This is a genomic window from Bradyrhizobium sp. CCBAU 53340, from assembly GCF_015291645.1.
In the GTDB taxonomy this organism is placed as follows: Bacteria; Pseudomonadota; Alphaproteobacteria; order Rhizobiales; family Xanthobacteraceae; genus Bradyrhizobium.
In genome coordinates, this window is the sequence record NZ_CP030055.1 from 342,032 (window position 1) to 567,258 (window position 225,227).

A 225,227-nucleotide genomic window follows, 5' to 3' on the forward strand; every position below is an offset into this window, starting at 1 on the left:
CGCTCATATAATGCTGGTACCGCCGCGCTCCTTGCGGCGTCATCGATTTCGGTAGGACCTTATGCTCGACGGCCTGCGCCAATTCATCGCCGACATTGTTGCTCCCCAAGCCCAGGACCGCACCTTCGGCGACAGCGATTACCGGCTGGCGGCGACCGCGCTGCTGATCCACGTGGTCTCGCTGGACGGTCAGCCGACGCAGGCCGAGCAACGCAAGCTGCACAGCCTGATCGAAAGCCATTTCAAGCTCGATCGGGGCACGGCCGACCGGCTGATCGCGGATGCAACGCAGGTCGAGGGCGAGGCGGTCGACCTCTATCACTTCACCAGCGTCATCATGCGCTCGCTCGATGAAGAGGGCCGCAAGCGCATCGTCCAGATGATGTGGGAGCTGGTCTATGCCGATGGCCAGGTCACCGAGTTCGAGGACAATGTCGTCTGGCGTGCCTCCGATCTCCTCGGGATTTCCCAACGCGACCGCATCGATCTCAAACACGCTGTGGCGGACCGCGCCGGGGCAGAAGTCAGGGACAGCGCTGTCGGCGGCTGAACCATCGTCACGGCGGTATGATCGCCGGTTGTACCAACCACATGACGAAACTTTAATGTAGCGCTCACACGCGTCGGTTCCGGATTCCCCTGAGATTCCGCGGTTTTTTCCGCTTTCCTGCTGCCCGCTCAGGCCCCCATGCCGCCGGTGCCGCTTGCTTGTCGCGCGCGGCCTATGCTCAGTTCCGCTAATTACGGGGCCAAAAAACTTCGATTCAAGAGACTGCAATTGTGACTGAGCGGGTAACGTTGATCACCGGAGCCTCGGCGGGCATTGGCGCGGAGCTGGCGCGTGTGTTTGCCGCAAATGGACACCGTTTGGCGTTGACCGCGCGGCGTGCCGACCGGCTCAAGGCGCTCGCGAATGAGCTCGCCACGACATGCGGTAAGAAGCCGATCGTGATCGCCTGCGATCTTCAGCAGGCCGATGCCGGCGAACGGATCGCCGCCGCGCTCGCCGCCGAAGAGGTCGAGCTCGACAATCTCGTCAACAATGCCGGCTTCGGGGTGTTTGGCGACGCCATCGAGCGCGACCGCGACGAGCAGGTCGGCATCGTCGACGTCAACGTCCGGGCGCTGACCGATCTGTCGCTGCGCTTTGCCGATCAACTCATCAGGAACAAGGGCGGCCTTCTCAATGTCGGCTCAGTCGCGGGCTTCCTGCCGGGTCCCGGCATGGCGGTCTATTACGCGTCCAAGGCCTATGTGATTTCGTTCACGGAGGCGTTGCGCGCGGAGCTCGCGCCACGTGGTGTTCGCGTCACCGTGCTGTGTCCGGGGCCGGTGCCGACCGAATTCCAGGGACGGGCTGGTGTTGGCTCCGGGCATGATACGGCCATGCTCAACGTCTCGGCCGCCGACGTTGCACGGCAGGCCTATCGTGGCCTGATGGCGAACAAACGGGCAGTGCTGCCGGGATTCGGCATCAAGATTGTGCCGTTCGCGCTGCGCTTCTTCCCGCGCGGTTTCATCCTGTCCGCCACCAGCCGGTTCCAGCGGCAGCGGCACTGAAGAAAATCTGCAGCACCCGTAGTGGCCCGGAGCTTGCTTCAGTATCGGGGCTTGTGTGCGCAAACTCACACGATGTTAACCATCGCTTAGCTATGCTGGCGGCTTGAACCGATAGCACTCGCAAAAGGCCATGTCGTTTCGGACGAACAGGTTTGGTGGCGCAGAATTGGTGCCCTTCCCCAGAAGGACGCCGAGCGCGCCCGCCTCCGAATCCCTTCTGCCGGTTCTGATCATCCTGCACCAGGAATCCTCCACGCCCGGCCGTGTTGGCAATGCGCTGCGCGCGCTTGGCCATCGTCTCGACATCCGCAGGCCGCGCTTCGGCGATCTCCTGCCCGATACGCTCGACCGGCATGCCGGCGCCGTGATCTTCGGCGGTCCGATGAGCGCCAATGATCCGGACGATTACATCCGCCGCGAGATCGACTGGATCGAGATTCCGCTTCGCGAGCAGCGGCCGTTCCTCGGCATTTGCCTCGGGGCGCAGATGCTGGCGATGCAGCTCGGCGCGCGTGTCGCGCCGCATCGGGAGGCGCTGACCCAGATCGGCTATTATCCGATTCGCCCGACTGCGGCGGGCCACGCGCTCTGTCCGGACTGGCCGGCGCGGGTCTATCACTGGCATCGCGAAGGGTTTGAGTTGCCGCGAGGTGCCGAACTGCTGGCGGAAGGCGATGATTTTCCGAACCAGGCGTTTCGGACAGGCAATGCCTTCGGCGTGCAGTTTCATCCTGACGTGACTTACGCGATGATGCATTGCTGGACCACGCGCGGCTATGACGGGCTGAGCGCGCCCGGTGCGCGGCAGCGGCATCATCATTTCGCGGACCGCGCCGTCTACGACGCTGCGGAACGCGCCTGGCTCGATCACTTCATCGACGGCTGGCTGGCGCGCCGGCCGGTGCTGGCGCAAGCCGCCGAATAATCGCGTCTCCACGCAAGCCCTCATCCCTGACTATGCTAGGCTCACTGCCAACGAGCGCGCACGAACGCGTGCCGGCCGACAAAGGGAGAGCGCGATGGCCTATGAACACATCCTCTATGAGGTGAGCGACAAGATCGCGACCATCACGCTTAACCGCCCCGACCGCATGAATGCGTGGACGCCGACCATGGAGCGCGACGTGCGCCACGCGATGGAAACCTCAAACGCTGACGACAATGTTCGCGTCATCGTGCTGACCGGCGCGGGCCGGGCGTTCTGTGCCGGCGCCGACATGGACGCGCTGAAGGGGCTCGATCCCGACGACGTCAGGCGCGCCTCGAACCTGCCGCCTTTCGACATGAACCGCCGGCCGGACTGGCAGACGCGCTACGGCTTCTATCCATCGATCGGAAAGCCGGTCATCGCCATGCTCAACGGCGCAACCGCCGGTATCGGCCTCGTCCATGCGCTTTATTGCGATCTGCGCTTTGCCGCCGACAACACCGTGTTCACGACGGCCTTCGCGCGGCGCGGCCTGATTGCCGAGCACGGCATCAGCTGGATGCTGCCGCGCATCGTCGGCCACGCCAACGCGATGGATCTGTTGCTGTCGGCGCGGCGCGTGGGAAGCGAGGAGGCGCTGCGAATCGGGCTGGTGAACCGGCTGTGTCCGCCCGAGAGGCTGCGCGAGGAAACCTACGCCTATGCGCGCGACCTTGCAGATTTCGTCTCGCCGAGCGCGATGGCCGTGATCAAGCGGCAACTCTACGAGGTGCCGTTCCAGACCCTGGCCGAGGCGACCATCGAGGCGAACAGGGAGATGATGGTGGCGCTGAACGGCAGCGATTTCCGCGAGGGGGTTGCGAGCTTCATGGAGAAGCGGGCGCCACGGTTTACGGGAAAGTAGGGGGAATTCGTGGGACGATAAGTCCGTCTTCGCCCTGCGGGCTTCGCCGGACACCACGCTTCGCCCTTCGGGCTCCGTCGTGGCTGCGCCACGCGTAGCCCGGAGGGCGAAGCGTGGTGGAGCCAGGCGGGATCGAACCGCCGACCTCGTCATTGCGAACGACGCGCTCTCCCAGCTGAGCTATGGCCCCTTTGCTGGCCGCTCTGGTAAACGCGGCCGACAACCGGGCGCCATTTAAGTCCCCGCCAAGGTCAAGTCAAGGACGGGTGTAAGGGGGTTTTAGCCGTCCCCGGTACCGACTTCCCTTGTTTGGGCCGGGGGGAACCGATATCTAGCGAAGCCTGTACGCAGGTCCACGGGAGACGAGCCGAATCCATGAAGCCTATCGTCTTTGTGCTGATTCAAATTATCAGCCTTTACAGATATATACTGATCGTTGCGGCGATCTTCTCGTGGTTGATTGCGTTCAACGTCGTCAATACGCGCAACCAATTTGTCGCGGCGGTAGCTGAATTTCTGTATCGCATAACCGAGCCGGTCCTGGCTCCGATCCGGCGACGCCTGCCCTCTTTTGGTGGTTTGGACATCTCGCCGATCATCGTCTTCTTCCTGCTGCTGCTGATCGAATTGTACCTGGAAGGATACGTCCTACCCTACGTTCCATAGGGGCATATGGAACCTTTGCTGGAACCTTGGCGCACCTCCACCACGGGCATCAGCATCGCGTTGCGGGTGACGCCGCGTGGCGGCCGTGACGGTGTCGACGGGATCGAGCAACTCTCCGACGGCCGCAGCGTGCTCAAGGTGCGCGTGCGGGCCGTCGCTGATGGCGGCGAAGCCAATCGTGCGGTGCTGGCGCTGCTGGCGAAATCGCTCCGCGTACCCAAGGCCAGCGTCAGCCTGCTGTCGGGGACGACGTCGCGGCTGAAGCAGGTTGCGATCGAGGGCGATCCGGCACGGCTTATTGAGGCGTTGCGCGAGCTCGCATCAGGCAAATCGAAGGACTAGGGAACTGACATGACGGCCAAGATCATCGACGGAAAAGTCATCGCCGCGGACCTGCGCGCCCGCGTTGCCGAGGAGGTCACCCGCGTCAAGCGCGACCACAATCTGGTGCCTGGCCTTGCCGTGGTTCTGGTCGGTCATGATCCCGCCAGCGAGGTCTATGTCCGCTCGAAGCATAAGCAGACCCAGGCCGCCGGCATGGCGTCGTTCGAGCACAAGCTGCCCGCGGACGTCTCGCAAGCGGATCTGCTGGCACTCGTTGCAAAGCTCAACCGCGATCCCGCGGTGCACGGCATCCTCGTGCAACTGCCGCTACCCAAGGGCCTGGACACCGAAGCCGTGATCAATGCCATCGATCCCGCCAAGGATGTCGACGGCCTGCATCCGAACAATGCCGGGCGGCTTGCCGGCGGCTTCCAGGCGCTGTCGCCCTGCACGCCGCTCGGCTGCATCATTCTGACCAAGAGCGTGCATGCTTCGCTCGAAGGCATGAATGCCATCGTGATCGGCCGCTCCAATCTGGTCGGCCGTCCCTTGGTGCAATTGCTGTTGAACGAGAACGCCACGGTGACGATCGCGCATTCGCGCTCGCGCGACCTGCCCGCGCTCGTGAAGCAGGCCGACCTCGTCTATGCCGCGGTCGGCCGGCCCGAGATGGTGCGTGGCGACTGGCTGAAGCCGGGTGCGACCGTGATTGACGTCGGCATCAACCGCATTCCGCAGGACGACGGCAAGACCCGCCTCGTCGGCGATGTCGCCTATCAGGAAGCGCTTGGCGTTGCCGGTGCGGTGACGCCGGTGCCTGGTGGCGTCGGCCAGATGACCGTCGCCTGCCTGCTGGTGAACACGCTGCGTGCGGCTTGCGCGATCGCAGGCCTGCCGAAGCCGGCGGTGTAGTCAAACCCTCGTGCCCCGGACGCAGCGCAGCGCTTTAGCGGTGCGCAGCTGAGCCGGGGCCCAGTGGTGGCATGGGTCCCAGCTCTGCGTCGCGTCCGGGACACCGATAACTCAGCCCTTCTTTTTCTTCTCGCGCTCGATGCCCTCGAGGATCAGCTTCTGCGCTTCCTCGGGGCCGCCCCAGCGCGTGATCTTCACCCACTTGCCCTTCTCGAGATCCTTGTAGTGCTCGAAGAAGTGCTGGATCTGCTGCAGCGTGATCTCAGGCAGGTCGGAATACGACTTCACCTTGTCGTAGCGCTGCGTCAGTTTCGACGACGGCACCGCCAGAATCTTCTCGTCGCCGCCGGCCTCGTCTTCCATGAACAGTACGCCGACCGGGCGCACGCTCATGACGGCGCCGGGAATGATGGCGCGGGTGTTGACGATCAGCACGTCGCAGGGATCGCCGTCATCGGACAGCGTGTGCGGGATGAAGCCGTAGTTACCGGGGTAACGCATCGGCGTGTAGAGGAAGCGGTCGACCACCAGCGTGCCGGCTTCCTTGTCCATCTCGTATTTGATCGGCTCGCCGCCCACGGGGACTTCGATGATGACGTTGACGTCGTGGGGTACGTTTTTTCCGATCGAGACCGCATCGATACGCATTCAGAAGGCTCCGTTGTTGCCGAGGTTAAATCGCGCCCGGCAGCGATTTTGGCGCTGTCATACGCGGGCTTGGCCCGCCGATCCATGGTGTTTTTGTGAAAAAATGAATCCAACGATCACCGGCCCAAAATGCGGGCGGTATCGACGGATGGGATTTGCTGCCGACTAAAGTTTCAGCAGCTGAATAGATCCGAACCCTAGTTGGTCCAGGCGAAGGCAACCTTGTCGAGCGATTTCGGTCCGAACCGCTCCGAGGAGCGCGCCACCATGCGGCCGCCGAGGGCGCGGTAGAACTCGGTCGCCGGATCGTTGTCCGAAAGCGCCCACACCACCATGCTCTTGAGATTGCTCTGCATGAGATCACGGCGGGCCGCGGCGAACAGGCGCCGGCCGAAGCCGAGGCCCTGAAATTCAGGGCGCAGATACAGCTCGTAGATCTCGCCGTCGAAGTGCAGGCTGCGGGCGCGGTTGCGGCCGTAATTGGCGTAGCCCGCGATCTTGTCGCCGAACACGAGCACACTGACGCGGCTGCCCTTGCGGATCGCGCTGTCCCACCATTGCGGACCGCGGCGGTTGATCAGCTTCTCCAGCTCGGCGCCGGGAATGATGCCCTGATAGGCCGAGCGCCAGGCTTCGTCATGGGTGGACGCCACCGCAGTTGCATCTGCAGCTTTGGCCGGCCGGACCTCGATCAGGGTTGTGCTCATGGACGCGATCAAACCAAGTCGCCGCCCTGGCGGCAAGACCTATCGTTAATTATCGGTTAACCTGTGGACTTTCTGCATCAGTATTTTGACCATGTTGTACCGAAAGAAGACAAGTGGCCAGTTCGAACGGCACCGGCGTGCCGTACATCAGTGCAAAACTGCTTTGCGACAACCAATGAACCGCAATGGCAGCGCAGAAAGTCCGCCCCAAATGATTCGTTCCTACTAATGTGGACATCGCTGTCCGTGCACGCCTTCGGCAATTCATGCGGCTCTTCAACACAGTTGCGCTCCTGCCTTTGCTGACCCTGCTAACCGCGCCGCCTCTGTGCGCACAGGTCACGTTCGGGCCATCGGGCCCGGAAGGAGAGCCGCTTCGCCGCCAGGACTGGCGCGTGCCGTCGCCGGATACCGACATTGCCGCACGCGCGCTGTTGTTTCGCCCCGCAGGCACTGGTCCCTTCCGGCTCGCCGTGATCGCACATGCGTCGACGCAGAACGTGCTCCGTCGCGCGCAAATGCCGCAGCCCGACTATCGCGCGCTGTCCGCGTTTCTGGTCGCGCGCGGTTTTGCCGTGCTGGTGCCGGAGCGGCTCGGCCATGGCGCGACCGGCGGCCGCTATATCGAGGACCAGGGCGGCTGCGACGAAGCGGACTATGTCCGCGCGGGCCGAGCCACCGCCCAAGAGATATTGTTCGCATCAAAATATCTGCAGAAGCAGGATTTTATTCGCAAGGATGCCGCGGTCGTGATCGGCCATTCGGCCGGCGGTTGGGGCGCGCTCGCGCTCGCAAATGGTGATCCGAAAGAAATATCCGCGATCATTGCCTTTGCACCCGGGCGCGGCGGTCACGCCAATGATGAACCGAACAAGATCTGCGCGCCGCATACGCTCCTCGCCGCCGCGGCCGAATTCGGCAAGGCGGCGCGCATTCCCGTCACGTCGCTGGTCGCAGCCAATGACAGCTATTTCTCGCCGGCATTCTCGAAAACTCTGGCGGATGCGTTTCGCAGCGACGGCGGCAAGGACGATCTCCGCACGCTGCCCGCCGTGGGGACCGAGGGCCACTGGATGATCGAGACCGAGGCAGGCGTTCAGGCCGCAACCAGCGAGCTCGCGCGGGCGCTGAACCTGCCCAAGCCCGCAGCGACCAAGAAGCCATGACGCTGTATTTCCTGGTCAAATATCTGCACGTGCTCGGCGCCATCGTCATCCTCGGCACCGGAACCGGCATCGCCTTTTTCATGCTGATGGCGCATCGCACTGACAGCGCCGATTTCATCGCGCGCACGGCGTCGGTGGTGGTGATTGCGGATACGATCTTCACGCTGTCGGCCGTGATCCTGCAACCGGTCACCGGCGGCTTGCTGATGATGCTCTCTGCCACATCGATCACTGAGCGCTGGATTCTGGCCTCGCTCGCGCTCTATGCCGTTGCGGGCATGTTCTGGATTCCCGTCGTCTTCATGCAGATCGAGATGCGCGATCTCGCGCGCAAGGCCGCCGAGCAAGGTGTCGCGCTGCCGGAGCGCTACTTCGTCCTGTTTCGCCGCTGGTTCGCGTTCGGCTTCCCCGGCTTCGGCGCCACGATGCTGATCCTGTGGTTGATGATCGCAAAGCCGTTCTGAGGGAAGTGATGAGCCAGCGAACCATTTTGGTGCTCGGAGCCTCCGGCCTGATCGGCCGCTTCGTCACCGACGATCTGCGCACGCGTGGTTTTCGCGTGGTCGGTCTCGCGCGCAGCCTGCTGCCGGCGCAGAAGACGAGCGCGCTCGATCTTGAGCGACCGATCCTGTCACTCGATGCCGCCGCGCTGGCGCGCCTGCTCAGCGAGCACGCCGTGGATGTCGTCGTGAATTGCCTCGGCGTGCTGCAGGACGGCCCCGGCAGCGACACCAATGCCGTGCATCGCGATTTCGTCGCGCGCCTGCTTCAAGCCATTGCCGGCAGCGGTCGTGCGATCCGGCTGGTGCACATCTCAATTCCCGGCAACGCTGATGCCGATCGTACCGCCTTCGCTACCACCAAGCGCGAGGCGGAGCGGCTGATCGCGGCCTCCGGCATCCCCCACGCCATCCTGCGGCCCGGCTTCGTGGTCGCGCCGTCAGCCTATGGCGGCAGCGCCATGCTGCGCGCGCTCGCCGCCTTCCCATTGGATCTGCCGGCGAAGGAAATGGCGACGCCTTTTCAGCCTGTCGCGGTCGATGATATCTCCGCGACCATCGCCTGGCTTGCCGCGCGCGACGTCGATGATGCCTCCGTCCGGGCCGTGAGCTGGGACCTCATGCAATCCGAACCGATCACGATGGCTGGCGTCATCAAGCAGTTTCGCCTTGCGTTCGGCACGGCCGGATGGCCGCACATCGCAATGCCTGACTTCATGCTCGATCTGGGCGCCAAGATCGGCGATCTCGCCAACAGGCTCGGCTGGATGCCGCCGATGCGCTCCACCGCCATCGCCGAGCTCCGCCGCGGCGTGCGAGGCGATCCCTCGGCGTGGATCGCCGCCACGGGCATCGTGCCCAGGACGCTGATGGAAGCGATCGGGCGCCATCCCGCCACCATCCAGGACGTCTGGTTCGCGCGGCTGTTCCTGATCAAGGCGCTGATCATTGCGAGCCTGGTCGCGTTCTGGCTCGTCTCCGGCTTCATCGCGCTGTTCGTGTCCTACCGCGCTGCCGCTGGTATTTTGACTGCGCACCATTTTCCGCCTTCGCTGGTCGATCCCATCACGACAGGCACCAGCCTGATGGACATGAGCATCGGCGTGCTGATTGCCTTCCGCCGCACCGCCGCGATCGGGCTCGTTGCCGGCATCGTCGCCTCGCTCGGCTACATGTTCGGCGCGGCGATCCTGACGCCAGATCTCTGGATCGAGCCGCTCGGCGCGCTCGTGAAGACAGGTCCGGCAATCGTGCTGATGCTCGTTGCGCTTCTGATGCTGGACAATCGCTGATGGCAAGATGGTCCGACGATGACGTGATCCTGTTCGACGGCGTCTGCATCTTCTGCTCGCGCTGGGTGCGGTTCGTCGCAAAGCGCGATACAGCGAAGCGATTCCGCTTCACGCCGATCCAGTCGGATTATGGTGCGACGCTCGCACGCACCTTCGGCATCGACCCCGATGATCCCGACACCAACGCCGTCGTCCATGGCGGCGAGGCGTTCCTGAAATCAGACGCTGCGCTGACAGTGCTGTCGCATCTCCCCGGCTGGGGCTGGGTGCGTGCGCTGTTCGCGGTGCCGAAGCCGCTGCGAGATTTCGTCTACAGCCTCATCGCCCACAACCGCTACCGCATCTTCGGCAAGTACGATGTGTGCTTCGTGCCGGATGCGGATTTGCGGGCGCGAGTGATTGAGTAGTGCCGCCTCGTCATTGCGAGGGCGAAGCGACGAAGCTATCCAGACTACCGCCGCGGACAGGTTCTGGATCGCTTCGCTGCGCTCGCAATGACGGAGTGTATGGCTACGGCTCGCCTAGAGCCGCCAGCACTTCTCTTGCCGCTCGTTCGCCCGTGTCCCTTGCGCCATGCGCCGTCGTGAAGAAATTCGGCGAGGTCGCTTCGCCCGCGAAGAACAGCCGCCCGTCCACCGGCGCGGCCAGCACGGCGCGGTCGCCGGCACGCCCCGGAAGCGCGTGCGAATAGGAGCCTCGCGCGAACGGATCGCGCCCCCAGCGCGACTCGTAGAGCGGCTTCAGCTTGCGGCGGATGTCATTGCCGAGAAAGCCCGCGATCTCGTCGATGCTGTGCGCGGCGATGGCGCCCTCGCCGGCATCTTCCAGCGCGCGGGCGAAGCTGCCGCCGAAAAAACCTTCGATGCAGGGCTGGCCGAACGGGCGGATGTGATAGGTGCCCATCTCGGTGCGCATCGTGGCGCCGCGCAGGTTTGCTTCCTTGGGAAAGGCTTCGGCGCCGTCGAGTGCCAGCGTCACCTTGTCGTCGATACCGAGCGGCAGGCCGGCGCAGGCATCGACCTTGGCCGGCAGTGGCGGCGAGAAGCGGATCGTCTCATCAGCGATCAGATTGGTCGGCACGGTGACGATCACCTTGTCCGCGGTCAGCGCGCCCAGCGACGTCTCGATGCGGACACGTCTGTCGGAATGGTCGATCAGCGTGACGTTGCAGTTCAGCGCCACCGGGCAGGGCGCACCATAGGCAGCGACCAGCGCGCCATAGCCGCGGCGGACGCGCCAGTTGAGCTCGCTGTCCTCATAGGCGTCCCAGTCGAGCGTCGACATGTTCTTCAGTTCGCAGCCGTTGATATAGGTCGAGATCGCGTCGATCATGGGATTCCAGCGATTGCCTGGCTCCAGGCTTCGGCTCGCAGGCTCGTCCTTGCCCTTCTGCGCGGCCTGCCAGAGCCGCTCGTAGAAGGCGTCCATCGCGCGCATGAAATCGTCGCGCTCGCCTTGCGGAAACGCATTGCCATAGGCGCGCTCACGCCAGGGCGGCAGGTCCTTGTTGAGCTCGAAATCGAGTTTTCGCGCGATCGGAACGAAGGAATTCTTGTCGGCGGAGTGCAGCCAGCCGCAGCCGACATCGAAGATCACCGCAGGTGAGGCCTGCACGGTCCAGGCGCGGCCGCCGAGCCGGCTACGCGCCTCCAGCACGATCATGGAGAGGCTCGAGGCCGCCAGCCCATGCGCCGCGCCGAGGCCGGCGGCACCGGCCCCGATGATGGCGACGTCGACGGAGGAGGGGAAGGACATGGATGGGCTCTAGCACGTCCGCTGGGTGTGCTGAAGCCGGGCAGTTATGCCGTTCTCGTGTCCCGGACGCGGTGCGGCGTGCAACGCCGCTCCGCAGAGCCCGGACCCAAGGTGATGTGCAGGAGGTGAGAACGTCTGGGCCCCGGCTCAGCAGCGCATCACTATCTGCTGCGCTGCGTCCGGGGCACGAGAGAACGGCGGCCTTAAGCCACCGCCTCCTTGGCCTTTTCGGCGCGCTTGCGTTCGTTCGGGTCGAGGTGCTTCTTGCGCAGGCGGATCGACTTCGGCGTGACCTCGACGAGCTCGTCGTCCTCGATATAGGCGAGCGCCTTTTCCAGCGTCATGCGGATCGGCGGGGTCAGGCGCACCGCTTCGTCCTTCGAGGTGGTGCGGATGTTGGTGAGCTGCTTGCCCTTGAGCACGTTGATCTCGAGATCGTTGTCGCGGGTGTGCTCGCCGACGATCATGCCCTTGTAGACCTTCCAGCCCGGCTCGATCATCATCGGGCCGCGGTCTTCCAGCTTGAACATGGCGTAGGCGACCGCTTCGCCCTGGTCGTTGGAGATCAGCACGCCGTTGCGGCGGCCCTGGATCTCACCCTTGTACGGCGCATAGCCGTGGAACAGGCGGTTCATGATCGCGGTGCCGCGGGTGTCGGTGAGCAGCTCGCCCTGATAGCCGATCAGGCCGCGGGTCGGGGCGTAGAACACCAGGCGCTGACGGTTGCCGCCCGAGGGCTTCATCTCGATCAGCTCGGACTTGCGCTCGCTCATCTTCTGCACGACGACGCCGGAATGTTCCTCGTCGACGTCGATGACGACTTCCTCGATCGGCTCCATGGTGGCGCCGGTGGCTTCGTCCTTCTGGAACACGACGCGCGGACGCGACACCGAGAGCTCGAAGCCCTCGCGGCGCATGGTCTCGATCAGGATCGCGAGCTGCAATTCGCCGCGGCCGGAGACTTCCATCGCATCCTTGTCGGCGGATTCGACGACGCGCAGCGCAACGTTACCCTCGGCTTCGCGCAAGAGACGGTCGCGGATCATGCGGCTCGTCACCTTGTCGCCCTCGGTGCCTGCGAGCGGGGAGTTGTTGACGATGAACGACATCGACACGGTCGGCGGATCGATCGGCTGGGCCGGCAGCGGCACCTCGACGGTCGGATCGCAGAAGGTGTCGGCGACGGTGCCCTTGGTGAGGCCCGCAATCGCGACGATGTCGCCGGCTTCGGCTTCATCGAGCGGCGTACGCTCGAGACCGCGGAACGCCAGGATCTTGGTGATGCGCCCGGTCTCGACCAGCTTGCCGTCGGCATGCAGCACCTTGACCTGCTGGTTCGGCTTGAGCACGCCGGACGAGATGCGGCCGGTGATGATGCGGCCGAGATAGGGGTTGGCTTCGAGGATGGTGCCGATCATGCGGAACGGACCTTCCTCGACCTTCGGCGGCGCGACGTGGCGCAGCACCAGATCGAACAACGGCTTCATGCCCTTGTCCTGCGGACCCTCGGGGCTCTCGGCCATCCAGCCCTGCTTGGCTGATCCATAAAGAATCGGGAAGTCGAGCTGCTCCTCGCTGGCGTCGAGCGCCGCGAACAGGTCGAACACCTCGTTTATGACTTCGGTCGGGCGCGCGTCGGGGCGGTCGACCTTGTTGATGACGACGATCGGCTTGAGGCCGACCTTGAGCGCCTTGGAGACCACGAACTTGGTCTGCGGCAGCGGGCCTTCGGCGGCGTCGACCAGCACCAGGGCGCCGTCCACCATGTTCAGGATGCGCTCGACCTCACCGCCGAAATCGGCGTGGCCGGGCGTGTCGACGATGTTGATGCGGGTGTCCTTCCACTGCACCGAGGCCGCCTTGGCCAGAATGGTGATGCCGCGCTCGCGCTCCAGATCGTTGGAGTCCATGGCGCGATCAGTCACCTTCTGGTTCTCGCGGAACGTGCCGGACTGCTGGAGGAGCTTGTCGACGAGGGTCGTCTTGCCGTGGTCGACGTGGGCGATGATGGCGACGTTGCGGAGATTCATGAGTGAGCTTCTTTGCGGTCGGACAATGGGTTAAGCGCGATCTCGCCGGTCAAGCCGGGACCTCTTCGCAGGAACAACGCTGGAAACGTGGAAAACGGGGCCTGCTACGCCCAAAAAGGAAACCCGGCCATATCGACCGGGTAGCCTATGCGTTTGCGCCGCAATATAGGCAAAAAACGCCAAAAAACAATGCGTTCTTTCAGGGTTGGTTGATTGAATTTTGCCCGGGAATCCCCGGGGCTTAGGGGTGGTCCGGGCCAAACCGGCCCTGTCTCGCGAGCCGGCCGTCCCGATCAGCTTGCGTGGCTCTCCGGCTCCTCGGTCGGATAGACCCCGCGCAGCACCTCCTCGAAATGCAGCTTCACGGCGTCGTTGCAGAGACAGGCGCGCAGGCGCAGGCCGTCATGATTGCGGACCAGGATCGAGCCGCGCCGCGTGTCGAGCACGCCTTCGGCCTTGAACGACTGCAGCACGCGGCTGGCATAGCTGCGCCCCACGCCGAGCAAGGTGGCGAGCTGCTCATGCGTCAGCGGCACGCTGCGCTCGTCGCCGGTTCGCTCCATCGCGGCGATGATCCATTTGGCCGTGCGCTGCTCGATCGAATGAATCGCGTTGCAGGCGGTCGACTGGAAGATCTGCGCCAGCATGCAATCGGCGTAGCGCGCGAAGATGTTGCGCAGCGACGGCGAGCGCGCCTTGGCCGCTTCAAGCCTGCCGACGTGAATGCGTGCGAATGGTCCGCCGAACTTCACGCAGATGCGCGTGTAGGCCGGCAGAAATCCTTCGCTAACGATGCCGCCGACGGCGCCTTCGCGGCCGACCAAAATGGTCTCGACGTCGCGGCCGTCCTCATTAGGAACGAGGAACGTCGCGAGCGACGGCCCGCACGGAAAGTGCACGACCTGGACGTCGTCTCCGGGATTGTAGAGCAGATGGCTCGCACCGACGTCGTCAACGGCGACATGGGGTGCGAGCAGCGCATAATCCGCGGCGTTCAAGCGCCGAAGCAGATTGTTGGCCGGGCGGCTCTCGATCTCGCTCGTCTTGCTGATCCGTGCATCCATCGTGAACTCCCCTGTCCTCCCTTCCACACTAGCGAGTTCCGTCCACGGCCTATGTGCACATGTGGACAGACGTCAAAACTGTTCTGTGGTGAGTTTCGTTCCGGGAACCCTCCGATGCGCTGGGCGCAGGCGTCGGCACGAGGCTGTCCTGATCGGTGAAACATGCAGCCCTCGATAGCCAGGATCATGATACCTGCCTCCCCGGACAACTCGGCCGACATCCCTGCCGATGTTCTGATCGTCGAGGACGATCCGATTATCGCGATCGATTTCGAGGATCGGTTGCTCGGATTCGGCGTGAAGAGCGTGCGCACGGTGGGATCAGTCGCGCAGGCGCTGAGCGCGATTGCCTCGCGCGTGCCAGACTTCGCGCTGCTCGACGTCGAGCTCATCCGCGAGAAGAGCTTTGCGATCGCCGAGCGGCTGGCGGCGCTCGACATTCCCTTTGTTTTCGTCACCGGCTATGGCGCGGAGACCGGCATTCCGCCAGAGTTTGGCACACGGCCGCGGCTGCAAAAGCCGTGCAGCAGCGATGCGCTGGAGGCGGCGTTGCAGGCGCGCTGCAGCTAGATCAGCCTCAGGCGAGCTTCGGATCGAGCGTTGTCGACCACAACGCGACGTCGGCACGGTCGCGCAGCGTCACCGTCATCTGGCCGGAGGCGCCGTCGATCTTGACGTGACCGAAGAACTGCATGCCGGCGGACGGCGGAAGGTTCTGCTTGTCGGGGCCGGGCGCCTTGACGAAACGCACCTCGGGTCCAAACGTGTTGTCCATCTCGCCAGGCCCGAACGTTCCCGCATGCAGCGGACCCGACACGAATTCCCAGAACGGCTCGAACTCCTGGAATTGCGCCTTGTCCGGATTGTAATAGTGCGCGGCGGCGTAATGCACGTCGGCGGTCAGCCACACCGTGTTCTTGATCGGCGCCATCTTGATGAAGCGCAGAAGGTCGGCGATCTCGAACTCTCTGCCGCGCACCGGGCCGTCGCCCTGCGCGAAGGCTTCCGACCCCTTCTTGTTCGCGGCATCGTCGTAGACGAGGATGCTGAGCGGCATGTCGGAGGCGATCACCTTCCAGGTCGCGCGCGAATTGAGCAGTTCACGCTTCAGCCAGGCCATCTGCTCCGGCCCGAGGAAGTAACTGGCCGGGCCGTACTCCGTTTCGAGGTTGGCGCCGTTCGGGCCGCGATAGCTGCGCTCGTCGAGCACGAACACGTCGAGATGCGGGCCGTAAGCGATCTTGCGGTAGACCCGGCCCGGCTCAACGATGCTCTCGCGCATCGGATACATCTCGTGGAAGGCGCGGCCCGCTCGTGCGGCGAGCAGCGAGATGTCACGCACTTTGTAGGCAGCAGGCAGATCTTTCGACAGCGACCAGTTGTTGGTCACCTCGTGGTCGTCCCACTGCACGAAAATCGGCACCTCGGCATTGAAGGCGCGGACATTGTCGTCGGTAAAATTGTATTTGTGCGCGGCGCGAAACTCGTCCAGCGTCTCGGCGACCTTGGCCTTCTCGGGGATGGTGACGTTCTTCCAGATCTTGCCGTCGGCAAGCTTGACCTCGGACGGGATCACGCCGTCGGCGTAGATGGTGTCGCCGGAATGCAGGAAGAAGTCCGGGCGGTGCTTGTGCATCGCCGAGAAGGTGAACATGCCGCCGTCATCGGGATTGATACCCCAGCCCTGGCCGGCGACGTCGCCGCCCCAGACGAAGCTGACGTCGCGGCGATCGGCCGGCGCGGTGCGGAAGCGGCCGACCACCGGCTCGCCTTCGATCGCGGTGTGGGAAAGGTCGCGGAAGCGGACGCGATAGAAGATGTCCTGTCCGCCGGGAAGATTCTCCACCAGCATCTTCGCGGTGAAGTCGCTCTCCGGCAGCGCCGCGATCGGCGGCAGCGCGCGGGCGTCCTTGAAGGTATCAGTCGTCGCCACCTCGACCAGCATCTGCGCGGGCCGGTCGGTGCGCGCCCAGACCACGCCGCCGTCGACCGTGACGTCGCCGGACTGCACGCCGTGAGTGACCACAGGCCGGTCGGCCGCGCGCGACAGATGCGGCATCGCGATCGCGCCGAGTGCGCCGGCGCTGGTGGTGAGGAATTTGCGGCGGGAGAATTTGATCTTCATGGCGATGCTCTCGATATCGCGCGGCGCCCGCCAAGGTGGCGGTCGTCAGGATGATGTCCGACGCTATATTGAGACAATGTGACGCGGAAATTACGCGCGGCCGCCTATGCGTTGCCGGCGGCCCGGAATTGCACGCCGGCGCGCTGCAGGTTCTGTGGCAGGCTGGACAGCACCACCTTGCGGTCGGCGACCGCGGCGTGGAACTGGTCGAGCGCGATGTTGAACGCGGTCAGTGCGCCTTCCTCGATGGCGCCGTGATCGTAGCAGCGCAGGGTGTCGCGCAGGATCTCGTCGGCTTCGGTCTGCATCTGATCGAGCTCGTCGGTGGTCTCGCTCTTGCGGGCTGCGACCAGCATGTCGAGCAGCCGTTCCCGCTGATGATTGTTGCTGTTGCGCTCGTCCTTCTTTAGATAGCCCGCGAACCAGGCGCCGAGCGAGCCCATGGCCGAAAGCGCCATCAGGCTCCACCAGATGTAGTCGCTGTACTTGTCGAGGAAGGTCTTTTCCTCGCCGTCGACGAAGGCGGCAGCACCGGGATGCACGGGGATCACGGCATCCTTGTCGGTATCGGGCGTTTCGATCTTCGCGGCCTGCGGAAAGTCGGTCAGCAATTGCTGGCGCACGGCGAAAAGCTGCCGGGTGAAGGCCGCAACCGTGGTCTCGGACAGGCCTTTGCGCGCCACGATGTGATGCGAGAAGCTGATGGTCTTGACCTCGTCCTCGGGTCGATCGGGCGAGCCGCCGTAAGTGCCGGCGGGAATCTCGGAGGATTCATAGACCGGATGGCTCTGCGCGATCGCGTCGGCCCAATCGATCGCGAGGAAGGTCGGCGTGCCGCCATCCTTCGCGGAAGCTGCGATCGCGTCCGCCGTGATCTTGCTGTTGACCGGGCCTGCCGCGAGATAGACGTCGGCCTTCTGCGACTTGATTGCTTCGGTGGCTTCGCTCGCCGGGAATTGCACGATCTCGACCTTGGCGGGATCGACGCCGTATTGCTGGAGGATCACCTTGAGCAGATTGACGTTGGCCTGCGTCTTGCCGACCACGCCGACGCGATGGCCGGCGAGCTGCGCGATCTTGGTGATCTTCGCGCTCTTCTTCTTGCCCTTGCCGGGCGCCGACCACAGCACCACGACGTTCTTGCGCAGCGTCGCGACGGCTTGTGCGTTCTTGGGCACGTCGAGATCGCCGCGGATAATGGCGAGATCGGCCTTGCCCTCGGCGAGCTCATTGGCGCTGGCGATGGCGCCGTCGGTCTGGATCGGGCGCAGCCGCACGGAGCCTTTGCTCTGCGCAAAGGCCTGCGTCAGCGTCTGCACCACCTTGACGTCGTCGCTGTTGGCGGGACCGACCGCGATCTTCAGCACCACCGGCCGCATCGCGAAATAATAGCCGCCCGCCAGCGCGCCGATGATGGCGAGCACCAGCGCCAGAGACACGAGTGCCGTCTTCCGCGCCGCAGATCGCGGCGAAGGCGGAGAGGGCGCTTCGGCCAGGTCGGATGCCCCGGTCATCGATCTCCCAAACAGGCGCTTCAGGCTCAGTTTCATCTTGGCCGGCGATTTACGCCCACAATTGTAGCAAATTTCCTGCCCGACGGGGTTACATCTCCGTCATGGTTAGCGGATCGGCCCAATCCCGCATGAACCGAGGCGTAAGCACGGTGTTAGGGTAAAGTTCCCCTGAACGGAGGTCCATCATGGCAGAACGGCTGACGGCCGAGGCACGCAGGCAGGCGCTGGGCGGTATCCCGGGCTGGACCGAGATCCAGGGGCGCGATGCCATCGGGAAGACCTTTGTCTTCAAGGATTTCAACGAGGCCTTCGGCTTCATGACCCGCGCGGCGCTGGTCGCCGAGAAGATGGATCACCACCCCGAATGGCGCAACGTCTACAAGACGGTGGAAGTGGTGCTGTCGACCCATGATGCCGGCGGCATCACCCGGCTCGACATCGAGCTCGCCACGGCGATGAACGCCATCGCGAAGCTGACGCCCGGCTGACATCTTGCAGGCAGGATGCGCATCCCCATGTTGTGATCAGCACGGGATGCGGCCATCCGCCACGTCCGGCGGGACGGGGAGATTGTCGAACATGGCTGCCGAACACAGCGTTGGCTTCGAGCCAGCCGATCGGCTCGCGGAAGATCGCGAAAGCTTGCGCCGCCGCTTCTGGCGCAAGCTCAAGCGCGTCGCTGCGCATCTGCCATTCACTGAGGATTTGCTCGCTGCCTATTACTGCGCGTTCGACCGGCAGACGCCGCGCCATGTCCAGGCGTCGCTATTGGGCGCGATCGCCTATTTCATCCTGCCGTTCGATTTCATTCCGGACGTGATGCCGGTGCTCGGCTTCACCGATGACGCCGCCATTCTCGCCACCGCCATCCGCATGGTCGCCAGCCACATCACGACGGAGCATCGCGAAGCGGCGCGTGCCGCGCTGAAGCGCGGGGTGGGCGAGGCGGAGGAGAAAGCGGAAGCGGCGTAGCGGGTATCGCCAAACATTCCGCTGTCATCCCCCGCGAAGGCGGGGAATCCAGTACGCCGCAGCTTGTCGATTGAATCACGACCGTCTCGGAGTACTGGATCGCCCGGTCGAGCCGGGCGATGACAATTGAGTATGTGGCGACAGCACTACATCCTCACGGATGCAGGATCACCTTGCCCATGGCCTGGCGTCCCGCCAGCACCTTCAGCGCATCCGCGGTCTGTGCGAGCGGGAAGGTGCGGTCGACATGCGATGAGATCTTGCCTTCCGCAGTCCACTTCACGAGCTTCTCGAGATTGGCGCGGTTCTTGGCGGGGTTGAGCCGGGTCCAGGCACCCCAGAACACGCCGCGGATATCGCAGCCCTTCAACAGTGCAAGGTTCAGCGGCATCTTCGGAATGTCGCCGGCGGCAAAGCCGATCACGAGGAAGCGGCCTTCCCAGGCGATCGAGCGCAGCGCCTGTTCGGCATACGCACCGCCCACTGGATCGAAGATGATGTCGACGCCCTTGCCGTCGGTGAGCTTGCGCAGGCCTTCCTTCAGATCTTCCTTGGCGTAGTTCAGCGTCAGCTCGGCGCCATGCGCCTTGGCAAAGGCGAGCTTCTCGTCCGACGAGGCGCAGGCGATCACCTTCAGGCCCATCAGCTTGCCGAGCTCGCAGGCTGCGAGACCCGTGCCGCCGGCAGCGCCGAGCACAGCGAGCGTCTCACCCGGCTTCGGGCTGGCGCGATCCTCCAGCGCATGCAGCGCCGTGCCGTAGATGATGATGATGCCGGCCGCGCGATCGTAGTCGAGATTGTCGGGGATCTTCACGATTCCTGCCGCCGGCAGCGCGATCTTCTCGCGCGCACCATTGTGGCCGCAGGAGGCGACGACGCGATCGCCGATCTTCAGATCGGTCACGCCGGGACCGATACTCTCGATCACGCCGGCAACTTCCGCGGCCGGCGAGAACGGGAACGGCGGCTTGATCTGGTACTTGCCCTGAATCATCAGGATGTCGAAAAAATTCAGCGCCGCCGCCTTGATCGCGATCACCGCTTCGCCGGGACCAGCGACCGGATCCGGCACATCGGCGAGCACGAGATCGTCGGGCTGGCAATATTGCGAACAGAGAATGGCTTTCATGGCGGCACCTGGACGTTCGGGGTGGAATGAATGTTTGGCCGTTTCTGCCGGATTTAATGCGACCGGACAATCCAGATTCTTTGTCTGAGGAGCGCGCTGGCCTATCCTCGTCATTGCGAGCGCAGCGAAGCAATCCAGAGTCCGTCCCGCGGAAATAGTCTGGATTGCTTCGTCGCTTTGCTCCTCGCAATGACGAAACCCGCGGAGAAAGGGATTCAAACGATGTTTGAAACAGGTCTGCTCAAGGGAAAGCGCATCCTCGTCACCGGCGGCGGCTCCGGGCTTGGCGCTGCGATGGGACGCCGCTTCCTCGCGCTCGGCGCCGAGCTCGTGATCTGCGGGCGCAAGCTCGACCGTCTCGAAGCAACCGCGAGCGAGATGCGCGCTGCGACCAGCGGCAAGGTCACGACCGTGACGTGCGATGTTCGCGATGGTGCCGCGGTCGATGCGATGATGGACACGATCTGGCGCGAGGCGCCGCTCGACATTCTCGTCAACAACGCTGCCGCGACCTTCATCGCGCAAAGTGAGCATCTGTCGTTCCGCGCGGCCGATGCGATTCTGGCGCCGACACTGCATGGCGCGATGTACTGCACGCTCGCCGCCGGCAAGCGCTGGATCGAAGGTGCGCACAATGGCGTCGTGCTCTCGATCCTCTCGACCTCGACCATTACCGGGCGCGCCTTCACCGTCCCTTCCGCGATGGCCAAATCGGCGGTGCTGGCGATGACCAAGAGCCTCGCGGTGGAATGGGGCCCGAAGGGCATCCGCACGGTCGCGATCGCACCGGGACCGTTCCCCACCGCCGGTGCGTCGGGGCAGCTCCGCCCCGAGGGCCGCGACGAAGGTTGGACCACCCACAACCCGCTCGGACGCGTCGGCCAGCATAGCGAGCTGGCCGACCTCGCCAGCTTCCTGGTCTCGGACCGCGCCGGATACATCAACGGTGAGATGGTGGTGATCGACGGCGGCGCCCATTTGCGCAGTTCCGGCGCCGAGGACCTGTTGCAATGGACTGATGCGCAGTGGGCGGAACAGCGCGCCGCGCGGTCCAAAAGCTGACCGTGGCGTCCCGCTAACTACCTTCCCAAACTGGACTTTCCCGGTTATCCCTGCCCGGGGACAAATCGCCGCCGGGCCATCTTCCAGTCACAATATTGAGGGAACCACTCCAGCATGTGGCGGGCGCTCTTTTTGGCTTTGATGACTGGCGTGGCGGCGTGGGGATTGGGTGATTCCGCACGCGCCCAGACGGCGCAACCGGCGTCGAAGGCGGCGGCCAAGCCAGCGGCCAAGACGGCAGCCAAGCCCGAGAGCAAGCAGGCCGCTCCCGCTGCGGCGGTTGCGGGTGGCGCCGAGCCGACGCTGATCGGCCAGTTCGGCACCTGGGGTGCCTATGCGGCGACACCCAACGGCAAGAAGGTCTGCTTTGCGCTGGCGAAGCCCTCGTCGTCGAAGACCAATCCGCCGAACCGGCCGCGCGATCCGGCCTATGCCTTCGTCTCGACCCGGCCGGCCGAGAAGGTGAACAACGAAGTCTCCGTCATGATCGGCTACGCGCTGAAGCCGGGCTCGGAATCGACCGTCGAGGTCGGCGGCGCCTCCTTTGCGATGTATACGCAGGGTGACGGCCTCTGGATCAAGAATGCGGCCGAGGAGGAGCGGATGGTGGAAGCCATGCGCAAATCCGCAGATCTCGTGGTCAAGGGCACCTCGGCCAAGGGCACGGAAACCACCGACACGTTTTCGCTGAAGGGCCTCGCCCAGGCGCTCGACAAGATCGCTCAGGATTGCCGGCATTAAGGCTGCGGGCGAGAAGGTCGCAATCGGCGGTCCCGGTTGCTATATAGAGCCGGTTCCAGATTTTCTTCCGTCATTCCGGGGCGCGCAAAGCGCGAACCCGGAATCTCGAGGTTCCGGGTTCAGCTCTTTGAGCTGCCCCGGAACGACCACAGCAATTAGGCCCATAGATGCAACCGACGATCGAGCCGCGCGACGCAATCCTGGTGGAGAAGACTCCGCTCGAAACCTACGTGCCGCCGGCAAAGCCGTCGCTGATCGGTCTGTCGCGCACCGAGCTCGCCGATCGGCTCGGTGAGATCGGCGTTGCGCCGGCACAGCGCAAGATGCGCGTGCAGCAGCTCTGGCACTGGCTCTATTTCCGCGGCGCCCAGAGTTTTGACGACATGACCTCGATCTCGAAGGGCATTCGCGCCGATCTCGCGCAGCACTTCACGGTGGATCGTCCCGAAGTCGTGGCCGAGCAGATCTCCAATGACGGCACCCGCAAATGGCTGCTGCGGCTGCCGAGCGGCGACAATGTTCAGAAGGCGCATGAAGTCGAGTGCGTCTACATCCCCGAGACCGATCGCGGCACGCTCTGCGTCTCCTCGCAGGTCGGCTGCACGCTGAACTGCTCGTTCTGTCATACCGGCACGCAACGTCTGGTGCGCAACCTTACCGCCGGCGAGATCGTCGGTCAGATCATGGTCGCGCGCGATCGCCTGAACGATTGGGCCGATCGCGAGGACGGCACGCGCCGCGTCACCAACATCGTGATGATGGGCATGGGCGAGCCGCTCTACAATTTCGACGCGGTCCGCGATGCGCTCTTGATCGTCGGCGACAACGAGGGTATCGGCATCTCCCGCCGCCGCATCACGCTGTCGACCTCGGGCGTGGTGCCGAACATCGTGCGCGCCGGCGAGGAGATCGGCGTCATGCTCGCGATCTCGCTGCATGCGGTGCGCGACGAGCTGCGCAACGAGCTGGTGCCGCTCAACCGCAAATATCCGATCAAGGAATTGCTTCAGGCCTGCCGCGACTATCCCGGTGCTTCGAATGCCCGCCGCATCACCTTCGAATATGTGATGCTTAAGGGCGTCAACGATTCGCTCGACGATGCGAAACTGCTGGTGAAGCTGCTCAAGGGCATTCACGCCAAGATCAATCTGATCCCGTTCAATCCCTGGCCCGGCACGGCCTATGAATGCTCGGACTGGGACCAGATCGAAAAGTTCTCCGAATACATTTTCAACGCCGGCTATTCCTCGCCGGTGCGCACCCCGCGCGGCCGCGACATCCTCGCTGCCTGCGGCCAGCTCAAGTCGGAGACGGAGAAGCTGAGCGCGCGCGAACGCCAGGCGCTGCGCGCCATGGCGATGACGGATTGAGTTGATGGGTGCCCGCGCTCTCGCATCCTCGTCATTGCGAGCGCAGCGAAGCAATCCAGAATCTTTCCGCAGCGGCAGTCTGGATTGCTTCGCTGCGCTCGCAATGATGACTACGGTGGCTTTCCCCGCATGTCCCTGATCGGCCGCCTCATCGTCATCTTCATCGGCTTTCTCGCCGCCTGCTTCGTCGGCGGCATGATCGTCGTCGGTGCGCTGCTGTTTCCCGAATTTTCCGATCTTGGCGCCGGTCCGGTCGATCAGGGCACGATCGACATCCTGCTCGGCTTCGGTTTCATCTTCGTCTCGGGATTTGCGCTGGTGCCGGCGGCGGTGATCGTCGCGATCACCGAAGCGCTCTACATCCGCAGTGCGCTCGCCTATGCCGTCGGCGGCGGCCTCGGCGGGCTCGCCTGCTATCTCGGCCTCGTCCCGTTCCACCCTGACACGTTTCAGTTCGAGGGCATCGTGCGTCGGCATCTGGAGATCATGACCGGTGCGGGCATTGTCGCGGGCGTCGTTTATTGGCTGATCGCCGGCCGCAATGCCGGCGCCTGGCGCATCCCGTCGCCCCCGCGCGAACCGCCCCCGCCACTGCCGTCGAATTCGAGGCCGGATGCAAGGTGACTTTCTTACCCTCCCCTGGAGGGGGAGGATGGGTACCTTCCTTGGGGTTTTCATCCCCGTCCCACTCCGCTAAACCGCGCGCCATGAACCGGACTGGACTCTTCATCGCCCTGGCGCTGTGGCTCGTGATCGGCGTCGTTTTCGGCCTCTATCCCGAGCTCGATCTCAAGATCGCCGCGCTGTTCTTCGATCCTGATACCAGGACGTTTCCGCTCAAGCTGAACGGCTGGGCCGGGATCGCGCGTGATGCTGCGATGTGGGTGTCCTGGGCGTTCGTGCTGCCGTCGCTGGTTGCGCTCGTTGTCAAGATGATCAGGCCCGACCGTCCCTTGATGGTGTCGGGCCGCGCGATCGTGTTCCTGCTGGTGACGATCATTCTGTCGGCCGGCATTCTCACCAATCTCACCTTCAAGACCTATTGGGGCCGGCCGCGGCCGGTGGTGGTGACGCAGTTTGCCGGCGATCAGCAGTTCGTGGCGTGGTGGGATCCGCGCGGCGATTGTGCGCGCAATTGCTCGTTCTTCTCGGGCGAAGGCGCGACCGCGTTCTGGACGCTGGCGCCGGCCGCGCTGGCGCCCCCGGCGTGGCGGCCGCTCGCCTATGCCGGCGCGGTGGTGTTCGGGGCCGTGACCAGCGGGCTCCGCATGGCCTTCGGCGGCCATTTCTTCACCGATGTTGCGACCGCCGGCCTCGTCACCTTCCTCGTGATCTGGCTTGCTTATGCGATGATCTACCGCTGGTCGCGGACCCGGTTCTCGGACGGGGCGGTCGATGCCGCCCTGACCCGGCTGAACATGCCTGCCTACCGGCTCCGCAAGCGCCTGTTCGGCCGCAAGACCGGTCCCGCACCCTCGATTTGAGCCATTAAATGGGTGCCGATCCCTGCGAAATTTGATATTCGCGCGGTCAAGTTCGCACCGAAATCAGCCCCTTCAGACCCGATTGGAAGCCCCATGACCACGATCCTGAAAAGCCTGCCCAAGGGTGAGAAAGTCGGCATCGCTTTTTCGGGCGGCCTCGACACCTCAGCGGCGCTGCTCTGGATGAAGCAGAAGGGCGCGCGCTGCTACGCCTATACCGCCAATCTCGGCCAGCCCGATGAGGCCGACTACAACGAGATCCCGCGCAAGGCGGAAGTCTTCGGCGCCGAGAAGGCCGTGCTGGTCGATTGCCGCACGCAGCTGGTTCACGAAGGCATCGCCGCGATCCAGTCCGGCGCCTTCCACATCTCGACCGGCGGCATCACCTATTTCAACACCACCCCGCTGGGACGCGCGGTGACCGGCACGATGCTGGTCGCGGCGATGAAGGAAGACGGCGTCAACATCTGGGGCGACGGTTCGACCTTCAAGGGCAACGACATCGAGCGGTTCTATCGCTACGGCCTTTTGACCAACCCGAGCTTGCGCATCTACAAGCCCTGGCTCGACCAGCAATTCATCGACGAGCTCGGCGGCCGAGCCGAGATGTCGGCGTTCATGACGGCGCAGGGCTTTGCCTACAAGATGAGCGCCGAGAAGGCGTATTCGACCGACAGCAATCTGCTCGGCGCCACGCACGAAGCAAAAGATCTTGAAAGCCTCGACAGCGGCATCAAGATCGTCAACCCGATCATGGGCGTGCCGTTCTGGCGCGACGATTGCGCCGTGAAGGCCGAGAAGGTCGTGGTGCGTTTCGAGGAAGGCCAGCCGGTCGCGCTGAACGGCAAGACCTTCGCCGATCCGGTCGCGCTGTTCCTCGAAGCCAATGCCATCGGCGGCCGTCACGGCCTCGGCATGAGCGACCAGATCGAGAACCGCATCATCGAGGCCAAGAGCCGCGGCATTTACGAGGCGCCGGGCATGGCGCTCCTGCACATCGCCTATGAACGTCTCGTCACCGGCATTCACAACGAGGACACCATCGAGCAGTACCGCATCAGCGGCATGCGGCTCGGACGCCTGCTCTATCAGGGCCGCTGGTTCGACTCGCAGGCCCTGATGCTGCGCGAGACCGCGCAGCGCTGGGTCGCGCGCGCCGTCACCGGCGAGGTCACGCTGGAGCTGCGCCGCGGCAACGACTATTCGATCCTCAACACCGAAAGCCCGAACCTCACCTATGCGCCTGAAAGGCTCAGCATGGAGAAGGTCGAGGACGCCGCCTTTACGCCGGCCGACCGCATCGGCCAGCTCACCATGCGCAACCTCGATATCGCGGATACGCGCACCAAGCTCGGTCTCTATTCGAAGACCGGCCTGCTCTCGGGCAGCGAGGGCTCGCAGATCTTCAAGCTCGAAAGCGACAAGGGCTGATACCTCCGCTCTCGTAGGGTGGGCAAAGGCGCGTTCTTCGCGCGCCGTGCCCACGCTGTGCTTCGGGGAGAGGTGGTGGGCACGGCGCTTGCGCGCCTTTGCCCACCACCCTACGAATGCTGAGGCTCCCGTGTCCCGGACGCGATGCAGCGCGCAGCGGTGCATCGCAGAGCCGGGACCCAGACTCTCTCGACGGTTTCGCTTTTGGCTTCTGGGCCCCGGCTCTGCGGCGCTCCGCGCCGCGTCCGGGGCACGAGAAAAACAAAAATGGCCGGGATTGCTCCCGGCCATTTTCTTTTTGCAGCAGTCTTACTGGCGCTGCGGCGGAGGCGGTGCCGCGTCGGCCTGGCCGCCGTTGAGCAGCGGCGTGATGCGGCGGACGGTGACGCGCCGGTTGATCCGGCTCGGACCGTCGGTCTGCTCCTTCAGGTACTGCTTGCCGTAGCCCTGCGAGGTCAGGTTCTCGGCGGGCACACCGAACTGCTGGGTCAGCAGTTCGGCCGCGGCCTGCGCCCGGCGATCCGACAGCGACAGATTGTCGACGTCGTTGCCGACCGCATCGGTGTGGCCCTCGATCAGGAACACTTCCTGCGGATTGGCCCGGATCGCCTGGTTGATGCCGTCGGCGATCACCTGGAGCCGCGCCGCCTGGTCCGGTGGAATGGTCCAGGATCCCGTCTCGAAGTTGATCGTGTTGACGTCAACGCTCGGCATCGCCATGCGGACGTTCGGCGAGTAGCGGATCTCGTCGAGCGAGTAGCGCCGCTCGATCCGCTGCACCGGCGGAGCCCGCATCGTCTCGTAGATCACATCGGGCGAGGCTTCCTGGGCATCGACGATGTAGCGATCATACGGGATGCTCACGACCGGCGGCGGCACGTCGACGTAGAAGCCGCCGACCGCGCGCGGATCGCGGTAGGTGTTGTCGATGATGATGATCTCGCGCCCGCCGGGGTCCCTGCGGATACGGCGCAGCAGCGACCCATCAGGACCGACCACGGTGATCACCTCGCTGCCGTCAGGACGGATCACGACGGTGCGGGTTTCGCCGCCGACGGTCTCGGTGCGGATGTCGCGGGCGCCGTAGCGGAAGCGATAGAGATCGTTGCCGCGAACATATTCCTGACCACTGGGGTCGCGGATGATGATGCGGTCCGGCTCGGTGTAGATGGTGCGGCCGCCTTCGACGACCTCCTGCCGCTGGTTGCGGTAGTCGGCGATGGTGGCGCCGATCACAGCACCGGCCACGATGCCCGCGCCGAACGCCAGCGGCGTCAGGTCACGCTGCGGCGGACGCGGCGGCGGCGGCAGCGGTGCTGCGACCGTCGGCGCGGCGCGGAAGGCCGGCGCAACCGTCGGCGGCGCGTACTGCGCCTTGTTCGGCGGCGGTGCGGCGGCTGGCGTGGCAGGAACGACCGTCGGTGCCGCAGCGCCGGGCGGCGGTGCCGGAGGACGCGGTGCGGCGCCGGCCTGCGGCGCCGCAGGCGGCGTTCCGCCCTGGCGTGCGGGAGGCGTCGTCACCGTGCCACCGGGCACGGGTGTTGCCCCTGGAGCCGGTGCTCCTGCGGCCGGCGGAGCGCCGGGCCGAGCGGGCGACGTGGTGCCGGGCGCGGGCGTTGCCGTCGGAGCGGGGGTTGTGCCGGGAGCTGTTGTTCCTGGGGCCGGCGGCGTGGCGGGACGACCGGGCGACGTGGTGCTCGGCGTCGGCGTTGTGAACGGCGTGGGTGTGGCTGTCGGCGCCGGACGAACGGCGGGCGCCGGCGATGCCGTCGGGGCCGGTGTTGCCGTCGGCGCTGGCCGTGCACCCGGGGCCGCTGAAGGCGGCGTGATTGCAGGAGGCGGAGGCGTCGGCGTTGCCGTCGGACGCGCCGGTGCCGTCGCGGGCGGCGTCGGCAGCGGGGTTGGTGTGCGCTGCTGCGGAGCCGGCGGTGGTGGTGGCGGAGGCGGCGTTGGTGCGTGCTGCTGCGTCGCCGCTGGCGGAGGCGGCGGGGGCGTTGGCGCATGTTGCTGCGGAGCCGCGGCCGGAGGCGGCGTCGGAGCCTTGGGCGCGGCAGGCGGCGGCGGGGGCGGCGGAGGTGCCTGACGAGTCGCGGGCGGCGGGGGCGGCGGCGTCGGTCGTGACGGCGCGGCAGCCGGCGGAGGTGCGGCGGGCGGATGCGGCGGTGCGGCTGCGGGCGGCGGGGCGGTCGGAGCCTTGGGTGCAGCAGGCGGCGGCGGAGGCGGCGTCGTCGGGCGCGCAGCGGGCGGCGGTCCCTTCGGTTGCTCCTTCGGAGGCTGCTTCGGTTTTCCGTCGTTCTCTGGTGGCTGAGCCTGGGCGACGACGAGTGATGGCGCGCTTTGCGCATGCGATGCGGAGCTTGCGAATTGCATCGCGGTCAGAGCCGTCGTGGCAAGCAGCACGAAACGAAGGTTGGTCATGTGGTTCAACTTCCCCGGAAGGTTCTTTGGACGAAGGCTTGGGTTTATCGACGTATTGGAATGAACGGCCACGCGTTAGGCCGCATTGTGGCGGGCGAAGAGGTCGCGGCCCGATTTATTTCTGCACGCAAATCACGTCACTATGGCGACGTTCATTGCGCATTCAGACGCTTGTTGCAATCGCCTCACATGTGATCACTCGCCTCACATGTGATGCTGCGACGAATTGGCATCCGTCGCAGGATTGGGTGTGGTTGGTCCATCAGGTCCGCGCGATGGAATCTCTTCTGGCATGTGGCCCGGCAATTCGTCGGGCCGTGGTGATTCGCCGGGCTCGCGCACCGGCGGCGTGATCTCGGGTTGCGGATTGCCGGGCGGGATTCCCGGCGGCGGCTCGGTGGGTGTGCCGGGCGTCGATGGTGGAATCTCGGGCGGTTCGATCGGCATCGGCCTCACGGAGATCAGTTGTCCGAAGAACGACAACGATCATGTCGCGCCAATGTTCCCCCTCCCGCCATTCTATTCCGGCGCGTGGCAGACCGCCTCGATGTTGTGGCCATCAGGGTCGAGCACGAAGGCGCCGTAATAGTTCGCGTGATAATGCGGACGAAGGCCGGGCGGCCCGTTGTCGCGGCCGCCCGCCGCGATTGCGGCCTTGTAGAACGCATCGACGGTGGCGCGGTTCTTGGCCGTGATCGCAACATGCACCGGCTTGTTCATCGCGCCTTCGCCGCCGATCCAGAAGTCCGGCTTGCCGTCGGCGCCGAAGCCGGCTGCTGCGGCGTGGCCGGTCTGCTCCGCTGTCACTTCCATGATCAGGCTGTAATCGAGCGGCACCAGGGCCTTGGTGTAGAACGCCTTCGCGGCCTCATAATCGGAGACGGAGAAGCCCAAATGATCGATCATCGCAAACCTCCGTTGGTCGTCTTTGTCAGCGTGACAGGAACGTGTTGCTCCGCGTCTTGCGCGCGATCGCAAAGCCGCGCGCAACCATGTCAGCGATACAATCTTCGCGCCATTCGTTTTGTGACAGATGCTCGATCACGACCGCGCGCGGCCACAGCGACGGTGGCGCGTCGCGGAAGAAGCCGCTCAGCACGCGGTCCTCAAAGCCTTCGACGTCGATCTTGAGCGAATCGACCTGGCGGACGCAGGCCTCGTCGAGGATGCGCGTCAGCCGTAGCGACGGCACCTTGATGGCTTCTGCGCTGGCCGTGCCGGTGACGACGTGGGTGGCGCCGAGATTGCCGCCGCCGCTCTCGATCATCAGCTCGCCGTCGGCATCGCCCGCGGCAGCCTGCACCAGGCGCACCTGCGTCGCCTTCGATGCGGCATGATTGAACGACAGCCGGGCAAAGGTGAGGGGGTGCGGCTCGATCGCGACCACCTTGCCCGACGTTCCGACCTGCCGCGCCATCACCAGCGCGAAGGTGCCGACATTGGCGCCGACGTCGACGAAGGTGCCGCCGTCAGGTGTGTGCTGGCGCAGGAAGTCGAGCTCGTCGATGTTGTAGTCCGGGTTGAACAGCGCGCCGCGCTCGGTCGCGCTGCCCTGGTGATAGAGACGAAACGAGGCGCCCTGATATTGCACGTCGACCGGGCCGCCGCGCAGCAGATTGACCAGCCGCGACATCCAGGGCCGGAACGCGCCGCGCTTCAGCCCCGATCCTTGCGTGAGGCTGATAATCGCGGCCTGCGCTGCGTTCGGCGCAAACGCGCCGAACGGCGCGGACGAAAAGGCATTGTCGGGCGTCAAGCAGGCGGTCCTCGTTGCAGGCGGCGCATGCATAGCCGGTTTTGGTGAGGGCGCCAACGCTCGATCGTCCCGGGCTCACTTCGCGCCCCGGGACGACGGAGAGAATCCTACGCCGCGTTCTTCGCGGCCCGCTTGCGCTGGCGCAGGAAGCGGCCGAGCAGCCTGCGCCGGCCCTTGCGCGGGATCAGGTCGATGTCGCTGACGAGCCTGGCGCCGCCCTTGCGGCGCTCCAGCACGATCTTGCGGCTGTGGAAGGCCTCGAGCTCGACCCGATGCGCGACGCTGACGATGGTGGCCTCTCGCAGCTCGTCGGTGACCATCTTCATCATCTTGTCCTGGCTCTTCTCGTCGAGTGCCGAGGTCGCCTCATCCAGCACCACGATATCAGGGCTGTGCAGCAGCAGCCGCGCGAAGGCGAGGCGCTGCTTCTCGCCGCCCGACAGCGTCTGGTCCCACGGGCCTTCTTCCTCGATCTTCCCCTTGAGATGATCGAGGCCGACCTTCTGCAGGGCCTCGCCGATCTCTTCGACCGTCCAGTCGTCCTCGGCGCCGGGATAGGCGACCGCGCGGCGCAACGATCCTGACGGCACGTAAGGCCGCTGCGGCAGCATGAACAGCCGCCTGTCAGGATGGAAATTGACGCTGCCGCCGCCCCATGGCCAGAGGCCGGCGATGGCGCGCACCAGCGTGCTCTTGCCGGTGCCGGATTCGCCGGCGACCAAGAGCCGCTCGCCCGGCTCGATCACCACCTCGGTCTCGCCGACCACGGCGGTGCCGTCATCGAGCGTGACGGAGAGATCGTGCAGCTCCAGCATCGCTTCGTTGCCGGTCTCGCCGCGCTTGATGCGGCCGAGGCCATCGCCCTGCTCGGCGCGCTCCAGGCCATCGAGCGACATCATCAGCGAAGCGATGCGGTGGGCGCAGGCATTCCAGTCGGCGAGCCTGGGATAATTGTCGACCAGCCAGCCAAATGCGCTCTGCACGATGGTGAAGGCGGAGGCCGCCTGCATCACCTGTCCGAGGCTCATGCTGCCGTCGAGGAATTTTGGCGCGCAGAGCAGCAGCGGCACGACAGGCGCAACGAGGCTCGATCCCTGCGACACCAGCGTTGTGCGCATGTGCTGGCCGGCCAGCCTGGCCCATTGCCGCAGCACGCTGGTGAAATTGCGGTCGATGCCGTCGCGCTCTTCCTGCTCGCCGCCGAGCAGCGCGATGCTCTCGCCGTTCTCGCGCACCCGCGTCAGGGTGTAGCGGAAGTCGGCCTCGGCCTGGTTCTTGTCCTCGGAGACCTGCACGAAGCGTCGGCCGATCATTACGATCGAGCCCGAGGCGATGGCCGCATAAAGCATCGCGGCGACCACGAGGAAGCCGGGAATGCTGATGATCGACCCGCCGAGCTTGATGGTGAGTGCGCCGCCGATGGTCCAGAGCACGACGATGAAGGTCGCGGCCGACAGCAGCGCCGAGGTCACGCCGGCGAGAAAGTCGACCGGCGAGTCCGTGGCGACGCGCAAATCCTCGGCGATCCGGTATTCGGGATTCTGGTGATCGCCGCCGACGAGGTTGAGCTGATAGTAGCGTCCGTTGGCGAGCCAGCGTGTCAGCACGCTGCTCGTGAGCCAGGCCCGCCAGCGCCGCTGGATGCTCATGCGCGCAAACACCTGCGCCACGCCGAGCACGAGGCTGCCGATCGCGAGCGGGAAGAACATGGCCGTGAGATGGAAGACGGTGGTGGCATCGCGCTTCTCGATGGCGTCGAAGATGGCTCTGTTCCAGACATTGATGCCGTATTGGAAGCCGACGGTCAGCACGATCAGCACGACGAGTCCGATCGAGAACGGCCAGGCGAGGCGGTCGCCCTGGCGGCTCCAGAAGCCGCGCGCGCTGATCCAGAAGCGCGTGAGCAGATAATCCTTGCGCGCCTGCTCGGCCTCTTCCGGTGTCAGCTCGGGATCGGGCTCCAGCACTTCCGGGGGCGGCGGGACGACCTCGTCGCCATTCTCGCCGGTGATCTTCACGATGGGCAGCGTCTTGCCCTGCTCACTTGTCCGGACCGGCTTCTGCATGGGGAAGCAACGCAAACCGGTTCCCCCGGGTTCCCAATCCTCACTCGGCGGCGCCGTCGCGGACCCGTTTCACCCGTGCGGCATGATGCAGCACACGCGACAGCTGCTCGATCGAGTAGGGCTTTTGCACCAGCTCGAAACCGGAGACGCCGTTCTGGGACAAAGCGTGGCTATAGCCCGTGGTCAGCACGACAGGGACGCTGATGCAGCGCTCGTGGATCGCCTGCGCCAGATCGAGTCCAGTCATGCCAGGCATGACGACGTCGGAGAACACGACGTCGAAGCGATCGGGATTGGCAACCAGCTCGGCAAGCGCGTCGGTGGCGTTGTCGACCAGCGTGATGCTGTAGCCGAGCTCGGTCAGGCCGTCGGCGGCGAAATTGCCGAGCTCGATATTGTCCTCGACGACCAGCACCGACATGCCGCTGCCGGCGACGGCAGGCGCCGTGGTCGGCGCCTGGCTCCGGGGCAACAGATCAGCCGACACACGCGGCAGATAGAGCGAGAAGGTGCTGCCCTGGCCGACCTCGCTCATCACGGTCACCTCGCCGCCGGATTGCCGGGCGAAGCCGAACACCTGCGACAGGCCAAGGCCGGTGCCCTGGCCGAGCTGCTTGGTGGTGAAGAACGGCTCGAAGATCCGCCCCAATTGCGCAGCGGGAATGCCGATGCCGCTATCGCTGACGGTGATGCAGATGAAACCAGGATCCTTCATGGTCTGGCTGCCCGACCGATGCGCCAGCGTGTCGGGAACGGATGTCGCCGCATGTACCGTGAAGACGATCCGGCCCTTGCCCTGCATGGCGTCGCGCGCGTTGGTCGCCATGTTGATCAGGGCTGTCTCGAACTGGCCGGCGTCGGCGTTGACGAGGCAGGGCTCCGCCGGCAATTGCATGACGATCTCGATCGCAGGCCCGAGCAGCGTGACGAGCATGTCGCGCAGCGATTGCATGCGGTCGCCGACATCGAACACTTCGGGCTTCAGGGTCTGGCGTCGCGCAAAGGCCAGCAGCTGCGAGGTCAGCTTGGCTGCGCGCGCGACCGCTTCGGCGATCGCCGTGATGTAGCGCTGCCGCCGCTCCTCGCTGATTTGCGGCCGATTCAGGAGGTCGACCGAGGCGCGGATCACGGTCAGGAGGTTGTTGAAATCATGCGCGACGCCGCCGGTGAGCTGACCCAGCGCCTCCAGCCGCTGGCTGTGCTTGAGCGCCTCCTCGGCCTCGCGCCGCTTGGCGGCCTCCAGCTGGAGATGCTGGGTGCGCCGGAAGGCGAAGGCGAGCAGGACGAACAGCAGCGCGGTCGCGGGCGCGCCGAACACCAGGTGCTGGCTGATCGTGCCAAGCCAGCGCGAGCGGATCGCCGATGTCTCGAGGCCGGCGCTGACATAGATCGGATATTCGGCGACGCGCCGGTAGCCGATGCGCCGCTCGATTCCGTCCGATGGCCAGGCGATGGTCATCAGCCCATGATCGGGATGCGCGGCAATGGCCCGGCCGACCGCGCTGTTCGGATCCAGCCGGAAGTCGCGATCGAGCCGCGGGAAATGCGCCAGCAGCACCCCGTCGGTGCGGCCCATCGCAAAAAAGCTGCCGGGATCCGTGCCGATCCTGGCATAGAAACTCTCGAAATATTCCGGCAGGACGGACGCCTGGATCACGCCGGTGAAGCTGCCGTCCTCGGACTCGCGGCGGCGGCTGACGCCGAAGAAGCGCGCGCCCTGATACGGCAGGCGCGGCGTCAGCGTGGCGCCGATGAAAGTGCCGATGTTCTGGTCGACATGGGCATAGAAATAGTCGCGGTCGGCAAAGCTCTGATCCGGCGGTGGCGAGACCAGGCTGTTGACCAGCGCCTTTCCGTCCGCATCGAAGATCCAGGCCGATTTGAGCTGCGGCAGCGCGTCGGTGAGCTGCTTCAGGCGGCGGTGCAGCGCAGGTTCCCGTGATCGGATGACGTCGTCGGGAAGGTCGCGCACGACCTCGCTGAGCTCGGCCAGGCTCCGGTCGATGGTCTCGAACACCTTGAGCGCGTGCTCATGCGCGACATCGAGCGTGCGCTCGATCTCCCGGTCGGCGATATCGCGCGTTGAATTGTAGGAAATCGTGGAGGCAATGGCGAACAGCGCAATCGGCAGCGCCAGGGATGCAGCCATCATCCACCGCAGCAGTTTCAGCGAATTGCGTTGCACGCCCTGCACGGTCGCTCCGGTCCCCCGACCGCAGAGCTTACTTGAATCTCACGGGCGGAAGGAAGCGGCTTGTGGCAGGAACCGGAGGTTGTGACCGGTTGATTCGCGCGTGACGCGGGATCGGGCAGGCTCGGCCCGAATGCGCCCGCTGCCAGCACGTCCCGGGCATCCCGGCCCGGGACCGCAGCATGGATGCGGCTAGACCTGGCGCTCCACCATCTTGAGCTTCAGCTCGGCGATGGCTTCGGCCGGATTGAGACCCTTCGGGCAGGCCTTGGCGCAGTTCATGATGGTATGGCAGCGATACAGCCTGAACGGGTCCTCGAGATTGTCGAGCCGCTCGCCGGTGGCCTCGTCGCGCGAATCAGAGACCCAGCGGTTGGCCTGGAGCAGGGCGGCGGGGCCGAGATAGCGGTCGCTGTTCCACCAATAGCTCGGGCACGAGGTCGAGCAGCAGGCGCACAGGATGCACTCGTAGAGGCCGTCGAGCTTCTCGCGGTCCTCGTGGCTCTGGCGCCATTCCTTCTGCGGTGTCGGCGAGGTCGTCTTCAGCCACGGCTCGACGGAAGCGTATTGTGCGTAGAAATTGGTGAGGTCGGGGACGAGGTCCTTCACCACCGGCTGGTGCGGCAGCGGGTTGATCTTCACCGCGCCGTCCTTGACGTCGTGCATCGAGCGGGTGCAGGCCAACGTGTTCTGGCCGTCGATGTTCATGGCGCAGGAGCCGCAGACGCCTTCGCGGCAGGAGCGGCGGAAGGTGAGCGACGGGTCGATGTGGTTCTTGATCCAGATCAGGCCGTCCAGCACCATCGGACCGCAATCGTTGACGTCGACGTAATAGGTGTCGACGCTCGGATTCTTGCCGTCGTCGGGATTCCAGCGGTAGACGCGAAACTCGCGCGTCTCGGTGGCGCCCGCGGGCTTCGGCCAGGTCTTGCCGCCAGTGATCTTCGAGTTCTTCGGAAGTGCGAATTCAACCATTTCGATAAAGCTTTCGCTGTTCGCTCAGTACACGCGCGCTTTCGGCGGGATGTACTGCACGTCGTTGGTCATGGTGTAGTCGTGAACCGGGCGGTACTCGATCTTGACCTTGCCGGTATCGTCCAGCCAGGCCAGCGTGTGCTTCATCCAGTTCTTGTCGTCGCGCTCGGAGTAATCCTCGCGCGCATGGGCGCCGCGGCTCTCGGTGCGATTGGCGGCCGAGTTCATCGTCACCACCGCCTGCGAGATCAGATTGTCGAATTCGAGCGTCTCCACCAGGTCCGAATTCCACACCAGCGAGCGATCGGACACGGCGATGTCGGTGATGCCGCTGTGGACCTTCGCGATCAGGTTCTGACCCTCGCTCAGCACCTCGCCGGTGCGGAACACGGCGCAATTGTTCTGCATCACGTGCTGCATGCCCTCGCGCAGCTTCGCGGTCGGCGTGCCGCCTGAGGCGTAGCGATAATGGTCGAGGCGGCCGAGCGCGAGGTCGGACGAGTTCGCCGGCAGCTCGGGCTGCTTGGCGTTCGGCGTCAGCTTCTCGGCGAGACGGAGCGCGGCGGCGCGGCCGAACACGACGAGGTCGATCAGCGAGTTCGAACCGAGGCGGTTGGCGCCGTGCACCGAGACGCAGGCGGCTTCGCCGATCGCCATCAGGCCCGGGATGACGGCGTTGTCGTCGCCGTCCTTCTTGGTCAGGACTTCACCGTGATAATTCGTCGGGATGCCGCCCATGTTGTAGTGCACGGTCGGCACGATCGGGATCGGCTCGCGCGTCACGTCGACATTGGCGAAGATCTTCGCGGATTCGGAGATGCCCGGCAGGCGCTCGGCGAGCACGGCGGGATCGAGATGGTCGAGATGAAGGAAGATGTGGTCCTTCTTCTTGCCGACGCCGCGGCCTTCGCGGATCTCGATGGTCATCGCGCGCGAGACGACGTCGCGCGAGGCGAGGTCCTTCGCCGACGGCGCATAGCGCTCCATGAAGCGCTCGCCTTCGGAGTTGACGAGATAGCCGCCTTCGCCGCGCGCACCTTCGGTGACGAGACAGCCCGAGCCGTAGATGCCGGTCGGATGGAACTGGACGAACTCCATGTCCTGCAGCGGCAGGCCGGCGCGCAGCACCATGCCGCCGCCGTCGCCGGTGCAGGTATGGGCCGAGGTGCAGGAGGCGTAGGCGCGGCCGTAGCCGCCGGTGGCGAGAATCACGGTCTGGGCGCGGAAGCGGTGCAGCGTGCCGTCGTCGAGCTTGAGCGCGATGACGCCGCGGCAGGTGCCCTGGTCGTCCATGATCAGGTCGATGGCGAAGAATTCGATGAAGAACTCGGCCGCATGGCGCAGCGACTGGCCGTACATCGTGTGCAGCATGGCGTGGCCGGTACGGTCGGCGGCGGCGCAGGTGCGCTGCGCCTGGCCCTTGCCGAAGTCCATGGTCATGCCGCCGAACGGACGCTGATAGATCTTGCCGTCTTCGGTGCGCGAGAACGGCACGCCCCAATGCTCGAGCTCGTAGACCGCGTCGGGCGCATTGCGCACCATGTATTCGATCGCGTCCTGGTCGCCCAGCCAGTCCGACCCCTTCACGGTGTCGTACATGTGCCAGCGCCAGTCGTCCTTGTGCATGTTGCCGAGCGAAGCGGAGATGCCGCCCTGCGCCGCGACCGTGTGCGAGCGGGTCGGAAACACCTTGGTGATGCAGGCGGTGCGTAGGCCGGCCTCGCTGCAACCGACCACGGCGCGCAGGCCCGCGCCGCCGGCGCCGACCACGACGACGTCATAGGTGTGGTCTTCGATCGGATAGGCTTTGCCGTTGGTGGCGGGAGCGCCGTTGCCCGTGCCATTCGTTGTGGTGGCCATGGGTTACACTCCGGATGCGAGCTTCAGGATCGCGTAGGTCGAGGCGAGCGCCACGGCGATCGAGAAGAAGTTGTTGAGCATGATCGAGACGAGCTTCAGCTTCTCGTTGTGGACGTAGTCCTCGATCACGACCTGCATGCCGATCTTCATGTGCCAGGTGCTGGCGACGATGAAGAGCAGCATGATCACCGCGATCGGCAGCGAGCCGAGGATCACCTTGGCGCCGGCCTGGTTGCTGCCGAGCAGCATCATGACGATGACGATCACCGGGATCATCAGCAGCGTCATGGCGACGCCGGTGATGCGCTGCCGCCAGAAATCAGAGGTGCCGGAATGCGCGGCGCCGAGATTGCGGACGCGGCCGAGCGGGGTGCGCATGCTGCGCTTCGGCGTATCTGACGCGCTCATCGTACACCTCCGATCGCGTAGGCGATGATCCAGATCAGGATCGTGAGCACGATGCCGCCGATCAAGGCGGCCCAGGTCAGCGCCTCGCGCTCATTGGCCTTGAAGCCGAAGCCGAGGTCCCACACGAAATGGCGGATACCGCTCAGCATGTGGTGCATCAGCGCCCAGGTGTAGCCGAACACGATGAGCCGGCCGATGATGCTGCCGGTGAAGGCCTGCACATTGGCATAGGCCCCGGCGGAGTTTGACGCCGCTGCGATCAGCCACCAGGCCAGCAGCAGGGTCCCGACGTAAAGCGCGATACCGGTGGCGCGATGGACGATGGACAGCGCCATCGTCAACGTCCAGCGGTAGACTTGCATGTGTGGTGAAAGCGGTCGTTCGATCCGTGCGGTCATGGGGCTTTTGATGTCTGTTGCGGCCCAGCATGGGGCGCGCGGGGATCGCGAAAGGTCGGCTCTATTTACGGAGTCGATTCGGCCTGCGCAATCACCAAATCGCCATGAATCGAACTCGTATTCAGCTCTAGAACGTTGATGAACCAAGCCCAATCAGGGGCTTGGTATACCACAACGATGGCGTGCCGAGAAAAGATCGAACATTAATTCATTTCTTGTGACGCAGTCCGGGCGCATTGAAATTACTATTGGAACGGCTCTAGGCCATCAGCAAGCGGCCTGAGTTCGAACCAGTCAGTTCATGACGCCTGAGCCGGCCCAGTGCGCACACGCGCCGCCTCCTCATTCCGCTCTGCGAACTGATTTTCCGTGTCACGGCGGATATGCGCGACCTGCATTCCACCTCAGACCGCCGCCGCGATGTGTCGACCCTGCCAGTCAGATCGCCTAGAGCTTGCCGCGCAGCCGAATCCGGGCGGACGTCCCGGAGACGCTGCGGCCAATCGCCGGGGCGGATCAGGGGTGATCGCAGGTCTTGATATCAAGGAAATCGTCGAGCTCGCGCTGTTGCTGATCGCAACCGGTGCGCTCTCGGGATTCCTGGCCGGCGTATTCGGCATCGGCGGCGGCGCCATACTCGTGCCGGTGTTCTACGAATGCTTTCGTCTCGCCGGTGTGCCGCTGGAGGTGCGGATGCCGCTCTGCATCGGCACGTCGCTCGCGGTGATCATCCCGACGTCGATCCGATCGTTCCAGGCGCATTACAAACGCGGCGCGGTCGATATGACCATCCTGCGTACATGGTGGCTGCCAATCGTCATCGGCGTCGTCGCCGGCAGCGTGGTCGCGCGCTACGCGCCGGAAAAGCTATTCAAGATCGTGTTCGTCTGTGTCGCCTACTCTGCCGCTGCCCGCCTCATCTTCGCGCGCGAGACCTGGAAGTTCGGAGACGAACTGCCCGCTGGCCCGTTGATGCGAATCTACGGCTTCTGCGTCGGCATCCTCTCGACGCTGATGGGCATCGGCGGCGGCCTGTTCTCTAATCTGTTGATGACGTTCTACGGCCGCCCGATCCATCAGGCGGTGGCGACGTCGTCGGCGCTCGCCGTGCTGATCTCGATCCCCGGCGCGCTCGGCTACATCTATGCGGGCTGGCCCGCGGCGGCGAACTATCCGAGCGTCTCGGCTCTGCAAATCCCGTTCGCACTCGGTTACGTCTCGCTGATCGGTGCCGTGCTGGTGATGCCGATGAGCCTCCTCATCGCGCCGCTCGGCGTCAGAGCCGCGCATGCGATGTCGAAGCGCACGCTGGAAGCGGCGTTCGGGTGCTATTTGTTCATCGTCGGCAGCCGGTTTGTGATGAGCCTGGTGGGCGGGCAGTGACGATCTGAGACCGCGCCACGTACTCCGCCGTCATCGCCCGGCTTGACCGGGCGATCCAGTACTCCGAGACGGTAGTGATAGAATCGAGACGCCGCGGCGTACTGGATGCCCCGGTCAAGCCGGGGCATGACAGCGCGTTGTGTGGATGCTTGTCGTCACAACAACTCGCGACGAGACAACCTACTTCTTCGCGTAAATGTCCTTGTACGTATCGCGCAAAATATTCTTCTGCACCTTGCCCATCGTGTTGCGCGGCAGTTCGTCGACCACGAACACGCGCTTGGGCATCTTGAATTTGGCGAGGCGGCCGTCGAGTGCCTTCAGCACCGAGGCTTCGTTGACATCGGCGCCCTTGTTGCAGACGAGCACTGCAGTGACGCCTTCGCCGAAATCGGCATGGGGTACGCCGATCACGGCGGATTCGACCACGCCCGGCATGGCGTCGATCTCGCTCTCGATTTCCTTGGGGTAGACGTTGAAGCCGCCGGAGATGACGAGATCCTTGCCGCGGCCGAGAATGTGCACGTAGCCCTTGTCGTCGATCTTGCCGAGATCGCCGGTGATGAAGAAGCCGTCGGGCCGGAATTCCGACTTGGTCTTCTCCGGCATGCGCCAATAGCCCTTGAACACGTTCGGGCCCTTGACCTCGATCATGCCGATTTCTTCGCGCGGGAGCTCCTTGCCGGTCTCGGGCTCTGTCACGCGCACGGACACGCCGGGGAGCGGGAAGCCGACCGCGCCGGGCACGCGCTCGCCGTCATAGGGGTTCGACGTGTTCATGTTGGTCTCGGTCATGCCGTAGCGCTCGAGCACGGCATGGCCCGTGCGCGCCGACCATTCGCGATGAGTCTCGGCCAGCAGCGGAGCCGAACCGGAGATGAACAGCCGCATATGCTTGGTGGTCTCGCGCGACAGCGCAGGGTTCTGGAGCAAGCGCGTATAGAACGTCGGCACGCCCATCAGCACGGTAGCGCGCGCCATCAGCTTGATGATGAGATCGGGGTCGAGCTTCGGCAGGAAGATCATCGACGCGCGCGAGAACAGCGTGACGTTGGTCGCCACGAACAGGCCATGGGTATGGTAGATCGGCAGGGCGTGGATCAGCACGTCCTTGTCAGTGAAGCGCCAGTAGCCGACCAGCGAGAGCGAGTTAGACGCGAGATTGTCGTGGGTCAGCATCGCGCCCTTGGAGCGGCCGGTGGTGCCCGAGGTGTAGAGGATGGCGGCGAGATCATCGCTCGCGCGCGGGACCGTCGTGAACTCGGTGCTGGCCTTGCCGGCGGCCTCGGTCAGCGATCCCTTGCCGTCCGCTCCGAGCGTCTCGACCTTGGCCTTCACCTTGGCGGCGATCGGGGTGAGGCCTTCGGCCTTGGAGGGATCGCAGACCACCAGCGACGGCTCGGCATCGCCGATGAAGTAGTCGAGCTCGTTCAGCGTATAGGCGGTGTTGAGCGGCAGATAGACCGCACCGGCCCTGACAGTGCCGAGATACAGCACGATGTTGGCGACGGATTTCTCCACCTGCACCGCGACGCGATCGCCGGGCTTCACGCCGCGCGCGACCAGCACATTCGCCATCTGGCCGGCCCGCGCAATCAGATCGCCATAGCTGATCCGGGCGCCGTCCTGCGTCTCGATTGCAAGCCGCTTGGGATCGTCGAGGCCGTCGAACAGGCGGGAAAACAGGTTGGCGTTGGCTGCGTGGTTCATGCAAGATTTCCTCGACCGCAAGACTGACAAGGCCGGTCAAAACCGAGGGCTGGATTAGCAAAAACCGCCCCGAAGAAGCAACGGAGACAGTTGGCATGGCAAAAAACGGGAAACGCGTGGCGTGGGTCACGGGCGGCGGCAGCGGGATCGGGGAGGCCGGCGCGGAGGCGTTAGCTGCCGACGGCTGGACGGTGGTGGTCTCCGGGCGGCGCAGGGACGCCCTGGATACCGCGGTTGTGAAGATCACCAGGGCGGGCGGATCGGCTGAAGCCATTGCGCTGGACGTGTCGGATGCGGCCGAGGCCCAGAAGGCGGCCGATCAGATCGTCGCGAGGCACGGCCGCATCGACCTGCTCGTGAACAATGCCGGCATCAATGTCCCGAAGCGCAGCTGGAACGACATGGAACTGGACGGCTGGGACAAGCTGGTCCAGGTCAACCTCAACGGCGTGCTCTATTGCATGCGCGCGGTGCTGCCGACGATGCGCAAGCAGCAGGACGGCTCGATCATCAACGTCTCGTCCTGGGCCGGCCGCCACGTCTCGAAGATGCCGGGCCCGGCCTACACCACCACCAAGCATGCGGTGCTGGCGCTGACCCATTCCTTCAACATGGACGAATGCGTCAACGGCTTGCGCGCCTGCTGCCTGATGCCGGGCGAAGTGGCGACACCGATCCTGAAGCTGCGCCCCGTGGTGCCGAGCGAAGAAGAGCAGGCCAAGATGCTGCAGCCCGAAGATCTGGGGCGCACCATCGCGTTCATCGCGAGCATGCCGGCGCGGGTCTGCATCAACGAGCTCCTGATCAGCCCGACGCATAACCGCGGCTTCATCCAGACGCCGAACAACAGGGATTGAGGCGGGCACACTGCCGCAACGGGCACACCGCCGTAGGGTGGGCAAAGGCGCGAAGCGCCGTGCCCACCATCTCTCTCCGCATTTGCGTTTGGTGGGCACGCTGCGCTTTGCCCACCCTACGGCGCCATTTGCTTGGCACGCGGTCGCCACACGGATGCGCCGCCCCATAGTTTCACGCATCACAAAGAATTTTTGTTCGAAACCGCCCCGCAAACCCTCCCGTAGTTCGGTCCAACGACGGCGCTGCTGCTTCACGCCAAGAGGTCGCAAGCACCGTTGTTGCCCCAACGCAAACGCCGGCGAATTGCCGGTCACCATTCAATCGGGAGTTTCTCCATGTCGAAACGCATTGCCTATCTCACTGCTGCTGCCTTCAGCGCGCTGGCCATCACCGCGACCGTCATCGCGCCCGCGCGCGCCGAGGAAAAGACCGTCATGGTCGGCGGCGCCGCGATGTTCCCCTCGAAGAACATCGTCCAGAACGCCGTCAATTCGAAGGATCACACCACGCTGGTTGCGGCGGTGAAGGCGGCCGGCCTGGTGCCGACGCTGGAAGGCAAGGGTCCGTTCACGGTGTTCGCGCCGACCAACGCCGCCTTCGGCAAGCTGCCGGCCGGCACCGTCGACACCCTGGTCAAGCCGGAGAACAAGGCGACCCTGACCAAGATCCTCACCTACCATGTCGTCGCCGGCAAGCTCGAGGCCTCCGACCTCACCGACGGCAAGAAGCTCAAGACTGTCGAGGGTGAGGAACTGACCGTGAAGAAGCAGGACGGCAAGGTCTGGATCGTCGACGCCAAGGGCGGCACCTCGATGGTGACGATCTCTAACGTCAACCAGTCCAACGGCGTGATCCATGTGGTCGACACCGTGCTGATGCCGGCGACGTAACACCACGCATCCCCGTTTCATCCCCCCGGAGGATGCGGCGAAAACGGCGAGCCGGGGTCACCCGGCTCGCTTTTTTGTGACCGCCATAGCCCAAAGGCATCGATTCGATGACCGGCGGGGCGTAACGAAAGCGGAAGCAACGGCGTATAATTATCGACACACGACGTTCAGGACGGAACCATCATGTCGAGCCTCACAGTCTCGGGCGAGCAGGTCAGCGCCATCAAAGCCAAGGTGATTCAGCCGGTCTGGGTCCGCGTCATGCACTGGACCAACGCCGTGGCCATGATCCTGATGATCTTGTCGGGCTGGCAGATCTACAACGCCTCGCCCCTGTTCGGTTTCAGCTTCCCGCGCGAATACACGCTTGGCGGCTGGCTCGGCGGCGGCCTGCTCTGGCATTTTGCGGCGATGTGGCTGTTGATGATCAACGGCCTCGCCTATCTCGTCACGGGTTTTGCGTCCGGCCGCTTCCGGAAAAAGCTGCTGCCGATCACGCCTTCAGGCGTGCTCCGCGACGTCAGGGCGGCGCTGACCTTCAAGCTCGGCCATGACGATCTCACCGTCTACAATTACGTCCAGCGCCTGCTCTATGCCGGCATCATCGTGGTCGGCGTGCTGATCGTGCTGTCGGGCCTCTCGATGTGGAAGCCGGTGCAGCTGCACTGGCTGGTGACACTGTTCGGCGACTATCCGACCGCCCGCTACGTCCACTTCTTCTGCATGGCCGCGATCTGCGCCTTCCTCGTCATTCACGTTCTGCTTGCGCTGCTTGTGCCGAAGAGCCTGCGCGCCATGATCATCGGCCGTTGAGGGAGAACAGATATGGCAAAGCGTTCATTCCTGATCCCCGGCGTCGACAAGCGGCTGCTGATCAAGGACTCCCTCAAGACGATGCCTGATCTAACCCGCCGCCGCTTCATTGCGGGCGGCGCGAGTCTCGGCGCGCTGACGCTGCTCACCGGCTGCGACGTGGTCGATTCGTCCTCGGCCGAGGAAATGCTGAAAAGCGTGTCGAAATTCAACGACGCCGTGCAGGCCTTCATCTTCAACCCCGACGCGCTCGCGCCGACTTTCCCCGAGAGCGCGATTACAAAACCGTTCCCGTTCAACGCCTATTACGATCTCGACGACGCACCCGATGTCGATGGCAGAGATTGGAAGCTCGAGGTGCGCGGCCTGGTCGACAACAAAAAATCGTGGACGTTGGACGAGCTCTACAAGCTGCCGCAGGTCACGCAAATCACCCGCCACATCTGCGTCGAAGGCTGGAGCGCGATCGGCAGCTGGACTGGCACGCCCTTGCGCGATTTCCTGAAACTTATTGGCGCCGACATGCGCGCCAAATACGTCTGGTTCCAGTGCGCCGACAAGGACGGCTACAATTCACCGCTCGACATGCGCACCGCGCTGCATCCGCAGACGCAGATGACGTTCAAATACGCCAACGAGATCCTGCCGCGCGCCTACGGCTTCCCGATGAAGATCCGCGTGCCGACGAAGCTCGGCTTCAAGAACCCGAAATACGTGGTCTCAATGGAAGTCACCAACGACTACAAGGGCGGTTATTGGGAAGACCAGGGGTATAATTCGTTTAGTGGGAGCTGAACTCTCTGTCGTCCCGGCGAAGGCCGGGACCCATAACCACAGGGTCGAGTTTGGCGAAGACTTGCAGTTCGGTACGCCCACCTTTCGCATCGATAGATCACGCGGTATGGGGTCCCGGCCTTCGCCGGGACAACACCGTCTATGCCGAACCTTTCGGCCCCACCTTCCGCTGGCACAGCGCCAGCACCGCACCCAGCGCCAGCAGCGCCGCCGACACATTCAGTGCGTAGCTCAGGCTTCCCAGCGCATCGGTGATCGCGCCGACCACGATCGGGCCCAGCGTCTGGCCGACGCCGAACGAGATCGTCATCGCCGCGATCGCGGTCGGCCACATCTGCGGCGGATAGTTGAAGCGCACGAAGGCGGTGGTCGAGCCGACGACGGCAAAGAAGGCGACGCCGAACACCACGGCCGAGATTCCGAGCCAGGCAGGCGAATGCCCGAGGATCGGCAAGGCCGCGCCGAACGCGTTGGTGCCGAGGATGATCGCGGTGGCAAGCCCGCCGCGGTCGAGCGCGAGCACGCCGCGCCAGGCCCAGGGCGTCACGAACGCGGACAGGCCGATCAGGCCCCAGAACACGGCTTGCGCTGCAGCCCCGCCGCCGCCATCGCGGACATAGGCGATCATGAAGGTCATGTAGGCGATGTAGCCGGCGCCGAACAGGAAGTAGGCGGCGAGATAGATCAGCACGGGAAGCACAGCGAAGCTGGCGTGGCTGCCTTCGGAAAAGCGCGCTGTGCTCTCGATCCGCACCGTAAACAGCGGCACGGTCATTGCGACCGACAGCAGCGTCATCGCCCACCATACGATCCACCACGAGCCCGGGCCGAAATGCTGCAACGTGAACGGGGCGATCAGGCCTGAGGCGAGAATGCCGATGCCGGGCCCGGCATAGAACAGGCTGAGCAGGAAATTGGCCCGCAAGGGCTGCGACTGCGCGATGGTCGCGGCCAGCGCGCCGCCGGCGACGAAGCCGGCGGCGGCCCCGAGGCCGAGCACGAGCCGGGCGAGGCTCAGCGCGATGAAATTCCCTGTCAGCGCGCAGGTGGCGAGCGCGGCGACGCAGGCCACGGTTCCGCCGCGGATCGCCGCCGACCAGCCGACGCGCTGGATCAGCCGGGACGCCGCAAGCGCGCCGACGAGGTAGCCGACGGCGTTGATGGTGTTCATGAAACCGGCCGCCGAGTAGGACCAGCCGAGGTCCTCCCGCATGTCGGGCAGCACCAGCGCATAGGCAAAACGGCCGATGCCGAGCCCGACGGTTGCGGCCAGCGACAGGGTCAGAATCAGCCGCGCGGGATGCGCGACTTGTGGGCGGTCAGGTGCGAGCAAGGGGTACTCCGGCCCCTGTAGTGTGGCAGGCCCCGCTCCCCTTGCACACCCGCGGCGCGGCAATGGTGTCTTGCCAAGCGCGCAACGCCGCTCTAGCACTCCGGCCGAACTGTCATTCCGGGGCGCGCCGCTTGGCGCGAGCCCGGAATCCATACTCCCGATGGTGGTTATGGATTCCGGGCTCGCTCGCTTTGCTCGCGCCCCGGAATGACGAGGATAGGCAAGAAGGAAACTGATATGGCGACCCACAAATTGCTGCTGCTCCCCGGCGACGGTATCGGCCCCGAGGTGATGGGCGAGGTGAAGCGGCTGATCGATTGGCTCAATTCGGCCGGGATCGCCAAATTCGAGACCGATACGGGCCTGGTCGGCGGCTCCGCCTATGACGCCCACAAGGTGTCGATCTCCGAGGGCGACATGGCCAAGGCGCTGGCCGCCGACGCCATCATCTTTGGCGCGGTCGGCGGCCCGAAGTGGGATGCCGTTCCTTACGAAGTGCGCCCCGAAGCCGGCCTGCTGCGCCTGCGCAAGGATCTCGCTTTGTTCGCCAACCTTCGTCCGGCCGTGTGCTATCCGGCGCTGGCGGACGCTTCGAGCCTGAAGCGCGAGGCGGTCGAGGGCCTCGACATCGTCATCGTGCGCGAGCTCACCGGCGGCGTCTATTTCGGCGAGCCCAAGACCATCACCGATCTCGGCAACGGCCAGAAGCGCGCCATCGATACCCAGGTCTACGACACCTATGAGATCGAGCGCATCGGCCGCGTCGCCTTCGAGCTTGCCCGGAAGCGCAAGAACAAGGTGACGTCGATGGAGAAGCGCAACGTCATGAAGTCGGGCGTGCTCTGGAACGAGGTCATGACGGCCGTCCACAAGCGCGAATATCCTGACGTCACGCTCGAGCACCAGCTCGCTGATTCCGGCGGCATGATGCTGGTGAAGTGGCCGAAGCAGTTCGACGTCATCGTCACCGACAATCTGTTCGGCGACATGCTGTCCGACATCGCGGCGATGCTGACCGGCTCGCTCGGCATGCTGCCCTCGGCTTCGCTCGGCGAGGTCGACGTCAAGACCAAGAAGCGCAGGGCGCTGTACGAGCCGGTGCACGGCTCGGCGCCCGACATCGCCGGCAAGGGTCTCGCCAATCCCATCGCGATGATCTCGTCCTTCGGCATGGCGCTGCGCTACTCCTTCGACATGGGCGCGCTCGCCGACAAGGTCGACCAGGCAATCGCCGCCGTGCTGGCCAGCGGTCTTCGCACCGCCGACATCAAGTCGGAAGGCACCACCGCCGCCTCGACCACGCAGATGGGCGAAGCGATCCTGAAGGAATTGCAGAAGCTGCACGCGTAAGCGGGCACAGCTCTTGTAGGGTGGGCAAAGCGCAAGCGTGCCCACGACTTCGTTGCGATTAGAGAGATGGTGGGCACGGCGCGCCGCGCCTTTGCCCACCCTACGGCACCTGTTCTTGGAGCCCGCTTCATGGATACACCCCGCCCCAAGATCGCGGAAACCTTCATCCATGAGACGGTGCGCCAGCGCGAGGCGCAAATCGGGCGTCGCTGCGAGATTCTCGCCCACACACGCATCGAATATGCCTCGCTCGGCGATTACTCCTATCTCGGCGAGCATTGCGACGTCGCCGATGCCGTCATCGGCAAGTTCACCGCCATCGCCAACTCGGTGCGGATCGGCGCGCCCAATCATCCGATGGGCCGGCCATCGCAGCATCGCTTCACCTATGTCCCCGAATATTACGAGGCGAGCGCGAGCCGCGACCGCGACTTCTTCGCGGATCGCCGCGGCGATCGGGTCATCGTCGGCAATGATGTCTGGATCGGTCACGCCGCGATCCTGCTGCCGGGTGTCACCGTCGGCGATGGTGCGGTGATCGGTGCGGGCGCGGTCGTCAGCCGCGATGTCGCGCCTTATACTGTCGTCGTCGGCGTGCCCGCGCGTGCCATCCGCAAGCGCTTCGATGACGCCGTCGCGGCAAGCCTGCAGCGGATTGCCTGGTGGGATTGGCCTGATGAGCTCATCTTCGAGCGCCTCGCCGATTTCCGCTCCGAGGCGATCGAGGAGTTTTGCCGGCGTTATGATCCAGCCGCGAACGCGTAAACAAAAAGGCCGGGCGTGAGCCCGGCCTTTTGATTCGGTCGCATCCGCTCAGTACAGCGGGAAATTCTGCGGATAGCCGCCGACATCGGCCGGGGTCGCCAGCGGCTGACGGTCGATCGGGCGGTTGAGGTTTTCGCGGGCGAAGGACGGATAGCCCACGGCCGGCGGGAAGGCGTAGTCGGTGAACTTGCGGTCGCCCGGATTGACCTCGGTGCCGCCGTCGAGCCAGGAGCGCTTGCTCACGTAGATGCGGGTGCGGCCCTGCTGGTAGACGGCATTGGGGCCGCTCGGACCGTAGACAGGCCGGCCGCGATCGTCATAGCGCTTGGTCCTGGTGTCGGCCGAAGCCGGCGCAGCGAAGGCCACAGCGACAACAGCGCCAGCCGCAAGCCAGGCCGCCAGTTTGGCAGAGAAATTCGAGCTCATCACGTCCCCTTCAGGCGGCAAGCCGCCAGTCGATTTCACCCCATACTAGCCCGTCCGGGGTAGCCGCAACTAGGTCTATTGGGTCACACCAAGGCGGATAATCATGCCCGCCGGCAAAAGTTGCATGCAAACCAGCCACTTGGGCTTGATGCGCCTCAAAGCGTCCCGCGCAATTGCGCGTTCGCGGCGCCCAGCAGCCAATCCGGCGAGCCCTGGGGGTCGCAGGAGCGGCGCTTCAGCTCGGCATGGGCGAACAATTCGGCCAGCTTCGGCTCATTGCCTGAGGTCAGCAGCGTCAGCCGGTTCAACGTGCAGGCAATCGCCGCGCGCCGGGCCGGCATGTTGTCGCCCTGGCAGGAGAAGCCGGAGATCTGCAAGGCGGGCTCCTCGTTGCGCTTGAGGTAAGCCAGGCAGGCCGGCGAGCCCACCGTGGTGTTGACCGGCCGGAATAGGGCGACGGGGCCGAATTTGGTGTCGATCAGGCCGGCCTGCTCCAGCGCAGTTGCCCCGTCCAGACCCATCTGGACGGCAAGGCCCGATGCCGCCGGGCGCGTGACGTCGAATTCATTGCCTTCCCGGTAGATCTCGAGCTCGGCCACGGGCTTGTCGGCGTCGCCGGCCCAGCGCATGACGTCGCGCCGGCCACCCTCGGGGTGCCGGAAGATCGTGTAAGACGCTGTTTTTTCTGATGAATCAAGTCGGCTAAGGGCGAAGGCCGGATGCGAGCGGGAGGCCTCGGCCCAGCCCGGCTTTGCGGCGGGCTCATCATCACGCAGATCCGACAATTGGCCGAGCCCGGCCAGCGCAAGGATGGCAAACAGCGCCAGCACACCCACATAGGCGAACAGGTGCGCCAGGGTGCCGACCACCTCGTCGGCGAAGTTGGCGACCGCCAGATGGATCTGGGTGGGCGATGTGGCCGGGCCGGCCTCAGGCGACTGCATCCACGTCCCTAAGGCATGGTCCAACGTTGTCTTGAGGCCGGTTCTCGCATAGAAGCGCTGCTCTTCCTGTTTAAGCGTCAGCTTCAGGAACGGGCTTTTTCATCGGAGAGTGAACGATGGGTTACAAAGTCGCAGTCGTCGGCGCGACCGGCAATGTCGGACGGGAAATGCTCAACATCCTGGATGAGCGCAAATTTCCCGCGGACGAGGTCGTGGCTTTGGCGTCGCGCCGCAGCGTCGGCGTCGAGGTCTCCTATGGCGACCGCACCCTGAAGGTCAAAGCGCTCGAGCATTACGACTTCTCCGACGTCGACATCTGCCTGATGTCGGCGGGCGGCTCGGTGTCGAAGGAATGGTCGCCGAAGATCGGCGCCGCCGGCGCTGTCGTGATCGACAATTCCTCGGCCTGGCGCATGGACCCTGACGTGCCGCTGATCGTGCCCGAGGTGAATGCGGCCGCGACCGAAGGCTTCAAGAAGAAGAACATCATCGCCAACCCGAACTGCTCGACCGCGCAGCTCGTGGTCGCGCTCAAGCCGCTGCACGACAAGGCAACCATCAAGCGCGTCGTGGTCTCGACCTATCAATCGGTGTCGGGCGCCGGCAAGGACGCGATGGACGAGTTGTTCTCGCAGACCAAGGCCGTCTACACCAATGACGAGCTGGTCGCGAAGAAGTTTCCGAAGCGCATCGCCTTCAACGTCATCCCCCACATCGACGTCTTCATGGAGGACGGCTTCACCAAGGAAGAGTGGAAGATGATGGCGGAGACCAAGAAGATCCTTGATCCCAAGATCAAGCTCACCGCCACCTGCGTGCGCGTGCCCGTGTTCGTCGGCCACTCCGAGGCCGTCAACATCGAGTTCGAGAATCCGATCAGTGCCGATGAAGCGCGCAACATCCTGCGCGTGGCGCCGGGCTGCCTCGTCATCGACAAGCAGGAGCCCGGCGGCTACGCCACGCCTTACGAAGCCGCCGGCGAGGACGCGACCTATATCAGCCGCATCCGCGAGGACGCGACGGTGGAGAACGGTCTTGCGCTGTGGTGCGTGTCCGACAATCTTCGCAAGGGCGCCGCGCTCAACGCGATCCAGATCGCGGAAGTGCTGATCAACCGCAAGCTGATCACCGCGAAGAAGCAGGCGGCGTAACTCCGCTCCGTAGGGTGGGCAAAGGTGCAAAGCGCCGTGCCCACCATCTCTCTCGATCACGAAAAATGCTTGGCACGCTTCCATCTTCGCTCTTCGAGCTACTGCGGACAAGTCGCTTTGCCCACCCTACGGCAGCTGCTTGGTAAGCCGTCGCGTCAAATGAGGTCGTCGTCCCGGACAATCGCGCCCTAAGCGCGCGCAGATCCGGGACCCATACGCCGCAGCAATCGTTTTGCGAAGACTCGGAGTTACCAGCTTCGCACCAAACCACGTCCTGTGGTTATGGATCCCGGATCTGCGCGCGCCTGTAGCGCGCTTGTCCGGGATGACGAGAGAGAAATCGTAAGGTTGGGCAAAGGCGCAGCGCGCCGTGCCCACCATCTCTCCCGATCGCGAAACATGCATGGGCACGCTTCCGCCTTCGCTCTTCGAGCTACGGCGGACAAGTCGCTTTGCCCACCCTATGAGTTCAAGCCAAGCCGCGAGCGCCCTACACCACGCTGCGCGCGCTCCTGAATTCCTTGCTCGCCTTGTCCAGCACGAACAGCGTTCCCTCCGCGACGCCGAAATAGGCGCCGTGCAGCTGCATCTGGCCGCCTTCGACCGCCTTGCGCACGAACGGAAACGTCATCAGGTTTTCGAGGCTGCGGAACACCGCGGCCTTCTCGATCCGCTCGACGAATTGCGCCATGGTCTCGTGGTTGCGCTGTTCGACCACTTCGCCCGGCTTGATGAACATCTGCATCCATTTGCCGATGAAATCGCCCGGCGTCAGCGGCTCGATCTTGTCGACGAAGGCGCGGATGCCGCCGCATTGCGCGTGTCCGAGCACGACGATGTGCTTCACCTTCAGCACCGTCACCGCATATTCCAGCGCCGCCGAGACGCCGTGCGCGTTCTCGTCGGGCTGATAGGTCGGCACCAGATTGGCGATGTTGCGGACGACGAAGAGCTCGCCCGGGCCGACGTCGAAGATCACCTCGGGCGAGACGCGGGAATCGCAGCAGCCGATCACCATCACTTCCGGTGACTGCCCTCTCACCGAGAGTTCGCGGTAGCGGTTCTGCTCGGCCGGCAGCCGCTGGGTGGCGAAGGCCTGGTAGCCTTCCAGCAAATGCTTCGGGAATGTGATCATGGCCTATGCCTAACCATAGAGCGGGGGGCCGAACAAGCCTTTCGAATAGGCAGGCCAAATGCTATCGGCTTCGGCCAGAAGAGCTACGAGGAAACCGGAAGGAACGCTTGCATGACCCGCCCGCGCCGCAGCCATCTGTTCATGCCCGGCTCCAACCCCCGTGCGCTGGAAAAGGCCCGGAACCTGCCGGCCGATGGCCTGATCCTGGACCTCGAGGATTCCGTCGCCCCCGACGCCAAGGCGGCGGCGCGTGACGGCATCGCCGCCGCGATCGCCGCAAAAGGATTCGGCAAGCGCGAGATCCTGATCCGGACCAACGGTCTCGATACCCAATGGTGGGCCGAGGACGTTGCGATGGCCGCCAAGGCCTCGCCGGACGGCATCCTGGTTCCAAAAGTTTCGAGCATCGAGGACCTCCGGACCATCGGCCGCGATCTCGCCGGGCTCGGCGCGGCGCCATCAGTGAAGGTCTGGGCGATGATCGAGACCGCGCGCTCCGTGCTGCATGCCGAGGAGCTGGCCGAGGCCGGTCGCGATCCGAGCACGCGCCTGTCCGGCTTCGTGTTCGGCCCGAACGACATCTCGCGCGAGACGCGGATCAAGATGCTGCCCGGCCGCGCCGCGATGATCCCGATGGTCACCCATTGCATCCTGGCGACGCGCGCCGCCGGTCTCGAGATCCTCGATGGTCCCTACAGCGACATCGCCAACCCCGATGGCTTCGCCACCGAATGCGCGCAAGGCCGCGACCTCGGCTTCGACGGCAAGACGCTGATCCATCCCTCGCAGATCGAAGCCTGCAACGCCATCTTCACCCCACCCGAGGAGGAAGTTGCGCGCGCCCGAAAGATCATCGCGGCGTTCGAGCTGCCGGAAAACGTCTCCCGCGGCGCGATCCGGCTCGATGGGGCGATGGTGGAGCGGCTTCACGCCGACATGGCGCGGCGGACGATCGCAATCGCGGACGCAATCGCGGCGATGGCGAAGGGCTAGCGCGCGTGCGCCGACATGGCGCGGCGCACGATCGCGATCGCGGCGATGGGAAGGGCTGAGGCGTCAACTCGAGAGAGCGAGATCAGCTTTTCGCGCCAGAATTCCAGGCCTTGCTCGCTATGTTCCCGCTCGCGAGACGGCTTTGAGTGCACCGCCCGCTCCGTCGGAGGGGGCGATGGTGCTTTCCCGGAACAGCGTATCGGCAGGCTGCGGCGCCGCCAGTTCCTGGCAATACATCCGATCAATCTTGCGCTGCATGAGCTTGTAGCAGTCGCATGCGATCCTCTCGAGCCGCGCCCGATTGATCTCGACAAACCCGCGCCGCTCGCTCGGGATGGCGCCGGCCTCGCGCAACTTGCTCATCGTCAGTGTCACTGTCGTCCGCCGCACCCCAACCAGTTGCGCCAGCGCCTCTTGCGTCACCGGAAGCAGATCGTCGGGAACGCGGTCGTGAAGCTGCAGGAGCCACCGCGCCATGCGGCCGTCCACCCGGTGCAGCGCATTGCAAGCGGCGACGTGCTGGAGCTGCAAGAGCACGGCGCGGGCGTGGACCTGCACGACATTCCTGATGGCTGCACTTTGCGCATAGGCAGCTCGAAATCTGGCGGCAGAAATCAGCGATGCGGTGCCGGCTATGCGCGCAACCGCGGTCACGGAAGAAAGCGTCGGGCCGAGCACGGAGAACGAGGCCAAGGCACCTTCCCGTCCCATCACGGTGGTCGCGGCCGTTTGCCCGTCCGGCATATCGAGCATGAAGGCGATCGCGCCGCTATGGGGAAAATAAACCGGGTCGAGCTCATCGCCCGATCGCACCAGGATGGCATCGGGTTCGAACGAGACCTTCTGGAAGTGGGGCGTGAGCAAGGCGAGATCCGCGGGCGGCAACGCCGCCAATAGCCGATTTCCGATGGCCGTGCGGGGAACGGTCACGAGGTCCTCGTGCGGACGGGCACCCAATGCACGGCGGCCTCCGTCTTCATTTGCCATTTATCCGAACTCGCCATTGCCCAACGGCAATGATCCAAACAGAGCCAATAGTTCAGATCAAGCACGGACTATTGCGGAGACCTCCAGCGTTCTCGCCGCGCAAACAGTCATACTTATTGAGGCCGTTGTCACCCCGCGAGCTATCTTCAAGGGAGCTCTGCTTCCGCAGCCATCAGCGTGCCGGCAGATGATCGAGGCTTTTCTTGGTGACGGTAACCCTGGCGAGATCGCTGCCGCACGGCCCTACCTGACGTAGAGCGTCCGGAAAATGAAATTTTCGATCAGCGCGGCGCGACGTCCGCGCGTTCGAGCGACTCCAGCGTCGAGGCATTGCCGCAATAGCCGTGATAGTTTTCCGCGGCGGTGCCGTCGGCGAGATCGCGGTCGCACTGTCCCTTGTGATCGCAGAGCGAGCAGACCCGCTCCATGTCGCGGAGCAGCAGCGGCTGCGCGCGGCCCAGGCTTTCCGCGCTGATGCCGAGCTGTTCGAGCATCTTCGGCAGCTCGTCGGCGGAATGCTTGCCGTGGCGGACCAGCTCCTCGAGATCGTCGGGCGCAATCCTGAGATCGCTCGCGATCCGGTCGAAATCGGCGCGATCGAGCTGCCGCATCTCGTTCATCTCGCGGCGATGCTTCACCCAGTTCGCAAAGGACTCGATGAGATCCTGGACGATGGGATAAGGTCTGCTTGCGGTGCTCATGGCGAAGCTCCATTCGGATCGTGCGATAGCAGCAAGACTAGGCAAAATGGTGCAGGGCCGCGTTGCGCTGGATCAAATAGGGAATGGGTTGAAGAGACCGCTCTCGTGTCCCGGACGCGCTGCAGCGTGAAACGCTGCGGTGCAGAGCCGGGACCCATCTCGCCACATGCTGGGCCCCGGCTCAGCAGCGCATCACTACGCGCTGCGCTGCGTCCGGGGCACGAGAGCGTCACGCCGTGGGGAATTATCGAAACCGCTCCGCCGCCCAGGCATAAAGGCTCCCCGGAATCGGCTTCTCGCCACCACGCCCCTTCGGCGAGATGTGCAGGCCGATGATCTCGGGGTTGGTAACGAGGCCGAGATAGCTGGAGGGATCGAAGAACAGCTTTGGCTCGGCATGCACGGCGTAGAACGACTGCTTCGGCAGCGCATTGTGCAATTCGCCGGTGCGACGGGCGAGCGCGGTGAGCGCGGCCGGCCCGTAGATCGCGACACGAATATCGGAGAGACGGTTCGAGCCGCCGCGCAGGCGCCGCATCGCGAAAGTGACGCGGTGGCGCAGTGACAGCCAGTCCGGCGTCAGCTCCTCCTGCTCCATCAGCTCTTCGAAGGCGGTGACGATGCCGTGCCGCGGCGGCAGATAGATCACGGAATTGCCGAGCTGGCGCGGGCGCTCCCAAGCGAAGTAAGGTTTTGCCGGATCGATCTCGACGGGTCTCAGCAGCAGCACGTCGGCATCGAGCCAGAGGCCGAGGCCCTTCGCCATCAGCTTCATGCGGAAGAAATCGCTGAACTGCAGCGTGGTCCAGTCGCGCCAGCTGCCGTCCGGCTGCGGCGGCCGCAGCCGCTCGGAGAAGGCATGCGGCAGGATGGCTTCGGCATCCGCGTTGGCGACACCCGCCGGAAGTCCAGGAATGGTGTCGAAGCTGTAGACCGTGACCTTATGGCCGGCCGCCAATTGCGAGCGCAGACAGGTCTGGCGCAGCGCATCCATCGGGCCATGCCAGAAGGTGACGATCTCGGGAAGCATGGGTGCAGCTATACGGGATGTCGGAGGCAAAGAAAAAGCCCCGGCGCAGATAGCACCGGGGCTTCGAACCTGAATGTCAATCTCAGGCCCAGGCGCGTTCGCGCTTGAGCTTCTCTTCATAGGTGTCGATCGAAGACTTCTTCTCCATCGTGAGACCGATGTCGTCGAGGCCGTTGATCAGGCAATGCTTGCGGAACGGGTCGATCTCGAACTTCACCTTGCCGCCGTCGGGGCCGCGGATCTCCTGGTTGGGCAGGTCGATCGTCAGCGTCGCATTGGCGCCGCGCTCGGCGTCGTCGAACAGCTTGTCGAGGTCTTCTTGGCTGACGCGGATCGGCAGAATGCCGTTCTTGAAGCAGTTGTTGTAGAAAATGTCGCCAAACGAGGTCGAGATCACGCAGCGGATGCCGAAGTCGAGCAGCGCCCAGGGCGCGTGCTCGCGACTCGAGCCGCAGCCGAAATTGTCGCCGGCCACCAGCACCTTCGCGTTGCGATAGGCGGACTGGTTGAGGACGAAATCCGGGTTCTCGCTACCGTCATCCTTGTAGCGCTGCTCGGAGAAGAGCCCCTTGCCAAGGCCGGTGCGCTTGATGGTCTTGAGGTACTGCTTCGGAATGATCATGTCGGTGTCGACATTGATGATCTTCAGCGGCGCTGCGACGCCTTCCAGCTTAGTGAACTTGTCCATCTCTAGGCTTCCCGGTTTGTAGTCAGGGGAGGGCTGTTTAGCCCGGTTGGCACGTAAATCCTAGGCCGGATTCGGCAATCTTGGTCTGTCAGATCTGATCTGTCAGCCATGATCCGTCAGCTTTGCGGAGCCATGCTGTCAGGCACAAAGCCGGTCGGCAGGCCGTCGATGCTCTTCATGTTCTTCAGGCCCCAGTATTTTCGCAAATTATCGACGCCCTGCGCCGTCCAGTAGCGGAGGAGGCTGCCGCGCTCCTGCTTGTAGTCGAACAGGGGCACGCCCATACCGCACGAGGTCTGCACGAGGTCGACCGAGAGGCGGACGATCTGGCGCGCTCCGGTCATGTCCTCGAATCGAGGGGCGAGTTCGGCATATTCGGGCGAACCGCGCATCAGCGATCGCCCCTAGCCGTACAGCCGCAGGATCATCGGTGGCCCGTCGAAAGCGCAGAACATGATGGTCAGGCGCTTGTCATCCGAGGCGCTCAGGTGGGCGCGAGTCTCGCTGCCGCTACCGGTGCAGTCGAGATAGGCGACCTCGTTCTCTCCGAGCACAAGGAACGACGACAGGCCCTTGGGGGAGACGTTGATGCGTCCCTTCGGCGGGGCGCTGGCGACGAAGAAGATCTTCTGCCGCTCGATGAAAGCCCTGTGCTCGGGTTCGATCCCAGCGAATTGCTTGCCCATGTCCGTGCGGTCCTCTCCTCGGCAGGGGAGCCGAGGCAAAAAGGCTAGCACATCTGAGGTACCGGTTTAAGAATACAAGATATGCTGGTATAAAAACCACCATGAAACGACCTGATCTGATCGCCCCGGCTCTCTCGCTCAGCGCGTTCATGCGGGCGCTCCGGGAGCGTCAGTCTCCGGCGGAATTCGGCCTCGCCACGGGACCACGACGACGCACGCCCGGCCTCCGGCGCGAGGAGGTCGCCCAGCTCTGCGGATTGAGCGTCACCTGGTACACCTGGATCGAGCAGGGGCGCGATGTGTCCGTCTCCGCGTCGGCCCTTGCGCGCCTCGCCCGCGGATTGCGCCTGTCACCTGCCGAGCGCGGTTATCTGTTCGAAGTCGCGGGTAAGCGCGATCCCGAGCGGCCGGGCCACAGGGATGATCCGCCCGAGGAGATGCTGGCCTGCGTCGATGCGATCGATGGGCCCGCCTATATCCTCGATCGCACATGGAGTGCGCGCCGCTGGAATGCGAAAGCGTCGCAGTTGTTTGCAGGGTGGCTTGATGATGACGGCGAGAAAAACCTGCTGCGCTACATCTTCGTCAGGCCCGAGGCGCGAAGCCTGATCCTCGACTGGAGTTCTCGCGCGCAGCGCGTCGTCGCCGAGTTCCGTGCCGCGGTGACGGCCTACTCCGACGATCCGGATATTCGCCGGCTCGTGGAGGAACTGAGACTTGGAAGCCCCGACTTTGCACGCTGCTGGGAGACGCAGGGGGTTTTGGCACGCGAGGGCGGCGAACGCGCGTTCAAGCATCCGAGCATGGGACTGCTGCACTATCAGCAGGTGTCGCTGTCGCTCGCGGGCTGGCCCGACTATCGGCTGACGATGCTGCTGCCCGCATCATCGGTGCGCGATTGATGACGTGTTACTCGGCCTGAGCCTCGATCGCTTCCATGTCGTCGTCCGAGAGGCCGAAATGATGGCCGATCTCGTGAATCAGGACATGGCGGACGATATGGCCGAGGCTTTCGTCATGCTCGGCCCAGTAATCCAGGATCGGGCGGCGGTAGAGCCAGACCATGTTGGGCAGCCGCGCCACGTCGCCAAGGCTCTGCTGGGGCAGGCCGACGCCCTGGAACAGGCCGAGCAGGTCGAACTCGCTCTCGCATTCCATCTCGTCGAGCACGTCTTCGGTCGGGAAGTCGTCGACACGGATGATCAGGCCCTCGCACAGTCCGCGAAATTCCGCCGGCAGGCGCTCGAAAATGTCGTGCGCCGTCACTTCCATCTCGGCAAGCGAGGGCGCTTTCAGGTCCGTCCACATGGAGACCTCTTACCGCGGGTTTCGCAGCGATGCATCCGGCTTTATAGGATCGCGCGGAGAGTTGACGTCGCGCGCGAAAACGAGGAGCGTACGGCGCTTCAAGGGGTTGACCGAGCCGGGTGGTGTGAAATGCGGGCAGGAACGGCGGGATTGGTTCTACTGTGCATGGGGTTGTTTTCGCTGGTCGGCGTGAGTGCCCAGGCGGAGACTTCTGGCACTGTCGTCCGTATGGCCCAGGCGGTGTCGCCTGACGACGTCGCGCCGCCGCGGAGGCGGCCCCAGACCCGCCTGCGCGTCACGCCCTATTACAGTCCTGACGGCGTCTATCCGCGCTACAATCCGGGCCCCGATGCGGTGCGCGAGTGCAATGTCGCCTATGTGCAGGAACACAGGCCGAGCGGCACCGTGATCACACCGCATATGAGCTGCTACTGGCGTCGCGGCTGAGCTGAACGTCGAGGTCCACACTCGTCATGGCGAAATGTATTGCTCTTGCTGTTGTTGTCGCGCTCGCAAGCCTGTCTCACGCGTCGGCCGCGCAGAGAGTGACGAAGCTGCCGGATGCCTCCGCGGGGCGCGCAATATTCGATGGGCGGCGGCACGCGCGCTACGATGTTGCGCGATACATTCCGCGGCCTGATCCGCATTATTATGCGCGGCCTGTCTATTATCGTCCCTATCCTTACGGCGTGCCCGCACCGTTCGTGGTCGGCTACGGGCCGTTCTGGTGACGCGGCTTAAGCCACCGGCGCAAATCCCCTCACCAGCAGCACGGTCGCTTGCGCGCCCGCTTTCCGATCGCGCGAGATGTCCAGGTATTCGGGTGAGCTCGAGAAGGCGAGAAATGCGGCCTCGTCGGGAAACGACATCATGACAAGCTTGTCATGCGGCCACGCACCTTCGAGCACGCGGGGATGTTCGTCAGCCGCAAGCAGCTTTCCATTGAATCTCCTGAACACGTCGAAGAACCGCGCCTGATAGCGGTCGTAGGCCGCGCGGTCCGTCATCTTCAACTGCGCAATCGCGTAGACTGTCATCTCCCAAAACTCCCGAAGTCGCGGAACGTCGTTCATTCATGGCGCGTTCACGTCGCTGTCCCTAGTTTAAGCTCGGAGCGACTGCAATGAACAGCGCTGGCGGGATGGCCACGTCGCAATGACGCTGTCCAGATTCAGGGAGACATTCCATGCTGAGGATATCGCGTCCCCGGATAGGCTCGCTGCGCCTGCTCGGGCTTGCCGCTGTTGCTGTTCTGATGGTGTCATCAGGGACCGTGCGCCGCGCTGAAGCGATGACGCCGATCAATCCGACCGCGTTGCCAGCAGCGAAGGCTGCGACCGACGACATGATGATCCAGGTCCGCCATGGTGGCGGCGGTGGTCATGGCGGTGGCGGACATTTCGGCGGCTTCCACGGCGGTGGAGGTCACTTCGGTGGCTTCCACGCCGCGCCGGCGTTCCACGGTGGCGGCATGCGCTACGGCGGCATCCATTATGGCGGCTATCATCGTCACTGGGGTGGCGGCTACTATCGGCCGTATTACGGCTATCGCCACTTCCACCGGCGCTATTATTACGGTGGCTATTATCCCTACTACTCCTACTACCACTATCCGCGCCGCTGCCGGATCATCTGGACCTATTACGGCCCGCGCCGCATCTGCCGCTGGCATTATTGGCATCGCTGGCACTATCCGTACCGCTATTGGTAAGTGCGGTCGAAATGAAAAGGGCGCCCCAACGGCGCCCTTTGTTCATTGTCTGGCTCAGAGCCAGCCCTTCACATTCCACGACGACGGCTTCCACCGCATCAGCGTCTCGATCTTCCACTTCTTGAACATCGCCGGCGGCCAGCGGCTGAGCTTCGAGATCTCCTCGACCTCGGGCTTGGCGACGATGCGCAGCGGCGGTGCGCGCCGCCGGTGCTGGCGGGTCGCATCGCTGATCAGGTCGACATATTCAGGCTTGTTGGCCATGAGGCGTATCCTCGCGAAACCGTCGCGAGGATACAGTGTGATCTAAGCGTTTAACGGCGGTTTGCCGCGTTCGCTCAAATTGCAGAGAGCTCAGCGCCAGTCGCGGACGTCGACGAAGTGACCCGCGATCGCGGCCGCAGCCGCCATCGCCGGAGAGACGAGGTGCGTGCGGCCCTTGAAGCCCTGGCGGCCCTCGAAATTGCGGTTCGAGGTCGAGGCGCAACGCTCTTCCGGCTTCAGCTTGTCCGGGTTCATGGCGAGGCACATCGAGCAACCGGGCTCGCGCCATTCGAAACCGGCCTTGACGAAGATCTTGTCCAGACCCTCAGCCTCCGCCTGCTCCTTCACGATGCCGGAGCCCGGCACGACCATGGCATTGACGCTGGCCGACACCTGCTTGCCTTCCGCGATCTTGGCGGCGGCGCGCAGGTCCTCGATGCGGCCGTTGGTGCAGGAGCCGATGAAGACGCGGTCGAGCTTGATGTCGGTGATCTTCGTTCCCGCCGTCAGGCCCATGTATTTCAGTGCGCGATGCTTGGAGAGGCGCTTGGCCTCGTCAGCGATCTTGTCGGGGTCGGGCACGATGCCGGTCACCGAGATGACGTCCTCAGGGCTGGTGCCCCAGGTCACGATCGGCGGCAGCTTTGCCGCATCGAGGCGCAGCTCGTGGTCGAAATGCGCGCCTTCGTCGGAGCGCAGCTTCTCCCAATAGCGCATCGCCGCATCCCAGGCCGCGCCCTTCGGCGACTTCGGACGATCGCGCAGGAAGTCGTAGGCCTTCTGGTCGGGCGCAACGAGGCCGGCGCGTGCGCCACCTTCGATCGACATGTTGCAGACCGTCATACGGCCTTCCATCGAGAGTGCGCGGATCGCATCGCCGGCATATTCCAGCACGTAGCCGGTGCCGCCGGCGGTGCCGATCTCGCCGATGATGGCGAGGATGATATCCTTGCCGGTCACGCCGTCAGGCAATTTGCCGTCGACGGTGACGCGCATGTTCTTCGCCTTCTTCTGGATCAGCGTCTGCGTCGCCAGCACGTGCTCGACCTCGGAGGTGCCGATGCCGTGCGCGAGCGCGCCGAACGCGCCATGCGTCGAGGTGTGGCTGTCACCGCAGACGATGGTGGTGCCGGGCAGCGTAAAGCCCTGCTCGGGGCCGATGACGTGGACGATGCCTTGGCGCTTGTCGAACTCGTTGTAATATTCGATGCCGAATTCCTTGGCGTTCTCGGCGAGCGCCTTGATCTGCTCGATGCTTTCAGGATCGGGATTCGGCTTGGTGCGGTCGGTGGTCGGCACGTTGTGGTCGACGACGGCGAGCGTTTTCTCGGGCGCGTGAACCTTGCGGCCGGTGGCGCGCAGGCCTTCGAACGCCTGCGGCGAGGTCACTTCGTGCACCAGATGGCGGTCGATATAGAGCAGGCAGGTGCCGTCCTCGGCTTCGTGCACCAGATGGTCGTTCCAGATCTTGTCGTACAGGGTGGTCGGCTTGGACATGAGCGTCAGCTCCGAATGAATGTGTGAAGCGGGTGCGCGGCTTCCGCGCGGGGCAACAAAATCGTCAGCGCAGCTTTTAGGCTGCGCGCGTAAGCTCTGACGTTGCCGAGGTCGCGAAGCGTCCGAAGAACCGGCCAGGCAGCCGCGAGCGATCGTCGATGACGATGCGCTGGGGGCCCACGAAGCTGGTCAGATCTGGAAACATTCTAGAGGCTATATAGCACGCAGCGGTAAAAGCGCGAGAGCTTAGCGGCAGCGTCATTGCGAGGAGCCCTTGCGACGAAGCAATCCAGGACTGTCTCTGCGGAAGACTCTGGATTGCTTCGCGGAGCCCGTCATCGGGCCGCGCTTTGCGCGGACCCGGTGGCTCGCAATGCCGAGGTCGGGGAGGGCTACGGCCAAACAAAAAAGCGCGGAGCCGAGCCCCGCGCTTTCGAAACTTGCCTGGTAGCGGAGCTTACTCGCCGACGGCGGCCTGGCGGTCCTGCTTCTCGACGATGCGGGCCGACTTGCCGCGCAGATTGCGAAGGTAATAGAGCTTGGCGCGACGCACCTTGCCGCGACGCACCACCTTGATCGAGTCGATCATCGGCGACATCACCGGGAACACGCGCTCGACGCCTTCGCCGTAGGAGATCTTGCGAACGGTGAAGCTCTCGTTGAGGCCACCGCCGGAACGGCCGATGCAGACGCCTTCATAGGCCTGCACGCGGGTGCGGTCGCCTTCGACGACCTTCACGTTGACGATCACGGTGTCGCCGGGACCGAATTCCGGAATGTCCTTGCCGGCGGACAGCTTGTCGAATTGCTCTTGCTCGAGCTGCTTGATCAGGTTCATGGGTAAATCTCCATCGGCGCGCCCAGCCTTTAAAACGGGGGCTGCGCGAAATTCGTCTATCCAGCCATTGCGGATGTGGGCGCTCCTATAAGGCAAGCCGGAGCGTTTGTCACCCGTCTGTCTTGTTTTTTGGCGTTTTTTGGCGGCCGGGCCGATTCGGGGCTTTGGGTGGGATTTGGGCCCATAAATCAGGCCGCCGGACCTGCGTCAGGGCCTCGGATTGCGCCCGCCGCCAGGCCGCGACCTTGGCATGATCGCCGGAGGTCAGGATCTCCGGGATCGGAACCCCCTCGAACAGCTGCGGCCGGGTGTATTGGGGGTATTCGAGCAGGCCGTCCGAAAAGCTCTCCTCGGTTCCCGAGGCTTCCTTGCCCATCACACCCGGTAGCAGCCGGACACAGGCGTCAATCAGCGCCATCGCGGCAATCTCGCCCCCTGAGAGCACGTAATCGCCGATCGAGACCTCCTCCAGGTCCCGGGCATCGATCACCCGCTGGTCGATCCCCTCGAACCGCCCGCAGACGATCAGGGGTCCGGGGCCCCGCGCCAACTGTTTCACGCGCGCCTGGGTCAATGGCCGACCCCTGGGGCTCATCAGCAGTTTGGGCCGGTCCGGGTTGATCTCCGCGGCGTCGATCGCGGCGGCCAGAACGTCGGCCCGCAGCACCATGCCCGGTCCGCCGCCGGCCGGGGTGTCGTCGACGCTGCGATGGCGGTCGGTGGCGGAGGCCCTGATATCCCGGGCCTCGATCTGCCAGAGGCCGGAGGCCAGCGCCCGGCCGGCGAGGCTCACGCCAAGCGGTCCCGGAAACATCTCCGGAAACAGCGTCAGCACCGTCGCGCACCAGGGTGAGGGGTTGGTCATTCGATCTCAGTTATCCGTCGTCCCGGACAAGCGCGCCTCAAGCGCGCGCAGATCCGGGACCCATAGCCACCGCAACCAGTTTTGCGATGGCTGGAGCGACCAGCTTAGCCAAAAACCACGCTCTGTGGTTATGGGTCCCCGCCTTCGCGGGGACGACCCGTGGATAGGGCGTCGTCTTTCGCCTCGCCCTCGATCTCCTGCGGCAGCGCGATCACGACGCGGCCGCCTTTGAGATCGACCTCCGGCACCACCGCGTTGGAGAACGGCAGCAGCATCGTCGGGCCCTTGAGGGGCGCGATCTCGATGATGTCGCCGGCGCCGAAATTATGGATCGCAAGCACGCGGCCGAGCGCGTCGCCGTCAGTGGTGACGGCGTCGAGCCCGATCAAATCGGCGTGGTAATATTCGTCCTCGTCGGTCGCGGGCAGTTTGTCGCGTCCGACGTAGAGTTCGATGCCGTTGAGGCGCTCGGCCTCATCGCGGGTCACGACGCCTTTGAACGTTGCGACCAGATGGTCCTTGGCTTCGCGGACCTGCGACAGTTCGAACTGGCGCTTGCCGTCCTTGGAGAGAAGCGGACCGTAGCGCTTCACGGCAAAGGGATCTTCAGTGAAGGTCCACAGTTTGACCGCGCCACGCACACCATGCGCGGCGCCGATCCGCGCGACGCAGATCAGCGCCGACATGGCCTAGCCCTTAAGCCTTCGCGGCGGCTTCGGCCTGCGCCTTGCGCTCCTTGCGCGGCACGGCCTTCTCGGGGTTGTTGCGTGCTTCGCGCTTCTTGACGCCGGCGGCGTCGAGGAAACGCATCACGCGGTCGGACGGCTGCGCGCCCTTGGCGAGCCAGGCCTTGACCTTGTCCATGTCGAGCTTCAGGCGGGTCTCGTTGTCCTTCGGCAGCAGCGGGTTGAAGTAGCCGAGGCGCTCGATGAAACGGCCATCACGCGGAAAGCGCGAATCGGCGACGACGACGTGATAGACGGGACGCTTCTTGGTGCCTGCGCGGGCGAGGCGGATAACGACGGACATTTAGTTCTCCTTCAAAGTACGTTTTGTTCGGTTGATTGGCATTTTCGCGCCGCGCGAGACACTTGCGCCCCTCGCGACGAATTCCTCATTTCTTCTTGCCGGGGAAACCGCCGAGACCCGGCAGCGTCGGCTTGCCGCTCAGCCCGGTCAGTCCAGGCAAATTCGGCAGACCGGTGCGAAGACCGGGCGGCAGATCCTTCGGCAGGCTGGGCAGACCCTGTCCGCCGCCGCTCTGCATCTTCTCCTGCATCGCCTTCATCTCTTCGGGCGAGGGCATCTTCATGCCGCCACCAAAGCCCATCGCCTGCGCGATGCCGGCCAGCGGGCCGCGCTTGCCCGAGCCCATGGCCTTCATCACGTCGGCCATGTTCCGGTGCATCTTCAGCAGCTTGTTGACGTGCTCGACGCTCTGGCCGCTTCCTGCGGCGATACGCTTCTTGCGGCTCGCTTTCAGTAGATCAGGATGGCGGCGCTCGTCGCGCGTCATGGAATCGATGATCGCGACCTGGCGCTTCAAAATCTTGTCGTCGATGCCGGCGGCCGCGATCTGGTTCTTCATCTTGGAGATGCCGGGCATCATGCCCATCAGGCCGCTGATGCCGCCCATATTGGACATCTGCAGCAGCTGCTCGCGCATGTCGTTGAGGTCGAACTGACCTTTGCGCATGCGCTCGGCGGTGCGCGCGGCCTTCTCGGCGTCGATATTGGCGGCGGCGCGCTCGACCAGCGACACCACGTCGCCCATGCCGAGGATGCGGCCGGCGATACGGTCAGGATGGAAGTCTTCCAGCGCGTCGGTCTTTTCGCCGGTGCCGATCAGCTTGATCGGCTTGCCGGTGACGGCGCGCATCGACAGCGCAGCACCGCCGCGGCCATCGCCGTCAACGCGGGTCAGCACGATGCCGGTGAGGCCGACGCGCTGATCGAACGAGCGCGCGAGATTGACGGCGTCCTGGCCGGTGAGTGAGTCCGCAACCAGCAGCACTTCATGCGGGTTGGCGGCCGCTTTGATTGCCGCCGCTTCGGCCATCATCTCTTCGTCGAGCGTGGTGCGGCCGGCGGTGTCGAGCAGCACGATGTCGTAGCCGCCGAGCTTGCCGGCTTCGAGCGCGCGCTTCGCAATCTGCGGCGGCTGCTGGCCCGCCACGATCGGCAGCGTCGGGATGTCGAGGTCGCGGCCGAGCACCGCGAGCTGCTCCATCGCCGCCGGGCGATAGACGTCGAGCGAGGCCATCAGCACCTTGCGCTTGTCGCGCTGGACCAGGCGGCGGGCGAGCTTTGCGGTGGTAGTGGTCTTACCCGAGCCCTGCAGGCCTACCATCATGATCGGCACCGGCGGCACGGAGTTGACGTCGATGGTCTGGCCTTCGGCACCGAGCGTGTTGATCAGCTCGTCATGGACGATCTTGACCACCATCTGGCCTGGCGTGACCGACTTGACGACGGTGGCGCCGATCGCCTGCTCGCGCACGCGCTCGGTGAAGCTGCGCACGACCTCGAGCGCGACGTCGGCCTCCAGCAGCGCGCGGCGCACTTCGCGCATCGCGGCGTCGACGTCCTTTTCGGTCAGCGCACCGCGCCCCGTCAGACGATCGAGAATGCCACCAAGCCGTTCCGACAGATTGTCGAACAATGCCGTTGTCCTGTTGCTGTCCCCGGTGAGGGGCGCGCCGTTACTCTCCGCTGTCATGCCCCGGCTTGACCGGGGCATCCAGTACGCCGCGGCGCCTCGGTTCCAGCCGAGCTGCCTCTGGGATACTGGATCCCCCGCTTTCGCGGGGGATGACTACTTACCTGGGCAAGCGATCTTCCAAACACCTTTGCGCCCGAGGGCGCATCGCGCTGTCGGGCGTTGACCTCCGGCCTCTGGGGCCGGTCGGCGGGTCGAAAAGAAAGCCTTTCCGAGAAAGTGGCGGGGTTAAACGCCGCTGACGGCCAAAAGTCAAGGAAAGTTAGGGCGCTGGGACGCCGTTTCCAGGGTAAGGCCTTGAAATCTGGCGCGTTCCGCCGACGGGTTCCTTTTTCGGCGGGGCCGCCCATATAGCCGGTGATGTCTTACCGCCGCGACCAGCCCTGAGTCCCCGCCGTGCCGATCAACCGCCGCCGCCTGAAAACCTACGACGGACCCGCCTCCGACCATTTCAACGGTCTGCATTTCTTCGATCCGGACGGCGCGCCGCCGAAATCTCTGCGCGAGGTGCTCCGTTGGCAGTTCAGCGGCGGGCGGGAGCGGGCCAAATGGCCGGTGTGGGCCCCGAGCCCTCACGCCGACATCCCGCCGGAGCGTGTCGACGGCGGCAAGGTGCGGCTTTCCTTCGTCGGTCACGCCAGCTGGCTGATCCAAACCGGTGGTCTCAACGTCCTGGTCGATCCGGTCTGGTCCTCGCGGGTCTCGCCGGTCCGCTTTGCCGGGCCGAAGCGGCACAACGATCCCGGCATCGCCTTCGAGAAGCTGCCGAAGGTCGACGTCGTGTTGGTCTCGCACGGGCACTACGATCATCTGGACATCGCAACGCTGTCGCGTCTTGCCAAGAACTTTGCTCCGCGCGTGGTGACGCCGCTCGGCAATGACGTGACGATGCGCCGCGCCGATTCCACCATCAAGGTGGAGGCCTTCGACTGGCACGATCGCGTCGAACTCGGCGGCGGCATCGCCGTGCATCTGGTGCCGACCCGGCACTGGACTGCGCGCGGCATGTTCGACCGCAACAAGGCGCTGTGGGCTAGCTTCGTGCTGGAGACGCCGGCCGGAAAAATCTACGTGGTCTGCGATTCTGGCTATGGCGATGGCCGCCATTTTCGTCGCGTTGCCGAGAAGCATGGGAAGCTGCGCTTGGCGATCCTTCCCATCGGCGCCTACGAGCCGCGCTGGTTCATGCGCGACCAGCACATGAACCCGGAAGATGCGGTGAAGGCGCTGGCTGATTGCGGCGCAGAGCAGGCGCTCGGACATCATCACGGCACGTTCCAGCTGACGGACGAAGCGATTGACGCGCCGGCCAAGGCGCTGGTCGAGGCGCTCGATGCGGCCAAAATACCCCAGGAGCGGTTCATCGCGATGAAGCCCGGGCAGGTGGTGGAGATTTAGCCCAGAGCTGGCGTCATTCTCCGCAGTCGTCCCGGACAAGCGAAGCGCAGCCCACAGGGAGATGTTTGGCGAAGACTCGGAGTGGGAGCATTGCCCCTCACTCCTCCCCGTGGTTATGGATCCCCGCGTTCGCGGGGATGACACCGGTGTTGTGGTGAACGCCGCGCCTCTTAAGGCCTATTGCTCTTTCGCCTTGATCGCCCAGCTTACATTCACCGTCACCGACAGCGTTTCCTCGCCGGGTGCAACGGCCGCGGGCGCGGCCATCGGTGCCGCCGCCATGCGGCCCTTGAACAGCGGCATCGGAGCGCCGCCTTCGGAGACGCTGAGCGGCGCGCCGAGCGTGACGCCGGTGGCCTTGGCGTAGATCTCGGCCTTGCGGCGGGCATCGGCGACCGCCCGCTCACGCGCGTCGTCGAGCAGTTTTGACGCCTGCGTCACCTCGAAGGAGATGTTGCCGATGTCGTTCGCCCCGGCGCCGACCAGCGCGTCGATGATGCCGGCGACCTTGGTCACGTCGTGAATCTTTACGGTGACGCGGTTCGAGGCGCGGAAGCCGACCACGGGCGAGGCGCCGCTCGATCGGTTCGGCGCATATTGCGGCTGAAGCGACAGCCGGGACGTCTGATAATCCTTCTCGGCGATGCCGGCCGCCTTCAGCGCCAGCAGCACCTTGCCCATCGCGGCGTTGTTGGCGTCGGAGGCTTCCTTCGCCGATTTGGCGTCGCTGGCGACGCCAGCATCGATCTGCGCGAGATCGGGCGCGGCCGACATCGTGGCTTCGCCGCTCACCGAGATGGCGGATGGAAATTCATCGGCGAGCGCAGGCGTTGTCAGCAGGAGGACGAAGGCGGCAGTGAGGACGGCGGGCTTGTTCATCTTGCTCACTTCAGCGGTACGAACACATTGATCACGAGCTTGTCCTCGGCCGTCTTGAGCGGATCGGTGAGGTACTCCTCGATGAAGGTGTCCTTGGCTTCCAGCTTCTTGTCGTCGAGGTGATTGGTGATCGCCTCATAAGTGTTGTCCATGTTGTCGTAGGAGCCGCGATGGACGAATTTCAGCGCCTTGCCTTCAGGCGATTTGCCGATGCTCATGTCCTTGGTCAGGTTCTTCGGATCCTGATCGACCGGGATTTCGGCAAGGAACGTGAAGCCGGTATCGTCAGTCGAGGTGTAGACGATCATCGCATTGCCGGCGTGCTTGATGCCCTGCTTGTCCAGCAGTGCGTTCAGCGCCTTGAAGGCGTCGATCAGCGTGTCGAACGCAGAATCCCAATTGGCGGTGCCCTTGACCATCACGACCTTCTTGGCCTCGAGCGTGGTCTCCAGCCCGAAGGGATCGGCGGTCTGCACCGGGGCGGGCGTGGCGGCCGCAGCGGGCGGCGGTGCCGCTGGACTTGGCGAGGCGCTGGCCGCAGGTGAGGGCGATGCCGCCGGCGCGGGCGAAGCGCTCGCGGCCGGGGAGGGCGAGGCCGATGGGGCCGGCGAGGGGCTGGCTGAGGCGGCGGGCGCCGGGCTCGGGGTCTGCGCGAGGGCGCCCGACAGGCCAAGCGACAAGGCCGCGGCCGGGATCAGCGCGACCAGAGCAAGACGACGAAACCCGATCATTCTATTCTCCCCAAGACCTTCAGTATCAAGACCTTCGGTATCAAGGCCTTACGCGCCAAGGCGCAAATCCGGTCGCGCATCCCCGATCGCGCGAACTACGTCGTTCTAACACGCGAGCGCCAAATTCGTCCCATGACAGATGCGTCATGGCAGACGCCCCGGCCCGCGGAGCCAAATCACTGGCCAAGCCGCCAAGGATCGCCATATAAGACGGGCGAAAATCGGGAATTTTCATGAGCGCGCTGGCCAACCACGCATTTGCCAAGATGAACGGCATCGGCAACGAGATCGTCGTTGTCGACATGCGCGATTCCGCAGGGAAGATCACGCCTGATGACGCCCGTGCGGTGGCCTCGGCGGATGGCGGCGTGCCCTACGACCAGCTCATGGTGCTGCAGAAGCCGCGGCTCGACGGCACCGATGCCTTCATCAGCATCTACAACAATGACGGCTCCGAGGCCGGCGCCTGCGGCAACGGCATGCGCTGCGTGGTTCGCCGCATCTTTGAGAAGAGCGGGCAGACCACGGCGACCTTCCAGACGGCGGCTGGCCTGCTCAATGCCTGGCAGGGCCCGGCGCCGGACCTCTACACCGTCGACATGGGCGCGCCCAAGTTTGGCTGGCAGGACATTCCGCTGGCCGAAGAGTTTCGCGACACCCGCTACATCGAATTGCAGATCGGGCCGATCGACAATCCGATCCTGCATTCGCCGTCCGTGGTCAGCATGGGCAATCCGCACGCGATCTTCTGGGTCGACGACGTCAATGCCTACGATCTCGAGCGCTTTGGTCCGCTCCTGGAAAATCACCCGATCTTTCCGGATCGCGCCAACATCACGCTCGCCCATATCGTCGATCGCGAGCACATCACGATGCGCACCTGGGAACGCGGCGCTGGTCTCACCAGGGCCTGCGGTTCGGCGGCCTGTGCGACCGCGGTCGCGGCAGCGCGGTTGAAGCGCACCGAGCGCAAGGTCGAGATGACGCTGCCGGGCGGCAAGCTCGGCATCGAATGGCGCGAGCGCGACGACCACGTGTTGATGACGGGCACGGCGACCTTCGAATATGAAGGCAAGTTCGATCCGGCGCTGTTCGCGCCGGCCGGGTAATGACTGTCGAGGTCGTCACCTTCGGCTGCCGCCTCAACGCCTTCGAGGCCGAGGTGATCCGCGGCAAAGCGGAAGGCGCGGGGCTTTCCGACACCATCGTCATCAACAGCTGCGCCGTCACCAATGAAGCGGTGGCGCAGGCGCGCCAGTCGATCCGCAAGCTGAAGCGCGAGCGGCCCTCGGCGCGCATCGTCGTCACCGGCTGTGCGGCGCAGACGCAAGCCGCGATGTTTGCCGACATGGCCGAGGTCGACCGCGTCGTCGGCAACGACGACAAGATGCGCAGCGAAGCGTGGCAACACACACGCAACGCTTTCGACCTTGGCGCCAGCGAGAAAATCGCCGTCAGCGACATCATGGCGGTCAAGGAGATGGCGCCGCATCTCGTCGACGGCTATGCGAGCGGCCTGCCCCGCGTGTTCGTGCAGGTCCAGAACGGCTGCGATCATCGCTGCACTTTCTGCATCATCCCGTTTGGCCGCGGTAATTCGCGCTCGGTGCCGATGGGCGCTGTGGTCGAACAGGTGCGCAACCTGGTCGAACGCGGCCATGCCGAGATCGTGCTGACTGGCGTCGATCTCACCAGCTACGGCGCCGACCTGCCGGGCGCGCCGAAACTTGGGCTGCTGACCAGGCAGATCCTGCGGCACGTGCCGGAGCTGAAGCGGTTGCGCATCTCCTCGATCGATTCGATCGAGGCGGATAAAGATCTGCTCGACGCTATCGCCGATGATGCGCGGCTGATGCCGCATCTGCATCTGTCGCTGCAATCAGGCGACGACATGATCCTGAAGCGCATGAAGCGGCGGCATTCGCGGCAGGATGCGATCGCGTTCTGCGACCTGGTCCGCCGCCTGCGCCCGGACATCGTGTTCGGCGCCGACATCATCGCGGGCTTCCCGACCGAGACCGAGGAGATGTTTACGCGCTCGCTCGATCTCGTCGAGGAATGCGGCCTGACCTTTCTGCACGTCTTTCCTTATTCCCCGCGCCCGGGCACGCCAGCGGCGCGGATGCCGCAGGTCGCGGGACCCGCGATCAAGGAGCGGGCGAAGCGGTTGCGGGCGGCTGGCGAAGTTGCGTTGCGGCGGCGGCTGCAGGCCGAGATCGGTGCGACACACGAAGTGCTGATCGAGAGCGAGGGGCAGGGCCGCACCGTGCATTATCTGCCGGTGGCGATTGCGGGCGAGCGCGTCGGCAGTGTCGTGCCGCGGACGATCATCGGCTGCGATGGCGAGCGGCTGACCACATACTCTGCTGTCGTCCCGGCGAAGGCCGGGACTCATACCGCGTGATTTATCGATCGCGAACGGTGCTTGTCCCAACGAAGCAGAGCAACTGCGATTCGTCGCCATACTGCTCCTTGTGGTGATGGGTCCCGGCCTTCGCCGGGACGACACCTAATGTGTGGATGCGGAGTGCTTAACTCGCGAGTAGCCTACGACGACCGCACCTGCCAGAATCGCAGTGTCCGCCGCGCATTCTCCGCCGTCATCCGCGCGAAATTGCTCTTCGCGCGATCGACATCTGCCGGCTTCATCGCGCCGGTCGCAAACCGGCTTTCGAGCACGGCGGCGGTGGTCTCCCAGCTGAGTTGGGCCGCCTTGCACGGCACCAGCAGGCCGTCCTCGCGCAGGCTCTGCATCAGCGGACGAATCACCTCGACGGTCGATCCGGACAGCGCCGCCAGCGCGGCGACAGCTTCCTCGTAGCGTCGCTGTCTGGCGAAGTTGAGCAGGGTCGCCTCGTTGAGCTGGCCAGTGGCCTTCAGACCTGCAATCGCCCGTTTGGCGCCTTCGAAATCACGGACGCCCGACATCTCACGCTCGACGCCGACGGTGACGGCTGCGATCGCGCCCTGGATCTCCTCGAACAGATGCGGCGGCGCGCGCGACAGCAATCTGGTGCGAACCGCGTCCGTCGCCGAGCGCAGCAATTGCTGGCGCAGGTTCGACGGCAGATCGACGCGGACGCCGACGCTGATGGCGAGCTCCGGATCGGACTCGGCCTGGCCGACGATGATGGCAAAGCCGTTCCCCGAGACGCGCGCGCCGGGATTAGCGGCGAGGCGGCGGCTGACGCTGGGATAGCGCCGCGCCAGCAGCGCGTCGGTGACGATCTCCTTCAGCCACCAGCGGCCGGCGACCGCGAGCAGATGCGGCTCACCCTTGCTTGATGCGATCTTCACCAGCTCGCCATCGTCGAGCCGCGCGGATTCCTGGAGCACGGGACCGGCGATGCGGATCTCGTCATTGTTAGCGAGGCGGCGGATCACGGAGGGCGGCGCCTGTGCGATCGGCGCGAGCTGGGCGCTGATCTCGGCCAGCGCAACGCGTGCGCCCATGTCGGCGATGGCGCGCAGCTCGATGGTGCCGATCAGGCGCTCGAGCACATCGTCGAACAGCGCGATCTGTTCGTCGTCAAAACTGCCGGCGGAAGACAGGAACAGGTCGGTGACGCGCCGGGCGGTCTCCAGGCCCTTTTCCGGCGAGCCGGTCCGGATCGCGGACTCGACCTCGTCGATGATCGATAGCTGGGCCGTGGACATGACGCGGTGCTCGTCCTGAGCGGATTGACGGAAGCTTGTTCTAAGCAACCGCTATCATGAACGACGAGCACTGAACGTTTCGTAAACCATCGGACTTCTCCTCGTCCTGAGAGCCGGCCAACGGCTCGGCGCAAAGCGCTGCCGCTGCCCCGCCCTCCTCACAAGGATCAGGCGCCGGGCAGGGTTATTCCCCGTTCCAGCCGCAGGCGCGGAGCTTCTCATGCATGTGGGGCGGGGCCGGCGCGACGACGCGGATCGGCTCCTTGTTCCGGGAGATCGGCACCACGATCTCGCGGGAATGCAGATGCAGCTTCGGCTCGCCGAAGCGCGGACCGTTGCCATAAATGTTATCGCCGAAGATCGGCCAGCCGGTCGCCGACGAATGCACCCGCAATTGATGGGTCCGCCCCGTCACCGGTTCCATGGCCAGCCAGGTGAAGCCGTCGCCCCGGCCCATCACCTTCCAGTTGGTGACGGCCTTCTGACCCTCGGGGTCGGGCTTCTGCCACCAGCCGCGCTCGGCATTGAGCCGGCCGAGCGGCATATCGATGGTACCTTCATCCTCAGCGGGGCCGCCCTCGACCACGGTCCAGTAAGTCTTGCCGATCTTGCCGTGCTTGAAGAGGAGGCCGAGCGAGGCGGTCGCCTTGCGGTGGCGGCCGAGCACGAGGCAGCCGGAGGTGTCCTTGTCCAACCGGTGGGCCAGCACCGGCGGCCGCGGCAGGCCGAACCGGAGCGCGTCGAAGGAGTCCTCCAGATTGGGGCCGCCCTTGGGGCCGCGGTGCACCGGCAGGCCTGCCGGCTTGTTGATGACCAGCATCAGGCCGTCGCGGTGGAGCACCCGGCCTAGAATCTCCTCAGCGGTCAATTGGGGAACATCGAGCAATTGCAGGACTTTCGGACAAGACTTTCGTTTGGGAGCCGGAACGGCTAACACACCCCCGCCATGAACGATACCACGTCAGATCCCCCCAAGCTGAGCTGGTGGCGCCGCCTGTCCAACGGGCTGAAGCGGACCTCGTCCTCGCTCGGGACCGCGGTCGCCGACCTCGTCACCAAGCGCAAGCTCGACCGCGCCATGCTCGACGACATCGAGGACGTGCTGCTGCGCGCCGACCTCGGCACCTCAGTCGCGGTGCGGATCGCTGACGCCGTCGGCGCGGGGCGCTATGACAAGGCGATCTCGGCCGACGAGGTCAAGGACGTGGTCGCGACCGAGGTCGAGAAGGTGCTGGCGCCGGTGGCCAAGCCCCTCGAGATCGACGCGGCCAAGAAGCCGTTCGTGATCCTCGTGGTCGGCGTCAACGGTTCCGGCAAGACCACGACGATCGGCAAGCTCTCGCAAAAATTCGCTTCCGAAGGCCGCACGGTGATGCTGGCCGCCGGCGACACGTTTCGTGCAGCCGCGATCGAGCAGCTCAAGGTCTGGGGCGAGCGCACCAAAACGCCGGTCATTGCAGGCGCGCAGGGCTCGGATTCGGCAAGCCTTGCCTTCAACGCGCTCACGGCCGCGAAAGAGCAGGCCATCGACGTGCTGTTGATCGATACCGCCGGTCGCCTGCAGAACAAGGCCGAGCTGATGAACGAGCTCGAGAAGGTCGTGCGCGTCATCCGAAAGGTGGACGCTTCCGCGCCGCACGCGGTGCTACTCGTGCTCGATGCCACCGTCGGCCAGAACGCACTGTCGCAGGTCGAGGCCTTCCACCGCACCGCGGGCGTCACTGGTCTCGTGATGACCAAGCTCGACGGCACCGCGCGCGGCGGCATTCTCGTGGCGCTCGCGGAGAAATTCAAACTGCCGGTGCATTTCATCGGCGTCGGCGAAGGCGTCGACGATCTCGCAGCCTTCACGGCGCGTGATTTCGCCCGCGCCATCGCTGGAATCGAAAGCTAGAGTATGGACAAGACCCAGCCGCATCCGCTGTTCAAGCTTGCGACCGAGCTCGGTCCGCTGCTCGTGTTCTTCTTCGTCAACGCGAAGTTCAATCTGTTCGCCGCGACCGGTGCCTTCATGGTCGCGATCGTGGCGGCGATGATCGCCTCCTATGTGGTGACGCGCCACATTCCGATCATGGCGATCGTGACGGGCGTGATCGTGCTGGTGTTCGGCACGCTGACCCTGGTGCTGCACGACGAGACCTTCATCAAGGTCAAGCCGACCATCATCTACGGCCTGTTCGCCGCGATCCTCGGCGGCGGCCTCTTGTTCGGCCGTTCCTTCATCGCCGTCATGTTCGACCAGATGTTCAATCTCACCCCGCAGGGCTGGCGCATCCTCACGCTGCGCTGGGCGCTGTTCTTCGCCGGCATGGCGGTGCTCAACGAGATCGTCTGGCGCACCCAAAGCACGGACTTCTGGGTGAACTTCAAGGTGTTCGGCGTCACGCCGCTGACCATGATCTTCGCCGTCGCCCAGATGCCGCTGACCAGGCGCTACGGTGTCGAGCCGGTGTCGCTGGAGACCAGCGAAGCCGAGGCGGGGGACGTGAGGAAGGGCTGACGCCGGTTCCGGCCCTGCAGTTCCCGGCCGCGACCAAGCATATTCACGCTAGCGTGCGTTTCGCACGCCTGGGAATCGGATTCTTCACCGCTCCGTAACCGCAAGCTGAGATTGTTCAGCGGTTTACCTTGCCTGAAAGGGTGCAGGCGATAGCCTTTCTCCTCATCCAATCCGCGGATTGAGCCCGTACGCGGAGGGCCCGGTGGTGAGCGCAAAACAGGACCACACCGCTGAACACCTGATTCAGTACGTGCGGCAACTCGCTCCGCAGGTCCGGCGCCGCCTGCTCGCTGAACTCGAACGGCTCCATCTCATCGGCGAGGACATTCCGCATTCCGAGCCGTTGATGGCGGCGCTGCGTGCCGAATTTCGTAACACGGGCCAGAATCATTATCGGGTCGGAAATCCTTCACGCTACTTCTTCGAGCCGCTCGAGCCGGTCCTGGTGGACAGGGCGCCGGAGCAGGCCAATAGCGGTCAGATCGCCCGTGGTTCGCTCGCACCGATCTGGAGCCTCGTGACGGAGCAATTGCTGCGCAGCATGGCCGCCGACTACATCGCCAATGCGACCGATGTCATCTCGGCTGACAGGCAGCACGAGGCGCGGCAGATGGCTCAGGCGTTCCAGAAGAAGGTCGTGATCTCGCTCAACGGCCTGCTTGGGTCTGCCGAGGGCGCCGCCAGCGTTCGCGACGGGTTGATGGCCTATACCAGCTCGCACGCGACATTCGACGACCTCAAGAAGATGCTGCGCTACCTGGACATGCAGCGGGAGCTCGCGGATTTTGGCCGCGCGCTCGCGCCGAAGATTGCCCGGCTGGAGGGCGCCAGCCTTGACAAGGTCCTCAGCCTTTTGACCGCGCTGAAGGCGAGGCGCGCCGATGCCGTGCCGTTCGCGCTCACGATCGTCGCAAAGCGCCTGGAAACCCCTTGGGAGTTGCTGTCCATCGCGACCGTTCCGGCTGACGACCGGACTGCGGCGCGGATCGCGGCATCTCCGTTCGCGATTGCTGTATCGATGGTGATCGATCAGATCGAGGAGAAGCATGTCCTCCTGCTCTTTGCGCTCAGGAACAACCGTCCGGTCCGGGCCAAGGAGATCGTTGGCGAGATCTACCGGATCGAGGAGGCGCTGAGAACTCAGATCGAGCTCAAAGGATCAGGCTGGGCTCAGCAGTTGGATGATTTGATGACAATCGTCCAGGCCGAGATCGACGCCGAGATCAGCACCATCCCGGGCGATCACCGGCACTTGACGCACATTCTGGAATCGCCGCGGCTGCGTCCGGACCATTCCTTCGGCCACAAGGTCGGCCATATGTTCGAGAAGGGCTGGGATGTCGTGGCCAGCCTGCTCGCAGGCAGCACGGACACGACCAATCGTCGCGACAATGTTTCGTAACCTCAGGGCGCCGAGCAGCGAGTTCGCGCCGTGATCAGCTCCCGGCTTTGAGCGCCTTGTCGAGCTGGGGCAAGAGCACGGCTTTGAGATTGTCCGGCGTGATCGGGCCGACCAGCTTGTAGACGATGGTGCCGTCAGGGCCGACGACAAACGTCTCCGGCACGCCATAGACGCCCCACTCGATCGAGGCACGGCCGTTGGCGTCGGCACCGACGCGGCCGAACGGGTTGCCGTAGCGGCCGAGGAAACGGCGAGCGTTGTCGGGCGAATCCTTGTAGTTGATGCCGACGAGCTGGAAGCGCTTGTCCTTGGCGAGTTCGCTCAGGAGCGGCGCCTCGTCGTGGCAGGGCACGCACCAGGACGCCCACACATTGACGAGGCTGACCTTGCCCTTGAACGCGGAAGGGTCGAAGCCCGGCACCGGGACATTGTCGGCTTGCAATCCCTCCAGCGGCGGCAGCGAGGTCTGCGGTGCGGGGTGGCCGATCAGCGCGGAGGGAATTCGCGATGGATCGCCGCTGCCGAGCCGGAACCAGAACAACACGGCAAGTCCAAGAAAGGCGAGCAGCGGCAGCACCATCAGGAAGGTGCGGCGCTGCGGCGGCGCCGGGGTCGATTGATCGCTCATGGTGTGTCCACGGCACTGCGGCCCGAGCGGCGGGTGACGCCGCTGCGATCGAGCTCGCGCAAGCGCTCTGTCTGGTTACGATAGTCGAGCACGACCCAGCCGATCAGGACCGCGACCACGATGGCGGCTGCGACATAGGACGTCACGATGAAGGATGCGTAGGGGCCAAGCGACATCGTCATGCAGCCCCTTTCGACGCGCTTTCCTGACGCGACCCGGCGCCCACCTCGCTCGAAAACGCGACGCGGCTTGCCTGCATCATCTGCAGCGAGCGTACGCGCCGGCGCAAAATCTCGTTACGCATGGCGGCGATGTGAAGCGTGATGAACAGCAGCGTGAATGCAACGGCCATCACCAGCAGCGGAATCAGGAACGATTTGTCGAGCGTCGAGCCGCCCATGCGCATCACCGAGGCCGGCTGGTGCAGCGTGTTCCACCAGTCCACCGAGAATTTGATGATGGGCAGATTGAGCGCGCCGACCAGCGTCAGCACGGCGGCGGCGCGCGCCGCGCGCGAGGGATCTTCCACCGCCCGCCACAGCGCCATCAGGCCGAGATACATCAGGAACAGGATCAGCACCGAGGTCAGCCGCGCATCCCATTCCCAATAGGTGCCCCACATCGGCCGGCCCCACAGCGAGCCCGTGAGCAGTGCAAGGAAGGTGAAGCTGGCGCCGATCGGAGCTGCGGCTTTCGCCGCGACATCGGCGAGCGGATGCCGCCACACCAGCGTGCCGAGCGAGGCCACGCTCATCACGCCCCAGACGAACATCGACAGCCACGCATTCGGCACGTGGATGAACATGATCTTCACGGTCGCGCCCTGCTGATAATCGTCGGGTGCAAGAGCGGATTGATAGAGGCCGATCGCGAGCAGGATGATGGTCGCGGCCGCAAGCCACGGCAACACCCGCGCCGAGAGCGCGAGGAACCTGGTGGGGTTGGCGAGGTCGATCAGCGACATGGTATCCTGATAATCACCCGGGACTGCTCACGCAATCAGCATGAAAGCGCGCAGCGAAAGTTGATCGGGGTCAAGGCGACCGGCCCATTTCAATCCAGTCCATGCTTCAGGCTTGCCGCCGCCGCGAACGGGCCGATCACGAGGCTGACCAGCGACAGGGCGCACAGGATCGAGAACGGTGCGCCGAACGTCATCGGGCCGACGATCACGGCCTGCGAGGCCGCGACCCCGAAAATCAGCACGGGAATCGACAGCGGCAGCACCAGCACCGCCATCAGCAGCCCGCCGCGATGCAGCGTCACCGCCAGTGCGGCGCCGATCATGCCGGTGAAGGTCAGGGCCGGGGTGCCGGCCAGCAGCGTCAGCGCCACCGCGCCGGTTGCGACCATGTCGAGGTTGAGCAAGAGGCCGAGCACGGGGGTTGCGATGATCAGCGGCAGGCCCGCCGCCAGCCAATGCGCCAGCGCCTTGGCCGCGCAGGCCAGCTCCAGCGGCGTGCGGCTCATCGTGATCAAATCGAGCGATCCGTCCTCATGGTCGGCCATGAACAGCCGGTCCAGCGTCAGCAGGCTCGCCAGGAGGGCACCCAGCCACAGGATCGCCGGCCCCAGCCGCGACAGCAGCGCCAGGTCCGGTCCGACGGCGAACGGCATCAGGACGACGACGGTCAGGAAGAACAGCACGCCGATCAGTGCTCCGCCGCCGACGCGGAGCGCGATCTTGATGTCCCGACGGATCAGGGCGGAAAGAGCCGTCATGAGGGGCCCCCCTCGTGCGCCAGGGACGGTGCGCTCCCTCCCCCGCCTGCGGGGGAGGGTCGTGGAGAGGGTGTCTCGACGACGAAGACTCCTCCAGAGGAGAGAACCCTCACCCGGCGCTGCGCGCCGACCTCTCCCGCAAGCGGGAGAGGCAAGGGAGCCCGCGGGGACGGCTGGGCCCCCGGGGGGAGAGCCGAGCCCGGCCGCTTGGAAAGCTGAGGGTCGGTCGGATTCATACCGCGCCTCCGATCCGCAGCTCCCGCGATTCGATACCCAGCGGGCCATGGGTCGCCGCGATGATCAGGCCGCCGCGCGCCAGATGATCCCGCATCAAGCCGCCGAACATCTCCTGCCCGGCGACATCAAGCGCATTGGTCGGCTCGTCCAGCAGCCAGACCGGCCGTCGGACCGTCAGCAGCCGGGCCAGCGACAGCCGCCGGCGCTGGCCGGCGGACAGGAAGCCCGCGGGCAAATGGGTGGCATGGTCGAGCCCGACCGTGGCGAGGCTCTCGGCCGCGTCACAGCGCTGGCCGCCCAGAAATTCAGCCCAGAATGAGAGATTTTCAGCCACGCTGAGCGCCGGCTTCAGGGCATCGCGATGGCCGAGATAGTGGCACTGCTCGGGCAGCGTCATGTCGGCGTCGCCGCCCTCGAGTACGATTGTGCCACCGGCTGGAACGAGCAGCCCGGCGATCAGCCGCAGCAGCGAGGTCTTGCCCGCGCCGTTGCGCCCCACGACCGCCACGGCTTCGCCCGCGACGGCCTGGAAATCGAGCCCGGAAAACACCTCGCGGCCGCCTCGCACGCAGGTGACCCCGCGTCCGGACAGCTGCATCTGGCCTGGTACCGTCACGTTCAAAGCCAGGCCTCAGGAAATCTTAGGGTAGCGCATCAGAATTTTTGGCTCGCGACTTGCTGGGGTTCGATTGTGGCTGTGGCGGCGCGGTTAGAAAGCTTCTATAAGCCCGGAACTACTTGATGCAGCAACTCAACCTGCCCCTGCAAGCGACCCAGCCTGCTTCGCTGACGGTGTTAAAATACCCTGCCGGGTATAACTAACAATTGGGATTTCCTACATGACCTCGCTCGACAGCTTCAAATGCAAAAAGACCCTCAAGGTCGGCGCCAAGACCTATGTCTATTACAGCCTGCCCACGGCCGAGAAGAATGGTCTGAAGGGAATTTCGAAACTTCCCTATTCGATGAAGGTCCTGCTCGAGAACCTGCTGCGCAACGAGGACGGCCGCTCGGTCAAGAAGGAAGACATCGTCGCGGTCTCCAAATGGCTGCGCAAGAAGTCGCTGGAGCATGAGATCGCGTTCCGCCCGGCCCGCGTGCTGATGCAGGATTTCACCGGCGTTCCCGCGGTGGTCGACCTCGCCGCGATGCGCAACGCGATGCAGAGGCTCGGCGGCGATGCCGAGAAGATCAACCCGCTGGTGCCGGTCGACCTCGTCATCGACCACTCCGTGATCGTGAACTTCTTCGGCGACAACAAGGCTTTCGGCAAGAACGTCACCGAGGAGTACAAGCAGAACCAGGAGCGCTACGAGTTCCTGAAGTGGGGCCAGAAGGCGTTCTCGAACTTCTCCGTCGTGCCGCCCGGCACGGGTATCTGCCACCAGGTCAATCTCGAATATCTCGCCCAGACGGTCTGGACCAAGAAGGAGAAGATGACGGTCGGCAAGAAGACCGGCACCTTCGAGGTCGCCTATCCGGATTCGCTGGTCGGCACTGACTCCCACACCACCATGGTCAATGGTCTCGCCGTGCTCGGCTGGGGCGTCGGCGGCATCGAGGCGGAAGCCTGCATGCTCGGCCAGCCGCTGTCGATGCTGCTGCCCAACGTCGTCGGCTTCAAGCTGAAGGGCGCGCTGAAGGAAGGCGTCACCGCGACCGACCTGGTGCTGACCGTCACGCAGATGCTGCGCAAGCTCGGCGTCGTCGGCAAGTTTGTCGAGTTCTTCGGTCCCGGCCTCGACCATCTCTCGGTCGCCGACAAGGCGACGATCGCCAACATGGCCCCCGAATACGGCGCGACCTGCGGCTTCTTCCCGGTCGATGCCGCGGCCCTCGATTATCTCAAGACCTCCGGCCGCGCTTCGGCGCGCGTCGCGCTGGTGCAGGCCTATGCGAAGGCGCAAGGGCTGTTCCGCACCGCCAAGTCGGCCGATCCGGTGTTCACGGAAACGCTGACGCTCGATCTCGGCGATGTCGTGCCCTCGATGGCCGGCCCGAAGCGCCCCGAAGGCCGCATCGCGCTGCCCTCGGTTGCCGAAGGTTTTGGTCTTGCGATGACCAGCGAATACAAGAAGGCCACTGACGGCGCCAAGCGCTTTGCCGTCGACGGCAAGAACTTCGATATCGGCCATGGCGACGTCGTGATCGCCGCGATCACCTCCTGCACCAACACCTCGAATCCGAGCGTGTTGATCGGTGCCGGCCTGCTCGCGCGCAACGCCGCGGCGAAAGGCCTGAAGGCCAAGCCGTGGGTGAAGACCTCGCTCGCCCCGGGCAGCCAGGTGGTCGCCGAATATCTCGCCAATTCCGGTCTCCAGCCCGACCTCGACAAGGTCGGTTTCAACCTGGTCGGCTTCGGCTGCACCACCTGCATCGGCAATTCCGGCCCGCTGCCTGAGGAGATCTCGAAGTCGATCAATGACAACGGCGTCGTCGCGGCCGCCGTGCTCTCCGGCAACCGCAACTTCGAAGGCCGCGTCTCGCCCGACGTGCAGGCGAACTATCTGGCCTCGCCGCCGCTGGTCGTCGCCTACGCGCTCGCCGGCAGCGTCACCAAGAATCTCGCCACCGAGCCGCTCGGCGAAGGCAAGGACGGCAAGCCGGTGTACCTGAAGGACATCTGGCCGACGACGAAGGAGATCAACGCCTTCATGAAGAAGTTCGTGACCGCGTCGATCTTCAAGAAGAAGTATGCCGACGTGTTCAAGGGCGACACCAACTGGCGCAAGATCAAGACCACCGAGAGCGAGACCTATCGCTGGAACATGTCTTCGACCTATGTGCAGAACCCGCCCTATTTCGAAGGCATGAAGAAGGAGCCGGAGCCGGTCACCGACATCGTCGAGGCGCGTATCCTCGCCATGTTCGGCGACAAGATCACCACCGACCACATCTCGCCGGCCGGTTCGATCAAGCTGACCTCGCCCGCCGGCAAATATCTCAGCGAGCACCAGGTGCGCCCCGCCGACTTCAACCAGTACGGCACGCGTCGCGGCAACCATGAAGTCATGATGCGCGGCACCTTCGCCAACATCCGCATCAAGAACTTCATGCTGAAGGGCGCCGACGGCAACATCCCTGAAGGCGGTCTGACCAAGCACTGGCCCGACGGCGAGCAGATGTCGATCTACGACGCCGCGATGAAGTACCAAGAGGAGCAGGTGCCGCTGGTGGTGTTCGCCGGCGCCGAATACGGCAACGGCTCCTCGCGCGACTGGGCCGCGAAGGGTACGCGTCTGCTCGGCGTTCGCGCCGTGATCTGCCAGAGCTTCGAGCGCATCCATCGCTCCAACCTGGTCGGTATGGGCGTGCTGCCGCTGACCTTCGAGGAAGGCACCTCCTGGTCGTCGCTCGGCCTCAAGGGCGACGAGAAGGTCACGCTGCGCGGCCTCGTCGGCGACCTCAAGCCGCGCCAGAAGCTGACCGCGGAGATCGTCTCCAGCGACGGTTCGTTGCAGCGCGTTTCGCTGCTTTGCCGCATCGATACGCTGGACGAGCTCGACTACTACCGGAACGGCGGTATTCTGCACTATGTGCTGCGCAAGCTCGCGGCTTAAGCGCGAATTTGTGAACACTGGCTCACCGCGACGTGAGTAGAAGGTTAAACGAAGGCGGCCTATCAAAAGGCCGCCTTCGTACGTTTTGCGGTATGTTTCAGATGGGCCCGTCCGGGAAATCCCGCCCAGGACGGTTGAATGTACCGCGCCTGTAAGACTACGGTGACCATCAGGCGATAAGATCTGTCCCAACGAGTGACCATGTGTGACGTTCGACATGACTGGAATGATGGCTTCTAATTTCGTTTCGCGCTGGTCCGGGGCACTTTGGTCGGGAGCACTCGGCATCTGCGTGATCGTCGCGGTCATCCGTCCCGCCGAAGCCGATCCCCGCGCAGTGGTCGAACTCTTCACCTCCCAGGGCTGCTCGTCCTGCCCGCCTGCCGACAAGGTCATCGGCGACCTCGCCAAGGATCCCTCGATCATCGCGCTGAGCATGCCGATTGATTATTGGGATTATCTCGGCTGGAAGGACACGCTGGCGGACTCGCGTTTCTCGGCCCGGCAGCGCGCCTATTCACGCATGCGCGGCGACCGCGAGGTCTATACGCCACAGGTCGTGGTCAACGGCGCTACGCATGTGATCGGCAGTGATCGCGCCGGCATCGAAAATGCGATCGGCAAGACCGACATGGGTGCGGGCGTGATGAGCGTGCCGGTGACGATGTCGCTCGCCGGCAAGCAGATCAACGTGTCGGTCGCTGCGAGCAAGGAACCGACGGTCTCGCATGGCGAGGTCTGGATCTGCTCGATCGCGAAATCGGTGCCGATCGAGATCGGCCGCGGCGAGAACCGCGGACAGCAGATCACCTACCACAATGTCGTACGCAATCTGCTCAAGGTCGGTGACTGGAACGGACATCCGGAAAGCTGGACCGTGCCGCTCGAGAATTTGACGTCACGCGATGGCGTCGACGGCGCAGTGGTTTACGTCCAGGACGGCAGCCGCGAGAGGCCCGGTCCGATGCTGGGCGCGGCGTACACGTCGCTGCATTGATTCTCTGACAGTAAGTTTCGCTCGATCTCCTCATGGTGAGGAACGCGCTCTTGCGCGCGTCTCGAACCATGAAAGGCCCGCGCTGTTGCATCCGGGCCTCGATCCTTCGAGACGCCGCGCAAGGAGCGCGGCTCCTCAGGATGAGGGGTGAAAGTCTTCGCGCTGGGATGAGGGAATGCACGGCGGCGGAGACACACCGCCACAAACAAAAAAGGACCAACTCGCGTTGGCCCTCCTTGTCGCGCGTACAGACCCGATCCTGTTCGACCCCGGGGGGCTGGGGGCTGAGGAATCCGGAACCGAAAGGACCGGGTCAACGCACACACGTCTTTTCGCAGTGCAGGGCGGCAGGCGATGGGCGGAAAAGCGGCGATCCTGTGATTCCTGCTAACGATCCCGTGACGGTTTGCCGCTGAGAAGTTCCACCGTGGCGTGTGTCATGATTCGCTGGCCGCCGCCGGGCTGAACCTTGGTCCCCATGTGGCCAACAGCCCCTTGCGGCGGGGAACAGTTGGCGCAATCATGCAGGTGTCATGATCCGCGGTTCCGGGGACGGTCTTTCGCGGAGCCGGTCATGCCGACGATGAGGAGGCGCCCCATGAGTTTGACGTCGGAGGATGCCGATCCGAGCGAGCAGCGCGCAGTGGCGCGCCCCGCCGCTGCGAATACCCAGCCGAACCGGGTGACGTTCAACCGGCTTGAGCTGCACCGAATTCTCAATCTCTACGGCCGTATGGTCGCCGACGGCGAGTGGCGCGACTATGCGATCGACTTCCTGAAAGACCGCGCGGTGTTCTCGGTCTTCCGCCGGGCCTCCGAAGTGCCGATCTACCGTATCGAGAAAGATCCGCGGCTCGCCCGCAAGCAGGGCATGTACAGTGTGATCTCCGCGACCGGCCTGATCCTGCGCCGCGGTCACGAGCTCGAGCGCGTGCTGCTGGTGATCGATCGGAAGCTGGCGGTGGTCTAACCACACGGCCGGTGCCGTAGGGTGGGCAAAGGCGCAAAGCACCGTGCCCACGGTCTCTTAATGATCGCCGAGATTGTGGGCACGCTCCGCTTTGCCCACCCTACGAGACCTATTTCGCCGGCACCGTCCTCGCGCCTTCACCGAGATCCCGCTGCATCATCACCGTGTCGAGCCAGCGACCGAACTTCAGGCCGACATTCGGATGCGTGCCGATCATCTTGAAGCCGCCTCTGGTGTGCACGCCGATCGAGCCGGCATTGGCGGAATCGCCGATGACAGCGATCATCTGGCGGAAGCCGCGCGCCTCGCATTCCTTGATCAGCCGCTCCAGCAGCAATGAGCCGATACCGCGGCGGTGGAAGCTCGGATCGAGATAGATCGAGTTCTCGACCGTGAAGCGGTAGGCCGGGCGCGGCCGGTAGGCGCCGGCATAGGCGTAGCCGGCAATGCTGCCGTCGATCACAGCGACGAAATAGGGATAGCCGCCGTCGACCAGCGCGCGATAACGACGCGTCATCTCGGTGAGATCGGGCGGATCCAGCTCGAATGTCGCCGTGCCCTCGCGGACGGCCTGCTGGTAGATGGCGGTGATGGCGGGGAGGTCGGCCTCAAGCGTAGGCCTGATTTCGGGTGCGGACATGGAGGCAAGATTAGAGTGTCCTCGCGGCGGCTGGAAGAGGCAACGCAGTTTCCACATCGTCATTGCGAGCGCAGCGAAGCAATCCAGAAATGCATCCGCGGAGGGACTCTGGATTGCTTTGCTGCGCTCGCAATGACGGGGAGGGGCTGCGGGCAAACAAAAAACCCCGGCCTTGCGGCCGGGGTTCGTATCCGTTCCCTCGAGGTCTTGCGCTTAGTCGCGCTGGCCGAGGAGCTGCAGCAGCAGCGTGAACAGGTTGATGAAGTTCAAATACAGCGACAGCGCACCTGAGATCGCCGCGCGCTCGGCGATGTCACCGCCGGCCGAAGCATAGCCGTAGATGTACTCGTTCTTCAGCCGCTGCGTATCCCAGGCGGTGAGGCCCGCGAACACCAGCACGCCGACCACCGAGACGATGAACTGCAGCGCGGTGCTGGCCAGGAACAGGTTCACCAGGCTCGCGATGATGATGCCGATGAGGCCCATGAACAGGAACGAGCCCATGCCGCTCATGTCACGCTTGGTGGTGTAGCCGTAGAGGCTCAGCGCACCGAACGTCGCCGCGGTGATGAAGAACACCCGCACGATCGAGTCATGCGTGTAGACCAGGAAGATGGTCGACAGCGAAACGCCCATCAGTGCCGAGAACACCCAGAACAGGATCTGGGCGGTCGAGGGTGCCAGACGGTTGATGCCGGCCGAGATCACGAACACCATGGCGAGCGGCGCCAGCATGAACAGATATTTCAGCGGGCTCACGAACATCGCGTAGCCGAACGGCGTCAGGAACAGCTTGCCGACGCGGACGGCTTCCGGGGTCGGAACGTCAGTCACGGCAGCCATGTAAACGCCGAGCGCGGCAAGGCCGGTGATGGCAAGGCCAATGCTCATGTAATTGTAGATGCGCAGCATGTAGGCGCGCAGACCGGCGTCGACCGTCGCGGCGTCAACACGCCCGGCGGCCCTGCCGAAAGGAGAAGCGTAATTGCGGTCTAGGTCCGACATGGTCGAATTCCCGTTGGTTGTCCGGTCCGGCACAGGGGTTGCCATGCCGCCGGTTCGTCAAATTCTATCTCGGATACCGATGTCTGCCGACATTAATTTTGGCTAACAATCGGGGCTCCGAACCCATCCGATATGTGGGAAACTAACACATTCGCTGCAACCGTCCACGCGCGGCCGAATGTCGCCCTCCACGCGTGTTCCTGACGAGAACCTGACAGGCAGACGTGGTTAATTCGCGGGAATCGCGCGATTTCGGTCCCGCGCTGTCATCCGCTACCTTTTGTCACAAATTCCGCAACACCGTGGCGGGCTTTTTGTTCAACGCCAGCAGCGTGCCGGCGAGCCCGAGCCCGACGGTGACGACCAGGGCGGCTGCCACCACGCCGGCCGCGCTTGCAGCCTGCCAGACGAAGGTCAGCGTCATCAGCCGCGTCACGATCATCCAGGCCGCGATGCTGCCGGCGATCACGCCGAACACCGCGGTGGCGAGCCCGATCAGCAGATATTCGAGCGCATAGGCGCCGAGCAGCCGCAGCCGCGTCGCGCCCAGCGTCTTCAGGATCACCGCATCATAGACGCGGTGGCGATGGCCGGCGGCGAGGGCGCCGCCCAGCACCAGGATCGCGGAGATCAGGGTCACGGCGCTGGCGCCGCGGATCGCGAGCGTGAGATTGGTCACGACCGAGCCGACCGTCTCCATCACCTCGCGCACGCGCACGCTCGTCACCATCGGATAGGCATCCGCCACCTGCTTGATGATCTTGCCGTCGCTAGCAGCATCGCCGCCGGCCTCCGTCAGCGTCGCGATGTGGGTGTGCGGCGCGCCCTTGAAGGCGTTGGGCGAGAACACCAGCACGAAATTGATGCCGAGCCCCTGCCAGTCGATGGTGCGTAGATTGCCGATTCTGGCCGGGATGTCGCGGCCGAGCACGTTGACCACGATCTCGTCGCCGAGCTTGAGGGAGAGGCCGTCGGCGATCTTCTTCTCCATCGAGACCAGCGGCGGGCCGGAATAGTCGGCGCCCCACCATTCGCCCTCGACCACCTTGGAACCCTTCGGCAGCTCGCCGGTATAGGTCAGGCCGCGATCGCTCTGCAGCACCCATTCGGAATCGGTTGTGGGCTTGAGGTCCTCGGCGCGCACCCCGCGCGCGGCGACGATGCGCCCGCGCAGCATCGGCACGTCCTCGACCTTCGCGCCCGGGGCGATCTGGCGGAGATAATCGTCGAAGGGAGCGGCCTGCGTGCTCGGAATGTCGATGAAGTAGAACGACGGCGCGCGGTCGGGCAGCGCGGCAAGAAACTGCCGGCGCAGATTGCCGTCGATCTGGGTGATGGTGACGAGCACGGCGAGGCCCAGCCCCAGCGACAGCACGACCGACGGCGTCAGCGCGCCGGGCCGGTGGATGTTGGCGATCGCCAGCCGCAGCATGGTGAAGCGCGTGCGCGGCAGTCTTCGCGCGATGGCCATCAGCAGGCCGGCAACGCCGCGCAGCACCGCGAACACGACCACCGAGGAGACCACGAACACCGCGGCGATGCGCTTGTCGAAGGATAGGCCGATCACGACCGCAACCAGCAGCGCGACGACGACACCCATGAAGACGAGATAGCCCAGGCGCGGCCGGTGCCATTCCGCCGCGATGGTGTCGCGAAACAGTGCCGCAACCGGCACGTCGTGCACCCGGCCGAGCGGCCACAGGCCGAAGGCGAGCGCGGTCAGGAGACCGTAGACGAGGGACAGCGCCAGCTCGCCCTCATGCACCGCCGGCACCACCGGCAGCGGCAACAGCTTGCCGAACAGGCCGACGATGGCGAACGGCATCGCCGCGCCAAGCGCAAGGCCAATCACCGAGCCGATCGAGGCCAGCAAAACGACCTGCGCAAGATAGATGCCGAAAACATCGCGCCCGGTGGCACCGACGGCCTTGAAGGCCGCGATCACCTCGAGCCGGCGGTCGATATGGCTCTTCACGGCATTGGCGACGCCGACGCCGCCGACCAGGAGTGCGGCGAGGCCGACCAGGGTCAGGAATTGGGTGAAGCGGCTGATGTTGCGCTCGAGTTGCGGCGAGGCATTGGAGCGGCTGCGCACCTCCCAGCCGGCCTCTGGCGCGGCGTTGCGCGCATCCGCGATGAAAGCCTCGGTGGCGCGCTCGCTGTTTGCTGTCTCCGGCAGCTTCACGCGATACACCCAGCGCACCAGGCTGCCGGGCTGGACCAGCCCGGTGGCGCGCAAGGCCGCCTCGCTGATCAGGAAGCGCGGGCCGAAGCCGATGCCGCCGGCGAGCTTGTCGGGCTCGGCCTCGACGCTCGAGCGGATCTGGAAGGTCGCCGAGCCGATGGTGACGCGGTCGCCAACCTTCAACGACAGCCGCGCCAGCAGCGCCGGGTCGGCAGCCGCGCCGAACGCGCCGTCCTTCTCCGCGAGCAGATCGCTCAGCGGCAGCTGTGGTGCCAGCGTCAACTGTCCCAGCATCGGATAGGTGTCGTCGACCGCCTTCATCTCGACCAGCGCCAGCTTGCCCTCGGCCGAGCGCGCCATGCCGCGCAGCGTCGCTGCGGTCGAGACCCTGCCGCGCGAGCGCAGGAAGGCGACCTCTTCGGGTTTTGCCTCGCGCTGGAACAGCACGAAGGACACGTCGCCACCGAGCAGCGTGCGGCCCTCGCGTGCAAGACCATCGGAGAGGCTCGCCGACACCGAGCCGACGCCGGCGATTGCCATGACGCCCAGCGCGATGCAGGCGATGAAGACGTAGAAGCCGCGCAGGCCCCCGCGCAATTCGCGCAAGGCATAGCGCAGCGACAGCGCGACGCCGTTCGGCTTTGCAAACGGTTCGACGGCGATGCTCATGCGTTGGTTGTCTGCGTGTCGATGCGGCCGGAGCGCAGCCGGATCACGCGATCGCAGCGATGCGCGAGCGAGGAATCGTGCGTCACCAGCACCAAGGTCATGCCGCGCTCGGCATGCTTGGTGAACAGCAGGTCGATAATCTGCTTGCCCGTCGCCTCGTCGAGATTGCCGGTCGGTTCATCCGCGACGAGGATAGCGGGATCGGGCGCCAGCGCGCGCGCGAGCGCGACGCGCTGCTGCTCGCCGCCGGAGAGCTGCGTCGGATAATGATGCAGGCGATCGCCGAGCCCGACCGATTGCAGTTCTTCGGCTGCGCGCTTGCTGGCATCAGGGTTGCCGGCGAGCTCGAGCGGCACCGCGACATTCTCCAGTGCCGTCATGGTCGGAATCAGATGGAAGGATTGGAAGACGATGCCGACCTGGCGGCCGCGGAAGCGGGCCAGCGCGTCCTCGTCGAGGGCATTGAAAGGCGTGCCCGACACCACCACCTCTCCGCTATCAGGACGCTCCAGCCCCGCCATCACCATCAGCAGCGTGGATTTGCCCGAGCCTGACGGGCCGATCAGGCCGATCGTCTCGCCCGAGCTGACGCGCAAGCTGATATCCTTGAGGATGTGAACGCGTGCCGCCCCTGACCCCAATGACAGATTGACGTTGGAGATGGCGATGGTGTCCGGCGTCGTGCCGGCGAGCGAAGAGGTTTCGATGCGACTGTCCATGGTCCGGTCATATGGCAACTCCGCACGCGCGGTCGAGAGGCGTTACGGATTGTTCATGCACATAGCCGTGTTGATGCTCGCTTTGATGACGCTCGCGCGTCCGGCCTGGGCGGACGCGGCAAGACCGATCAAGCTTGTCGTCCTCGGTGATTCCTTGAGTGCCGGCCTTGGCCTGCCGGCCCAGGATGCGTTTCCCGCAAAGCTTCAAAAAGCCTTGCAGGCCAAAGGCATAGAGGTTGAGATGACCAATGCTGGGGTGTCGGGCGACACCTCCTCCGGCGGCCGCGACCGGCTCGACTGGTCAGTGCCCGAGGGAACCGAGGGCGTCATCGTCGAGCTCGGTGCCAACGATGCGATGCGCGGCATCGACCCCGACTTGACGCGGGCGGCGTTGACCGACATCGTTCAGCGTCTGAAGGCGCGCAAGATCGCCGTGGTGCTGTGTGGCATGCTGGCGCCGCCGAATTTCGGCGCGGACTATGGCGCGCGCTTCAATTCGATTTATCCGGAACTGGCGAAACAGTTCGACGTCCCGCTCTATCCGTTCTTTCTCGACGGCGTTGCAGCCGACGCGAAGCTCAACCAGGCCGACGGCATTCATCCGACCGCTGAAGGCGTGGACATCGTCGTCGACAAGATGCTGCCCACGGTGGAGGCATTCGTGCGCACGATCGGCGAGCAACGCCGTTGAACAGCAGGCAATGCTAACCCTAACACCCAGGGTTTTCCCGGTGTAGCCTCGGCAACACTTCGCAGAGTCACACAACTGCGATAGGAATCAGGGTACCGGTGATTCGTCGCCGGCTCTAATTTGGATAGGGTCCTTGCTTCGCACGGACTGTACCCAAGCATCGGGAGTGCGAAACGATGCCGCGTCTGTTCACTGGTCTGGAAATTCCGGCCGAGATCGGCCAGTCGCTTTCCAACTTGAGGGGCGGCCTTCCCGGCGCCCGGTGGATCGATCCCGAAAATTATCACGTCACCTTGCGCTTCATCGGCGACATCGATGGCGTCTCCGCCAACGAGATCGCATCGATGCTGTTTCGCGTCGACCGCAAGCCGTTCGAAGTGAAGGTGCAGGGGCTGACGAGTTTTGGCGGCCGCAAACCGAGGGCCGTCGTTGCGACGATTGCGCCGAGCAAGCCGCTGATGGAATTGCAGGCCGAGCTCGAGCGCATGATGCAGCGGATCGGCCTCGATCCGGAGGGACGCAAGTACATCCCGCACGTCACGCTGGCCCGGCTGCACGACGCCTCCGACCGCGACGTCGCCGACTATCTCTCGATCCGCGGCTACTTCCCGAGCAAGGCGTTCATGGCCGAGCGCTTCGTGCTGTTCTCCTCGCGCGCATCGACCGGCGGCGGACCGTATGTCGTCGAGGACGCCTACGAGCTGTGTGAATAGCTCTCGTGCCCCGGACGCTGCGCAGCGGCATAAGCGCGTTTACGCGCGTCTTCGACGCACTATGGCGGTGCGCTGCAGAGCCGGGGCCCATCTCTCAGCGATCGATGTACGAAACAGGGGTCCCGGTTCTGCGCAGCAGCGTTTCACGCTGCAGCGCGCCCGGGACACGGAACGCATAGCGCCCCGCACCAATTGACGGCTTGCAATTTCCGCCGGTCTCTGGCGGTAAAGGGCGATGCTCTCCACTCCGAATTCCTCCTTCAGCGAAGCGTATCAGGCCGAGATCGCCTCCGGCGCGATCGAGGCCGATGCCGCGCAGGCCGAAGTCGCCGAAGCCTATACGGCGCTGGACCTGCGGCTCGCGAACTACAGCCCCAAGCGCAAGCAGGGGCTGCTTGCCCGCCTGTTCAGCAACGACAAGGACGAGGCGCCGCGCGGGCTCTACATCCACGGCGAGGTCGGCCGCGGCAAGACCATGCTGATGGACCTGTTCTTCCAGCACTCGGATGTCGAGCACAAGCGTCGCGCGCATTTCCACGAATTCATGGCCGACGTGCACGAGCGCATCTACGATTATCGCCAGAGCATCGCGCGCGGCCAGATTCCGGACGGCGACGTCATCGCGCTGACCGCGCATGCGATCTTCGAGGAGAGCTGGCTGCTCTGCTTCGACGAATTCCACGTCACCGACATCGCGGACGCGATGATCCTCGGACGTCTGTTCGCAAAATTGTTCGAGCTCGGCACCGTCGTGGTCGCGACCTCCAACGTCGCGCCCGACGATCTCTACAAGGGCGGCCTGAATCGCGCGCTGTTCCTGCCGTTCATCAAGCAGATCACCGACCACATGGACGTGACGCGGCTGGACGCGCGCACCGACTTCCGGCTGGAGAAGCTTCAGGGCGTGCCGATGTGGCTGACGCCGGCGGATGGCGATGCGCAGGCCGCACTCGATCGCGCCTGGGCGAAGATGACCGGCAACGCCAAATGCAAGTCGCGCGACATAAAGATCAAGGGCCGCATCTTGCACGTGCCGTGCTCGGCCCATGGTGTCGCGCGCTTTAGCTTCGCCGATCTCTGCGAGAAGCCACTGGGTGCATCCGACTACCTCAGGCTGGCGCACGACTATCACACCATCCTGGTCGACCATATTCCAGTAATGGACTTCTCCCAGCGCAACGCCGCCAAGCGCTTCATCACGCTGATCGACACGCTCTATGACAATGCCGTGAAGCTGATGGCCTCGGCCGATGCCAATCCGATCTCGCTCTACCTCGCCGCCGAAGGCACCGAGGCGATGGAGTTCAAGCGGACCGCCTCGCGCCTGATCGAGATGAGCTCGGAATCCTATTTGGCGCTGCCTCACGGCCGCAAGGATTCCACTGCCAGCGGCTCCACCAAGGGTCTGGTGGAGACTTAAGTCCTATTTGTCAGCGCTGTCATTCCGGGGCGCGCGGAGCGCGAGCCCGGAATCCATCGTGCCTCGGACTCTTCGCCTGATGGATTCCGGGCCTGCGCCTGTCGGCGCGTCCCGGAATGACAGACGGGGTATGCTGGTTGCTATCGCGCCAAGCCCGACAAATGGGCATCCACCGACTTGAACGGGGGAAGCGAAAGGGATAACCACCCATTCAGTTTTTCCCTCCTCACGTGTCTAAAGGACAGGTTCACATGGCGCGCGACAAGATTGCTTTGATTGGCTCCGGCCAGATCGGCGGAACGCTGGCTCACCTCATCGGCCTGAAAGAGCTGGGCGACGTCGTGATGTTCGACATCGCAGAGGGCGTGCCGCAGGGCAAGGCGCTCGACATCGCGCAGTCTTCGCCGGTCGATGGTTTTGACGCGCATTATACCGGCGCCAACTCCTACGAAGCCCTCGACAACGCCAAGGTCTGCATCGTCACCGCCGGCGTGCCGCGCAAGCCGGGCATGAGCCGCGATGACCTCCTCTCCATCAACCTCAAGGTCATGGAGCAGGTCGGTGCCGGCATCAAGAAGTACGCCCCCGACGCCTTCGTCATCTGCATCACCAATCCGCTCGACGCGATGGTCTGGGCGCTGCAGAAGGCTTCGGGCCTGCCGCACAAGAAGGTCGTCGGCATGGCCGGCGTGCTCGACTCCGCGCGCTTCCGCTACTTCCTGGCTGACGAGTTCAACGTCTCGGTCGAAGACGTCACCGCCTTCGTGCTCGGCGGCCATGGCGACACCATGGTGCCGCTGGTGAAGTACTCGACCGTCGCTGGCATTCCGCTGCCCGACCTCGTCAAGATGGGCTGGACCTCGCAGGCGCGCCTCGACGAGATCGTCGACCGCACCCGCAACGGCGGCGCCGAGATCGTCAACCTGCTGAAGACCGGTTCGGCCTTCTATGCGCCGGCGGCCTCGGCCATCGCAATGGCCGAGAGCTATCTGCGCGACAAGAAGCGCGTCCTACCTTGCGCCGCGTACCTGAACGGCGAGTACAGCGTGAAGGACATGTATGTCGGCGTGCCCGTCGTGATCGGCTCCAAGGGTGTCGAGCGCGTCGTCGAGATCGAACTCGCCGGCAAGGACCGCGAGGCGTTCGACAAGTCGGTCGGCGCGGTGCAGGGCCTGGTCGATGCCTGCAAGAAGATCGCACCCGATCTTCTCGGCCGCTAAGGCACAAACAATTCCGCCGAAGACCGAAACCCGGTCTTCGGCGGTTTCACTTCCGGACCCCTGATGACCGGGGTGGGGTCTGGTCCACGATTTCGATGTCAAAGAATCCGGGTTGCAGTTCCTGTGGTATATGGTATGCCAGCCACAAGACTGAGGTGGGCCCATGGGGTCACCGCCCGCGGGTTCAGGGAGCGACCATATGAATATTCACGAATATCAGGCCAAAGCGCTGCTGGGTGAGTTCGGGGTGCCGATCTCCAAGGGCGTTCCGGTCCTTAAAGCGAGCGACGCGGAAGCCGCCGCCAAGGCGCTGCCGGGTCCGGTCTATGTGGTGAAGAGCCAGATCCATGCCGGCGGCCGTGGCAAGGGCAAGTTCAAGGAAGCCTCGGCCGGCGACAAGGGCGGCGTGCGCATCGCCAAGTCGGCCGCCGAGGTCTCCGAGTTCGCCAAGCAGATGCTCGGCGCCACGCTGGTGACCGTGCAGACCGGCCCGGCCGGCAAGCAGGTCAACCGCCTCTACATCGAGGACGGCTCGGACATCGACAAGGAGTTCTATCTCTCGATCCTGGTCGATCGTGAGACCTCGCGCGTCTCCTTCGTCGTCTCGACCGAAGGTGGCGTCAACATCGAGGACGTCGCGCACAACAGTCCTGAGAAGATCGTGACCTTCTCGGTCGATCCCGCGACCGGCATCATGGGCCATCACGGCCGCACCGTCGCCAATGCGCTGAAGCTCTCCGGCGATCTCGCCAAGCAGGCCGAAAAGCTCACCGCGCAGCTCTATGCTGCCTTCGTCGCCAAGGACATGTCGATGCTGGAGATCAACCCGCTGGTCGTGACCAAGCAGGGTCAGCTCCGCGTGCTCGACGCCAAGGTGTCGTTCGACGACAACGCGCTGTTCCGTCACCCCGACGTGCTCGCGCTGCGCGACGAGACCGAGGAAGACGCCAAGGAAATCGAGGCGTCCAAGTACGACCTCAACTACGTCACCCTCGACGGCAATATCGGCTGCATGGTCAACGGCGCCGGTCTTGCCATGGCGACGATGGACATCATCAAGCTCTACGGCATGGCGCCGGCGAACTTCCTCGACGTTGGCGGCAGCGCTAGCAAGGAGAAGGTCGCGGCCGCGTTCAAGATCATCACCGCCGATCCCAACGTGAAGGGCATCCTGGTGAACATCTTCGGCGGCATCATGAAGTGCGACGTGATCGCCGAGGGCGTCACGGCGGCGGTTCGTGAAGTCGGCCTCAGCGTGCCGCTGGTGGTTCGTCTCGAAGGCACCAATGTCGAGCTCGGCAAGAAGATCATCCGTGAATCCGGCCTGAACGTGGTGCCGGCCGACAATCTCGACGACGCCGCGCAGAAGATCGTGAAGGCCGTCAAGGGAGGCTAACGCCATGGCCCAGGACCATCTCGCCGCATCATCTCCGCTCATCGAGCATACGCGCCTCGCCGCGTTCGCCGGCGAATGGAATGGCGAAGAGGTGGTCTTTCCGTCGCGATGGACGCAAGGCGGACCTGCCACCTCGCACGTCGTCGCGCGCATGGACCTCAACGGATTCTATCTGATCCAGGACAGTGTCCAGATGCGCGACGGCAAGCAGAGCTTCGCCACCCACGGCATCTTCACCTTCGACCGCGACGACCGGACCTACAAATTGTTCTGGTACGACTCGCTCGGCTACACGCCGCCCTCGCCCGCCTCCGGCGGGTGGGTCGGCAACACCCTGACGCTGGTGCGCGGCTCGCTCCGCGGCAATGCGCGCCACGTCTACGAGATCATCGACGACTCCTCCTATTCGTTGAAGATTCAGTTCTCGCCGGATGCGGAAGGCTGGGCCGACGTGCTCACCGGCATCTATCGCCGCATCCACTGACCCTCTCACTCTGTTAGTTTCGCGAAAGCAGACCTCATGTCCATCCTGATCGACAAGAACACCAAGGTCATCTGCCAGGGCTTCACCGGCAAGAACGGCACCTTCCATTCCGAGGCTGCGATTGCTTACGGCACCAAGATGGTCGGCGGCACCTCGCCGGGCAAAGGCGGCTCGACGCATCTGGGCCTTCCGGTGTTCGACACCGTGCGCGAGGCGCGCGAGAAGACCGGCGCCGATGCCTCGGTGATCTACGTGCCGCCGCCGGGCGCAGCGGATGCGATCTGCGAAGCCATCGACGCCGAGATCCCGCTGATCGTCTGCATCACCGAAGGCATTCCCGTCATCGACATGGTGCGCGTGAAGCGTTCGCTCGCCGGATCCAAGTCGCGCCTGATCGGGCCGAACTGCCCGGGCGTCATGACTGCCGGCGAGTGCAAGATCGGCATCATGCCCGCCAACATCTTCAAGACCGGCTCGGTCGGCATCGTCTCCCGCTCGGGCACGCTAACCTATGAAGCCGTGTTCCAGACCTCCCAGGAAGGCCTCGGCCAGACCACTGCGGTCGGCATCGGCGGCGACCCGGTCAAGGGCACCGAGTTCATCGACGTGCTGGAGATGCTGCTGGCCGACCCCAAGACCGAGTCGATCATCATGATCGGCGAGATCGGCGGTTCCGCCGAGGAGGACGCCGCCCAGTTCCTCAAGGACGAGGCCAAGCGCGGCCGCAAGAAGCCGATGGTCGGTTTCATCGCCGGCGTGACCGCACCTCCCGGACGCCGCATGGGCCATGCCGGCGCGATCATTTCGGGCGGCAAGGGTGATGCCGGTTCCAAGACCGAAGCGATGAAATCTGCAGGGATTACAGTGTCCCCGTCGCCCGCTCGCCTCGGCCATACGCTTGCCGAAAAGTTGAAAGGCTAATTCACTTCTTCGTACTTTTCCGGGCGAAGTTTCGCAGCAAATAGGGTAAAGGGTGCCTGTCGCGTCGAGCCCTGTCGGGGAGCTCGGCGCCAGCGCCGTTTGTTATGCGCGAACCGAAATCGCCAGGAACCCAGTATGTCTCGCCAGGACGCGAACGCAGCCTTTGCCCTGTCATCATTTTTGCAGGGCACCAACGCCAGCTACATCGACGAAATCTACGCCCGCTACGAAAAGGACCCCTCCTCGGTCGACGCCGAGTGGCAGGAGTTCTTCAAGAGCCTCAACGACCAGCCGGCTGACGTCCGGAAGAACGCCGAAGGCCCGTCCTGGGAGCGCGACAACTGGCCGCTGACCCCGAAGGACGACCTGACCTCCGCACTCGACGGCAACTGGGCCGAGGTCGAGAAGGCGGTCGGCAGCAAGATCGCCGCGAAGGCACAGGCCAAGGGCGCCGACATCTCCTCCGCCGACTTGCTTCAGGCCACGCGCGACTCCGTCCGCGCCCTGATGCTGATCCGCTCCTACCGCATGCGCGGCCATTTCCACGCCAAGCTCGATCCGCTCGGCATCGAAGCCCAGCGCAACCGCGAAGAGCTCGACCCGCGCACCTACGGCTTCAGCGAAGCCGATTTCGACCGCAAGATCTTCCTCGATCACGTGCTCGGCCTCGAATACGGCAGCTTGCGCGAGATCACCGCGATCTGCGAGCGCACCTACTGCCAGACGCTCGGCGTCGAGTTCATGCATATCAGCAATGCCGCGCAGAAGGCGTGGATCCAGGAGCGCATCGAGGGTCCGGATAAGGAAATCTCCTTCACCCGCGAAGGTCGCCGCGCCATCCTGATGAAGCTGGTCGAGGCCGAAGGCTTCGAGAAATTCTGCGATACCAAGTTCACCGGCACCAAGCGCTTCGGCCTCGACGGCGGTGAATCCCTGATTCCCGCGCTCGAGCAGATCATCAAGCGCGGCGGCAATCTCGGCGTGAAGGAAATCGTGCTGGGCATGCCGCATCGCGGCCGTCTCAACGTGCTAACGCAGGTGATGGGCAAGGCCCACCGCGCACTGTTCCACGAGTTCAAGGGCGGCTCGGCCAATCCTGACGCGGTCGAAGGCTCCGGCGACGTGAAGTACCACCTCGGCGCCTCCTCGGACCGCGAGTTCGACGGCAACCGCATCCATCTGTCGCTGACCGCGAACCCCTCGCATCTCGAGATCGTCGATCCCGTCGTGCTCGGCAAGGTCCGCGCCAAGCAGGACCAGCACGGCGATCCGCCCGACATGCGTATCTCTGTAATGCCGCTGCTCATGCATGGCGATGCGGCCTTTGCGGGTCAGGGCGTCGTTGCCGAGTGCTTCGGCCTGTCGGACCTGAAGGGCTACCGCACCGGCGGCTCGGTGCACTTCATCGTCAACAACCAGATCGGCTTCACCACCTATCCGCGTTATTCCCGTTCTTCGCCTTACCCGTCGGACGTCGCGAAGATGATCGACGCGCCGATCTTCCACGTGAACGGCGACGATCCGGAAGCTGTGGTGTTCGCCGCGAAGGTCGCGACCGAATTCCGGCAGAAGTTCCACAAGCCTGTCGTCATCGACATGTGGTGCTATCGCCGCTACGGCCACAACGAAGGCGACGAGCCGGCGTTCACGCAGCCGGTGATGTACAAGCGGATCGCGGCCCATCCCTCGACCCTCACGCTCTACTCCAAGCGCCTGATCGCTGAAGGCGTGGTCACCGAGGGCGAGGTCGACAAGCTGAAGGCCGACTGGCGCGCCCGACTCGATGCAGAGTTCGAGGCCGGCACCTCCTACAAGCCGAACAAGGCCGACTGGCTCGACGGCAAGTGGGCGGGCTTCAAGATCGCCGACCAGGAAGAGGACGCCCGTCGCGGCGTCACCGGCGTCGATCTTCCTGTTCTCAAGGATATCGGCCGCAAGATCACCAAGGTGCCGGATGGCTTCCGCGTTCACCGCACGATCCAGCGTTTCCTGGAAAACCGCTCCAAGGCGATCGAGAGCGGCAACGGCATCGACTGGGCGACCGGCGAGGCGCTGGCGTTCTGCACGCTGCTGAACGAGAACCACCATGTCCGTCTGTCCGGCCAGGACTGCGAGCGCGGCACCTTCTCGCAGCGCCACTCGGTCCTGATCGACCAGGAAGACGAGAGCCGCTACACGCCGTTCAACCATCTCGGCCACGAGCAGGGCCATTACGAGGTCATCAACTCGCTGCTGTCGGAAGAAGCCGTGCTCGGCTTCGAATACGGCTACTCGCTTGCCGAGCCGAACACGCTGACGCTGTGGGAAGCCCAGTTCGGCGATTTCGCCAACGGCGCGCAGGTCGTGTTCGACCAGTTCATCTCCTCGGGCGAGCGCAAATGGCTGCGCATGTCCGGTCTCGTCTGCCTCTTGCCGCACGGCTATGAGGGGCAGGGACCGGAGCACTCCTCGGCGCGTCTCGAGCGCTACTTGCAGATGAGCGCCGAAGACAACATGCAGGTGGTCTATCCGACCACGCCGGCGAACTACTTCCACGCGCTGCGCCGGCAGCTGCATCGCGAGATCCGCAAGCCGCTGATCATGATGACACCGAAATCGCTACTGCGTCACAAGCGTGCCGTGTCGCGTCTCGAGGAGCTCGCGAAGGGAACGACCTTCCACCGCATCCTGTACGATGACGCCCAGATGCTGCCGAACGAGCCGATCAAGCTCGCTCCGGACGAGAAGATCCGCCGCATCGTGCTCTGTTCGGGCAAGGTCTATTACGACCTCTACGAGGAGCGCGAGAAGCGTGGCATCGACGACATCTATTTGATGCGCGTCGAGCAGCTCTATCCGGTGCCGCTGAAGGCGCTGGTGGCCGAGCTGTCCCGCTTCAAGAAGGCGGAAGTGATCTGGTGTCAGGAAGAGCCCCGCAACATGGGTGCCTGGCACTTCATCGAGCCCTATCTGGAATGGGTGCTGAACCAGGTGAACGGTGCGAGCCGGCGTCCGCGTTATGTCGGCCGCGCCGCTTCCGCCGCGACCGCCACTGGTCTGATGTCCAAGCATCAGGCGCAGCTGAAGGCGTTCCTGGACGAAGCACTGAGCTGAACTTTTCGAACTGCGTCATGCCCCGCTCCAGTGCGCTCTTGCGCACGAGGGCGGGGCATCCAGCAAGACGTGACGTCCTCGTGCATGCGATGCGTCCCGGCTTGATGGGTGGCCTGCTTTTCGCCGGCCGTGACATCGGAATTCCTGTCCGCGACTGCGATCCCTTAAGGAAAAGACCATGACTGAAATTCGTGTGCCGACGCTCGGCGAATCCGTCACCGAGGCCACCATCGGCCGCTGGTTCAAGAAGGCTGGCGACCCGGTCGCCGTCGACGAGCCCTTGGTGGAGCTCGAGACCGACAAGGTCACCATCGAGGTCCCCGCGCCCTCCGCCGGCACGCTGAGCGAGATCATCGCCGCCGATGGCGCCACCGTTGCGGTCGGCGCGCTGCTCGGCCAGATCACCGACGGTGCCGGTGCTGCCAAGCCCGCGGCCGCGCCCGCCAAGCCCGCCGCTGCTCCGGCACCTGCCGCTGCCGCCCCGGCTGCTGCGTCCGCCGCCAAGGCGCCGCCGGCCGATGCGCCGCTCGCGCCGTCCGTGCGCAAGCTCTCCGCCGAGACCGGCATCGATGCCTCGACCGTTCCGGGCTCCGGCAAGGACGGCCGCGTCACCAAGGGCGACATGCTGGCCGCGATCGAGCGTGCGGCTTCCGCGCCGACCCCGGTCAACCAACCCGCCGCCGCCGTGCAGGTCCGTGCGCCATCCCCGGCCGATGACGCCGCCCGCGAAGAGCGCGTCAAGATGACCCGCCTGCGCCAGACCATCGCCCGCCGCCTCAAGGACGTGCAGAACACTGCGGCCATGCTCACGACCTTCAACGAGGTCGACATGACCAACGTCATGGCGCTGCGTGCCCACTACAAGGATGCGTTCGAGAAGAAGCATGGCGCCAAGCTCGGCTTCATGGGCTTCTTCACCAAGGCCGTCGTGCAGGCGCTCAAGGACATCCCGGCCGTCAACGCCGAGATCGACGGCAGCGATCTGATCTACAAGAACTACTATCACATCGGCGTCGCCGTCGGCACCGACAAGGGCCTCGTCGTGCCCGTGGTGCGCGACTGCGACCACAAGTCGATCTCCGACATCGAGAAGGGCATTGCCGATTTCGGTCGCCGCGCTCGTGACGGCCAGCTCAAGATCGACGAGATGCAGGGCGGTACCTTCACCATCACCAATGGCGGTATCTACGGCTCGCTGATGTCGACCCCGATCCTGAACGCGCCGCAGTCCGGCATCCTCGGCATGCACAAGATCCAGGATCGCCCGATGGTCGTCGGCGGCAAGATCGAGGTCCGCCCGATGATGTATCTGGCGCTGTCCTACGATCACCGCGTGATCGACGGCAAGGAAGCCGTCACCTTCCTGGTCCGCGTCAAGGAAAGTCTGGAAGATCCGGCGCGCCTGGTACTCGATCTCTGATTCCTGATGCTTTGAAGACGCCGTCGCCTGCATGGGCGACGGCGTTTGTCGAATGATGGAGGCGGACGTGACCGATAAAGTCGTTGTCATCACCGGCGGCAGCCGCGGCATCGGGCGGGCGACCGCGATTGCGGCGGCCGCGCGCGGCTATCGCGTCGTGGTCGGCTATGCCAGCAACAAGAAGGCTGCCGACGAGGTCGTCAGCCAGATCGAGGCCAGCAACGGCAAGGCCATCGCGGTGAAATGCGATGTCGCGGAAGAGCGGGATATCATCGACCTGTTCAAGCAGGCCGACAAGTTCGGCACGCTGGGCGCCCTCGTCAACAATGGCGGCATCGTCGGCCAGAGCGGCGTGCGCGTCGACGAAATGTCGGCCGAGCGCATCCAGCGCGTGCTGGCGGTCAACGTCACCGGCTCGATCCTCTGCGCGCGCGAAGCGGTGAAGCGGATGTCGACCAAGCACGGCGGCAAGGGCGGCGTCATCGTCAACCTGTCGTCGGTCGCTGCCAAGCTCGGCGCGCCCAACACTTATGTCGACTATGCCGCGTCCAAGGGCGCGGTCGATTCCTTCACCATCGGCCTCGGCTATGAGGTCGCGGCCGAAGGCATCCGCGTCGCCGCGATCCGCCCCGGCCTGATCGACACCGAAATCCACGCCTCGGGCGGCGAGCCCGACCGGCATCATCGCCTGGCCCATATGGTGCCGATGAAGCGCGTCGGCACTGCGGATGAAATTGCCAATGCCATCGTCTGGCTGATGTCGGACGATGCCTCCTACGTCACTTCAGCCATTCTCGATGTGTCCGGCGGACGCTGACGCGCCGCGCGGACGCTGACACATCCTCATCACGCTAAACTTACGGGACTTTCTCTCATGGCTACCTACGATCTCGTCGTCATCGGCACCGGACCTGGCGGTTATGTCTGCGCGGTGCGCGCCAGCCAGCTCGGCATGAAAGTCGCCGTGGTCGAAAAGAACGCAACGCTCGGCGGTACCTGCCTCAATGTCGGCTGCATGCCCTCGAAGGCGCTGCTGCATGCCTCCGAGATGTTCGAGGAAGCCGGGCACTCCTTCGCCAAGATGGGCGTCAGCGTCTCTGCGCCGAAGCTCGATTTGCCCGCGTTGATGAACTTCAAGCAGCAGGGCATCGACGGCAACGTCAAGGGCGTCGAGTTCCTGATGAAGAAGAACAAGGTCGACGTGCTCAAGGGCACCGGCAAGATCTTGGGCACCGGCAAGGTCGAAGTCTCCGCCGACGGCAAGTCGCAGGTGATCGAGACGAAGAACATCGTCATCGCCACCGGCTCCGACATCGCGCGCCTCAAGGGCATCGAGATCGACGAGAAGCGCATCGTGTCCTCGACCGGCGCGCTGTCGCTGGAGAAGGTCCCCGGCAAGCTGCTGATCGTCGGCGCCGGCGTGATCGGCCTCGAGCTCGGCTCGGTGTGGAAGCGGCTCGGCGCCGACGTCGTCGTGGTGGAATTCCTCGACCGCATCCTGCCCGGCATGGACGGCGAAATTGCAAAACAATTCCAGCGCATCCTTGAGAAGCAGGGATTTGCGTTCAAGCTCGGTGCCAAGGTCACTGGCGTTGATACGTCAGGCAAGACGCTGAAGGCGACGGTCGAGCCGGCCGCCGGCGGCGCTGCCGAGACGATCGAGGCCGACGTCGTGCTCGTCTGCATCGGCCGCGTGCCCTACACCGACGGTCTCGGCCTGAAGGAAGCCGGCGTCGCGCTCGATCCGCGCGGCCGCGTGCAGATCGACCCGCATTTCGCCACCAGCCTGAAGGGCGTTTATGCCATCGGCGACGTCGTCGCAGGTCCCATGCTCGCGCACAAGGCCGAGGACGAAGGCGTCGCCGTCGCGGAGGTCATTGCGGGCCAGGCCGGCCACGTGAACTACGACGTGATCCCAGGCGTCGTGTATACCACCCCGGAAGTGTCCTCCGTCGGCAAGACCGAGGAAGAGCTGAAGCAGGCCGGCGTCGCCTATACCGTCGGGAAGTTTCCCTTTACCGCCAACGGCCGCTCCAAGGTCAACCAGACGACTGATGGCTTCGTGAAGATTCTCGCAGATGCGAAGACCGATCGCGTGCTCGGCGTGCACATCATCGGCATCGAGGCCGGCGAAATGATCCATGAGGCCTGCGTTCTCATGGAGTTTGGTGGCAGTGCGGAAGATCTTGCCCGCACCTGCCACGCTCATCCGACGCGCTCCGAGGCCGTCAAGGAAGCCGCGCTTGCAGTCGGCAAGCGGGCCATCCATATGTAGGTCGCGCCCAGCGCCGAATCGGGCGGGAAACACATGCTGCGCCGCCTTCTTCAACCGGTCTGGGTCCTGCTGGCGATCATCTTTCTGATCGAAGCCTGGCTGTGGGACCATCTCGAGCCGATCGTCGCGCGGATTGTCGCGCTGATTCCGCTCGCCCGGTTCAAGGCATGGCTGGCGGAGCGCGTCGATGCACTCTCCCCGGCGATGACGTTGATCGTCTTCGCCGTCCCGATCATCCCGCTGTTTCCGCTCAAGCTGGTCGGCCTGTGGCTGCTCACGCATGAATACTGGACCAGCGCGGTCTTCACGATCCTGTTCGCGAAGATGCTCGGCGTCGGCGTCACCGCCTTCGTGTTCGACGTCACGCGCGACAAGCTGCTGGAGATGCACTGGTTCGAGCGGATCTACGAGCTCGTGCTGAAGCTGCGTGCCAAGGCGACCGAGATCGTCGAGCCGATCAAGCGGCGTATCCGCGAGCTGATCAAGGGCAACGGTGAAGGCTGGTCCGCGCGCACGCTCCGCCTGATCCAGCGCTTCCGCAAGAGCGTGCACGAAGCGCGCTGAGCGCTTTGTCTCTCGCCGTCACCCTGAGGTGCTCGCCCTCTTCGGCGAGCCTCGAAGGGCGACGACCCGGCTGCATCTCGGCCGTTCATCCTTCGAGGCTCCGCCCACGATGCGCTCGCATCGCGGGCCTCGCACCTCAGGATGACGGGTTTAGCGTCGAGTTCGTTGTCGTAACTCTCACCCGTGTAGATGCAGCAGATGCGGCGCCCAGGCGCCGAGCATGGTCATGCCGAGGCCGGCGAGCGTCAAGAGGCCGGCGATCCAGGCGAGTGGCAGCATGCCGGTGATGATCGTCGCCGACGCCAGCACGATGCCGATCTGGAAGGCGGCGGAGGCCAGCTCGAAGTGATGATATTTCGCGGTGGCCTCGTCGCGCTCATGCTCGGCGTGCTTGGCCTTCTCGGCGAGCTGCTCGGTGCCTTCGCCGGTCTCGGGCTCGGAGCGGTAGCGCTGCGCGGTCTTGGTCCAGTCGTCGATCTGCTTCTGCACCGCGGCCTTGGTGGCGTCGTCAACCCCCGACCCCAACGTCAGCTTGCCCTGCTCGGCGGCGGTCTGCACCACGGTGCGGCGGACGCTCTTGGCCTGGAAGAACGCCCAGAGATTGGCGGCCTCGACGTTCTTGCTGATCGATTCGGTCTGGGCGCCCTTGCCGAGCGTCTCGGAGATCGCCAGGAACAGCGCCAGCACGGCAATCAGAAGGGCGATCTTCTTGTTCTCGCCGGACGCGTGCTCGGCATGCTCGGCGTGCTCCATGCTTTCGTGTGCGCTCATCAGTCCCTCCTGTCTCGGTTCCGCAACGATTGACCGAACCGCGCGGCCTGCGCAAGAGGCACGCGCGTGATGACAGCTTCATGTCAGGGAATTCGCGCCGCTTTCAGCGACTCCCTCACTCTTTCAGCGTCTTGGGTGCGCGCTCGCATAGACTTCCAGCAATCGCTCGGAATCGATGCCGGTATACACCTGCGTGGTCGAGAGCGAGGAATGCCCGAGCAATTCCTGGATCGCGCGCAAATCGCCGCCGCGTGACAAGAGATGCGTGGCGAAGGAGTGCCGCAGCGCGTGCGGCGTGGCGCTGTCGGGCAGGCCCAGCGCGCCGCGCAGCCGCTCCATCGCCAGCTGGATGATGCGCGGGCTCAAGGGACCGCCGCGCGCGCCGACGAAGATCGGCCCCTCGGCGGGAAGCGCATGCGGGCACATCGCGACATATTCGTCGATCAGCGCCAGCACGTTCTGCAGCACCGGCACCATGCGCGTCTTGTTGCCCTTGCCTGTCACGACCAGCACGTCGCCTTCGCCTGCTTTCGGCACCTCGCGGCGCTTGAGGCCGAGCGCTTCGGAGATGCGCAGGCCCGAACCATAGAGCAGCGCCATCACCGCGGCGTCGCGTACCAGGATCCAGGTCTCGCGCTCCTCGCCGGCACGCTCGTCGGCGTCGGCAAGGCGTTTCGCGGAGGCCATCGGCAACGGTTTCGGCAGGCTTTTTGCGACCTTCGGCGCGCGGATGGCGGAGAGCGCGCCGACCTTGCCCTTGCCTTCGCGCTCGAGGAAGCGGCCGAACGAGCGCAGGCCCGCCAGCGCGCGCATCAGGGAACGGCCGGCAATCTCGTCGGCGCGGCGCATCGCCATGAAGGCGCGCACATCGGTCGCTTCAAGCGAGGCGAACCGTTCCAGCGTCACGCGCTCGCCCCAATGGCTGCACAGGAAATCCAGACACTGCCGCAAGTCCCGGCCATAGGCCTCCAGCGTCTTCGGCGACAGCCGCCGCTCGGCGCCAAGATGCGACAGCCAGCGCGCCATCTCCTGCGCGATCGAGGGATCGGCGCTGGCAAGCTCGATGTGTGGGGCGGCCGCTTTGCTCATGCGCTCTGGACGGAATGATTCCGCACAGTATATCGCATCACACAGGTTTACTGTTCGCTAAGGTGCCGGCGGCGCGCTAGCCTTCAGGCCCGCAAGGTTCCGATTCTCCGCTCATGGATCATTCGTCGCGCAGCTCGACCGCCCCCGCCAACGCGACCCGCATGGTCGACGTGCTGGTGCCGGTCGCGCTCGACCAGACCTATTCCTACAAGGTGCCGCGGGGCATGGAGCTGAAGGCCGGCGATCTCGTCGGCGTGCCGCTCGGTCCGCGCGAGGTTCTGGCTGTGGTCTGGGGCGAAAACGCCAATCCCGATCCGCGCCTGCACAACCGCCTCAAGGAGGTCAGCGAGAAGCTCGACATTGCGCCCTTGAAACCCGAGCTGCGCTCGGTCGTCGACTGGGTCGCCAATTACACGCTGAGCCCGCGCGGCATGGTGCTGCGCATGTGCCTGCGCATGGGCGAGAACCTCGGCCCCGAGCGCGTGCGTCCCGGCGTGCGGCTAACAGGCGATCCGCCGCGGCGGCTGACGCCGGCGCGGGCGCGCGTGCTCGAGGTGCTGTCGGACCGGCTGCTGCACGGCAAATCCGAGGCGGCCAGGGAGGCCGGCGTCTCTGCCGGTGTGATCGACGGCCTCGTCGACGAAGGCACGCTGACGGTCGAGCCGATGCCGCCGCCGCCCCCGCCACCTAGCCCCGATCCGGAATTCGGCCGGCCGGATTTTTCGCCGTTACAGCGTGCTGGCGTGGATGCGATGCGCGCGCTCGCGGCCAACGGCACTTTTCACGTCGCGCTGCTCGACGGCGTCACAGGCTCCGGCAAGACCGAGGTCTATTTCGAGGCCGTCGCCGAAACCATCCGCCGCGGCAAGCAGGCGCTGATCCTGATGCCGGAGATCGCGCTGACCGGCCAGTTCCTCGATCGCTTCGCGCAACGCTTCGGCGTGCGCCCGATCGAATGGCACTCGGAGCTGACACCGCGCACCCGCGCGCGCAATTGGGCAGCGATCTCCGAAGGCACCGCGCCGGTCGTGGTCGGCGCGCGCTCGGCGCTGTTTCTGCCTTACGCCAATCTCGGCCTCATCGTGGTCGATGAAGAGCACGACCAGGCCTACAAGCAGGACGAGGGCGTGCACTACCACGCCCGCGACATGGCGGTGGTGCGCGCGCATATCGCCAAGATCCCGATCGTGCTGGCCTCGGCGACGCCCTCGGTCGAGTCAGAGGTCAATGCGCGCAAGAACCGCTATCAGCGCGTCGCGCTGCCCTCGCGCTTCGGCGGCCAGCACATGCCGCATATCGAAGCCATCGACCTGCGCCGCGAGCCGCCGGCGCGCGGTCGCTATATCTCGCCGCGCCTGGCTGGCGAGATCAGGGGCGCGATCGAAAAGCGGGAACAGGCGCTGCTGTTCCTCAATCGCCGCGGCTATGCGCCGCTGACGCTGTGCCGTGCCTGCGGCCATCGCTTCGCCTGCACCATCTGCGATGCCTGGCTGGTCGATCATCGCTTTCGCCAGCGCCTCGTTTGTCACCATTGCGGCTTCTCGATGCCGCGCCCGCAGACCTGCCCGCATTGCGCCGCCGAGGAATCGCTGGTGGCCGTCGGCCCCGGCGTCGAGCGCCTGCAGGAGGAGGCGGCCGCGCTATTCCCGGAGGCGCGCACCATGGTGCTGTCGAGCGATCTCATCACCTCGATCGAGACCATGCGGAGCGAACTGGCCGAGATCGCGGAGGGCCGTGTCGACATCATCATCGGCACGCAGCTCGTGGCGAAAGGCCACAATTTCCCGCGGCTCAATCTGGTCGGCGTGGTCGATGCGGATCTCGGTCTTTCCAACGGTGATCCGCGCGCGGCGGAGCGCACCTGGCAATTGCTCAACCAGGTGATCGGCCGCGCCGGCCGCGAGCAGGGCCGTGGCGTCGGCTATCTGCAGACGCACCAGCCCGATCACCCCGTCATGAAGGCGCTGATCGCCTGCGACCGCGAAGCCTTCTACGACAGCGAGATCGAGCTGCGCGAGAAGACGCTGTATCCGCCGTTCGGGCGCCTTGCGAGCCTGATCATCTCGGCGGGCGACCGGCCGAGCGCGGAGGGCCTCGGCCGCAAGCTCGTGGCGCTCGCACCGCGCGACGACCGTGTCGTGGTGCTCGGGCCTGCGGAAGCCCCACTCGCCGTCATCAAGGGCCGCTACCGCTTCCGCATCCTGGTGAAATCGGCGCGCGGCTTTGACCTGTCGGATTATCTGCGCAACTGGCTCGCGGTCTGTCCGAAACCGACCGGCAACCAGAAGCTCGAAGTCGATGTCGATCCGCAGAGCTTTTTGTAGGGGCGCCTCTCTCTCCTCTCGTGCCCCGGACGCGGCGCAGCGCCTCTTCGGCGGTGCGCTGCAGAGCCGGGGCCATGCTGCGCAGGAGTTTGCGGCTTCTGGGTCCCGGCTCTGCGCCGCAACGCTCGCGCGTTGCAGCTTGTCCGGGACACCGGAGCCAAACAAAAAGCCCGCGGTCCCCCAAGACCACGGGCTTGTTTCACGCGCGCATCAAACTGGCTCATGTCCCTGCGGGACGATGATGGAAACTGCGCGTGTGGCTAAGGCGCTTGTCGCGCCGTTAGGAGACGACTTCCGCGGTGACGCGGCCGACGCCGGCACCGGTGAGGCCGATGGCGCGGGCAGCGCCGGTGGAGAGGTCGAGCACGCGGCCGCGCACGAACGGGCCACGGTCATTGATGGTGACGATGACGCTCTGGCCGCCATGAGTCACGCGGACCTTGGTGCCGAACGGCAGGGTCCGGTGCGCCGCGGTCATGGCGTTCTGGTTGAAGCGCGCGCCTGAGGCGGTGCGGCTGCCGGACTCGTTGCCGTAATAGGAAGCCATGCCGGAGAAGCTGTGGCCCGTGCCCGACGACGGCGTCATCGACGCATTGGCGTTGAGCCAACCGGAGGTCGCGTTGGTCTCGTCCTGGGCCTGATGGCGGTGGTGGTGAGAACCCCGGTGGTGATGCCTGGATTTGGCGGAAGCCTCGGTGGCAGTTCCACCGACGAGGAGAGTTGCAGCGACGAATGCGATCGCCGTACGCGGCCGGGTCATCATGCCCAGCGTCTTGAAAGACAGCATTTAGTGGTCCCTACGCTAGTATTGCCACATATGTGGCTAGTGGAGCCCCCATCAGTTTGTGAGCGGGTTGGCGTTTCGATTCCCAATGAGGCATGAATTGGGCAGTATTTCCGGTAGGTGCCCCGATGAAATATCTTGTGACCGGAATCGATAATCAGCCTAAGTTCCGTAATATTTTGCTTTAATGGTTTATTAACTGATCGATTACTTGCGAATACTGTAGAACGAAGTCATCGCTCTACCAGTTTAGAATTCGGTAAGTATTCGACGGGTGCGGCCGGTGCGGCCGGGGTCACGCCTCAGCGAGCCGTGTTCATGGCCGCTATGCGTTCAAGGCAGGAACCAATGTGCATGTGACCGCCGTAACAGTCGTGACAATTCCGTGTCATGGCACCTCGTCGCATCGATCGCAGCAAGGCTGTCGCGCGCTGCGATGAACTTGCGACAGAAGGTCGTGCCTTTAATTTGGCGTCATGTTGCACGTGCGCGCCTGCTATGTTAGCAAAGCCGCGATTTTAACGAGCCCGGCACGTCCCGTGCTGGTCGAAAATCGAAGTCCCGCTTGAATTCCAAGGGCTTGGATCGCTAGGCGCCGCGTTGTGGCGACGGTTTTTCCCTTGCGAATTTGACAGCTAAAAGAGCGCGTCTGTGGCTGCAGAAGATACGTCCGTTTCCGGTGTGTCAGGCCGTTATGCAACGGCCTTGTTTGAACTGGCCCGCGACCAGAAAGTGGTCGACGAGGTCAAGGCTGATCTCGACAAGTTCGAGGCCCTGCTGAACGAAAGCGCTGATCTCAAGCGCCTCGTCCGCAGCCCGGTGTTCGCGGCCGACGCCCAGTCCAAGGCCCTCGCGGCCGTCCTGGACAAGGCGGGCATCGCCGGCATCACTGCCAATTTCCTCAAGGTGCTGACCGCCAACCGCCGCCTGTTCGCGGTGGCCGACGTCATCCGCGCCTATCGCGCCCTCGTCGCCAAGTTCAAGGGCGAGGCGACCGCCGACGTCACGGTGGCGGAAGCGCTTTCGGACAAGAATCTCGACGCCCTCAAGGTTGCCCTGAAGTCGGTGACCGGCAAGGACGTCGCGCTCAACGTGAAGATCGATCCCTCGATCATCGGTGGCCTCGTCGTGAAGCTGGGCAGCCGCATGATCGATAGTTCGCTTCGCACCAAACTCAATTCGATCAAGCACGCGATGAAAGAGGCAGGCTGATGGACATCCGCGCCGCGGAAATTTCCGCGATCCTCAAGGACCAGATCAAGAATTTCGGCCAGGAAGCTGAAGTCTCCGAAGTCGGACAGGTGCTGTCCGTCGGCGACGGTATCGCCCGCGTCTACGGTCTGGACAACGTCCAGGCCGGTGAAATGGTCGAGTTCGAGAACGGCACCCGCGGCATGGCGCTGAACCTCGAAACCGACAACGTCGGTGTCGTTATTTTCGGTGCCGACCGCGAGATCAAGGAAGGCCAGACCGTCAAGCGCACCCGCGCCATCGTGGACGCGCCGGTCGGCAAGGGCCTGCTCGGCCGCGTCGTTGACGCGCTTGGCAATCCGATCGACGGCAAGGGTCCGATCCAGGCCGACAAGCGCATGCGCGTCGACGTCAAGGCGCCCGGCATCATTCCGCGCAAGTCGGTGAGCGAGCCGATGGCGACCGGCCTCAAGGCGATCGACGCCCTGATCCCGATCGGCCGTGGCCAGCGCGAGCTGATCATCGGCGACCGCCAGACCGGCAAGACCGCGATCGCGCTCGACACCATCCTGAACCAGAAGCCGCTCAACGCGCAGCCCGACGAGAACATCAAGCTGTACTGCGTCTACGTCGCGGTCGGCCAGAAGCGTTCGACCGTCGCCCAGTTCGTGAAGGTGCTGGAAGAGCAGGGCGCGCTCGAATATTCGATCGTTGTCGCCGCCACCGCGTCCGATCCGGCGCCGATGCAGTACATCGCGCCCTTCACCGGCTGCACCATGGGCGAGTACTTCCGCGACAACGGCATGCACGCGGTCATCATCTATGACGATCTGTCCAAGCAGGCCGTCGCCTACCGCCAGATGTCGCTGCTGCTGCGCCGTCCGCCGGGCCGCGAAGCCTATCCCGGCGACGTGTTCTATCTGCACTCCCGCCTGCTCGAGCGCGCGGCGAAGCTGAACAAGGACCAGGGCTCGGGCTCGCTGACGGCGCTGCCCGTCATCGAAACCCAGGCCAACGACGTGTCGGCCTACATCCCGACCAACGTCATCTCGATCACCGACGGTCAGATCTTCCTGGAAACCGACCTGTTCTTCCAGGGCATCCGTCCCGCGGTGAACGTCGGTCTGTCGGTGTCGCGCGTGGGTTCGTCGGCGCAGACCAAGGCCACCAAGAAGGTCGCCGGCAAGATCAAGGGCGAGCTCGCGCAGTACCGCGAAATGGCGGCGTTCGCGCAGTTCGGCTCCGACCTCGACGCCTCGACCCAGCGCCTGCTCAACCGCGGTTCGCGCCTGACCGAGCTCTTGAAGCAGCCGCAGTTCTCACCGCTGAAGATGGAAGAGCAGGTCTGCGTGATCTGGGCCGGCACCAACGGCTATCTCGATCCGCTGCCGCTCAACAAGGTGCGCGCGTTCGAGGACGGCCTGCTCTCGCTGCTGCGCGGCAAGCATGTCGACATTCTCAACGCGATCCGCGACAGCCGCGACCTCTCCGACGACTCCGCTGCCAAGCTGAAGTCGGTGGTCGAAGGTTTCGCGAAGAGCTTCGCGTAATCACGAGCTGTCATGGCCGGTTCGCCGGCCATGATCGTTTTCGCGAACGGCACAACAACAAGAAGCATGCCCGGCGCCCGGCCGGGCATTGCGATAGGGACAGGCTAGCGGTCCGACGCTTCAGTCGAACCGCCGGGGTGAACGAAGAATGGCGTCACTTAAAGACATGCGCGTCCGCATCGCCTCCACCAAGGCGACGCAAAAGATCACCAAGGCCATGCAGATGGTCGCGGCCTCGAAGCTGCGCCGCGCGCAGACCGCCGCGGAAGCGGCGCGCCCCTATGCCGACAAGATGAGCGCGGTGATCTCCAACATCGCCAGCGCTGCCGCGGGTTCGCCCGGCGCGCCGACGCTGCTGGCCGGCACCGGCCGCGATCAGGTTCATTTGCTGCTGGTCTGCACCGGCGAACGCGGCCTGTCAGGCGCGTTCAACTCGTCGATCGTGCGTCTGGCCCGCGAGCGCGCGCTGGCGCTGATCGCGCAGGGCAAGGAAGTCAAATTCTTCTGCGTCGGCCGCAAGGGTTACGAGCAGCTCCGCCGCCAGTTCGACAAGCAGATCGTCGAGCATCTCGACCTGCGCAGCGTGCGCCAGCTTGGCTTCGTCAACGCCGAGGACATCGCCAAGAAGGTGCTGGCGCGGTTCGACAACGGCGAGTTCGACGTCTGCACTCTGTTCTACTCGCGCTTCCGTTCGGTGATCGCCCAGATCCCGACCGCCCAGCAGATCATTCCGCTGGTCGTCGAGGAGGCGGCGAGCGCCAACACGACGTCTTACGAATACGAGCCGGAAGAGGACGAGATTCTCACCCGTCTTCTGCCGCGCAATCTCGCGGTCCAGATCTTCCGCGCGCTGCTCGAGAACAACGCCTCGTTCTACGGTGCGCAGATGAGCGCGATGGACAACGCGACGCGCAACGCCGGTGAGATGATCCGCAAGCAGACGCTGGTCTACAACCGCACGCGTCAGGCGCAGATCACCAAGGAACTGATCGAAATCATCTCGGGCGCCGAAGCCGTCTAGCCAGGACGCATCGGTACCCATCAATGCAACATCCCGGTCGATTGACCGTGGCTTACTAGTTCGGATCGAAGGAGACATTCAATGGCAGCCCAGGTCGGTCGCGTCACCCAGGTCATCGGCGCCGTCGTCGACGTGCAGTTCGAAGGCCACCTCCCGGCCATTCTCAACTCGCTCGAGACCAAGAACGGCGGCAACCGCCTGGTGCTCGAAGTCGCCCAGCATCTCGGTGAGTCCACCGTCCGCACCATCGCGATGGACACCACCGAAGGTCTGGTCCGCGGCCAGGAAGTCACCGACACCGGTTCGCCGATCCGCGTTCCCGTCGGCGAAGGCACGCTCGGCCGCATCATCAACGTCATCGGCGAGCCGATCGACGAAGCTGGTCCCGTCAAGACCGATGGCCTGCGCGCGATCCACCAGGAAGCGCCGACCTACACCGACCAGTCGACCGAGGCTGAAATTCTCGTCACCGGCATCAAGGTCGTCGACCTGCTCGCGCCTTACGCCAAGGGCGGCAAGATCGGCCTGTTCGGCGGCGCCGGCGTCGGCAAGACCGTGCTGATTCAGGAGCTGATCAACAACGTCGCGAAGGCGCACGGCGGTTACTCGGTGTTCGCCGGCGTCGGCGAGCGCACCCGCGAGGGCAACGACCTCTATCACGAGTTCATCGAGTCCAAGGTCAACGCCGATCCGAAGAATCCCGATCCGAGCGTGAAGTCGAAATGCGCGTTGGTGTTCGGCCAGATGAACGAGCCCCCGGGCGCCCGCGCCCGCGTCGCGCTCACGGGTCTGACCATCGCCGAAGACTTCCGCGACCAGGGCCAGGACGTGTTGTTCTTCGTCGACAACATCTTCCGCTTCACCCAGGCCGGTTCGGAAGTGTCGGCGCTGCTCGGCCGTATTCCTTCGGCGGTGGGTTATCAGCCGACGCTCGCCACCGACATGGGCGCGCTGCAGGAGCGCATCACCACCACCCAGAAGGGCTCGATCACCTCGGTGCAGGCCATCTACGTTCCGGCCGACGACTTGACCGACCCGGCGCCGGCGACCTCGTTCGCGCATCTTGACGCGACCACCACGCTGTCGCGCTCGATCGCTGAAAAGGGCATCTATCCGGCGGTGGACCCGCTCGACTCGACCTCGCGCATGCTCTCCCCGCTGGTCGTCGGCGAGGAGCATTACGCGGTCGCCCGTCAGGTCCAGCAGGTGCTGCAGCGCTACAAGGCGCTCCAGGACATCATCGCCATTCTCGGCATGGACGAGCTTTCGGAAGAGGACAAGCTGACCGTGGCCCGCGCCCGCAAGGTCGAGCGCTTCATGTCGCAGCCGTTCCACGTCGCCGAAATCTTCACCGGCTCGCCCGGCAAGTTCGTCGACCTCGCCGACACCATCAAGGGCTTCAAGGGCCTGGTGGAAGGCAAGTATGACCACCTGCCGGAAGCCGCCTTCTACATGGTCGGCACCATCGAAGAGGCGGTCGAGAAGGGCAAGAAGCTGGCGGCGGAAGCGGCCTAAGCTAACGACTAGCGAATAGGGAGTAGCCGCAAGCTGCTTCCTCTTTTGCCACTCACCACGCGCAGGTTTGTTATGGCCACCTTCCACTTCGATCTCGTCTCTCCGGAAAAGCTCGCATTCTCGGGCGAAGTCGACCAGGTCGACATTCCCGGCGTCGAGGGTGACTTCGGCGTGCTGGCAGGTCATGCGCCTGTTGTGGCTGCGATCCGCCCGGGCATTCTCACCATCACCACTGCTGGCAAGCACGAGAAGATCATCGTGCTCGGCGGTCTTGCCGAGGTCTCGGAAAAGGGCCTGACCGTCCTCGCCGACGTCGCGACGTCGCTGGCCGAGCTCGATCGCGCCCAGTTCGCCGAGACCATCTCGGAGATGGAAGAAGGGCTGAAGGAGCACGAGGGCGGCGAGCTCGATCAGGCCATCGAGCGGCTCGATCACTACAAGAGCATCCAGCAGCAGCTCAATACCACGGCTATGCACTAAGCCCCGGCGCATTGCTCCGGGGCTCAAGCCTCGAATTCCTGAACAAATTCAGCGCTCGTCACCATCAGTGGCGGGCGCTGAAACTTTGTTGCACCGCGCCGGAGATAGCGGCATTCTGCGGCCGCGAATTTGTTCCGGGGCGGGTTGCAGATGAAACGCAAGATCGCAGCGATTTTCGCAGCCGATATTGCCGGTTACTCGAGACTGGTCGCGGAAGACGAAGAAGAGACGCTGCGGCGTCTGGCGTCCTATCGCTCCGTCGTCGACGATTTCATTGCAAAGGCAAACGGCCGCATCTTCAACACCGCCGGCGATGCCGTGCTCGCGGAATTCCCGAGCGCGGTGGACGCGGTGCGCTGCGCGATCGATATCCAGGAGTCCTTGCGCACCCGCAACATGGCCTATCCGCCGAGCCGGCAGATGTCGTTCCGCATCGGCATCACCATCGGTGACGTGGTCGAGCGCGACGGCGATCTGCTCGGCGACGGCGTCAACATCGCGGCAAGGCTCGAGGGGCTGGCGGAAGTCGGCGGCATCTGCGTCTCCCGCGCCGTGCATGAGCAGGTCGCCAACAAGCTGTCGGTGCAGTTCGCCGATATCGGCGCGCAGGAAGTGAAGAACATCCCGACGCCGGTGCACGCCTATATGGTGGCGATGCGGCGCGAGGACGGCACTTACGCCACGCCGCAGCTGAAGAAAGTCGCCAAGGCGGCGCCGGCGCCGAACTGGATGTGGCCGCTCGTGGTCGGCGTGGTCTCCGTCGTCGCGATCGGTGTCGGCGGCTTCCTCTATTTTGCCAAGCTCGAGACCGGTCAGGTCAAATCCACGGCGGTCGCGCCGCGCCCGGCCGCTGCGGCGTCACCCAGCGCAACGCCCACGATGGCGGCGAAGGCGCCGATGCCCTCGCCGATACCGTCATCGACAGCGACCCAAACGGCTGCGGCGACTACGACCCCAACGCCGTCACCGACCGCTGCGTCCACCGGCAAGATTGTCGTCAGCGCGGTGCCGTTCATCGGCGAGCGCCAACGTGGCTTTCTCAGCAACGAATATGCGACCGCCGGAGATTACAAGGCCTATGCCTTGAACATCGGCGGCTTCTTCGGCTCCGCGCTCAACCAGCCGACCGAAGAGGCCGCGCGCAACGCCGCGGTCGACCAATGCCAGAAGCGCGCGGCTGCCGCGCAATCGCCGCGGCGTTGCGAGCTCTATGCTGTCGGCAACAAGGTGGTCTACAGCCACGGGGAGCCGCCGATGCCGCCGCAACCCTGGTTTCGGCACGACCCCATCACCGAGCGCGCGTTTGTGCCGAAGGATTTTCCGATGGTGCGCGATCAGGCCAGGACCCGGCTCGAAAACCTGTTCGCACCGGCGGCAAAATCACGCTCGGTCGCGCTCGGTCCGGGCGGACAATATTTCATGGCGCTTGGCGCAACCTCGGTCGAAGATGCGGCGCGGCGTTCGCTGGAATCCTGCGGTGCGATCGCGGGCTCAGCCTGCATGACCGTGGTGATCGACGACGTCTTCGTCGTGCCGATTCCGACCCTGCTCAGGGCCAATGGCTTCTTCCACGCGGCGACCAATCCTTCGATCCTGGCCGATGCGCGCGACGAGGTGGCGCGCAAGCTCGGCGATGGCACGGGCTGGAATGCGGTCGCGGTTGGCACCGCAGGCCGTCCGGGTCTCGGCCTGAAGGCGGCCGATGAGCAGACCGCCGTCAACGGCGCCCTGGCCGACTGCGCCAAGCACGACAGCGACTGCCACGTCATCGCAATCGGCCCGTTCACGGTGGGACCGCTCAATTAGCCTAGCGTGATGGGATTAGGCTCGATCGCGACCGCGAGCAGGATGCGCTCCCTCCCTCGCTTGCGGGGGAGGGCTGGGGAGAGGGCGTCTCCGCTGGGCGAGGACCCCCAAGAGGACAGAGCCCTCACCCGGATCGCTTTCGCGATCCGACCTCTCCCGTAAGCGGGAGAGGTGGAACTGAAGCAACCCCCGTTCTACTGTGCATGGGGTTGTTTTGCGTTTTTCATTTGGCGAAGGGCGCGAACGATTGCGCTACCGCGCGATAGACCTCGCGACGGAACGGCACCACGATATCGGCGACGCGGTCGAGGCGCTCCCAGCGCCAGGCATCGAACTCCGCGGGCTGGCCGTTGCGCGGCGTCAGCGGGTCGATCTCATCGTCCTTGCCGGTGAAGCGCAGCGCGAACCATTTCTGGCGCTGGCCGCGGAACTTCGCCAGCCGATGTGTCTGCGGGCCGTCATAGGGCGGGAATTCATAGGTGAACCAGTCGGTCTCGCCGAGGAATTCAGCGCTGACGACGTTGGTTTCCTCCCAGAGCTCGCGCATGGCGGCGTCGCGCAGATTCTCGCCCTCGTCGACGCCGCCTTGCGGCATCTGCCAGTCAAGCCCGGGCAGGATGATCTCGGGGCCGTCGCCCTTGAAGCGGTGGCCGACCAGCACATGGCCGTCGGCATTGAACAGCGCGATGCCCACATTCGGGCGGTAGGGCTTTTCGTTGGTCACGCGAGGCTCTCTCATTGTCAGTCCGGGCGATGGCTTAGCACCGAACCCGGATGACAATTTGAATTAGTCATCCGCGAGCGCCGAAAATTCCTTCACCACGCGCTCATAGACCGGGCGCTTGAAGGGGATGATCAGCGAGGGGAGATTCTTCATCGGCTCCCAGCGCCAGCTGACGAATTCGGCCTTGTGGCCGCCGCCGCCGGGCTTCTCGACATTGATCTCGCTGTCCTTGCCGGTGAAGCGCACCGCGAACCATTTCTGGCGCTGGCCGCGGTAGCGGCCCTTCCAGGCGCGCCCCGCCACCGTGCGGGGGATGTCGTAGATCAGCCAGTCCGGAACCTCGCCGAGCCGCTCGATCGAGCGCACGCTGGTTTCTTCATAGAGCTCGCGCTTGGCGGCTTCCCAATTGTCCTCGCCGGGATCGACGCCGCCTTGCGGCATCTGCCAGACATGGCTGTCGTCGACATGCTCGACGCCGCCGGCGCGGCGGCCGATGAACACCAGGCCTTTTTGATTGATCAGCATCACACCGACGCAGGTTCGGTAGGGCAGATCCTCGTAACGCGCCATTCCGCCAAACCTCTCGCGTACTGCCGGCACCGCTTTTGGGCGCTCCGGCCCGTGGCGTACCAATTCGTTGATTTAGCTGGATTTTGATTTCAGCATCGCGGTTGTCAATGGCACCAGCAGAATACCCCGGTCGCTCAATGTCTTGATCCAGGCTCCGACCCGGTCGATGGAGACGGGCAGCGCAGAGGCGGTGCCGACGGCGACGCCCCGCTCGCGGGCCACCGATTCCAGCTTGTTCAGGGCACGGTCGATCTCGGCCGTGGTCGGCACTGCGTCGAGCGCGATATCCCCCTTGCCGAACGGCACCGCCAGGTTTGCCGCCGCCTGCGATGCGATGCTGCGCGGCGAGGAGCCGTCGTCGAAGAAGCCGAGGCCGCGCTTGGAAGCCTCGCGGATGATCGGCTGCATCGCCGGGTCCGTCGCGATGAAGCGGGCGCCCATGAAATTGGCGATGCCGGCATAGCCCTGCATCCGGCTCAGGTGCCAGTAGAGGCGGTCGGTGTTCTGGTCGGGGGTGAGCGAGGTCAGCAGCGTCTGCGGGCCCGGATCGTTGTCGGGGAAGTCGTAGGGCTCCATCGGGATCTGCAGGAAGATCTCGTGGCGCTGAGCGCGGGCGCGCTCGGCGAGTTTTCCAGGGTCAGAACCATAAGGTGTGAAGGCCAGCGTCACCGCGCCCGGCAGCTTCATGATCGCATCGGTGGTCTTGGCGGCGCCGACGCCGAGCCCGCCGATCACGATCGCCACCACAGGCATTTTCGCGGCCTTGGCGCGGTCAGCCTCGGCGGCGTAGACGTTGAATGGCTTGAGATCGCCCGAGATGATGGGGATCATGCCGTAGCGGGATTTTTCCAGCAGTTTTGGATCAATCCCGGCCATGATGGCCGGCGGCGCGGAAGCCGGCTCGCCCTTGCCGGCAGCATCGCCCGCGCCGATCACCACGTCGTGGCGCTCGCCGGTCGAGCCGTCGATCATGGTGACGGTCTTCTGGTCGCCGGCCTGCTTCGGCGCTTCCTTGGTCGCGTGCTTGCTCTCTTGGGCGGGCTCTGCGCCGTGACCGGCGGCCGGCTTCTCTTCTGCCGCCTTGTCACCGCCTTTGGGATCGCGAATCGCGATCCGCGTCATCGGCTCGCCGCCGAGCGGGTCCTTGTTGAAGATGGCAAAGCCCGCGAAGGTAACCAGGAACAGGCCGAGCATGACGGCCAGCAATTGCATGACGGTGAACGGCAGCCGCAGCCGCCGTTTCCGGCGCGGCTTGTCCTGTCCGAGCGGAGCGCTCAGATCATCGGCCGTTTCAGTCATGCGAGATCCCGAATCACTCACGCCAACGATACCACGCCGAGGTCAAGCGGCGGCAGGCCGGGATAGGCCGGGGGCATCCGAAGTTCCAAGCAAAAGGGCGGCTTCCGGAGCCGCCCTTTCGTCAGATCGCGTGTTGGTCGGGCTTAGTTCGCCGCCTTGGGCTTGTCCGCGGGCGCAGTCTTGTTGTCGCTGCCCGGCGTGGGCGCCGCGGAGGCGCTGTTCTTGATGCCGTGGAGCAGGTCGTCGGCGAGCTTGAGCGCCTTGTCGTCCTTGGCATCCGGCGGGACATAGGACTGCGAGCCGGTCTTCTCGTCGCCGTCGTTCTTGAGGTGACCGCGCAGCGAAGCTTCGCCCTTGGTATCGGTACGCGACTTCAGCTCGTCCGGCACGTCCTGTAGCACTTCGATGTCGGGCACGATGCCCTTGGCCTGGATCGACTTGCCTGACGGCGTGTAATAGCGCGCCGTGGTCAGGCGCAGCGCGCCGTTGCCAGAGCCGAGCGGGATGATGGTCTGCACCGAGCCCTTGCCGAAGGAGCGCGTGCCGACGATGGTCGCGCGCTTGTGGTCCTGCAGCGCGCCAGCGACGATTTCCGAGGCCGAGGCCGAACCGCCGTTGACGAGCACGATGACAGGCTTGCCCTTGGTGAGGTCGCCGGCATGCGCGGTGCGGCGCTGGGTCTCCTCGGCATTGCGGCCGCGGGTCGACACGATCTCGCCCTTCTCCAGGAACGAGTCGGACACGGTGACGGCCTCCTCGAGCAGGCCGCCCGGATTGTTGCGGAGGTCGATGATGTAGCCCTTCAGCTTGTCGCCGATCTGGCCGGAGAGATTCGCGACCTCCTTCTTCAGGCCTTCGGTGGTCTGCTCGTTGAAGGTGGTGATGCGGATATAGGCGATGTCGTCAGCCTCGACGCGTGCGCGCACCGAACGGACGCGAATGTTGTCGCGCACCAGGGTGACGTCGATCGGATTGTCCTGGCCCTTGCGGATGATCTTGAGCTTGATCTTGGTGTTGACGGGGCCGCGCATCTTCTCGACCGCCTGGTTCAGGGTCAGGCCCTGCACCGCCTCGTCGTCGAGATTGGTGATGATGTCGTTGGCCATGACGCCGGCGCGCGAGGCGGGCGTATCGTCGATCGGCGAGACCACCTTGATAAGGCCGTCTTCCATCGTGACCTCGATGCCGAGGCCGCCGAACTCGCCGCGGGTCTGCACCTGCATGTCGCGGAAGCTCTTGGCGTCCATGTAGCTCGAATGCGGATCGAGGCCGGAGAGCATGCCGCTGATGGCGGATTCGATCAGCTTGGTATCGTCGGGCTTCTCGACATAGTCCGAGCGCACGCGCTCGAACACGTCGCCGAACAGATTGAGCTGGCGATAGGTGTCAGCGGTCGCGGCGCGCGCGCTGGAGCCCATGAACACCGCACGCGGCTGCGTCGCGAACAGCGTCAGCGCCGCGCCGGTGGCCGCGCTGAGGAGGATAACTGAAGTCTTGCGCATCATCCGCGAACCTTCTCGCCTTCATTTGCGGCCCACCATGGGCCTGGATCGATTGGAGTGCCGTCTTTCCGGAACTCGACATACAGCACAGGTTGACTCGCGTTCGTGGCGAGAATGGAGGCGACTTGAGATGTCGACCCCATGGTCGCGACCGGCTCCCCCGTGAGCACAAACTGACCGATGTTGACCGAAATGCGCTCCATCCCGGCGATCAGGACATGATACCCGCCCCCGGCGTTGAGGATCAAGAGTTGTCCATAGCTGCGGAACGGGCCGGCATAAACCACCCAGCCGTCGCAGGGCGTCGTGACCTGAGAGCCGGGCTTGGTGGCCAGCGAAATGCCCTTCTGGACCCCGCCGACCCCGTCGGAACCGCCAAAGTCCCTGATCTTGTTACCGTTAACCGGCAGCGGCAGGAGCCCCTTGGCCGACGCGAACAGGATGGCCGGGCTGGTCCGGGAGCGGTCCTTGAACACGGCCGGGCCGGGCTTGGCACTGGCGGCGGCTGCGGCCGCCTTCGCCTCGGCCTGCTTGGCGGCCTCGGCCGCCTTCTCGGCCGCCTTGGCCGCGCTTTGCAGGTCCTGCTCCATCTTGGCGATCAACCCCTGGAGATCGCCGACCTGCTTTGACAGCGTGATGGCACGCGAATTCTCCGCGTCGAGATCCTTCTCGCGCGAGGCCTGCTGGCGCTGCCGCTCGTCGACCAGGGCCGTGAGCCGGGTCTGGTCGTTGCGGATCTTGTCGCGGTCGGAGGCGAGCTGGTCGCGTTCGCTCGCGATGCTCTTGCGCAAGGCCACGAGCTCGCCGAGCTCGCTTGCGATCTTTTCGGCGCGGCCGCGCAATTCCGGCACGACGGCGCCGAGCAGCATCGCGGTGCGCAGCGACTGCAGTGCATCTTCGGGGCGCACCAGCAGCGCCGGCGGCGTCCGCCGTCCGGCGCGCTGCAGGGCGGCCAGCACCTCGACGATGTCGGCACGGCGCGAATCGAGCGAGGTGCGCGCCTCCTGCTCGCGGCCGTTCAGCGTCTTCAGCCGCGCCTCGGCTTCGTCGATCTTGGTCTCGACGGTGCGGACATTGGCGGCGGTGTCGATCAACTGCTGATTGAGCTGGGTGCGATCCTGGCCGAGCGTGGCGATCTCGGCCTTGAGCTTGGCCTGCGCTTCCTCCGCGCTCTTCTGCCTCGCGCGCGCGGCTTCCAGTTCCTGCTCGCGCTGCTTGATCGCGTCGGGAGAGACGGCGGCAGTCTGCGGCGCCGGTGCTGCGGTCTGAGCTTGTGCGGAGCTTACGTAAGCTTGCGCGAGGCTTGCGCCCGAGACGCTCGCCATCAGCAGCAAATTGAGAAACGGCGCTCGCATCTTGTCGGCAAGGTGCTCGTTGTGGCGCGAATCACGCGCGATGATAGGGGTGGCCGGCCAGGATGGTGGCGGCCCGATACAACTGTTCCAGAAGCATGACGCGGACCATTTGATGCGGCCAGGTCGCAGAGCCGAACGCGATCGCGAGTTTGGCCTTACGGCGCAATTCGGGCGAAAGTCCGTCCGCCCCTCCGATCACGAAGATAGTATGCCCGGCGCCCTCGTCGCGCCAGCGCCCCAGATGCCGTGCGAATACGGTGGAATCGAGATTTTGTCCGCGCTCGTCCAGCGCCACCAGGATCGATTTGTCCGGGACATGCGCTGAGATCGCCGCGGCTTCCTCGGTCATTCGCGTCGCGGCGTCGCGCGCGCGGCTTTCCGGAATTTCGTGAATGGTGAGCTCGCGGAATCCGAGCTTGCGGCCGGCTTCGTCGAACCGCTCGAAATAGCGGTCGGCAAGCTCCCGTTCGGGGCCCTGCTTCAGCCGGCCCACCGCAATGACAGCAACACGCATGATATCTTCAGGGTCGCGTTTTCAAGACCGCGCGCAGGTTGCGCGCGCACGACGCTAGCATGCGCGTCAGCCGATTCGAAATCGGCTCAAGTGAGCCTAGATCGCCTTCGCCGCCCCTGGGCCCTGCGTGTACAATCTTTCCAGATTGTAGAACTCGCGGACCTCGGGTCTGAACACGTGCACGATCACATCGCCGGAATCGATCAACACCCAGTCGCAATTGGGCAAGCCCTCGACATGGATGTTCTTGATGCCGTTTTCCTTGAGGCCCTTGGCGACGTTCTCCGCGATCGCACCGACATGCCGGTTCACCCGGCCGGTGGTGACGATCATGTAGTCGGAGTACGCCGATTTGCCGCGAAGGTCGATGGTGACCGTCTCTTCCGCCTTCATATCCTCGAGGCGGGAGAGGATCAGGCTCAGCGTCTTGTCGGCGTCGGGTTGCGCCTTCAAGGCCGCAGCTTTGGTCGATGTTTTACGCGCCGGTTTTGCCTTGGGTAAAACAGACTTGGACAATACAGATGTGGTCAGGGACCATTCCTTTCACTGTATCGCGAACGCCGAATCCAGCGCTCACTGGTTACACTACATCATGTGGGGTTAAGGGTTTCAATATGCCAGAGAGCCCCAATCCCGTACACTTGGCCTCACATCATACCTTTCCAGCTCCCGTCCGGGTTCCGTAGGCCGGTTGAGGACAGGTTCAGCTTCAATCCCGTCAGGAACACCCAGGCCGGCGCCGGCTGGTCGGCGAGCAGCGCTGCCTTATTCTCCGGCAGGCGGTAGCGGGCGAGCGCCTTGGCGGCTGGAGAGGCGAGGGCGCGAAAGCTTTGCGGCGGGCGATCGATGACTGCAATCGGCACTTGGCCGGCGATACGCCGCCAGTCCTGCCAACGATGGAATTGAGCGAGATTGTCGGCGCCCATAATCCAGACAAAGCGCAGGCCCGAGAAGCGGCGGCGCAAGGTGTTGATCGTGTCGATAGTATAGCGGGTCCGAATGACGGATTCGAGACAGCTGACCTCGATCCTGGGATCGTCAGCAACCTCGCGCGCCGCCTGCATGCGCTCGCCGAGCTCATGCAAATGGCCGTTCTCCTTGAGCGGATTGCCCGGGGTGACCAGCCACCAGACGCGATCGAGTTGCAGTCGCTTGAGCGCGAACCGGCTGATGGCGCGATGGGCCTGATGCGGCGGATTGAACGAGCCGCCGAGCAGGCCGATGCGCATGCCCTCCGTATGGGGCGGGACCGCTTGCGCCACGAAACGCGGCACGACGAAGTTGTTGCTCAATGCCCCGCGCCTTGCAACGTTACCTACGGCCGCGTCTGTCCGGTGCCGTGAACGCGATATTTGAAGCTCGTCAACTGCTCGGCGCCGACAGGGCCGCGGGCGTGGAAGCGACCGGTGGCGATGCCGATCTCGGCGCCGAAGCCGAACTCGCCGCCGTCGGCGAACTGCGTCGAGGCGTTGTGCAGCACGATCGCGGAATCGACCTCGCTCAGGAACTTCTTCGCAGCGGCCTCATCCGCGCTCACGATCGCATCGGTGTGGTGCGAGCCATGATCCTGGATATGCGCGATCGCGCCATCGACGCCGTCCACCACCTTCGCTGCGATGATCGCGTCGAGATATTCGGTATCCCAATCGTCTTCGCTGGCAGGTTTTACGCGCGCATCCGTTCCTTGCACCGTTTCGTCGCCGCGCACTTCGCAGCCGGCCTCGATCAGCATCTCGACCAGCGGCTTCAGGTTCTTCGCAGCAGCGGCGCGATCGACCAGCAACGTCTCGGCCGCACCGCAGACGCCGGTGCGGCGCATCTTGGCATTGAGCACGATCGACTTCGCCATGGCGAGATCGGCGCTGGCATCGACATAGACATGGTTGACGCCTTCGAGATGCGCGAACACGGGCACGCGTGCTTCTTGCTCGACGCGCGCGACGAGGCTCTTGCCGCCGCGCGGCACGATCACGTCAATCGAACCGTTCAATCCCGACAGCATCATGCCAACCGCGGCACGGTCGCGCGTCGGCACCAGCGTGATCGCAGCTTCAGGCAGGCCCGCTTCGCGCAGGCCCTGCACCAGGCATTCGTGGATCGCACGGCAGGAGCGGAAACTGTCGGAGCCGCCGCGCAGGATCACGGCATTGCCTGATTTCAAACAGAGGACGCCAGCGTCCGCGGATACGTTCGGCCGGCTCTCGAAGATCACGCCGACGACACCGAGCGGCACGCGCACGCGCTCGATGGTCATGCCGTTCGGCCGCTGCCAGCTTTCGGTGACGATGCCGACGGGATCGGCGATGCCGCGCACGATGGCGATGCCTTCGGCCATGCTCTCGACCCGCGCCGGCGTCAGCGTCAGGCGATCGATGAAGGCGGAGGTCGCATTGCCGGAGGCGCGCGCTTCCGCGACGTCTTCGGCATTGGCGGCGAGGATCGCCGCGGCATTGGCGCGGATCGCCCGCTCCATGGCCTCCAGCGCCCGGTTCTTCTGCTCCGGCGGCGCCAGCGCCAGCACGCGCGCGGCGGCGCGGGCTTTGGCGGCGAGATCGGACATCAGCGCCTGAAGATCGGCATTGCCGTCAACGGCTTTCAGGGGGGCGGCCATAGGAGTTCAACCTTCTGCTAAGGCGGTGTCCTAGCACGGAAATCCCGGTTTTGCGAAGGGCAGGGACGGTATGGCAGGGCTTCAGGAGGAGGGTGCTGGGCTCGGCCGCTGGCCTAGCTTCCAGCGTCATGGCCGGGCTTGACCCGGCCATCCACGTCTTGGCGAGCCCCGAAAGAACGTGGATGCCCGGGACAAGCCCGGGCATGACGGCTCGGGTGCCGTGCGCCTCTTACCCGCCCACCACCAGATCATCGCGGTGGATCATCTCCGAACGGCCGCTGATGCCGAGGATGGTCATCACATCGGGCGATGAACGGCCCTTGATCCGCTCGGCGACCTCGGCGTCATAGGCGATCAGGCCGCGGCCGACCTCGCTGGTGTCGGGGCCGCGGACGATCACGGCATCGCCTCGGGCGAACTGGCCCTCGACCTTGATCACGCCGGCCGGCAGCAGGCTGGCGCCGGCGCGCAGCGCCGTCACCGCGCCGGCGTCGATGGTCAGCGTGCCCTTCGGCTCCAGCGTGCCTGCGATCCAGCGTTTTCGCGAGGTGATGGGATTGGCCGGCGTCAGGAACCAGGTGCAGCGGCCGCCATTGGCGATCGCCTGCAGCGGATGCTCGATCTTGCCTGATGCGATCAGCATATGCGTGCCGCCTGTCGTGGCGATCTTGGCCGCCTCGACCTTGGTGCGCATGCCGCCGCGCGACAGCTCGGACTCGGCATCTCCGGCCACGGCTTCGATCTCCGGGGAGATGCTCTCGACCACCGGAATGAGCTTTGCGTTCGGATTGTTCTTGGGCGGCGCGTCGTAGAGCCCGTCGATGTCGGAGAGCAGCACCAGGAGATCGGCGCTCGCCATGGTGGCGACGCGCGCGGCGAGGCGGTCATTGTCGCCGTAGCGGATCTCGGTGGTGGCGACCGTGTCGTTCTCGTTGATCACGGGGATCGCGCGCCATTCCAGCAGTTTGCCGATGGTGGAGCGCGCGTTGAGATAGCGGCGGCGCTCCTCGGTGTCCTGCAGCGTCACCAGAATCTGGCCGGCGCCGATGTCGTGCGCCCCGAGCACCTCGGACCAGATTCGGGCCAGCGCAATCTGGCCGACGGCGGCGGCGGCCTGACTCTCCTCCAGCTTCAGCGGCCCGCGCGGCAGCTTGAGCCGGCTGCGGCCGAGCGCGATCGAGCCCGAGGACACCACGAGGATATCGCGGCCCTCCTTGTGCAGCTTGGCCATGTCGTCGGCGAGCGCGGCCAGCCACGACGCCCGCACCTCGCCCCTGTCGGAATCGACCAGCAGCGCGGAGCCGACCTTGACGACGATGCGGCGGAATTGACTGAGTTCGGGGCTGGCCATGTGCGTTTGCTTTGGCGCTTGTGACGATTGCTCTGGACACGGCGCAGCCAAGAGCGGCGCCGGTTGAGGCCTGCTTTTGCAGCAGGACGATGGCCGGCGCAAGGCGGGCCGGATGGTAAACGGCGAAGGTCGGCCTTGTCTTGCTCGCCAGGCCGGTTCTAATGCCACCAACCAATAACGGACGGGACGAGGAAACGAATGGATCGCCGCAAATTCATCGCCGGATGTCTCGGTTTGCCGTTGCTGGCGCAGGTCAGTGAGGCAGAAGCGCAGGCCGGGCTGACCAAGATCATCTTCCCGTTTGCGGCGGGCGCGGGCGGCGACACGCTGTGCCGGCTGATCGCGCAGGAAATGGCCCCAGCGCTGCAACGAACCATCGTGGTCGAGAATCGCACCGGCGGCGACGGTCTGATCGGCATCAAGGCGGTGAAGGGCGCGAGCCCCGATGGCAACATGGTGCTGGTGACGACGGGCCCCACCATGTACCTGCTGCCGATGGTGGAGACGACGCCGAGCTTCGACACGGCCAAGGATTTCATGCCGGTGTCGCTGCTGGCGCGGTTCGAATTCGCGCTGGTGGTCGGCCCGGCCATGGATGTCACCGACTTCAAGGGGTTCGTCGCGTGGCTGAAGGCGCATCCGGACAAGGCCTCGTTCGGCGTGCCGAGCAACGGCACCATTCCGCATTTTGCCGGCTCGAAGCTGGAAAAGGATCTCGGCATCCCACTGACGCGCGTGCCTTATCGCGGCAGTGCGCCAATCCTCAACGACATCATTGGCGGCCATATTTCGTTTGGTATCGTGACATTGGCTGATGCGCTGCCGCAGCACCGGGCCAAGAGCGTGAAGATCATCGGAGTCTCGAGCGTTGAACGTTCGCCATTCGCGCCTGATGTCCCGACGCTGAAGGAGAGCGGCATCGATCTCGTTGCGGACGCCTGGTACGGCATGTGGCTCCCCGCCGGCAGCCCGCCGGAATTCGCCAATAAGCTCGGTGCGGCTGCCAGCGCCGCGCTGGCCAAGCCGGAGGTGAAGGAGAAGCTCACGGCGATCGGTCTGATCCCAGTCGGCAGCAATGCGGATGGGCTAACGAAGGAGCTCGCCGCGAACACCGCGTTCTGGCAGCCGATCGTGAAGGCGACGGGATACAAGATCGAGAATTGAAACCGGTTTGCGGGGCAATGACACAGCGGTTACTCGGTGCTGCGCGAGCATTTGCGAGCCATTATCAGATCGTCGTGTGCGACGATCCATTCACGCCCCTCGTTGACGACGAGAACTGGGACGCGGAGAAAACAAAGCGAGGTTTTGCCGGCCTGCCGGCGTTTCGGATGATTGGCACGGAAGCTGATCTCAACGACCATTGGGTTGAACTGGTGTCGAGCGACCGGCCCCCTTCTTCGGATGAGTGGCAGCGGATCACCTGCGTGCATTTCCATTCCGGAAGCGGGCGGATCCACGTCATGTCGGTGATCGATAACGATCCGCCAATTTCTGCGGATATCGAGCGGGGCGATTACGCCGTCTACGCGGCGGCGCAAAATCTCGGGATCGATCAGTCGAGCCTTGGCGAAAGCGGGAAATTCTCGGATGCCGAAATTGCCGAGCGAAGGGATATTGAGTGGTATCGGCTCTTTCTGGTGCCAGGTAAGCCTGAATTTGAAGGACGCGTGGTTGATCGCTAGCTAGCCGTGCGCTCTATCCCCTCATCCCGAGGAGCGCGCTCTTGCGCGCGTCTCGAAGGATGAAAGGCCCGACTGCCAGCAGGGCCTGCATGGTTCGAGACGGCGCTTCGCGCCTCCTCACCATGAGGGTCTTAGAGTTTCGCGCGCTGCGTGATGCCGTCCTTGATTGCGGCGAGCTCTTGCTCATCCCAGATGCCGATCAAGATCCCGCCCTTCACCTGAAGCTGATTATCGGCATAGTTCGCGATCTTCTCGCGGGGCGTCGTGATGTGGTCGTTCGGGTGCAGGGCCCAGTCGAACAGCTCGGCCTGCAAGCGCGCGATGATGCCGGCGCAATCAGGGTCATCGCCGCGATCGACGTATTCCTGCGGATCAGTTTCGAGGTCGTACAGCATCGGGCGGAAGCCGGAGGCGTGGATGTATTTCCAGCGGCCGTCGAACACCATGAACAGGCGGCAGCGCTCGATCGGCTGGTTCAGCTTCAGCCGCACGTCCTGCATGGCGTAGTCGTATTCGGAGAACGCCACCTTGCGCCAATCTGATGGCCTCTCGCCGCGCAGCAGCGGCAGCAGCGAGCGACCCTCGAGGATGTGGCCCGGCACCTTGCCGCCGAAATAATCGACGAAGGTCGGCGCCAGATCGATGCCTTCCACCAGCGCATCGCTGCGCGTGCCGCGCGTGGCGTCGGCTTCTTTCGAGGGATCGATAATGATCAGCGGGATCTTCGCCGACTGCTCGTGGAACAGATCCTTCTCGCCCATCCAATGATCGCCGAGATAGTCGCCATGGTCGGAGGTGAACACGATCATGGTGGTCTCAAGCAGACCGCGCGCCTCCAGAAACTTCATCAGCACGCCCATCTGGTCGTCGATCTGGGTGATCAGGCCCATATAGGTCGGGATCACCTTCTCGCGGGCCTCATCGCGCGCCATGTTGCGGGAGTAGCGCATGTCCATATAGGCGCCGAACACCGGATGCGGATTCTGTCGCTCTCGTTCGGAGCGGATCACCGGGATCATGTCCTCGGTCGAATACATGCTGGCGTAGGGCTCGGGCGCGATGTAGGGCCAGTGCGGCTTGATGTAGGACAGATGCAGGCACCACGGCCGGCCATCGGTCTCGGCCTCGCTGATGAAATCCATCGCGCGCCGCGTCATGTAGGGCGTCTCGGAATGCTCGTCCGGCACGCGCGCGGCCTTGTCGGCGTGCACCAGCAGCCAGCCGTTCTGCAAGCTACCATCTTCGGCGGCGCCCGAATTGGCCCAATGCTCCCACGGGTTCGTCGCTTCAAATCCTTGGCTGCGCAGATATTCGTCGTATTTCGGGCGCGGCCGCCCCGAGGGATGCAGGCCGTCGTCGCGCTCGTAAGGCTCGAAGCCGCATTCGGCGACATGCACGCCGATGACGGATTCCGGCGGGATGCCGAGCGCCTTCATGCCTTCGAGGTCGGGCGCCATGTGAGTCTTGCCGACCAGCACGTTGCGCACGCCGATCTTGTTGAGGTGATCGCCGAGCGTGGGCTCGCCGACCCGCAGCGGCCAGCCGTTCCAGTGCGAGCCGTGCGAGCGCATGTAGCGACCGGTGTAGAACGACATCCGCGACGGGCCGCAGATCGGCGATTGCACATAGGCCTTGGTGAACAGCACGCCACGCTTCGCCATGGCGTCGATGTTGGGTGTCTTCAGCGTGGGATGGCCGGTGCAGCCGAGATAATCATAGCGAAGCTGGTCGCACATGATCCAGAGAACGTTCTTCGCGCGCGCCATGCGTCATCCCTGTCGTTTCTTGATTGTGTGATGCTGCGCTATCGAGGGCGTAATGGCAACACTTGCCGGTGATGCGCGTGCCTGGAGCCATACACTCTGCTGTCGTCCCGGCGAAGGCCGGGACCCATACTCCTCAGAAGAGGTTATGACGCGAGACGGCAATGACCAATCTTCGCCAAATCGCATTCGGTGGTTATGGGTCCCGGCCTTCGCCGGGACGACATCTGAGAGAGCGGAGTTTTACTAAGCCGACCACGGCTCCGCTTCAGCGGCGCTCTTGGCCTTGGCCGAGACCGGGCTCTCGCCGATCACGTCCGCCAGCGCACGCAGCGCTTCCTTCACGCCCTGGCCGGTCGCGCCGGACAGCAGCAGCGGCGTCTTCTTGGCGGCACGCTTCAAGCGGTACTTCTGCTTCTTGAGCTCGTCCGGCTCGACCGCATCGATCTTGTTCAGCGCGACGATCTCGATCTTGTCGGTGAGCTGGCCGCCATAGGCGTCGAGCTCCTTGCGCACCGTCTTGTACGCCTTGCCGGCATGCTCGCAGGTGGCGTCGATCAGATGCAGCAGCACGCGGCAGCGCTCGACATGGCCGAGGAAGCGGTCGCCGAGGCCGGTGCCTTCATGCGCGCCTTCGATCAGGCCGGGAATGTCGGCCAGCACGAATTCGCGGCCATCGGCATTCACGACGCCGAGCTGCGGATGCAGCGTGGTGAAGGGATAGTCGGCGATCTTGGGTCGCGCCGCGCTGACCTTGGAGAGGAAGGTCGATTTGCCGGCATTGGGCATGCCGACGAGACCGGCATCCGCGATCAGCTTCAGCCGCAGCCAGATCCAGCGCTCCTCGCCGGGCTGCCCGGGATTGGCATTGCGCGGCGCGCGGTTGGTCGAGGATTTGAAATGGGCGTTGCCGAAGCCGCCATTGCCGCCCTCGGCGAGCACGAATTTCTCGCCGACCTTGGTGAAGTCGTGGATCAGCGTCTCGCGGTCTTCGTCGAAGATCTGTGTGCCCACGGGGACCTTCAGCACGATGTTCTTGCCGTTGGCGCCGTGGCGGTCCGAGCCCATCCCGTTCTCGCCTTTTTGGGCCTTGAAATGCTGCTGGTAGCGGTAATCGATCAGCGTGTTGAGGCCGTCGGCGACCTCGATGATGACATTGCCGCCGCGACCGCCATTGCCGCCGGAGGGACCGCCGAATTCGATGAACTTCTCGCGGCGGAACGCCACGCAGCCGTTCCCGCCGTCACCGGAGCGGATATAGACCTTTGCTTCGTCGAGGAATTTCATGGGCCATAGGTAGGCCAGCCGGACACGCGCGGCAACCCGGATGACCCCGCAAATCGGCCGAAAAGCTGCGAAATTCGCCCCTTGCTTAACCCGCCGGGCGGCGTCCTCCTACTCGTCGTCCCGGGCGAGCGAAGCGAAGATCCGGGACCCATCACCACAGGGAGAAGTTTGGCGAAGACCGCCCATTGCCATCTTGCGAGACAATGATCGCCTGTGGGTATGAATCCCTCTCCCGTGCGCAATTGCGCACTAGGCGGGGATGACGGTTAGAGCGGGCGGCGCCGGATCAGGAATTTCTGCGTGCCCTCGAGCACCAATTCCTTGCGCTGGTTGAACACGGTGCTGCGAAGCGTCACCGCGCCGGTCGTGCGTCCCGGCACGAGCTCGATGACTTCGAGTGCCGGATAGATCGTGTCGTCGGCGAAAACAGGCTTGAGGAACCGGCTCGACTGCTCGAGGAAGCCGACCAGCGACTCCTCGACCATGAAAGGAAACAGGCCTGCGCCGGGCGCGGTGTGGATCAGGGTCTGGAAACCATGGGCCAGCAGATGCGGCATGCCGCGGCTGCGGCAATATTCCACGTCGTAATGCACCGGATGGGTGTCGCCGCTCGCGGTCTGGAATGCCGCGAACACCGCTGAGGTCTGGGTGCGGCTCGGCAGCACGAAGCGTTCGCCGACGACGAAATCCTCAAACCAGCGTTGCGCGGCGATCATGCGATGCTGGGTCGGATCGAAATCGGTCATATCAATGCTCTCCGTTCGCGCGACGCCTATCGCTACCGCGGCGCGAAGAGTGCGACAATCCGTTCAATTCGGCGGTGGCGGGCTTGTCCCGCGCGTCCACGTCATTAAAACGACCGCAAGCGACACTATTCGCCGGTTTCCTGACGCTCTCTCCCCGTCATTGCGAGGAGCGAAGCGACGAAGCAATCCAGACTATTTCCGCCAAGGCAGGCTGGATTGCTTCACTTCGCTCGCAATGACGGCCTTTCGCAGTCCGCTCAATGCCTCTCTTCAAAAATCTCTCCGCATATGACGACCGTTCGGCACGGCTGGCCGGCATCGGCCTCATGGTGCTGTCGATCTCCATGTTCTCGTTCGGCGATGCCATGGGCAAGTTCCTGGTCGGCACGTATTCGGTGGGACAGCTGCTGTTCCTGCGCGCCTGCGCCGCGCTGCTGCTGTTGTCGCCGATGATCTGGCGGCAGCGTCATCTGTTCCTGCATCTGGAGCGGCCGCGGCTGCAGCTGTTTCGCGTCGTGCTGTCGACGCTGGAGGTCGCCGCCTTCTTTCTCGCGACGGTCTATCTGCCGCTCGCGGACGTCGTCACCTACTACCTTGCAGGTCCGATTTTCGTCACCGCGATGTCGGCCATTTTTCTCGGCGAGAAGGTCGGCTGGCGGCGCTGGACCGCGATCCTGGTCGGCTTCTGCGGCGTCTTGATCGCACTGCGGCCCTCAGTGCAGACGGTGAGCCTGCCGGCGCTGATCGCGCTCGGCGGCAGTCTCTCCTTTGCGACCTTGATGCTGATCACGCGCAGCCTGCGCAAGACGCCCGACATCGTGATGGCATCTTCGCAATTCATCGGCACGTTTTCGCTTGGCGCCGTGCTGTCGGCGTATCACTGGGTGCCGCCGACGTCAGGCAGCCTGGTGTTCTTCGCGCTGGCCGGGCTGATTTCCGTGACCGCGCTGTTCTGCGTCAACCGGTCGCTCAAGCTCGCACCGGCGAGCGTGGTGGTGCCCTACCAATATTCGATGATCGTCTGGGCCGTGATCTTCGGCTTCGTCGTGTTCGGCGATGTGCCGCAGGTGGCCACCATCGTCGGCGCCACGATCATCATCGGCGCGGGATTCTATATATACTTGCGGGAGCGGAATCTCGGCCGCGCAAGTGAAGAGGTGGCACCGCCGGTGTAGCCCGCCGTCGTCCCGGGCTCGCGACTTCGTCGCGCCCCGGGATGACAGTGATTGTGGCGCGCAGCGCGCCCTACCTCATCCTTCTTGCGCTGCTCCAGCTCTTCAGCGACGACCACACCCCGCGCGAGAGGCGGAAGCAGTCGACCGGCGTCGACGAGCCCAGCGCCAGGAAGCGGTGAAGCTGCACGCCGCTCCACTGGAAGCCGCACTTCTCCAGCACGTTGCGCGAGGCCGGATTGGTGACGCGCGCGCCTGCATAGAGATGGTCGTCCTCGAACTCCTCGAAGAAGAAATCGATCGCGCCGCGCGCGGCCTCGGTGGCAAAGCCCTGGCCCCAATGTTCGACGCCAAGCCAGTAGCCGAGCTCGGCATTGTCGGGCTTGGAGCAGTCGATCCCGACCATGCCGACCGGACCGGTGTCGTGCTCGATCAGGAACACGGTCTCGTTGCCGAGCGCCGATTTGGCCCGGATGAATGCGACGGCGTCGTCCTGCGAATAGGGATGGGGGAGGCGGCGGGTGTTCTCCGCGACACGGCGGTCGTTGGCGAGGCGGGCGATGGTCCTGACGTCGGCGAGGGTCGGGCGCCGCAAGGTCAGCCGCTCGGTGGCGACGACGCTGGGTCTCGCCTCGGCTAAGGTCACGCTCGAAAAGTCCTGCAACATGTCCGGCTCCGCTAGAAGTCACTAAGTGAAAGTGAACACGACAAACGAAAGGGGAGGCCGGTTTCCCCGCCTCCCCTGGAGCCTTCGATCTCTCGATCTCTAGGACTCCGCCGGTTCGGTCTGGGACCCGGCGGACTCCAAATTGATCCACCGTCTATTCAGCAGCCTCTGCGAGCGGGAGTACCGCTACGAAGGTGCGGCCGTTGGCTTTGGCCTGGAACTCAACACGACCCTCGATCTTGGCGAACAGAGTGTGGTCGGTGCCCATGCCGACATTAAGGCCGGGATGCCAGGTGGTGCCGCGCTGACGCGCAATGATGTTGCCGGGAATCACGCGCTCCCCGCCGAACACCTTGATGCCAAGGCGCTTGCCCTTTGAATCGCGACCGTTGCGCGATGAACCGCCTGCTTTTTTGTGAGCCATGGCTCGTCTCCGAAATCCTGCGTATCTCTAGATCAATTCCTTGACGGAATCATTTCACAATTTCTCACGCATCAATTCTTGGGAATTGGCGTGATCAAATTATGCGGCGGCTGCTTCTTCTTTCGCGACCTTCGCCTTCTTCGGGCGCGGGCCCTTGGTCGGCTTGGCGTTGTCCGTCAGGATCTCGCTGACGCGCAGCACCGTGATCTCGTCGCGATAGCCGCGCTTGCGGCGCGAATTCTTGCGGCGGCGCTTCTTGAACGCGATGACCTTCGGGCCACGCTTGTGGTCGAGGATCTCGACGGCCACCGACGCACCGGCCACCGTGGGCAGACCCAGCACAGGCGTGTCGCCACCGACCACCAGAACTTCATTCAGCTGCACGATCGAGCCGACTTCGCCTTCGATCTTGCCAACTTCCAGGACATCATCCGGCACGACGCGGTATTGCTTGCCGCCGGTTTTGATGACTGCGAACATCGTTTTTTTCCTTCGTGTTCAATCCCGGCCTCATGACATCAGTCAGGGGCCGGCTTTTTGTCAGTCGCTATGGGTTTATGCGTTTTGTGCGGGCGGGAGTTATCCCTTTGAAAACCCACGCAAAAACAAGCGGCGCGAGAAACGCCCCGCGCCGGTTGTGCGGACTTATAGCCGCCGGACGCGAAGAGTCAAGGAAAAGCGGGCGAAAACGCTCCGGATTTGAAGGATTTGCGCCAATTCCGCGCCGATCAGGAATCTCGCCTCCGCCTAGCAACCAACGGGTTCCCGCCCCGTTGTCCCCGTGATTCTCGCATTCGGGCAAGGGCTTCCATGGCGACGGACGAACTGGTCAAGACAACGGGCATCGCCCAGCACGGGGCGGGCCGCCTGCCCTCGGTCGAGGTCGACAGCTTCAACATCGAAATCAAGGACGAGGAGGGTTTTCTCGGCGACCGCGCCAGCAAGGGAGCGTTTCGCGAGATCCTCGAGGAATGGCGCAAACCCTTACGCAAGAGCGGCGAGGACCCGTTCGGCGACGAGCCGTCCGACAAGATCAGCAAGAAGGCCTTAGACGCCGTGCTGAGCGGCGACGATGCGGAGGCCGCGGCCGTCGTGCACAGCGCGATCGAGGATTTCGCGCAGGAGCTCGCTTACGTGACGCGGCGATTCCTCAAGACCAAGGCCTGGGCCAAGACCGAATGCATCGTGGTCGGCGGCGGATTTCGCGCCTCCAGGCTCGGCGAGATCGCCATTGCGAGGGCCGAGATCATCCTCAAAGCGGAAGGCTTCAAGGTCGATCTGGTGCCGATCCGCTTCGATCCTGATGATGCCGGCCTGATCGGCGCCCTGCACCTCGCGCCATCCTGGATTTTCGAAGCCTATGACAGCATCCTTGCGGTCGATATCGGCGGCACCAACATCCGCTGCGGCATCGTCGAGACGCGCTGGAAGAAGGCGCCGGACTTGTCCAAGGCGGCCGTCTTCAAATCCGATCTGTGGCGCCACGCCGATGACGAGCCGAGCCGCGAGGCCGCGGTGAAGCGGCTGGTCAAGATGCTCGAGGGCCTGATCGAGGACGCCGCAGCGGAAGGGTTCAAGCTCGCACCCTTCATCGGCATCGCCTGTCCCGGCGTGATCAATGCGGACGGCTCGATCGAGAAGGGCGCACAGAATCTGCCGGGCAATTGGGAGAGCAGCAAGTTCAACCTCCCGGCGAGCCTGGTCGAGGCCATCCCCGCCATCGGCGGGCACGACACCGCGATCCTGATGCACAATGACGGCGTGGTTCAGGGCCTCTCCGAGGTGCCGTTCATGCAAGGTATCGATCGCTGGGGCGTGCTCACCATCGGCACCGGCCTTGGCAATGCGCGCTTCACCAATCGCCACAGGGACAATGGCAACGGCAAGGACCGGGATTCTGCGGAGGGAAAGAAGAAAGCCAAGGAAAACAACAAAGAGAACAACAAGAACCACAAGGAGTAACCTTGACTGGTTAGGTTAAGGGACGGATTGCGTTGCGACCCCCCGACCGCACGCTAGGGTGGAACCGTCGTCTCACGCAGGCCGGCGAAGCCGCCCTTCCTGGCCAGCATTTCGATGAGCGGCACGGGACCGCCAGTATTTACCGCGTCTGGCGGTCCCACCCGTTTTCTAAAGCATGATGGAATGAGCTCGCGCCCGGATCGAGGTGCATTCGCTGCGGCCCATCCTTCGAGACGCCCGCTTATCGCGGGCTCCTCAGGATGAGGGACGGAGTGCGCGGCAGCCGTTTCAGCGGGCGCTTATGCTGCTTAGCCTCATCCTGAGGAGACCGCGAAGCGGTCGTCTCGAAGGACGAGGCGCGCCAGCTCCCCGCCGCTCAGCTCCACCCGATGCGCTGAAAGAACGCCGCGATCTCGCTTGCGGCGCGATCCGGATCCTCCCGATGCGGGAAGTGCCCGACATCGGGAAACATCTTGAGATCCAGCTCGGCAAACGTCTCTCCCAGCCGGTCGGTCCATTCATACGGAAACAGCGGATCGTGCTCGGCCCAGCGCACGCAGGTCGGCACCTGGATCGGCTGCAAGCGTGGTGCCTCACCCTTCATCATCGCGATGCGCCCGGCATGCGAGGCCTGATAGTGCGCAAAGCCGCCGGCGAGATTGCCATCCCTGAAATAGGTGTCGCCGAACAGGTCGAGCACGTCGTCGAAGGCGTGCTTGCGATGGGCCCAATTCTTCAGAAAGAGCGCGATATAGAGCCGGCAGCTCTCACGGCTCGCCCCGACCAGCCGAGGCGCCATCTCCATCTGGTGGAAGGACTGGTACCAGATCTGGTTGAGGCGATCCGGCGCCGCCATGCGCGGCCCGATCCCGGGATAGACGAAATCGAACAGGAACAGCCCGGCGAGCCGCTCCGGCGCTTGTCGCGCCAGCGGCTGCATCACCGCGCCCCCGACATCATGGCCGACCACGCCGAATCGCGCGATGCCGAGGCCGTCCATCAGCGCCAGCATGTCGGCCGCATGGCCATCAGGCCCGTAAGGCCCGTCAGGCTTGTCGCTGTCGCCAAAGCCGCGCAAATCGGGCGCGACAAGCGTGAACCGGTCCGAAAGCCTTGAGATCACCGGCTCCCAGGTCAGCCAAAGTTCCGGCCACCCATGCAGCAAAAGCAGCGGTTTTCCGCTGCCGGCGCGAACCACATGGATTTTGGCGCCATTGGCGGAGATCGTGAGGTGCTCCATGGGCAGTTCCTTTCTGTCGGCAAGTCCTCTGGGCATGATGAGATTGGGCTTCATTCGTCGCCAAAAGGCAGGTGCGTTCCCTTCCCCCTTGTGGGGGAGGGAGAGGGGTAGCCCAGAAAAAGGTGCCGATTGTCTCCGACACGGCGAGAACAACCCAAACCGGCCAAACAACCCTCGGATTTTCCCCTTTCGCGCCTTGTCTGGCCCGCCATCCTCGCTTATGAACGCCCCCAACCACAGAGGCCCTGCCTCTATATGGCGCCTTCAGGAGAGGTGGCAGAGTGGTTGAATGCACCGCACTCGAAATGCGGCATAGGTGCAAGCCTATCGGGGGTTCGAATCCCTCCCTCTCCGCCATTAGTCCGCAGCATGCTCGGCAAGGTGTGAACGCGACGGGGGAATGTCCTTTGTCATGCCGATGAAGATCGGACCCCAACCTGAGAAATGGCTCCGAAAGAAAGCCAAGCAGGGAATGCGCGGCTATCCCGTAGGCACGATCGCGTTCTATGGCCCGGACAATCGGCGGGCCTCAAAAGTGGCTGTCTCCTGCATCCGAACTGAAGGAGCGGAGCCCGAATTGCGACGTTGGCTGTCGGAGATCGCGGATGTGCGGACCGATGAGACAGTGCTCGCCGAAATCGCCCTATTTCTAAAGCAGCATTCGGTGCACTCGGTGGTAATGGCAGACGGAATCATCGGCTGTCCGCACGAAGAGGACATTGACTATCCAATGGGAGAGGCTTGCCCATACTGCCCATATTGGAACGAGCGGGACCGGTGGACCGGCGAACTCATCTAGGTCTGCTACGGAGCCTGCGCCCCTCCAGCGCTACGTCCGCCTGTACGCTCCTCGGCAGGTAGTCCTCCGGCGCGCCTCGCTTTCGAAATTTGTCTCGATTGATCAGTTGGCTCGTCGAATGTGGCGGGTGCCGGGCCGGCAGCAGCCGGCTACTGTGCATGGGGTTGTTTTCAACATTTCAAAATGCATGCTGCGCCAGCGGCAACGTCCGCAGGCGCAGGGATGGAGACTGACATGAGGACACAGGTCCTGATCGTGGGCGCCGGCCCGGTCGGATTGACCGCGGCGATGGATCTGGCCTCGCGCGGCATCGAGGTCGTGGTCGCGGAGATCCGCCATGCCGGCGATCCGCCCAGCGTCAAATGCAATCACGTCTCGGCGCGCTCGATGGAGATCTTTCGCCGGCTTGGCGTTGCCGCCAAGCTGCGCGATGCCGGGCTGCCGGCGGACTTCCCGAATGATTGCTCCTATCGCACCACCGCAACCGGCATCGAGCTCTGCCGCATCGACATCCCCTCGCGCGCGCGGCGCTACAGCGCCACCGGCGGCCCCGACACCTGGTGGCCGACGCCGGAGCCGCCGCACCGGATCAACCAGATCTATCTCGAGCCGATCCTGTTCGACCACGCGGCCGCCCAGCCGCGCATCACCATTCTGGCGCGCACGGAAATCACTGACGTCGCGCAGGACGCCGATCATGTGGTCGCGCAGGCGCGCAATCTCGATAGCGGCGAGACGCTTCGCATCGAAGCCGGCTTCGTCATTGGCTGCGACGGCAGCCGCTCGCTGGTCCGCAAGGCGATCGGGGCCAGCCTGTCCGGAACGCCTGTGATCCAGCGCGTGCAATCGACCTTCATCGAAGCGCCGCAGCTCAAGGAGCTGATGGGCGCGCACATCAAGGCCTGGATGGTGCTCTCGCTCAACCCGCGGCGCTCGGGCACGACGGTTGCGATCGACGGCCGCGACCGCTGGCTGATCCACAATCACCTCAAGCCCGACGAGCCGGAGTTCGACTCGGTCGATCGCGACTGGTCGATCCGCGCCATTCTCGGCGTCGACGCAAGCTTCGAATACCGCGTGCTCAGCAAGGAGGATTGGGTCGGGCGCCGGCTGGTGGCCGATCGCTTCCGCGACCGCAGGGTCTTCATCTGCGGCGATGCCGCGCATTTGTGGATGCCCTATGCCGGCTATGGCATGAATGCGGGCATCGCCGACGCCGTCGATCTCTGCTGGCAATTGGCGGCGCATCTGAACGGCTGGGCGGCGGCCGCGATCCTCGATGCCTACGAGGCGGAGCGCCAGCCCATCACCGAGCAGGTGTCGCGCTTTGCGATGGACCATGCGATGAAGATGATGGCGCAGCGCGGCGGCGTCTCCGCCGAGATCGAGGACGACACGCCGCGGGGCCACGCGGCGCGTGCGTCGCTGGCGAAAGCGGCCTATGATCTCAACGTGCAGCAATATTGCTGCGCCGGATTGAACTTCGGCTATTACTACGACGCTTCGCCAATCATTGCCTATGACGGCGAGACGCCGCCGCCTTACGCGATGGGCAGCTTCACGCCCTCCACCGTGCCGGGCGCCCGTGCGCCGCATGTTTTCCTGCGCGACGGACGCTCGCTCTACGACGCATTCGGAGCCGGCTACAATGTGTTGCGGTTCGATCCGGCCGTCGATGTCGCGCCGCTGCTATCCGCTGCGGAAGAGCGCGGCGTGCCGCTCTCGCTGATCGACGTCGCGCCCGACGAAGCGAATGGTGCCTATGCCGAGAAGCTCGTGCTTGTCAGGCCCGATCAGCACATCGCCTGGCGCGGGCAAGCGGCGCCCGAAAATGCGCAAGCGCTGCTGGCTCGTCTCACCGGCGCGGCGGCGTAGGCAACTGATAAAAAGAACCAGGGAGGAGAGCGTGTTTCACGTTGCAAGGCGCCGCATTCTGGCCGTGCTGACGGCTGCGACTTTCGCCGTGCTGCCGCTGCAGGCGGTTGACGCGGCCTATCCGGAGCAGCTGATCAAGATCATCGTGACCTTCCCGCCCGGCGGCAGCGCCGACACCGTCATCCGCGCGCTCGAACCGGTGGTCACGGCCGAGCTCAAGCAGAGCCTCGTGATCGAGAACCGCGCCGGCGCCGGCGGTAATATCGGCATGGCGGCGGTCGCGCAGGCCAAGCCCGACGGTTACACGCTCGGCGTTGCGCCGGCCGGCGCGCTGACGGTGAACCCGCATCTCAATTCGTCGATGCCGTTCGATACTAGGGATCTCGCGCCGATCACGCTGCTTGCGGAGATTCCCTTCGTGCTGGTCTCCTCGGCGAACATTCCCGCGCACAATGTTGCGGAAGCGGTCGCACTCGCCAAGGCAAAGCCCGGCGCGCTGTCGATCGGCCATGGCGGCAATTCGACCGCGATGCATCTGACGGCCGCGCTGTTCACGCAGAAGGCCGGGATCGACATGGAGCTGGTGCCGTATCGCGGGACCGCACCGGCCACCGTCGACGTCCTCGCAGGGCATGTCCCCTTTGCGGTTCTCGATATCCCCGCATCGAGGCAGCTCATCCTTGAGGGCAAGCTCAACGCGATCGGTGTCTCCTCGGGACGGCGCCTCGATTCCCTGCCCAACGTGCCGACCCTGGCCGAGGGCGGCCTTGCGGGTTTCGAAGCGATCGGCTGGTTCGGGCTCGTGGCGCCAGCGGGCACGCCTGCCGAGATCGTCAGCCGGCTGAACGAAGCCTTCACGAAAGCCCTGAAAGACCCTGATGTGGCCGAGAAGATCCGCACCCTCGGCGCCGAGCCCGCGCCGACATCGCCGGATGCGTTCGGCCGCTTCATTCAGAGCGAAAGGACGAAATGGGGCAAGCTGATCAGCGAGGCCGGCATCAAGCCGAATTAGGCCTTCCTCTCAGACTTGCCTGGTCCGACGCAGCCGGGACGGCCAGCCGATCCTGACCAGCGTTTCGTCAGGATCCGACAGCGCGAATTCATACATTCCCCATGGCGTGTCCTCCGGCCCACGCCCATTGACCAGTTCATCCGAAAACTCTCGTGCGAGGTCATCGACGGCTTCGGTGTAGAGATAGAGGCCAAACGGGTTGCGGCCCCTGATCAGCCAGCCTTCGACGGCCTCGGTGAGATGGAGCTGGCCGCCCTTTCCATCGGAGAGGATGCGATAGCTGTCCTCACCGTCCGTCGGCTTGTCGCCGTCCGCGCGCGCAAAACCCAGCCGGGCGTAGAATTTCTCCGAGGCGTCGAGGTCATTGCAGGGGAGGATGGCGGTCAAAGCGTGCGGTGACGACATGCGAATGCCTCTTCATACAAGTGCCTTTTCGTTGAACCGACGATACGCCGGAAATCGAGGGATTATTTTGACGCAAGAGGCCGTCGCTCCCCACATTTGCAGGCAGTTTGCGCGATGATAGATTGGTCTCGCCAGTGGGGAATGTCTGCGTGACTTTGAACCTGCTGCCGGCAGGGGGCGACCTAGCAACATCCCGCCGTCCGGGAGCCAGGTGATTAACGACGATGTTCGACAGGGCCTACCGGCAGCGCTTAGAGGCTGACCTTGCGCAATGGGAATCCGACGGCGTCATCGCGCCGGCGGCCGCCGCCTCGATCCGCAACGCGCTGCCACCGCTCTCGCCGGGTATCAATATCGCGGTAATCGTTGCCATCGTCGGCGGCCTGCTGATTGCGGCTGCCTTCCTGGCTTTCGTCGCGGCGCACTGGACCGAGATTGCGCGGCTGTTGCGCTTCGCGATCCTGCTTGCCGGCATGATCGTTGCCGGCGGTCTCGGAGCCTGGTTCGCCTCGGCCGGCCGTAGCGTTCTCGCCGATCTCTGCGCGAGCATCGGTGCGATCATCTTTGGTGCGGGCATCGCGCTGGTCGGCCAGATGTATCATCTCGGCGACGATTTTGCCGGCGGCATGCTGCTGTGGTCGATCGGCGCGTTCGCCGCGGCATTCCTGACCGGCTCGCGCGGCGCGCTGGCGGTGGGCCTCGCGGCGGCCTGCATCTGGACCTGCATGCGCACCTATGATGCGCCGGATACGCTTCATCTCTCATTCGTGGCGGCCTGGCTCGTCGCTGCCGCGCTTGCGTTCGCGTGGAATTCCCGCGTGGCGGCTCATCTCGTCGCGGTCGCGGCGATCCCATGGTGGATCGCGACCTCGCTTCGCTTCGACTTCGAGGGCGCCCAGCCGTCATTCGTGCTCGCGAACGGCGCGGCCCTCCTTTTCGGCGCGGGGCTCGCGATTGCCGCGGCGCCGTCGCCAAGGGCGATCCGGCTCGGATCCGTCCTGTCGATCTACGGCGCATTTTCGCTCGCCGCCGTTGCTTTCATAGAGGTGACGACGGTCGACGATCTGATCCGCTTTCGGACAGGCACTGTGCCGCCCCAACCGCTATGGGCAATCTTCTGCGGCGCCGCGGGCGTGATCCTCGCGCTGGCCTCTGCCGGAATCACCAGGCGCACCGGCGAATTCCTCGCGGCATGTGCGATCGGCCTCGTTCTGGTCGCGGCGCCGATATGGCCGGCGTCCGCCGCCGGCGACCCATGGTTCGCCTATGCGGCGCTGCTCTGCGCCATGCTCTGCCTCGTCGTCTCCGGGGTGCTCGACGATGTGCGCCCGCGGATTGCCGCCGGCTGGCTCGGCATCGGCGGCGTCATTGCGGGCATCACCTGGGCGGTGAAGGGCTCGCTGCTGCGCCGCTCGGCCTTCCTGGCTGTGGCCGGCATCATCGCCGTGGTGTTTGCGACCGCGCTCAATCGCGCACTGCCGAGGACCGAGCGATGATGAAGCTTGTTGCGTTCTGGCAGCGTATCCCGAAAGCCGTATTGTTCGGGCTTGCCATCCTGCTGCAATGCGCGCTGCTGATGCTGATGGTTGCCGATCGCATGCAGATCCTGCGCGACGGCCGCGAGGTGACCTTGCGGACGCAGCCCGTCGATCCCCGCGATCTCCTGCGCGGCGACTACGTCACGCTCGGCTATGCCATCTCGCAACTGCCGGCAGGCGCGCTCGCCGGTCAGCCCGCTGCCGAGCGCAGTCCCGTCGTGTTCGTCAAGCTCGCGCCTGACGCCAACGGGCTGTACGAGGCCGTTTCGGTGCATGCGGAGCCCGTACCGGTCACGTCCCCGGAAATCCTGATCCGCGGGCGTGTCGTCTATTCCTGCGGCTCAAACAGCCGCACCTTCTGCGACAGGCTGACCATCAGATACGGCCTGGAAAGCTATTTCGTGCCTGAGGGCGAGGGCAGGAAGCTCGAGCAAGCCCGCAACCAGCAGAAGCTGCGCGTCGTCGCCGCCGTGCTCCCCTCCGGCCGCGCCGCGATCAAGCGGTTGCTGCTCGACGGCGAGCCGGTGTATGAGGAGCCGTGGTACTAGCGGCTCGGCTGCGTCCTCAGCGCCCGCCGCAGCACGTCCCACATCCGCGGATCGCTCATATGCGCCACGTTGAAGCGCAGGAAATTTTGCGCGGTCTGCGACACGCTGAAGACATTGCCGGGCGCCAGCACCACGTTCTCTTCCAAGGCGGCGCGCGCAACCGCGGTGGCATCCTGGCCGCCGGCGAGGCGGCACCAGAGGAAGAAGCCACCGCGCGGCATCAGCCAGGGCTCAATTCCCAGTGCTTGCAGCTTGCGCGCCGCGTCGCGCCGGCTACGTGTGAGCTTCTGCCGGAGCTCGTCCATGTGCTTGCGATAGCTGCCGCCGGCCAGCACGTTTGCGATGAGCTCGGTCGCAACCGGGCTCGGGCCGCCAAAGCTGGTCGCGACCTGGAGATCGATGAGATGCTCGACCCAGTCGGCCCTTGCCGCGATGTAGCCGCAGCGCACCGAGGCCGACAGCGTCTTGGAGAAGCTGCCGATCCGGATCACGCGGTTCAATCCATCCAGCGCGGCAAGGCGCGGCGAGCGCTCCGGCTCGAAGTCGCCAAAAATGTCGTCCTCGACAATGGTCAGGTCGTGTGCGGCCGCCGCGATCAAAAGCCGGTGCGCCGTTGGAAGCGCGGGAGTCGCGCCGGTCGGATTGTGCAAGGCTGAATTGGTGATGTAGAGCCGCGGCCGTTCGGCCGCGAGGATCGCTTCGAAATGTGCGACGTCGGGGCCCGACGGCGTGTAGGGCGCACTGACGATCCTGGCCTGATGCGCGCGCAGCAGCGCGCGAAAATTGAAATAGCAGGGATCGTCGACCAGCACGGTGTCGCCGGGGCGGAGCAGGAAGCGGCAGATGAGGTCGGTCGCCTGCGTGCCAGACCCCGTCAGCATCAGCTGGCTGATCGAGGCCTCGATCCCGTCTTCAGCCAGCCGCCCGAGCAAAAGTCTTCGCAGCGTGGGGGAGCCACCCGTGCTTCCGTAATTGGTGAGCACGCTGGCGTCAGCACGGCCAAGCGCGCGCGTGGCGCGGCGCAGGGCCGCCTCCGGCATCCATCCCGGCGGCAGCCAGCCGCAGCCGGGCTTCGGCACGGCTTCGTCGGTATCGAGCGATTGCCTGGACACCCAGAACGGATCGACCGCGCGGTCGCGGCGAGGCTCGACCTCGGTCAATGCAAGCGGCGGCGCGACGGTCGGCGACACATAGAAGCCCGAGCCGCGGCGGGCGCGGATCAGGCCGTCGGCGGCGAGGCGGTCATAGGCCTCGACGACCGTGGATGGCGAAACGCCCATCGTCGCGGCAAGGCTGCGGATCGACGGCAGGCGGTCACCGGGGCCAAGCGCGCGACCGGCGACCTTGGCGCGGATCGCGCTCATCACGTCGATGGTCCGCGTTGCGCCGCGGCCTTTCGATTGCGGTTCGATGTCCAAGGTGTATGGCCTTCCACACCCATACAGTTTTGCCAGATTGTACTGGATTGTGACTGGTCTTGCCACCGGTGACGGCCGAGCATCATGCCTCAAAAAACGGGACGGACATGCAATCTGCTGGCAGCGGCTGGGGCAACGGGCTTCTCGGCGTCATCATCTTCAGCGGCTCGCTGCCGGCGACGCGGGTGGCGGTCGGCGGCTTCTCCGCGCTGTTCCTCACCTCTGCGCGCGCGATCATCGCGGCGCTGATCGGCGCAGCTGTGCTCGGCCTGCTTCGTCAGGCCCGGCCGGAGCGGAGGGATCTTGCCTCGCTCGCCATCGTCTCCGTCGGTGTCGTGGTCGGCTTTCCCCTGCTGACCGCGCTCGCGCTCCAGCACATCACCTCGGCGCATTCGATCGTATTCATCGGGCTGCTGCCGCTGTCGACCGCGATTTTCGCCGTGCTGCGCGGCAGCGAGCGACCGCGCGCGCTGTTCTGGCTGTTCGCGGTGCTCGGCAGTACCACGGTCGCGGGCTTTGCCTTGTCCAATGACGGCTCCGCGTCAGTGACCGGCGATCTCCTGATGGTCGCCGCGATCGTGCTGTGCGGGCTCGGCTATGCCGAGGGCGCCGCATTGTCCCGCCGGATCGGCGGCTGGCAGGTGATCTCCTGGGCGTTGCTGCTGGCGTTGCCGCTGATGCTGCCTGTGGCGATCTGGACCTTGCCGCCGGCATGGAGCGGCGTCGGTGCACCGGCCTGGATCGGGCTGGCCTATGTCTCTGTTTTCAGCATGTTCGTCGGTTTCATCTTTTGGTACCGCGGGCTGGCGATCGGCGGCATCGCGCGCGTCGGCCAGTTGCAGCAGCTGCAGCCGTTCTTCGGGCTCGCGCTGGCGGGTTTGCTGCTGCACGAGCCGATCGCATGGAGCATGATCGCTGCGACCGCACTCGTGGTCGTCTGCGTCTTCTTCGCACGGCGCTATGCGTGAGGCTTTCGCGCCTCACGCCTGATCCATCACCGTCCGCGTCAGCGCGCCCCGCGCAAATTTCTTCAGCGGCATCGGCTTTCCGAACAGGAAGCCCTGCACGAGGTCGAAGCCGAGCTCGTTCGCTGCGACGAGGTCGGCGCGGCTCTCGACACCTTCGGCGGCGGCGCGTGCGCCATAGCCCTGCGCGAGCTCGACGATGTGACGGCACACCATGCGCTTGAGGCGGTCGTTGGCGCTGCCCGTGACGAAGTGGCGGTCGGCCTTCACCTTGATGAAGGGGATCTTGCCGAGGTCCATCAGCGACGGCCAGTTGGCGCCGAGATTGTCGATCGACAGGCCGATATTGTGCAGGCGGACCTCGCGCGCGACCTCGGCGAGGAGATCGAGGTCGCGGATCGCCTCCTCGCTGTCGATCTCGATCGTCAGTCCGCCGAAGGCCGGATGGGTGGGGACGCGGCGGCAGAGGTCGCGCACTGCCTGTGGCTCCTTCAGATACGAGGCCGGCAGGTTGATCGACAGATCGACCGGGCTCTGCCGCTCCAGCAGATAATGCCAGTCCTGCACGGCGCGTTCGATCACGAACTCCGAGAGGTCGCGCAGATGCGGGTCGTGCTCTTCCGGGATGAAATAGGCCGGCGGCACCACGCCCCAGGTCGGATGCCGCATCCGCACCAGGGCCTCGGCGCCGCAGCGGATCAGCGTGCGCGCGTCGATCTTGGGTTGGTACCAGAGCTCGAGCCAGCCGGCATGCAGGGCCTCGCCGACATGCACGGCCGGGCTCGGCACCGGCTCGTCCGGCAGCAGCATCGCGACGCGATCGCGCAGCGTCTCCGCGGCAAAGGGCGTGGTGAGCGGCGGCAGCATCGCGAGGCCATATTCCTCCCCGACCTGCTGCACGGCCTTGACGATGATCGACTCGCGAGCGCCGACGGCCAGGACCTTGCCGTCAAAGGCCTCGCGCACCAGCGTCTCCAGAAATGTGCCGGGCTCGATGCCGTCGGCGGCGACGCCGAACAGGATCAAATCCGGCAGCTCGCCGGCGAGCACGGTCTTGAGCTCGTCGGCGCTGGCACATTCGCTGGTGACGAAGCCAAGATCCTCCAGCACTTCGGCGAGGAATGCGCGCAGATGGCGCTTGCCGTCGGCGACGCATGCGCGCGGCGTTATTTTTCGCCGTCCGAAGGTCTTGGGCCTTCGCTCGGCGAACTCAACAATTTCATCGTTCATCGCAAACCACTCCCGTTCCGCGACCGGTGTTAGCGATGGGAGCAGTTTCAAATAAGGAGGGCTTCAGCCGATTGTTGAATTATCTGGGTAACGTTAAAGCCCCCATCATTTGTAAAATTGTTCGGATCTCGTTCGAGAAGTTTTTACGTCTGGCCGCGCCTTGCGGACGCGCGTGCGACAATCATGCAGTATTTTCCCGGGGGTGCAGTTTGCCGGCGCTCGTAGCCGTGTCCTGTAATTGGACGAGGCTGCGCCGGCTTCGCCCAATTGAATAATGGACGCCCTATTTGCTTGTGGCTTTGTCGTGCTCGGCCATGCCGACCGCCTTGTAGTCGTAGGTCGGATAGAACTCGGTGCGGTACGGACCCCACGCGGTATCCTCGATGATGCGGTTGACTTCGCGCAAGCGCGAGGCCGGCAGTCGCAGCGTGATCACCTGCCCGATGCCCATCATGACGTACCAGCTCACGACCTCCACGCCCGCCGGCGGAAAGGCCTTGCGAAAGCCTTGCCTGTCGAGCTGCGCGTTCAGCTCATCAAGCGGGCGCGACTGGTCGTGCTTGAAGAAGACGGTGAGCAGGACGGCATTGTCGGCGGTCGGCGCTGCATCGCCAGGCCGCGGTGCCGTCTGCGCCGTCGCCACCGAAGGCAGCGCGCACGCGGCCATGAGCCACACCATCATCGTCAACGTCAGTCGGTTCGATCTCATCGCCAATGTCCTTCCAATGTGGCATGCGATGCATCGAAGAGTAGGGGCGTCGGGTTCCCTCCATGAACTCATTTTCGCGCGATGCGCGCATATTACAGCGCCGCGCGTGACGGTTATGCGACAACGCGTCAAGGCGCCGGGCCGACGCGTGTGAAGCACCTCACATCCACGTGGCCGCACGTGCGCTATTGGTCCGAGCAGCCGGTGGGCTGTCAGGAATTGCAGCTATGACGACGCGGCGGATGATCTATTGGTGGTTCAGGGTCGTGATGTCAGGGCGATTTCTCGATCGCTTCCTGTGCCTGCCACACACGCCCGAATAGCGCGGGCCGGCCCTAAGTCGCCCCGATCAATTTGCGAAATGCCGCCGCGCCGTCGTGCACGGCGTCGCGGCCCTTCCAGGCAAGATAGCTCAGCTTGCCGCCCAGCGTGTCCTGGCTGCGCAGCCGTCGCGATCCCAGGATGTGCCCGACATTGGCGGGGAAGCGGCTGACCTCGGCGGACACCAGCGCGGCAATCGCATCCATCAATTGCTGAAGCCGGACGCCCCATTCGCAATTTTCGAGACCGTCGATGCGAACCTTGAGCGCGTATTCGGTGTCGTAGATCTCGGCGAGCAGGTCGCGCGCGACCAGCACGCGGTTGTGCCGGAGCGCAATCCTCAGTGCCAGGCGCTTGTCGTCGAGCCGGTCCAGCACCATGGGAACGACACAGGCGTAAGGCGTAGCGGCGACGTCGGCCGCACTCTTGCTCGGCGCTGCCTTGGTTGCGAGGCGCACGAGCTGCCATGACGTCTTCAGGCGCCGGGCCACCAGCGCCAGGGCAAAGGGCAGCGCCTCGGGATTGGCCTTCTTGAAGGCGTCGAGCTGTGCGGTGATCTGGGCGACCTGGCCGTCATCGAACTTCGTGATCGTCGCGGGCAGCCGCTCGTTGAACTTCGGCAGCGCGGGGCCGGCGCGCAGCACCTGCTGCATCTTCTTGACGTCGTCGAAGGCGGTACGCGAAGCCGTGTATTGCGCGAGCTTGGCGCGCGCGGATTCCGTGCTCTCCGCCGATGCGAGCGTGTTCTCGAGCACCTTGACGACCTTGACCTGGAAGGTCGTCGCGATCTTCAGCACTTCCTTGGGATTGTTGGCGGTGACCTGGTCATTGATCGCCTTGACGTAGTCGCGCGCCATGGTGGGCAGCAGGTCGCGGCAGATCCACTCCCAGATCGGGGTCAGCGTGTTGCGCGAGATCCGCCCCTCATTGGCGTGCTCGGGCGCGCCGTCGATCAGCAGCAGCTCAAGCGGTGCGAAGAAGTAGCGCGACGGATTGGTGGCGCGTGCCTGGGTCGATCCGTCTTTACGAAATTCGGCGCGCAGCTTGGCCTGGATCTCCGCCGAGCCCGGCATGTCGATGCCGCACAGCTCGAGCCGCTCGAGTTCGCTGAGCAGGCAGCTGCGCGACAATGGCGTCAGCTTCTGCAGGAACTCCGATAGCTGGTCGATCTCGTTCATGGCACGCAATCTCTCGCAATGATTCCAGCGGGCCTGTCGGCCCAAAGCATGGAGGCATTTGCGCGCTCTCAATTGTGACAAAGAGAAGCAGGCCGCCGTTAATTTATCCGTAAAATCCGGGACCCCGAGGGGTGGCTGCAGCGGCGATCCTTAATAAGGCATTTGGACGTCTGCCTGTGATTTGGGCGGATTCATCAACCGCTGCATGGTCCGATGCGCATCTGTACAAGCACAAATTGTGCCGACGCCCGTGTTTTTGCACAAAACTGACAAAATACCCGTAGTCTTACGGAGTAGAAAGTTAACCACAGGACGCCCCGGGTTCCGCTAAATGAGTGACATGGAGTCACAGAACGATACGGTCACTGATTCGCGGCCGTCGGAATGGTTCGAAAGCAGCTCGTCTGCGCCCGAAGAGCTCGATTTCGTCCGTCTTAATGCCGCCCGCGCCAAGGCGGCCGACGAAATGGCCGCAGCCATCGCCCGCGAGCTCAATGGCCCCCTGACCGCACTCCTGCTCTACATGGGCGAAATCAAGCATCACAGCGATCAGCTCGCGCCTGTTACGGGCGATCGCGCCTATTTGCAGCAGGTGGTGGAGAACGCGCTGGCGCAGACCGAGCGCGTCTGCGGTCTGGTCAAGCGGCTCGCCGGCCCGCACAAGGGTGGTCTGCCTGCGCCGTCCACGACCGAGGATGCCGAGTTGAAGGCCGGGCGCGTGCTCGCGGCGCCGCGCGAGGCGGGCTCCGAGCTCTCGAGCCTGTCGAGCAAGCGGCTGACCAAGCGCGAGCGTGAAGTGCTGAGGCTGATCAGCGAGGGATTTTCGAACAAGCAGGGCGCGCTGCGGATGCAGATCAGTCCACGCACCTTCGAGAGTCATCGGGCCGAAGCGATGCGCAAGCTCGGCGCGCGCAACACTGCGGACCTCGTCCGCGCGGCGCTGCTGCATTCGATCGATTGAGCCTGCCGTCCGGCGCCGCCTTTGCGGCGGCGCGGTTAGGCCTAGAAATAATCTTCGGCGAAGGGGCGCACGCGCGAAGTCGGCCGGAGCATCTTCGGCTCTTCCTTCGGCGTGTTCGGGATGATGGTGATGGTCCAGCGTGGCGGGATGGTCGATTCCTGCTCCAGCACGGAGCGGACAAAACCCGTCACCGTGGACTCGCCCGCCTTCACCGTTGCCATGCGGCCATTGAACTGCGCGATGCGGAAGCGACGGACCTCTTTCTGATCCCCGGTCTCATAGGTGAACATGGAAACCCTCCTGGTTTCCGGGGACTATCGCCACCTATGATTAGTCATCTCTAAAAATTGCAAACCGTATAAGTACGGCGGGCATTTTGGGGGAGCGCTCAATCCTGCGCTTCCTGCGCTTTTGCGGCGGTAAAGGCCGCGTCCATCTGCTGCAGCAGATCGCTAAATTCGGCGTCGTCGAGCGCGTCGGCGGTACCCTCCAGCCGCAGCGCCAGCGTCGCGAGCCTGATATAGCCGAACGTCCTCGCCGTGCTCTTGAGCGAATGCGCCTCGTGCGCGATCCGGCCGCGATGCTGGCCGAGCGCGAGCGTGCGAAACAGCTGCAGCCGCGCACAAGTCTCGCTCCAGAACACCGCGCGCACTTCGCGGGCGCCGTCCTCGCCGATCTCGCGCACCAGCGCGTCGAACGCACCAGCCTCGCGCAGCGGCTCGTGTGCGAGCTGAGGCGCGGTATCCTGCGTGCCTGGCGTGGCTGCGAATGCGGCGTCGAACATGATTGTCCCGGTCTCCGTTATGCGGCGTCCGGGAAATCTACGCCATTCCGATTGCAGTTCCGGTCACGAGATGCGCGGTGTTTGAGGGCCGAGTGAAGCACTTGCTTTACCATCCGCCGCTCCGTGCGTGCGGTCACGGCCCGAGCAGCCGGTCGTACTGGGCTTTGACGGTGGCGTAGCATTCGCAGGCCGTCTGACGCAGTCCGTCCAGATTGAGAATCTGGATGTGTCCGCGGCTGTAGTGGATGAAATTGGCCTGCTGCAGGGTGTTGGCGACCAGTGACACGCTGTTGCGCCGAGCCCCGATCATCTGCGCCATCGCCTCCTGGGTCAGCAGCAGCCGGTAGTCGCCTGACAGGTCATGGGTGTGCAGCAGGCAGCGCGACAGCCGCGACTCCACCGGATGCGCCGCGTTGCAGCCTGCGGTCTGCTGCACCTGCGCGTAAACCGCCAGCCCGTGCCGCGTCAGCAAGGTCCGCAGGGTGAGGCTCTGTTCGGCCGCGATCCGCAGCCGGTCGAGGTCTATCACGGACGCGACGCCGGGAACCAGCACGACCGCCGTGTTCAGCGCGCAAGCATCGCCCATGGTCGAGAGCGATCCGAGCAGGCTGTCGCGGCCGATCATCGCGACCTGGACATGCTCGCCCTTGGCGAGTTTCACGACCAGCGAGATCACGCCGCGGTGCGGGAAGTAGGCGCGCTTGAGCGTCTCGCCGGTCTCGACCAGAATCGCGTCATGCGGCAGATCGACCGTGCGCAGATGTGCACGGATCAATTCATAATCGTCTGCCGACAGCGCCGACAGGAAACCGTTGGATGGGCGCACCATCGTTTCCAAAGCTGCCTCCCGTCACCTCCGGTGAATGCTCCCGTGATGAAATCATCGTCTTCCGCCGAACAGGTTCCAATATGTTTCGATCGGGATATATTGGCAATTGGTTAAGTGTTACAGGCGCGGTTCGGCAATCACCCGATACCGCTTTGTGTGCACGTCAGCATGCAGTGAGATTCGGCGCGCTTGCATCATTGCTGTCCCGCCAACAGGCGCGCGTGATGGGCCTTCACGGCGGCGTAACAGTCGCAGGAGGTCGCTTCCAGCGCGGGCAGATCGGTAATCTCGATCTGGCCCCGGCTGTAGCGGATGATTCCGGCACGTTGCAGCTCGTGCGCGACAAGCGAGATGGCGTTGCGTCGCACGCCCATCATCTGGGCCAAAGCCTCCTGCGTTAGCGGCAGGATTTCACTGTCCGACAGGTCTCGGGCCCGGAGCAGCCAGCGCGCCAGACGCGCCTCGACCGGGTGCAGCGTATTGCAGAGCAGGGATTGCTGCGCATGTGCAAGCAGCACCTGCTCGTTCCGGATCATCAGGTTGCGGAACGGTATGCTGGCGGCGGCGATGGTTCGAAACACGGTGACGTCAAGCGCAGAGGCGGTTCCTGGGAAGAGCACGACGGCGTCTGACGCCGCCATCCCGTCCGCAAGCGCCGCGCCGCCGCCGACAACGCTGTCGCGGCCGAGCATCGCCACCGCGATGCTCTGTCCTTCCGACAGGCTCACCGTGATCGAAACTGTTCCGTGGTGCGGGAAGTGAACCTGTCGAAGCGTCGAACCTGCCTCGCCCAGGACAGACTCTCTGACCAACTCGATCGTGACGAGATGAGGACGCAACAGAGCAAAGTCTGCTGCGCCGAGCATTTGCAGCAACCGGTTGGGCGGTGGGCCGCTCGCAGTCATACAGAATCCAGCCCGGTTCCATGGAGCTCGGCGCCGCGTATTCGAGATCCAGTTGCGCGACGGTATAAATATATTGTAAAGGTTGTGCAGCTGTCCATATACCCGTTGGAGGGCAGACAGGCCGCCGCATTTGTGGCGGAAATGAGAACCGCGCTGATCCGTGCGCACGCCCGGCCGGGCCAGTGTGCGTCGCCAGCCGGGAAAGCGTGGCAGGGAGCCTCATGAGCCGAAAGCTGGCAACCCACGACAGATATCGCATCTGCCTCTCCTTGGGACATTCGCCGGTCGACGCCTCCTTGTTGCTTCGCCGATTTTCTTTCGCCGTCAGACATTGCTTCGCGCCACTGCGCAACCTCGCCGCAGATCTCGCGTTTATCCCGTTCGCATGTCGCACCATGCCGACCGCGCGTGCGGCCATCACGATTTCAATGCAAGCAAGAGGAGAAAGGCGTGCGCCACGGTTCAATTATTGAATCGCCGAAGCGGGAAATTCAAACGACGACAGAAGGTCTGCGCCATATTCTCGTTGTCGACGACGACCCGATGGTGTCCATGGCCATCGAGATCTATCTCCAGCGCAACAATTTTCGGGTCACGATTGCGGATGGCGGAGAGGCGGGGCTTCGCGCCCTCGAGAACGAACAGTTCGACCTGATGATCATCGACATCTTCATGCCGCACATGCGCGGGTTCGAATCGATCCGGCTCTTTCATGACCGCGCGCCCGCCATTCCGCTGATTGCGATGTCGGGCTATGCCTTCGCCGATCTGAACTCGCCGGCGCCCGACTTCCTGAGGATGGCGCTTGAACTCGGCGCTGCGCGCTGCCTGCGCAAGCCGTTCACGCCGAACGCGCTGCTGGCTGCGATCAGGGACTGTCTCGCCGAGCACCAATCCGCTGCTGCGCGATTGGGTTAGCACTTTGGCGCCGGCGAGGCCCGTAAGGTAAGAGTTTGTTTACCGCGAGCGCGGATTTCGCGGATTTCTTCGAAGCTTCGACGGAAGGTCGCACCCGCGATTCCGATCGTGCGTGATTTGATTCAATTCGCGCGGTCCGTGCATATCCCCCCGACCATTGGCTCGATTTTTTGCGCTGGTCGTGACGCCGTTATCCGCGCGTTTACCTGCCGCGTCTCCGACGTGATGCCGGATGCCGGATTTGCGGAAAACCTTAGCCCCATGCGGCCGAACAGAAATTTCGCTTCAATATCCGTATTAGCACGGAGGATGAAATTAACGGGACCGTGAAATGGGTTGTCTAACGATCTAGGAGCGGACTTCCGCCGATTCCAGGCGCGGGGGCAGGCGACGAGGTCCAGCTCAGTAAGGCGTAGCTCATGGATGATCTGTTGCGGGAGTTTCTGACGGAGACCAGCGAGAGCCTGGACACCGTCGACAATCAGCTGGTGAAGTTCGAGCAGGAGCCGAACAACGCCAAGATCCTGGATAACATCTTCCGCCTGGTCCACACCATCAAGGGTACGTGCGGCTTCCTAGGTTTGCCGCGGCTTGAAGCGCTGGCGCATGCCGGCGAGACGTTGATGGGCAAATTCCGCGACGGCATGCCGGTGACCGGCCAGGCCGTGACGGTGATCCTGTCCTCGATCGACCGCATCAAGGAGATCCTCGCAGGGCTGGAAGCGACCGAAGCCGAGCCCGAGGGCAACGACCGCGATCTCATCGACAAGCTGGAAGCGATGGTCGAGCAGGGCATGGCCGCTATGGCGGCCGGTGCTGCTCCTGTCGCTGACGCTCCGCCGCTGGTGCCGGAAGAACCTGCTGCCGCTCCCGCCAAGGAGATGACCACGGGCTCGCTGGTCGACCAGACCCTGGAGCGCCCCTTGCGTCCGGGCGAAGTCTCGCTCGACGAGCTCGAGCGCGCCTTCCGCGAGACCGCGATCGAAGCCCCGGCGCCTGCGCCCGTTGCCAAGGCCGAAGTGAAGGCCGAGCCCGCGCCGGTCGCGGAAGCCCCGGCCGCTGCCAAGCCGGCCAAGGAGAAGGCCGCGCCGAAGAAGTCGATGGCCGACGAGAGTGCGGTCGAAGGCGACCGCATTGCCAACCAGTCGATCCGCGTCAACGTGGATACGCTGGAGCATCTGATGACCATGGTCTCCGAGCTGGTCTTGACCCGCAATCAGCTCCTGGAGATCTCCCGCCGCAACGAGGACACCGAGTTCAAGGTGCCGTTGCAGCGCCTCTCCAACGTCACCGCCGAGCTGCAGGAAGGCGTCATGAAGACGCGCATGCAGCCGATTGGCAATGCCTGGCAGAAGCTGCCCCGCATCGTCCGCGACCTCTCGAGCGAACTCGGCAAGCAGATCGAGCTGGAGATGCACGGTGCCGACACCGAGCTCGATCGCCAGGTGCTCGACCTGATCAAGGACCCGCTCACCCACATGGTGCGCAACTCCGCCGATCATGGCCTGGAGACGCCGGCCGAGCGGCTGGCTTCCGGCAAGGGCGAGCAGGGCACCATTCGCCTCTCCGCCTATCACGAAGGCGGTCACATCATCATCTGCATCGCCGACAACGGAAGAGGCCTCAACACCGAGAAGATCAAGGCCAAGGCGCTCTCCTCAGGTCTCGTCACCGAGGCTGAGCTGGAGAAGATGAGCGAAGCCCAGATCCACAAGTTCATCTTCGCGCCGGGCTTCTCGACCGCGGCCGCCATCACCTCGGTCTCGGGCCGCGGCGTCGGCATGGACGTGGTGCGTACCAATATCGACCAGATTGGCGGCACCATCGACATCAAGAGCGTCGCCGGCGAAGGCTCCTCCGTCACCATCAAGATCCCGCTGACGCTCGCGATCGTCTCGGCGCTGATCGTGGAAGCCGCCGGCGATCGCTTCGCCATCCCGCAGCTCTCGGTGGTCGAGCTGGTGCGCGCCCGCGCCAACAGCGAGCACCGCATCGAGCGCATCAAGGACACGGCTGTGCTCCGCCTGCGCAACAAGCTATTGCCGCTGATCCACCTGAAGAAGCTGCTCAAGATCGACGACGGCGCGGCGAGCGATCCCGAGAACGGCTTCATCGTGGTCACGCAAGTGGGCAGCCAGACCTTCGGCATCGTGGTCGACGGCGTCTTCCACACCGAAGAAATCGTGGTCAAGCCGATGTCGACGAAACTGCGTCACATCGACATGTTCTCCGGCAACACCATCCTGGGCGATGGTGCCGTGATCATGATCATCGACCCCAACGGCATTGCCAAGGCGCTCGGCGCCGCCGGCTCCTCGGCCCATGACATGGGCGACGACAATGGCGCGCTCCACATCGGCTCTGGCGAGCAGACCACCTCGCTCCTGGTGTTCCGCGCCGGCTCGGCGCAGCCCAAGGCGGTCCCGCTCGGCCTCGTCACCCGCCTCGAAGAGCTCCCCGCCGACAAGATCGAGTTCTCCAACGGCCGCCACATGGTGCAGTATCGCGAGCAGCTGATGCCGCTCGTCTCCATGGAGGGCGTCACCGTTGCGAGCCAGGGCGCCCAGCCGATCCTGGTGTTCGCCGATGACGGCCGCTCCATGGGCCTCGTCGTCGACGAGATCATCGACATCGTCGAGGAACGCCTCAACATCGAGGTCGGCGGCTCGGCCAGCGGCATCCTCGGCTCGGCCGTGATCAAGGGCCAGGCGACCGAGGTGATCGACGTCGGCCACTTCCTCCCGATGGCGTTCGCCGACTGGTTCACCCGCAAGGAGATGAAGCCGTCGATGCACTCGCAGTCGGTGCTGCTGGTCGACGACAGCGCCTTCTTCCGCAACATGCTGGCCCCGGTGCTCAAGGCCGCCGGCTACCGCGTCCGCACCGCGCCGACCGCGCAGGAGGGACTTGCGGCCCTGCGTGCGCAGAGCTTCGACGTGGTGCTGACCGACATCGAGATGCCCGACATGAACGGGTTCGAGTTTGCGGAAGTTATCCGCTCCGACAGCAATCTGGGCTCGATGCCGATCATCGGCCTCTCGGCGCTGGTGTCGCCGGCGGCGATCGAGCGCGGCCGTCAGGCCGGCTTCCACGACTATGTCGCCAAGTTCGACCGTCCCGGCCTGATCGCGGCGCTGAAGGAGCAGACCGCGGGCGCCGCCGGCGCCTCCGAGCTGAGCCGCGCGGCAGCCTGAGCGGGACCTGAGGAGAGATCGCAATGAGCAATAAGAAGACCCAGTCCACCGAAGGCGCCATGGTCGAATACGTCACCGCGATGATCGGCGGCCAGCTGTTCGGCCTGCCGATCTCCCGCGTCCAGGACGTGTTCATGCCCGAGCGCGTCACCCGCGTTCCCTTGTCCTCGCGCGAGATCTCGGGCGTTCTGAACCTGCGCGGCCGCATCGTCACCGTGGTCGACATGCGCGCCCGTCTCGGCCTGCCCAGGGACGAGGACGGCAAGACCCCGATGGCGGTCGGCGTCGACCTTCGCGGTGAATCCTATGGCCTGCTGATCGACCAGATCGGCGAGGTGCTGCGCCTGCCCGAGGACGGCAAGGAAGAGAACCCCGTCAACCTCGACCCCCGCATGGCCAAGCTCGCCGGCGGCGTTCACCGTCTCGACGGCCAGCTCATGGTCGTCCTCGACGTCGATCGCGTCCTCGAGCTCAAAACCGAAGTACAGATGGCTGCCTGAGCTTTCGCAAAAGATATTTAAGCCGGAGAATCCAGATGAAGACCTGTTTGGTGGTTGACGATTCCAGCATCGTTCGCAAGGTCGCGCGCCGTATCGTCGAAGCGCTGGGCTTCCAGGTCATCGAAGCGGAAGACGGCGTCGAAGCGCTGGTCCACTGCAAGAAGGCCATGCCGGAAGCGATTCTGCTCGACTGGAACATGCCGGTCATGGACGGCTTCCAGTTCCTCGGCACGCTGCGCCGAATGCCCGGCGGCGACGAGCCCAAGGTCGTGTTCTGCACCACCGAGAACGGCATCGATCACATCACCAAGGCGATGGGCGGCGGCGCCAACGAGTACATCATGAAGCCGTTCGACAAGGACATCGTGTTGGCGAAGTTCCAAGAAGTCGGGCTGGTCGCGCGCGAAGAAGAGACCGCTGCCTGAAAACATACGTGCCAGTAGCGTCAAGAGGTATCCTGTGAACGCGCCCGACTACGAGTATCTGCGTAAGTTGCTGAAAGAGCGCTCCGGTCTCGACCTGTCCGCCGACAAGCAATATCTGATCGAAAGCCGCCTGCTGCCGCTGGCGCGCAAGGCCGGACTCTCCGGCATCCCCGAACTCGTGCAGAAGCTGCAGGGCGGCTCGAGCGCGCTGATCACCAGCGTGGTCGAAGCCATGACCACGAACGAGACCTTCTTCTTCCGCGACAGGGTCCCGTTCGATCATTTCCGCGACACCATCATGCCTGAGGTGCTCAAGGCCCGCGCCGCCAAGCGCAGCGTGCGAATCTGGTGCGCCGCCGGCTCGACCGGGCAGGAGCCCTATTCGTTGGCGATGACCCTGAAGGAGATGAGCGCGGCGCTCACCGGATGGCGTGTCGAGATCATCGCAACCGACCTCTCGCAGGAGGTGCTCGAGAAGGCCAAGAGCGGCGTCTACAGCCAGTTCGAGGTGCAGCGCGGTCTGCCGATCCAGATGCTGATGAAATATTTCAAGCAGACCGGCGAGACCTGGCAGGTCGTTCCCGAGCTGCGCGCGATGGTCCAGCATCGGCAGCTCAACTTGCTGCAGGATTTCTCGCACCTCGGCACCTTCGACGTCATCTTCTGCCGCAACGTGCTGATCTATTTCGACCAGGAGACTAAGATCAACATCTTCAACCGCCTGGCCAGGCAGATCGAGCCCGACGGATTCCTGGTGCTGGGCGCTGCGGAGACCGTGGTCGGACTGACCGACACGTTCAGGCCGATCGCGGATCGCCGCGGTCTCTACAAGCCGAACGATCCGCGTGCCGCGGCAGCCAAGCCGGCTATCGAGGCGCCGCGGATGGTGGCGATGGCAGGACGGTAGTATGGCCGAGGACGGCAAAGGCGCAGAGCGCGTCACATTCAGTCGAGGCTACGATGTCTGCATCATGGCCATCGACGGAACGTGGCGGCGCGACTGTACGCTCAACGCGATTTCCGACACCGACGCCATCCTCACGGTGGAAGGTTCGATCCAGGGGTTGAACCTGAAGGAGTTCTTCCTGCTGCTGTCGTCCACGGGCCTCGCCTACCGCCGCTGCGAGCTGGTGCGCGTCAACGGCTCCGAGATGGACATCCAGTTCCTGCGCGGCAAGAACCGGAAGAAGCGCGGCCCTGCCGGCGGCCATGATGCGGCGGCGTGATCGCCACGCGCAATGTGCGGCCGTTGCTGGCGCATTGCTTCACATTTTCTGAAAACATCCGAACGAATTGCAGACCCGGCTTTACGCGGCCTAAGCGCGTGCCGTGTATCGATAGCAGGTCGCAATTTCAGGGGCCGGCCATGCCAAGAAGCTCTCTCTCTCCCATCGATGTCGCCGAACGGCGTGCCCTTCAGCTTCTGGTGATTGATGACGACGCCACCCAGCGCAGCCTGATCACGGTCGCCGCCAAGCAGGCCGGCCACGAAGTCGCCGTGGCGCCGTCGGTCGCGGAGGCCATCGAAAAGCTGCGCGGTGCGCGTTTCGACTGCGTGACGCTCGATCTCGTGCTTGAGGATGGCGATGGCATCGACGTGTTGCGCGAGATGGCCGCGGCAAAGTTCTCAGGCTCGGTGATCGTGATCAGCGGCATGGACGGCAAGCGCCGCAGCGCCGCCCGCAGCTTCGCCCGCTCCGTCGGGATCGAGCTTCAGAGCCTGCCGAAGCCGCTGGATCTCGCGGCGCTGCGTATCAGCCTCGCAAATCTCGGCAAGAGGGCGATGGGGCTGCCGACAATCCATACTTGGGGTGGTGTCGCCACCGACGCAATCGTGGAGCGGCACCGCGCCTAAAGGCGCGGAGCTGCCATGCCGTCGGCTGCGGCCCATCGGCCGCGCCGATCCGGGTCTACGCTGGATTGCCGGATTCCGTCAGGTTTTGAAGGGCCTGTCCGAGCTCCGCCCGGCAGGCGTTGAGGGCGGCACTCGCCGCGGCATAGCGGGGCGTGACGTCGTCGAGCACGACAATCTCGGGGGAACCCGAGCTGGCACTCACGATAGCGCTATCGTCCTCAGGCTCCATCGCCGCGTCGATCAGACGCATGCTGATGTCGATACGGGCGATCAGGGAGCGTAGTTCGGCTACGATCAGTTGACGGCTGTCCGTTTCAGCCATCGCGGCGAGCGGGGGTGTGCCTGCGTAATTTAGCATGGATATTCTCCGTCTCCCGCAATAAGGCACCCCCGCGCTACTTGTGCGTTAAGTTCATGTCCCGTACAAATGCGGGTGGGCCGAATCTGCGCCGAAAGCCGTTACATCAGGCGCGGACGCGAGTCCTTCAATGCCGGCGTGGCTTGGCGAATGGACGTGGCACATGGTCGAACAAAGCTCCCGTGGTGAGATCTTCGTGGTCGATGACGACCCTGCTGTTCGCGACACCCTGTCGATGGTGTTGAAGGCGGCGGGCTATGAGGTGATCTGTTTTGCCGACGGCGCAGCACTGCTTTCCGTCGCGCGAAACCGCACCCCGGCCGCGATCCTGCTCGACGTGCATATTCCCGGAAAGTCGGGTCTCGACATTCTGAAGGAGCTGCACGGCGAGGACTATCCGGCCCCGATCTTCATGATCTCCGGGCAAGGCGACATCGCGATGGCGGTGGGCGCCATCAAGAGCGGCGCGCTCGACTTCATCGAGAAGCCATTCCGCGGCAGCGAGATCGTCGGCCGGCTGGACGAGGCGATCGGCGCTTATGCACGCAGGCAGGCGGAGAACGCGTCACCGAAATTCGGCTCGCTGCATTTCCCCGGACGCGAGCCATTGACCCGCCGGGAGCGCGAGGTGCTGGAGCAGTTCGCTGCCGGTGCCTCCAACAAGGAGGCCGGCCGAACCCTCGGCATCAGCCCGCGCACCATCGAGGATCACCGCGCCAACATCATGAAGAAGCTCGGCGCCCGCAATGCCGCCGACCTGATCCGCATCGTGATGACCGCCGCCCAGCGGGCGTCGTAACGCGCGGTTGGTTCTGTCCCGTGCCCTGGACGCAGCGCGTCACGCAGTGATGCGCTGCAGAGCTGGGGCCCATCTCTCCGACTCCACGGGTGACAGTTCTGGGTCCCGGCTCTGCGTCGCAGCGTTGCACGCTGCGCCTTGTCCGGGACACGAGATCGTGTCTCACCCCTGCAGCGCCTTGCGGATGATCCGCGCCAGATCAGATTTGCGATAGGGCTTTGCCAGCAGCAGCACGCCTGAATCCAGCCGGCCGTGATGGATGATCGCGTTCTCGGTGTAGCCTGACGTGTAGACCACCCTGAGATCCGGGCGCGACTTCAGCACCTCGTCGGCGAGCTGCCGCCCGTTCATCTTGCCGGGCATGATCACGTCGGTGAACAGCAGATCGAACGGCTGTCCGGCGGCGACGATCGCCAGCGCTTCCGCCGAGTTGGCGGCCTGCAGGGTGACGTAGCCGAGCGAGTGCAGCTGTGCGAGCACGTACTCGCGCACCAAACGGTCGTCCTCGACCACGAGAATCGTCTCGTGTCCGCCCTCGACCATCGTCGGCGTCACGCCGTCGCCCACGGCCGTGGGCGTCTTGCCCGGCGGCAGATACATCTTGATCGTCGTGCCGTGGCCCTCCTCGCTGTAGATCTTGATGTGGCCCGCGGACTGCTTGATGAATCCGTAGACCATGGAGAGCCCGAGCCCGGTGCCCTTGCCCGGGCCCTTCGAGGTGAAGAAGGGATCGAACACGCGCGCCAGCATGCCCGCGGGAATACCGGTGCCGGTGTCGCTGACCGCAATGAGCACGTAGTGTCCGGGCGGGACATCGTTGGCGCTGGCATAGACCTCGTCGAGATAGGCCGCACCGGTCTCCACGATCAGCTTGCCGCCGCTGGGCATCGCATCGCGTGCGTTGAGCGCGAGGTTGAGGATGGCCGTGGTGAGCTGGTTCGGATCGACGACCGCGACGCAGCTCTCGTCCTCGAACACGGATTCGATCTGGATCTGCTCGCCCAGCGTCGGTCGCAGCAGCTTTGCGGTGTCGATGATCAGCGAGTTGATGTCGATCTCGCGCGGCTGCAGCGGCTGCTTGCGCGCAAAGGCGAGCAGATGCTGGGTCAGCTCGGCACCGCGGCCGGCGGCCTCGTCGATCATCTTCGTGATCGCGGCAAGCCCCGGATCCTTGGCCACCGCGTCGGCCAGGATCTCGATCGTCCCGGTGATGACGGTGAGGATGTTGTTGAAATCGTGTGCCACGCCGCCGGTGAGCTGGCCGACCGCCTCCATCTTCTCGGCATGGCGGATGCGCTCCTCGGAGGCGATCTTGTCGGTGAGGTCGCGGTAGAAGACGTTGAACAGAATGCCCTCGCGTCGCCGCAGCGCCGTGACGCTCAGCTCGGCCTTGAACTCCTTGCCGTCGCGGCGGCGGACCATGAGCTCGCGTCGGCGGTTGAGGCTCCGGCCGTCCGCAGATTCGAGGAAGCGGGCGAGGCCGGCCCAGACCCTTTCGCGCTCGCTCTCCGCGACGATCATGTCGACCGCGTTCTTGCCGAGGGCCTCGTCGCGCCGCCAGCCGAACAGCTCCTCCGCCCGCGAGCTCCAGTTCAGGATGGTGCTGCGATCGTCGGTCTGGACGAAGGCGTCGAGCGCGGTCTCGACGATGTTGCGCGCAAGCTGCTCGCTTTCGCGTAGGGACTCGGCAGCCAGCCGCGCCTCGGTCATGTCGCGTCCGACAAAGAAGTAACGATTGGCCTGATTCGACCAGTTGCCGAGCCAGGACAGCCAGACCTCGTGGCCGTCCTTGTGGCGGCAGCGCGTGTCGGCGAGCTTCGGATGGCCGCCGCGCCGGAGCGCGCGCATCTCCGCGCGGGACTGCTCGAGATGGTCGGGATGGATGAATTCGACACCGCTGTGCCCGATCATCTCGTCGGGCGCGTAACCGAGAATGGTCTGGCTGCTCGGACTGATCTGCGCGATCTCGCCGCGCGAGTTCATGATCATGATCAGATCCTGCGAGGCGTCGAACAGCTGCCGTCGCTCCTCCAGCTGCTGCTGTAGCGCCCGCTCCGCGCGCCGCGCTTCGGTCAGGCTGCGCGCGGACCCGGAGACGCCGATGATCTCGCCCGACGGACCCTTGATCGGCGACAGGCTGAGCGCGATTTCGACCGGCGTGCCGTCCCTGCGCAGCCGGACCGTCTCGAAGCGTTCGATCGGCTCGCCACCCGAGATCCGCGTCAAATAGTCCTTGCCCTGCTCGCGGCGGTCGGGCGGGACGATGATCGAGGTGGGTTTCCCGATCGCTTCATTCGCCTGATATCCATAGAGCCGTTCGGCAGCGGGATTCCAGCCGGTGATGATGGCATCGAGGGATTGCATCACGATCGCATCGTCGGATGATTCCACGGCGGCGCTGAACAGGAGCTCGCGCGTCGCATGATGGCTTCGCGCGGCCTCGGTGCGGCGATGCTCCTCGACCTCGCGTTCGAGCGCAGCTGCTTTCGCGCGCGTTTCTTCGACCATCTGGGCAAAAGCCCGCGCCAGCGCGCCGGTCTCGCCGCTCGCATCGACCGGAATGTCGGCCGGCTGTCCATTGCCGATAGCCTCCACGGCCGCGGTCAGGCGGGTGATCGGACTTGTCAACGAGCGTGCCAGCAGCACTGCGAGCGAGGCCGCGGCGAGGACGGCCAGCACACCGACGAGCAGGGACGTTTTTTGGATGGCCGCGGGCACGAGACTGAACACGGGCGCCGGAATCGTCTCGATGATGGCGACCCAATCCTGGCCCGCGAGCAGTGCCGGCGCGATCGCAGCGCCGCTCGGACGGCCCGATTCATCGGTCATGAGCCGCGTGGATGCTTCCAGAGTGCCGGTCAGGGAGGCGAAATATGGAAAATCCTTGCGCCAGTCATTGGCGCCACCATGTGGCGCGCCGAATTCCCGCGCGCGATCGGGATGGAGGAGATAATCCCCCCGCGAATTCACGACATAAAGCTGTCCTCCAGTAGTCGCGGTAGAGCGGACACTGTCGAGCGCCGGTCGCATGTCGATATTGGCGATGATGATGCCGAAGGGCTTGTCGTCGGATGCAAACAGCGGCATCGCGACGCGCAACGTCGGAACATGCGGAGCCGTCGTTCCTCCCTGGCGGGTGGCAAGCTCGATGGGCGACACATAGATTTCACCGGGCCTGAGCCGTATCGTTTCCTGGAAGTAGGCTCGGTCGCTCTTGCTCTCCAGTTCGCCGTCGGGAATGATCCGTGCTGCGCCGTTCGGCCCGGAGCGATCGACCCGGACCACCTCGCGCTGGTCGTTATCGAGCCCGATGATCCGAAACTGCCCATAAATGGGCTTGGCTTCGATCTCGGCTGCGAGCCGCTCGGCGATACGATCGCGCCATGTTTGCTCCGAGACGCCGTCGGAAGGGTCGATTCCTCCACCGGCATGAGCCCGGATGAGGCCATTGATGGCCGCCGCGGCGCGATAGCCGATCAGGTCGCCGCGCACGCTGGCAACATAGGATTCAAGATTGGCCGCCAACAGGCGCGACTGGGCTCCGACCCGCTCCAGGACGCGCGGGATGACCGCCTGCGTGGTGTTGCGATAACCCAGCCAACCGACTGCACCTACGGTGACCGCCACCAGCAGGGTCATGGCGATGGCCAGGCGTGTGGCGAGCGTTGTTCCGTGCCTCACGGGAACGTTCGCTGGGCTTCCTGCATGATTGCGCCCGTGCCGGCCCAGAGCTGCGGAGGCGCTCCCGTCATCGGCGGCTGGCATTGACATCGGCCCCCTCGGACTCGCCGGCCTTCAGGCAATTGTCGACCGCCGCCAGCAGCGCATCGGCCCGGAACGGTTTCTGCAGGCTTGCGACCGCGCCGAGCTTGGTTGCCATCTTCAGGAAGTCCGGCTCGGCATAGGCATCCGGCGTGATCGAACGGCCGGAAATGACAATGATCGGAATGGCCGGTTGCAGCGCCCGGACATGGCGCATGGTCTCCAGCCCGTCCATGCCGGGCATGAAGATGTCGAGGAACAGCAGGTCGAATGGTCTGCTCTCGAACACCGCCAGCCCCTTGCGGCCATCGCCGGCGACCGTCACGTGATGACCGGCCCGCTCCAGCAGCAGCCGGATCGTGAGCTGTACGGCCGGATCGTCATCCACGATCAGGATGTTGGCCACGTCGACAAATCCTTCCGGGCCGGGTCGGATGCCCCGGCAGCCGCAAATCAAAGCACTCAATACGAAATTGTTGCGCGGATCATGCCCAGGCCGCAAGCACTTCGCGCCTGGCCCGATCGCCTTTTCGAGGCGCGTCAAGGGGGAGGGACCCGGCCGCCCATACGCACGTTCGCGTGCATATCAATCCCGGAACGGAGCCGCCGAACGCTGCGATATCTTTCTCGCCGTAGTTGTACGGGCCCCGGACTTCACGGTGGGTTAAAGGCGGATGACCACAATTGCCGGGAATTTAGCGAATCGTATTTTGCGCAGTGCATTGCCCCCGCTTCGGCTCCCGACGACGTCCGGACCATCAGCCCAATCACCAGTACGAGATCTCTTCATGTTTAAATCGAATGCGAACATGGGAATTCGGACCCGGCTGCTCGGCGGCTTCGCGCTGATCTGCGCGCTACTCGCGGCCACCGTGATCTACACTGTGACCGCCGTCTCGGACATTTCGTCGCGCATCCAGAAGGTCGTGGACCAGCGGGCGCCGGTCGCGATCGCAAGCACCGAGCTCGTCGGTAACCTCTACTCGACACTCTCGACGCTGCGCGGCTATCTTCTGAGCGGCGATACGCAAGGCAAGCACGACCGTGCGGCGGTGTGGAGCGAGCTCGATCGCACGGCGGCCGCGGTCGACCGCATGGCCGAACGGTTTTCGAATCCGCAGAACAAGGCCAATTGGAACGAGGCCAAGGCGCTGATCGCCGAATTCCGCCAGGCCCAGGACAAGGCCGAACTGGCGGCGTTCACGCCGTCGGCGTATCCGGCAAGCGAGCTCCTGGCCAAGGAAGCCGCGCCGTTGATCGCGGCCATGTTCACCGAAATCACCGCGATGATCGACGAGGAGGCGGCGCTGGAGGCGACACCGCAGCGCAAGCACCTGCTCAAGACCTTCGCCGATGTCCGCGGCAATCTCGCCGCGGCCGGATCGCAGTTGCGGCTCTATGTGGCTTCTGGCGAGGCGGCCGACCGCGACAAGTTCGAAAAGCCGCTTGCCACCTTCAGGGCCGCGCTCGCGTCGGTCAGGAGGCAGACGGACCTGCTCACGACCAAGCAGGCGGCCGCCTACCAGGCCATCGTCAAGGCGAACGAAGCCTTCGCGCCGGTGCCGGAGAAAATCGTCAAGATCCGCCAGACGCCGCAATGGAACATGCCGGTCTTCATCCTGTTCACCGAGGCCGCGCCTCGCGCTGCACGAATTCTCGATCTGCTCGACGGCAAGAAAGACGGCGATGGCAAGCGCGCGGGCGGGCTCAAGAGCGATCAGCAGGTGAAGCTCACCGAGGACGGGCGCGGCGTCGCCGAGGAGGTCGAGAAGCTGCTTCGGCTGCAATGGGTTCTGCTCGCCGCGGGGCTCGCTCTCGGGGCCGCGATCGCGATCGTGGTGGCGCGCTCCATCACCCGCCCGATCGTCGAGCTGGTGGCGGACTCCGCGCGGCTCTCCGGCGGCGACACCAGTGTCGAATTCAGGACAGCGCAGCGCGGCGACGAGATCGGGGTCGTCTCGCAGGCCGTGGCCAAGTTTCGCGACAACGTGATCGCGCAGCAGCACGCTGCGGAGGGGCTCGCGCGCGAAGCGGAAGCCCGCGAGGCGGCCAACCGCAACATGGAGAACGCCGTCGAGGAGTTTCGCGTCACCTCGCGCGATCTGCTCACCCTCGTCGGAGAGAATGCCGGCACGATGCGGCAGACCGCGGAGAGCCTCGGCGGCATCGCGAGCCACGCGACGAACCAGGCGGCCTCCGCCGCGTCTACCTCCGAGCAGACCGCCGTCAACGTCCAGACCGTTGCGGCGGCGGCGGAGCAGCTCGCCAGCTCCATTGTCGAGATCGGCCGGCAGATCGAGCTGTCCAACAAGACGGTGCGCTCGGCGGGCGAGGTGACCGCGCGCTCCGAGGCAGAGATCGAAGGCCTCGCGCACGCCGCGCAGAGCATCAGCTCGGTGGTTGACTTGATCCAGGCGATCGCTGCCCAGACCAACTTGCTCGCGCTCAATGCCACGATCGAGGCAGCGCGCGCCGGCGATGCCGGTCGCGGCTTTGCCGTGGTGGCATCCGAGGTCAAGGCGCTGGCCGACCAGACCAGCAACGCGACACAGGAGATCGGCCAGCACATCGCTGCGATCCAGAACTCGACCGGCAGCGCGGTCGCCTCCGTCAAGGAAGTTGCGGTGGCGATGCGCCGGATCGACGAGGTGACCGCCGCGATCTCGAGCGCGGTGGAACAGCAGGGAGCGGCAACGCGGGAGATCTCGCAGAACGTCCAGATGGCGGCCTCGGGGACGCGGACCCTCGCCACCAGCATCGGCAACGTCTCCGGCGCGATCGATGAGACCAACCGGTCGGCCGACCACGTCATGGGCGCGGCGAACCAGGTCTCGGGTGCGGCCGAGCGTCTCGCAGCCGAGGTGCAGAGCTTCTTCGTCAAGCTGCGCAGCGGGCCGATGGACCGGCGCAAGGGCTGCGATCCCGACTATCGCGGACCGGAGCTGCGCGATTGCCGAGACGCCGCCTGACGAAGCGGCTGCGGCGAAACGGACTTGCGGTGAAGCGGGGCGTGGCGGCCGCTAATCGTTGTTCAGCCCCGCAAAACGGTCAGTCGCGCGAATCAACTGATCAAGGATTCCCGGCTCCGAGAAAGCGTGACCTGCACCCTCGATCAGATGAAAGGCTGCATCGGGCCAGGCCTTATGGAGGGAATAGGCATACCGGGCTGGACACGGCATGTCGTAGCGACCATGAACGATCACTCCGGGGATGCCCTTCAGCTTGTGTGCGTCTCGCAAAAGCTGCTCATCTTCGAGCCAGCAGTCGTGCACGAAGTAATGATTTTCAAGGCGGGCGAAGGCGAGAGCGAATTTCGCATCATCGTGCGACACCGCCAATGCGGGATTGGGCAGAAGCGTGATCGTGGAGCCTTCCCAGACACTCCAGGCTCGCGCAGCCTCTAATTGGACGGAAGGCTCGTCGCTGGTGAGACGTTTGCGGTAGGCCCCCACCATGTCGTGTCGCTCGTCCGGCGGGATGGGAGCAAGGAACTGCTCCCAGCGGTCGGGAAAGATCTCGGAGACGCCATACTGATAGTACCATTGGATCTCGGGCCTGGTCACCGTATAGACGCCGCGAAGGATGAGCTCGCTGACCCGCTCCGGATGACTCTCCGCATAGGCGAGGCCGAGGGTCGACCCCCAGGAGCCGCCGAACACCAGCCAGCGCTCGACTCCAATATGCCTGCGCAGGCGCTCGATATCGGCGACCAGGTGCCATGTGGTATTTGCTTCGAGACTGGCATGTGGTGTGGACCGTCCACAGCCACGTTGATCGAAGAGCAGAACATCGTAGTGCTCTGGATTGAACAGCCGTCGATGGTCCGGACTGATGCCGCCACCGGGCCCGCCGTGAAGGAACACAGCCGGCTTGCCGCCCCGCCTGCCGACACGCTCGAAGAAAATTTCGTGACCGTCGCCAACGTCCAGCCGGCCGGTCTCGTAGGGTTCGACGGATGGATACAATTGTCGCAGTGCGCCGCTCATCTGGTCTCCGTCGGTGGCGATGATCTGTCGCGATGAAATTGGAGTTGGAGCTGCGAGCCTCGCTCGCACGCGGCGGTTCGCGACAATCCATCAGCCACGACAATCTGCCAAGTCTGCCTGGTCCGCACAAGCGAAGCAAAGCGGATATTGGGAAGGCCTTGTGGGGACGCGCCCTAGTCGGTGAGATATTCAGGATAGCGGGTCCTGATAGCGTCGAGCTCGCTGAGCGTGCCCGACAGATGCTTGCGCAGATGCTGTTGCGCGGCGTCGGCATCACCGGCCTCGATGGCGCGCACGATCAGCCTGTGGTGACGCAGGATGTTCTGGGCCTTGCCGGGCGAAGGCAAATGCAGCCGACGCAGCCGGTCGATATGTCCGCTGCGGCTGCGCACCAGCGTCCACAGCTCCTGCTTGCCGGCGGCGGCGTAGAGCTGGGCGTGGAAATCATTGTCGGCGGCGATGAAGCTCTCGAAGTCGCCGGCCTTGGCGAATTGCTGCTGGAGAGCGATCGCGTGATCGAGACGGATGACCAGGGCGTTGTCATGCGCCTCCGCAAGCAGCCGGACGATCTCGAGCTCCAGCGCCTGGCGCAGGAAATGCGCCTGCTCGGCGCGGCCGACGTCGACCCGGCTGACCACGGTCGCGTGCTGCGGAAACACGTCGACCAGCCCTTCTTCCTCCAGCCGCATCAGGGCGTCGCGGATCGGCGTCGAGCTGACGCCGAATTGCGCGGCCAGATCGGCACGCGACAGCGGCGCGCCCGGCGGCAGCTCGAGCCCGAGGATCGCATTGCGCAGCCGTTCGAACACCTGCGGCGCGGCCTGCCGGGCGCGGTCGAGCCGCGCAGCGGGGCGGACGGCGGTGGGGGCTGTTTCCATGGCGGCGGCTCCGGCGGGCTTGCCCTTGATGCACTAATGCATTAGTGCATCAAGCGGCCTTCTCGTCAATGGCGGCCGGAGGAAACGAACAACAATGATCAAGCAATTCCAGACGGGCCTTGCGGCCATCGCCCTGATCGCGGCCGCGGCCCTGTCCGCTTCGGCCGCGCAGGCGCAGCAGAAATCCGAGATCGCGCTGTCGCGGCAGCCCGGCATTTTCTACATGCCGAGCCACATCATGGAGAAGCAGAAGCTGATCGAGAAGCACGCGGCTGCGCTCGGCGTGCCCAATGTGACGACCAAATGGGTCACCTTCTCCGGCGGCGGCGCGCAGACCGATGCGCTGCTCGCGGGCGGTGTCGACATCCTTAACACCGGCACCGGCAATCTGCTGCTGCTGTGGGATCGCACCCGCGGCGGCGTGAAGGGCATCGTCGCCACGTCGGCGCAGCCGATGACGCTGATCAGCCGTGACCCCAACATCAAGTCGATCAAGGATTTCGGCCCGGCCGACAAGATCGCGGTGCCGACAGTCAAGGTCTCGACGCAGGCGATCGTCCTGCAGATCGCCGCAGCCGAGGCCTTCGGCGCCGATCAATGGTCGAAGCTCGATGCCAACACCGTGCAGCTCGGTCATCCCGACGCCTATGCCGCGCTCGCCAATCCCAAGCACGAGGTGCACAATCATTTCTCGATCCCGCCCTTCACGTTCCTGGAGCTGAAGAACGTGCCGGGCGCGCATGTCGTGCTGAACTCGCCTGATGTGATGGGTGGCCCGCTCAGCCAGGCGCAGTTCTTCACCACGACCAAATTCGCCGACGCCAATCCAAAGATCATCCAGGCGGTGCGCGATGCCACGAAGGAGGCGCAGGATCTGATCCGCAGCGATACCAAACAGGCTGTCGAGATCTACAAGGAGATCACCGGCGACAAGACCTCGGTGGAGGATTTGCTCGATCTCCTGAAGCAGCCCGGCATGATGGAATGGAATCTCGAGCCGCAGGGCACGATGAAGTTTGCTGCTCATCTGTACAAGACCGGCACGCTGAAGACCCAGCCCAAGGCCTGGACCGACTATTATCTTCCCGTCGCGCACGACCTGAAGGGCAGCTGATGGCGTTGCTCGATGTCAGCGGCGTGACGCTGCGCTACAAGACCTCCAGCGCCGTCGTCACCGCCACGGAGAGAGTTTCGTTCACCGTCGACAAGTCCGACCGCTTCGTGCTGCTCGGCCCGTCCGGCTGCGGCAAGTCGACCCTGCTGAAGGCGGTCGGCGGCTACATGACGCCGAGCGAGGGACGCATGACCATCGGCGATCGTGAGATCCGCGGCCCCGGCGCCGACCGCATGATGATCTTCCAGGAGTTCGACCAGCTCCTGCCCTGGAAGAGCGTGCTCGCCAACGTAATGTTCCCGCTGCTCACGGCGCGAAAGCTGTCACGCAAGGACGCCGAGGCAAAGGCGCGGGCCTATATCGAGAAGGTCGGCCTCACCCGCGTGGTCGATGCCTATCCGCACACGCTCTCCGGAGGCATGAAGCAGCGCGTCGCGATAGCGCGCGGCATGGCGATGGAGCCGGATATTCTCTTGATGGACGAGCCGTTCGCGGCGCTCGACGCGCTGACGCGTCGGACCTGCCAGGACGAGCTGCTCCAGCTCTGGAGCGAGACCAAATTCACCGTGCTGTTCGTGACCCATTCGATTGCCGAGGCGATCCGCATCGGCAACCGCATCCTGCTGCTGTCGCCGCATCCTGGCCGGATCAAGGCGGAGGTGGTCGATGTCGACAAGGTCGGCAACGACGACGGCAGCGCCGGCCGGCTGGAGAAGGAGATCCATGCTCTCCTGTTCGCCGGCGAAGCCACCGCGCATTAGGGGAGCCGCTGATGGGCGAAGCGAGAATTCTGCTGCGTGATGCGCCGGTTGCTGGCAGCGGTGCTGGCGAGGTCGAGCGCAAGCTCAGTGTGCTTGAGCTGCTGTGGAACGACGGCTTCGTCCGCAAGAGCGTCATCATCCTGTTCCTCGCGGCCGTGTGGGAGGCCTACGGCGTCACTCTCGACAATCCCCTGCTGTTCCCGACACTGCACGACACGATTCTGACGCTGGTCGATCGCGTCAAGGACGGCACCATCCCGATGCGGGCCTGGACCTCGCTGAAGGTGCTGTTCATGGGCTATTCGGCCGGCATTGCGCTTGCGGCCATCTTCACCGTGCTCGCCATCTCCACCCGCATCGGCACCGATTTCCTCGAGACCGTCACGGCGATGTTCAATCCGCTGCCGGCGATTGCGCTGCTGCCGTTGGCGCTGATCTGGTTCGGGCTCGGCAATGGCAGTCTCGTCTTCGTGCTGATCCATTCGGTGCTGTGGCCGGTGGCTCTCAACACCCATTCCGGCTTCAAGAGCGTGTCCAACACACTGCGCATGGTTGGGCGCAATTACGGCCTGCGCGGGCTGCCTTATGTCGCGAAAATCCTGATCCCCGCGGCGTTCGGCTCGATCCTCACCGGCCTCAAGATCGGCTGGGCATTTGCCTGGCGTACGCTGATCGCGGCCGAGCTCGTCTTCGGCGTGTCCTCGGGGCAGGGCGGGCTCGGCTGGTTCATCTTCGAGAACCGCAACCTGCTCGACATACCCGCAGTATTCGCGGGCCTCTTGACCGTGATCATCATTGGGCTCTTTGTCGAGAACCTGATCTTCCGCGCCATCGAGCGGAACACGGTCCAGAAATGGGGCACCCAATCATGACCAAGAAGAAAACACCCGACCAACTCCGCAGCGCGCGCTGGTTCGCGCCCGACGATCTCCGCTCGTTCGGCCACCGCTCCCGCGCCATGCAGATGGGTTACGCTCCGGAGGAGTGGAAGGACCGCCCGATCATCGCGATCCTCAACACCTGGTCGGACGCGCAGCCCTGCCACATGCACTTCAAGTCGCGCGTCGACGACGTCAAGCGCGGCATCCTGATGGCTGGCGGCCTGCCGGTGGAATTGCCGGCGCTGTCGCTGTCGGAATCGCTACTAAAGCCGACCACCATGCTCTATCGCAATCTGCTGGCGATGGACGCCGAGGAATTGCTGCGCAGCCATCCCGTCGACGGCGTGGTGCTGATGGGCGGCTGCGACAAGACCACCCCGGCGCTGCTCTTGGGCGCGACCTCGATGAACATCCCGGCGATCTATTTGCCGGCTGGCCCCATGCTGCGCGGCAACTGGAAGGGCAAGACGCTCGGCTCCGGCTCGGACGGCTGGAAATATTGGGACGAGCGGCGTGCCGGAAAGATCTCCGACAAGGACTGGCTCGACATCGAGGCCGGCATCGCCCGCAGCTACGGCACCTGCATGACCATGGGCACGGCCTCGACCATGACCGCGATTGCCGAAGCGATCGGCATGACGTTGCCCGGCGCCTCCTCGATTCCGGCTGCCGATGCCAACCACATCCGCATGGCCAGTGAATGCGGCCGCCGCATCGTCGAGATGGTGTGGGAGGACCTGACGCCGAAGGTGATCCAGACTCGCAAGGCCTTCGAAAACGCGATCGCGGTGGCGATGGCGATGGGCTGCTCGACCAACGCGATCATCCATCTGATCGCACAGGCCCGCCGCGCCGGCCAGGATATCGGCCTCGACGATTTCGAAACGGCAAGCCGCAAGGTGCCCGTGATCGCCAATGTCCGCCCGAGCGGCGATGCCTATCTGATGGAGGATTTCTTCTATGCGGGCGGCCTGCCGGCGCTGATGGGAGAGATCAAGCAGCATCTGCATCTCGATTGCATCACGGTGACAGGCAAGACCCTCGGCGAGAACATCGATGGCGCCGAGGTGCACAATGCCGACGTGATCCGCACCACTGCCAATCCCATCTACAAGGAAGGCGCGCTCGCGGTGCTCAAGGGCAATCTCGCGCCCGATGGCTGCGTGATCAAGCCGTCGGCTTGCGCGCCGCGCTTCCTCAAGCACACCGGGCCCGCACTGGTGTTCGACGACTATCCCGCGATGAAGAAGGCGGTCGACGACCCCAATCTCGATGTCACCGAGGACCACATCCTGATCCTGCGCAATGCGGGGCCGCAAGGTGGCCCGGGCATGCCGGAATGGGGCATGCTGCCGATCCCGACCAAGCTCGTGAAGCAGGGCGTGCGCGACATGGTGCGCATCTCGGACGCGCGCATGAGCGGCACCAGCTACGGCGCCTGCATCCTGCACGTCTCGCCGGAATCTTATATCGGCGGCCCGCTGGCGCTGGTGCAGAACGGCGACCGCATCACGCTCGATGTTGCCGCGCGCACCATCAATCTCGATGTCCCCGAGGCCGAGCTCGCCAAGCGCCGCTCCGCCTGGAAGCAGCCCGAGCGCCGCTTCGAGCGCGGCTATGGCTGGATGTTCACCAAGCACATCAAGCAGGCCAATGACGGCTGCGACTTCGACTTCCTCGAGACCGATTTCGGCGCGCCGATCGGCGAGCCGTCTATCTATTAACACAACTGTCATTCCGGGGCGCCGCGAAGCGGCGAGCCCGGAATCCATAACCACGATCGTGAGTATGGATTCCGGGCTCGCGCCAAGTGGCGCGCCCCGGAATGACGAATGAGAGAGTGAGAACAAGATGACAAAACTCAGCGAAGCCACCCGCAACAAGCTCAAATCCGTCTCCACTGCCACCGTCGCCACCGCTTTGTTCAAGCGCGGCCTGCGCATTCAGATGATCCAGGATGTGCACCCGGTAGGTCTCGACAAGCCAACCATGGTGGGCGAGGCCTTCACGCTGCGCTACATGCCGGCGCGCGAGGATCTCAACACCATCGACGTGTTCAAGGATCGTTCGCATCCGCAGCGCAAGGCCGTTGAGGATTGTCCGCCGGGTGCCGTGCTGGTGATGGACAGCCGCAAGGATGCGCGCGCGGCCTCTGCGGGCGCGATCCTGGTGACGCGTCTGATGAAGCGCGGCGTCGCCGGCGTCGTCACCGATGGCGGCTTTCGCGATTCCGCGGAGATCGCCAAGCTCGGCATTCCCGCCTACCACCATCGCCCGAGCGCGCCGACCAATCTGACGCTGCACCAGGCGATCGAGATCAACGTGCCCATCGGCTGCGGCGATGCTCCGGTGTTTCCCGGTGACGTCATTCTCGGCGATGCCGACGGCGTCGTCGTGATCCCCGCGCATCTCGCCGACGAGATCGCCAACGAGACCTTCGAGATGACCGCGTTCGAGGATTTCGTCACCGAGGAAGTCGGCAAGGGCCGCGGCATCTTCGGCCTCTATCCCGCGACCGATCCGCAGACGCTGACCGATTTTGCGGAATGGCGGAAGAAGAACGGGCGATAGGCCGTTCATCGTGACCAAATCAATTCAAGAAACAGGCCGGTCACATCAAGTGCCGGCCTTTTATCAAGCAGGGAGACTCATATGACTTTCACGCGACGCAACCTCTTGGTCGGCGCGGGCGCGACGGCCGCTTCCACGATTCTTATCCGCGCTGCCGGCGCCCAGTCGTTTCCGTTCACGCCGGCCCAGCGCTATCCGGATCCGGCCGTTCAGATTCTCGATCCCAGCTTCGCAAAGTACCGGCTTTATTCCTCGACGCTGGAGCAGGTCGCGACCGGGCTCCGTTGGGCCGAAGGCCCGGTCTATTTCCCCGACGGCGGTTATCTGCTGTTCTCCGACATTCCCAACAACCGGATCATGAAGTTCGACGAGAAGACCGGGCAGACCAGCGTCTTCCGCGCCAACGCCAACTACGCCAACGGCAATACGCGCGACCGCCAGGGCCGCCTCGTCACCTGCGAGCACTCCGTCACGCGCCGCATCACCCGCACCGAGAAGGACGGCAAGATCACCGTGCTCGCCGACAAGTTCGAGGGCAAGCGGCTGAACGCGCCGAACGACATCGTGGTGAAGTCCGACGACAGCATCTGGTTCACCGATCCGACCTTCGGCATCAACGGCGAGTGGGAGGGCAAGAAGGAGAAGCCGGAGCAGGCCACCACCAACGTCTACCGCATCGCCAAGGACGGCAAGCTCACCGCTGTTCTCACCGATCTCGTCAACCCGAACGGTCTCGCCTTCTCGCCGGACGAGAAGAAGCTCTATGTCGTCGAATGGAAGGGCACGCCCAATCGCAGCATCTGGAGCTACAATGTCGGTGACGACGGTTCGCTCAGCGGCAAGACCAAGCTGATCGACGCCGCCGACCAGGGGTCGCTTGACGGATTTCGCGTCGACCGCGATGGCAATCTCTGGTGCGGTTGGGGCTCGAACGGCGCGTTGCAGTCAGAACCTACTGACGTGGGCGGCCGCAAGGTCTACCAGCTCAAGGGCAGGCCTGAGGATCTCGACGGCGTCATGGTGTTCAATCCCGAAGGCAAGCCGCTCGCCTTCATCAAGCTCCCCGAGCGTTGCGAAAACCTCTGCTTCGGCGGCCCGAAGAACAACCGCCTCTATATGGCCAGCTGCCACTCGATCTACGCGCTCTATGTGGAAGCGCATGGGGCGGTGTGAGTTGGTTGTGGGGACGGGTATTCGCGCTACAACTTCCGCCGTCGTCCCGGGGCGCGCAAAGCGCGAGCCCGGGACCCATAACCAGAGGGAGCAGCTTGGCGAAGACTCGGGGTTAAAGAGTCTTCCCGCGGTATTGCGACCCACGCTCCATCGATAGATCACGCGGTGGGTCCCGGCCTGCGCCGGGACGACGGCTGTGGGTGTGGCTACACCGCCGCCTTCGCCATCCCCGTCGCCCACAGTGCAAACGCGTACACGATCGCGACTTCGTCGAGCCGGTCGAACCGCCCCGAGGCGCCGCCGTGGCCGGCGCCCATGTTGGTACGCAGCAGCACCGGGCCGCCGCCGCTCATGGTGGCGCGCAGGCGCGCGATCCATTTGGCGGGCTCCCAATAGGTGACGCGCGGATCGGTCAAGCCGCCCATCGCAAGGATCGCGGGATACTCCTTCGCCGCGACATTGTCGTAAGGCGAGTAGGACAGGATGGTGCGAAAATCCGTCTCGCTCTCGATCGGGTTGCCCCATTCGGGCCATTCCGGCGGCGTCAGCGGCAGCGTGTTGTCGAGCATGGTGTTGAGCACGTCGACGAACGGCACTTCGGCGACGATGCCGGCGAACAGCTCGCCGGCGCGGTTGGCGACGGCGCCCATCAGCATGCCGCCGGCCGAGCCGCCATGACCGACGATGCGTTTCGCGCTGGTGTATTTCGCATCGATCAGCGCGCGGGCGCTGGCTGAGAAATCGTCGAACGAGTTGGTCTTCTTTTCGCGCTTGCCGTCGAGATACCAGCCCCAGCCCTTGTCGGCGCCGCCGCGGATATGGGCGATGGCATAGACGAAACCGCGATCGACCAATGACAGGCGGTTGGCGTTGAACGAGGCTGGCATCGCCATGCCATAGGAGCCGTAGCCGTAGAGCAGGAGCGGGGCGGTGCCGTCGAGCTTCAGACCGCGGCGATGGAGGATCGACACCGGCACTTCGGCGCCGTCATGCGCCTTCGCCATGATGCGAGTGGTGACGTAGTCGGCAGCGTTATGGCCCGACGGAATCTCCTGGCGCTTGCGAAGCACGCGCGTCCGCTTCGCCATGTCGTAGTCGTAGACTTCCGACGGCGTCGTCATCGACGAATAGGCAAAGCGCAAATTCGTCGTGTCGAATTCGTAGGAGCCCATCGTGTCGAGCGAATAGGCGGCCTCGTCGAAGGCGATCGCATGCTCTTCCTTGGTGGCGAGATCGCGGATCACGATCGACGGCAGCGCGTTGGCGCGCTCCAGCCGCACCAGATGGCCGGCATAGAGATCGAGGTCGATGATGTAGATGCCCGGGCGATACGGGATCAAATCGCGCCAGTTCTTGCGCTCGGGCGCGTCAAGCGGCGCGGTGACGATCTTGAAGTCGATGGCGTCGTCGGCGTTGGTGAGGACGTACAGCTCGTCGCCGCGGTCGGCGAGCGAATATTGCACGCCTTCCTCGCGCGTCGCGACCAGGCGCGGGGGGGCGTCGGGATTGGAAAGATCGATCAGCCGCTGCTCTGACGTCTCGTGGTCGCCGCCGGCGATCACGCAGAAGCGGCCGCTGGTGCTCTCGTGCAGATGGGTGAACCAGCCGGCATCCTGCTCTTCATAAACCAGCGTATCGTCGGCCTGTTTCGTGCCGAGCTTGTGGCGCCACACCTGCATCGGCCGGTGATTGTCGTCCAGCTTCACATAGAAGAAGCTTTTGCCGTCCGCGGCCCAGACCACGCCGCCGTCGGTCTCCTCGACGATGTCGTCGAGATCCTGACCCGTTGCCCAGTCGCGGACGCGGATTGAAAAATACTCGGAGCCCTTGATATCGGCGCTCCAGGCCTGCAGCTTGTGATCGTTCGAGTGCCGGCTTCCGCCGAACTTGAAATATTTGTGGTCCTTGGCCAGCGCATCGCCGTCGAGCACGATCTCGCCTTCGCCGCCATCGCGCGGCATGCGGCCGAACAGCTCGTGCTGGCCGCCTTCGCGAAACCTGCGGAAATAGGCGAACGGCCCGTCGGGCGAGGGCACGCTGGAATCGTCTTCCTTGATCCGGGAGCGCATCTCGCGCACCAGCGTCTTCTGCAAGCCCGCGGTATGGCCGAGCAGACTCTCGGTGTAGCCATTCTCCTCATCGAGATATTTGCGGATATCAGGGTCGAGCACCGCAGGGTTACGCAGCACCTCCTGCCATTTCGCATCCTTCAGCCATGCATAGTCGTCGGTGACGGTAATGCCGTGCCGGGTGAAGGAATACGGCCGCCGCGGGGCGACGGGGGGCTGGGAAGCTGTCTTGGTCTGGGTCACTCGGTCCTCATCTTGATACGTATTCCGTGCGGCGCCGTTGTTACCTCTCCCCGCAAGCGGGGGAGAGGGGGAGATGCACCGTCTTATATCGTCCCGATTCCACGAATTGCCAGCGTTGCTGCTTCAAGTCGCCGGGTTGTTGATCGGTCCCTTCTATGCTTTGAGAGGCGATCATCCCGCCGCCGGTCCAGCCCGATGCTGTTCAACTCCTACCCGTTCATCCTGCTGTTCCTTCCCGCCGCGCTGGCCGGCTATTTTGGGCTGGGGCGGCGCAGCAATGTTGCTCCGGTGATCTGGCTGGCGCTGGCCTCGCTCGCCTTTTACGCCATCGGCAACTGGCAGTTCGTCGCCCTGCTGTTGCTGTCGATCGCCTTCAACTATGGCATCGGTCATCTCCTCATCGTGGCAAAGCTCGGCCCCTCGCAGCGAAAGGCCGCGCTCGCGCTCGGCGTTACCGGCGATCTCCTCGTGCTCGGCATCTTCAAATATGCCGGCTTCGCCGCCGAGAACATCAATGCGCTGGCCGGCACGCACGTCGCGGTCCACATCCTGCTGCCGGTCGGCATCTCCTTCTACACATTCACGCAGATTGCGTTCCTGGTGGATGCGCATCGCGGTCAGGTCGCGGCCTATGCGCTGCCGCATTACGCGCTGTTCGTGACTTATTTTCCGCATCTGATCGCAGGGCCGATCCTCCACCACAAGGACATGATTCCGCAATTCGAGCGCAAGGACACGAAACTTCCCGACCCGCATTTGATCCTGTGCGGCGTCATCATCTTTGCGATCGGCCTGTTCAAGAAGACCTGCCTTGCCGACGGCATCCAGCCGCTGGTCGCGCTCGCATTCGAGGCGCGTTTGCCGAGCTTCGACCAGGCCTGGCTGGGTGCGCTTGCCTACACGTTTCAGCTCTATTTCGACTTTTCCGGCTATTCCGACATGGCGATCGGCATATCGCTGATATTCGGCATCTTCCTGCCGGTCAATTTCAACTCGCCCTACAAGGCCACCAGCATCGTCGAGTTCTGGCGGCGCTGGCACATGACGCTGTCGCAATTCCTGCGCGACTATCTCTACATCCCGCTCGGGGGCAACAGGCGCGGCCGCGTGCTGCGCTATATCAACCTGATGATCACGATGCTGCTCGGCGGGCTCTGGCACGGCGCGGCCTGGACCTTCGTCGTTTGGGGCGCGCTGCACGGCGCGTACCTCTGCATCAACCACGCATTCAACGCTTTGGTGCCTGATGTCCCGGCGATCCTGGCGCGCCCGGCCCGCATCGCCGGCGCGGCGCTGACTTTCCTCAGCGTCGTGGTTGCCTGGGTGTTCTTCCGTGCCGAGAGCGTCACATGGGCGCTGCGGGTTCTTCACGCCATGGCTGATCCCTCGAACGTCGTTCTTGGCCGCGAGGAGATCGCGGCGTTGCTGCTGGTCGCCATCTACGCCGCATTGGTCTGGCTGGCGCCGAACACGCAAGCCATCATGGGATACGATCACGGCAACCGCACGGTCGGCGAAGCGCTGCGAGCGGGGCGCTGGCGTCCGCTGGTTCTCTATGGCGCCTCGCTGGTGCTCGCCTTCGGCATTCTGGGTATCCAGAGCCACAGCGAATTCATTTATTTCCGGTTCTGATGCGCGGCACCTTCACACATTTGAAGCGCCTTCTGCTTGCGAGCCTCGCCTGCGTGCTGGGCGCAGCTGGGCTCACTTATCTCGTCGATCCCCTGGAGCTGTTTCGTCCCTCGCGCGTCGCCTTCTATTCCGACGATACGCGGGTGCAGAATGCCGGGCTGATCCGCAGCCAGACGTTCGACACCGCCTTCATGGGCACCTCGCTCGCCATTCACTTCCGCCAGAGCGACATCGACCGGGTGCTCGGCGTGCACTCGCTCAAGCTAGCGATGACGGGCTCCAATTCGCGCCAGCAGGCTTTTGTCCTGGAGCAGGCGATCGATCACGGCGCCAGGCGCGTGATCTGGGAGATGGACGATTTCATCTTCGTCGATGCGGCCGACATCGAGACGGATCCCTATCTGTCCGTCGATCTCTACCGCCGGACCGTCAAGGGCGTCGCGTCCTATCTGTTCAGTGCGGCAATGGCGAAGGAATCCCTCTTCGTGTTGCTGCGATCGATTCCGCCGCTACGGCAGCCGTTGACGCGCGCTGCCCCCTATCTGCCCGTCAAGTTCGCGCTGTCTGATATTGACGACATCTATGCGTTGCCGCGCGGCTTCGACCTCGCGCGTGACTACAACGCGAAGAAGACGCTCGCCGCCTTCGCCTACATCACCAATCCCGTGCGCAGCCATTTTCTCGGCGAAGGCTACGGGTACGAGGCCATGGTCAGGCATTTCGAGCAGGATGCGGTCAGCCTGATCACGCGCCATCCGGACGTGACGTTCGATATCTACTTCCCGCCCTATTCGATCCTGCAATTCGTGGCGATGCGTGATGCCTCGCCCGAAACGCTAAAGATCGTCACCGATCTCACGGCTGACATTGCGCGGCGACTGACGCAGCTTGCCAACGTACGCCTGCACGATTTCCGCGCGATCAAGGCGGTGACGCACGATCTCAATAACTACGGCGACGTCATCCATCATTCGCCCGAGGTGGATGCGAAGGTGCTGCAGTGGCTGGCGAGTGGGGAATATCGGGTCGATCCGGAAAAGCCGCTGGCGTCGCTGGTTGAGCTGAAGGCGCAGATCGAAGCCTATCGCGTGCCGCAGTAGGAGCGGCAAACTCCGCAGTCGTCCCGGACAAGCGAAGCGCAGATCCGGGACCCATAACCACAGGGAGAAGTTTGGCGAAGACTAGTTGTGAATAGGTTTAGGTGCGGTACTGCGACCACGCCTACTGAGAGATCACGCGGTATTGGGTCCCGGCTTTCGCCGGGACGCCGCGGAGCTTGTGATTCCGCCTACACCGCCACCTGCTCGCCGAGATACGCAACCGCGGCCTCGAGCCCGCCCTTGCCGTGCGGGATTTTCAGCGCATTCAACCCGACCTCGATGACCCCGAGCGTGCCGAGCAGCATCGGTGCGTTGACGTGGCCCATATGGGCGATGCGGAAGGCCTGGCCCGAGAGGTCGCCGATGCCGGTGCCGAGCACGACGCCGCACTTCTCCTTGCAATAACGCTGCAGCAGCGCGGGATCGTGGCCGGTGGTCATGGTCACCGTGGTCACGGTGTTGGAGCGCTCATGCGGTTCGGCGACGTTGAAGCCGAGCACCTGGCCCTCGGTCCAGGCGCCGACCGCGCGGCGGGTGGCTTCGCCGAGCAGAGCATGGCGGCGGAACGCGTTCTCAAGGCCCTCCTCATGCAGGAGATCGATGGCCTGGCGCAGCGCGAACAACAGATGCACCGGCGCGGTGCCGGCATATTTGCGGTAATGCTCGGTGCCTTCGCGCTCGCTCCAGCTCCAATAGGGCGTCGCCATGTTCGCGCGTCTGTGCACTTCGAGGGCGCGTTCGTTGGCGGAGACGAAGCCGAGGCCGGGTGGCGTCATCAGGCCCTTCTGCGAGCCGGACATCGCGACGTCGACACCCCATTTGTCCATCTCGAACGGCATGCAGCCGAGCGAGGCCACGGTGTCGACCATGTAGAGCGCGGGATGGCCGGCGGCCTTGATCGCCTTGCCGATCGCCTCGATGTCGTTCTGCACGCCCGAGGCCGTGTCGACCTGGACGACGACCACGGCCTTGATGGTGTGCTCGGTATCGCGGCGGAGGCGCTCCTCGACCTCATGCGGTCGTACCGCGCGGCGCCAGTCGCCCTTCAGCACCTCGACCTCGGCGCCCATCAGGGCTGCCGCATTGCCCCAGCCGATCGCGAAGCGTCCGCTCTCCAGCACGAGCACCTTGTCGCCGCGCGACAACACGTTGCTCAGCGCCGCTTCCCAGGCACCGTGGCCGTTGGCAATGTAGATGTAGGACTTGCCCTTGGTCGAAAACAGCTTTCCGATGTCCCGGAGCAAGCTCTCGGTCAGGTCGGTCATCTGCTTGGAGTAGATATCGATCGCCGGACGATGCATCGCCTGCAGCACCGCGTCGGGCATCGTGGTGGGCCCGGGGATGGCCAGAAATTCCCGGCCCGCGCGAACGGTCATTGCTGTTGGTCCTTGTTGCTTGAGAACAGGCTGGTGGGTTGCTGATTCATACTTTTACGCGGCGCGCGCCCTTGAGAAAAGCGCGCAAAACGCAGGTCTGGGGCGGCTTTTTGTGTTTTGAGCATGGTCTTGTCGGAAAGCCGCGTCACACCTTTCCGGACCATGCCCTATCTCTTGGTCTCGCGGCAGCCGGCGGCCTCGGCCTCCTCGACCGAGCAGAACCAGCGGGTGCCCTTGCTGATCTTCATCTTGATCTGGGCATACCAGCGGCTGGTTGGCTGGTGATAGATGCATTCACCGGCGCTGTTGACGTTGCCCTTGATGGTGCAATCCGGCGATGGTGCGACCGGCCCCGAGGCCGAGGCGAGCAGCACCGCATGGGCGCCCTCCGGCGGCTTGGTGGCGCCCAGGATCGCGGTCTTCTTGTTGCGCACGCGCCAGTCCCAGGGTGCGATGAAGGCGCCCTGCCACATCCCGGCCTTGGCGTCGCGCGCGGCCGTCTCGTCGGCATCGTAATCGTGGGACATGCGGGTATAGGCCAGCGCCCAGCCGCTGCGCACCAGCCATTTCTGGATGTCCTCGCCGCCGACCTCGCAACGCGCCACGGTGCGGCCGCGCCGATCGATCGAGCGGGCATGGCAGACCCAGTTCTTGCCGTCGGCATATTTGGCGAGCTCGTCGCGCGCGGCGACACCGCAGGTCCAGCGCTCGCTCTTGGTGTTGAGGCAGAGCTGGTCGACTGACGGCGCGTCGATGCCGCCGAGCCGAACCCGCGTGTTGCCGATCAGGACGGAATCGCCGTCGCGGATCTTTGCGGTGCCGGTGATGTCGGCGGCGAGCGCCAGCGACGGCAAGCTGAGCAAAGACAGCGCAATCAGGAATTTTCGCAACATGCCGGTCCGCGTGTGATGAAATCTCGATACAGCCGCGCAATTGTGGTCGGCTTTGGGCCTTCAGGCCAGCATATGCCGAACAGAACGGGTTTCAACTTCCCGTCATTGCGAGGGAGGTCTCGGCTCTCGTGTCCCGGACGCGGTGCGGCGTGTAACGCCGCTCCGCAGAGCCGGGACCCAGAAAATCACGGGCGAATCTCTCGGAGGCATGGGCCCCGGCTCTGCGTCGCATCACTGCGTGCCGCGCCGCGTCCGGGGCACGAGATCTCGGCGACCTCACCCCCGCGCCATCGCCCGCTTCGCCACCGCAAGCCCCATCAGCACGAAGGCCGACGTCACCTCAGGGCCTCCGACCAGGATCCGCGTTGGCGTCTTCATCTTGTTCCATTCATAGGCGCGGAACGGGCCGCGGCGGCCGCCTTCGCCGATGGCGCCGACGATCACGTTCAGCGCGGGCGCGAAGGCGCGTGGGTCGGCGCCGAGATGGCCGAGCGCGATCAGCGCCAGCGCGGCATCGAACACGTTCATCTCGGCGGCTATCAGCTCGCCCTGGACGTAGGACAGCACGCGGTGGCGAATGAAATCGAAATCGCCGGCGGGATCGATCGCGGCCTGAGCTGCCAGCGGCAATGCCAGGAAGGCGGCATAGCAGCGGCCGAAATAGGCGCTGTAGAGTTCCGGCAAATAGTAGATGTGCGAGCGCGGATTGGCGAAGGCGCCGCTCGCAGCCAGGCGCTTCTGGAAGCCGATGATGCGATGCACGGTCGCAAGCCGTGACGGCGTCTCCAGGATCTTCCAGCGCGCCAGATTGCGAAAGCTCACCTCGAGAATGTCGAGATTGAGCGTCGGATCGAGGTCATTGCCATAGGGCCGCTCGCCCCTGAGGTTGTCGATCCAGGTCACAACGCCGCCCTCATAGTCGATGAGGTCGTTGAGCGGCACTGTCACGCGCGGCTCGTTGACGCCGGCCTGCACCTGGTAGCCTGCGTAGAAATCCAACAGCGGCTGGTCGATGATCGGATCGGTGCAGCGGGCCTGCGTCGCCGCGGAGATCGAGCACGCCGTGGTGTCGCAATCAGGCACGTAGATGCCGAAGCCGAGATCCTGCTTGATCTGCGCGAAAAAGCGCGAAAAGCGCGGATGCGGCGCGGGCGCCAGCGCGGTGATGACGTTGAAGCGCCGACCGCCGATGCCTTCGACCTCTTCGCGGCTGATGTTGACGCAGAAATCGACCATGTCGGCGATGGCGCGCTCCGCCGCCGCCTTGTCGGCCGCTGAAGCCAGCCCGGTCTCGACATAGCCGAGCAATGCCTCGATGAAGAACGCATCGTAATAGGCCGAGCGGTGCCGGATCTGCACCGGCTCCCACATCGGCTCGGCGATACCTGTCCAGGGTGGATTGACCACGGCGGCCGCGGGCGAGCGCGCGATGAAGACGCGTGCGAGGTTGAACAGCAGCGACGAGTTCTTGTAACCGCGCGCATTGAGCCCGGTGAGCGCCATGATCAGCTCGCGCCCGCGGACATCAGGGTCGCCGACCAGATTGAACGCGGCATAGGTCGGCAGAAAGCCGTTCTTGCGATACGAGCCGAGCAAATGTTGCGCGCAGTCGCGGATCACGCCGTCGATCTGTGCCGGGGCCGGCATGGCGCCGGCGGACGCGGCCGGCGGCGGCCTGGGATGATCGAGCGCGATGCTGTCGACGAGCTCGGCCACGGGCTGGCCGACCGCAGCCCAGTCGGGCTCGGCATCGTCGCGGGCGCGGACCAACGCCGCGCGCAGCCGGGTCAGCCTCGCCTCGTCGCGCAGCTCGCTCAATCCGGCGCGACGCAGCAGCATCCGCAATGCGGGATTGCCGAGCGCGGTCTTGTAGAATTTGGCGAGGTGCGGATCGCCGCTGGCTTGGCCCGACAATACGGGATCGCAGACGTCGTAAAGGGAGGGGCCGTCTTTCCGCGCCGTCAACGCCCGGCACGCGGCACCTGCGAAATAGTGAAAGCTCATGAAATACCTGGTCGCGGGGGGACTTTTGCGGGGCCAAGTCGGCGACCCATCCTCCGCAAGCCGTTGAAAAAGCTACCCGGATTCGCAGGAAATACAAATGTGACTGATGTCACGGAAATATCGGGCATGAGACCTGCATGGTCTGGCCCCGGAAGGCTACGGGGAAGGCGGAAAATGGCGAAAATGGAGGCGAAAAATATGCATGTAAATCAGTAGGTTAACTCAATTTTTGGCAATCTATTGCCCGCGAGCCTATATCCGGTTAAGGGTTTGTTTGGTGCGGCGCCGCAAATTGCGCGCAATTCGGGGACACATCCCCGGCCGATCCCTCAAACCTAGAGACGCCATCGCGCTACTCAAACAGTGTGCGCGCGCTTGGCAGGTCTTTGGCACTGACAGGAATGAACCGAGATGAATGTAAGGCAGCTCGACATTTCCAAACGCTCGATTGCGCTCGCCGCGGCCCTCATCGGCACGGTGTCGCTGGCGATCGGCGCCCATGCTGCCCTCAACATGCGCGCGCTCGACGCCGCCAAGGCCGTTTCGACCGACCAGGTCACGGGCTCGGTCGGCCAGACCTCGCGCCTGGCGCTCGTTATCGGCAATGGTCACTATCCCGACGCCAGCGCGCCGCTGACGCAGTCGATCAATGACGCCCGCGCGCTGTCCTCCAGCTTGCGCAAGAACGGTTTTGACGTCGACATGGTGGAAGACGCGAGCAAGGATGACATGGTCCGCGCCGTCAACCGCCTGAAGTCCCGCATCAAGCACGACACCACCGTCATGCTGTTCTTCGGCGGCTATGGCGTGCAGGCCGGCCGCGAGAGCTACATGCTGCCGGTCGATGCCGTGATCTGGAAGGAAAGCGACGTCCGCCGCCAGGGCGTCTCGATCGAAGGCGTGCTCGACATGATGAAGCAGCAGGGCGCCAAGGCCAAGCTCGTCGTCGTCGATGCATCCCGCCGCAATCCCTATGAGCGTCGTTTCCGGTCCTATTCGCACGGTCTCGCGCCGATCGGCACGCCTGACAATGCGCTGATTCTTTCGTCCGCTTCGCCCGGCAAGGTCGTCGACGACGGCAAGGGCGAGCACTCGACGCTGGTTAGCGAACTCCTGAACAATCTCAATGGCCAGGGCAGCGCGGAAAGCGTCTTCAACAAGACCCGCGTCGCCATCTCCCGCGCCTCCGAAGGCGATCAGGTCCCGACCGTCTCCTCCTCGCTGCTCGAGGACGTGCAGTTCGACCAGGCCGGCGGCTAGTTTTTTCCGGGGACTTGCGAGCTCTCGTAGGGTGGGCAAAGGCGCAAAGCGCCGTGCCCACCATCTCTCCATGGTTTAATTCGATGGAAGACGTGGGCACGCTTCCGCTTTGCCCACCCTACGGCATGCGTGCGTAAAGCACGTCTGCCTCTCCACCGTCATTGCGAGCGCAGCGAAGCAATCCAGAATCCCTCCGCGGAAGGACGCTGGATTGCTTCGTCGCAAGAGCTCCTCGCAATGACGGGTGTGGCGCGACCTACTTCGCCGCTTCCGCGGCCATCACCGGGCGCACCGGATCGCCTTCGCGCAGCAGCGCGCCGGCGCGAGCGACGACGATGTCGCCTTCGTTGAGGCCGTCGCGGACCTCGATATTGCCGCCCGACATCAGGCCGATCTCGACACGCTTGGTCTCGACGCGATTGCGGCGGATCACCTGCACCACGGTGCCGGCGGATGAATATTGCACGGCGGTGAGCGGCACCGCGACGTTGCAGCTCTGGCCGGTCTTGATCAGCGCGCGTCCGCTTGCGTTGAGCAGCAGCCGCTTCTGCGAGGAGATGCCGATATAGACCATGCCCTGCTGGATGTTCGGCTCGACGGTCGGGCCGATGCGGCGCACCTTGCCGTCGATATCGCCGGCGCCGGCAATGCGCACGGTGGTCGGCTGATTGACCGCGAGCTTTCTGACATCGTTGGTCGCGACCAGTCCGACGAGGTCATATTCGCTGCGCGCGACGATGGTGAACAGCGCCTCTCCCTTGGCCGAGGCGAGGTTGCCGATCTGCGCGGTCGAAGTGGCGATGACGCCGGCCACGGGGGCGGTGACCTGCAGCGTGCCGCCTTCGGGCAGCGCCAGCCGCGCCAGCACCTGGCCGGCCGTCGTGGTCTCGCCGGCTTCGGCCAGCACCTCCGTCACCTTCAGCCCCGGACGCTCGGGCCGCACCGAGGTCTCCTCGCGCGCGATGATCGAGCCGGTGGCCTCGACGATGTCGGAGAAGCAGGACTTTGCTGCCTTCAGCACCGTGACCGCGGGCCCCTTGGGCGCGTCGTCATCGGCGGCGCCGGCCGGATATTGGCCGAAGACGAGCACTCCGGCGATGGCTGCGGGGAATAGGCCTCGAGACAAATGACGCATCGGAAATTCCACGGGATCCACGAGATCAATCGATAGCAGATGGCGGTTCGGCCGGCCATGGGGCGAGACCGCCCAGGGCGGAGGGCGCCGCCGCCGGGGTCGGCAGGAGGGGCTGTTGATTAGTCGCGGGATTGGCGGCGAGGTTCGCCCGCAGCGCTGGTCGAGATCCGGCCGCGCGTCAGTCGCGGCGCCGCTTCTCGCCGAGGATCTGGCCAGTCGACCGGTTGATGAAATGCAGGCGTGTGCAGGCGGGGCACGCCACCGAGACGTGCGTGTTGGTGCCATCGGCCGGCGCGGCGGCAAGCCGGTACTGCACGTTCATGCCGGTCTGCGGGCATCTGAAGATGATCTGGCGGTCCATGCCCTGCAACATGGAGAATCCGGACGCCGCCCGAAACTACGGATGTTTACGTAGGTTCGGGCGCAGTCGCGTTGGCAGACATTCACGGCAGGCTCAGGAACTCCACCCAGTTCGGCTTCTTGCCGGTCGGATAGGATTTCAGCTTGCTGACCGCGCCGCTGGTCTGGTCGATGGCGTAGACCGTCATGCCGTCCGACAGCTCGCCGACGGCGGCGAGGTAGCGGCTGGTGGGGTCGATGTTGAAGCCGCGCGGCTGCTTCTCGGTCGGCACGCTGCCGATCGTGGTCAGCTTGCCTGATGATGCGTCGACCTTGTAGGCGGTGAGCGTGCTGGTGGTGCGCTCCGAGGCATAGAGGAAGCGGCCGTCGGGGGTGATGTGGATGTCGGCGGCCCAAGGTTTTTGACCAGCGTCTTTTCCGTTGAAGCCCTCGGGCAGCGCGGTGGTGCGCTGGATTTCGCTCCAGGCGCCGCTCTTGGCTTCATAGCTGAATGCCGCGACGTCCCCGTTCAGCTCGTGGATGAGATAGACGAACTTGCCGCCCGGATGGAACACGAAGTGCCGCGGGCCTGACTTCTCCGGCGTCTTGATCGCCGGCGGATCGTTCGGTGTCAGCGTGCCGGCAGCGGCGTCGAACGCAAAGCTCAGCACCTGGTCGGAGCCGAGATTGGTCGCGAACACGAAGCGGTTGTCGGGCGAGGGCAGGAAGGCATGCGCGTTCAGCCCGGTCGGGATCACCTGCTTGGGCTCGGCGACGACGCCGTTCGGTGAAAGCGGATTCAGCGCGACCTTGTTGCCGCCATAGGAGGCGCTGAACAGCACCTTGCCGCTGCGGTCGGTTGCGATATTGGCCATGCTGTCGGCGAGCGGCCCGTTGCCGATATGGCTGAGCAAGCCCGTCTTGGGATCAATCGCAAAACTGACGGCAACGAACGGCTGCGAGCGGACGCCGGCGATCAGCACGTGGTGGTCCGGCGTGATTGCGAGCGGTGTCGAGGGGCCCGGCTTGTCGACGCCCGTGAAGGTGGCGGTCTGTACCGGTGTCATCTCGCCGCTCTCGGCGAGCTTGAACACGCTGATGTCGTTGGAGTCGGCATTGCCGACATAGGCGAAGGTTTCGGCCATGCCGGCACGGACTCCGGATGCGAGGGCAAGAGAGCTGACAAGAGCGGTGAACAGTGTGGTGGCGATCGCGGCGCGCGATGCGGGGCGAGTCGGTGTGGTCAAGGGCGTCCTCCTGCCGATATGGCGTTGTCGTTTTGCGGTGGAGGATAGCGGCCCGGGTTCCCCAGCACCAAAATCCAGATGGAATTGATCGATGCTGGAATTGTATCGATGCAGGACCGAACGGAATCTACCGCACTGACGCGGTCAGGTCGCGCGAGGGCAGATGCGGGCCGGCCGCATGGTTGGGCGGACCAAGCACAGTCCAGACGGCGACGGCAACCAGAGCCGAAGTCAGGATGGTCCAGGCGACGAGTTGCTTCCGCATCAGGCCAAATCCGTCCGTCGAAGGTTCGATGCGCTCGGGGCGCGCCAACCATCGTGCACCGCAAAAGGTGGCGGCCCTATGAACTCGTTCACAGCCGAATAAGCGCGCGATCAAATGACGAACCATTGCCGGCCGCGCGCATTGACCCGGCATGCCTCGCGAAAACGACCTCGAAGGTAAGCCCGACATGGGTGGCAAGCACGGCGGCCAGTCCGGCCAGCCCAAGCCGCCGCCGCGTCCGCGCGAAGGCGGGCACGACGAAGATGTCGTGGCAAAGCGCCGCACCGGCAAAGCCAATCAAACCGGTCGCGAGGTCTCGTCGACCAACACCAGAAAGCGCTAAGCTTTGCCTGCTATTGCTTTGGGTCGCAGGCCCCGGCCACGGGAATCTCCAGGGAACGGCAGTCTGCTGTCGTCGTTACCCCGATCCCCCCGGGCGGAGGACGCCACAACGGAGGCTGGCAAAGCGGAGGCTGGAAAGTGTTTTGGATTTATTGGGACACCGCCTGGTCGCTCATCATCAGCGGCATCATGTTCACCACGATCGTTGCGCATCCGGACGCCGAGTTCGTCGAGATCCAGGCCGCCAGGCGGGCGAAATGAGCCAGGCGACCTGACGTCGCCACCGCTCATCGGTCCAAATTGAGTGATCCCGGACGCGCTGCGGGCCGGGCCTGTTTGGTGAACCAAATCTTAGGGGCACGCCGGTATTTTTCTGCATCTTTTTTCGATTCAGAGATCCGGCGCTCCCTATGGCATTGTTCGGCAATCCTTCCATTCGTTCTGTTCTCGGCGCCATCATCGGCGTGCTCGGCCTGTTCCTGGTCGGGCAACTCTCGACCGGGCTGTTTGGCGCCATCGAGCGCAACAGCGCGGCGCAGAAGGTCGAGCGCTACGCCGGCACCGACCAGCAGCTTTTCGCGGCTCTCCTCGGCTTCCGGATCGAGCGCGGCACCTTCCTGTCGGCACTGGTCGCGGAAGAGGCGGCCGATGCCGCTGCCGACGACCGGATCGCCGCCAACCGGCAGTCGTCGGAAGCGGCCTACAAGATCGTGCTCGAACGCCTCGATGGCGTGTCCGATTCCCGCCTTGCCGTCCTTTTGGGCAAGCTCGTTGCACTCCATGATGCGCTGATGCCGCTGCGGACCAAGGCCGAAGCCCTGATCCATCAGCCGAAAGCGGCACGCGACACCAAGGTGGCCGACGACTTCCGGAAGACTGCGCAGGATTATCTCGACGCCATCCTCGCTTTGACCTTCGATCTGGAGAATGCCCTCAAGCTCACGGACCCCGTGGTCGATCACCTGCTGGGCGTGAAGCAATCGGCCTGGGCCGCGCGCAATTTCGGCGGCTTCATCGCGATCCGTCTCGAGGCGGCGGCCGCCGCCGCCAAGCCCTGGACTGCCGCCGACATCGTCGGGGCGGCCGAGGATGCCGGCCGTGCCAAGCAGGCCTGGAGCCAGGTGCAGGATGCGGCCAGCCGCACTGACGCCCCGGCGAGCCTCACCGACGTGATCTCGCGCTCGAAACAGGGCGACGCCGTCGCCATGGTCGAGCGCCAGCAGGGTCTCATCAAGGCGCTGAGCAACAACCAGACCATCGACATCAAGGGCGTGGAGCTTGCCAAGCTCAACACCGCCATCCTCAATTTCTACGTCGAGGCCGGCCAGGCCGCGCTGGCCGAAATGGTCTTTCGCGCCGGTCAGCAGATGACATCGGCGAAATGGAGCCTCCTGTTCAACGGCGCGATGATGCTGGTCGCGCTCGCCATCACGGTGTTCGGCTTCATCCTGGTGAACCGCCGCGTCAGTGCGCCGATCCGCAAGCTGACGCAGGCGATGCGCCGGCTGGCCGAGCGCGACTATGCGATCGAGCTCGCGGGGATCGAGCGTGGCGACGAGATCGGGGAAATGTCGCGCGCGGTGTCGGTGTTCAAGGACAACATGATCGCGGGCGATCGCCTCGCCGAGGAGCAGGCTGCGGAGCAGGGCCGCAAGGAGCGGCGTCAGCTCGCGGTCGAGCGGCTGATCGAGCAGTTCGAGAAGACGGTGACGGAATCGCTGCACACGCTGGCCTCGGCCTCCGGCGAGCTCAACGCCACCGCGCAGTCGATGTCGTCGACCGCCGAGCAGGGCTCGTCCAAGGCGGCCTCGGTCGCGAGCCTGTCGGGCGATGCCTCCTCCAACGTGCAGACGGTTGCGGCGGCCACGGAAGAGCTGTCGGCCTCGATCAGCGAGATCAGCCGCCAGGTCGCCGAATCCTCCAGCATCGCGAGTGCCGCCGCCAGCGAGGCCGATCGCACCAATAGCGAGGTGCAGGCGCTGGCCGATGCCGCCCAGCGCATCGGCGACGTCGTCGCGCTGATCACCGGCATTGCCGAGCAGACCAATCTGCTCGCGCTCAACGCCACCATCGAGGCCGCGCGCGCCGGCGAAGCCGGACGCGGCTTTGCGGTGGTGGCTTCCGAGGTGAAGAACCTCGCCACGCAGACCGCGAAGGCGACCGAAGAAATCACCGGACAGGTCGCTGCGATCCAGGGCGCGACCCATTCCTCGGTAAGCGCAATCCAGTCGATCGGCACCACCATCCAGCGCGTCAACGAGATCGCAGCCGCAATCGCGGCTGCCGTCGAGGAGCAGGGCGCGGCGACGCGCGAGATCGCGCGCAACGTGCAGCAGGCCTCGCAAGGCACCAACGAGGTCTCGCGACACATCTCCGGCGTGTCGCAGGCCGCCGGCGAGACCGGTGCTGCCGCCGGCGAAGTGCTGGACTCCGCCCAGATGCTGGCGCGCCTGTCGGACGACCTCAAGCGCGACGTCGACCGCTTCGTCGGCGATCTCAGGGCGGCGTAAGACGGCGATGGTCCCGTGCCCCCGGACGCAGCGCAGCGTCGCTTCGACGGTGCGCTGCAGAGCCGGGGCCCATGCCGCGGCATTCTGGGTCCCGGTTCAGCAGCGCAACGTTGCACGCTGCGCTGCGCCCGGGACACGAGAGCCCAGCCGACTACTGCACCATCGCGGCCGCAATCTTCTCCGCCGACATCAGCACGGGAAAATTGGTGTTGGCGCACGGCACCACCGGGAAGATCGAGGCGTCGACGACGCGCAGGCCCTGAATGCCTTTGACGCGGCCCTCGGTGTCGACGACCGCCATGGGATCGTCGGCGCGGCCCATCCGGCATGAGCAGGAGGCGTGCCAGACGCCGATGGTGGCCTTGCGCACGAAGGCTTCCAGCGCTTCGTCGTCGTTGATCACGTCATCGAAGGTGAAGCCTTCGACGACGAAATTGTCGATCAGGTAATGGCGCAGCGCCGCAGGTCCATCCATCAGCGTTGCGGCGATCCGGGTCAGGATCTTGTTCTGGGTGTTGACCACGCCGATTTTGCGGACCTTGTCGGTGTAGGCGGCCGGGAACGGCTTGTCCGTCACCTTCTTCACGATGTCGCTCATCTGGATGGCGGCCATCTTGCGGAAGCCGCTCATCAGGCGCTCGAGGTCGCGCCGGTCGGACAAGAGGTTGAACTCGACGATCGGCTCGGCTGAGGGATCGCGCGAAGCAAGCTTGACCTGTCCGGTCTCGGAATAGGTCTTGTTGACGAAGGTGAGCAGCGAGCCGATCTGCGCGCCGACCGCGTGCCAGGCCGACTTGGAAAGTACGACGACGAACATGTCGCCCTTCGGCACGCCTTCAAGTCCTGACGAATAGCGCAGGCCAAGCTGCATGTGCCGCCTGGTGTGCTCGTTCATGCGCGCACCGCGGCGGACAAAGGACGACAGCGAGATCGAGGGATGATCCATCAGGCGCTGGCCGACGCCGGCGAGCCCCATCAGCACCGGAATGCCCAGATCCTTGAGGTGACCGACCGGCCCGATGCCGGCGCGCAAGAGATGCGCCGGCGAGTGAATAGCGCCTGAGGAGAGAATGATCTCGCGTCCGCGGAATTCCTGCTCGCGGCCGTCGATCACAGCCTTCACGCCGACGCATCGCGTGCCCTCGAACAGCAGTTCCCTCACCTGCGTGTTGGTCGAGATGGTGAGATTGGCGCGCTTGCGGGTGTCGCGATCGAGATAGCCCATCGCGGCCGAGACGCGCTGCTCGGCCTGGTTGGAATGCGTCACCGCGAAATAGCCGTCGACGAACTCGCCGTTCTGGTCGGGCAAATATTGATGGCCGGCCTGCTGGAAGGCGTCGGCGAAGGCCTGCGAATGTCGCGTCCAGTGCTCCCTCGGGATGCGGCGCACAGGAATCCGTCCGTCCTTGCCGTGATACGGCCCGTCGAAATCGAGATCACGCTCCACTTTCTTGAAGAAAGGCAGCACGTCGGCCCACGCCCAGCCCTCGGCGCCACGCGATTCCCATTCGTCGTAGTCGGTCGGTGCGCCGCGATTGGCCATCTGGCCGTTGATGGACGAGCCGCCACCGAGCACGCGCGCCTGCTCGTATTTGCGCAAGGGCGGACGCGCTTCATTCGGATTATTGTGGCTGACGACCTGCGTCGTAACCTTGAGCTCGGTCCAGTGAAAGCGCGGATCGAAATAGGCGGTGCCCGGATAGCTGTCCCTGATTTCGGCTGGCTCGTTGCCCGGTGGTGTGTCCTGTCCGGCTTCGCACAGCAGGACCTTGTTGGCACTCCTGGCGGAGAGCCGGTGGGCCAGCACGGACCCTGCCGAGCCGCCGCCCACGATAATGTAGTCGTACACGATTGGCGTTTCCTCTTGTTCTTGTCCCAAGAAAGTAGCGTGGTTTGATCGCGAGGTCACGCCAAAGCCCCTGATGTCGCGTCGCGACGACATCAGGGGCTCGTTGCTGCCATCGTCACGCGGACTTTGTCGCGCTCGCGGCGATCTCGGCCGCGAAATCGCGATAAGAGTGCAGCGGACGACCGAGAATCCTGGTGAGCCGTTCGACGTCGCCAGCCTCGGGGATCATGCCGTCGGTGACATAGCGCTCGGCCATCAGGCGCATCTCGTAGGCCGTCCACTTCGGCATGAAGGTCGCCATGTTCTGCTCGAATCCGCTGGGGTCATCGCCACCATAGACGATCGGGCGGCCGAGCAGGTCCGACCAGATCTTCGCGACGCCTGGACCGGTCAACGTGTCGGGGCCGACCAGATTGATGGTCTGAAGCGGAAGCTTGTCCGAAGCCTGGTCGCGGCGGATCAGTTCGATCGCGGCGACCTCGGCGATGTCGCGGGCATCGACCATGGCGACACCCTTGCTGCCGATCGGCATCGGATAGACGCCATGATTGAGGATCACGTCCTTGATCATCAGCTCGTTGTCGATGAAGTAGCTCGGGCGCAGGATGGTGGCGCTGAAGCCCATCCGCTCGAGCATGCGCTCGGCGCCCGATTTCACCGCGAAGTGCGGCACGTTCACGGCCCCGTCGGCGTCGAACACCGACTGATAGACGACCCGCTCGACACCGGCCTCGCGGGCGATGTTCAGCGTGATGATCGCCTGCGTGAATTCGTCGCCGGTCACGGCGTTCAGCAGGAACAGTGTTCTGACGCCGTCGAACGCGGCGCGCACTGCCTCGATGTCGAGAAGGTCCCCCTTGGCGACCTCGACGCTATCAGGGAATTCGGCCTTCGCGGGGTCACGGGTCAGCACGCGCACCTTGGCGCCGCGCTGGACGAGCTGTTCGACAACATGGCGGCCGACACGGCCGGTGGCGCCGGTCACGAGGATGGTCATGGGGGTCACTCCTTGATGGGGGTTGGAAGACACCCTGCAAATTAGTGATCCACATTTGGACCGATAGGCGCTATTTTTAGACCGCGTGTCTCACTGGTGAAACATATGGATCTGCTTGCGCTTGCTGACTTCAATCTGGTCGCCCGGCACGGCGGGTTTGGCCGGGCCGCGCGGGCCTCGGGGCGGCCGAAGGCAACGCTGTCGCGCCGGGTCTCCGAACTGGAGAGCAGCCTCGATCTGCGCCTGTTCGAGCGCGGGGTCCGCGCATTGAAACTCACGCAGGAAGGGCGGGCGCTCTACGAGCGGACGGGGACGCTGCTCGCCGAACTCGACGAGACGGCGGCAGCGATCGCTTCCGGTGCAGACAGGCCGCGCGGCAGGTTGCGGATCAGCGTGCCGCTGGTGTTCTCGCAGACCGCGATGGGAAAGCTGGCCGCGATCTTTGCGCTGAAATGTCCCGAGGTCCGGCTCGAGGTCACGACGGAAGATCGCTCCGTCGACATGATCGAGGAGGGCTATGATCTGGTGATCCGCGTCAATCCGGATCCGGACGAAAGCCTTGTCGGGCGAATCTTTCTGCGCGATCGGCTGGTGGTGGTGGCGAGCCCGAAGCTTCGTCGTCCCACGGGCGATCTCAAGGTGCCGGCCGTGGTGCGCGGCGCGGGCGACATGACCTCCGTCTGGGCTGTGGTGACTGAAGGCGGAGGCGCGCAGATCGCGATCGAACCCGTGCTTCGCCTGTCATCGCTCATCATGATCCGCGATGCTGTTCGCGCAGGTGTCGGTGCTGCGCGGCTCCCCGTCTCGCTCGTGAGTCGGGATCTCGAAGCCGGCAGGCTGGTGCATTGGGGGAATGTCGACGGACCAGAGATCACTCTCTGGACGCTCTATCCATCACGCCGACTGCTGAGCGCGCGCGTATCAGCGTTCATCGACTGCCTGAAGGAAGCTTTTCCTTCGGGTGCACCCGAGGAGCTCGCAGCATTCGTCGACTGAGCGAAACGATAGCCTATTGCAGAACCTTGGGCATCACGACGACGACGTCGACCTGCTTGTTCAGCACCCGCGAGGCAACGGCGGCGATCAGCGGCGAGTAGCTGTCCTCGATGTCGGCGGCGACGTCCTCGTTCCTGGCGAAGGCGTAGAGCATCGTGCCCTCGATCTCGTCGAAGCGGATGCCCGCGAAGACGTGGTCGAACGTCTCGGCGCCGACGATGCCCGCCATGAACGCCTGAATGGCGTGGTCCTGAACGCGTGTGAGCTTCTTCATGCCGATGAGATATGGCAGCGCCGCGCGAATACAAGATGCGGTCCAAAGTCGCCCGAGGGCGATCGGTTGCTGCGATGATTTCACGTCATGCTGCCCGGCATGAAGCAGCGGATCGTGGCGCGGCCGTTGATGTAATAGGGCCAGACGATGGTGCGGCCGACCCGGTTCGGCTCGGTGATCACGGTGTCATCAGGCACCTCGATCCATTCGCCCTGGATCCGGACCCGGTAATGCCCGCCACGCGTCTCCCAGTCGACATCGTCGAGCGCCGTGCCGTCGGCATCCGCGCAGCATGGGCCGCCGCCCTTGCTCTGCAGGCCCTCGAACCAGCCCTTGAGCGGCGAGTTCGCATAACGGCCGTCGTCGCGTGCCTGCGCGGCAAGGCCGATCACGGCAGCGGCTGCTATCAAAGGGATCATCCGGAAATGCGCGAACGTCATGTCGCCTCGCTCTGTCTGCGCAGACGCGCACGCGCGCAGGCGAAAGCTGCCTGCAAGTGCGCGTGATGCAATGTCGGCTGACGTCCGCCGGTCAGGTTCCGGTCGTCGCAGCAGCGCTATAACCGCAAACTACTCGGTTCGATCCTAATTCTTCTGACGGACGACAGAGGGTCTGAAGGGCGGAGATGGCCTTACGCCGCGGCCGCCTGCTTCGACAGCAATTGCTTCAGCTTCGTCGCCGGCACCGCCGGGCTGAACAGCCAGCCCTGCATCTGGCTGCATCCGAGCTGACGCAGCACTTCGCGCTGGGCTTCTGTCTCGACGCCTTCCGCCGTCGTCGCCATGTGCCGGGCCGCGGCCATGTGCACCACGGCCTGCACGATCGGCGAGGAATCGGCGGGCTCGCCGATGTCGCTGATGAAGCTGCGGTCGATCTTGATCTTGTCGAACGGGAAGCGGTGCAGATAGCTCAGCGACGAATAGCCGGTGCCGAAATCGTCGAGCGCGATGCGCACGCCGAGCTCGCGCAGCTGCTGCAGGATGGTCAGCGCCTCCTCGTCGTCGCGGATCAGCACGGTCTCGGTGATCTCGAGCTCGAGCCGTCCCGGTGCCAGCCCCGATTCGGCGAGCGCCGCGGCGACCTTCAGCGCCAGCGTCCTGGAGCGGAACTGCACCGGCGAGACGTTGACCGCGATGTGGATGTCGCCGGGCCAGGAGGCGGCCTCGAGGCAGGCCTGCCTCAAAACCCATTCGCCGATCTCGCCGATCAGGCCGGTGTCTTCCGCAATTGGAATGAAATCCGCGGGCGAGACCATGCCGCGCTCCGGATGGCGCCAGCGCAGCAGCGCCTCGCAGCCGGTGACGACATTGGCGGAGAGATCGACCAGCGGCTGGTAGTGCACCTCGAACTCGCCGCGGACCAGCGCCTGGCGCAGATCGAGCTCGAGCTGGCGGCGCTGCCGCGCCTTGGCGTCGTATTCGGGCACGAAGATGCGGAAGGTGCCGCGTCCCTCTGACTTCGCGGCGTACATCGCAAGATCGGCCCGCTTGAGCAGGTCATCGATGACGTCGCCATGGTCGGGCGCGATCGCGATGCCGATGCTGGCGTCGGTCGAAATCTCCTGCCCCTTGCAGTCCACCGGCAGGCGCAGCGATGTCAGGATCTGTTCGGCGAGCGCCGTCAGCTCGGCCTGGTCTTTCGTGCCGGCCTTGATGATCGCGAACTCGTCACCGCCGAGCCGCGCCACCAGATCGTTGCCGCTGACGCAGGCGCGCAGGCGGCTTGCGACCTGGCGCAGCAATTCGTCGCCGACCTCGTGGCCGAGCGAATCGTTGACGCCCTTGAATTCGTCGACGTCGATATAGAGGATTGCGAACGGATTGCCGTGGGCGAGCTCCGCCACACGCCGTTCCAGATGTCCGCGCATCAGCACGCGGTTGGGCAGGTCGGTCAGCGCGTCATAATGCGCCATATGCGCGATGCGCTCATCGGCGCGGATGCGCTCGGTGACGTCGTCATGAGTGGCGAGCCAGCCGCCGGCCGCGCTGGGTTGGTTCTTGATTTCGATCAGGCGGCCATCGGAGGTCTCGACGATGCGGCTCTGGGTCAGCCCGACCTGGCTCAGGATCTTGTCGCAATAGGCATCGACGTCGCCCTCGAACGAGCCGGTGTCGGCGCGATGCTGGATCACGTCGCGGAAATCGACGCCGGGTTTCACCACCGCGGTCGAGAGCCCGTACATGTCGATGTAGCGGCGGTTGCAGACGATGAGCCGCTGGTCCTGATCGAACATCAGAAGGCCCTGCGTCATCGTGTTCATCGCGGTGTCGAGCCGCTGCTTCTCCAGCGAGAGGCGATGCGTCACCTGACGGAAGATCAGGAACAGCGTCAGCACGAGCAGGCCGATCGACAGCACGGCCACGGCGACGAAGAATTTGGTCTGGGTGCGCCAGGTGGCGAGCGCCGCGTCCAGCGATTTGGTGGCGACCACGACCAGCGGCTCGCCGGTCAGCAGGCGCGAGGCGACGATCCGGTCCTTGCCGTCGATCGGGCTTGTCAGCTCGGTCGTGACGGAGCCGCGCTCGAATATGGCGATCTGTTCGGGCGAGCCGCCGCGGTAGTTCTGCCCGATCATGGCATCGACATGCGGAACGCGCGCCAGCAACTGGCCGTTCTGGTGATGCATCGCGACCGAGGACTCCTCGTCGAGGCCGATCGAGGCGAAGAAGGATTCGAGCTGCTCCGGCGTAATGGCGCGCGACACCAGGCCGAGGAACTCGCCGTGCGGCCCCGACACGCGCCGCGCGAACACGATTGCCGGACCGGTGCCGAGCCGGCCGGGCACGACCTCGATCTCTTCCTGCAAGGCCGGATCGTTCTTGAGGCGGTTGAAATAGCGGCGATCCGACACCGAGACATCGGCAACGGGCCAGCGCCTCGACGAATTGATCAGCACGCCGCTCGCATCGAACACATTGGCGCCGGCGACGTCGGACCAGCCGCTGGCCTTGGCGCGCAGCACCTCATGCACGGCGAGCGTGCCCATCTCGCTGCGGAACACATCGGCGGATTCGATGCCATGGCTCTCGAGTTCCGCGATGATGCTCTTCTGGAGCACCGCGAAATCCTCGAACTCGCGGTCGAAATGGCGGGCGAGCAGGCGCACCGAGCTTTCCAGGCTGTCGCGGCCGGTCTCGATCGCATTCTGGCGGAAGCGCTCGACGGTGAGCCCGGTGCCGATAGCCATCGCCGCCATCAGCACGAAGCCGCCGACGATCAGCCACGTCTGTGGCGCGCCCCGCCAACGGCGAAGCAGCGCGCGCAGTCGCGCGGTCCATCGGATTGAAGCGCCCATCCCGTCCTCCCCTTAAGAGGCAAGATGCAGCAAAACCGACAAGAGCCCGTTACCATTAAGGGTTAGGGAACTATGAATCGGAACAAAATCAGGGGGTTGGCGCGAGGCGTGAGGGACGCGGCGAAGCGCGGTGATCGCGGGGCCGGTTTCACTCCCGCTTCACTTCCCATTTCAGCGCCTCCGCATTCTCCTTGGCGAAGATCGCAGGCACGTCGAATTTTCCGGTCTGGAGGTCATAGCGGCATTGCCAGCCACCAAGCCCCTTCATGACGGTGTTTTTCGGGTGCTTGTCGTATTCGCCCCCGAGGCCGATCACGAGATAGCGGTTGTTGGGCCAGTCCACGCCGAGCCAGTGATAGGCCTCTTCCGTCCCCTTCAACAGATTGGCCGTGATGTGGAAGTCGAGCTTGGCGAAGTGCTTCGTCTCCGGCCGGCTGTAGAAATAGGCCCAGGCGAGATCGCTGAGCGATTTCTTTGTTGCGCTGACAAAGGTTCCGTTCTCGGCACGATAGAGAAACAGATCCTGCTCGCCCGAGCCGGTCTTCTGCATCCGCACCAGCCATTGCGAGTCCGCGGTGAAGCGGAAACCGGCGCCATAACCCTGCTCCGGCTTCAGCTCGGTCATCTGGTCGCCGCGTCGGGCCCAGACCTGCCATTTGATGTCAAAAGTGCCGGGGTCCTTCGTGTACTGCTCGAGCTTGGTGGCGCCGTCGGGCGAGGTGAAGGCGAGATCGGCATCGTCGGTGAGAACGAACCCGGCCGGCGGGCCGGAGGCGGCAAGCGCGGGGGCGGCGGCAAGCGTCAGGGCGAGCGCCAGCCATGGCGCGGCGCGGTAAAAAGCGGTCATGTGAAATTCCTAAAAAATAGCCGCCAAGAATGGGCTGTGATAAGAATGGGCTTTGATGCGGCCTCGCTGATTTGACGCTGGAAGGGCCAGCTCGGTTCATCCCTTCGACCGTCTTGCTGCCGCAGCCAAAACCGCGCAATTTGCCGGAGTTGATTTGCGCCCCAGAGATTTGATCAAGGCTTGAGGACTGATGATTACCGCATCCAAGGCCTTCATTGCATTCTGTCTGATCGCGGTGGTCGGCACCGTGCTGGTGATCGGCCCGACCGAGCTCCGCCACATGCTGCCGGGTGGGGCGAGCACCGATGCCAAACCCGAGAGCAAGGCTGCGGCGAAGGCCGAGCCTAACGCGCAAGCTCAGGTCGAACCCAAAGCCGAGTCCAAAGTCGAGCCGAAGACTGATCCGAAGCTCGCTGCGGTGGCACAACCCAAACCGTCCGCCTCGCCGGGAACGGCCGGCGCGCCGAAGCCGGAGGCGCTCGCCGAGACCCAGAAGCAGGTCACGGCACTGGCCGATGTCGCGCCGGCGAAGCCGCAACCGTCAGTCACGGAGGCCGGTCCCCGTTTCGACGTCGCGCGCGTCGACGATCACGGCGAGGCCGCGGTGATCGCGGGGCAGGCCGCACCGGGATCGAAGGTGGAGCTGTTGCGCGACGGACAGCCGCTCGACAGCGTGGTGGCCGATGCATCCGGCCAGTTCGTGATGACCCCGCCAAAACTTCCCGCCGGCAGCTATGAGCTGGCGCTGCGCGCCAGGGCGCCCGATGGCACCGTCACGCAATCCAGCCGAACCATGCCGGTGAAAATCGCTGACGCCGCGCCGCCGCCCGCGCCCGCCGCCGTGGCTGCGAAGCAGGAGACGAAGCCTGCCGAAAAGCCGGACGACAAATCCGACGTCGTCGCCTCGCTGCCGGCGCCGCGTCTCGCCGCGACGCCGGAGCGCTCGGCGGTTCGGCCGCGCATGATGGGCGCGCCCAAGCCCAAGTCCATGGCGCGGGTGCCGACGGGTCCGACGGTCGCATCGGCCTCGCCCGCGGATGCCCTCGCTCCTGCGACGACGGAGGCCGGCAGCAGCCGCGTGATTTCCCGTGGCGACAGCCTCTGGGCCTTGAGCCGGCTCGCTTACGGTGACGGCGCCCGCTATGCGGTGATCTTCAACGCCAACCGCGAAAAGATCCACAATCCCAATCTGATCTATCCCGGCCAGACCGTCCTGGTGCCGCAAAAAACGCAGTGACAGTTGCAGCCGAGACGGTGGTCGTTCGTCTCCCTCGCCCCGTTCTTACGTGGAGAGGGCGGGATAGAGGCTCTCTCCTCGAGCGTTGTCTTTCGATAGACCTGTACCCCCTCACCCGGATCGCTTCGCGATCCGACTTCTCCCCGCAAGCGGGGCGAGGTAAAGAGCGGCGCTCGCCGCGATAACGACTCATAGATCTGCGATTCTTTGACCGTCTCGCCGCGGAACAATTGGTTCCCTCGCGAGTCTTCTCCCTGTGACGTGATGCGTGCTTGGCGCTGGAGGAGGGCCAAGAGGTGATCGGCTCGGTGGTCAACCCGGTGGTCATATCGAGATCGCGCATGGGGATCGCGCTTGCCGGCGCGCTGCTGGTGCTTCTGACAATGTTGCTGCCGAATACGGCCAGGGCGCAGTTCGGATTGCGCGGCGGGCCGCTCGGCATTGCACGCTTTGCCGTCGGCCACGTCATCGGCCTGTCCCGGCTGCGCCACGCTCGCATGGCGGTGCGCGGCGGCCGCTATCGCTCGGCTGCACTGAGATCGCAGGATCCGCGCGGTAGCGAGCGCCAGCCCTTCAATCCCTATGTCGTGCGCGCGGCGCTCACGGCGCAGGCTGCGCTGTCGGGCTGGCATGGCGGCCGCAGCCCGCAGGGCTGGTGGCGTCACCCCGACGGCAGCTATGGCTGGGTCGGGCCGCTGTTCTGGCCGTTCGCGCATGACGATCTCACCACCGCGGTGATCTATGGCGATACTACCGGCCTCTCGCTCTACGGCTATGGCGATATCTATGCCGCTCTGTTCGCGCCCTATGCGGCGCCGGAGCTCGCCGCCTACACCGCGCCGCAGGGCCGCCGTGGCCGAAAAGTCCCGTCGGTGGAGACGGTCTGCGACGGCAGCGATACCGGCGGCTTGCCTGTCGACCGCATCGCGAGCGCCGTGCAGCCGAACGAGATGCAGCGCACCGCGCTCGACGAGCTCGCAACCGCCTGGAATGGGGCGCGCGACACCATCCGCGCCTCGTGCCCGGCGCAGGCGCCGGTTACGGCGGCGGAGCGTCTCGGCGTGATGCAGGCCCGTCTGGATGCGATGATCAAGGCCACGGATGCGCTGGCGCAGCCGCTGACAAAATTCATCGACCTCCTCGATGACGGCCAAAAAGCCAAGCTCGACTCGCTGGCAAGGGAGCGCCAGGCGGCGCTTGCGTCCGCCCAGCACAAGAACGCGCAAGGCGCCGCCGCCTGCGATCCCAACTACGATCCCCGCTACGATGTGCAGGCCCAGCGTCAGTACGAGCAGCTCGTGCAGCAGCAATGGCCCGCTGACGACATCGCCTCCACGCTGAAGCTCGACGACACCGGACGCGCCCGCCTCGACGTGCTCCAGGACACCACGCTCCGCACCATGCAGACGCTGAGCTCTTGCCCGATGAAGGCGGAAGCAACCCCGCAGGCCCGCCTCGCCGCCGTCAAGGCGCGGCTCCAGACGATGCTGCAAGCGGTGGCTGGCGTTGCCGACGCACTCGATGATTTCGAGGCCGATCTGAGTGACGAGCAGAAGGCCGGCTTCGAGGCGATCGGGCCGAAGCGGGGGACGTAATCACCCGCACGCCCAGTCGAACTTCATATCCCTGAAGTCGAGCTGGGCGTTGCCGCCGCCGAAATTGTAGCCGCCGAAATATTCCTCGAACTCGATGTAGAACGGGCTCATCTCGGGCACGGACTGGCACGGACGCATCGTGCCGCCGAGATGGTTCGGGGCGTGGTCCCTGGCCCAATCGTGCAGGCGGAAATTGTCGCGGCCCGGCACGCCACCGACATAGTAGTAGAACGGCTGATAGCCTGAGGGCGCAATGCGGCTCGCAGGCCCGTCCTGCGGAGATTTGCCGGCATTGGGGTCATCGGCGCGCGGGGTGAGCGCAATGGCGCGGTTCTCGGCGAGATCGGCGCGCGGTGGAGCTGCGAACATCTTTCTCGCGTGAGGCGCGGCAGCTTCATGGAACGCGCTGGCGCCGCCGACATCGAGCCAGCGCGGCCGATCGGCGGTTGCGAGCGCCAGCGGCGCCGGCGGCGTTGCGAACGCGCCGTCATATTCGGCCTTGGTCAGCAGCAGCGCGGCATAGTCGTAGTCGAGGATGTCGGTCATGCGGGAGAGGCGCGGATGGACGGAGCGCGCCTTCACCGCCTCGCGGATTTCAGGATCGTCGGGCGCGCCGCCGTCATTGTGGTCGGGCGCGGTCGCAAAGAACGACACCGCGACGATGTCCTCGCCATGCACGCGGTAATCGTCCGGCAGCCTCAAGGTGAAGCCGTGCATCAGCGGATAACCGGTGACGGCATCGAGCGGCCATTGCTCGCTGCTGATGCCCGGCGGCAGGCCGTAGACCCAGCCATGGTCGCGCGCGCGATCAGCGGGACGGTCCAGCATCTGCAAATCATACGCACGCGACGGCAAGGCAAATGCCACGTGTCTCTCCCATCCGAAGCTCAGCCTCGTCGTTGAGGCGAGGGTTAGTCGCGGGGAGCAGCGATGTGGTTCGTGCGTGTCCCAACCTTCGCCGGGACGACGGCAACTTGCTGATCCACGTACGTCAGATGTTGGATGAGACATCGCGCAAACGCCGATGATGCCATCATGCCGGTGTTTTGCCCGACGCGTCAAAGGAAATTTCGTAAAATCCGCAATAAATCAAATCTTCGCAATGCCGCCGGAGCCTTGGCTACTGTGCATGGGGTTGTTTTCGACTTTCGTGCCTACGGCTACCCTCGCCGCCGCGCGGTAGCTGCGTCGACGACGTTCTCCACCTCGCCGTGCCAGCCGAGAATCTCCATCGCCAGCACCGGGTGATTGAAGCCCTTGAGCTGGAGATCGTCGAGGGCGCGGGCTTCGACGAAAGGCTCGACCATGCCGTAGACGCGGCGGCTCACCACGATCTGGTTGGGCCGGGCTTCGCTGCAGAGGCGGGAGGCGAGGTTGGTGACGCTGCCGATCGCGGCATATTCCAGCCGCTGCTCGAAGCCGACCTGGCCGAGCGTGGCATAGCCGAGCGCGATGCCGATGCCGAAGCCGAGGCTGTGTCCGCGGTTGCGCCAGCGCTCGGTCAGCGGGCCGATCGTGTCGCGCATCTCCACCGCCATCTTGACGGCGCGCGCGGTGTGGTCCTCGAACTGGATCGGCGCGTTGAACAGGATCATCACGCCGTCGCCGGCATATTTGTCGAGCGTGCCCTCATATTTGAAGATCAGCTTGCCGAGCGCGGCGTGATACTCGCGCAGCACGTTCATCGCCTCTTCCGGCTCGGTCGCTTCCGTGAAGGCGGTAAAGCCGCGCAGATCGCAGAACACCACCGTGACTTCGCGGCGCTGGCTGGTGAGGAGCCCCTCCGGACTGTCCGAGGAGGCGATCAGCTGCGCCACCTGCGGGGCGAGGAAGCGCTCGAGCTTGCGGATGCGCTCGATCTCGCCGAGCTGGGTCGCGACGCGCTCCTCCAGCGACTTGTTCCAGTCCTTCAGCTGCTCGGTCTGCTCGCGCAGCTTGTCGGCCTGGGCGCGCACGGTCTCGTTCGCCGTCTCGAGCGCGTGGCTCTTGTGGTCGACCTCTGTGAACAGGCGGGCGTTGCGCATCGCCAGCACCGCCTGGTTGGCGAAGGTGCGCATCAGGCCGGTGAGGCTGCTCTCGAACGCGCCGCTCGCACGGCGCAGCACCACCAGCGCGCCGAGCGTGCCCTGCTGGTCGACCAGCGGCACCACCAGCACCGCGTGGAAGCCGGCACTGATCGCGGCGTCGCGCAACGGCTGCTCGGCGGCCTGGTCGAGATCGGGAAGCGCGATCGGCTCGCCGCCATGAGCGGCATCGCTCAGGATGTTGTCACCTTCGGCGATCGTGACATGGGCGCCGATGGCCGATCTGTCGACGCCGTTGGCCTCGACCAGGTTGAAACGGCGCTGATCCGCATCATAGCCGTAGATCAGCACCGCGTCGGCGCGACTTATCTCCAGCGCGCGGGCGGCGATGGTCGGCAGCACGGCGTTGAGGTCGAGCGAGGAGGCGACGGCGCGGCCGACCTCCTCCAGCACCTTCAGCTCGTTGATCGACTGCGCGAGGTCGCGGGTACGCTCCTCGACCTTGGTTTCGAGGCCCGTGTAGGTTTCCTGGAGCTGCGCGGCCATGCGGTTGAACTGGCCGGCGAGCTCTTCCAGCTCGTCGGAAGTGTGCACGTCGATGCGGTGGCTGAAGTCGCCCTCGCCGAGCTTGTGCGCACCGTCGCGCAGCGCCGTGATCGGGATGATCATGCGGCGCGCCAGCAGCGTGCCGGCGAGGATCGCCACCATCAGGCCCATGCCGATCAGAAGCGCGACGCGCACGAGCTGGTCGCGGATCGGCGTCAGCGCCTGCATGGTCGGCTGTTCGAACAACACGCTCCAGCCGAGCTTCGGCACGGTGCTCGCGGCCGACAGCACCGCATGGCCGTTGAAGTCGGTGCCTGACGTGTCGGGCCCACGGCCGGGCGCGATCGCGGCCGCGACCTGCGGCAGTGTCGACAGGTCCTTGCCGATTTCGGGTCCCTTCGACGAGGCCGCGAGCACGCGGCCGCGCGCGTCGACCACATAGGCGAAGGCGACCTTGCCGACTTGGGCGTCGGTCAGGAAGTCGGAGAGGAAGCTGAGATCGACCTCGGCCACCGTGACGCCGGCCTTGAATCCGGAATGCGCCACCGAGATCGACATGTACGGCGTGCCGTCGGCGAAATAGGCCGGCGCATAGCTGACCCCGCGGGCGACCGTGTCGATGAAGCGCGCGTCGCGGGAGAGGTCGGCGTTGCTGCCGGTCGTGGTCGACTGGCGCGACACGCGCAAGACCTCGCGGCCGTCGCCGTCGAGCTGGAACAGCTGGGAGACGACCGAGACCTGATGCAACAGCTGGGCATAGCCGGTGCGACGCTTTTCGAGCGTGTCCTGGCTGGCCGCCGTCACCCAGCTGATCTGGCGCTCGAGCTCGGAGACCGACTGCTCCATGCGCCGGGCGACCGCTTGCGCCTTGTCCTCGAGCCCGTCGGTCAGCTGTGTCTTGGTGGCGCGATAGGAGATCCAGGTCTCCATCGCGCCGTTGACGGCGAGCACGAACACGACAAGGCCGACGAGGGAGACGACATATTTGGCGAACAGGCCCTCCCGCAGCAACCAGGTCTTGTCTTTCGCTCCCGCCATCCGGATCCTCTCGCGCCGCGACCGACGCCGACGCTATGGGCCATGCAGGCCCGCATGGCCCTTCTACCACAATTTGGGCCTTTGGACGGGTGAGGGGCGGCTGTGGTTACCCGCCGGGCGCGCCTGGACGGCCGGCAGGGCGGTGAATTGTCGCAGCTGGCGGGCTGCCTCATCCGTTCGGATGAAGAACTGTGTGATGAGGGGGTGTAAGGCTGCACGCGGAGTTCGTCGCCTTGGTCCGCCAATCACCGATTAAAGAGCTGCCGCATCACGTCGTTCATCGGCTGGCTGTCCTGCTGCGGCTCGGGCGGGTCCTGGGTCGGAGGGGCGGGCGAAGCCAGCGGCACCGGCGTGCTCGGTGCGCCGGGCAGGCTGCGGCTGCGGCCGGTGCCGCCTCCGGCACCGTTGCCAGCGCCGCTCGAGAGCCCCTGCTGGATCAGATTGCCGATCGCCTCGCCCAGCTGGCCGCCGAGCAGATTATTCTGCGCCTGTCCCTGCCCTTGCTGCTGGACTTGCGGATTGGTGTTGCCGGCGTTTGGAGCAGTGCCGCCGAGACCAAAACTGTTCAGGATGTTGCTGAGGCCGGCGCCGTCAGGCCCGAACAGGCCCTTGCCCATTTCGCGCAGCTTGGCATAGGCGGCGTCAGGATTGTCGAGCACGCCGGCCATGTCGGGATAGATCCGCGGCTGCGACCAGGCGCCTGTTATCATCACGGGAATGCCGAAGCCGACCGGCTCGGAGGCGCGGCCCTGGCCTTGCGTCGTCATCACCAGTTTCGGCTCGACGCGGAAACCCATCATCTTGGTATCGAGCGCAATGGTGCCGGCGCCGGTGACGCGCACCAGCGGTCCGATCAGGTTCAGATCGGTCGTCACCGCCTGACCCTTGTCGATGCGGAACGACGCCGAGAGCTGCGACAAGTCCGTGTTCTGGGCCTCGCCGTCCTGCCAGCCCGTCAGCGTGCCCGAGGTCAGCGAGCGGATCATCTGCGCGACATTGATGCCGCGGATGGCGCCGTCCTGAAAATTGACGAAAGCCGTGCCCTGCATGTTCGCCATCAGCGTGCGCTGGCTGGTGCCGGCGCTGCGCAGCGCGAGCTTGGCCTGCAGCTTGCCGTCGATCCGGTCGAATTCGGCGAGGCCCTGAAGCAGCGGCAGCGCACGCACGCCGACGAGGTCGGAGTGCATGGCAAAGCTCGGCGCCCCCGTGGTCGCGTCGAGGATGACTTCGCCCGAGACCTGGCCGCCATAGGCGCCGAGATTGGCGGTGCCCGCCTTCAGGATGCCGCCGGCGAGTTTCGCATCGAGCGCCAGCGGCGCAAGACGCGCCTCGCCGATGACGGCTTCGTTGGCGGAGATCCTGAGTTGCGCGTCGACATAATTGAGCCCGGACACGTCGATCGGCGCATCGCTCCAGGGCTGCCCGGGCGCGCCGGGAGGCGATTTCGCCAGCGGGATTGCGAGCCGCTGGAAGTCGAGGTCGACCTTCACAAGCGGCTTGCTCGCGACGTCGACCGAGGCCCAGCCGTTGAAGCTGCCTTCGCCGAGCGTGCCGTTGACGCCGTTGATCATCACGACACTGCCGTTGAGCCGCATTTCGGCGTGACCGGCGAGCTGCGATTTCAGCACGTCGGGCATGTCGATGACGAAATCCATCGGGATGCTCTGTCGCTCGACCGGTGGCGCCGGCGTGGTCGCCTTGATGTCGAACCTGGTCGGATGCTCGCCTATGCGCGCAGTACCGGCGATATTGACCTTGCGATCACGTCCCATGACGGCGTCTGCGTTGATAGCGCTGATGCGGCCCTCGACGCGATCGCGCGGGCGCGAGAATGCGACTTCGCCGTTGCTGATCCTGACGTGGTCGATCGTCGCGCCGTCGGCGTCAAGCGCGAGCGGCTTGGTCGATGCATCGGCGTTCGGCAGGCGCTCGCGCAGCAGCGGCTGATACAGCACCGGATGGGTGACGATGATCTCGCTGATCGCAGGATGACCCGACCAGGCGCTCGCAAGCGACATGTCGGCCTGGACGCTGTCGATCGTCAGGCGCGTAATTCCGCTACGGTCCTTGGGGTCCTGGAGCGTGACGTCGGTCAGCGTGACGTTCAGCGTCGGCCACAGGCTGATCTTGGTGGTGCCGTCGATCGACAGGCGATAGCCGCTCGCCTGCTCGACGCGCGAGGCGATCGTCGCGGTCAGGAACCCCGAGGGAATCCCGATCACCAGCAGGAGGACGATCACGACGATGACGGCGGCCAAAGCTGCGCCGGCGAATTTCACTGCTCTCATGTCGACTTTCCAACGACGGACGAGCGGCGTCGAATCCGGCGGATGACCCGTCCTTTGCGCCTGAGTTTATCCCGGGACGGGAAGCTGCTCCAAGCCGCTAAAAATAGTCAGGAGGTGCTGCAAAGTTATGTGACTTATGACACACTTCTCCGGCGCGGTTTTACGCGATTCTGACGTCGATGCTTCCAAGCGATTTGTCAAAGAAACTGGCCAGGAACTCTGGCCGGAGAAATCCACAAGGACGTTGAAATGAGCAAGCAGGCCGAATTTGCGGTCATTCTGAAAATGAATGCCATGTTCGCCGATCTCGGCGCGGACGAACTCCAGCGGCTGTCCAACCTCTGTCACACCCAGCATCTGGCGAGTGGCGAGGTCCTGTTCCAGAAGGGCGATCCGGGCGACGCACTGTTTGGCGTGCGCCGCGGCCAGGTCCGCATCGAGACCGGCGCCTCCGACGGCAGCCGGCTGACGCTGAACTTCATGGGGCCGGGCGATCTGTTCGGCGAGGTTGCGGTGCTGGACGGCCAGAACCGCACCGCGGACGCGACCGCCGGCGAGACGAGCGAATTGTTCGTGTTGCGGCGCGAAGATTTTCTCGCCTTCCTCGAGCGCGAGCCCAAGGTCGCGATTAAGATCATCGCGCTCTTGTGCCAGCGCATCCGCTGGCAGAGCGAGCGCATGGAGGAATCCATGCTGCAACCGCTGCCGGTGCGGTTGGCACGGCGTCTTTGCGCGCTCGCCGCCGATTTCGGCTCCGAGGTGCACATTTCGCAGGAGCAGCTCGGCGTCTTCGTCGGCGCCGCCCGCGAGAGTGTCAACCGCCAGCTTCAGGCCTGGCGCAAGGAGGCGATCCTCGACCTCCAGCGCGGCCGCATCCTGCTGCGGAACATGACCAAGCTGACGGCGATCGCGCGCAACGAGTAGGAACCCGGCGGTCGCGGCGGGGACTTACTCCGCCGCAGGGTGCACGATGCTCTTCGGCGCAGGCGCTGCGTCCGCCGCCTCGTGACGCTCGCCGCTCTCGGCGTCCTCGCTGTGCACGATCAGTCGCTTGGCGAAGCGCCAGATCAGGGCGCCGAAATCGTCCATCACCATGAACATCGCGGGCACGAACACCAGCGACAGGATGGTCGAGAAGATCAGGCCGCCGATCACCGCGAGTGCCATCGGCGAGCGGAACTCGCCGCCGGCGCCGACCGCGAGCGCGCTCGGCATCATGCCGGCGGCCATCGCGATCGTGGTCATCACGATCGGGCGGGCGCGTTTCATGCCGGCGTCGATCATCGCCTCGTCGCGCGGCTTGCCGGCATTGATGGATTCGATCGCGAATTCCACCAGCATGATCGCGTTCTTGGTGACAATGCCCATCAGCATCAGGATGCCGATCCACACCGGCGTTGTGAGCTGCTTGCCGGTGATGAGCAGCGCGGCGATCGCGCCGCCGATCGAGAGCGGCAGCGAGAACAGGATGGTGATCGGCTGCAGGAAAGTGCCGAACAGCAGCACCAGCACCGCATAGACCATCATCAGGCCGGCCGTGATCGCCGTGGCAAAGCCGTCGGACAGCTCGTTGAGGCTTTCCGCGTCGCCGGAGGGTGAGACCTTCACGCCCTTCGGCAGGCTCTTCATGACGGGCAGCTCGTAGATCTTCTTGGTGGCATCGCCGAGCGCCGCGGAGCCGACGAGATCGGCGGCGACGGTGGCCTGTCGCTCGCGGTCGTAGCGGTTGATGCTGGTCGGGCCCTGGTCGAGCTTGACGTCGGCGATGACCGAGAGCGGCACGCCGCCTTTCTCGCCGTGCTCGCCGAGTGGCACGCGCAGCTGCTCCAGCGTCTTCAGATTGCCGCGCGCGGCGTCCTCGAGCTGCACGCGGATCGGCACCAGGCGGTCGCCGACGTCGAACTTGGCGAGCGCCGGACCGACGTCACCGATGGTGGCGACGCGGATGGTCTGCGACAGGCTTTCGGTCGAGACGCCAAGCCGCGCGGCGAGATCGGCACGCGGCTCGATGCGCAGCTCGGGACGTTCCAGCGAAGTTTCCGAGATGACGTCGGAGATGGTCGGAATCCGCTTCATCTGCGTCGCCAGCTCGCTGGCGACGTTGTTGACGATGTTGGGATCGACGCCGGTCACGACCAGCGAGATCGCGCGCAGGCCGTTCTCGTCCAGGAACCAGAAGCGGATGTCAGGAACGTTCTCCAGCTCCTGGCTGATCGAGAATTCGAGCTCGCGCTGGGTGATGTTGCGGTCGTTCTTGGGCGTGTAGTTGATGATCAGGGCGGCGCGACGGACTTCCTGGGTCCCCGGCGGGACGCGCCCGCCGTCCACGAAGATGCTCTTCACCTCGGGCCGCTTGCGCAGCCGTGCGACGATGTCCTCGGTGACCTTCTCGGTGTAGGCGAGCTGCGTGCCCGGCGGCAGTTCGAGGGCGAGCAGCGAACGGGCGCTGTCCTGCGCCGGCAGGAAGCCCTGCGGCAGCAGCGTGATGCTCCAGATCGAAGCCGCGAAGATCGCAAAGCCGATCAGCACGGTGATGAAATAGTGCTTCACCGACCACGAGACGAGGCCGTGATAGGTCCGCAGGATGCGGCCCGGGGGCGGCTCTTCGTGATGGCCGTGCTTGAGGAAGTAGGCCGCCAGCATCGGCGTCACGAAGCGCGCTGCCAGCAGCGAGAAGAACACCTGCACCGACACCGTGATGCCGAACTGTTTGAAGAACTGTCCGGCGATGCCCGACATGAAGCTCGCGGGCGCGAAGATCGCGATGATGGTCAGCGAGATCGCGATCACAGCGAGGCCGATTTCGTCGGCGGCTTCGAGGGCGGCGCGGTAGGGCGACTTGCCCATGTTCATGTGCCGTACGATGTTCTCGATCTCGACGATGGCGTCGTCGACCAGAATACCCGTCGACAGCGTGATGGCGAGGAAGCTGACGAGATTGAGCGAGAAGCCGAGGATGTCCATCGCCCAGAACGCCGGGAAGATCGACAGCGGCAGCGAGACCGCGGCAATGATGGTGGCGCGCAAATCGCGCAGGAACAGCAGCACGATGACGACGGCGAGGATGGCGCCTTCGAACAGGGTCGAGATCGCCGCTTCGTAATTGCCGTTGGTGTAGTCGACGGAGGTGTCGATCAGCTTCAGATCGACGTCGGGATAGGCCGCCTTGAGTGCGTCGATGCGCTTCTGCACGGCTTCGGCGACCTTCACGTCGCTGGCGCCCTTGGAGCGCTTGATGCCGAGCGCGACCACCGGCTCGCCGTTGAAGCGGGCGAAGGTGCGGCGGTCGGCGATGGTGTCGGTCACGGTGCCGAGATCGTCGAGCCGCACCTCGCCGCCGCCGAACAGCGGGACCATGGTGCCGGTGAGGTCGCTGAGCGTCTTGGCGCCGGCTAGGGTGCGGATCGCCTGGTCGTTCTTGCCGATCTCGGCGCGGCCGCCGGCGACGTCGACATTGGTGCCGCGCAGGCTCTGGCTGACATTGACGGCGGTCAGGCCCATCGCCTGCAGGCGATCAGGGTCGAGCGAGACCAGAATCTCGCGCTCGACACCGCCGATGCGCTCGACCTGGGCGACGCCGCGCACGCCCTGCAGCGCGCGCTTGACCACGTCGTCGACGAAATAAGAGAGCTGCTCCGGCGTCTTGCCGGGCGAGATCGCGGCATAGGTGACGATCGGCAGGCCGATGACGTCGACCCGCTGGATCAAGGGCTCGGTGACGTTCTGCGGCAGGTTCGAGCGCACGCGCGTCACCGCGTCCTTGACGTCGTTGAGCGCGCGGTCGGTGTTGGTCTCCAGCGCGAACTGGATGGTGGTGACCGACACGCCGTCGGTGATCGAGGAGGTGATGTGCCGCACGCCCTCAACGCCGGAGACGGCGTCTTCAACCGTCTTGGTGACCTGGGATTCGAGCTCCGCGGGTGCTGCGCCGAACTGCGCCACCGCGACCGAGATCACAGGAATGTCGGCCGACGGCAGCCGCGTGATCGCGAGCTTGCTGAAGGAGGTCCAGCCGAGGATCAGGAGAATGATCGAAAACACCACCGACGGCAGCGGATTGCGGATCGACCATGCCGAGATATTGAGAGCCATCAGCGTACCCGCGTGCGATCGAGTTCATCGGCGAACATGGTTTTGATCTGGTCGCCGTCATGCAGTGAAGAGCCGGCGTCGGCGACGACGATCTCGCCGACGTCGACGCCTTCCAGGATTTCGGTTTGGCTGTCGGATGTCAGCCCGACGCGCACCCGGCGTGTCTCCACGGTGTTTCCCTTGACCACCTGCACGGTGAGATGGTCGATCGCGGTCTTGGGAACCGCAACCCCGCAGCTTCGCTTGGCATCGATGGAGGCGCGGGCGAATACGCCGACCTTCAGCGAAGGATTGTTGGCGACGCTGATGCGGACGCGGCCGAGCTGCGTGGCGCGGTCGATCTCGGGCGCGACCAGCCGGACCCGGCCGATCAGGTCCGCGGCATCGTCACGGCTGATCCGCACCGTCGCGCCGGTGCTGAGCTTCGGCATATGCACGGCCGGGACCTGCGCATCCAGCTCGATCTCGTTGTTGACGGCGATACGGAACATCGGACCGGCCTGCGGCGAAGCAGGCGCGCCGACGATGGTGCGGACTTCGGTGATGAGGCCCGGCGCAGGTGCCTTCAGCGAGATCGGACCTTGCGGTCCCGGCCGTTGCGGCTGCCCCGGGATCTGCGGCGGCGCCGTCAGGCGGGCCAGTTCCTGATTGTCGGTGACGACAGCCCCTTCGGTCACGAAGAGGTCGGTGACCTTCGATCCCTCCTGGTCGGCCATGACCACGGCCTCGCGCCGCGGCACGAAGAAGCCGGTGACCCGCACGAGGTCGGAGAAGCAGGCATTGGTCGACTTGGTCACGATGACGAGCGCCTCGCCCGGCGTCTCCTTCGCCTCGGGCCGGTGCCGATGCTCGAACCAATAATAGCCGATGCCGAGCGCAACGATGAACGCCACGGTTCCCGCAGGCTTGAGATATTCGGAGATGTTCATCGCCGGATCATCCTGGCCTGGCTCGGGGTTGTCGGGAACGTTTCCCTGAAACGAAGCGGCGTCCCGCAGGGCTGCGGGACGCGCGCCGGGCTTAGGACTTTACACCACATCACGACGTGTCACTGCAAAGGATTACGTCGTGGTCACTTCGATGCGGTGGTCTTGTTTTCCATATTCACGACCTGCACGCGGCGGTTCACCTCCGCCATCGGCCGGCTCGGATCCTTCAGCTTGCTCTTGCCGTAGCCCACGGTGACGAGGTCGGCTGAGGCGATGCTGTACTTCTCGACGAGGTAGCGCTTGATCGAATCCGCGCGGCGTTCCGACAGCTCCTGATTATAGGTTTCGCTGCCGGCGGCGTCGGTGTGGCCGGCGACCACGAAGGTCGAGCCCTTCAGGTCGGGGCTGGTCAGCGCGCGGCCGAGCGCCTGCACGGAAGCGAGCGACTTGGCGCTGATATTGGCCGAGTTGTAGTCGAAGGTGATTTCGAGATCGATGTTCGGCTTGTCCTTGGCGGCGGTGGCGATCTCCTCGCGCTCGGTCGTCGACAATGAGCGCGTGGCGCGGCCGCGGACGGACTGGATCAGCTTGGTTTCCGCCGCGTTCGGCGCCGGATCGGCCTGTGGAGCCATCGAGAGCCCCCGCGTCAGGGGTTTTTTCGGCGGAGCCAGGGCGCGGACGATCTCGTCTTCGGTGACGTTCTTGCTGTTGCCGTCATCACCGGCGAGGGCAGGCGTCAGCGACAGCGCGGCACCGATGGTGATGATGGACAGGATCGCAGTCAGTCCCGTTGCAGCCAATCTCATTGCCAGTCCCTCCTGCGCAGCTGACCTGCGTGGTTCCAAAATTCCTGCAATAGGCCCCCGGAAAGGCCGCCTGCGGCATCCGTCCGTTAGTCTTCTCTGGGGCGCCGGGGGTTCGAGGCGTTCGCTGCTTCAACTCAAAAAAATACTAGCGTACTCCGTAGCTTGCGAACTCCTGAACGATGTTCGGATCCATTGCCTTGGCATTGGCGATGTCCAGCGCCCCCTCCTGGGCCGACCCATTGCGCTGCTTGGCGAGACCGCGGCCATAGAGCGAGGAGGTCAGGCGCGGGTTGATCTTCAGCGCCGCATCGAAATCGGCGATGGCGTTCTTCACCGCCCCGGATTTGAGGTTCACCAGTCCGCGGCTGTCCAGCGCCTCGACGAAATTCGGCGCCAGACGAAGCGCCTCGTTGCAGTCCTTCAGCGCGCCCTGAAGATCGCCGACCACGGTCCGGGTCCAGCAGCGGTTGTTCAGCGCCTCGACGTCCTTCGGATTGATTCGCAACGTGTCGTCGAAATCCTTGATGGCGAGGTTGTAGGCGCCCTTCGTCGCATACACCTGACCTCGCCGGTAATAGGCATTCTTGTCTTCAGGATTGGCGGCGATCTTGGCCGTCAGATCCTTGATGGTGCGATCCTCCGCCAGCGCGGCCGCATTCGGGCCGCCGTCGGCGCTCGGCGCCGGGGCGGGCTCGGCCGGTTTGGCTGGCGGTGGCGGCGGAGGCAGTGCGGCCTCGACTTGCGGCTTCGGCGCCGGCGGTGATGGGGGCGCGGGCGGCGGCGCCGGCGGATTGTTCGAAGCTACGGGTGGTGGCGCCGGCGGGGCGGGCGGAGCCGGAGGCGGATTATTGGCGACCGGAGCCGGCTGCGGTGCGGGAGGCGCCGGTGGCGGCGTCGTCGCGGTCGGGCGCGCGCCACTCGCCCCCGGAATGAACGAGAAATCCTCGGCGAGCGAGGACGAGATCCACGGCACCTGCTCGCCGCGCGAGGCGCGCGTGACGCCCATCTTGGTGCGGTTCAGCGTCTCCTCCGCCATCAGGTCGGGGACGCGGATTTCCTTGAGCAATTCCTGCACGAACAGGCTGTGGTCGCCGCCGGCGTCCGACACCACCGAAGCCAGTGCCGCAGAGTACATCACCAGCGTGCCATTCGGTGCGATGACCGGGGTCAGGCCCGCCGAGAAGCTGCGGAACCGCCGCTCGAACGGATTGCGCCGGGAGGCGTCGATCAGCGCGATCTTGACGCCGGCGCCGCGGGTGTTGAGCTCGCCCAGGATCGCTTCGATGCTGAAGCCGTCGCGCCGCACATCGGACTCGGTCCATATCTGCGCGTCGATCGGGATCATGTAGCTCTGACGCGCCGACTGGATGCCGAATCCGCTGTAGAACAGCAGCGCGACCGAGCCCGGCTTGATCTTGCTGTAGAGCTTGTCGAAGGCGCGGCGCATGCCGTCGCCGGTCAGATTTTCGCCGGTCTCGACCGTAAAACCGTCGCGCTTGAGTTCGTCGGCGACGTCGCGGGCGTCGTTGATCGGTTCTTTCAGCGGGCTGTCGGCGTCAGGATATTTGGCATTGCCGATCACCAGCGCAACGCGGTCGCCCGCCGCAAGCGAGGGAGCGGTCGGGATGAACGAGACGAGCATCGACAGAAGAAAGAGGAAGCGAATTTTCATAATCAGCGCGGTCCAGCCAAAAAGGCGCCGTTCCAGCTTGCGCCGCGGCGACCTTAACTTACGCAAAGTGCATTATCAAACCGGGGAGGAAGGGCGTCAACCGCTTGGATATTCGACATTATCGCGACAATTGACCGCGATGCACCAGGCGGCTGCGAGGGGAATAATTCGGCGGTCACGGTCCTCCCTGGAGGTGTCATGGTTCAAGGTTCGGGACACCATGTTAGGCCGGCACTCGCGACGAAAATGTGATTGGTCTCACATTGCAGCTCCGCATTCGCCGCGGCCTCGGACGTTTGACCTTTGCGGCGGACGGTGGCTTGGTGCACGGAGGTCCATTCAGAAAAAGCAAGAGCCGGGATCAAAGCCATGAGCAAGCCAGAGGGAAACGCCTACGAAATCTACGCGCTGCGCTATGCGACGATGTCGCCGCGCACCCCCAGCATGAATTTCCTGGCGCCCGACCCGCACGACAGTGCGGCGCAGGACCTCGACTACTTCGTTTGGCTGATCCGCGGGCAGGGCCGCGAGATCCTGGTCGATACCGGCTTCAACGCCGAGGAAGCGAGCTTGCGCGCGCGCAAATTGACGCTCAATCCGGTCGATGCGCTGGAGCGTTTTGGCGTCGCCGCGTCCTCTATTCGCGATATCATCGTGACGCATCTGCATTACGACCATGCCGGAAATCTCGATCGCTTTCCGAGCGCGCGCTTCCATCTCCAGGAGCGCGAGATGGCCTACGCGACGGGCCGCTGCATGTGTAATGGATTATTGCGACATCCGTTCACGGTCGAGCACGTCACCCAGATGGTGCGCCACGTCTACGGCGATCGCGTCACCTTCTACTCAGGCGACGGTGAGGTCGCGCCCGGCATCACCGTGCATCGCGTCGGCGGCCATTCCGACGGCCTGCAGGTGGTGAAGGTCGAGACCGCGCGCGGGCCGGTCGTGCTGGCGTCCGACGCCACGCATTACTACGCCAATATCCAGCGCAAGAGCCCGTTCCCGATCGTCTACAATGTCGGCGACATGGCGGTGGGCTGGGAGACGATCGAGCGCCTCGCCGGCCATCCCGATCGCTACATTCCCGGCCACGATCCCATCGTGACGGAGATCTATCCGCGTGCGAGTGACAAGGTCGACGCCTGGGCGCTGCATCTGCCGCCAACGCGGTCGTTTGCGAAATAGGACTTGTCATTCCGGGGCGCGCGTAGCGCGAGCCCAGAATCCATTTATCTATCGACGTAACCGGTGGTGCGATGGATTCCGGACTCGCCGCTTTGCGGCGCCCCGGAATGACGGAGGGGGTCAATATGCCTACTTCGTCTCGCGCCGTGTGCCCTTGGCCGGCTCCTGGGCCGAGAACTGTCGTCTCACCGTTTGGATGGAGGGGCAGTCAAGGGCCAGAAGCAGTCATCACCACTCGTAGCGTACGATGCCCTTACCGGCGTAGGAGGTGACATTCGAGAACTCGCCTTCGAAAGTCGCGCCCGCCGACCAGCCATTGATCCATTTCCATTCGGCTGACGTCGTTGTCAGCACGGAGTCGGCCGCGTGTGTCGCGCCGTTCACGACGAAACTTGCACCCGGTAAGGTCTGGAATGTCGCAAGCAGATTGCGGTCGGGATCGAAGTCATGCGCCCAGGCGAGCCGCCCGCGCAGCGTAAAGATACCGCCCTGAGCCGCGAAGGACTTATCGGTGCGGATGCCAAGTTCGCTCCGGCCATCGGTAACACTTTTTGTATTGTAGCCCAGCGCAAACGTGTTGGCGCCTACGACCGCCTGCTCCATATAAGCAGGCAGGTCGAAGGTGACGAACTGCGCTGCCGCATACGGAGCGATCCCTATCCCGGCGGCGACCGGCGCGACAAAGCGATAGCCACCTTCGATACGCCCGCTCCAGGCATTGGCTTTGAATTGGGCGCGCAGATGATCAAGCCCCGCGACCGACACGATGCGGTCGGTGGTAATGTCCTGCCAGCCATAGGCCAGCGCGCCGGTGATGTAGGCGGCGCCCACGGTGTGATGGACGAAGGCACCGGCCTGGAACAGATTGGAGCGGCCCGAACCGAGATTGTTGACGCTGAAGTTGGTGCCGCCGCCGGCGAGCGCAAAACCCGCGATCGTACGCGGCGAGAGCAGATAGTCGGCGCCAACGGCCGTTCCGAAAAGGCTGCTGCGGGTGTCGTTCGATCCAACCGTCGCGTTGCCGTTCGTGGTCTGCGAGCCGCCAAAGCCCGCCGACCACACGCTCCAACGCCGCTGATAGCCCTTCGTCAGCGACGCCTTGGTGAACACCGCATAGGCATCCCGCTCGGCTGCAAGTCGCTTGCTCGCGGCATAGGCGCTGGCCTGGTCGGTCTCCTCGGCATAGCCGGTCGGCATGGCCACGCCGTTGATGCTGTTGCCCCTTCCCGTGCGAGGATCGGTCAACAGGCTCATAAACTGGCTCATAGCGTCGAACGTGGTCTGCTGCGCGGCGGTCGCGGGTTCGCCGCCGAGTTGCGAAAGCGCTGTATTGAGAGCAGTGCCGCTCTGACCGAACAGGTTGACAAAGCCCGGCGGCAGCGCGCCCCGGCTGTTGACGAAACTATCGATTGCGTTGGCGACGTTTTGCCGATTGCCGGACAACCATTGCTGGGTGCCGAGCGCCGCTGTCAGATTTAGAAAGACGTCGTTAGCGTCATAGCTCAGGCTAGTCCCGAAATTCGTTGGGAGATTGGTGTTAACCGGCCCCGCGAAGGTGCCACTGATGCCTGCAGCGGCGTTAATGATGGTGTATCGTTTCGCCAGATAGGTCCCGGCCGCGAACGTAGCATTGACCGTCGCACCGTTGAGTGTCGCGGTGCCTGTGACACTGGTGCGATCGGCCGCTACAGGCGAAACCTCAACCAGATAGTTCGAAGCAGCCGTGAACGCCAGGCTGCCCTGCACGGTCAGCGTGCCGACGGAATTTCCAGGCGATAACGCACCGCCGTTGATGAAAGTGTTACCAACAACGCCGTTTCCGGCGAGCATTCCACCGACGTTCACCGAAGTCAGAACCGAAGATGCGACTGAGCCGTTCACCATGAGCGTACCGGCATTCACATTGGTTGCCCCGGTATAAGTATTGGTACCTGACAGCGTCAGCGTCCCAGTTCCGACTTTGGTGAGAGATCCACCGACGACAGGATTTCCAGAATTGAGAAATAGCAAGCATTGGGTTCCATTGCCGCAATCGCTCACGTTTCCCTGCACCTCTGTTGACATGTTGTTACTGCCAACAGTTAGAGTGTTTGTCCCAAGGAAATAACTGCCAGTTCCTGAAATCGAGCCAGCAGCAAGATTGTGGTCATTAGCGGAACCTGTCGCTAAAGAGAAATCGATGACCGCGCTGTTTCTGATGGCTGCGTTACCGGCGGTACTCGTCTGGACAAAGTACATAAATCCGTTGTTTGTAATGTTCGCGCCGTCTGCCGTGCTGCCGTTGTGAAATTGTAGACTGCCATTGCTTACGATTGTCGCCGTTCCAGCGCTGCTGACGTCATCGAACTCGAGCGTAGAATTGTTTGTAATTATTGCATTGCCTGCCGTGCTTGTCCCTTGAAACGTGATCGCAACGCCATTGTTTACAATGGTCGCATGGTCCGCCGAACTGTTATCATGGAATTGTACCGTTCCAAGTGTATTGGTTATCTGTGCAGCGCCTGCCGTACTGCTGTCGCGAAACCTGAGATTTGCCTGATCGCCTACTTCGAAGAACGCACTCCCGGCGCTGCTGGCATTCAAAAAAATTGCCTCCGTGTTGTGGCCGAGATTGATGCTCGCGGCTGAACTTGAGCCCGTTATTCCATCGCCTTGAAGAAACAAGGTTGTCGGGTAAAGGACATTGAATACGTAGTTGGGGGCCCCGGCGCCAATTTGGATATTGTTGATGCCCGTATTGCTGGAAAATGAAATGGTTGTTTGGTTTGAGAACGAAAATGTTGCCGTTCCGCTGGGAACCGACGTTGGCGACCAGTTCGTTGGATCATTCCAATTACCGGAGCCCGGATTGGATATCCACGTCGCGTCTTGTGACCACGCCAAATTGGGAAGCGACCACGCCACGGCAATCACCATAGAGGTCATCAGAACTCTAGTGCTTGGTACGCCCCATAAGCACAACAGGTGACAATTCATACGCTCTGCGCCCTCGTCGCGCCTCCATCCATCAAATGAACAGTCGATGCTAGCTCGTCCCAACGGCTCGCGCACCGGCTGTTACGTCGTTTCGATGCTCGTGTAGCAAATGCGCAACATCTGTAGATCAGCCGGTTCGGGTAAATAGAACGACAGGGCGGCCGGCGTGGTGTCAGCGCGTGCCGGCAGGATCGTTACAAGCAACGATATCGCTCGGAGATTTTCGCGCCGCGAGCTCCGGCGGAGAGAAGATCGCCAAATATCCTGTGTCCCCTGCAAGCTGATATGCGGCGACCTCGCGATAGCCGACGGCGGTCAATTCGCAGCGCAAGAGCTCGATTGGCGTGCCATGCTTCGACGTCGGAAGCTCGAGATCGACAATCCCGATCCGCGCACCCCGCTTCAAGGCGGGCACGAGATTATAGAGGAAAGCATAGGGCTGGGCGATCTCGTGATACATGTGCACGAGGATTGCGGCATCCAGCGAGGACGCGGGCAGGCGCGGGTCGTGTGGTTCACCGAGCGCGAATTGCACGTTCGTCAACTTCAGAAGTTCTGTTCGTTTTGCGAGTTCGACGAGATAGTCCCGCGTGACGTCCTGGGCAATGACGGAGCCGGCAGGTCCGACGAGGCGCGAGAGCCTGACCGTGTGGTAGCCGCTGCCTGCTCCGATGTCGCCGACCGTCATACCCGGTTTCAGCTCGAGGGCATTTGCGATCTGGCCGGCCTCATTGAGGGCGTCGCGGCGCTCTTCGGCGGCGCGGCGTGGGCTGACGATCCGTGCAACGGGGCGCTGCGGTGAGGGAAACTCGTTTGCAGCTATCCCGGGGGGAGCGAGATAACCGATGTCAGCGGCGTATGCGCGCGTTGCGGCAAATGCCGCGAGTAGTGCCGCGATATAAGCCAGTGCCTTCACGAGCCTACCCAAGCTTTCTCGCGCGGTCGAGGCTTCTGCGCCTCTCTGCGTGCACGCCCTAATACGCCTGCTTCGCGTCCGCCTCTTCGCTGGTCTGGATCAGGTCGAGGCTCTCCTCGATCTTGCCGAGCAGTGCCGAGAGCTGCTTGCGCTCCTGCGCCGTGAGGCAGGCGAGGATCTCGTCCTCGCGCCGCAGCAATTGCGGGAACAGCTCCTCGTAGAGCGCGCGGCCCTTTTTCGTCAGTTGCAGGCGAAATTCACGGCGGTCGGCTTCGTTCTCGACCCGCTCGATCAGACCGTCATGTAGCAGCGTCGTTACAGCGCGGCTGATGGTGGATTTGTGTGTGCGCGTGCATTGCGAGATGAATTGCGCGCTGCAGGCATCGTTGCGGAAGCCGAGCGTCGCGATCACGCGCCAGGCCGGAATGTCTAGCCCATGCCGCTCCTGATATTCGACCGCGAGCGCGGAGCTGACCTCCGCCGCAAGCCGGTTGAGGCGGAACGGCACGAACTTGAACAGGTCGAGCCGCGACTTTGCTTTCGGCGATGGCTGGTCTGCCTCGCGTGTCTTCAGCGCAGTGTCTGTCGTCCTCGCCAAGGAGAGCGCTCCGATTTCCAGTTGACGGCCGGCCGGCTCCGGTCCAAAATAGTTGCACGTGAGACTATCTAGCAGATCAGTCCTCTCCTGACCAGAGCCGAGGTTAGTGTATGGCTCCCGCCAATATGCAAAAAGCCAAAACCCAGTTCGGCTATCGCCGCCATCAGGACCAGGATCGTCCTGGCCCAAGTCCGGCCGAGCATCCGGTCGTGGTCGTTGGTGCTGGCCCGGTCGGGCTGTCGCTCGCCATCGATCTTGCCCAGCGCGGCCAGCGCGTCGTGCTTCTGGATGATGCCGACCGTATCGGCGAGGGGTCGCGCGCGATTTGTTTCTCGAAGCGCTCGCTGGAATATTGGGATCGGCTCGGCGTTGCTGACCGCATGGTCGACAAGGGCGTGGTGTGGAGCGTCGGTCGCATCTTTCATGGCGAGTCCCAGCTCTATCAGTTCAACCTGCTGCCTGAGGATGGCCATAAGCGGCCGGCCTTCATCAATCTGCAGCAATATTACGCCGAAGCCTATCTGGTCGATCGCATCAGCGATCTGCCGGGGATCGACCTGCGTTGGCGCAACAAGGTGACGGCGCTCGAGCAGCGCAATGATTCCGCGCTGCTGACGATCGAGACGCCCGAAGGCGCCTATCGGCTGCAGGCGCAATATGTCGTCGCCTGCGACGGCGCGCGCTCCTCGCTGCGGCAGATGGTCGGTGCCGAGTTTGCCGGACAGGTGTTCGAGGACCAGTTCCTGATCGCCGACGTCAAGATGACCGCGGAATTTCCGACCGAGCGCTGGTTCTGGTTCGATCCGCCGTTTCATGCCGGGCGTTCGGCGCTGCTGCACCGCCAGCCTGACGACGTCTGGCGCATCGATCTCCAGCTCAACCGCTATGCCGATCCTGTTGTCGAGAAGAAGCCTGAGAATGTGCGACCCCGGATCGCGCGCATGCTCGGCCACGACAAGTTCGAGTTCGAATGGATCTCGCTCTACAAGTTCCAGTGTCGGCGGATGGACCGCTTCATCCATGGCCGCGTGATCTTTGCCGGCGATTCCGCCCATCAGGTCTCGCCGTTCGGCGCGCGCGGAGCGAACTCAGGGCTCGAGGACGCTGAGAATCTCTCCTGGAAGCTGGACCGCGTGCTGCGTGGCACGTCGCCCGCGAGGCTGCTCGACAGCTACCATGTCGAGCGCAGCCTGGCTGCCGACGAGAACATCCGCGAGTCGACCCGCTCGACCGATTTCATGGCGCCGAACTCGCATCAGGAGGCGCGGCTGCGCAAGGCGGTGCTGTCGCTCGCCAAGGAGACCGAGTTCGGCAAGCGCATGGTCAATGGCGGCCGGCTGTCGGTGCCGTGCAGCTACGACTCGCCGCTGTCGTCGCGCGATGCGGAGGTGTGGTGTGGCGGGCCGTCGCCCGGGTGTTCCATGCTAGATGCGCCGGTTGCCACGCGTGCGGGTGACGAAGCCTATTTGACCGACGCGTTCCGCAAGGGTGGAACGGACTTCACCCTGCTGTCGTTCAGCAATGGCGCGGCGATCGATGTGCCCAAAGGCGTGAAGGATATCAGGATCGGCGGCGAGGGCGGGCTCGCCGATCCGCAAGGCCTCGTCGCCAAGCGCTATGATGCCGAGCCGGGCTCGGCCTATCTGCTCAGGCCCGATGGCTATGTCGCCGCGCGCTTCCGCCATCCGACCGCGGCTGCGATAGTGACGGCCCTTGCGCGCGCGGAAGGTTTGAACTGAGGTCCCAGATGCCGCTGTCCACCAGCTCCAACTTCGCGCGGCCCGACGATGCCTTTCGCGCCATCGTCGAGGCGCATCGCGGACTCACCGATGAGCAGAGCGCCGATTTCGACGCGGCGCTGGTGCTGATCCTTGCCAACCATATCGGCGAGATCGACGTGCTGCGAGAGGCGCTCGCGCTGGCGAAACGCCGCATGATCGATGGCCAGCAGCAACAACAGCAACAACAATAACCACCGAGTTGAAGGACGAACTGATGGCGAAGAACTTCGCATCCACCGGCGATCTCTCCGAGAAGAAGATTACCTTCTCCGAGATCGGCACCGACCTCTATGCCTTCACGGCCGAGGGCGACCCAAACACGGCCGTCATCGTCGGCGATGACGGCTGCCTCGTGTTCGACGCGCAGGCGACGCCAGCGATGGCAAACAAGGTGATCGAGCGCGTGCGCAAGGTCACCGACAAGCCGATCAAATATGTCGTGCTGTCGCATTATCATGCGGTGCGCGTGCTCGGCGCCTCCGCCTATCACGCGCAAGGCATCGTCGCCTCGCAGGAGACCT

Annotated in this window: 210 protein-coding genes, 2 tRNA genes and 1 pseudogene (1 of these 213 cut by a window edge); 103 read left to right on the forward strand and 110 right to left on the reverse strand. The window is 64.6% G+C overall.

Features of this window, described 5'->3' with window-relative positions; all coding sequences use genetic code 11:
* Positions 1-61 precede the first annotated feature (61 nt).
* The 4 genes from XH89_RS01580 to XH89_RS01595 all read left to right on the forward strand — a co-directional run bounded on the left by XH89_RS01580 (position 62) and on the right by XH89_RS01595 (position 3,392).
* Positions 62-550 (forward strand): TerB family tellurite resistance protein, encoded by a 489-nt coding sequence (locus tag XH89_RS01580; protein WP_194465403.1) that lies wholly within the window; start codon positions 62-64, stop codon positions 548-550.
* 230 nt (positions 551-780) lie between these two features.
* Complete coding sequence (locus XH89_RS01585) at positions 781-1,560, forward strand: SDR family oxidoreductase (RefSeq protein WP_194465404.1); 780 nt, start codon at positions 781-783, stop codon at positions 1,558-1,560.
* A gap of 130 nt (positions 1,561-1,690) precedes the next feature.
* Positions 1,691-2,485 (forward strand): glutamine amidotransferase, encoded by a 795-nt coding sequence (locus tag XH89_RS01590; RefSeq protein WP_194465405.1) that lies wholly within the window; start codon positions 1,691-1,693, stop codon positions 2,483-2,485.
* 94 nt (positions 2,486-2,579) lie between these two features.
* Entirely contained in the window at positions 2,580-3,392 is an 813-nt protein-coding gene (locus XH89_RS01595) for an enoyl-CoA hydratase (RefSeq protein ID WP_194465406.1), read from the forward strand.
* Between the two features lie 114 nt (positions 3,393-3,506).
* Here the strand turns inward: XH89_RS01595 and XH89_RS01600 are convergent.
* Positions 3,507-3,582, reverse strand: a tRNA-Ala gene (locus XH89_RS01600).
* Between the two features lie 185 nt (positions 3,583-3,767).
* Here XH89_RS01600 and XH89_RS01605 point away from each other — a divergent pair.
* Genes XH89_RS01605 through folD form a run of 3 tightly spaced genes read left to right on the forward strand, consistent with a single transcriptional unit; the run spans position 3,768 to position 5,294 of the window.
* Entirely contained in the window at positions 3,768-4,058 is a 291-nt protein-coding gene (locus XH89_RS01605; RefSeq protein WP_194465407.1) for a YggT family protein, read from the forward strand.
* A 6-nt stretch (positions 4,059-4,064) separates the two neighbouring features.
* On the forward strand, positions 4,065-4,400 hold the full coding sequence (locus tag XH89_RS01610) for a DUF167 domain-containing protein (RefSeq protein WP_194465408.1): 336 nt from the start codon (positions 4,065-4,067) through the stop codon (positions 4,398-4,400).
* A 9-nt stretch (positions 4,401-4,409) separates the two neighbouring features.
* Positions 4,410-5,294, forward strand: coding sequence for a bifunctional methylenetetrahydrofolate dehydrogenase/methenyltetrahydrofolate cyclohydrolase FolD (folD, locus tag XH89_RS01615; protein ID WP_194465409.1), 885 nt, complete (start codon positions 4,410-4,412; stop codon positions 5,292-5,294).
* Between the two features lie 111 nt (positions 5,295-5,405).
* On the opposite strand, the gene ppa is transcribed toward folD, so the two are convergent.
* Both ppa and XH89_RS01625 read right to left on the reverse strand, forming a co-directional pair.
* Positions 5,406-5,942 (reverse strand): inorganic diphosphatase, encoded by a 537-nt coding sequence (gene ppa / locus XH89_RS01620; protein ID WP_194465410.1) that lies wholly within the window; start codon positions 5,940-5,942, stop codon positions 5,406-5,408.
* Between the two features lie 197 nt (positions 5,943-6,139).
* Positions 6,140-6,649 (reverse strand): GNAT family N-acetyltransferase, encoded by a 510-nt coding sequence (locus XH89_RS01625; RefSeq protein WP_027555342.1) that lies wholly within the window; start codon positions 6,647-6,649, stop codon positions 6,140-6,142.
* A gap of 266 nt (positions 6,650-6,915) precedes the next feature.
* Here XH89_RS01625 and XH89_RS01630 point away from each other — a divergent pair, with 266 nt between their 5' ends.
* Genes XH89_RS01630 through XH89_RS01645 form a run of 4 tightly spaced genes read left to right on the forward strand, consistent with a single transcriptional unit; the run spans position 6,916 to position 10,014 of the window.
* The gene (locus XH89_RS01630; protein ID WP_194465411.1) at positions 6,916-7,815 is read left to right on the forward strand and encodes a dienelactone hydrolase family protein; all 900 of its coding nucleotides are present in this window, start codon (positions 6,916-6,918) and stop codon (positions 7,813-7,815) included.
* Positions 7,812-8,279, forward strand: coding sequence for a DUF2269 domain-containing protein (locus XH89_RS01635; protein WP_194465412.1), 468 nt, complete (start codon positions 7,812-7,814; stop codon positions 8,277-8,279). The genes XH89_RS01630 and XH89_RS01635 overlap by 4 nt, the downstream gene beginning before the upstream one ends.
* An 8-nt stretch (positions 8,280-8,287) precedes the next feature.
* Complete coding sequence (locus XH89_RS01640; protein ID WP_194465413.1) at positions 8,288-9,607, forward strand: SDR family oxidoreductase; 1,320 nt, start codon at positions 8,288-8,290, stop codon at positions 9,605-9,607.
* On the forward strand, positions 9,607-10,014 hold the full coding sequence (locus XH89_RS01645; protein WP_194465414.1) for a thiol-disulfide oxidoreductase DCC family protein: 408 nt from the start codon (positions 9,607-9,609) through the stop codon (positions 10,012-10,014). Before XH89_RS01640 ends, XH89_RS01645 begins: the two co-directional genes overlap by 1 nt.
* Before the next feature lie 103 nt (positions 10,015-10,117).
* Here XH89_RS01645 and XH89_RS01650 read toward each other — a convergent pair whose 3' ends face one another.
* Together XH89_RS01650 and typA are read right to left on the reverse strand one after the other, a co-directional pair.
* Positions 10,118-11,362 (reverse strand): NAD(P)/FAD-dependent oxidoreductase, encoded by a 1,245-nt coding sequence (locus XH89_RS01650; protein WP_194465415.1) that lies wholly within the window; start codon positions 11,360-11,362, stop codon positions 10,118-10,120.
* 203 nt (positions 11,363-11,565) lie between these two features.
* Positions 11,566-13,392 carry a translational GTPase TypA gene (gene typA, locus XH89_RS01655; RefSeq protein WP_194465416.1) on the reverse strand — a complete coding sequence of 609 codons (1,827 nt, stop codon included), beginning with the start codon at positions 13,390-13,392 and terminating at the stop codon, positions 11,566-11,568.
* A 2-nt stretch (positions 13,393-13,394) separates the two neighbouring features.
* Between typA and XH89_RS01660 the strand changes: the two genes are divergently transcribed.
* Positions 13,395-13,637 (forward strand): hypothetical protein, encoded by a 243-nt coding sequence (locus tag XH89_RS01660; protein WP_194465417.1) that lies wholly within the window; start codon positions 13,395-13,397, stop codon positions 13,635-13,637.
* A 48-nt stretch (positions 13,638-13,685) separates the two neighbouring features.
* Here XH89_RS01660 and XH89_RS01665 read toward each other — a convergent pair whose 3' ends face one another.
* The gene (locus XH89_RS01665) at positions 13,686-14,456 is read right to left on the reverse strand and encodes a Crp/Fnr family transcriptional regulator (protein WP_194465418.1); all 771 of its coding nucleotides are present in this window, start codon (positions 14,454-14,456) and stop codon (positions 13,686-13,688) included.
* 186 nt (positions 14,457-14,642) lie between these two features.
* Between XH89_RS01665 and XH89_RS01670 the strand changes: the two genes are divergently transcribed.
* Entirely contained in the window at positions 14,643-15,026 is a 384-nt protein-coding gene (locus tag XH89_RS01670; RefSeq protein WP_194465419.1) for a response regulator, read from the forward strand.
* Between the two features lie 7 nt (positions 15,027-15,033).
* On the opposite strand, the gene XH89_RS01675 is transcribed toward XH89_RS01670, so the two are convergent.
* Both XH89_RS01675 and XH89_RS01680 read right to left on the reverse strand, forming a co-directional pair.
* Complete coding sequence (locus XH89_RS01675) at positions 15,034-16,581, reverse strand: alkaline phosphatase (protein ID WP_194465420.1); 1,548 nt, start codon at positions 16,579-16,581, stop codon at positions 15,034-15,036.
* Between the two features lie 104 nt (positions 16,582-16,685).
* Positions 16,686-18,131: a TAXI family TRAP transporter solute-binding subunit gene (locus XH89_RS01680; RefSeq protein WP_194465421.1), complete on the reverse strand. Its 1,446-nt coding sequence runs from the start codon at positions 18,129-18,131 to the stop codon at positions 16,686-16,688.
* A 149-nt stretch (positions 18,132-18,280) separates the two neighbouring features.
* On the opposite strand from XH89_RS01680, the gene XH89_RS01685 reads away from it, so the two are divergent.
* Positions 18,281-18,583 carry a 4a-hydroxytetrahydrobiopterin dehydratase gene (locus XH89_RS01685; RefSeq protein ID WP_194465422.1) on the forward strand — a complete coding sequence of 101 codons (303 nt, stop codon included), beginning with the start codon at positions 18,281-18,283 and terminating at the stop codon, positions 18,581-18,583.
* Between the two features lie 91 nt (positions 18,584-18,674).
* Entirely contained in the window at positions 18,675-19,067 is a 393-nt protein-coding gene (locus XH89_RS01690) for a YkvA family protein (protein ID WP_194465423.1), read from the forward strand.
* 154 nt (positions 19,068-19,221) lie between these two features.
* On the opposite strand, the gene XH89_RS01695 is transcribed toward XH89_RS01690, so the two are convergent.
* Entirely contained in the window at positions 19,222-20,196 is a 975-nt protein-coding gene (locus XH89_RS01695) for an NADPH:quinone oxidoreductase family protein (RefSeq protein WP_194465424.1), read from the reverse strand.
* Positions 20,197-20,418: 222 nt separating this feature from the next.
* Between XH89_RS01695 and XH89_RS01700 the strand changes: the two genes are divergently transcribed.
* The 6 genes from XH89_RS01700 (at position 20,419) to argG (ending at position 26,284) form a co-directional block, all read left to right on the forward strand.
* A complete protein-coding gene (locus XH89_RS01700) occupies positions 20,419-21,258 on the forward strand; it encodes an SDR family oxidoreductase (RefSeq protein WP_194465425.1) in 840 nt (279 codons plus the stop codon).
* Positions 21,259-21,372: 114 nt separating this feature from the next.
* Positions 21,373-21,999, forward strand: coding sequence for an invasion associated locus B family protein (locus tag XH89_RS01705; RefSeq protein ID WP_194465426.1), 627 nt, complete (start codon positions 21,373-21,375; stop codon positions 21,997-21,999).
* Positions 22,000-22,166: 167 nt separating this feature from the next.
* Positions 22,167-23,369, forward strand: coding sequence for a 23S rRNA (adenine(2503)-C(2))-methyltransferase RlmN (gene rlmN, locus XH89_RS01710; protein ID WP_194465427.1), 1,203 nt, complete (start codon positions 22,167-22,169; stop codon positions 23,367-23,369).
* A 129-nt stretch (positions 23,370-23,498) separates the two neighbouring features.
* Positions 23,499-23,993 carry a hypothetical protein gene (locus tag XH89_RS01715; protein ID WP_194465428.1) on the forward strand — a complete coding sequence of 165 codons (495 nt, stop codon included), beginning with the start codon at positions 23,499-23,501 and terminating at the stop codon, positions 23,991-23,993.
* A gap of 83 nt (positions 23,994-24,076) precedes the next feature.
* Complete coding sequence (locus tag XH89_RS01720) at positions 24,077-24,853, forward strand: phosphatase PAP2 family protein (RefSeq protein WP_194465429.1); 777 nt, start codon at positions 24,077-24,079, stop codon at positions 24,851-24,853.
* Between the two features lie 93 nt (positions 24,854-24,946).
* Positions 24,947-26,284, forward strand: a complete 1,338-nt coding sequence (gene argG / locus XH89_RS01725; RefSeq protein WP_194465430.1) for an argininosuccinate synthase — start codon at positions 24,947-24,949, stop codon at positions 26,282-26,284.
* A gap of 309 nt (positions 26,285-26,593) precedes the next feature.
* Here the strand turns inward: argG and XH89_RS01730 are convergent, their stop codons facing one another.
* The 10 genes from XH89_RS01730 to sdhC form a co-directional block, all read right to left on the reverse strand.
* On the reverse strand, positions 26,594-28,702 hold the full coding sequence (locus XH89_RS01730; protein WP_194465431.1) for an OmpA family protein: 2,109 nt from the start codon (positions 28,700-28,702) through the stop codon (positions 26,594-26,596).
* Positions 28,703-28,906: 204 nt separating this feature from the next.
* Entirely contained in the window at positions 28,907-29,149 is a 243-nt protein-coding gene (locus tag XH89_RS01735; protein ID WP_194465432.1) for a hypothetical protein, read from the reverse strand.
* Positions 29,150-29,221: 72 nt separating this feature from the next.
* Positions 29,222-29,608 carry a VOC family protein gene (locus XH89_RS01740; RefSeq protein ID WP_194465433.1) on the reverse strand — a complete coding sequence of 129 codons (387 nt, stop codon included), beginning with the start codon at positions 29,606-29,608 and terminating at the stop codon, positions 29,222-29,224.
* Positions 29,609-29,633: 25 nt separating this feature from the next.
* A complete protein-coding gene (locus XH89_RS01745) occupies positions 29,634-30,458 on the reverse strand; it encodes an FkbM family methyltransferase (protein WP_194465434.1) in 825 nt (274 codons plus the stop codon).
* 107 nt (positions 30,459-30,565) lie between these two features.
* Positions 30,566-32,524 (reverse strand): ABC transporter ATP-binding protein/permease, encoded by a 1,959-nt coding sequence (locus tag XH89_RS01750; RefSeq protein ID WP_194465435.1) that lies wholly within the window; start codon positions 32,522-32,524, stop codon positions 30,566-30,568.
* 40 nt (positions 32,525-32,564) lie between these two features.
* Positions 32,565-34,718: a hybrid sensor histidine kinase/response regulator gene (locus XH89_RS01755; RefSeq protein WP_194465436.1), complete on the reverse strand. Its 2,154-nt coding sequence runs from the start codon at positions 34,716-34,718 to the stop codon at positions 32,565-32,567.
* A gap of 189 nt (positions 34,719-34,907) precedes the next feature.
* Entirely contained in the window at positions 34,908-35,690 is a 783-nt protein-coding gene (locus XH89_RS01760; RefSeq protein WP_194465437.1) for a succinate dehydrogenase iron-sulfur subunit, read from the reverse strand.
* 24 nt (positions 35,691-35,714) lie between these two features.
* Entirely contained in the window at positions 35,715-37,550 is a 1,836-nt protein-coding gene (gene sdhA, locus XH89_RS01765; RefSeq protein ID WP_194465438.1) for a succinate dehydrogenase flavoprotein subunit, read from the reverse strand.
* Positions 37,551-37,553: 3 nt separating this feature from the next.
* Positions 37,554-37,958 (reverse strand): succinate dehydrogenase, hydrophobic membrane anchor protein, encoded by a 405-nt coding sequence (gene sdhD / locus XH89_RS01770; protein ID WP_194465439.1) that lies wholly within the window; start codon positions 37,956-37,958, stop codon positions 37,554-37,556.
* On the reverse strand, positions 37,955-38,356 hold the full coding sequence (gene sdhC / locus XH89_RS01775) for a succinate dehydrogenase, cytochrome b556 subunit (protein ID WP_194465440.1): 402 nt from the start codon (positions 38,354-38,356) through the stop codon (positions 37,955-37,957). The genes sdhD and sdhC overlap by 4 nt, the downstream gene beginning before the upstream one ends.
* Before the next feature lie 522 nt (positions 38,357-38,878).
* On the opposite strand from sdhC, the gene XH89_RS01780 reads away from it, so the two are divergent.
* On the forward strand, positions 38,879-39,739 hold the full coding sequence (locus tag XH89_RS01780; RefSeq protein WP_194465441.1) for a sulfite exporter TauE/SafE family protein: 861 nt from the start codon (positions 38,879-38,881) through the stop codon (positions 39,737-39,739).
* A gap of 180 nt (positions 39,740-39,919) precedes the next feature.
* Here the strand turns inward: XH89_RS01780 and XH89_RS01785 are convergent, their stop codons facing one another.
* Positions 39,920-41,449 (reverse strand): malonyl-CoA synthase, encoded by a 1,530-nt coding sequence (locus XH89_RS01785; protein WP_194465442.1) that lies wholly within the window; start codon positions 41,447-41,449, stop codon positions 39,920-39,922.
* A gap of 95 nt (positions 41,450-41,544) precedes the next feature.
* On the opposite strand from XH89_RS01785, the gene XH89_RS01790 reads away from it, so the two are divergent.
* The 4 genes from XH89_RS01790 to XH89_RS01805 all read left to right on the forward strand — a co-directional run bounded on the left by XH89_RS01790 (position 41,545) and on the right by XH89_RS01805 (position 44,805).
* Positions 41,545-42,306: an SDR family oxidoreductase gene (locus tag XH89_RS01790; protein ID WP_194465443.1), complete on the forward strand. Its 762-nt coding sequence runs from the start codon at positions 41,545-41,547 to the stop codon at positions 42,304-42,306.
* Positions 42,307-42,642: 336 nt separating this feature from the next.
* A complete protein-coding gene (locus XH89_RS01795; RefSeq protein ID WP_194465444.1) occupies positions 42,643-43,197 on the forward strand; it encodes a fasciclin domain-containing protein in 555 nt (184 codons plus the stop codon).
* A gap of 183 nt (positions 43,198-43,380) precedes the next feature.
* Complete coding sequence (locus XH89_RS01800) at positions 43,381-44,010, forward strand: cytochrome b/b6 domain-containing protein (protein ID WP_194465445.1); 630 nt, start codon at positions 43,381-43,383, stop codon at positions 44,008-44,010.
* A 12-nt stretch (positions 44,011-44,022) separates the two neighbouring features.
* Positions 44,023-44,805 (forward strand): molybdopterin-binding protein, encoded by a 783-nt coding sequence (locus tag XH89_RS01805; protein WP_194465446.1) that lies wholly within the window; start codon positions 44,023-44,025, stop codon positions 44,803-44,805.
* Between the two features lie 139 nt (positions 44,806-44,944).
* Here XH89_RS01805 and XH89_RS01810 read toward each other — a convergent pair whose 3' ends face one another.
* Positions 44,945-46,138: a YbfB/YjiJ family MFS transporter gene (locus XH89_RS01810; protein WP_194465447.1), complete on the reverse strand. Its 1,194-nt coding sequence runs from the start codon at positions 46,136-46,138 to the stop codon at positions 44,945-44,947.
* Between the two features lie 237 nt (positions 46,139-46,375).
* Here XH89_RS01810 and leuB point away from each other — a divergent pair, with 237 nt between their 5' ends.
* Together leuB and XH89_RS01820 are read left to right on the forward strand one after the other, a co-directional pair.
* The gene (leuB, locus tag XH89_RS01815; RefSeq protein ID WP_194465448.1) at positions 46,376-47,488 is read left to right on the forward strand and encodes a 3-isopropylmalate dehydrogenase; all 1,113 of its coding nucleotides are present in this window, start codon (positions 46,376-46,378) and stop codon (positions 47,486-47,488) included.
* Positions 47,489-47,617: 129 nt separating this feature from the next.
* Positions 47,618-48,253 (forward strand): DapH/DapD/GlmU-related protein, encoded by a 636-nt coding sequence (locus tag XH89_RS01820; protein WP_194465449.1) that lies wholly within the window; start codon positions 47,618-47,620, stop codon positions 48,251-48,253.
* 48 nt (positions 48,254-48,301) lie between these two features.
* Here XH89_RS01820 and XH89_RS01825 read toward each other — a convergent pair whose 3' ends face one another.
* On the reverse strand, positions 48,302-48,679 hold the full coding sequence (locus XH89_RS01825; RefSeq protein ID WP_194465450.1) for a hypothetical protein: 378 nt from the start codon (positions 48,677-48,679) through the stop codon (positions 48,302-48,304).
* A gap of 155 nt (positions 48,680-48,834) precedes the next feature.
* Complete coding sequence (locus XH89_RS01830; RefSeq protein WP_194465451.1) at positions 48,835-49,623, reverse strand: hypothetical protein; 789 nt, start codon at positions 49,621-49,623, stop codon at positions 48,835-48,837.
* Positions 49,624-49,739: 116 nt separating this feature from the next.
* On the opposite strand from XH89_RS01830, the gene XH89_RS01835 reads away from it, so the two are divergent.
* On the forward strand, positions 49,740-50,774 hold the full coding sequence (locus XH89_RS01835) for an aspartate-semialdehyde dehydrogenase (protein ID WP_194465452.1): 1,035 nt from the start codon (positions 49,740-49,742) through the stop codon (positions 50,772-50,774).
* Positions 50,775-51,264: 490 nt separating this feature from the next.
* Here the strand turns inward: XH89_RS01835 and XH89_RS01840 are convergent, their stop codons facing one another.
* A complete protein-coding gene (locus XH89_RS01840; protein WP_194465453.1) occupies positions 51,265-51,909 on the reverse strand; it encodes a carbonic anhydrase in 645 nt (214 codons plus the stop codon).
* A 111-nt stretch (positions 51,910-52,020) separates the two neighbouring features.
* Here XH89_RS01840 and XH89_RS01845 point away from each other — a divergent pair, with 111 nt between their 5' ends.
* Positions 52,021-52,902 (forward strand): CoA ester lyase, encoded by an 882-nt coding sequence (locus tag XH89_RS01845; protein WP_194465454.1) that lies wholly within the window; start codon positions 52,021-52,023, stop codon positions 52,900-52,902.
* Between the two features lie 117 nt (positions 52,903-53,019).
* On the opposite strand, the gene XH89_RS01850 is transcribed toward XH89_RS01845, so the two are convergent.
* The 5 genes and pseudogenes from XH89_RS01850 to XH89_RS01870 all read right to left on the reverse strand — a co-directional run bounded on the left by XH89_RS01850 (position 53,020) and on the right by XH89_RS01870 (position 56,994).
* A complete protein-coding gene (locus tag XH89_RS01850) occupies positions 53,020-53,889 on the reverse strand; it encodes a Crp/Fnr family transcriptional regulator (protein WP_246767714.1) in 870 nt (289 codons plus the stop codon).
* Positions 53,890-54,170: 281 nt separating this feature from the next.
* Positions 54,171-54,590, reverse strand: a complete 420-nt coding sequence (locus tag XH89_RS01855) for a DUF6455 family protein (protein WP_194465455.1) — start codon at positions 54,588-54,590, stop codon at positions 54,171-54,173.
* A gap of 244 nt (positions 54,591-54,834) precedes the next feature.
* Positions 54,835-55,620 (reverse strand): hypothetical protein, encoded by a 786-nt coding sequence (locus tag XH89_RS01860; RefSeq protein WP_194465456.1) that lies wholly within the window; start codon positions 55,618-55,620, stop codon positions 54,835-54,837.
* 82 nt (positions 55,621-55,702) lie between these two features.
* On the reverse strand, positions 55,703-56,308 hold the full coding sequence (leuD, locus tag XH89_RS01865; protein WP_194465457.1) for a 3-isopropylmalate dehydratase small subunit: 606 nt from the start codon (positions 56,306-56,308) through the stop codon (positions 55,703-55,705).
* 116 nt (positions 56,309-56,424) lie between these two features.
* Positions 56,425-56,994 (reverse strand): annotated as a pseudogene (locus XH89_RS01870) (pyridoxamine 5'-phosphate oxidase family protein).
* A gap of 101 nt (positions 56,995-57,095) precedes the next feature.
* On the opposite strand from XH89_RS01870, the gene XH89_RS01875 reads away from it, so the two are divergent.
* The gene (locus XH89_RS01875) at positions 57,096-57,896 is read left to right on the forward strand and encodes a helix-turn-helix transcriptional regulator (RefSeq protein ID WP_194465458.1); all 801 of its coding nucleotides are present in this window, start codon (positions 57,096-57,098) and stop codon (positions 57,894-57,896) included.
* A 7-nt stretch (positions 57,897-57,903) separates the two neighbouring features.
* Here XH89_RS01875 and XH89_RS01880 read toward each other — a convergent pair whose 3' ends face one another.
* Positions 57,904-58,302, reverse strand: coding sequence for a metallopeptidase family protein (locus tag XH89_RS01880; RefSeq protein WP_194465459.1), 399 nt, complete (start codon positions 58,300-58,302; stop codon positions 57,904-57,906).
* A gap of 165 nt (positions 58,303-58,467) precedes the next feature.
* Here XH89_RS01880 and XH89_RS01885 point away from each other — a divergent pair, with 165 nt between their 5' ends.
* Both XH89_RS01885 and XH89_RS01890 read left to right on the forward strand, forming a co-directional pair.
* Positions 58,468-58,749: a hypothetical protein gene (locus tag XH89_RS01885; protein ID WP_194465460.1), complete on the forward strand. Its 282-nt coding sequence runs from the start codon at positions 58,468-58,470 to the stop codon at positions 58,747-58,749.
* Positions 58,750-58,775: 26 nt separating this feature from the next.
* Positions 58,776-59,033 (forward strand): hypothetical protein, encoded by a 258-nt coding sequence (locus XH89_RS01890; RefSeq protein WP_194465461.1) that lies wholly within the window; start codon positions 58,776-58,778, stop codon positions 59,031-59,033.
* A 6-nt stretch (positions 59,034-59,039) separates the two neighbouring features.
* Here XH89_RS01890 and XH89_RS01895 read toward each other — a convergent pair whose 3' ends face one another.
* Positions 59,040-59,339 carry a DUF1330 domain-containing protein gene (locus tag XH89_RS01895; protein WP_194465462.1) on the reverse strand — a complete coding sequence of 100 codons (300 nt, stop codon included), beginning with the start codon at positions 59,337-59,339 and terminating at the stop codon, positions 59,040-59,042.
* A gap of 149 nt (positions 59,340-59,488) precedes the next feature.
* Here XH89_RS01895 and XH89_RS01900 point away from each other — a divergent pair, with 149 nt between their 5' ends.
* Complete coding sequence (locus XH89_RS01900) at positions 59,489-60,013, forward strand: hypothetical protein (RefSeq protein WP_194465463.1); 525 nt, start codon at positions 59,489-59,491, stop codon at positions 60,011-60,013.
* Positions 60,014-60,067: 54 nt separating this feature from the next.
* Here XH89_RS01900 and XH89_RS01905 read toward each other — a convergent pair whose 3' ends face one another.
* The 7 genes from XH89_RS01905 to ffh form a co-directional block, all read right to left on the reverse strand.
* Complete coding sequence (locus XH89_RS01905) at positions 60,068-60,277, reverse strand: hypothetical protein (RefSeq protein WP_194465464.1); 210 nt, start codon at positions 60,275-60,277, stop codon at positions 60,068-60,070.
* Positions 60,278-60,367: 90 nt separating this feature from the next.
* Positions 60,368-61,774 (reverse strand): 3-isopropylmalate dehydratase large subunit, encoded by a 1,407-nt coding sequence (gene leuC, locus XH89_RS01910; RefSeq protein ID WP_194465465.1) that lies wholly within the window; start codon positions 61,772-61,774, stop codon positions 60,368-60,370.
* Positions 61,775-62,231: 457 nt separating this feature from the next.
* Positions 62,232-62,612: a 50S ribosomal protein L19 gene (rplS, locus tag XH89_RS01915; protein WP_011083318.1), complete on the reverse strand. Its 381-nt coding sequence runs from the start codon at positions 62,610-62,612 to the stop codon at positions 62,232-62,234.
* Between the two features lie 109 nt (positions 62,613-62,721).
* Entirely contained in the window at positions 62,722-63,477 is a 756-nt protein-coding gene (gene trmD / locus XH89_RS01920; RefSeq protein WP_194465466.1) for a tRNA (guanosine(37)-N1)-methyltransferase TrmD, read from the reverse strand.
* A 128-nt stretch (positions 63,478-63,605) separates the two neighbouring features.
* Complete coding sequence (gene rimM, locus XH89_RS01925; RefSeq protein WP_194465467.1) at positions 63,606-64,163, reverse strand: ribosome maturation factor RimM; 558 nt, start codon at positions 64,161-64,163, stop codon at positions 63,606-63,608.
* A 10-nt stretch (positions 64,164-64,173) separates the two neighbouring features.
* Entirely contained in the window at positions 64,174-64,506 is a 333-nt protein-coding gene (gene rpsP / locus XH89_RS01930) for a 30S ribosomal protein S16 (RefSeq protein WP_194465468.1), read from the reverse strand.
* A gap of 85 nt (positions 64,507-64,591) precedes the next feature.
* The gene (gene ffh / locus XH89_RS01935; protein ID WP_194468335.1) at positions 64,592-66,139 is read right to left on the reverse strand and encodes a signal recognition particle protein; all 1,548 of its coding nucleotides are present in this window, start codon (positions 66,137-66,139) and stop codon (positions 64,592-64,594) included.
* A gap of 453 nt (positions 66,140-66,592) precedes the next feature.
* Here ffh and XH89_RS01940 point away from each other — a divergent pair, with 453 nt between their 5' ends.
* Positions 66,593-67,594 (forward strand): MBL fold metallo-hydrolase, encoded by a 1,002-nt coding sequence (locus tag XH89_RS01940; RefSeq protein ID WP_371825192.1) that lies wholly within the window; start codon positions 66,593-66,595, stop codon positions 67,592-67,594.
* Positions 67,595-67,771: 177 nt separating this feature from the next.
* Here XH89_RS01940 and XH89_RS01945 read toward each other — a convergent pair whose 3' ends face one another.
* Both XH89_RS01945 and XH89_RS01950 read right to left on the reverse strand, forming a co-directional pair.
* A complete protein-coding gene (locus XH89_RS01945) occupies positions 67,772-68,473 on the reverse strand; it encodes an SIMPL domain-containing protein (protein WP_194465469.1) in 702 nt (233 codons plus the stop codon).
* A gap of 5 nt (positions 68,474-68,478) precedes the next feature.
* Positions 68,479-69,204 (reverse strand): GyrI-like domain-containing protein, encoded by a 726-nt coding sequence (locus tag XH89_RS01950; protein ID WP_194465470.1) that lies wholly within the window; start codon positions 69,202-69,204, stop codon positions 68,479-68,481.
* A gap of 233 nt (positions 69,205-69,437) precedes the next feature.
* Between XH89_RS01950 and dapF the strand changes: the two genes are divergently transcribed.
* Together dapF and mtaB are read left to right on the forward strand one after the other, a co-directional pair.
* Positions 69,438-70,313, forward strand: coding sequence for a diaminopimelate epimerase (dapF, locus tag XH89_RS01955; RefSeq protein ID WP_194465471.1), 876 nt, complete (start codon positions 69,438-69,440; stop codon positions 70,311-70,313).
* Positions 70,313-71,608, forward strand: a complete 1,296-nt coding sequence (mtaB, locus tag XH89_RS01960) for a tRNA (N(6)-L-threonylcarbamoyladenosine(37)-C(2))-methylthiotransferase MtaB (protein WP_194465472.1) — start codon at positions 70,313-70,315, stop codon at positions 71,606-71,608. Before dapF ends, mtaB begins: the two co-directional genes overlap by 1 nt.
* A 143-nt stretch (positions 71,609-71,751) precedes the next feature.
* Here the strand turns inward: mtaB and XH89_RS01965 are convergent, their stop codons facing one another.
* Together XH89_RS01965 and XH89_RS01970 are read right to left on the reverse strand one after the other, a co-directional pair.
* Entirely contained in the window at positions 71,752-72,861 is a 1,110-nt protein-coding gene (locus XH89_RS01965; RefSeq protein ID WP_194465473.1) for a DUF2336 domain-containing protein, read from the reverse strand.
* A gap of 184 nt (positions 72,862-73,045) precedes the next feature.
* A complete protein-coding gene (locus XH89_RS01970) occupies positions 73,046-73,747 on the reverse strand; it encodes an RluA family pseudouridine synthase (RefSeq protein WP_194465474.1) in 702 nt (233 codons plus the stop codon).
* A 60-nt stretch (positions 73,748-73,807) separates the two neighbouring features.
* Between XH89_RS01970 and ftsY the strand changes: the two genes are divergently transcribed.
* From ftsY to XH89_RS01985, 3 genes are all read left to right on the forward strand, one after another.
* A complete protein-coding gene (gene ftsY / locus XH89_RS01975; RefSeq protein WP_194465475.1) occupies positions 73,808-74,755 on the forward strand; it encodes a signal recognition particle-docking protein FtsY in 948 nt (315 codons plus the stop codon).
* 3 nt (positions 74,756-74,758) lie between these two features.
* Positions 74,759-75,361 carry a septation protein A gene (locus tag XH89_RS01980; RefSeq protein WP_194465476.1) on the forward strand — a complete coding sequence of 201 codons (603 nt, stop codon included), beginning with the start codon at positions 74,759-74,761 and terminating at the stop codon, positions 75,359-75,361.
* A 205-nt stretch (positions 75,362-75,566) separates the two neighbouring features.
* Positions 75,567-76,763, forward strand: a complete 1,197-nt coding sequence (locus XH89_RS01985; RefSeq protein WP_194465477.1) for a hypothetical protein — start codon at positions 75,567-75,569, stop codon at positions 76,761-76,763.
* A gap of 34 nt (positions 76,764-76,797) precedes the next feature.
* On the opposite strand, the gene XH89_RS01990 is transcribed toward XH89_RS01985, so the two are convergent.
* The 5 genes from XH89_RS01990 to ccmA all read right to left on the reverse strand — a co-directional run bounded on the left by XH89_RS01990 (position 76,798) and on the right by ccmA (position 79,948).
* Entirely contained in the window at positions 76,798-77,391 is a 594-nt protein-coding gene (locus XH89_RS01990) for a DsbE family thiol:disulfide interchange protein (RefSeq protein ID WP_194465478.1), read from the reverse strand.
* Complete coding sequence (gene ccmD / locus XH89_RS01995) at positions 77,388-77,573, reverse strand: heme exporter protein CcmD (RefSeq protein WP_194465479.1); 186 nt, start codon at positions 77,571-77,573, stop codon at positions 77,388-77,390. Before ccmD ends, XH89_RS01990 begins: the two co-directional genes overlap by 4 nt.
* Positions 77,570-78,355: a heme ABC transporter permease gene (locus XH89_RS02000; RefSeq protein ID WP_194465480.1), complete on the reverse strand. Its 786-nt coding sequence runs from the start codon at positions 78,353-78,355 to the stop codon at positions 77,570-77,572. Before XH89_RS02000 ends, ccmD begins: the two co-directional genes overlap by 4 nt.
* Positions 78,356-78,444: 89 nt before the next feature.
* On the reverse strand, positions 78,445-79,113 hold the full coding sequence (gene ccmB, locus XH89_RS02005) for a heme exporter protein CcmB (protein WP_194465481.1): 669 nt from the start codon (positions 79,111-79,113) through the stop codon (positions 78,445-78,447).
* Between the two features lie 232 nt (positions 79,114-79,345).
* On the reverse strand, positions 79,346-79,948 hold the full coding sequence (gene ccmA / locus XH89_RS02010; protein ID WP_194468337.1) for a heme ABC exporter ATP-binding protein CcmA: 603 nt from the start codon (positions 79,946-79,948) through the stop codon (positions 79,346-79,348).
* 241 nt (positions 79,949-80,189) lie between these two features.
* Between ccmA and acnA the strand changes: the two genes are divergently transcribed.
* From acnA to XH89_RS02025, 3 genes are all read left to right on the forward strand, one after another.
* The gene (gene acnA, locus XH89_RS02015) at positions 80,190-82,910 is read left to right on the forward strand and encodes an aconitate hydratase AcnA (protein ID WP_194465482.1); all 2,721 of its coding nucleotides are present in this window, start codon (positions 80,190-80,192) and stop codon (positions 82,908-82,910) included.
* Positions 82,911-83,127: 217 nt separating this feature from the next.
* Positions 83,128-83,907, forward strand: a complete 780-nt coding sequence (locus XH89_RS02020; RefSeq protein ID WP_194465483.1) for a thioredoxin family protein — start codon at positions 83,128-83,130, stop codon at positions 83,905-83,907.
* A gap of 598 nt (positions 83,908-84,505) precedes the next feature.
* A complete protein-coding gene (locus XH89_RS02025) occupies positions 84,506-84,877 on the forward strand; it encodes a DUF2794 domain-containing protein (RefSeq protein WP_194465484.1) in 372 nt (123 codons plus the stop codon).
* Positions 84,878-84,986: 109 nt separating this feature from the next.
* Here XH89_RS02025 and XH89_RS02030 read toward each other — a convergent pair whose 3' ends face one another.
* The 4 genes from XH89_RS02030 to XH89_RS02045 form a co-directional block, all read right to left on the reverse strand.
* Positions 84,987-85,517, reverse strand: coding sequence for a GNAT family N-acetyltransferase (locus XH89_RS02030; protein ID WP_194465485.1), 531 nt, complete (start codon positions 85,515-85,517; stop codon positions 84,987-84,989).
* A gap of 213 nt (positions 85,518-85,730) precedes the next feature.
* Positions 85,731-86,522, reverse strand: a complete 792-nt coding sequence (locus XH89_RS02035) for a Bax inhibitor-1/YccA family protein (protein WP_194465486.1) — start codon at positions 86,520-86,522, stop codon at positions 85,731-85,733.
* A gap of 283 nt (positions 86,523-86,805) precedes the next feature.
* A complete protein-coding gene (locus XH89_RS02040; RefSeq protein ID WP_194465487.1) occupies positions 86,806-89,376 on the reverse strand; it encodes an ABC transporter permease in 2,571 nt (856 codons plus the stop codon).
* Positions 89,373-90,095 (reverse strand): ABC transporter ATP-binding protein, encoded by a 723-nt coding sequence (locus tag XH89_RS02045; RefSeq protein WP_194465488.1) that lies wholly within the window; start codon positions 90,093-90,095, stop codon positions 89,373-89,375. Before XH89_RS02045 ends, XH89_RS02040 begins: the two co-directional genes overlap by 4 nt.
* 55 nt (positions 90,096-90,150) lie before the next feature.
* Between XH89_RS02045 and XH89_RS02050 the strand changes: the two genes are divergently transcribed.
* From XH89_RS02050 to XH89_RS02105, 12 genes are all read left to right on the forward strand, one after another.
* Entirely contained in the window at positions 90,151-90,786 is a 636-nt protein-coding gene (locus XH89_RS02050; RefSeq protein ID WP_194465489.1) for an arylesterase, read from the forward strand.
* Positions 90,787-90,962: 176 nt separating this feature from the next.
* Positions 90,963-91,499, forward strand: a complete 537-nt coding sequence (thpR, locus tag XH89_RS02055) for an RNA 2',3'-cyclic phosphodiesterase (RefSeq protein ID WP_194465490.1) — start codon at positions 90,963-90,965, stop codon at positions 91,497-91,499.
* A 235-nt stretch (positions 91,500-91,734) separates the two neighbouring features.
* The gene (zapE, locus tag XH89_RS02060; protein ID WP_194465491.1) at positions 91,735-92,919 is read left to right on the forward strand and encodes a cell division protein ZapE; all 1,185 of its coding nucleotides are present in this window, start codon (positions 91,735-91,737) and stop codon (positions 92,917-92,919) included.
* 251 nt (positions 92,920-93,170) lie between these two features.
* Positions 93,171-94,139: a malate dehydrogenase gene (mdh, locus tag XH89_RS02065; RefSeq protein WP_128949093.1), complete on the forward strand. Its 969-nt coding sequence runs from the start codon at positions 93,171-93,173 to the stop codon at positions 94,137-94,139.
* Positions 94,140-94,338: 199 nt separating this feature from the next.
* Positions 94,339-95,535 carry an ADP-forming succinate--CoA ligase subunit beta gene (sucC, locus tag XH89_RS02070; protein ID WP_194465492.1) on the forward strand — a complete coding sequence of 399 codons (1,197 nt, stop codon included), beginning with the start codon at positions 94,339-94,341 and terminating at the stop codon, positions 95,533-95,535.
* 4 nt (positions 95,536-95,539) lie between these two features.
* Positions 95,540-96,019: a DUF1579 family protein gene (locus XH89_RS02075; RefSeq protein WP_194465493.1), complete on the forward strand. Its 480-nt coding sequence runs from the start codon at positions 95,540-95,542 to the stop codon at positions 96,017-96,019.
* Positions 96,020-96,055: 36 nt separating this feature from the next.
* Positions 96,056-96,940, forward strand: a complete 885-nt coding sequence (gene sucD, locus XH89_RS02080) for a succinate--CoA ligase subunit alpha (protein ID WP_194465494.1) — start codon at positions 96,056-96,058, stop codon at positions 96,938-96,940.
* Between the two features lie 135 nt (positions 96,941-97,075).
* Positions 97,076-100,033 (forward strand): 2-oxoglutarate dehydrogenase E1 component, encoded by a 2,958-nt coding sequence (locus tag XH89_RS02085; protein WP_194465495.1) that lies wholly within the window; start codon positions 97,076-97,078, stop codon positions 100,031-100,033.
* Positions 100,034-100,211: 178 nt separating this feature from the next.
* Positions 100,212-101,453, forward strand: a complete 1,242-nt coding sequence (odhB, locus tag XH89_RS02090) for a 2-oxoglutarate dehydrogenase complex dihydrolipoyllysine-residue succinyltransferase (RefSeq protein WP_194465496.1) — start codon at positions 100,212-100,214, stop codon at positions 101,451-101,453.
* A 55-nt stretch (positions 101,454-101,508) separates the two neighbouring features.
* Entirely contained in the window at positions 101,509-102,270 is a 762-nt protein-coding gene (locus XH89_RS02095) for an SDR family oxidoreductase (protein ID WP_194468338.1), read from the forward strand.
* 57 nt (positions 102,271-102,327) lie between these two features.
* Positions 102,328-103,728, forward strand: coding sequence for a dihydrolipoyl dehydrogenase (gene lpdA / locus XH89_RS02100; RefSeq protein WP_194465497.1), 1,401 nt, complete (start codon positions 102,328-102,330; stop codon positions 103,726-103,728).
* A gap of 33 nt (positions 103,729-103,761) precedes the next feature.
* The gene (locus XH89_RS02105; RefSeq protein ID WP_194465498.1) at positions 103,762-104,292 is read left to right on the forward strand and encodes a hypothetical protein; all 531 of its coding nucleotides are present in this window, start codon (positions 103,762-103,764) and stop codon (positions 104,290-104,292) included.
* A 177-nt stretch (positions 104,293-104,469) separates the two neighbouring features.
* Here XH89_RS02105 and XH89_RS02110 read toward each other — a convergent pair whose 3' ends face one another.
* A complete protein-coding gene (locus tag XH89_RS02110; protein WP_194465499.1) occupies positions 104,470-105,063 on the reverse strand; it encodes a DUF4337 domain-containing protein in 594 nt (197 codons plus the stop codon).
* A gap of 123 nt (positions 105,064-105,186) precedes the next feature.
* On the reverse strand, positions 105,187-106,152 hold the full coding sequence (locus tag XH89_RS02115; protein ID WP_194465500.1) for a tyrosine recombinase XerC: 966 nt from the start codon (positions 106,150-106,152) through the stop codon (positions 105,187-105,189).
* A gap of 113 nt (positions 106,153-106,265) precedes the next feature.
* On the opposite strand from XH89_RS02115, the gene XH89_RS02120 reads away from it, so the two are divergent.
* Complete coding sequence (locus XH89_RS02120; RefSeq protein WP_194465501.1) at positions 106,266-108,476, forward strand: primosomal protein N'; 2,211 nt, start codon at positions 106,266-106,268, stop codon at positions 108,474-108,476.
* Between the two features lie 280 nt (positions 108,477-108,756).
* Here the strand turns inward: XH89_RS02120 and XH89_RS02125 are convergent, their stop codons facing one another.
* On the reverse strand, positions 108,757-109,263 hold the full coding sequence (locus XH89_RS02125; protein ID WP_194465502.1) for a septal ring lytic transglycosylase RlpA family protein: 507 nt from the start codon (positions 109,261-109,263) through the stop codon (positions 108,757-108,759).
* A gap of 648 nt (positions 109,264-109,911) precedes the next feature.
* Between XH89_RS02125 and XH89_RS02130 the strand changes: the two genes are divergently transcribed.
* From XH89_RS02130 to XH89_RS02155, 6 genes are all read left to right on the forward strand, one after another.
* Positions 109,912-110,472: a F0F1 ATP synthase subunit delta gene (locus XH89_RS02130; protein ID WP_194465503.1), complete on the forward strand. Its 561-nt coding sequence runs from the start codon at positions 109,912-109,914 to the stop codon at positions 110,470-110,472.
* Entirely contained in the window at positions 110,472-112,001 is a 1,530-nt protein-coding gene (gene atpA / locus XH89_RS02135; protein ID WP_194465504.1) for a F0F1 ATP synthase subunit alpha, read from the forward strand. The genes XH89_RS02130 and atpA overlap by 1 nt, the downstream gene beginning before the upstream one ends.
* Positions 112,002-112,149: 148 nt before the next feature.
* A complete protein-coding gene (locus XH89_RS02140; protein WP_194465505.1) occupies positions 112,150-113,022 on the forward strand; it encodes a F0F1 ATP synthase subunit gamma in 873 nt (290 codons plus the stop codon).
* 81 nt (positions 113,023-113,103) lie between these two features.
* Positions 113,104-114,537, forward strand: a complete 1,434-nt coding sequence (atpD, locus tag XH89_RS02145; protein WP_194465506.1) for a F0F1 ATP synthase subunit beta — start codon at positions 113,104-113,106, stop codon at positions 114,535-114,537.
* A gap of 72 nt (positions 114,538-114,609) precedes the next feature.
* Positions 114,610-115,017 carry a F0F1 ATP synthase subunit epsilon gene (locus XH89_RS02150; protein ID WP_194465507.1) on the forward strand — a complete coding sequence of 136 codons (408 nt, stop codon included), beginning with the start codon at positions 114,610-114,612 and terminating at the stop codon, positions 115,015-115,017.
* A 150-nt stretch (positions 115,018-115,167) separates the two neighbouring features.
* On the forward strand, positions 115,168-116,823 hold the full coding sequence (locus tag XH89_RS02155) for an adenylate/guanylate cyclase domain-containing protein (protein ID WP_194465508.1): 1,656 nt from the start codon (positions 115,168-115,170) through the stop codon (positions 116,821-116,823).
* A 223-nt stretch (positions 116,824-117,046) separates the two neighbouring features.
* On the opposite strand, the gene XH89_RS02160 is transcribed toward XH89_RS02155, so the two are convergent.
* The 10 genes from XH89_RS02160 to proB all read right to left on the reverse strand — a co-directional run bounded on the left by XH89_RS02160 (position 117,047) and on the right by proB (position 126,749).
* Positions 117,047-117,547: an RNA pyrophosphohydrolase gene (locus XH89_RS02160; RefSeq protein ID WP_194465509.1), complete on the reverse strand. Its 501-nt coding sequence runs from the start codon at positions 117,545-117,547 to the stop codon at positions 117,047-117,049.
* A 63-nt stretch (positions 117,548-117,610) separates the two neighbouring features.
* Positions 117,611-118,117, reverse strand: coding sequence for an RNA pyrophosphohydrolase (locus XH89_RS02165; protein ID WP_194465510.1), 507 nt, complete (start codon positions 118,115-118,117; stop codon positions 117,611-117,613).
* 72 nt (positions 118,118-118,189) lie between these two features.
* The gene (locus XH89_RS02170; protein ID WP_194465511.1) at positions 118,190-119,416 is read right to left on the reverse strand and encodes a divergent polysaccharide deacetylase family protein; all 1,227 of its coding nucleotides are present in this window, start codon (positions 119,414-119,416) and stop codon (positions 118,190-118,192) included.
* A gap of 143 nt (positions 119,417-119,559) precedes the next feature.
* Positions 119,560-120,921: a S41 family peptidase gene (locus XH89_RS02175; RefSeq protein WP_194465512.1), complete on the reverse strand. Its 1,362-nt coding sequence runs from the start codon at positions 120,919-120,921 to the stop codon at positions 119,560-119,562.
* Positions 120,918-122,273, reverse strand: coding sequence for a murein hydrolase activator EnvC (locus tag XH89_RS02180; protein ID WP_194465513.1), 1,356 nt, complete (start codon positions 122,271-122,273; stop codon positions 120,918-120,920). Before XH89_RS02180 ends, XH89_RS02175 begins: the two co-directional genes overlap by 4 nt.
* A gap of 31 nt (positions 122,274-122,304) precedes the next feature.
* Positions 122,305-122,787, reverse strand: coding sequence for a 23S rRNA (pseudouridine(1915)-N(3))-methyltransferase RlmH (gene rlmH / locus XH89_RS02185; protein ID WP_194465514.1), 483 nt, complete (start codon positions 122,785-122,787; stop codon positions 122,305-122,307).
* Between the two features lie 96 nt (positions 122,788-122,883).
* A complete protein-coding gene (gene rsfS / locus XH89_RS02190; protein ID WP_018318847.1) occupies positions 122,884-123,240 on the reverse strand; it encodes a ribosome silencing factor in 357 nt (118 codons plus the stop codon).
* A gap of 194 nt (positions 123,241-123,434) precedes the next feature.
* A complete protein-coding gene (locus tag XH89_RS02195) occupies positions 123,435-124,079 on the reverse strand; it encodes a nicotinate-nucleotide adenylyltransferase (protein ID WP_194465515.1) in 645 nt (214 codons plus the stop codon).
* Between the two features lie 23 nt (positions 124,080-124,102).
* Positions 124,103-125,398 (reverse strand): glutamate-5-semialdehyde dehydrogenase, encoded by a 1,296-nt coding sequence (locus XH89_RS02200; protein ID WP_194465516.1) that lies wholly within the window; start codon positions 125,396-125,398, stop codon positions 124,103-124,105.
* Between the two features lie 229 nt (positions 125,399-125,627).
* Positions 125,628-126,749, reverse strand: coding sequence for a glutamate 5-kinase (gene proB, locus XH89_RS02205; protein WP_194465517.1), 1,122 nt, complete (start codon positions 126,747-126,749; stop codon positions 125,628-125,630).
* A 198-nt stretch (positions 126,750-126,947) separates the two neighbouring features.
* Here proB and XH89_RS02210 point away from each other — a divergent pair, with 198 nt between their 5' ends.
* Positions 126,948-127,913, forward strand: coding sequence for a Bug family tripartite tricarboxylate transporter substrate binding protein (locus tag XH89_RS02210; protein ID WP_194465518.1), 966 nt, complete (start codon positions 126,948-126,950; stop codon positions 127,911-127,913).
* Entirely contained in the window at positions 127,910-128,434 is a 525-nt protein-coding gene (locus XH89_RS02215) for a competence protein ComJ (protein ID WP_210345237.1), read from the forward strand. Before XH89_RS02210 ends, XH89_RS02215 begins: the two co-directional genes overlap by 4 nt.
* A gap of 131 nt (positions 128,435-128,565) precedes the next feature.
* On the opposite strand, the gene XH89_RS02220 is transcribed toward XH89_RS02215, so the two are convergent.
* The 3 genes from XH89_RS02220 to XH89_RS02230 all read right to left on the reverse strand — a co-directional run bounded on the left by XH89_RS02220 (position 128,566) and on the right by XH89_RS02230 (position 132,230).
* Positions 128,566-130,200: an alkaline phosphatase family protein gene (locus XH89_RS02220; RefSeq protein ID WP_194465520.1), complete on the reverse strand. Its 1,635-nt coding sequence runs from the start codon at positions 130,198-130,200 to the stop codon at positions 128,566-128,568.
* A gap of 243 nt (positions 130,201-130,443) precedes the next feature.
* Positions 130,444-131,484: a GTPase ObgE gene (obgE, locus tag XH89_RS02225; protein ID WP_194465521.1), complete on the reverse strand. Its 1,041-nt coding sequence runs from the start codon at positions 131,482-131,484 to the stop codon at positions 130,444-130,446.
* A gap of 266 nt (positions 131,485-131,750) precedes the next feature.
* Positions 131,751-132,230, reverse strand: coding sequence for a MaoC family dehydratase (locus tag XH89_RS02230; RefSeq protein ID WP_194465522.1), 480 nt, complete (start codon positions 132,228-132,230; stop codon positions 131,751-131,753).
* A 260-nt stretch (positions 132,231-132,490) separates the two neighbouring features.
* On the opposite strand from XH89_RS02230, the gene XH89_RS02235 reads away from it, so the two are divergent.
* Positions 132,491-133,405, forward strand: coding sequence for a DMT family transporter (locus XH89_RS02235; RefSeq protein WP_194465523.1), 915 nt, complete (start codon positions 132,491-132,493; stop codon positions 133,403-133,405).
* A 70-nt stretch (positions 133,406-133,475) separates the two neighbouring features.
* Here XH89_RS02235 and XH89_RS02240 read toward each other — a convergent pair whose 3' ends face one another.
* The 3 genes from XH89_RS02240 to rplU form a co-directional block, all read right to left on the reverse strand.
* Positions 133,476-134,069, reverse strand: a complete 594-nt coding sequence (locus XH89_RS02240; RefSeq protein ID WP_194465524.1) for a GNAT family N-acetyltransferase — start codon at positions 134,067-134,069, stop codon at positions 133,476-133,478.
* 154 nt (positions 134,070-134,223) lie between these two features.
* Complete coding sequence (rpmA, locus tag XH89_RS02245; protein ID WP_092234086.1) at positions 134,224-134,493, reverse strand: 50S ribosomal protein L27; 270 nt, start codon at positions 134,491-134,493, stop codon at positions 134,224-134,226.
* 99 nt (positions 134,494-134,592) lie between these two features.
* Positions 134,593-134,973, reverse strand: a complete 381-nt coding sequence (rplU, locus tag XH89_RS02250) for a 50S ribosomal protein L21 (RefSeq protein ID WP_194465525.1) — start codon at positions 134,971-134,973, stop codon at positions 134,593-134,595.
* Positions 134,974-135,303: 330 nt separating this feature from the next.
* On the opposite strand from rplU, the gene XH89_RS02255 reads away from it, so the two are divergent.
* Positions 135,304-136,455: an ROK family protein gene (locus XH89_RS02255; protein WP_194465526.1), complete on the forward strand. Its 1,152-nt coding sequence runs from the start codon at positions 135,304-135,306 to the stop codon at positions 136,453-136,455.
* 376 nt (positions 136,456-136,831) lie between these two features.
* On the opposite strand, the gene XH89_RS02260 is transcribed toward XH89_RS02255, so the two are convergent.
* On the reverse strand, positions 136,832-137,695 hold the full coding sequence (locus XH89_RS02260; RefSeq protein WP_194465527.1) for an alpha/beta fold hydrolase: 864 nt from the start codon (positions 137,693-137,695) through the stop codon (positions 136,832-136,834).
* A 267-nt stretch (positions 137,696-137,962) separates the two neighbouring features.
* Between XH89_RS02260 and XH89_RS02265 the strand changes: the two genes are divergently transcribed.
* From XH89_RS02265 to XH89_RS02280, 4 genes are all read left to right on the forward strand, one after another.
* Positions 137,963-138,052: transfer RNA gene (locus tag XH89_RS02265), tRNA-Ser, on the forward strand.
* A gap of 43 nt (positions 138,053-138,095) precedes the next feature.
* Complete coding sequence (locus XH89_RS02270) at positions 138,096-138,494, forward strand: hypothetical protein (RefSeq protein ID WP_246767715.1); 399 nt, start codon at positions 138,096-138,098, stop codon at positions 138,492-138,494.
* Positions 138,495-138,728: 234 nt separating this feature from the next.
* Positions 138,729-140,369 (forward strand): FAD-dependent oxidoreductase, encoded by a 1,641-nt coding sequence (locus XH89_RS02275; protein WP_246767716.1) that lies wholly within the window; start codon positions 138,729-138,731, stop codon positions 140,367-140,369.
* A gap of 31 nt (positions 140,370-140,400) precedes the next feature.
* Entirely contained in the window at positions 140,401-141,381 is a 981-nt protein-coding gene (locus tag XH89_RS02280; protein WP_194465529.1) for a tripartite tricarboxylate transporter substrate binding protein, read from the forward strand.
* A 9-nt stretch (positions 141,382-141,390) separates the two neighbouring features.
* On the opposite strand, the gene XH89_RS02285 is transcribed toward XH89_RS02280, so the two are convergent.
* A complete protein-coding gene (locus tag XH89_RS02285) occupies positions 141,391-141,786 on the reverse strand; it encodes a VOC family protein (protein WP_194465530.1) in 396 nt (131 codons plus the stop codon).
* A 224-nt stretch (positions 141,787-142,010) separates the two neighbouring features.
* On the opposite strand from XH89_RS02285, the gene XH89_RS02290 reads away from it, so the two are divergent.
* Both XH89_RS02290 and XH89_RS02295 read left to right on the forward strand, forming a co-directional pair.
* On the forward strand, positions 142,011-143,282 hold the full coding sequence (locus XH89_RS02290) for a DUF2157 domain-containing protein (RefSeq protein WP_194465531.1): 1,272 nt from the start codon (positions 142,011-142,013) through the stop codon (positions 143,280-143,282).
* Positions 143,279-143,872, forward strand: a complete 594-nt coding sequence (locus XH89_RS02295; protein WP_194465532.1) for a GDYXXLXY domain-containing protein — start codon at positions 143,279-143,281, stop codon at positions 143,870-143,872. The genes XH89_RS02290 and XH89_RS02295 overlap by 4 nt, the downstream gene beginning before the upstream one ends.
* Here the strand turns inward: XH89_RS02295 and XH89_RS02300 are convergent.
* Positions 143,869-145,290 carry a PLP-dependent aminotransferase family protein gene (locus XH89_RS02300; protein ID WP_246767717.1) on the reverse strand — a complete coding sequence of 474 codons (1,422 nt, stop codon included), beginning with the start codon at positions 145,288-145,290 and terminating at the stop codon, positions 143,869-143,871. The genes XH89_RS02295 and XH89_RS02300 overlap by 4 nt on opposite strands.
* A gap of 107 nt (positions 145,291-145,397) precedes the next feature.
* Here XH89_RS02300 and XH89_RS02305 point away from each other — a divergent pair, with 107 nt between their 5' ends.
* Positions 145,398-146,258, forward strand: coding sequence for a DMT family transporter (locus XH89_RS02305; protein WP_194465533.1), 861 nt, complete (start codon positions 145,398-145,400; stop codon positions 146,256-146,258).
* Positions 146,259-146,270: 12 nt separating this feature from the next.
* On the opposite strand, the gene XH89_RS02310 is transcribed toward XH89_RS02305, so the two are convergent.
* The 3 genes from XH89_RS02310 to XH89_RS02320 all read right to left on the reverse strand — a co-directional run bounded on the left by XH89_RS02310 (position 146,271) and on the right by XH89_RS02320 (position 149,693).
* Positions 146,271-147,485, reverse strand: coding sequence for an EAL domain-containing protein (locus XH89_RS02310; protein WP_194465534.1), 1,215 nt, complete (start codon positions 147,483-147,485; stop codon positions 146,271-146,273).
* A gap of 283 nt (positions 147,486-147,768) precedes the next feature.
* Positions 147,769-148,194, reverse strand: coding sequence for a hypothetical protein (locus XH89_RS02315; RefSeq protein ID WP_194465535.1), 426 nt, complete (start codon positions 148,192-148,194; stop codon positions 147,769-147,771).
* A 335-nt stretch (positions 148,195-148,529) separates the two neighbouring features.
* Positions 148,530-149,693 (reverse strand): hypothetical protein, encoded by a 1,164-nt coding sequence (locus XH89_RS02320; RefSeq protein ID WP_194465536.1) that lies wholly within the window; start codon positions 149,691-149,693, stop codon positions 148,530-148,532.
* Between the two features lie 340 nt (positions 149,694-150,033).
* Here XH89_RS02320 and XH89_RS02325 point away from each other — a divergent pair, with 340 nt between their 5' ends.
* Positions 150,034-150,654: a helix-turn-helix transcriptional regulator gene (locus XH89_RS02325; protein WP_194465537.1), complete on the forward strand. Its 621-nt coding sequence runs from the start codon at positions 150,034-150,036 to the stop codon at positions 150,652-150,654.
* 41 nt (positions 150,655-150,695) lie between these two features.
* On the opposite strand, the gene XH89_RS02330 is transcribed toward XH89_RS02325, so the two are convergent.
* The 4 genes from XH89_RS02330 to XH89_RS02345 all read right to left on the reverse strand — a co-directional run bounded on the left by XH89_RS02330 (position 150,696) and on the right by XH89_RS02345 (position 153,172).
* The gene (locus XH89_RS02330) at positions 150,696-150,944 is read right to left on the reverse strand and encodes a hypothetical protein (protein ID WP_194465538.1); all 249 of its coding nucleotides are present in this window, start codon (positions 150,942-150,944) and stop codon (positions 150,696-150,698) included.
* Between the two features lie 98 nt (positions 150,945-151,042).
* Entirely contained in the window at positions 151,043-151,438 is a 396-nt protein-coding gene (locus XH89_RS02335) for an Hpt domain-containing protein (RefSeq protein ID WP_194465539.1), read from the reverse strand.
* A 133-nt stretch (positions 151,439-151,571) separates the two neighbouring features.
* On the reverse strand, positions 151,572-152,267 hold the full coding sequence (locus XH89_RS02340; protein WP_194465540.1) for a Crp/Fnr family transcriptional regulator: 696 nt from the start codon (positions 152,265-152,267) through the stop codon (positions 151,572-151,574).
* Between the two features lie 194 nt (positions 152,268-152,461).
* On the reverse strand, positions 152,462-153,172 hold the full coding sequence (locus XH89_RS02345; protein WP_194465541.1) for a Crp/Fnr family transcriptional regulator: 711 nt from the start codon (positions 153,170-153,172) through the stop codon (positions 152,462-152,464).
* Between the two features lie 510 nt (positions 153,173-153,682).
* On the opposite strand from XH89_RS02345, the gene XH89_RS02350 reads away from it, so the two are divergent.
* The 7 genes from XH89_RS02350 to XH89_RS02380 all read left to right on the forward strand — a co-directional run bounded on the left by XH89_RS02350 (position 153,683) and on the right by XH89_RS02380 (position 160,064).
* Positions 153,683-154,090, forward strand: coding sequence for a response regulator (locus XH89_RS02350; RefSeq protein WP_194468341.1), 408 nt, complete (start codon positions 153,683-153,685; stop codon positions 154,088-154,090).
* Positions 154,091-154,509: 419 nt separating this feature from the next.
* Positions 154,510-157,284 (forward strand): hybrid sensor histidine kinase/response regulator, encoded by a 2,775-nt coding sequence (locus tag XH89_RS02355; protein ID WP_194464158.1) that lies wholly within the window; start codon positions 154,510-154,512, stop codon positions 157,282-157,284.
* 23 nt (positions 157,285-157,307) lie between these two features.
* Positions 157,308-157,784 carry a chemotaxis protein CheW gene (locus XH89_RS02360; RefSeq protein ID WP_194465542.1) on the forward strand — a complete coding sequence of 159 codons (477 nt, stop codon included), beginning with the start codon at positions 157,308-157,310 and terminating at the stop codon, positions 157,782-157,784.
* Between the two features lie 35 nt (positions 157,785-157,819).
* Positions 157,820-158,209 (forward strand): PleD family two-component system response regulator, encoded by a 390-nt coding sequence (locus XH89_RS02365; RefSeq protein ID WP_194465543.1) that lies wholly within the window; start codon positions 157,820-157,822, stop codon positions 158,207-158,209.
* A gap of 34 nt (positions 158,210-158,243) precedes the next feature.
* Positions 158,244-159,116 carry a protein-glutamate O-methyltransferase CheR gene (locus XH89_RS02370; protein ID WP_194465544.1) on the forward strand — a complete coding sequence of 291 codons (873 nt, stop codon included), beginning with the start codon at positions 158,244-158,246 and terminating at the stop codon, positions 159,114-159,116.
* A 1-nt stretch (position 159,117) separates the two neighbouring features.
* Positions 159,118-159,435, forward strand: coding sequence for a PilZ domain-containing protein (locus XH89_RS02375; RefSeq protein ID WP_194465545.1), 318 nt, complete (start codon positions 159,118-159,120; stop codon positions 159,433-159,435).
* Between the two features lie 140 nt (positions 159,436-159,575).
* The gene (locus XH89_RS02380; RefSeq protein WP_194465546.1) at positions 159,576-160,064 is read left to right on the forward strand and encodes a response regulator; all 489 of its coding nucleotides are present in this window, start codon (positions 159,576-159,578) and stop codon (positions 160,062-160,064) included.
* A 55-nt stretch (positions 160,065-160,119) separates the two neighbouring features.
* On the opposite strand, the gene XH89_RS02385 is transcribed toward XH89_RS02380, so the two are convergent.
* Entirely contained in the window at positions 160,120-160,422 is a 303-nt protein-coding gene (locus XH89_RS02385; RefSeq protein ID WP_194465547.1) for a hypothetical protein, read from the reverse strand.
* A gap of 163 nt (positions 160,423-160,585) precedes the next feature.
* On the opposite strand from XH89_RS02385, the gene XH89_RS02390 reads away from it, so the two are divergent.
* Positions 160,586-161,221, forward strand: a complete 636-nt coding sequence (locus XH89_RS02390) for a response regulator transcription factor (RefSeq protein WP_092293530.1) — start codon at positions 160,586-160,588, stop codon at positions 161,219-161,221.
* Positions 161,222-161,383: 162 nt separating this feature from the next.
* Here the strand turns inward: XH89_RS02390 and XH89_RS02395 are convergent, their stop codons facing one another.
* Positions 161,384-164,992, reverse strand: a complete 3,609-nt coding sequence (locus XH89_RS02395; RefSeq protein ID WP_194465548.1) for a PAS domain S-box protein — start codon at positions 164,990-164,992, stop codon at positions 161,384-161,386.
* The gene (locus XH89_RS02400; protein WP_194465549.1) at positions 164,970-165,389 is read right to left on the reverse strand and encodes a response regulator; all 420 of its coding nucleotides are present in this window, start codon (positions 165,387-165,389) and stop codon (positions 164,970-164,972) included. The genes XH89_RS02395 and XH89_RS02400 overlap by 23 nt, the downstream gene beginning before the upstream one ends.
* Before the next feature lie 382 nt (positions 165,390-165,771).
* Between XH89_RS02400 and XH89_RS02405 the strand changes: the two genes are divergently transcribed.
* Complete coding sequence (locus XH89_RS02405) at positions 165,772-167,952, forward strand: methyl-accepting chemotaxis protein (protein WP_194465550.1); 2,181 nt, start codon at positions 165,772-165,774, stop codon at positions 167,950-167,952.
* A 51-nt stretch (positions 167,953-168,003) separates the two neighbouring features.
* On the opposite strand, the gene pip is transcribed toward XH89_RS02405, so the two are convergent.
* A complete protein-coding gene (gene pip / locus XH89_RS02410; protein WP_194465551.1) occupies positions 168,004-168,969 on the reverse strand; it encodes a prolyl aminopeptidase in 966 nt (321 codons plus the stop codon).
* A gap of 173 nt (positions 168,970-169,142) precedes the next feature.
* On the reverse strand, positions 169,143-169,847 hold the full coding sequence (locus tag XH89_RS02415) for a GntR family transcriptional regulator (protein ID WP_194465552.1): 705 nt from the start codon (positions 169,845-169,847) through the stop codon (positions 169,143-169,145).
* 94 nt (positions 169,848-169,941) lie between these two features.
* On the opposite strand from XH89_RS02415, the gene XH89_RS02420 reads away from it, so the two are divergent.
* The 6 genes from XH89_RS02420 to XH89_RS02445 all read left to right on the forward strand — a co-directional run bounded on the left by XH89_RS02420 (position 169,942) and on the right by XH89_RS02445 (position 176,347).
* Entirely contained in the window at positions 169,942-170,961 is a 1,020-nt protein-coding gene (locus tag XH89_RS02420; RefSeq protein WP_194465553.1) for an ABC transporter substrate-binding protein, read from the forward strand.
* Complete coding sequence (locus tag XH89_RS02425) at positions 170,961-171,722, forward strand: ABC transporter ATP-binding protein (RefSeq protein ID WP_194465554.1); 762 nt, start codon at positions 170,961-170,963, stop codon at positions 171,720-171,722. Before XH89_RS02420 ends, XH89_RS02425 begins: the two co-directional genes overlap by 1 nt.
* A gap of 11 nt (positions 171,723-171,733) precedes the next feature.
* Positions 171,734-172,594 carry an ABC transporter permease gene (locus tag XH89_RS02430; RefSeq protein WP_194465555.1) on the forward strand — a complete coding sequence of 287 codons (861 nt, stop codon included), beginning with the start codon at positions 171,734-171,736 and terminating at the stop codon, positions 172,592-172,594.
* The gene (araD, locus tag XH89_RS02435; protein ID WP_194465556.1) at positions 172,591-174,327 is read left to right on the forward strand and encodes an L-arabinonate dehydratase; all 1,737 of its coding nucleotides are present in this window, start codon (positions 172,591-172,593) and stop codon (positions 174,325-174,327) included. The genes XH89_RS02430 and araD overlap by 4 nt, the downstream gene beginning before the upstream one ends.
* 127 nt (positions 174,328-174,454) lie before the next feature.
* The gene (locus tag XH89_RS02440) at positions 174,455-175,174 is read left to right on the forward strand and encodes a ribonuclease activity regulator RraA (RefSeq protein WP_194465557.1); all 720 of its coding nucleotides are present in this window, start codon (positions 174,455-174,457) and stop codon (positions 175,172-175,174) included.
* Between the two features lie 81 nt (positions 175,175-175,255).
* Complete coding sequence (locus XH89_RS02445) at positions 175,256-176,347, forward strand: SMP-30/gluconolactonase/LRE family protein (RefSeq protein WP_194465558.1); 1,092 nt, start codon at positions 175,256-175,258, stop codon at positions 176,345-176,347.
* Positions 176,348-176,553: 206 nt separating this feature from the next.
* Here the strand turns inward: XH89_RS02445 and XH89_RS02450 are convergent, their stop codons facing one another.
* On the reverse strand, positions 176,554-178,659 hold the full coding sequence (locus XH89_RS02450) for a S9 family peptidase (protein WP_194465559.1): 2,106 nt from the start codon (positions 178,657-178,659) through the stop codon (positions 176,554-176,556).
* Positions 178,660-178,854: 195 nt separating this feature from the next.
* On the opposite strand from XH89_RS02450, the gene XH89_RS02455 reads away from it, so the two are divergent.
* On the forward strand, positions 178,855-180,291 hold the full coding sequence (locus XH89_RS02455) for an MBOAT family protein (RefSeq protein WP_194465560.1): 1,437 nt from the start codon (positions 178,855-178,857) through the stop codon (positions 180,289-180,291).
* Positions 180,291-181,391 carry a hypothetical protein gene (locus XH89_RS02460; protein ID WP_194465561.1) on the forward strand — a complete coding sequence of 367 codons (1,101 nt, stop codon included), beginning with the start codon at positions 180,291-180,293 and terminating at the stop codon, positions 181,389-181,391. Before XH89_RS02455 ends, XH89_RS02460 begins: the two co-directional genes overlap by 1 nt.
* 188 nt (positions 181,392-181,579) lie before the next feature.
* On the opposite strand, the gene XH89_RS02465 is transcribed toward XH89_RS02460, so the two are convergent.
* The 4 genes from XH89_RS02465 to XH89_RS02480 form a co-directional block, all read right to left on the reverse strand.
* The gene (locus XH89_RS02465) at positions 181,580-182,767 is read right to left on the reverse strand and encodes an alanine--glyoxylate aminotransferase family protein (protein WP_194465562.1); all 1,188 of its coding nucleotides are present in this window, start codon (positions 182,765-182,767) and stop codon (positions 181,580-181,582) included.
* The gene (locus tag XH89_RS02470) at positions 182,764-182,931 is read right to left on the reverse strand and encodes a hypothetical protein (protein WP_194465563.1); all 168 of its coding nucleotides are present in this window, start codon (positions 182,929-182,931) and stop codon (positions 182,764-182,766) included. Before XH89_RS02470 ends, XH89_RS02465 begins: the two co-directional genes overlap by 4 nt.
* Before the next feature lie 3 nt (positions 182,932-182,934).
* Entirely contained in the window at positions 182,935-183,660 is a 726-nt protein-coding gene (locus XH89_RS02475) for a thermonuclease family protein (protein WP_194465564.1), read from the reverse strand.
* Between the two features lie 276 nt (positions 183,661-183,936).
* A complete protein-coding gene (locus XH89_RS02480; protein ID WP_194465565.1) occupies positions 183,937-185,664 on the reverse strand; it encodes a hypothetical protein in 1,728 nt (575 codons plus the stop codon).
* A gap of 411 nt (positions 185,665-186,075) precedes the next feature.
* Here XH89_RS02480 and XH89_RS02485 point away from each other — a divergent pair, with 411 nt between their 5' ends.
* Positions 186,076-186,924 carry a caspase family protein gene (locus XH89_RS02485; protein ID WP_194465566.1) on the forward strand — a complete coding sequence of 283 codons (849 nt, stop codon included), beginning with the start codon at positions 186,076-186,078 and terminating at the stop codon, positions 186,922-186,924.
* 256 nt (positions 186,925-187,180) lie between these two features.
* Here the strand turns inward: XH89_RS02485 and XH89_RS02490 are convergent, their stop codons facing one another.
* From XH89_RS02490 to XH89_RS02505, 4 genes are all read right to left on the reverse strand, one after another.
* Positions 187,181-188,059, reverse strand: coding sequence for an efflux RND transporter periplasmic adaptor subunit (locus tag XH89_RS02490; RefSeq protein ID WP_194465567.1), 879 nt, complete (start codon positions 188,057-188,059; stop codon positions 187,181-187,183).
* 178 nt (positions 188,060-188,237) lie between these two features.
* Entirely contained in the window at positions 188,238-188,432 is a 195-nt protein-coding gene (locus XH89_RS02495) for a hypothetical protein (RefSeq protein ID WP_246767718.1), read from the reverse strand.
* Positions 188,433-188,502: 70 nt separating this feature from the next.
* Positions 188,503-189,645 carry a beta-propeller fold lactonase family protein gene (locus XH89_RS02500; RefSeq protein ID WP_194465568.1) on the reverse strand — a complete coding sequence of 381 codons (1,143 nt, stop codon included), beginning with the start codon at positions 189,643-189,645 and terminating at the stop codon, positions 188,503-188,505.
* Positions 189,646-189,772: 127 nt separating this feature from the next.
* A complete protein-coding gene (locus XH89_RS02505) occupies positions 189,773-189,910 on the reverse strand; it encodes a hypothetical protein (protein ID WP_194465569.1) in 138 nt (45 codons plus the stop codon).
* Positions 189,911-190,061: 151 nt separating this feature from the next.
* Here XH89_RS02505 and XH89_RS02510 point away from each other — a divergent pair, with 151 nt between their 5' ends.
* The 3 genes from XH89_RS02510 to XH89_RS02515 all read left to right on the forward strand — a co-directional run bounded on the left by XH89_RS02510 (position 190,062) and on the right by XH89_RS02515 (position 192,762).
* A complete protein-coding gene (locus XH89_RS02510; protein WP_194465570.1) occupies positions 190,062-190,253 on the forward strand; it encodes a hypothetical protein in 192 nt (63 codons plus the stop codon).
* A 137-nt stretch (positions 190,254-190,390) separates the two neighbouring features.
* Positions 190,391-190,513, forward strand: coding sequence for a hypothetical protein (locus XH89_RS41805; RefSeq protein ID WP_256440042.1), 123 nt, complete (start codon positions 190,391-190,393; stop codon positions 190,511-190,513).
* A gap of 149 nt (positions 190,514-190,662) precedes the next feature.
* On the forward strand, positions 190,663-192,762 hold the full coding sequence (locus tag XH89_RS02515) for a methyl-accepting chemotaxis protein (RefSeq protein ID WP_194465571.1): 2,100 nt from the start codon (positions 190,663-190,665) through the stop codon (positions 192,760-192,762).
* A 151-nt stretch (positions 192,763-192,913) separates the two neighbouring features.
* Here the strand turns inward: XH89_RS02515 and XH89_RS02520 are convergent, their stop codons facing one another.
* On the reverse strand, positions 192,914-194,611 hold the full coding sequence (locus XH89_RS02520; RefSeq protein ID WP_194465572.1) for a GMC family oxidoreductase: 1,698 nt from the start codon (positions 194,609-194,611) through the stop codon (positions 192,914-192,916).
* Positions 194,612-194,726: 115 nt separating this feature from the next.
* Positions 194,727-195,608, reverse strand: a complete 882-nt coding sequence (locus XH89_RS02525) for an SDR family oxidoreductase (protein WP_194465573.1) — start codon at positions 195,606-195,608, stop codon at positions 194,727-194,729.
* Between the two features lie 105 nt (positions 195,609-195,713).
* On the opposite strand from XH89_RS02525, the gene XH89_RS02530 reads away from it, so the two are divergent.
* The gene (locus XH89_RS02530) at positions 195,714-196,604 is read left to right on the forward strand and encodes a LysR family transcriptional regulator (protein ID WP_194465574.1); all 891 of its coding nucleotides are present in this window, start codon (positions 195,714-195,716) and stop codon (positions 196,602-196,604) included.
* 13 nt (positions 196,605-196,617) lie between these two features.
* Here XH89_RS02530 and XH89_RS02535 read toward each other — a convergent pair whose 3' ends face one another.
* The 4 genes from XH89_RS02535 to XH89_RS02550 all read right to left on the reverse strand — a co-directional run bounded on the left by XH89_RS02535 (position 196,618) and on the right by XH89_RS02550 (position 201,020).
* Positions 196,618-196,878, reverse strand: a complete 261-nt coding sequence (locus XH89_RS02535; RefSeq protein WP_194465575.1) for a hypothetical protein — start codon at positions 196,876-196,878, stop codon at positions 196,618-196,620.
* 80 nt (positions 196,879-196,958) lie between these two features.
* Positions 196,959-197,318 carry a hypothetical protein gene (locus XH89_RS02540; protein ID WP_194465576.1) on the reverse strand — a complete coding sequence of 120 codons (360 nt, stop codon included), beginning with the start codon at positions 197,316-197,318 and terminating at the stop codon, positions 196,959-196,961.
* Between the two features lie 191 nt (positions 197,319-197,509).
* Positions 197,510-200,173: an EAL domain-containing protein gene (locus tag XH89_RS02545; protein ID WP_194465577.1), complete on the reverse strand. Its 2,664-nt coding sequence runs from the start codon at positions 200,171-200,173 to the stop codon at positions 197,510-197,512.
* 148 nt (positions 200,174-200,321) lie between these two features.
* Positions 200,322-201,020: a hypothetical protein gene (locus XH89_RS02550; RefSeq protein ID WP_194465578.1), complete on the reverse strand. Its 699-nt coding sequence runs from the start codon at positions 201,018-201,020 to the stop codon at positions 200,322-200,324.
* A 190-nt stretch (positions 201,021-201,210) separates the two neighbouring features.
* Here XH89_RS02550 and XH89_RS02555 point away from each other — a divergent pair, with 190 nt between their 5' ends.
* Both XH89_RS02555 and XH89_RS02560 read left to right on the forward strand, forming a co-directional pair.
* Positions 201,211-202,257 (forward strand): LysM peptidoglycan-binding domain-containing protein, encoded by a 1,047-nt coding sequence (locus XH89_RS02555; protein ID WP_194465579.1) that lies wholly within the window; start codon positions 201,211-201,213, stop codon positions 202,255-202,257.
* Between the two features lie 341 nt (positions 202,258-202,598).
* Positions 202,599-203,852, forward strand: coding sequence for a Spy/CpxP family protein refolding chaperone (locus XH89_RS02560; RefSeq protein WP_194468343.1), 1,254 nt, complete (start codon positions 202,599-202,601; stop codon positions 203,850-203,852).
* On the opposite strand, the gene XH89_RS02565 is transcribed toward XH89_RS02560, so the two are convergent.
* From XH89_RS02565 to XH89_RS02575, 3 genes are all read right to left on the reverse strand, one after another.
* Positions 203,853-204,719 (reverse strand): hypothetical protein, encoded by an 867-nt coding sequence (locus tag XH89_RS02565; RefSeq protein ID WP_194465580.1) that lies wholly within the window; start codon positions 204,717-204,719, stop codon positions 203,853-203,855. It abuts the gene before it with no gap.
* Between the two features lie 293 nt (positions 204,720-205,012).
* Positions 205,013-207,460: an adenylate/guanylate cyclase domain-containing protein gene (locus XH89_RS02570; RefSeq protein WP_194465581.1), complete on the reverse strand. Its 2,448-nt coding sequence runs from the start codon at positions 207,458-207,460 to the stop codon at positions 205,013-205,015.
* 245 nt (positions 207,461-207,705) lie between these two features.
* Positions 207,706-209,748, reverse strand: a complete 2,043-nt coding sequence (locus XH89_RS02575; protein WP_194465582.1) for an AsmA family protein — start codon at positions 209,746-209,748, stop codon at positions 207,706-207,708.
* Positions 209,749-209,997: 249 nt separating this feature from the next.
* Between XH89_RS02575 and XH89_RS02580 the strand changes: the two genes are divergently transcribed.
* Positions 209,998-210,672: a Crp/Fnr family transcriptional regulator gene (locus XH89_RS02580; RefSeq protein WP_194465583.1), complete on the forward strand. Its 675-nt coding sequence runs from the start codon at positions 209,998-210,000 to the stop codon at positions 210,670-210,672.
* Positions 210,673-210,696: 24 nt separating this feature from the next.
* Here XH89_RS02580 and XH89_RS02585 read toward each other — a convergent pair whose 3' ends face one another.
* The 4 genes from XH89_RS02585 to XH89_RS02600 all read right to left on the reverse strand — a co-directional run bounded on the left by XH89_RS02585 (position 210,697) and on the right by XH89_RS02600 (position 217,247).
* Positions 210,697-213,840: an efflux RND transporter permease subunit gene (locus XH89_RS02585; protein ID WP_194465584.1), complete on the reverse strand. Its 3,144-nt coding sequence runs from the start codon at positions 213,838-213,840 to the stop codon at positions 210,697-210,699.
* Positions 213,840-214,769 (reverse strand): efflux RND transporter periplasmic adaptor subunit, encoded by a 930-nt coding sequence (locus tag XH89_RS02590; protein ID WP_194465585.1) that lies wholly within the window; start codon positions 214,767-214,769, stop codon positions 213,840-213,842. Before XH89_RS02590 ends, XH89_RS02585 begins: the two co-directional genes overlap by 1 nt.
* 143 nt (positions 214,770-214,912) lie before the next feature.
* Positions 214,913-215,575, reverse strand: a complete 663-nt coding sequence (locus XH89_RS02595; protein WP_194465586.1) for an OmpA family protein — start codon at positions 215,573-215,575, stop codon at positions 214,913-214,915.
* A 145-nt stretch (positions 215,576-215,720) separates the two neighbouring features.
* The gene (locus XH89_RS02600; RefSeq protein WP_194465587.1) at positions 215,721-217,247 is read right to left on the reverse strand and encodes a caspase family protein; all 1,527 of its coding nucleotides are present in this window, start codon (positions 217,245-217,247) and stop codon (positions 215,721-215,723) included.
* A 369-nt stretch (positions 217,248-217,616) separates the two neighbouring features.
* Here XH89_RS02600 and XH89_RS02605 point away from each other — a divergent pair, with 369 nt between their 5' ends.
* Positions 217,617-218,435 (forward strand): N-acyl homoserine lactonase family protein, encoded by an 819-nt coding sequence (locus tag XH89_RS02605; RefSeq protein WP_194465588.1) that lies wholly within the window; start codon positions 217,617-217,619, stop codon positions 218,433-218,435.
* 228 nt (positions 218,436-218,663) lie between these two features.
* Here the strand turns inward: XH89_RS02605 and XH89_RS02610 are convergent, their stop codons facing one another.
* From XH89_RS02610 to XH89_RS02620, 3 genes are all read right to left on the reverse strand, one after another.
* Entirely contained in the window at positions 218,664-221,360 is a 2,697-nt protein-coding gene (locus XH89_RS02610; protein ID WP_246767719.1) for an autotransporter domain-containing protein, read from the reverse strand.
* A gap of 223 nt (positions 221,361-221,583) precedes the next feature.
* Positions 221,584-222,327 (reverse strand): class I SAM-dependent methyltransferase, encoded by a 744-nt coding sequence (locus XH89_RS02615; RefSeq protein WP_194468345.1) that lies wholly within the window; start codon positions 222,325-222,327, stop codon positions 221,584-221,586.
* Positions 222,328-222,385: 58 nt separating this feature from the next.
* Positions 222,386-222,925, reverse strand: coding sequence for a MarR family winged helix-turn-helix transcriptional regulator (locus tag XH89_RS02620; RefSeq protein ID WP_194465589.1), 540 nt, complete (start codon positions 222,923-222,925; stop codon positions 222,386-222,388).
* Between the two features lie 110 nt (positions 222,926-223,035).
* On the opposite strand from XH89_RS02620, the gene XH89_RS02625 reads away from it, so the two are divergent.
* The 3 genes in view from XH89_RS02625 to XH89_RS02635 are tightly spaced (at most 23 nt apart) and all read left to right on the forward strand, a layout consistent with a single transcriptional unit that may run on beyond the window.
* A complete protein-coding gene (locus XH89_RS02625) occupies positions 223,036-224,664 on the forward strand; it encodes an FAD-dependent oxidoreductase (protein WP_194465590.1) in 1,629 nt (542 codons plus the stop codon).
* A gap of 8 nt (positions 224,665-224,672) precedes the next feature.
* Positions 224,673-224,897 carry a DUF2783 domain-containing protein gene (locus tag XH89_RS02630; RefSeq protein ID WP_194465591.1) on the forward strand — a complete coding sequence of 75 codons (225 nt, stop codon included), beginning with the start codon at positions 224,673-224,675 and terminating at the stop codon, positions 224,895-224,897.
* Positions 224,898-224,920: 23 nt separating this feature from the next.
* A protein-coding gene (locus tag XH89_RS02635) for an MBL fold metallo-hydrolase (protein WP_194465592.1) crosses the window boundary here: on the forward strand, positions 224,921-225,227 show its start. Its footprint extends 650 nt past the window's final position; the window shows 307 of its 957 coding nt (coding positions 1-307); its start codon is at positions 224,921-224,923; its stop codon lies off the right edge, out of view.

What these genes read in the sequence shown, in the direction of transcription:
- XH89_RS01580 (WP_194465403.1), top strand. Translation starts at nt 62, where the DNA reads ATGCTCGACGGCCTGCGCCAATTCATCGCCGACATTGTTGCTCCCCAA.
- XH89_RS01590 (WP_194465405.1), top strand. Translation starts at nt 1,691, where the DNA reads ATGTCGTTTCGGACGAACAGGTTTGGTGGCGCAGAATTGGTGCCCTTC.
- XH89_RS01595 (WP_194465406.1), top strand. Translation starts at nt 2,580, where the DNA reads ATGGCCTATGAACACATCCTCTATGAGGTGAGCGACAAGATCGCGACC.
- XH89_RS01605 (WP_194465407.1), top strand. Translation starts at nt 3,768, where the DNA reads ATGAAGCCTATCGTCTTTGTGCTGATTCAAATTATCAGCCTTTACAGA.
- XH89_RS01610 (WP_194465408.1), top strand. Translation starts at nt 4,065, where the DNA reads ATGGAACCTTTGCTGGAACCTTGGCGCACCTCCACCACGGGCATCAGC.
- folD (WP_194465409.1), top strand. Translation starts at nt 4,410, where the DNA reads ATGACGGCCAAGATCATCGACGGAAAAGTCATCGCCGCGGACCTGCGC.
- ppa (WP_194465410.1), bottom strand. Translation starts at nt 5,942, where the DNA reads ATGCGTATCGATGCGGTCTCGATCGGAAAAAACGTACCCCACGACGTC.
- XH89_RS01625 (WP_027555342.1), bottom strand. Translation starts at nt 6,649, where the DNA reads ATGAGCACAACCCTGATCGAGGTCCGGCCGGCCAAAGCTGCAGATGCA.
- XH89_RS01630 (WP_194465411.1), top strand. Translation starts at nt 6,916, where the DNA reads ATGCGGCTCTTCAACACAGTTGCGCTCCTGCCTTTGCTGACCCTGCTA.
- XH89_RS01635 (WP_194465412.1), top strand. Translation starts at nt 7,812, where the DNA reads ATGACGCTGTATTTCCTGGTCAAATATCTGCACGTGCTCGGCGCCATC.
- XH89_RS01640 (WP_194465413.1), top strand. Translation starts at nt 8,288, where the DNA reads ATGAGCCAGCGAACCATTTTGGTGCTCGGAGCCTCCGGCCTGATCGGC.
- XH89_RS01645 (WP_194465414.1), top strand. Translation starts at nt 9,607, where the DNA reads ATGGCAAGATGGTCCGACGATGACGTGATCCTGTTCGACGGCGTCTGC.
- XH89_RS01650 (WP_194465415.1), bottom strand. Translation starts at nt 11,362, where the DNA reads ATGTCCTTCCCCTCCTCCGTCGACGTCGCCATCATCGGGGCCGGTGCC.
- typA (WP_194465416.1), bottom strand. Translation starts at nt 13,392, where the DNA reads ATGAATCTCCGCAACGTCGCCATCATCGCCCACGTCGACCACGGCAAG.
- XH89_RS01665 (WP_194465418.1), bottom strand. Translation starts at nt 14,456, where the DNA reads ATGGATGCACGGATCAGCAAGACGAGCGAGATCGAGAGCCGCCCGGCC.
- XH89_RS01670 (WP_194465419.1), top strand. Translation starts at nt 14,643, where the DNA reads ATGATACCTGCCTCCCCGGACAACTCGGCCGACATCCCTGCCGATGTT.
- XH89_RS01675 (WP_194465420.1), bottom strand. Translation starts at nt 16,581, where the DNA reads ATGAAGATCAAATTCTCCCGCCGCAAATTCCTCACCACCAGCGCCGGC.
- XH89_RS01680 (WP_194465421.1), bottom strand. Translation starts at nt 18,131, where the DNA reads ATGAAACTGAGCCTGAAGCGCCTGTTTGGGAGATCGATGACCGGGGCA.
- XH89_RS01685 (WP_194465422.1), top strand. Translation starts at nt 18,281, where the DNA reads ATGGCAGAACGGCTGACGGCCGAGGCACGCAGGCAGGCGCTGGGCGGT.
- XH89_RS01690 (WP_194465423.1), top strand. Translation starts at nt 18,675, where the DNA reads ATGGCTGCCGAACACAGCGTTGGCTTCGAGCCAGCCGATCGGCTCGCG.
- XH89_RS01695 (WP_194465424.1), bottom strand. Translation starts at nt 20,196, where the DNA reads ATGAAAGCCATTCTCTGTTCGCAATATTGCCAGCCCGACGATCTCGTG.
- XH89_RS01700 (WP_194465425.1), top strand. Translation starts at nt 20,419, where the DNA reads ATGTTTGAAACAGGTCTGCTCAAGGGAAAGCGCATCCTCGTCACCGGC.
- XH89_RS01705 (WP_194465426.1), top strand. Translation starts at nt 21,373, where the DNA reads ATGTGGCGGGCGCTCTTTTTGGCTTTGATGACTGGCGTGGCGGCGTGG.
- rlmN (WP_194465427.1), top strand. Translation starts at nt 22,167, where the DNA reads ATGCAACCGACGATCGAGCCGCGCGACGCAATCCTGGTGGAGAAGACT.
- XH89_RS01715 (WP_194465428.1), top strand. Translation starts at nt 23,499, where the DNA reads ATGTCCCTGATCGGCCGCCTCATCGTCATCTTCATCGGCTTTCTCGCC.
- XH89_RS01720 (WP_194465429.1), top strand. Translation starts at nt 24,077, where the DNA reads ATGAACCGGACTGGACTCTTCATCGCCCTGGCGCTGTGGCTCGTGATC.
- argG (WP_194465430.1), top strand. Translation starts at nt 24,947, where the DNA reads ATGACCACGATCCTGAAAAGCCTGCCCAAGGGTGAGAAAGTCGGCATC.
- XH89_RS01730 (WP_194465431.1), bottom strand. Translation starts at nt 28,702, where the DNA reads ATGACCAACCTTCGTTTCGTGCTGCTTGCCACGACGGCTCTGACCGCG.
- XH89_RS01735 (WP_194465432.1), bottom strand. Translation starts at nt 29,149, where the DNA reads ATGCCGATCGAACCGCCCGAGATTCCACCATCGACGCCCGGCACACCC.
- XH89_RS01740 (WP_194465433.1), bottom strand. Translation starts at nt 29,608, where the DNA reads ATGATCGATCATTTGGGCTTCTCCGTCTCCGATTATGAGGCCGCGAAG.
- XH89_RS01750 (WP_194465435.1), bottom strand. Translation starts at nt 32,524, where the DNA reads ATGCAGAAGCCGGTCCGGACAAGTGAGCAGGGCAAGACGCTGCCCATC.
- XH89_RS01760 (WP_194465437.1), bottom strand. Translation starts at nt 35,690, where the DNA reads ATGGTTGAATTCGCACTTCCGAAGAACTCGAAGATCACTGGCGGCAAG.
- sdhA (WP_194465438.1), bottom strand. Translation starts at nt 37,550, where the DNA reads ATGGCCACCACAACGAATGGCACGGGCAACGGCGCTCCCGCCACCAAC.
- sdhD (WP_194465439.1), bottom strand. Translation starts at nt 37,958, where the DNA reads ATGAGCGCGTCAGATACGCCGAAGCGCAGCATGCGCACCCCGCTCGGC.
- sdhC (WP_194465440.1), bottom strand. Translation starts at nt 38,356, where the DNA reads ATGACCGCACGGATCGAACGACCGCTTTCACCACACATGCAAGTCTAC.
- XH89_RS01785 (WP_194465442.1), bottom strand. Translation starts at nt 41,449, where the DNA reads ATGAACCACGCAGCCAACGCCAACCTGTTTTCCCGCCTGTTCGACGGC.
- XH89_RS01790 (WP_194465443.1), top strand. Translation starts at nt 41,545, where the DNA reads ATGGCAAAAAACGGGAAACGCGTGGCGTGGGTCACGGGCGGCGGCAGC.
- XH89_RS01795 (WP_194465444.1), top strand. Translation starts at nt 42,643, where the DNA reads ATGTCGAAACGCATTGCCTATCTCACTGCTGCTGCCTTCAGCGCGCTG.
- XH89_RS01800 (WP_194465445.1), top strand. Translation starts at nt 43,381, where the DNA reads ATGTCGAGCCTCACAGTCTCGGGCGAGCAGGTCAGCGCCATCAAAGCC.
- XH89_RS01805 (WP_194465446.1), top strand. Translation starts at nt 44,023, where the DNA reads ATGGCAAAGCGTTCATTCCTGATCCCCGGCGTCGACAAGCGGCTGCTG.
- leuB (WP_194465448.1), top strand. Translation starts at nt 46,376, where the DNA reads ATGGCGACCCACAAATTGCTGCTGCTCCCCGGCGACGGTATCGGCCCC.
- XH89_RS01820 (WP_194465449.1), top strand. Translation starts at nt 47,618, where the DNA reads ATGGATACACCCCGCCCCAAGATCGCGGAAACCTTCATCCATGAGACG.
- XH89_RS01825 (WP_194465450.1), bottom strand. Translation starts at nt 48,679, where the DNA reads ATGAGCTCGAATTTCTCTGCCAAACTGGCGGCCTGGCTTGCGGCTGGC.
- XH89_RS01830 (WP_194465451.1), bottom strand. Translation starts at nt 49,623, where the DNA reads ATGCAGTCGCCTGAGGCCGGCCCGGCCACATCGCCCACCCAGATCCAT.
- XH89_RS01835 (WP_194465452.1), top strand. Translation starts at nt 49,740, where the DNA reads ATGGGTTACAAAGTCGCAGTCGTCGGCGCGACCGGCAATGTCGGACGG.
- XH89_RS01840 (WP_194465453.1), bottom strand. Translation starts at nt 51,909, where the DNA reads ATGATCACATTCCCGAAGCATTTGCTGGAAGGCTACCAGGCCTTCGCC.
- XH89_RS01845 (WP_194465454.1), top strand. Translation starts at nt 52,021, where the DNA reads ATGACCCGCCCGCGCCGCAGCCATCTGTTCATGCCCGGCTCCAACCCC.
- XH89_RS01850 (WP_246767714.1), bottom strand. Translation starts at nt 53,889, where the DNA reads ATGGCAAATGAAGACGGAGGCCGCCGTGCATTGGGTGCCCGTCCGCAC.
- XH89_RS01855 (WP_194465455.1), bottom strand. Translation starts at nt 54,590, where the DNA reads ATGAGCACCGCAAGCAGACCTTATCCCATCGTCCAGGATCTCATCGAG.
- XH89_RS01860 (WP_194465456.1), bottom strand. Translation starts at nt 55,620, where the DNA reads ATGCTTCCCGAGATCGTCACCTTCTGGCATGGCCCGATGGATGCGCTG.
- leuD (WP_194465457.1), bottom strand. Translation starts at nt 56,308, where the DNA reads ATGGACAAGTTCACTAAGCTGGAAGGCGTCGCAGCGCCGCTGAAGATC.
- XH89_RS01875 (WP_194465458.1), top strand. Translation starts at nt 57,096, where the DNA reads ATGAAACGACCTGATCTGATCGCCCCGGCTCTCTCGCTCAGCGCGTTC.
- XH89_RS01880 (WP_194465459.1), bottom strand. Translation starts at nt 58,302, where the DNA reads ATGTGGACGGACCTGAAAGCGCCCTCGCTTGCCGAGATGGAAGTGACG.
- XH89_RS01885 (WP_194465460.1), top strand. Translation starts at nt 58,468, where the DNA reads ATGGGGTTGTTTTCGCTGGTCGGCGTGAGTGCCCAGGCGGAGACTTCT.
- XH89_RS01890 (WP_194465461.1), top strand. Translation starts at nt 58,776, where the DNA reads ATGGCGAAATGTATTGCTCTTGCTGTTGTTGTCGCGCTCGCAAGCCTG.
- XH89_RS01895 (WP_194465462.1), bottom strand. Translation starts at nt 59,339, where the DNA reads ATGACAGTCTACGCGATTGCGCAGTTGAAGATGACGGACCGCGCGGCC.
- XH89_RS01900 (WP_194465463.1), top strand. Translation starts at nt 59,489, where the DNA reads ATGCTGAGGATATCGCGTCCCCGGATAGGCTCGCTGCGCCTGCTCGGG.
- XH89_RS01905 (WP_194465464.1), bottom strand. Translation starts at nt 60,277, where the DNA reads ATGGCCAACAAGCCTGAATATGTCGACCTGATCAGCGATGCGACCCGC.
- leuC (WP_194465465.1), bottom strand. Translation starts at nt 61,774, where the DNA reads ATGTCCAAGCCGACCACCCTGTACGACAAGATCTGGAACGACCATCTG.
- rplS (WP_011083318.1), bottom strand. Translation starts at nt 62,612, where the DNA reads ATGAACCTGATCAAGCAGCTCGAGCAAGAGCAATTCGACAAGCTGTCC.
- trmD (WP_194465466.1), bottom strand. Translation starts at nt 63,477, where the DNA reads ATGACCAACCCCTCACCCTGGTGCGCGACGGTGCTGACGCTGTTTCCG.
- rimM (WP_194465467.1), bottom strand. Translation starts at nt 64,163, where the DNA reads ATGTCGGCGCTGATCTGCGTCGCGCGGATCGGCGCCGCGCATGGTGTG.
- rpsP (WP_194465468.1), bottom strand. Translation starts at nt 64,506, where the DNA reads ATGTCCGTCGTTATCCGCCTCGCCCGCGCAGGCACCAAGAAGCGTCCC.
- XH89_RS01945 (WP_194465469.1), bottom strand. Translation starts at nt 68,473, where the DNA reads ATGAACAAGCCCGCCGTCCTCACTGCCGCCTTCGTCCTCCTGCTGACA.
- XH89_RS01950 (WP_194465470.1), bottom strand. Translation starts at nt 69,204, where the DNA reads ATGATCGGGTTTCGTCGTCTTGCTCTGGTCGCGCTGATCCCGGCCGCG.
- dapF (WP_194465471.1), top strand. Translation starts at nt 69,438, where the DNA reads ATGAGCGCGCTGGCCAACCACGCATTTGCCAAGATGAACGGCATCGGC.
- mtaB (WP_194465472.1), top strand. Translation starts at nt 70,313, where the DNA reads ATGACTGTCGAGGTCGTCACCTTCGGCTGCCGCCTCAACGCCTTCGAG.
- XH89_RS01965 (WP_194465473.1), bottom strand. Translation starts at nt 72,861, where the DNA reads ATGTCCACGGCCCAGCTATCGATCATCGACGAGGTCGAGTCCGCGATC.
- ftsY (WP_194465475.1), top strand. Translation starts at nt 73,808, where the DNA reads ATGAACGATACCACGTCAGATCCCCCCAAGCTGAGCTGGTGGCGCCGC.
- XH89_RS01980 (WP_194465476.1), top strand. Translation starts at nt 74,759, where the DNA reads ATGGACAAGACCCAGCCGCATCCGCTGTTCAAGCTTGCGACCGAGCTC.
- XH89_RS01990 (WP_194465478.1), bottom strand. Translation starts at nt 77,391, where the DNA reads ATGAGCGATCAATCGACCCCGGCGCCGCCGCAGCGCCGCACCTTCCTG.
- ccmD (WP_194465479.1), bottom strand. Translation starts at nt 77,573, where the DNA reads ATGACGATGTCGCTTGGCCCCTACGCATCCTTCATCGTGACGTCCTAT.
- XH89_RS02000 (WP_194465480.1), bottom strand. Translation starts at nt 78,355, where the DNA reads ATGTCGCTGATCGACCTCGCCAACCCCACCAGGTTCCTCGCGCTCTCG.
- ccmB (WP_194465481.1), bottom strand. Translation starts at nt 79,113, where the DNA reads ATGACGGCTCTTTCCGCCCTGATCCGTCGGGACATCAAGATCGCGCTC.
- ccmA (WP_194468337.1), bottom strand. Translation starts at nt 79,948, where the DNA reads ATGCAGCTGTCCGGACGCGGGGTCACCTGCGTGCGAGGCGGCCGCGAG.
- acnA (WP_194465482.1), top strand. Translation starts at nt 80,190, where the DNA reads ATGACCTCGCTCGACAGCTTCAAATGCAAAAAGACCCTCAAGGTCGGC.
- XH89_RS02020 (WP_194465483.1), top strand. Translation starts at nt 83,128, where the DNA reads ATGACTGGAATGATGGCTTCTAATTTCGTTTCGCGCTGGTCCGGGGCA.
- XH89_RS02025 (WP_194465484.1), top strand. Translation starts at nt 84,506, where the DNA reads ATGAGTTTGACGTCGGAGGATGCCGATCCGAGCGAGCAGCGCGCAGTG.
- XH89_RS02030 (WP_194465485.1), bottom strand. Translation starts at nt 85,517, where the DNA reads ATGTCCGCACCCGAAATCAGGCCTACGCTTGAGGCCGACCTCCCCGCC.
- XH89_RS02035 (WP_194465486.1), bottom strand. Translation starts at nt 86,522, where the DNA reads ATGTCGGACCTAGACCGCAATTACGCTTCTCCTTTCGGCAGGGCCGCC.
- XH89_RS02040 (WP_194465487.1), bottom strand. Translation starts at nt 89,376, where the DNA reads ATGAGCATCGCCGTCGAACCGTTTGCAAAGCCGAACGGCGTCGCGCTG.
- XH89_RS02045 (WP_194465488.1), bottom strand. Translation starts at nt 90,095, where the DNA reads ATGGACAGTCGCATCGAAACCTCTTCGCTCGCCGGCACGACGCCGGAC.
- XH89_RS02050 (WP_194465489.1), top strand. Translation starts at nt 90,151, where the DNA reads ATGCACATAGCCGTGTTGATGCTCGCTTTGATGACGCTCGCGCGTCCG.
- thpR (WP_194465490.1), top strand. Translation starts at nt 90,963, where the DNA reads ATGCCGCGTCTGTTCACTGGTCTGGAAATTCCGGCCGAGATCGGCCAG.
- zapE (WP_194465491.1), top strand. Translation starts at nt 91,735, where the DNA reads ATGCTCTCCACTCCGAATTCCTCCTTCAGCGAAGCGTATCAGGCCGAG.
- mdh (WP_128949093.1), top strand. Translation starts at nt 93,171, where the DNA reads ATGGCGCGCGACAAGATTGCTTTGATTGGCTCCGGCCAGATCGGCGGA.
- sucC (WP_194465492.1), top strand. Translation starts at nt 94,339, where the DNA reads ATGAATATTCACGAATATCAGGCCAAAGCGCTGCTGGGTGAGTTCGGG.
- XH89_RS02075 (WP_194465493.1), top strand. Translation starts at nt 95,540, where the DNA reads ATGGCCCAGGACCATCTCGCCGCATCATCTCCGCTCATCGAGCATACG.
- sucD (WP_194465494.1), top strand. Translation starts at nt 96,056, where the DNA reads ATGTCCATCCTGATCGACAAGAACACCAAGGTCATCTGCCAGGGCTTC.
- XH89_RS02085 (WP_194465495.1), top strand. Translation starts at nt 97,076, where the DNA reads ATGTCTCGCCAGGACGCGAACGCAGCCTTTGCCCTGTCATCATTTTTG.
- odhB (WP_194465496.1), top strand. Translation starts at nt 100,212, where the DNA reads ATGACTGAAATTCGTGTGCCGACGCTCGGCGAATCCGTCACCGAGGCC.
- XH89_RS02095 (WP_194468338.1), top strand. Translation starts at nt 101,509, where the DNA reads ATGGAGGCGGACGTGACCGATAAAGTCGTTGTCATCACCGGCGGCAGC.
- lpdA (WP_194465497.1), top strand. Translation starts at nt 102,328, where the DNA reads ATGGCTACCTACGATCTCGTCGTCATCGGCACCGGACCTGGCGGTTAT.
- XH89_RS02105 (WP_194465498.1), top strand. Translation starts at nt 103,762, where the DNA reads ATGCTGCGCCGCCTTCTTCAACCGGTCTGGGTCCTGCTGGCGATCATC.
- XH89_RS02110 (WP_194465499.1), bottom strand. Translation starts at nt 105,063, where the DNA reads ATGAGCGCACACGAAAGCATGGAGCACGCCGAGCATGCCGAGCACGCG.
- XH89_RS02115 (WP_194465500.1), bottom strand. Translation starts at nt 106,152, where the DNA reads ATGAGCAAAGCGGCCGCCCCACACATCGAGCTTGCCAGCGCCGATCCC.
- XH89_RS02120 (WP_194465501.1), top strand. Translation starts at nt 106,266, where the DNA reads ATGGATCATTCGTCGCGCAGCTCGACCGCCCCCGCCAACGCGACCCGC.
- XH89_RS02125 (WP_194465502.1), bottom strand. Translation starts at nt 109,263, where the DNA reads ATGCTGTCTTTCAAGACGCTGGGCATGATGACCCGGCCGCGTACGGCG.
- atpA (WP_194465504.1), top strand. Translation starts at nt 110,472, where the DNA reads ATGGACATCCGCGCCGCGGAAATTTCCGCGATCCTCAAGGACCAGATC.
- XH89_RS02140 (WP_194465505.1), top strand. Translation starts at nt 112,150, where the DNA reads ATGGCGTCACTTAAAGACATGCGCGTCCGCATCGCCTCCACCAAGGCG.
- atpD (WP_194465506.1), top strand. Translation starts at nt 113,104, where the DNA reads ATGGCAGCCCAGGTCGGTCGCGTCACCCAGGTCATCGGCGCCGTCGTC.
- XH89_RS02150 (WP_194465507.1), top strand. Translation starts at nt 114,610, where the DNA reads ATGGCCACCTTCCACTTCGATCTCGTCTCTCCGGAAAAGCTCGCATTC.
- XH89_RS02155 (WP_194465508.1), top strand. Translation starts at nt 115,168, where the DNA reads ATGAAACGCAAGATCGCAGCGATTTTCGCAGCCGATATTGCCGGTTAC.
- XH89_RS02165 (WP_194465510.1), bottom strand. Translation starts at nt 118,117, where the DNA reads ATGGCGCGTTACGAGGATCTGCCCTACCGAACCTGCGTCGGTGTGATG.
- XH89_RS02170 (WP_194465511.1), bottom strand. Translation starts at nt 119,416, where the DNA reads ATGACTGAAACGGCCGATGATCTGAGCGCTCCGCTCGGACAGGACAAG.
- XH89_RS02175 (WP_194465512.1), bottom strand. Translation starts at nt 120,921, where the DNA reads ATGATGCGCAAGACTTCAGTTATCCTCCTCAGCGCGGCCACCGGCGCG.
- XH89_RS02180 (WP_194465513.1), bottom strand. Translation starts at nt 122,273, where the DNA reads ATGCGAGCGCCGTTTCTCAATTTGCTGCTGATGGCGAGCGTCTCGGGC.
- rlmH (WP_194465514.1), bottom strand. Translation starts at nt 122,787, where the DNA reads ATGCGTGTTGCTGTCATTGCGGTGGGCCGGCTGAAGCAGGGCCCCGAA.
- XH89_RS02200 (WP_194465516.1), bottom strand. Translation starts at nt 125,398, where the DNA reads ATGGCCGCCCCCCTGAAAGCCGTTGACGGCAATGCCGATCTTCAGGCG.
- proB (WP_194465517.1), bottom strand. Translation starts at nt 126,749, where the DNA reads ATGGCCAGCCCCGAACTCAGTCAATTCCGCCGCATCGTCGTCAAGGTC.
- XH89_RS02210 (WP_194465518.1), top strand. Translation starts at nt 126,948, where the DNA reads ATGGATCGCCGCAAATTCATCGCCGGATGTCTCGGTTTGCCGTTGCTG.
- XH89_RS02220 (WP_194465520.1), bottom strand. Translation starts at nt 130,200, where the DNA reads ATGGCGCGCGCGAAGAACGTTCTCTGGATCATGTGCGACCAGCTTCGC.
- obgE (WP_194465521.1), bottom strand. Translation starts at nt 131,484, where the DNA reads ATGAAATTCCTCGACGAAGCAAAGGTCTATATCCGCTCCGGTGACGGC.
- XH89_RS02230 (WP_194465522.1), bottom strand. Translation starts at nt 132,230, where the DNA reads ATGACCGATTTCGATCCGACCCAGCATCGCATGATCGCCGCGCAACGC.
- XH89_RS02235 (WP_194465523.1), top strand. Translation starts at nt 132,491, where the DNA reads ATGCCTCTCTTCAAAAATCTCTCCGCATATGACGACCGTTCGGCACGG.
- XH89_RS02240 (WP_194465524.1), bottom strand. Translation starts at nt 134,069, where the DNA reads ATGTTGCAGGACTTTTCGAGCGTGACCTTAGCCGAGGCGAGACCCAGC.
- rpmA (WP_092234086.1), bottom strand. Translation starts at nt 134,493, where the DNA reads ATGGCTCACAAAAAAGCAGGCGGTTCATCGCGCAACGGTCGCGATTCA.
- rplU (WP_194465525.1), bottom strand. Translation starts at nt 134,973, where the DNA reads ATGTTCGCAGTCATCAAAACCGGCGGCAAGCAATACCGCGTCGTGCCG.
- XH89_RS02255 (WP_194465526.1), top strand. Translation starts at nt 135,304, where the DNA reads ATGGCGACGGACGAACTGGTCAAGACAACGGGCATCGCCCAGCACGGG.
- XH89_RS02260 (WP_194465527.1), bottom strand. Translation starts at nt 137,695, where the DNA reads ATGGAGCACCTCACGATCTCCGCCAATGGCGCCAAAATCCATGTGGTT.
- XH89_RS02270 (WP_246767715.1), top strand. Translation starts at nt 138,096, where the DNA reads ATGTCCTTTGTCATGCCGATGAAGATCGGACCCCAACCTGAGAAATGG.
- XH89_RS02275 (WP_246767716.1), top strand. Translation starts at nt 138,729, where the DNA reads ATGAGGACACAGGTCCTGATCGTGGGCGCCGGCCCGGTCGGATTGACC.
- XH89_RS02285 (WP_194465530.1), bottom strand. Translation starts at nt 141,786, where the DNA reads ATGTCGTCACCGCACGCTTTGACCGCCATCCTCCCCTGCAATGACCTC.
- XH89_RS02290 (WP_194465531.1), top strand. Translation starts at nt 142,011, where the DNA reads ATGTTCGACAGGGCCTACCGGCAGCGCTTAGAGGCTGACCTTGCGCAA.
- XH89_RS02295 (WP_194465532.1), top strand. Translation starts at nt 143,279, where the DNA reads ATGATGAAGCTTGTTGCGTTCTGGCAGCGTATCCCGAAAGCCGTATTG.
- XH89_RS02305 (WP_194465533.1), top strand. Translation starts at nt 145,398, where the DNA reads ATGCAATCTGCTGGCAGCGGCTGGGGCAACGGGCTTCTCGGCGTCATC.
- XH89_RS02310 (WP_194465534.1), bottom strand. Translation starts at nt 147,485, where the DNA reads ATGAACGATGAAATTGTTGAGTTCGCCGAGCGAAGGCCCAAGACCTTC.
- XH89_RS02315 (WP_194465535.1), bottom strand. Translation starts at nt 148,194, where the DNA reads ATGAGATCGAACCGACTGACGTTGACGATGATGGTGTGGCTCATGGCC.
- XH89_RS02320 (WP_194465536.1), bottom strand. Translation starts at nt 149,693, where the DNA reads ATGAACGAGATCGACCAGCTATCGGAGTTCCTGCAGAAGCTGACGCCA.
- XH89_RS02325 (WP_194465537.1), top strand. Translation starts at nt 150,034, where the DNA reads ATGGAGTCACAGAACGATACGGTCACTGATTCGCGGCCGTCGGAATGG.
- XH89_RS02330 (WP_194465538.1), bottom strand. Translation starts at nt 150,944, where the DNA reads ATGTTCACCTATGAGACCGGGGATCAGAAAGAGGTCCGTCGCTTCCGC.
- XH89_RS02335 (WP_194465539.1), bottom strand. Translation starts at nt 151,438, where the DNA reads ATGTTCGACGCCGCATTCGCAGCCACGCCAGGCACGCAGGATACCGCG.
- XH89_RS02340 (WP_194465540.1), bottom strand. Translation starts at nt 152,267, where the DNA reads ATGGTGCGCCCATCCAACGGTTTCCTGTCGGCGCTGTCGGCAGACGAT.
- XH89_RS02345 (WP_194465541.1), bottom strand. Translation starts at nt 153,172, where the DNA reads ATGACTGCGAGCGGCCCACCGCCCAACCGGTTGCTGCAAATGCTCGGC.
- XH89_RS02355 (WP_194464158.1), top strand. Translation starts at nt 154,510, where the DNA reads ATGGATGATCTGTTGCGGGAGTTTCTGACGGAGACCAGCGAGAGCCTG.
- XH89_RS02360 (WP_194465542.1), top strand. Translation starts at nt 157,308, where the DNA reads ATGAGCAATAAGAAGACCCAGTCCACCGAAGGCGCCATGGTCGAATAC.
- XH89_RS02365 (WP_194465543.1), top strand. Translation starts at nt 157,820, where the DNA reads ATGAAGACCTGTTTGGTGGTTGACGATTCCAGCATCGTTCGCAAGGTC.
- XH89_RS02375 (WP_194465545.1), top strand. Translation starts at nt 159,118, where the DNA reads ATGGCCGAGGACGGCAAAGGCGCAGAGCGCGTCACATTCAGTCGAGGC.
- XH89_RS02380 (WP_194465546.1), top strand. Translation starts at nt 159,576, where the DNA reads ATGCCAAGAAGCTCTCTCTCTCCCATCGATGTCGCCGAACGGCGTGCC.
- XH89_RS02385 (WP_194465547.1), bottom strand. Translation starts at nt 160,422, where the DNA reads ATGCTAAATTACGCAGGCACACCCCCGCTCGCCGCGATGGCTGAAACG.
- XH89_RS02390 (WP_092293530.1), top strand. Translation starts at nt 160,586, where the DNA reads ATGGTCGAACAAAGCTCCCGTGGTGAGATCTTCGTGGTCGATGACGAC.
- XH89_RS02395 (WP_194465548.1), bottom strand. Translation starts at nt 164,992, where the DNA reads ATGTCAATGCCAGCCGCCGATGACGGGAGCGCCTCCGCAGCTCTGGGC.
- XH89_RS02405 (WP_194465550.1), top strand. Translation starts at nt 165,772, where the DNA reads ATGTTTAAATCGAATGCGAACATGGGAATTCGGACCCGGCTGCTCGGC.
- pip (WP_194465551.1), bottom strand. Translation starts at nt 168,969, where the DNA reads ATGAGCGGCGCACTGCGACAATTGTATCCATCCGTCGAACCCTACGAG.
- XH89_RS02415 (WP_194465552.1), bottom strand. Translation starts at nt 169,847, where the DNA reads ATGGAAACAGCCCCCACCGCCGTCCGCCCCGCTGCGCGGCTCGACCGC.
- XH89_RS02420 (WP_194465553.1), top strand. Translation starts at nt 169,942, where the DNA reads ATGATCAAGCAATTCCAGACGGGCCTTGCGGCCATCGCCCTGATCGCG.
- XH89_RS02425 (WP_194465554.1), top strand. Translation starts at nt 170,961, where the DNA reads ATGGCGTTGCTCGATGTCAGCGGCGTGACGCTGCGCTACAAGACCTCC.
- XH89_RS02430 (WP_194465555.1), top strand. Translation starts at nt 171,734, where the DNA reads ATGGGCGAAGCGAGAATTCTGCTGCGTGATGCGCCGGTTGCTGGCAGC.
- araD (WP_194465556.1), top strand. Translation starts at nt 172,591, where the DNA reads ATGACCAAGAAGAAAACACCCGACCAACTCCGCAGCGCGCGCTGGTTC.
- XH89_RS02440 (WP_194465557.1), top strand. Translation starts at nt 174,455, where the DNA reads ATGACAAAACTCAGCGAAGCCACCCGCAACAAGCTCAAATCCGTCTCC.
- XH89_RS02445 (WP_194465558.1), top strand. Translation starts at nt 175,256, where the DNA reads ATGACTTTCACGCGACGCAACCTCTTGGTCGGCGCGGGCGCGACGGCC.
- XH89_RS02455 (WP_194465560.1), top strand. Translation starts at nt 178,855, where the DNA reads ATGCTGTTCAACTCCTACCCGTTCATCCTGCTGTTCCTTCCCGCCGCG.
- XH89_RS02460 (WP_194465561.1), top strand. Translation starts at nt 180,291, where the DNA reads ATGCGCGGCACCTTCACACATTTGAAGCGCCTTCTGCTTGCGAGCCTC.
- XH89_RS02465 (WP_194465562.1), bottom strand. Translation starts at nt 182,767, where the DNA reads ATGACCGTTCGCGCGGGCCGGGAATTTCTGGCCATCCCCGGGCCCACC.
- XH89_RS02470 (WP_194465563.1), bottom strand. Translation starts at nt 182,931, where the DNA reads ATGGTCCGGAAAGGTGTGACGCGGCTTTCCGACAAGACCATGCTCAAA.
- XH89_RS02475 (WP_194465564.1), bottom strand. Translation starts at nt 183,660, where the DNA reads ATGTTGCGAAAATTCCTGATTGCGCTGTCTTTGCTCAGCTTGCCGTCG.
- XH89_RS02480 (WP_194465565.1), bottom strand. Translation starts at nt 185,664, where the DNA reads ATGAGCTTTCACTATTTCGCAGGTGCCGCGTGCCGGGCGTTGACGGCG.
- XH89_RS02485 (WP_194465566.1), top strand. Translation starts at nt 186,076, where the DNA reads ATGAATGTAAGGCAGCTCGACATTTCCAAACGCTCGATTGCGCTCGCC.
- XH89_RS02490 (WP_194465567.1), bottom strand. Translation starts at nt 188,059, where the DNA reads ATGCGTCATTTGTCTCGAGGCCTATTCCCCGCAGCCATCGCCGGAGTG.
- XH89_RS02495 (WP_246767718.1), bottom strand. Translation starts at nt 188,432, where the DNA reads ATGTTGCAGGGCATGGACCGCCAGATCATCTTCAGATGCCCGCAGACC.
- XH89_RS02505 (WP_194465569.1), bottom strand. Translation starts at nt 189,910, where the DNA reads ATGCGGAAGCAACTCGTCGCCTGGACCATCCTGACTTCGGCTCTGGTT.
- XH89_RS02510 (WP_194465570.1), top strand. Translation starts at nt 190,062, where the DNA reads ATGCCTCGCGAAAACGACCTCGAAGGTAAGCCCGACATGGGTGGCAAG.
- XH89_RS02515 (WP_194465571.1), top strand. Translation starts at nt 190,663, where the DNA reads ATGGCATTGTTCGGCAATCCTTCCATTCGTTCTGTTCTCGGCGCCATC.
- XH89_RS02525 (WP_194465573.1), bottom strand. Translation starts at nt 195,608, where the DNA reads ATGACCATCCTCGTGACCGGCGCCACCGGCCGTGTCGGCCGCCATGTT.
- XH89_RS02530 (WP_194465574.1), top strand. Translation starts at nt 195,714, where the DNA reads ATGGATCTGCTTGCGCTTGCTGACTTCAATCTGGTCGCCCGGCACGGC.
- XH89_RS02535 (WP_194465575.1), bottom strand. Translation starts at nt 196,878, where the DNA reads ATGAAGAAGCTCACACGCGTTCAGGACCACGCCATTCAGGCGTTCATG.
- XH89_RS02540 (WP_194465576.1), bottom strand. Translation starts at nt 197,318, where the DNA reads ATGACGTTCGCGCATTTCCGGATGATCCCTTTGATAGCAGCCGCTGCC.
- XH89_RS02545 (WP_194465577.1), bottom strand. Translation starts at nt 200,173, where the DNA reads ATGGGCGCTTCAATCCGATGGACCGCGCGACTGCGCGCGCTGCTTCGC.
- XH89_RS02550 (WP_194465578.1), bottom strand. Translation starts at nt 201,020, where the DNA reads ATGACCGCTTTTTACCGCGCCGCGCCATGGCTGGCGCTCGCCCTGACG.
- XH89_RS02555 (WP_194465579.1), top strand. Translation starts at nt 201,211, where the DNA reads ATGATTACCGCATCCAAGGCCTTCATTGCATTCTGTCTGATCGCGGTG.
- XH89_RS02560 (WP_194468343.1), top strand. Translation starts at nt 202,599, where the DNA reads ATGGGGATCGCGCTTGCCGGCGCGCTGCTGGTGCTTCTGACAATGTTG.
- XH89_RS02570 (WP_194465581.1), bottom strand. Translation starts at nt 207,460, where the DNA reads ATGGCGGGAGCGAAAGACAAGACCTGGTTGCTGCGGGAGGGCCTGTTC.
- XH89_RS02575 (WP_194465582.1), bottom strand. Translation starts at nt 209,748, where the DNA reads ATGAGAGCAGTGAAATTCGCCGGCGCAGCTTTGGCCGCCGTCATCGTC.
- XH89_RS02580 (WP_194465583.1), top strand. Translation starts at nt 209,998, where the DNA reads ATGAGCAAGCAGGCCGAATTTGCGGTCATTCTGAAAATGAATGCCATG.
- XH89_RS02585 (WP_194465584.1), bottom strand. Translation starts at nt 213,840, where the DNA reads ATGGCTCTCAATATCTCGGCATGGTCGATCCGCAATCCGCTGCCGTCG.
- XH89_RS02590 (WP_194465585.1), bottom strand. Translation starts at nt 214,769, where the DNA reads ATGAACATCTCCGAATATCTCAAGCCTGCGGGAACCGTGGCGTTCATC.
- XH89_RS02595 (WP_194465586.1), bottom strand. Translation starts at nt 215,575, where the DNA reads ATGAGATTGGCTGCAACGGGACTGACTGCGATCCTGTCCATCATCACC.
- XH89_RS02600 (WP_194465587.1), bottom strand. Translation starts at nt 217,247, where the DNA reads ATGAAAATTCGCTTCCTCTTTCTTCTGTCGATGCTCGTCTCGTTCATC.
- XH89_RS02605 (WP_194465588.1), top strand. Translation starts at nt 217,617, where the DNA reads ATGAGCAAGCCAGAGGGAAACGCCTACGAAATCTACGCGCTGCGCTAT.
- XH89_RS02610 (WP_246767719.1), bottom strand. Translation starts at nt 221,360, where the DNA reads ATGACCTCTATGGTGATTGCCGTGGCGTGGTCGCTTCCCAATTTGGCG.
- XH89_RS02625 (WP_194465590.1), top strand. Translation starts at nt 223,036, where the DNA reads ATGGCTCCCGCCAATATGCAAAAAGCCAAAACCCAGTTCGGCTATCGC.
- XH89_RS02630 (WP_194465591.1), top strand. Translation starts at nt 224,673, where the DNA reads ATGCCGCTGTCCACCAGCTCCAACTTCGCGCGGCCCGACGATGCCTTT.